At 60.1% G+C, this 188,949-nt stretch carries 125 protein-coding genes, 4 tRNA genes and 2 pseudogenes (1 of these 131 only partly in view); 89 read left to right on the plus strand and 42 right to left on the minus strand.

Features of this window, described 5'->3' with window-relative positions; genetic code table 11:
- The 3 genes from KDX39_RS13235 to KDX39_RS13245 all read left to right on the plus strand — a co-directional run.
- Nucleotides 1-1,621, plus strand: partial view of a non-ribosomal peptide synthetase gene (locus KDX39_RS13235; protein WP_269439895.1) — the 3' portion only. 11,399 nt of this gene lie to the left of the window's left edge; only the last 1,621 of its 13,020 coding nucleotides appear in the window; its start codon lies beyond the left edge, outside the window; its stop codon occupies nucleotides 1,619-1,621.
- 182 nt (nucleotides 1,622-1,803) lie between these two features.
- A complete protein-coding gene (locus tag KDX39_RS13240; RefSeq protein ID WP_099226511.1) occupies nucleotides 1,804-3,216 on the plus strand; it encodes an aspartate aminotransferase family protein in 1,413 nt (470 codons plus the stop codon).
- A gap of 81 nt (nucleotides 3,217-3,297) precedes the next feature.
- A complete protein-coding gene (locus tag KDX39_RS13245; RefSeq protein WP_005770699.1) occupies nucleotides 3,298-3,525 on the plus strand; it encodes an MbtH family protein in 228 nt (75 codons plus the stop codon).
- 118 nt (nucleotides 3,526-3,643) lie between these two features.
- On the opposite strand, the gene KDX39_RS13250 is transcribed toward KDX39_RS13245, so the two are convergent.
- The 8 genes from KDX39_RS13250 to KDX39_RS13285 all read right to left on the minus strand — a co-directional run bounded on the left by KDX39_RS13250 (nucleotide 3,644) and on the right by KDX39_RS13285 (nucleotide 9,828).
- The gene (locus KDX39_RS13250; protein ID WP_231660663.1) at nucleotides 3,644-4,558 is read right to left on the minus strand and encodes a metal ABC transporter substrate-binding protein; all 915 of its coding nucleotides are present in this window, start codon (nucleotides 4,556-4,558) and stop codon (nucleotides 3,644-3,646) included.
- Nucleotides 4,559-5,458, minus strand: a complete 900-nt coding sequence (locus KDX39_RS13255; protein ID WP_231660664.1) for a metal ABC transporter permease — start codon at nucleotides 5,456-5,458, stop codon at nucleotides 4,559-4,561.
- Entirely contained in the window at nucleotides 5,458-6,222 is a 765-nt protein-coding gene (locus tag KDX39_RS13260) for a metal ABC transporter ATP-binding protein (RefSeq protein WP_231660665.1), read from the minus strand. Before KDX39_RS13260 ends, KDX39_RS13255 begins: the two co-directional genes overlap by 1 nt.
- Complete coding sequence (locus tag KDX39_RS13265; protein ID WP_231660749.1) at nucleotides 6,219-7,085, minus strand: metal ABC transporter substrate-binding protein; 867 nt, start codon at nucleotides 7,083-7,085, stop codon at nucleotides 6,219-6,221. Before KDX39_RS13265 ends, KDX39_RS13260 begins: the two co-directional genes overlap by 4 nt.
- Nucleotides 7,086-7,176: 91 nt before the next feature.
- On the minus strand, nucleotides 7,177-7,746 hold the full coding sequence (locus tag KDX39_RS13270; protein WP_184323257.1) for a DUF6162 family protein: 570 nt from the start codon (nucleotides 7,744-7,746) through the stop codon (nucleotides 7,177-7,179).
- Entirely contained in the window at nucleotides 7,743-8,081 is a 339-nt protein-coding gene (locus tag KDX39_RS13275; protein ID WP_099226507.1) for a hypothetical protein, read from the minus strand. The genes KDX39_RS13270 and KDX39_RS13275 overlap by 4 nt, the downstream gene beginning before the upstream one ends.
- Nucleotides 8,078-8,620 (minus strand): thiamine pyrophosphate-binding protein, encoded by a 543-nt coding sequence (locus KDX39_RS13280; protein ID WP_099226506.1) that lies wholly within the window; start codon nucleotides 8,618-8,620, stop codon nucleotides 8,078-8,080. Before KDX39_RS13280 ends, KDX39_RS13275 begins: the two co-directional genes overlap by 4 nt.
- Entirely contained in the window at nucleotides 8,617-9,828 is a 1,212-nt protein-coding gene (locus tag KDX39_RS13285; RefSeq protein ID WP_231660666.1) for a PepSY-associated TM helix domain-containing protein, read from the minus strand. Before KDX39_RS13285 ends, KDX39_RS13280 begins: the two co-directional genes overlap by 4 nt.
- A 308-nt stretch (nucleotides 9,829-10,136) precedes the next feature.
- Between KDX39_RS13285 and KDX39_RS13290 the strand changes: the two genes are divergently transcribed.
- The 5 genes from KDX39_RS13290 (at nucleotide 10,137) to KDX39_RS13310 (ending at nucleotide 37,981) form a co-directional block, all read left to right on the plus strand.
- Complete coding sequence (locus KDX39_RS13290; protein WP_231660667.1) at nucleotides 10,137-11,114, plus strand: TauD/TfdA family dioxygenase; 978 nt, start codon at nucleotides 10,137-10,139, stop codon at nucleotides 11,112-11,114.
- A gap of 316 nt (nucleotides 11,115-11,430) precedes the next feature.
- Nucleotides 11,431-14,841: a non-ribosomal peptide synthetase gene (locus KDX39_RS13295; RefSeq protein WP_231660668.1), complete on the plus strand. Its 3,411-nt coding sequence runs from the start codon at nucleotides 11,431-11,433 to the stop codon at nucleotides 14,839-14,841.
- Nucleotides 14,838-22,637 carry a non-ribosomal peptide synthetase gene (locus KDX39_RS13300; RefSeq protein WP_231660669.1) on the plus strand — a complete coding sequence of 2,600 codons (7,800 nt, stop codon included), beginning with the start codon at nucleotides 14,838-14,840 and terminating at the stop codon, nucleotides 22,635-22,637. The genes KDX39_RS13295 and KDX39_RS13300 overlap by 4 nt, the downstream gene beginning before the upstream one ends.
- A 244-nt stretch (nucleotides 22,638-22,881) precedes the next feature.
- Entirely contained in the window at nucleotides 22,882-29,352 is a 6,471-nt protein-coding gene (locus KDX39_RS13305) for a non-ribosomal peptide synthetase (protein WP_231660670.1), read from the plus strand.
- A 1-nt stretch (nucleotide 29,353) separates the two neighbouring features.
- Nucleotides 29,354-37,981 carry a non-ribosomal peptide synthetase gene (locus tag KDX39_RS13310; protein ID WP_231660671.1) on the plus strand — a complete coding sequence of 2,876 codons (8,628 nt, stop codon included), beginning with the start codon at nucleotides 29,354-29,356 and terminating at the stop codon, nucleotides 37,979-37,981.
- A gap of 242 nt (nucleotides 37,982-38,223) precedes the next feature.
- Here KDX39_RS13310 and KDX39_RS13315 read toward each other — a convergent pair whose 3' ends face one another.
- The 6 genes from KDX39_RS13315 to pvdM form a co-directional block, all read right to left on the minus strand.
- A complete protein-coding gene (locus KDX39_RS13315; protein ID WP_231660672.1) occupies nucleotides 38,224-40,653 on the minus strand; it encodes a TonB-dependent siderophore receptor in 2,430 nt (809 codons plus the stop codon).
- 243 nt (nucleotides 40,654-40,896) lie between these two features.
- Nucleotides 40,897-43,143: a TonB-dependent siderophore receptor gene (locus KDX39_RS13320; RefSeq protein ID WP_231660673.1), complete on the minus strand. Its 2,247-nt coding sequence runs from the start codon at nucleotides 43,141-43,143 to the stop codon at nucleotides 40,897-40,899.
- Between the two features lie 304 nt (nucleotides 43,144-43,447).
- A complete protein-coding gene (locus KDX39_RS13325; protein WP_231660674.1) occupies nucleotides 43,448-45,112 on the minus strand; it encodes a cyclic peptide export ABC transporter in 1,665 nt (554 codons plus the stop codon).
- Between the two features lie 63 nt (nucleotides 45,113-45,175).
- Nucleotides 45,176-46,036, minus strand: coding sequence for a dihydropyoverdine dehydrogenase (pvdO, locus tag KDX39_RS13330; RefSeq protein ID WP_210074015.1), 861 nt, complete (start codon nucleotides 46,034-46,036; stop codon nucleotides 45,176-45,178).
- Between the two features lie 57 nt (nucleotides 46,037-46,093).
- The gene (gene pvdN / locus KDX39_RS13335; protein WP_231660675.1) at nucleotides 46,094-47,374 is read right to left on the minus strand and encodes a pyoverdine-tailoring periplasmic protein PvdN; all 1,281 of its coding nucleotides are present in this window, start codon (nucleotides 47,372-47,374) and stop codon (nucleotides 46,094-46,096) included.
- Nucleotides 47,371-48,714: a pyoverdine-tailoring dipeptidase-like protein PvdM gene (gene pvdM, locus KDX39_RS13340; RefSeq protein WP_231660676.1), complete on the minus strand. Its 1,344-nt coding sequence runs from the start codon at nucleotides 48,712-48,714 to the stop codon at nucleotides 47,371-47,373. The genes pvdN and pvdM overlap by 4 nt, the downstream gene beginning before the upstream one ends.
- 321 nt (nucleotides 48,715-49,035) lie before the next feature.
- On the opposite strand from pvdM, the gene pvdP reads away from it, so the two are divergent.
- Entirely contained in the window at nucleotides 49,036-50,670 is a 1,635-nt protein-coding gene (gene pvdP, locus KDX39_RS13345; RefSeq protein WP_231660677.1) for a pyoverdine maturation tyrosinase PvdP, read from the plus strand.
- Between the two features lie 171 nt (nucleotides 50,671-50,841).
- Here pvdP and KDX39_RS13350 read toward each other — a convergent pair whose 3' ends face one another.
- From KDX39_RS13350 to KDX39_RS13360, 3 genes are read right to left on the minus strand one after another with little or no spacing between them, the layout of a single operon-like run.
- Nucleotides 50,842-52,230, minus strand: coding sequence for an efflux transporter outer membrane subunit (locus KDX39_RS13350; protein ID WP_231660678.1), 1,389 nt, complete (start codon nucleotides 52,228-52,230; stop codon nucleotides 50,842-50,844).
- An 11-nt stretch (nucleotides 52,231-52,241) separates the two neighbouring features.
- Nucleotides 52,242-54,209, minus strand: coding sequence for a MacB family efflux pump subunit (locus KDX39_RS13355; protein ID WP_231660679.1), 1,968 nt, complete (start codon nucleotides 54,207-54,209; stop codon nucleotides 52,242-52,244).
- The gene (locus KDX39_RS13360) at nucleotides 54,210-55,382 is read right to left on the minus strand and encodes an efflux RND transporter periplasmic adaptor subunit (protein WP_231660680.1); all 1,173 of its coding nucleotides are present in this window, start codon (nucleotides 55,380-55,382) and stop codon (nucleotides 54,210-54,212) included.
- A gap of 197 nt (nucleotides 55,383-55,579) precedes the next feature.
- Here KDX39_RS13360 and pvdQ point away from each other — a divergent pair, with 197 nt between their 5' ends.
- Nucleotides 55,580-57,919, plus strand: a complete 2,340-nt coding sequence (gene pvdQ / locus KDX39_RS13365; RefSeq protein ID WP_231660681.1) for a bifunctional acylase PvdQ — start codon at nucleotides 55,580-55,582, stop codon at nucleotides 57,917-57,919.
- Nucleotides 57,920-57,977: 58 nt separating this feature from the next.
- Here the strand turns inward: pvdQ and KDX39_RS13370 are convergent, their stop codons facing one another.
- Nucleotides 57,978-58,280 carry a hypothetical protein gene (locus KDX39_RS13370; protein WP_231660682.1) on the minus strand — a complete coding sequence of 101 codons (303 nt, stop codon included), beginning with the start codon at nucleotides 58,278-58,280 and terminating at the stop codon, nucleotides 57,978-57,980.
- Nucleotides 58,281-58,566: 286 nt separating this feature from the next.
- Nucleotides 58,567-59,763 carry an amino acid aminotransferase gene (locus KDX39_RS13375; protein ID WP_231660683.1) on the minus strand — a complete coding sequence of 399 codons (1,197 nt, stop codon included), beginning with the start codon at nucleotides 59,761-59,763 and terminating at the stop codon, nucleotides 58,567-58,569.
- A 385-nt stretch (nucleotides 59,764-60,148) separates the two neighbouring features.
- On the opposite strand from KDX39_RS13375, the gene uvrB reads away from it, so the two are divergent.
- From uvrB to KDX39_RS13420, 9 genes are all read left to right on the plus strand, one after another.
- Nucleotides 60,149-62,164, plus strand: a complete 2,016-nt coding sequence (gene uvrB, locus KDX39_RS13380) for an excinuclease ABC subunit UvrB (protein ID WP_099227191.1) — start codon at nucleotides 60,149-60,151, stop codon at nucleotides 62,162-62,164.
- Between the two features lie 132 nt (nucleotides 62,165-62,296).
- A complete protein-coding gene (gltX, locus tag KDX39_RS13385) occupies nucleotides 62,297-63,778 on the plus strand; it encodes a glutamate--tRNA ligase (protein ID WP_231660684.1) in 1,482 nt (493 codons plus the stop codon).
- Nucleotides 63,779-63,965: 187 nt separating this feature from the next.
- Nucleotides 63,966-64,041 (plus strand) — tRNA-Ala (locus KDX39_RS13390).
- A gap of 75 nt (nucleotides 64,042-64,116) precedes the next feature.
- Nucleotides 64,117-64,192 (plus strand) — tRNA-Glu (locus tag KDX39_RS13395).
- A gap of 52 nt (nucleotides 64,193-64,244) precedes the next feature.
- Nucleotides 64,245-64,320, plus strand: a tRNA-Ala gene (locus tag KDX39_RS13400).
- Nucleotides 64,321-64,365: 45 nt separating this feature from the next.
- Nucleotides 64,366-64,441: transfer RNA gene (locus tag KDX39_RS13405), tRNA-Glu, on the plus strand.
- A gap of 175 nt (nucleotides 64,442-64,616) precedes the next feature.
- A complete protein-coding gene (locus KDX39_RS13410) occupies nucleotides 64,617-65,078 on the plus strand; it encodes an acyl-CoA thioesterase (protein WP_231660685.1) in 462 nt (153 codons plus the stop codon).
- Nucleotides 65,079-65,107: 29 nt separating this feature from the next.
- Nucleotides 65,108-66,088, plus strand: coding sequence for a tRNA dihydrouridine synthase (locus tag KDX39_RS13415; protein WP_231660686.1), 981 nt, complete (start codon nucleotides 65,108-65,110; stop codon nucleotides 66,086-66,088).
- A gap of 101 nt (nucleotides 66,089-66,189) precedes the next feature.
- Nucleotides 66,190-66,633, plus strand: coding sequence for an Hsp20 family protein (locus tag KDX39_RS13420; protein WP_231660687.1), 444 nt, complete (start codon nucleotides 66,190-66,192; stop codon nucleotides 66,631-66,633).
- A 43-nt stretch (nucleotides 66,634-66,676) separates the two neighbouring features.
- Here KDX39_RS13420 and KDX39_RS13425 read toward each other — a convergent pair whose 3' ends face one another.
- Nucleotides 66,677-68,875: a putative bifunctional diguanylate cyclase/phosphodiesterase gene (locus KDX39_RS13425; protein ID WP_231660688.1), complete on the minus strand. Its 2,199-nt coding sequence runs from the start codon at nucleotides 68,873-68,875 to the stop codon at nucleotides 66,677-66,679.
- A gap of 92 nt (nucleotides 68,876-68,967) precedes the next feature.
- Complete coding sequence (locus KDX39_RS13430; RefSeq protein WP_231660689.1) at nucleotides 68,968-69,825, minus strand: LysR family transcriptional regulator; 858 nt, start codon at nucleotides 69,823-69,825, stop codon at nucleotides 68,968-68,970.
- A gap of 144 nt (nucleotides 69,826-69,969) precedes the next feature.
- On the opposite strand from KDX39_RS13430, the gene leuC reads away from it, so the two are divergent.
- The 10 genes from leuC (at nucleotide 69,970) to KDX39_RS13480 (ending at nucleotide 80,753) form a co-directional block, all read left to right on the plus strand.
- Entirely contained in the window at nucleotides 69,970-71,394 is a 1,425-nt protein-coding gene (gene leuC, locus KDX39_RS13435) for a 3-isopropylmalate dehydratase large subunit (protein WP_184323274.1), read from the plus strand.
- Between the two features lie 10 nt (nucleotides 71,395-71,404).
- Nucleotides 71,405-72,046, plus strand: coding sequence for a 3-isopropylmalate dehydratase small subunit (gene leuD / locus KDX39_RS13440; RefSeq protein WP_099227199.1), 642 nt, complete (start codon nucleotides 71,405-71,407; stop codon nucleotides 72,044-72,046).
- A gap of 214 nt (nucleotides 72,047-72,260) precedes the next feature.
- The gene (locus tag KDX39_RS13445) at nucleotides 72,261-73,025 is read left to right on the plus strand and encodes a class I SAM-dependent methyltransferase (protein WP_231660690.1); all 765 of its coding nucleotides are present in this window, start codon (nucleotides 72,261-72,263) and stop codon (nucleotides 73,023-73,025) included.
- A gap of 67 nt (nucleotides 73,026-73,092) precedes the next feature.
- Nucleotides 73,093-74,175: a 3-isopropylmalate dehydrogenase gene (gene leuB / locus KDX39_RS13450; RefSeq protein ID WP_099227201.1), complete on the plus strand. Its 1,083-nt coding sequence runs from the start codon at nucleotides 73,093-73,095 to the stop codon at nucleotides 74,173-74,175.
- Between the two features lie 70 nt (nucleotides 74,176-74,245).
- Entirely contained in the window at nucleotides 74,246-75,358 is a 1,113-nt protein-coding gene (gene asd, locus KDX39_RS13455; RefSeq protein ID WP_210043624.1) for an aspartate-semialdehyde dehydrogenase, read from the plus strand.
- 177 nt (nucleotides 75,359-75,535) lie between these two features.
- Complete coding sequence (locus KDX39_RS13460) at nucleotides 75,536-76,540, plus strand: 2-dehydro-3-deoxygalactonokinase (protein WP_231660691.1); 1,005 nt, start codon at nucleotides 75,536-75,538, stop codon at nucleotides 76,538-76,540.
- 1 nt (nucleotide 76,541) lies between these two features.
- Nucleotides 76,542-77,171: a 2-dehydro-3-deoxy-6-phosphogalactonate aldolase gene (locus tag KDX39_RS13465; protein WP_099227204.1), complete on the plus strand. Its 630-nt coding sequence runs from the start codon at nucleotides 76,542-76,544 to the stop codon at nucleotides 77,169-77,171.
- A 61-nt stretch (nucleotides 77,172-77,232) separates the two neighbouring features.
- Nucleotides 77,233-78,381, plus strand: coding sequence for a galactonate dehydratase (dgoD, locus tag KDX39_RS13470; RefSeq protein WP_004882597.1), 1,149 nt, complete (start codon nucleotides 77,233-77,235; stop codon nucleotides 78,379-78,381).
- A 183-nt stretch (nucleotides 78,382-78,564) separates the two neighbouring features.
- Entirely contained in the window at nucleotides 78,565-79,875 is a 1,311-nt protein-coding gene (locus KDX39_RS13475) for an MFS transporter (RefSeq protein ID WP_231660692.1), read from the plus strand.
- 65 nt (nucleotides 79,876-79,940) lie between these two features.
- Nucleotides 79,941-80,753, plus strand: coding sequence for an IclR family transcriptional regulator (locus tag KDX39_RS13480; protein WP_231660693.1), 813 nt, complete (start codon nucleotides 79,941-79,943; stop codon nucleotides 80,751-80,753).
- A gap of 1 nt (nucleotide 80,754) precedes the next feature.
- Here KDX39_RS13480 and KDX39_RS13485 read toward each other — a convergent pair whose 3' ends face one another.
- Nucleotides 80,755-81,807 (minus strand): NAD(P)-dependent alcohol dehydrogenase, encoded by a 1,053-nt coding sequence (locus tag KDX39_RS13485; RefSeq protein WP_099227238.1) that lies wholly within the window; start codon nucleotides 81,805-81,807, stop codon nucleotides 80,755-80,757.
- Nucleotides 81,808-81,987: 180 nt separating this feature from the next.
- On the opposite strand from KDX39_RS13485, the gene KDX39_RS13490 reads away from it, so the two are divergent.
- Nucleotides 81,988-82,893 (plus strand): AraC family transcriptional regulator, encoded by a 906-nt coding sequence (locus tag KDX39_RS13490; protein WP_231660694.1) that lies wholly within the window; start codon nucleotides 81,988-81,990, stop codon nucleotides 82,891-82,893.
- A gap of 58 nt (nucleotides 82,894-82,951) precedes the next feature.
- On the opposite strand, the gene KDX39_RS13495 is transcribed toward KDX39_RS13490, so the two are convergent.
- A complete protein-coding gene (locus KDX39_RS13495; RefSeq protein WP_231660695.1) occupies nucleotides 82,952-84,607 on the minus strand; it encodes an electron transfer flavoprotein-ubiquinone oxidoreductase in 1,656 nt (551 codons plus the stop codon).
- A 538-nt stretch (nucleotides 84,608-85,145) separates the two neighbouring features.
- Between KDX39_RS13495 and KDX39_RS13500 the strand changes: the two genes are divergently transcribed.
- The 9 genes from KDX39_RS13500 (at nucleotide 85,146) to KDX39_RS13540 (ending at nucleotide 92,467) form a co-directional block, all read left to right on the plus strand.
- On the plus strand, nucleotides 85,146-85,895 hold the full coding sequence (locus KDX39_RS13500; protein WP_231660696.1) for an electron transfer flavoprotein subunit beta/FixA family protein: 750 nt from the start codon (nucleotides 85,146-85,148) through the stop codon (nucleotides 85,893-85,895).
- Nucleotides 85,896-86,825, plus strand: a complete 930-nt coding sequence (locus KDX39_RS13505; RefSeq protein ID WP_029241472.1) for an electron transfer flavoprotein subunit alpha/FixB family protein — start codon at nucleotides 85,896-85,898, stop codon at nucleotides 86,823-86,825. It begins immediately after the preceding gene.
- A 119-nt stretch (nucleotides 86,826-86,944) separates the two neighbouring features.
- Nucleotides 86,945-87,787: a substrate-binding periplasmic protein gene (locus tag KDX39_RS13510; RefSeq protein WP_231660697.1), complete on the plus strand. Its 843-nt coding sequence runs from the start codon at nucleotides 86,945-86,947 to the stop codon at nucleotides 87,785-87,787.
- A 10-nt stretch (nucleotides 87,788-87,797) separates the two neighbouring features.
- Nucleotides 87,798-88,148, plus strand: coding sequence for a DUF4398 domain-containing protein (locus KDX39_RS13515; protein ID WP_231660698.1), 351 nt, complete (start codon nucleotides 87,798-87,800; stop codon nucleotides 88,146-88,148).
- Complete coding sequence (locus tag KDX39_RS13520; protein WP_231660699.1) at nucleotides 88,145-88,960, plus strand: OmpA family protein; 816 nt, start codon at nucleotides 88,145-88,147, stop codon at nucleotides 88,958-88,960. Before KDX39_RS13515 ends, KDX39_RS13520 begins: the two co-directional genes overlap by 4 nt.
- Before the next feature lie 281 nt (nucleotides 88,961-89,241).
- Nucleotides 89,242-90,681, plus strand: a complete 1,440-nt coding sequence (locus tag KDX39_RS13525) for an aminotransferase-like domain-containing protein (RefSeq protein ID WP_231660700.1) — start codon at nucleotides 89,242-89,244, stop codon at nucleotides 90,679-90,681.
- 111 nt (nucleotides 90,682-90,792) lie between these two features.
- Nucleotides 90,793-91,452, plus strand: a complete 660-nt coding sequence (locus KDX39_RS13530) for a translation initiation factor 2 (protein WP_231660701.1) — start codon at nucleotides 90,793-90,795, stop codon at nucleotides 91,450-91,452.
- Between the two features lie 91 nt (nucleotides 91,453-91,543).
- Complete coding sequence (locus tag KDX39_RS13535; protein WP_099227211.1) at nucleotides 91,544-91,801, plus strand: YkgJ family cysteine cluster protein; 258 nt, start codon at nucleotides 91,544-91,546, stop codon at nucleotides 91,799-91,801.
- A gap of 54 nt (nucleotides 91,802-91,855) precedes the next feature.
- Complete coding sequence (locus tag KDX39_RS13540) at nucleotides 91,856-92,467, plus strand: START domain-containing protein (protein WP_231660702.1); 612 nt, start codon at nucleotides 91,856-91,858, stop codon at nucleotides 92,465-92,467.
- Between the two features lie 69 nt (nucleotides 92,468-92,536).
- Here KDX39_RS13540 and gltA read toward each other — a convergent pair whose 3' ends face one another.
- On the minus strand, nucleotides 92,537-93,826 hold the full coding sequence (gene gltA, locus KDX39_RS13545) for a citrate synthase (protein WP_004882582.1): 1,290 nt from the start codon (nucleotides 93,824-93,826) through the stop codon (nucleotides 92,537-92,539).
- Nucleotides 93,827-94,176: 350 nt separating this feature from the next.
- Between gltA and sdhC the strand changes: the two genes are divergently transcribed.
- From sdhC to brnQ, 10 genes are all read left to right on the plus strand, one after another.
- The gene (sdhC, locus tag KDX39_RS13550; protein ID WP_004882581.1) at nucleotides 94,177-94,563 is read left to right on the plus strand and encodes a succinate dehydrogenase, cytochrome b556 subunit; all 387 of its coding nucleotides are present in this window, start codon (nucleotides 94,177-94,179) and stop codon (nucleotides 94,561-94,563) included.
- Nucleotides 94,557-94,925, plus strand: coding sequence for a succinate dehydrogenase, hydrophobic membrane anchor protein (sdhD, locus tag KDX39_RS13555; protein ID WP_004882580.1), 369 nt, complete (start codon nucleotides 94,557-94,559; stop codon nucleotides 94,923-94,925). Before sdhC ends, sdhD begins: the two co-directional genes overlap by 7 nt.
- A gap of 3 nt (nucleotides 94,926-94,928) precedes the next feature.
- Complete coding sequence (gene sdhA / locus KDX39_RS13560) at nucleotides 94,929-96,701, plus strand: succinate dehydrogenase flavoprotein subunit (protein ID WP_099227213.1); 1,773 nt, start codon at nucleotides 94,929-94,931, stop codon at nucleotides 96,699-96,701.
- 12 nt (nucleotides 96,702-96,713) lie between these two features.
- On the plus strand, nucleotides 96,714-97,418 hold the full coding sequence (locus KDX39_RS13565) for a succinate dehydrogenase iron-sulfur subunit (RefSeq protein ID WP_004882578.1): 705 nt from the start codon (nucleotides 96,714-96,716) through the stop codon (nucleotides 97,416-97,418).
- A gap of 260 nt (nucleotides 97,419-97,678) precedes the next feature.
- Nucleotides 97,679-100,510 (plus strand): 2-oxoglutarate dehydrogenase E1 component, encoded by a 2,832-nt coding sequence (locus KDX39_RS13570; RefSeq protein WP_184323285.1) that lies wholly within the window; start codon nucleotides 97,679-97,681, stop codon nucleotides 100,508-100,510.
- A 41-nt stretch (nucleotides 100,511-100,551) separates the two neighbouring features.
- Nucleotides 100,552-101,775 (plus strand): 2-oxoglutarate dehydrogenase complex dihydrolipoyllysine-residue succinyltransferase, encoded by a 1,224-nt coding sequence (odhB, locus tag KDX39_RS13575; RefSeq protein WP_099227215.1) that lies wholly within the window; start codon nucleotides 100,552-100,554, stop codon nucleotides 101,773-101,775.
- Nucleotides 101,776-101,938: 163 nt separating this feature from the next.
- Nucleotides 101,939-103,375: a dihydrolipoyl dehydrogenase gene (lpdA, locus tag KDX39_RS13580; RefSeq protein WP_099227216.1), complete on the plus strand. Its 1,437-nt coding sequence runs from the start codon at nucleotides 101,939-101,941 to the stop codon at nucleotides 103,373-103,375.
- A 206-nt stretch (nucleotides 103,376-103,581) separates the two neighbouring features.
- Entirely contained in the window at nucleotides 103,582-104,748 is a 1,167-nt protein-coding gene (gene sucC / locus KDX39_RS13585) for an ADP-forming succinate--CoA ligase subunit beta (protein ID WP_004882574.1), read from the plus strand.
- Nucleotides 104,748-105,629, plus strand: coding sequence for a succinate--CoA ligase subunit alpha (sucD, locus tag KDX39_RS13590; protein ID WP_004882573.1), 882 nt, complete (start codon nucleotides 104,748-104,750; stop codon nucleotides 105,627-105,629). Before sucC ends, sucD begins: the two co-directional genes overlap by 1 nt.
- A 317-nt stretch (nucleotides 105,630-105,946) precedes the next feature.
- Nucleotides 105,947-107,260 carry a branched-chain amino acid transport system II carrier protein gene (gene brnQ / locus KDX39_RS13595; protein WP_231660703.1) on the plus strand — a complete coding sequence of 438 codons (1,314 nt, stop codon included), beginning with the start codon at nucleotides 105,947-105,949 and terminating at the stop codon, nucleotides 107,258-107,260.
- An 81-nt stretch (nucleotides 107,261-107,341) separates the two neighbouring features.
- On the opposite strand, the gene KDX39_RS13600 is transcribed toward brnQ, so the two are convergent.
- Nucleotides 107,342-107,614, minus strand: a complete 273-nt coding sequence (locus KDX39_RS13600) for a hypothetical protein (protein WP_004882571.1) — start codon at nucleotides 107,612-107,614, stop codon at nucleotides 107,342-107,344.
- A gap of 334 nt (nucleotides 107,615-107,948) precedes the next feature.
- On the opposite strand from KDX39_RS13600, the gene htpG reads away from it, so the two are divergent.
- Together htpG and KDX39_RS13610 are read left to right on the plus strand one after the other, a co-directional pair.
- On the plus strand, nucleotides 107,949-109,856 hold the full coding sequence (htpG, locus tag KDX39_RS13605; protein WP_231660704.1) for a molecular chaperone HtpG: 1,908 nt from the start codon (nucleotides 107,949-107,951) through the stop codon (nucleotides 109,854-109,856).
- Nucleotides 109,857-109,947: 91 nt separating this feature from the next.
- Complete coding sequence (locus KDX39_RS13610) at nucleotides 109,948-110,682, plus strand: dienelactone hydrolase family protein (RefSeq protein ID WP_231660705.1); 735 nt, start codon at nucleotides 109,948-109,950, stop codon at nucleotides 110,680-110,682.
- A 17-nt stretch (nucleotides 110,683-110,699) separates the two neighbouring features.
- Here KDX39_RS13610 and KDX39_RS13615 read toward each other — a convergent pair whose 3' ends face one another.
- The 4 genes from KDX39_RS13615 to KDX39_RS13630 form a co-directional block, all read right to left on the minus strand.
- Complete coding sequence (locus tag KDX39_RS13615) at nucleotides 110,700-111,551, minus strand: pirin family protein (RefSeq protein WP_231660706.1); 852 nt, start codon at nucleotides 111,549-111,551, stop codon at nucleotides 110,700-110,702.
- Nucleotides 111,552-111,754: 203 nt separating this feature from the next.
- Entirely contained in the window at nucleotides 111,755-112,972 is a 1,218-nt protein-coding gene (gene fabB, locus KDX39_RS13620; protein ID WP_099227220.1) for a beta-ketoacyl-ACP synthase I, read from the minus strand.
- Between the two features lie 10 nt (nucleotides 112,973-112,982).
- Complete coding sequence (gene fabA, locus KDX39_RS13625; RefSeq protein ID WP_024686114.1) at nucleotides 112,983-113,498, minus strand: 3-hydroxyacyl-[acyl-carrier-protein] dehydratase FabA; 516 nt, start codon at nucleotides 113,496-113,498, stop codon at nucleotides 112,983-112,985.
- A gap of 220 nt (nucleotides 113,499-113,718) precedes the next feature.
- On the minus strand, nucleotides 113,719-115,644 hold the full coding sequence (locus tag KDX39_RS13630; protein WP_231660707.1) for a response regulator: 1,926 nt from the start codon (nucleotides 115,642-115,644) through the stop codon (nucleotides 113,719-113,721).
- A 284-nt stretch (nucleotides 115,645-115,928) separates the two neighbouring features.
- Between KDX39_RS13630 and KDX39_RS13635 the strand changes: the two genes are divergently transcribed.
- From KDX39_RS13635 to KDX39_RS13675, 9 genes are all read left to right on the plus strand, one after another.
- Nucleotides 115,929-116,954 carry an NAD(P)H-dependent glycerol-3-phosphate dehydrogenase gene (locus tag KDX39_RS13635; protein WP_231660708.1) on the plus strand — a complete coding sequence of 342 codons (1,026 nt, stop codon included), beginning with the start codon at nucleotides 115,929-115,931 and terminating at the stop codon, nucleotides 116,952-116,954.
- A 25-nt stretch (nucleotides 116,955-116,979) separates the two neighbouring features.
- Entirely contained in the window at nucleotides 116,980-117,324 is a 345-nt protein-coding gene (locus KDX39_RS13640; protein ID WP_257108230.1) for a DUF4389 domain-containing protein, read from the plus strand.
- Nucleotides 117,321-117,776 carry a phosphohistidine phosphatase SixA gene (gene sixA / locus KDX39_RS13645; RefSeq protein ID WP_231660709.1) on the plus strand — a complete coding sequence of 152 codons (456 nt, stop codon included), beginning with the start codon at nucleotides 117,321-117,323 and terminating at the stop codon, nucleotides 117,774-117,776. The genes KDX39_RS13640 and sixA overlap by 4 nt, the downstream gene beginning before the upstream one ends.
- A 67-nt stretch (nucleotides 117,777-117,843) precedes the next feature.
- Entirely contained in the window at nucleotides 117,844-118,287 is a 444-nt protein-coding gene (locus tag KDX39_RS13650) for a hotdog fold thioesterase (RefSeq protein WP_004882561.1), read from the plus strand.
- 120 nt (nucleotides 118,288-118,407) lie between these two features.
- A complete protein-coding gene (locus KDX39_RS13655; protein ID WP_231660710.1) occupies nucleotides 118,408-118,764 on the plus strand; it encodes a hypothetical protein in 357 nt (118 codons plus the stop codon).
- Between the two features lie 135 nt (nucleotides 118,765-118,899).
- Nucleotides 118,900-119,721 carry an alpha/beta fold hydrolase gene (locus KDX39_RS13660; RefSeq protein WP_231660711.1) on the plus strand — a complete coding sequence of 274 codons (822 nt, stop codon included), beginning with the start codon at nucleotides 118,900-118,902 and terminating at the stop codon, nucleotides 119,719-119,721.
- Nucleotides 119,718-120,572: an alpha/beta hydrolase gene (locus KDX39_RS13665; RefSeq protein WP_231660712.1), complete on the plus strand. Its 855-nt coding sequence runs from the start codon at nucleotides 119,718-119,720 to the stop codon at nucleotides 120,570-120,572. The genes KDX39_RS13660 and KDX39_RS13665 overlap by 4 nt, the downstream gene beginning before the upstream one ends.
- A 127-nt stretch (nucleotides 120,573-120,699) precedes the next feature.
- Nucleotides 120,700-121,530, plus strand: coding sequence for a DUF4892 domain-containing protein (locus tag KDX39_RS13670; protein ID WP_442964539.1), 831 nt, complete (start codon nucleotides 120,700-120,702; stop codon nucleotides 121,528-121,530).
- 91 nt (nucleotides 121,531-121,621) lie between these two features.
- Entirely contained in the window at nucleotides 121,622-122,680 is a 1,059-nt protein-coding gene (locus KDX39_RS13675; protein ID WP_231660714.1) for an AI-2E family transporter, read from the plus strand.
- A gap of 689 nt (nucleotides 122,681-123,369) precedes the next feature.
- Here the strand turns inward: KDX39_RS13675 and KDX39_RS13680 are convergent.
- The 3 genes and pseudogenes from KDX39_RS13680 to KDX39_RS13690 form a co-directional block, all read right to left on the minus strand.
- Nucleotides 123,370-123,477 (minus strand): annotated as a pseudogene (locus KDX39_RS13680) (EF-hand domain-containing protein); the annotation flags it as partial.
- A 165-nt stretch (nucleotides 123,478-123,642) separates the two neighbouring features.
- Nucleotides 123,643-124,698: a sensor histidine kinase gene (locus tag KDX39_RS13685; RefSeq protein WP_231660715.1), complete on the minus strand. Its 1,056-nt coding sequence runs from the start codon at nucleotides 124,696-124,698 to the stop codon at nucleotides 123,643-123,645.
- Nucleotides 124,695-125,444, minus strand: a complete 750-nt coding sequence (locus KDX39_RS13690; protein ID WP_231660716.1) for a response regulator — start codon at nucleotides 125,442-125,444, stop codon at nucleotides 124,695-124,697. The genes KDX39_RS13685 and KDX39_RS13690 overlap by 4 nt, the downstream gene beginning before the upstream one ends.
- A gap of 343 nt (nucleotides 125,445-125,787) precedes the next feature.
- On the opposite strand from KDX39_RS13690, the gene KDX39_RS13695 reads away from it, so the two are divergent.
- From KDX39_RS13695 to KDX39_RS13705, 3 genes are all read left to right on the plus strand, one after another.
- A complete protein-coding gene (locus KDX39_RS13695) occupies nucleotides 125,788-127,776 on the plus strand; it encodes a hypothetical protein (RefSeq protein ID WP_231660717.1) in 1,989 nt (662 codons plus the stop codon).
- Nucleotides 127,777-128,138: 362 nt separating this feature from the next.
- A complete protein-coding gene (locus KDX39_RS13700) occupies nucleotides 128,139-130,460 on the plus strand; it encodes an autotransporter outer membrane beta-barrel domain-containing protein (RefSeq protein WP_442964540.1) in 2,322 nt (773 codons plus the stop codon).
- A 98-nt stretch (nucleotides 130,461-130,558) separates the two neighbouring features.
- The gene (locus tag KDX39_RS13705) at nucleotides 130,559-132,073 is read left to right on the plus strand and encodes a DUF5011 domain-containing protein (RefSeq protein WP_231660718.1); all 1,515 of its coding nucleotides are present in this window, start codon (nucleotides 130,559-130,561) and stop codon (nucleotides 132,071-132,073) included.
- A 42-nt stretch (nucleotides 132,074-132,115) separates the two neighbouring features.
- On the opposite strand, the gene KDX39_RS13710 is transcribed toward KDX39_RS13705, so the two are convergent.
- The 5 genes from KDX39_RS13710 to KDX39_RS13730 form a co-directional block, all read right to left on the minus strand.
- Nucleotides 132,116-133,237, minus strand: coding sequence for a fimbrial protein (locus KDX39_RS13710; RefSeq protein WP_231660719.1), 1,122 nt, complete (start codon nucleotides 133,235-133,237; stop codon nucleotides 132,116-132,118).
- Between the two features lie 44 nt (nucleotides 133,238-133,281).
- Nucleotides 133,282-135,801 carry a fimbria/pilus outer membrane usher protein gene (locus KDX39_RS13715; RefSeq protein WP_231660720.1) on the minus strand — a complete coding sequence of 840 codons (2,520 nt, stop codon included), beginning with the start codon at nucleotides 135,799-135,801 and terminating at the stop codon, nucleotides 133,282-133,284.
- A gap of 34 nt (nucleotides 135,802-135,835) precedes the next feature.
- Nucleotides 135,836-136,591, minus strand: coding sequence for a fimbrial biogenesis chaperone (locus KDX39_RS13720; RefSeq protein ID WP_231660721.1), 756 nt, complete (start codon nucleotides 136,589-136,591; stop codon nucleotides 135,836-135,838).
- 106 nt (nucleotides 136,592-136,697) lie between these two features.
- Entirely contained in the window at nucleotides 136,698-137,249 is a 552-nt protein-coding gene (locus KDX39_RS13725; protein ID WP_231660722.1) for a fimbrial protein, read from the minus strand.
- 378 nt (nucleotides 137,250-137,627) lie between these two features.
- The gene (locus tag KDX39_RS13730; protein WP_231660723.1) at nucleotides 137,628-142,817 is read right to left on the minus strand and encodes an RHS repeat-associated core domain-containing protein; all 5,190 of its coding nucleotides are present in this window, start codon (nucleotides 142,815-142,817) and stop codon (nucleotides 137,628-137,630) included.
- 276 nt (nucleotides 142,818-143,093) lie between these two features.
- Here KDX39_RS13730 and KDX39_RS13735 point away from each other — a divergent pair, with 276 nt between their 5' ends.
- Genes KDX39_RS13735 through KDX39_RS13755 form a run of 5 tightly spaced genes read left to right on the plus strand, consistent with a single transcriptional unit; the run spans nucleotide 143,094 to nucleotide 159,807 of the window.
- Nucleotides 143,094-144,956: a hypothetical protein gene (locus KDX39_RS13735; RefSeq protein WP_231660724.1), complete on the plus strand. Its 1,863-nt coding sequence runs from the start codon at nucleotides 143,094-143,096 to the stop codon at nucleotides 144,954-144,956.
- 40 nt (nucleotides 144,957-144,996) lie between these two features.
- The gene (locus KDX39_RS13740) at nucleotides 144,997-149,925 is read left to right on the plus strand and encodes a hypothetical protein (protein ID WP_231660725.1); all 4,929 of its coding nucleotides are present in this window, start codon (nucleotides 144,997-144,999) and stop codon (nucleotides 149,923-149,925) included.
- Nucleotides 149,926-149,974: 49 nt separating this feature from the next.
- Nucleotides 149,975-155,176 carry an imidazole glycerol phosphate synthase gene (locus KDX39_RS13745; RefSeq protein WP_231660726.1) on the plus strand — a complete coding sequence of 1,734 codons (5,202 nt, stop codon included), beginning with the start codon at nucleotides 149,975-149,977 and terminating at the stop codon, nucleotides 155,174-155,176.
- A gap of 50 nt (nucleotides 155,177-155,226) precedes the next feature.
- Nucleotides 155,227-155,754, plus strand: coding sequence for a hypothetical protein (locus KDX39_RS13750; protein ID WP_231660727.1), 528 nt, complete (start codon nucleotides 155,227-155,229; stop codon nucleotides 155,752-155,754).
- A gap of 39 nt (nucleotides 155,755-155,793) precedes the next feature.
- A complete protein-coding gene (locus KDX39_RS13755) occupies nucleotides 155,794-159,807 on the plus strand; it encodes a sugar-binding protein (protein WP_231660728.1) in 4,014 nt (1,337 codons plus the stop codon).
- Between the two features lie 107 nt (nucleotides 159,808-159,914).
- On the opposite strand, the gene KDX39_RS13760 is transcribed toward KDX39_RS13755, so the two are convergent.
- Nucleotides 159,915-160,193 (minus strand): helix-turn-helix domain-containing protein, encoded by a 279-nt coding sequence (locus KDX39_RS13760; RefSeq protein ID WP_231660729.1) that lies wholly within the window; start codon nucleotides 160,191-160,193, stop codon nucleotides 159,915-159,917.
- 225 nt (nucleotides 160,194-160,418) lie between these two features.
- Here KDX39_RS13760 and kdpF point away from each other — a divergent pair, with 225 nt between their 5' ends.
- From kdpF to KDX39_RS13790, 6 genes are all read left to right on the plus strand, one after another.
- Complete coding sequence (kdpF, locus tag KDX39_RS13765; RefSeq protein ID WP_004882540.1) at nucleotides 160,419-160,508, plus strand: K(+)-transporting ATPase subunit F; 90 nt, start codon at nucleotides 160,419-160,421, stop codon at nucleotides 160,506-160,508.
- An 8-nt stretch (nucleotides 160,509-160,516) separates the two neighbouring features.
- On the plus strand, nucleotides 160,517-162,211 hold the full coding sequence (gene kdpA, locus KDX39_RS13770; protein ID WP_210042492.1) for a potassium-transporting ATPase subunit KdpA: 1,695 nt from the start codon (nucleotides 160,517-160,519) through the stop codon (nucleotides 162,209-162,211).
- Between the two features lie 10 nt (nucleotides 162,212-162,221).
- Nucleotides 162,222-164,288, plus strand: coding sequence for a potassium-transporting ATPase subunit KdpB (gene kdpB, locus KDX39_RS13775; RefSeq protein WP_231660730.1), 2,067 nt, complete (start codon nucleotides 162,222-162,224; stop codon nucleotides 164,286-164,288).
- A gap of 59 nt (nucleotides 164,289-164,347) precedes the next feature.
- Nucleotides 164,348-164,920, plus strand: a complete 573-nt coding sequence (gene kdpC / locus KDX39_RS13780; RefSeq protein WP_231660731.1) for a potassium-transporting ATPase subunit KdpC — start codon at nucleotides 164,348-164,350, stop codon at nucleotides 164,918-164,920.
- Between the two features lie 219 nt (nucleotides 164,921-165,139).
- Entirely contained in the window at nucleotides 165,140-167,803 is a 2,664-nt protein-coding gene (locus KDX39_RS13785; RefSeq protein WP_231660732.1) for a sensor histidine kinase, read from the plus strand.
- Nucleotides 167,804-167,858: 55 nt separating this feature from the next.
- Nucleotides 167,859-168,551 (plus strand): response regulator, encoded by a 693-nt coding sequence (locus KDX39_RS13790; protein ID WP_210042489.1) that lies wholly within the window; start codon nucleotides 167,859-167,861, stop codon nucleotides 168,549-168,551.
- Nucleotides 168,552-168,559: 8 nt separating this feature from the next.
- Here the strand turns inward: KDX39_RS13790 and KDX39_RS13795 are convergent, their stop codons facing one another.
- Entirely contained in the window at nucleotides 168,560-169,612 is a 1,053-nt protein-coding gene (locus KDX39_RS13795; protein WP_231660733.1) for a patatin-like phospholipase family protein, read from the minus strand.
- A 158-nt stretch (nucleotides 169,613-169,770) separates the two neighbouring features.
- Between KDX39_RS13795 and KDX39_RS13800 the strand changes: the two genes are divergently transcribed.
- The 8 genes from KDX39_RS13800 to KDX39_RS13835 all read left to right on the plus strand — a co-directional run bounded on the left by KDX39_RS13800 (nucleotide 169,771) and on the right by KDX39_RS13835 (nucleotide 180,744).
- On the plus strand, nucleotides 169,771-170,049 hold the full coding sequence (locus KDX39_RS13800; RefSeq protein ID WP_024687857.1) for a hypothetical protein: 279 nt from the start codon (nucleotides 169,771-169,773) through the stop codon (nucleotides 170,047-170,049).
- Nucleotides 170,050-170,248: 199 nt separating this feature from the next.
- Entirely contained in the window at nucleotides 170,249-171,166 is a 918-nt protein-coding gene (locus KDX39_RS13805) for an AAA family ATPase (protein WP_099227326.1), read from the plus strand.
- Nucleotides 171,163-172,119, plus strand: a complete 957-nt coding sequence (locus KDX39_RS13810; RefSeq protein ID WP_231660734.1) for a DUF58 domain-containing protein — start codon at nucleotides 171,163-171,165, stop codon at nucleotides 172,117-172,119. The genes KDX39_RS13805 and KDX39_RS13810 overlap by 4 nt, the downstream gene beginning before the upstream one ends.
- Entirely contained in the window at nucleotides 172,116-174,119 is a 2,004-nt protein-coding gene (locus KDX39_RS13815) for a transglutaminase TgpA family protein (RefSeq protein ID WP_231660735.1), read from the plus strand. The genes KDX39_RS13810 and KDX39_RS13815 overlap by 4 nt, the downstream gene beginning before the upstream one ends.
- Before the next feature lie 20 nt (nucleotides 174,120-174,139).
- A complete protein-coding gene (locus KDX39_RS13820) occupies nucleotides 174,140-174,901 on the plus strand; it encodes a CHAD domain-containing protein (RefSeq protein ID WP_231660736.1) in 762 nt (253 codons plus the stop codon).
- Between the two features lie 135 nt (nucleotides 174,902-175,036).
- Nucleotides 175,037-175,834, plus strand: a complete 798-nt coding sequence (locus tag KDX39_RS13825) for an acyl-CoA thioesterase (RefSeq protein WP_099227375.1) — start codon at nucleotides 175,037-175,039, stop codon at nucleotides 175,832-175,834.
- A gap of 254 nt (nucleotides 175,835-176,088) precedes the next feature.
- Nucleotides 176,089-177,714 (plus strand): hypothetical protein, encoded by a 1,626-nt coding sequence (locus tag KDX39_RS13830; RefSeq protein WP_231660737.1) that lies wholly within the window; start codon nucleotides 176,089-176,091, stop codon nucleotides 177,712-177,714.
- A 96-nt stretch (nucleotides 177,715-177,810) separates the two neighbouring features.
- Nucleotides 177,811-180,744, plus strand: coding sequence for a glycoside hydrolase family 31 protein (locus KDX39_RS13835; RefSeq protein ID WP_231660738.1), 2,934 nt, complete (start codon nucleotides 177,811-177,813; stop codon nucleotides 180,742-180,744).
- A 41-nt stretch (nucleotides 180,745-180,785) separates the two neighbouring features.
- Here KDX39_RS13835 and KDX39_RS13840 read toward each other — a convergent pair whose 3' ends face one another.
- The 3 genes from KDX39_RS13840 to KDX39_RS13850 form a co-directional block, all read right to left on the minus strand.
- Nucleotides 180,786-181,013 carry a hypothetical protein gene (locus KDX39_RS13840; protein WP_442964542.1) on the minus strand — a complete coding sequence of 76 codons (228 nt, stop codon included), beginning with the start codon at nucleotides 181,011-181,013 and terminating at the stop codon, nucleotides 180,786-180,788.
- A 117-nt stretch (nucleotides 181,014-181,130) separates the two neighbouring features.
- Complete coding sequence (locus tag KDX39_RS13845; protein ID WP_231660739.1) at nucleotides 181,131-182,435, minus strand: methyl-accepting chemotaxis protein; 1,305 nt, start codon at nucleotides 182,433-182,435, stop codon at nucleotides 181,131-181,133.
- An 84-nt stretch (nucleotides 182,436-182,519) separates the two neighbouring features.
- On the minus strand, nucleotides 182,520-183,356 hold the full coding sequence (locus KDX39_RS13850; RefSeq protein WP_231660740.1) for a TatD family hydrolase: 837 nt from the start codon (nucleotides 183,354-183,356) through the stop codon (nucleotides 182,520-182,522).
- Nucleotides 183,357-183,530: 174 nt separating this feature from the next.
- Between KDX39_RS13850 and KDX39_RS13855 the strand changes: the two genes are divergently transcribed.
- The 7 genes and pseudogenes from KDX39_RS13855 to KDX39_RS13885 all read left to right on the plus strand — a co-directional run bounded on the left by KDX39_RS13855 (nucleotide 183,531) and on the right by KDX39_RS13885 (nucleotide 188,807).
- On the plus strand, nucleotides 183,531-184,976 hold the full coding sequence (locus KDX39_RS13855; protein ID WP_231660741.1) for a transglycosylase SLT domain-containing protein: 1,446 nt from the start codon (nucleotides 183,531-183,533) through the stop codon (nucleotides 184,974-184,976).
- A gap of 103 nt (nucleotides 184,977-185,079) precedes the next feature.
- Nucleotides 185,080-185,514 (plus strand): DoxX family protein, encoded by a 435-nt coding sequence (locus tag KDX39_RS13860; RefSeq protein WP_099227335.1) that lies wholly within the window; start codon nucleotides 185,080-185,082, stop codon nucleotides 185,512-185,514.
- A 245-nt stretch (nucleotides 185,515-185,759) separates the two neighbouring features.
- Complete coding sequence (locus KDX39_RS13865) at nucleotides 185,760-186,068, plus strand: hypothetical protein (protein ID WP_004887734.1); 309 nt, start codon at nucleotides 185,760-185,762, stop codon at nucleotides 186,066-186,068.
- 80 nt (nucleotides 186,069-186,148) lie between these two features.
- Nucleotides 186,149-186,478 carry a hypothetical protein gene (locus KDX39_RS13870; protein WP_099227337.1) on the plus strand — a complete coding sequence of 110 codons (330 nt, stop codon included), beginning with the start codon at nucleotides 186,149-186,151 and terminating at the stop codon, nucleotides 186,476-186,478.
- Between the two features lie 47 nt (nucleotides 186,479-186,525).
- Nucleotides 186,526-186,732 (plus strand): transcription elongation factor GreAB, encoded by a 207-nt coding sequence (locus KDX39_RS13875; RefSeq protein ID WP_269439899.1) that lies wholly within the window; start codon nucleotides 186,526-186,528, stop codon nucleotides 186,730-186,732.
- 618 nt (nucleotides 186,733-187,350) lie between these two features.
- Nucleotides 187,351-187,995, plus strand: a pseudogene (locus KDX39_RS13880) (DUF6119 family protein).
- Nucleotides 187,996-188,054: 59 nt separating this feature from the next.
- Nucleotides 188,055-188,807: a DUF4145 domain-containing protein gene (locus tag KDX39_RS13885; RefSeq protein WP_231660742.1), complete on the plus strand. Its 753-nt coding sequence runs from the start codon at nucleotides 188,055-188,057 to the stop codon at nucleotides 188,805-188,807.
- Nucleotides 188,808-188,949 lie beyond the last annotated feature (142 nt).

A 188,949-nucleotide genomic window follows, 5' to 3' on the forward strand; every position in this document is an offset into this window, starting at 1 on the left:
CGCCGGTTACCTGCCGTTGGACCCGGCGCTGCCGAATCCACGCTTGAGCGGGATCATCGGCCAGAGCCATACGCCGGTTCTGGTGTGTACTGAACAGTCTGTTCAGCAGGGCAGGGCGTTGCTGGAGGCGCTGCCCGAAGACAAACGTCCTCAGTTGCTGGTCTGGGAAGCCGTGCAGCGGCAGGCAACGGCGCAACACAATCCGGGACGTTACAGCGCCCCGGACAACCTGGCCTATGTGATCTTCACATCGGGTTCCACCGGGCAACCGAAAGGCGTGATGGTCGAGCAGCGCGGCATGCTCAACAACCAGTTGAGCAAGGTGCCGTATCTGGACCTCAGCGCCACGGACGTGATTGCCCAGACCGCTTCGCAAAGCTTCGATATCTCGGTCTGGCAGTTCCTCGCTGCGCCGCTGTTTGGCGCACGGGTCGACATTGTCCCCAACGACATCGCTCGCGATCCTCAGGCGCTGCTTCAGCATGTGCAGGCGCAGGGCATCAGCGTGCTGGAAAGCGTACCGTCGCTGATCACCGGTCTGTTGGCCGAAGAGCAGGCGACGCTCGACGGCCTGCGCTGGATGCTGCCGACGGGCGAAGCGATGCCGCCGGAACTGGCCAGTCAGTGGCTGCAGCGCTACCCGAACATTGAATTGGTGAATGCCTACGGTCCGGCTGAATGCTCGGACGACGTGGCGTTCTTCCGGGTCGATGCGGCGTCCACGCGCAGCCCGTACCTGCCCATCGGCTTGCCGACCGACAACAACCGTTTGTACGTGCTCGATGAAGCGCTGGAGCTTGTGCCGCTGGGCGCGGTGGGTGAGCTTTGCGTGGCGGGTACAGGGGTCGGACGCGGGTATGTCGGCGATCCGCTGCGCACTGTGCCGGTGTTTGTGCCCAACCCGTTCGGTGCGCCGGGCGAGCGGCTGTATCGCACCGGTGATCTGGCGCGGCGTCGCGGTGATGGCGTGCTGGAGTACGTCGGTCGGGTCGACCATCAGGTCAAGATCCGCGGCTACCGCATCGAACTGGGCGAGATCGAAACCCGCCTTCAGGAACACGCCGCGATTCGTGAATCGGTGGTTCTGGATATCGACGGTCCGCTGGGTAAGGTCCTCGCTGCCTACCTGGTCCCCAACGGTGTAGTGCAGGATCCCGACGCCTTGCGTGATGATCTGAAAACCCGGCTCAAGGCCAGTCTGCCGGACTATATGGTGCCCTCGCACCTGGTGCTGCTGGAGCAGATGCCGCTGACCCCGAACGGCAAGCTGGACCGCAAGGCCCTGCCTGCGCCCGACGTCAGCCAGGCACAGCAGGACTATGTCGCGCCACAGAGCGACATGGAGCAGCAACTGGCGACGATCTGGGCCGATGTGCTGAAGATCGAGCGGGTTGGCATCACCGACAACTTCTTCGAACTGGGCGGGCATTCACTGCTCGCCACGCAGGTAGTCACGCGTGCTCAGAAGCAGCTTCAGCGCAACGTACCGCTGCGGGCGATGTTCGAGTTCAACACCGTGCAGGCCCTGGCGCAGCATCTGGAAAGTCTGGGCGGGCCGAAGGTCGATGAGCAGAAGTTCGACCGGCTGGCCGACCTGATGGCGGAACTGGAAGGGCTCTGACCGGCCTGTCGTCGGGCCGTCGGCTTTGCGGATGAAAAACTCGTGATCGAGTGTAAATCCGCAGGCCTGCGGCGCGTTTTCAATGGAAGGAACAGATGCCTGAGCCGCCCGGGTCTCACACCCGCCGACTAAGGCCATTCAAACGGTTTCGCTCATCAAACAGCGTATTGAGGGTTGCATAGATGTCAGTCGCTACCAGGTTTATCGATGATCAACCGGCACGGGTTGCTTCAGCGCCGGTCGAGACGCTGTACCAGTTCGACGAGTCGCCCTTGCTGGCGCGGCAGAGTCGCCAGGAATCCAACGCCCGTAGCTATCCACGGCGCATTCCGCTGGCACTCAAGCGCGCCAGGGGCATTCACGTCGAAGATGTCGAAGGACGGCGGTTTATCGATTGTCTGGCAGGCGCTGGCACGCTGGCGCTGGGTCACAATCACCCGGTGGTGATCGAGGCGATTCAGCAGGTCATCAGCGACGAATTGCCGTTGCACACGCTGGACCTCACCACGCCGGTCAAGGATCAGTTCGTGCAGGACCTGTTTGGGTTGTTGCCCGAAGAGCTGGCTCGTGAAGCGAAGATCCAGTTCTGCGGACCGACCGGCACTGATGCGGTGGAAGCAGCCTTGAAACTGGTGCGCACGGCTACTGGACGCAGCACGGTGCTGTCATTTCAGGGCGGTTACCACGGCATGAGCCAGGGCGCGCTGAGCCTGATGGGCAGCCTGGGTCCAAAGAAGCCGCTGGGAGCGTTGCTCAGCGCAGGCGTGCAGTTTCTGCCGTATCCCTATGATTACCGCTGCCCGTTCGGGCTGGGCGGCGCGCCGGGCGTGAAAGCCAACCTGCATTATCTGGAAAACCTGCTCAACGATCCTGAAGCGGGTGTGCAGTTGCCAGCGGCGGTGATTGTTGAAGTGGTGCAGGGCGAGGGCGGGGTTATTCCGGCGGATCTCGACTGGCTGCGCGGCGTGCGGCGCATCACCGAAAACGCTGGCGTGGCGCTGATCGTCGATGAAATCCAGAGCGGTTTTGCCCGCACGGGCAAGATGTTCGCCTTCGAGCACGCCGGAATCATTCCAGACGTCGTGGTGATGTCCAAGGCCATCGGTGGCAGCCTGCCGCTGGCGGTTGTCGTCTATCGCCAGTGGCTCGACACCTGGCTGCCGGGCGCTCACGCCGGGACTTTCCGCGGCAATCAGATGGCCATGGCCGCAGGTTCGGCGGTGATGCGTTATCTGAAAGAGCACAACGTGTGCGAGCACGCCACGGCGATGGGCGCACGACTGGTTTCGCATCTGCGCGAACTGCAGCGTGATTTCCCGCAACTGGGCGACATTCGTGGGCGCGGGTTGATGCTCGGTGTCGAGTTGGTCGATCCGGCCGGTGCGCGTGACGCTCAGGGGCATCCGCCGGTGTTTGCGCGGCTGGCACCGTTGATTCAGCGCGAATGCCTCAAGCGCGGGCTGATCCTCGAACTGGGAGGTCGGCACGGCAGCGTCGTGCGCTTCCTGCCGCCATTGGTGATCACCGCCGAACAGATCGACGAAGTGGCCGGCATCTTCGGTCGCGCGCTGAATGCCGCGGTCGCTCAGCTTTAATTTTTCGACGTCGCGATACGTTCAATCCCTATAGCCGCCATGAATTGGCACGGCGGCGCTGAACCCTCATGGAGAGCAACAATGACTTCAGTATTCGACCGGGAAGACATCGTCTTTCAAGTGGTGGTCAACCACGAAGAGCAGTACTCGATCTGGCCCGATTACAAGGCCATCCCCAACGGCTGGCGCACCGTGGGCAAGAGCGGCTTCAAGAAAGAATGCCTGGCCTACATCGAAGAAGTCTGGACCGACATGCGCCCGCTGAGTCTGCGCCAGAAGATGGAAGCGCAGACCGCTGTGAGCCATTGACCGGCACACATCTCACTGGATAGGCACAGGCCTTGTGGGAGGCGGCTTGCCTTCAGTTCACCCTTCATTGGCTGGCCTGACGCTATCGCCGGCAAGCCGCCTCCCACGGTATCTGGATTCAGCCAGCCTTCAACGCCCCGATAATCTGCTCGATATCCCGCTGCAACTCAGTCAGCGGGTCTGCGCCGTCGATCCCCAGCACCAGCAATGTGCTGCCTGCCTCGGCAATCGCGGTCTTGACCGGCTCGGGGGGCTGGCGGTGGTCAAGCACCAGGGCGACGTCGTTGTCCTTGAGAGTCGATGTCAGTTTCTGTATCGCTTCTGGCGTCCACTGCTCGTCGGTCAGTGCCTGACTGTCGATCAGCTCCAGATTCAACCCACTGATCAGGTAACCGAATCGGTCTGACAGACTCACCACGCTCAGGTTGTCGGCGCTGGCCAGACTCGCTTCGCTGTCGGCGCTGAGCTTGAGCAGGTGCTGTTTGAGCGCAGCCAGGTTGCTCTCGATCTTCGGCTTGGCGGCTGGCGCCAGTCGGACCAGATCTGCTGCCATCACGTCGGCCATGCGCCCCATGTTGTTGCTCGCCAGCCACGGCTGACTGTTCAGGCCATCGACACCTTGCCCCGGCTGAACCGCAATGCCTGGCAGGCTGCCATCCACCGGGCGTGCGGCATCGATTTCAACGATGCGGATGTTGCTGCGGCGGGCATTGGGGTACAGCGGATCATCGGCCCAGATCGAGCGCAGCCCGATCACCGCATCCGCCTCCACGGCCAACCCGCGCAATGCCTCGGCACCACGCCCGGTGAAATAGGCCGTCTGGCGCGAGCCGGGCAGGTTGGCCGCTGCGGCACGTTCCAGCACCACGCCGCTGTCCTTGAGCAGAATCTGCCCCAGACCATAGGTGATCGGCAGGCTGGCGAGCACGCGTACCGGCTGGGCGGATTGCGCTGTGACATCAGATGCAGAGACGGCATTGCAGAGCAGGCCGGTCATGGCCAGCGCCAGGGTCATACGTCGCAGAGTGAACATTTATCCGATATTTCCTTTGAGGCTGGGTACAGTGCCGCGAGCGATGGCGGCCAGGGCGAAAGCGACGCCGGCCACCAGAATGATCGCTGCGCCGGACGGCACAGGCAGGTCGAAGACGATGGGCAACAGGATGCCGCACAGGGTGCTGACGGTCGCAATCGCCACCGAGATCCAGAAGAAGCCCTTCAGCGACTGGCTCAATAGTCGAGCAGCGGCGGCTGGAATCACCAACAGGGCGCCGACCAGAATCGCGCCGATGACCTTCACCGCCGCCACTGTGATCAGCGTCACCAGAATCACGAACAGGTAATCCAGCGCCTTCACCGCCACGCCACGGACGGCGGCCAGTTGCGGGTTGAAGCTGGCCAGCATGATGCGGTTGTACAGCGGCAGGCTCAGGCTCATCACCAGCGAACCGACGATCAGCAGCACCAGCAAGTCGTTGCCGTTGACGGTCAGCACCGAGCCAAACAGCACGTTCTCCAGAATGTGCACATTGATCTTGCCCGCCAGCACCAGCAGCAGGCTTGCACCCAGAGCCAGCGAGACCGACAGGAACACGCCGATCAGCGTATCGGGCGCGAGGCCGGTGCGGTTGCGCAGGTAGTTCAGCACGATCCCGAACAGCAGGCAGTAACCGAACAGGCTGCCGTAGGGGCCGGTGTAGGGCTCGCCGAGCAGGATACCGATGGCCACGCCTGTCAGCGCGGCATGGCCTACCGCTTCGGAGAAGAACGCGAAGCGCTTGACCACCACCAGCGTGCCCAGACCACCCAGCACCGGGCCGATCAGTAACCCGGCAAGCAGGGCGTTGACCACGAAGCCGTAGGCCAGCGCCTCAGGCAAATAGCCGGACGACGCCAGGCCTTGAATGAAAAGTCGAAAGCTCTCGTAGTCCATCACACAGCGCTCCCGTTCCTGATGTCTGCCGCACGCGGGTGCGCCGAGAACAGGGTCAGCAGCCGTTCCGGTGTCAGCGCTGTCTGTGCAGGTTCATCGAACAACACCCGGCGATTGAGTCCGGTCACCTGATCGGCAAGCCGTTTTACGGCTTCCAGGTCGTGCTCGATCCACAGCACAGTGATACCGGACCGACGCCAGTCGCCCAGCAGGCGCTCGAAAACTTGAATACCGGCTTCATCCAGCGCCGACATCGGTTCATCCAGCACCAGCAACTGCGGGGCCGGAATCAAGCCCTGTGCCAGCAGCACGCGCTGGCGTTCGCCACCTGACAGCGCACCCATTCGACGTTTGCGCTTGTCCTGCATGCCGACCCGCTCCAGTGCTTGGCCGATAGCCGCCGCGTAGTGCTTCGACAGACCCAGAAAAGCAGGGCGTCGTTGACACATGGCGGCCATGAAGTCATCGACGGTCATCGGCAGGCCACGGTCGAATTCCAGCGCCTGCGGCACGTAGCCGATCAGGCCGGGCGAGCCGGGCCATTGCAGGCTGAGCTGGCCCTGGTGCGGCGTCTGGCCAAGCAGGGTCTTGATCAGCGAACTCTTGCCACCGCCATTGGGGCCGACCAGCGCATGCACGCTGCCTGCTCGCACGTTGAAGGTAATGCGATCAAGAATCGTGGTGCGGCCCAGCGTGAGGCTGACGTCGCTGAATTCAACGCCAGGTCCCTGGCGCGTGATCTCAAGGTTGTGCGCAACGGTCATGCGCCTGCCTCCTGAATCGCCCGGACCACGGTGTCGAGGTTGCCGGCCATTTCCTTTTCGTACTTGTCGGCGCTGTATTCGCCATAGGAAATGTGCGACAGCGGGTACAGTTTGACCCCGGACTCACGCTGGATGGTCTCGACGTAGGTGGACGGGAAGTCCATCTCCGAGAAGATCACCTTCACGTCCAGCTCACGCAATTGGTCGATGGTTTTCTTCAACTGGCTCGGGCTCGGTTCGATGCCGTGAGCCGGTTCCACCACTGCCGTGACTTCAAGGCCGAACTCGCGCAGCAGGTAATCGTAGGCGGCATGCACCGTGGCCACACGCAGGTCGGCGTTGGGTGCCTTGGTCAGCTTGGCCAGGGCGTCGGCGCGCATCTGCCGCAGGCGCTTGCCGTAGGCCCTGGCGTTGGCGGTGTAGGTCTTGGCGTTGTCCGGGTCTAGCTTGCCCAGTTCGCGGGCGATGTTGTTGACCTGTGCAATGGAAGCGCTGATCGACAGGAAGGTGTGCGGGTTGACCACCTTGCCTGCACCGCGTGCGGCAACGCCGGTGGCGGCCAGCAGCGGTACGTCGGCGTTGGCTTCGATGGTCTTGATGTCTGGTGTTTCGCTGGCGGCTATCATGCGGTCGGCGAAGTCGTCATGGCCGACGCCATTGAGCACGACCACGTCGAGCGAGCCGATGCGCTTGATGTCCTCGGCACGCGGCTCGTAGGCGTGGGGGTTGAAGCCCGCCGGAATCAGCGGCACAACCTCGGCCTTGTCGCCGACGATATTGGCCACGTAGCTGTAATACGGGTGCAGGGTGATGCCGATGCGCAGGCGCTTGGCCGGATCGGCAGCGTGGCTCAACGGCGTCATCAGCGTGGCGCACAGGCCGATCAGCAGAACACGCAGCAAGGGACGGCGTTTGAAAAAAATAGGCATGGGAGAGCGGCCTTCTCTGATGATTTCAGTGCTGATGCTGGCGAGTGACACCAGCGTCGAATTGCGCGACAACCTGCTGCCAGCCTGCGCCGATCAGGGTCTTGTCACTGAGGTCGGCCGGTGCAGCCGTGGCCTTGCGGTTGATCCAGATGTCTGCCTGAGCGTCCGGCGAGGAGTCGACCCGCATCAGGAACGAGCCCGCAACGGTCGGCGTCTGGCTCAGGCCCAGATAGGACTGCCCCAGCATCTGCCATGCATGGCCGCCACGGCTTACGGAACTGGCGTCTTCGGCGAACGGTGCAAAACCTTCCTCGCCCAGTTGTTGCGGCGTGACCTGCGTTGACTGTTCCTGGGTCAGCAGGCGGATCTCATCCAGTGTCACGCGCAGGTCCGCGTAGATGCCCTGTTCGGCGGCAGTCAGGTCGCGGCGGGCATCAAGCTGGTGGCTGGCCACGCCAGGGTCGTCCTGACGTTCACCACGCAGGCTGACGACGCCAGCGGCAGCCGCCAGGATCAGCAGGCATAACAGCAGGATGTAGAGGGTTTCATGCCCGGCACCGGCCGGGCGCACGATCTGTCGGGTCGGCGTACTCATGGGGCCGGGATGTCCGCTTGGTCGATTTCCACGACATGGCCGGGACCGGCATCGAACAGTACGTAGAACTCGGAAGCGGGGCGCTTGAAGGTGACGGTGGAGTCCTCGCCCAGTTTGCCGGGCACCAGAATGGTCTCGTCATACCCGATCACGTCCAGAGTCACGCCCGGCGCGCCGCTGCCGTCGGAGAAACCGCCGGTGCAACGGATCTGTTCATTGTCGATCTGTTTGCACTCACACATCGGGTTGTGCGCCAGCGCGCTGGTGCTCAGGCCGAGGCCGATCAGGCAGAGCGCAGCGGCCGTCAGCCGCCGCAGGGAGAAGCGGGCATTCATGGTTTGGCTCCTTGTTTTTTCAGCCAGGCCACGGTGGTGGGCGAGGCCTGTTGCAGGGGGATGGAGGTCTGATGCACGGAACCGTCCCAGCCTTCCATGGTGATCCACAGTTCCGAGTCGGGGTGGGTGGTTTCCGGGATCTGCATGAAGGCGCCCATGCGATAGCCGCCGCCGAAGAAAATCACCCCCGCGGTACGCAGGCTGCGGGGCTTGCCGATGCGCAGGTAAGTCGCCTTGACCCGGTCGATGCAGGCGTTGCACAGCGCAGCGTTGAAGCCTTTCATGTAACCCGACGCACCGGACAGGCGCGGCGCCTCGTTGCGGTCTTCGGCCAGACGCAGGCTCCACGGGCCGACCTTGAACTCGCCGATCTCCCGTTGCCCGAGGCCCGTATCGCCACGGTCCAAGGCGTTATCGGCAAAGTACTTGGGCATGAAACCCAGTGGAATCAGGATCAGCAGAACGTTGATGTGGAAACGCCATTTGTGCCAGAAACGGCTCAGTGACGAAGCGGGTTGCGCGACAGCGGCCTTGCTCACAGGTTGTTCTCCGGGGTGCCGGTCGCCAATGGCGGCCGTGGGGTTTGCCGGTTGGAAATCGGGTTCATCTTCGCCTCGCGCTTGAGGGCGTTAAGTGTGGCCAGTGCGGTACGTTTGCTCCAGATCAGCAGGCCGCTGAGCACCATCATGCTCAGCACCAGACCGAAGAACGCCCAGATCAGCTTGATCCAGATGCCGCCGAAGTCGCCGGTGTGCAGTGGACGCATCGACTCGGTCACGAACTCCAGCTTGTTGCGGTCGGACAGCAGGTGCGAGGCGGCGATTTCACCGCTGTACGGGTTGATTTCGGCGGTCTGGTACATCAGTGGATACCAGCTGCGGCCGCCGACCTGCAGGTTGCTGTAGGCGTTGAACGGTGGCGTGATGAAGCTGGCTTCAAGCCCGGGAATGCGTTCCCTGGCGATTTCCACGGCCTTTTCCAGGCTGATGGTTGGCGCAGGGCTGCCGTCGGCGGTCAGCGGCACGGCGCTGTGCGGAATGATCGAGGCGACCTGCGAACGGCTGGAGATACTGATCTGGTTGTCACCGAGGATTGCCTGAATCAGAAACCAGGTGCCGGTGATGGAAATGACGGCAATGAACCAGATCGACCAGACGCCACTGAGCCGATGCAGGTCGCCCCAGAAGATTCGTGGGCCTTGGCTGACGCGCAGCGGTTTGAAGAAGCCTTTCCAGAATTTCTTGTAGACCACCAGCCCGGTGATCAGCGACGCCAGCAGCGGCAGGCCGAGAATGGAGACCAGATACCAGCCCCACGAGTAGCCATTGGTGAACGGCACCAGCCACCAGCCATGCAGGGCGCGGGTGAAGCGACGGAAATCGAATGACGGCGTCAGGCCCTGAATCACCCCGGTATAGGGGTTGACGTAGGCCGGTACCGACCGGCCGTCGGGGTAGGTCACGAACACGCTCAGGGCAAAATAGTCGCCGTCGGGCTGCATGATCGTGCCGACGATCAGGTCTGGTTCATTGCGTTCGAGGGTGGCGCGAATCTGCTCGAAATTCATCCTTTCGGCAGTGTCCGAAGGCGGGTTGTCGCGTATTTCCGGCATGGCCAGCCACATGATTTCCTTGCTGACCACGGCCAGGGTGCCGGTCACGCAGACGATCAGCACAAAGAACCAGATGGGCAGGGCCAGCCAGCTGTGGACGAGAAACCAGATTTTCGAGCGGGATTTCTTCGACATGGGTAAACGGTCTCGATTCACGGTATGGAGCGGCCTTCGGGCAGGCATGGGCTCTCTGTGGGGCAACATCTGAAAAACGGGCGCGGTTCTACCGACAGACCCTGCATTCAGTTAAAGACGAATGAGAATACGAAAGATGTAGTTTTTTCTCGCGCCTAAATGAAAGGAAATGTTTCAGAGCGGTAATAGGCGAGGGTGAATGTCATGCACCGGCTAATTTTTCGCCCGCCGGTTACGTTCAATCTGGACATTGGCGTGGCGTCGGGCCGTAGGGGATCAGGCGCTTTTGCCATCAAGGGAGAGTCATCATGAGTCATGCGTTGAGTTTGGATATCCGGCCGTTGCTGGCGGGGGCAGGTACGTTGCCAATGCTGGTACAGGCGCCCGAGCCAGGTCTGGACTTGATGGAAGCACTGGGCGAGTTCAAGCCGCTTGTAGCAGAACATCTCTATCGCGCCGGAGGCATTCTGTTTCGCGGTTTCGACGTGGGTGGTCCTGAGGCGTTTCGCGAGTTCGCCGCAGGCTTCGGCGACCCGCTGCTCAATTACGAATTCGGTTCCACGCCCCGCAGCAACGTGACCAAAGGCGTGTACACCTCCACCGAATACCCGGCGCACCAGAGCATTCCGCTGCACAATGAGCAGGCCTACACCCTTGAATGGCCGATGAAGATCTGGTTCTACAGCATGATCGCTGCGCAGACCGGCGGCGAAACACCCATTGCCGACAGCCGGGAAATCTACCGTCGCATCCCGGCGCGTATTCGTGACCGTTTCATCGAAAAGAAGCTGATGTACGTGCGCAACTACGGCAACGGGCTGGACGTGGAATGGAGTCAGGTGTTCAACACCGAAGATGAAAGCGTGGTCGAAGCCTACTGCCGTGCCCACGCCATTGAGTGCGAATGGAAAGATGACGGCGAACTGCGCACCCGGCAGATCTGCCAGGCGGTGTCGCGTCATCCGGTTACTCAAGACGCCGTCTGGTTCAATCAGGCGCACCTGTTTCACATATCCAACCTGCAGCCGGAAGTGCGCGAAACCTTGCTGGATGTGGTGGACGAAGAAGACCTGCCGCGCAACGTGTATTACGGCGACGGCTCGGCCATCGAAGAGACCCTGCTCGACGAGATTCGCGGCGTGCTTGACGAGTGCACCGTCAGCTTCCCGTGGCTGGAAAACGACGTGCTGATGCTCGACAACATGCTCACCGCCCACTCCCGCGCCCCGTTTACCGGCAAGCGCAAAGTGGTCGTGGCGATGGCTCAGGGGCATTCCGACAGTTAATTCGCCTGTTAAGCGTTCGCTGCGGACAGGACGTGAAGCGTCTGCCTGACGGCCTACCCGTGGGAGGCGCTTTGCCGGCGATGGCGCCAGTTCAGTCACTGACAGGTTGCTTCAGGAAAAGTATCGCCGGCAAGCTTCCTCCCACAGTCGGTTGAGTGCAGCAAGACGTGTGTATAACGCTGGGCGTCCGATCTGGAAGGCGCGCACATGTCTATGCCGATCCCCCTCAAAACCTTTCTAAATATTTCCCCGCCAGTTCGTTCTTGTTGAGACGGCCGCGCCACACGGTCAGCCCCATTCAGCAAGGACATGCCCCATGAACCCCGAACACGCCCAGAAACTCGCTCGCCGTTTTGTCGAGTTACCCTTGGAAAAACGTCGCTTGTTTCTCGACGGCATGCGTCGTGAAGACATGGATTTCTCGCTGTTCCCGATCCCGTCGTGCGAGGGCCTGGCCGAGCGTGACGGGCTGTCTTACGCGCAGCAGCGCATGTGGTTTCTCTGGCAACTGGACCCCGGCAGCGCAGCCTACAACCTGCCGATGTCAGTGTGCCTGAATGGCGCGCTGGACCTGCCGCTGCTGGAGCAGGCCTTCAGCGCGCTGGTCGAGCGTCATGAGAGCCTGCGCACCACCTTTGGTCAGGAAGGCGACCGAGCGTTTCAGCGTGTGGCGTCTGCGACTCCCGTGCGCATCGAATTGACTGACCTGAGTGCGATGCCGGTCGATCAGCGCTGGGTCGCGGCGCGTCAGGCCATAGCCGGGCAGGCGGTGCAGGCGTTCGATCTGCAGCTCGGGCCGCTGTTCACCCTGCGCGTCTTGCGTCTGGCCGCGCAGGAGCATGTGCTGCTGCTCAACCTGCACCACATGATCACCGATGGCTGGTCGATGAACGTGCTGATCGACGAGTGGCTGCGAGGCTACGACGCGCTGGTCGCCGGTCAGCCGCTGCCGTTTCAGCCGCTGGTCGTGCAGTACCGCGATTACGCCGTGTGGCAGCGCAGCTGGCTGGAAGCCGGCGAGCAGGAGCGGCAACTGGATTACTGGCGTGCGCATCTGGGTGACGAACATCCCGTGCTGGAGCTGCCGACAGACCGCCCGTACCCGGCCTTGCCCAGCCACGAAGGTGCACGCCTCGAACTGGCGCTGGAGCCCGAACTGCTGCGCAACCTGAAAACCCTCGCCCAGCGTCAGGGCGTGACGCTGTTCGTGGTCCTGCTGGCGACCTTTAAAAGCCTGCTGCACCGTTACAGTGGACAGACCGATATCCGGGTCGGCGGGTTGATCGCCAACCGCACCCGCAGCGAAACCGAAGGACTGGTCGGCTGCTTCATCAATACTCAGGTGCTGCGCAGCGAAGTCACGGCACAGACGCGTTTTGTGGATCTGCTGCAAACCGTGGCCAAGGCTTCGACCGGCGCACAGTCGCATCAGGAGTTACCGTTCGATGCCGTGATCGACGCCCTGCAGCCCGAGCGCAGTCAGAGCCACAATCCGCTGTTCCAGGTGATGTTCAATCACCAGCCGGTGGTCGCCGATCTGCTCGACAAACAATTGGCCTGTGGCTTGCGCGTGGCCAATCTGCCTGCCGAACAACAGGCACTCGCCCAGCGCTCCCACGCCGCTGCCAGTGATCTGATGCTGGCCACCAGCGGTGAAGGCGAGCAGTTGAACGCCGCATTCACCTACGCCACCGACATTTTCGACGAGGCCACCATCGCCCGGCTGGCTGCGCACTGGCGCAACCTGCTGGCGTCGGTCTGTGCCGATCCGCTGCAAACCGTGTCGCAATTGTCGATGCTGGCGGCTGACGAGCGCATGCAGTTGCTGGATGTCGATAACGCGATCAACGCCGATAGCAGCACGCCTGCGCATCGACTGTTCGAGGCGCAGGCCAGACGTACTCCGGATGCCGTGGCGCTGATCCTCGCCCAAGGCGCCGATTCGCCCGGCCTGACTTACGCCGAACTGAACGCGCGTAGCAATCAACTGGCTCGACGCTTGTGCGAGCGCGGCGCAGGGCCGGGTGTGCTGGTCGGCGTGGCGCTGGGTCGTTCTCTGGAAATGCCTGTCGCGCTGTTGGCGGTGCTCAAGGCGGGTGGCGCTTATGTGCCGCTGGACCTGTCGGCGCCGAGCGAGCGTCTGCGGCATGTCATGGAGGACAGTGGCCTCAGGCTGCTGCTGACCCACAGTGACCGCCTCGCCGCATTGCCAATGCCGGAGGGTCTTGATTGCCTGTGCATTGATCAGATCAGTGACATCACGACCAAGAGACAAGACCTGGAGGTTCCGGTCGATCCGGCCAGTCTCGCTTACGTGATCTATACCTCCGGCTCCACCGGACGGCCCAAGGGGGTGGCGATCAGTCATGGGTCACTGTCTGAGTTTGTCACCCTCGGTGCCGATTACAGCGACCTGCGCGACGGCGACCGGGTGCTGCAGTTCGCGACCCACAGTTTTGACGGCTTCGTCGAACAGTTCTACCCACCGTTGTGCCGAGGCGCAGCCGTGGTGCTGCGTGACGAACGGGTGTGGGACAGCGCGACCTTCCATCAGGCAGTCGTCGAGCATGGCGTGACGCTGGCCGATTTGCCCGCTGCCTACTGGCTCACGCTGGTTCAGGACTTCGCGGCCAGCCCGCCCGCGCACTACGGCGTACTGCGGCAGATTCACGTGGGCGGCGAGGCCATGGCCGTCGAAGGGCTGCGTCTGTGGCGCGACGCGGGTCTGGGCCATGTGCGCCTGCTCAACACCTACGGCCCGACCGAGGCCACCGTGGTGTCGAGCATTCATGATTGCAGTGCGTTGATGCCCGAAGCGGTGTCCTGGCGTGGCGTGCCCATTGGTTATGCGCTGGCCGGACGTCGCCTTTACATCCTCGACGACGACCTGAACCTCCTGCCGCAAGGCGCAGTGGGCGAGTTGTACATCGGCGGGCCAGGGCTGGCACGGGGTTATCACGCTCAGCCGGGGCTGAGTGCCGAGCGTTTCGTCGCGGATCCGTTCGTAGCGGGTGAGCGCCTGTATCGCACCGGTGACCGCGCCCGGCAGTGTCTGGATGGCGCCATCGAATACGTTGGCCGGGTCGATCATCAGGTGAAGATTCGCGGCTTCCGCATCGAACTGGGTGAAATCGAGTCGCGCCTGCAGCAGTGCGATGACGTGCGCGAAGCCGTGGTGCTGGCCATTCCTCTGGCGGGCAGCACGCACCTGGTGGCCTATATCGTGCCGCACACCGCAGCCGTCAGCGAAACCGGGCAACTGACGTTGCGCCAACGCATCAAAGCCGAGTTGCAGGGCAGCCTGCCGGATTACATGGTGCCGACCCACCTGTTGCTGCTGCCGACTCTGCCGCTGACCCCCAGCGGCAAGCTGGACCGCAAGGCCTTGCCCGCGCCGGACGCCAGTCAGTTGCAGGCCCTTTATCGTGCGCCGCACAGCGAAGTTGAAATCTGCCTCGCGGCCATCTGGCAGGAAGTTCTGCACACGCCAAGGGTCGGGCTCGATGATCACTTCTTCGAACTGGGCGGCCATTCGTTGCTGGCCGCGCAAGTCATTGCCCGTATCAAGACGCAACTGGGCGTCAGCCTGCCGTTGCGCGTGCTGTTCGAAAAACCGGTGCTGGGCGATCTGGCCGCCGAGGTCACGCTGCTGACCACCAACACCCCTGACAACGACTGGAGCGATATGGACCAGTTCATGGATTCGCTGGAGGAGTTTGAAGCATGACCGGGACCACTGCTGCACGTATCGCGAAACGTTTTGTCGGCCTGTCGCTGGAGCAACGCCGACAGTTTCTCGCCCGGCTGAGTCAGGACGGCAAGGACTTCAGCCTGTTGCCGGTACCGGTCAGTCGTCATGACTTCACCGCGATCCCTCTGTCCTTCGCTCAGCAACGCCTGCTGTTCCTCTGGCAGCTCGATCCGTCGAGCGATGCCTACAAGATGACCACCGGCCTGCGTCTGCATGGCACGCTGAACGAGGCGGCGCTGACCCGTGCATTCGACCATCTGATCGAGCGCCACGAAGTGCTGCGCACCGTGTTCCAGACCGACGGCGACCAGCCGCTGCAAATGGTGCTGCACGACCAGCACGTGGCGCTGGAGCGTAGTGATCTGTCCGCGCTCGACACCGGGCAACGCGATGCCGAACTGGCCTTGCAGGTGGCGACTGTCACCGCTCAGCCTTTCGATCTGCGTTCGGGTCCGCTACTGCGCGTTCACCTGTTCCGCCTGGCCGACCAGGAGCATGTACTGGTGGTGTGCATGCACCACATCGTCTCCGACGGCTGGTCGATGGACGTGATGATTCAGGAGTTTGTCCACGCCTATCGGGCCTACAGCGAAGGCCGCGAACCGAGCCTGCCGGAACTGCCGCTGCAATACGCCGACTACGCGATCTGGCAACGCAGCTGGCTGGAGGCGGGCGAGGGCGAGCGGCAACTGGCTTACTGGCGCGATCAATTGGGCGACGAGCAGCCGCTGCTCGACGCCGCACAGGATTTCTCGCGGCCGGTTGCGCAGAGCTATCAGGGCGAACACCTGCGCTTCGATTTCGGTGCCGACCTGTCGTATCAACTCAACGCTTTTGCCCGCACTCACGGGATGAGCCTGTTCATGCTGGTGCTGGCCGGTTTCTCGCTGTTCCTGTCGCGCAAGGCCGGACAGCGCGATATCCGTATCGGAGTGCCCAACGCCAATCGGGGCAGGGCCGAGACGGAAGGGCTGATCGGCTTTTTCATCAATACCCAGGTGCTGCGTTGTCAGGTTGACGAACGCTTGAGTTACCTGGACCTGCTGACGCAGATTCGTGACACCTCGTTTGGCGCGCAGGCGCATCAGGACGTGCCGTTCGAACAGCTGGTCGATCATCTGGCACCGGAGCGCAATCTGGGTCACAACCCGCTGTTCCAGGCCAAGTTCAACCAGAACGTGGTACTCAAGCAGAAGGCCGCGCTCAGACTGCCGGGTCTGGACGTCAGCGAATACGCTTTCGACAAGCAGGGCGCGCACTTTGACCTGGCGCTGGACATCACCGATGACGGCACGCTGATTCATGGCGACATGGCCTTTGCCAGCGACCTGTATCGCCGTTCGACGGTCGAGCGCTTCGTGCCTGAATTGCTGGCCCTGTTCCGGACCCTGCTCGCTGCGCCCGAGGCGCCGCTGTTCAGTCTGGGCGCTCTGGCGGTCGAGCAGGCACCACGTCCGCTTGAGCCCGCTCTTTCGGCATTGCAACAGTGGCGTCGTCAGGTCGAACGGCAGCCGCATGCGCTTGCGGCTCGTTATCTGGACTGCACCTTGAGCACGCTGGAACTGGATCAGGCCGCCAATCAGCTCGCCCGCCACTTGATTGGACTGGGTGTACAGCAAGGCCAGCCGGTCGCTGTATTGATGGAGCGCTCGCTCGACTGGCTGACGTCAGTACTGGCGATTTTCAAGGCCGGTGGCGTGTACATGCCGCTGGACGTCAAGGCGCCGAATGCGCGTTTGCAGCAGATGCTGGCCAATGCGAAGGCCAAAGTGGTGCTGTGTGACGAAGGCGATGCGCGGGCCTGGTTGCTGGCAGTCGAGGGCTGTCAGGGCGTCAGTTGGACGCCTGCGTTGTGGCAGGACTTGCCCGCTAATACCCTCGAACCGACGCTTGTCGCCGAATCGCCTGCCTACGTCATTCACACCTCCGGTTCCACCGGCCAACCCAAGGGTGTACTGGTCAGCCACGGCGCTTTGGCCAGTTACGTACGTGGTTTGCTGGATCGACTGCAATTGGCTCCCGACACGAGCATGGCGCTGATTTCGACCATCGCCGCCGACCTGGGCCACACCGTGCTGTTCGGCGCCTTGTGTTCCGGTCGCACCCTGCACGTGCTGCCTGAAACCTTGGGGTTCGACCCGGACGGCTTCTCCCGTTACATGGCCGAACATCGGGTCGGCATGCTGAAAATCGTCCCCGGCCATCTGGCGGCGTTGATGCAGGCCAGCCAACCCGCCGATGTGCTGCCGCAGCACGCATTGATCGTCGGCGGTGAAGCCTGTTCGCCGACGCTGATCGAGCAGATTCGACAGCTCAGGCCGGAATGCCGGGTGATCAATCATTACGGCCCCAGCGAGACCACGGTCGGGGTGCTGACCCATGACGTGCTCGCGTTCGACCCGTTGCGTCCTGTTCCAGTGGGCACACCGTTGCCGGGCGCTCAGGCGTATGTGCTGGATGACGTGCTCAACCTGAGCGACACGCAGGTGACGGGTGAGCTGTACATCGGCGGCGACAGCGTGGCGCTGGGGTATCTCGGACAACCCGGGCTGACCGCCGAACGCTTCGTGCCGGACCCGTTCGCCCAGCATGGCGCTCGGGCCTACCGCAGCGGCGACCGCATGCGTCGCAATCATGAAGGACTGCTGGAATTCATTGGTCGCGCCGACGATCAGGTCAAAGTGCGCGGCTATCGGGTCGAACCTGGCGAAGTGGCGCGGGTGCTGCTGGCACTCGAATCGGTCAGCGAGGCCTGTGTACTGCCGCTGCCGATGGAAGGCGACGAATCGCGCCTGCAGCTGGTTGCGTACTGCGCAGCGTCTGCCAGCGCTGAAGCCCTGCGCGAACAACTGGCTTCAAGGCTGCCGGACTACATGGTGCCTGCGCAGATCATGTTGATCGACCGCCTGCCGCTGACGGCCAACGGCAAACTCGACAAACGTGCCCTGCCCAAGCCGGGCGTGGTTCTACAGCGCTACACCGCACCGGTGGGCGAGATCGAGGAAAAGCTCGCTGCGGTCTGGGCCGATGTCTTGAAGCTGGAGCAGGTCGGCAGCAGCGACAACTTCTTCGAGCTGGGTGGCGATTCGATTCTCAGCCTGCAAATTATCGCCCGCGCCAAGCGTCAGGGCATCAAGCTCAGCCCCAAGCAGTTGTTTGAAAAACAGACCATTGGCCAGTTGGCGTCGGTGGCAAAGCTGATTCAGAAAAAACCGGTGGCGACGGTGGAGCAGAGCAGCGGCTCATTGCCGTTGCTGCCGATTCAGGCGCGTTTTTTTGAGCTGGAGATTGCCGAGCGCAATCACTGGAATCAGGCCGTGATGCTCAAGCCGCGAACGGCACTCGAGGCGACACTGCTGCAAAGCGCGCTCACTGCGCTGATCGAACACCATGACGCCTTACGCCTGGGCTTCGTCCAGCAGGACGGTCAGTGGCACGCGAGCTTTGGTGCGCAGGACGTACGCAATCTGCTCTGGGTCCATGAACTGGACAATCGCGAGCACCTGACCGCGCTGGCCGACAAGGCTCAGCGCAGTCTGAATCTGCAAGCCGGTCCGCTGCTGCGCGCCGTGCTCGTCAACCTGCCGCAAGGCGAGCAGCGCCTGCTGCTGGTCATTCACCATCTGGTCGTCGACGGCGTGTCATGGCGGGTGCTGCTGGAAGACCTGCAACAGAGTTATCAGGCGCTGGCGGCTGGTCAGCCACTGACGCTGCCTGCAAAAACCAGCGCGTTCCAGCGTTGGGCCGAACAGTTGCAGCACCATGCAAAGAGCGACGCGCTCACAGCCGAGCGTGATTACTGGCTGCAGGCCTTGAAGGGTGCCGATCAGCCGCTGCCTCGCGACAAGCCGAATGGCACGCAGCGCAATCGCGACGCAGCCCATGCATCGTCCTGGCTGAGCAGGGAACTGACCCATCAGTTGCTGAAAGTCGCGCCGTCGGCCTACCGCACTCAGGTCAATGACCTGCTGCTGACGGCACTGGCGCAGGTGCTCTGCGAGTGGAGTCAACAACCATCCGTGCTGATTCAGCTGGAGGGTCATGGCCGCGAAGACCTGTTCGATGACATGGACCTCAGCCGCACAGTCGGCTGGTTCAGCAGCCTGTTTCCGGTCCGCCTGACGCCTCAGTCCACGCTGGCTGCGAGCCTGTGCGGCATCAAGGAACAACTGCGCGCGGTGCCGAACAAGGGCATCGGTTACGGCGTGTTGCGATATCTGCGCGAGCCGTCGTTCGCCCGCGAATGGGCTGCGTTGCCCGAAGCGCACGTCACGTTCAACTATTTGGGCCAGTTCGACGCCAGTTTCGACAGCCAGGATGCCCTGTGGCTGCCAAGCGCAGACAGTGCCGGTGTCGCACTGGATGAAGACGGCCCGCTGGCCAATAGCCTGAGCCTCAATGGCCAGGTGTTCGACGGCCAGTTGCAGATGAACTGGACGTTCAGCCGCGAGCAATACCAGCCCTCGACCATCGACGCCTTGGCGCGTCGTTACGAACAGGCCTTGACCACACTGATCGAACATTGTGCAGCCGGGCATCAGGGTGTCACACCGTCGGACTTCCCGCTGGCCCGTCTGAGTCAGGTACAGCTTGACCGTCTGCCGGTGCCTGCCAGCAATATTCAGGACATCTACCCGCTGGCACCGATGCAGCAGGGCATGCTGTTTCACAGCCTGTTCGAGCAGGATGCGGGCAACTACATCAATCAGCTTCGTGTGACGGTAAACGCGCTGGATGTGCCGCGTTTCAAGGCGGCCTGGCAGTCTGCAGTGGACGCTCATGACGTGCTGCGCAGCTGTTTTGTCAGCCATGCTGAGCAGTCGTTGCAAGTCGTGCAGCGGCAGGCCGATATGCCGTTCGTGGTGCTGGATGCGCGTGGCAAGCCGCACCACTGGCTGAATGATTGGGCGAACGACGACCGTCAGCAGGGCTTCGACCTGGCACAGGGGCCGCTGTTGCGACTGGCTCTTTTGCAGACCGGCGAACACGCTTATCACCTGATCTATACCAGCCATCACATTCTCATGGACGGCTGGAGCAGCTCGCGCCTGCTGGGTGAAGTGCTGCAGCGTTACAGCGGCCAGTCGCTGCCGAAACCGGCCGGGCGTTATCGGGATTACATCGAGTGGCTGAGCGTTCAGGACGCTGATCTCAGCCAGCGTTTCTGGACCACGCAACTGGCCGAGCTGGACGAGCCGACCCGGCTGGTGCAGGCGCTCAAGTCGTCGCCGAGTGGGCAGGGGCATGCCGATCACGTGCATCTGATCGATGCAGACGGCACCAGACGCCTGAGCGAGTTTGCCCGTGAGCAACGCGTGACCCTCAACACGCTGGTGCAGTCTGCGTGGCTACTGGTGCTGCAACGCTACACCGGTCAGTCGAGCGTGACCTTCGGTGCCACCGTGGCCGGACGCCCGTCGGACCTGCCAGGCGTCGAGGAGCAACTCGGTCTGTTCATCAATACCCTGCCGGTCATTGCCAGCCCGCGCCCTGAGCAGACCGTTGCCGACTGGGTGCAGCAGGTGCAGGCGAAAAACCTGGCGCTGCGCGAGCATGAACACACGCCGTTGTATGACATTCAGCGCTGGGCGCGGAGCGGCGGCGAAGCGTTGTTCGACAACATTCTGGTGTTCGAGAACTACCCGATGTCCGAGGCGCTGCAGCGTGCGCCGGACGGGCTGACGTTCAGCGAGTTGCTTAATCAGGAGCAGGCGCATTACCCGCTGACGCTGGTGATCGAGGCTGCCGACGTCCTGTCGGTCCGCTTCAGTTACGACCGTCAGCACTTCAGCGCCGAAGCGGTCGCGCAACTGGCCGCGCACTTTGGTCATCTGCTGCAACGCCTGAGTGCCGAAGCATCCGCCTGTCTGGGCGAATTGTCGCTGCCGGTCAACTGGACACAGGCGGTACAGGTCTGGCCGACCACGCAGTGCGCTCATCAGCGTTTCGAGGCGCAGGCTGCACAAACACCTCAGGCCATTGCCCTGAGTCTGGGGAGTGAACAGGCGAGCTACGACCATCTCAACCGCCGCGCTAACCGGTTGGCCCACAAACTGCGCGAGCAGGGCGTTGGTCCGGACGTGCGCGTGGGGCTGGCGGCCGAGCGCAGTCTGGACATGATCGTCGGCCTGCTGGCGATCCTGAAAGCCGGTGGCGCCTACGTGCCGCTGGACCCGGATTATCCTCAGGACCGCCTGGCGTTCCTGATGCAGGACAGCGGCATCGAACTGCTGCTGACCCAGGCATCGGTGCTGGACTTGCTGCCGGTTCCGGCGCATGTGCAGTGCCTGTTGATCGAGGCTTCGCTGGACGGCTACAGCCCTGAAAATCTGGTCAACCATACGACGCCGGACAACCTGGCCTATGTGATCTACACCTCGGGTTCGACCGGCAAGCCCAAGGGCACGCTGCTGGCGCACCGCAACCTGATGCGCCTTTTTGCCGCCACCGATGACTGGTTTGGCTTCGACGAAAAGGACGTCTGGACGCTGTTTCACTCCTTCGCCTTCGACTTCTCTGTCTGGGAAATCTTCGGCGCGCTGCTGCACGGCGGTCGACTGGTGATCGTGCCGCGTGACACCAGCCGCTCGCCGGAAGACTTTCATGCCTTGCTGATCGATCAACAGGTCACCGTGCTGAACCAGACCCCGTCGGCCTTCAAGCAACTGATGCACGTGGCCTGCGAGAACGACAAACCCCTGGCCCTGCGTTCGGTGATTTTCGGTGGCGAAGCCCTGGACGTGACCAGCCTGACGCCGTGGTTCGAACGCTTTGGCGATCAGTCCCCCACATTGATCAACATGTACGGCATCACCGAAACCACTGTTCACGTCACGTATCGGCCGATCACCCAGGCCGACACGCAGAGCCCTGCGAGCCCGATTGGCGAGGCGATTCCTGACCTGTCGTGGTACGTGCTGGACGCCGACTTCAATCCCGTCGCTCAGGGGTGCAGCGGTGAACTGCACATCGGTCATGCGGGCCTGGCGCGGGGTTATCACAACCGTGCGGCGCTGACCGCCGAACGTTTCGTGCCTGATCCGTTTTCGAAGGACGGCGGACGCCTGTACCGCACCGGCGATCTGGCACGTTATCGCACGGCAGGCGTGATCGAGTACGCCGGGCGTATCGACCATCAGGTGAAGATCCGTGGCTTCCGCATCGAACTGGGAGAGATCGAAGCGCGTTTGCAGGCCCACGCCCAGGTGCGCGAAGTGATCGTGCTGGCGCTGGAGGGTCAGTTGGTGGCGTATCTGGTGCCGACCGACCCTGCACAGGACCCGCACACCCTGCGTGAAACCCTGAAAAGCGAGCTGAAAGCCCACCTGCCGGACTACATGGTGCCGACCCATTTCGTGTTGCTGGATGCCATGCCGCTGACCGCCAACGGCAAGCTGGACCGCAAGGCACTGCCTGCGCCGGATGCCACTCAGTTGCAGGCGCAGTTCGTGACGCCCGAAGGTGAACTGGAGCAACAGCTGGCCGCGATCTGGGCCGAGGTGCTGAGGATCGAGCAGGTTGGTCGTACCGACAATTTCTTCGAACTGGGCGGACATTCGCTGGTGGCGGTGCAGATGCTGGTACGTGTGCGTGAACAGTTGCAGCACGAGGTCAGCCTCAAGGATCTGTTCGAACACCCCGTGCTCGCCGATTTCAGCGTCACGATTCAACAGAAAAACGGCGAAAGTGACCATGCACAGGACGAATTGACTAAATCACTGGAGGCTCTCAAACGTTTATCAGCGGAGGAAATTGATAATTTGCTGGCCTGATGGTGTTGCGTGGCGCAAGGGCATTTTTATTCCCTGACACAGCGCAGGTTCGCAGCAAAAAACAGACTGTGGGAGAGGGCTTGTGCGCGAAAAACGACGACGCGGTTTGCCTGACAAACCGCATCCATGATCGCAGGCAAGCCGCCTTCCACGGTCCAGTATCTGCCGCGAGATAGCGTTTCGTCAGGGCACAGCGCCCGTTCCCTCAGGAATGCTTCAGTTCAGTTGTTCAGGAGAAACACCCGTGCACCAGTTGCTTGACTCCGTTAAATCGCTGTCCCCCCGTGAACGCAAGGCGCTTGCGGTCCTGCTCAAGCGTCAGGGGGTGAATCTTTATGGAGTCACGCCGATCTTCCCCAGGGAGACGCAGGAACCGGCTGCGCTGTCCTTTGCACAGCAGCGGCAATGGATTCTCTGGCAACTGGAGCCGCACAGCGCGGCCTACAACATCCCGCTGGCTTTGCGGCTGCATGGTCGGCTGAACCGTGAAGCCCTGCGTCGCAGCGTCGAGACGTTGATCGAGCGCCACGAAACCCTGCGTACAAGCTTCGAGCAGCAGGGTGACGAAGCGTTTCAGGTTGTGCATCCGGCGTCGGCTTTTGTGCTGAACGTCGACCGGCTTGTCGATGGCCAGTCGGTCCAGGATTACGTCGATCACGAAGTGCAACAGCCGTTCGATCTGCAGCACGGACCGCTGCTGCGCGTCAGGCTGCTGCAGATCGCCGATCACGAGCACGTGCTGGTCCTGACCCAGCACCACATCGTGTCCGATGGCTGGTCGATGCCGATCATGGTCGAGGAACTGCTGCAGGGTTATCAGGCGATCAGTCAGGGGCGCGCGATCGAACGTGAGCCGCTGCCGATTCAGTACGCTGACTATGCGATCTGGCAACGTAACTGGCTGGAAATGGGTGAACAGGCACGGCAGCTGGAGTACTGGAAAACCCGGCTCGGCGATCAGTCAGTGGTGCTGGAATTGCCCACCGACCGTCCACGTCCGGCTGTGCGCAACTTTCATGGCGCACGCTTGAATATCGAGCTGGACGCCGCACTGTTGAACCGCCTCAAGTCCCTCGCCCGTGAGCAGGGCATCACCTTGTTCATGCTGTTGCTGGCCTCGTTCCAGACCCTGCTGCATCGCTACAGCGGGCAGGACGATGTGCGCGTCGGCGTGCCGATTGCCAACCGCAACCGCAGCGAAACCGAAGGGCTGATCGGCTTTTTCGTCAACACTCAGGTGCTCAAGGCCGAGTTCTCGGCGCAAACCAGCGTGGCCGAACTGCTGCAACAGATCAAACAGACTGCTTTGCAGGCTCAGGCCCATCAGGACTTGCCGTTCGAACAATTGGTCGAAGCCCTGCAGCCGGAGCGCGACCCGAGTCGCAGTCCGCTGTTTCAGGTCGCTTACAACCACCAGACCGAAGCCCGCAACGAAGCCCGCGAGCTGGCGGGGCTGCGTCTTGAATATCAGCTGTCCGACAAACACACCGCGCAGTTCGATCTGACGCTGGACACCTGTGAGCGTCTGGACGGGCTCGGCGCATCGTTGACCTACGCCACTGACCTGTTCGACGCATCCACCATCGAGCGCATGGCGGGTCACTGGCACAACCTGCTGCAAGCCATGACAAGCGATGTACAGCAGCGCATTGCCGACCTGCCGTTGCTGAGCGCCGAGGAGTACGAGGCGACCTTGCAGGGTTGGAATGCCGGTCTGAAGGTTTTTCCGACCGAGCATTGCGCGCATCAGCTTTTTGAAACTCAGGCGTTGAAAACACCGCAGGCCATTGCCCTGAGTCTGGAGAGTGAACAGTTGAGCTACGATCAGCTCAACCGCCGCGCCAACCGGTTGGCCCACAAACTGCGCGAGCAGGGCGTTGGTCCGGACGTGCGCGTGGGGCTGGCGGCCGAGCGCAGTCTGGACATGATCGTCGGTCTGCTGGCGATCCTGAAAGCCGGTGGCGCCTACGTGCCGCTGGATCCGGATTATCCTCAGGACCGCCTGGCGTTCCTGATGCAGGACAGCGGCATCGAACTGCTGCTGACCCAGGCATCGGTGCTGGACTTGCTGCCGGTTCCGGCGCATGTGCAGTGCCTGTTGATCGAGGCTTCGCTGGACGGCTACAGCCCTGAAAATCTGGTCAACCATACGACGCCGGACAACCTGGCCTATGTGATCTACACCTCAGGTTCGACCGGCAAGCCCAAGGGCACGCTGCTGGCGCACCGCAACCTGATGCGCCTGTTCGCGGCCACCGATGACTGGTTTGGCTTCGACGAAAAGGACGTCTGGACGCTGTTTCACTCCTTCGCCTTCGACTTCTCGGTCTGGGAAATCTTCGGCGCGCTGCTGCATGGCGGTCGACTGGTGATCGTGCCGCGTGACACCAGCCGCTCGCCGGAAGACTTTCATGCCTTGCTGATCGAGCAGCAGGTCACCGTGCTGAACCAGACCCCGTCGGCCTTCAAGCAACTGATGCACGTGGCCTGCGAGAACGACAAACCCCTGGCCCTGCGTTCGGTGATCTTCGGTGGCGAAGCCCTGGACGTGACCAGCCTGACGCCCTGGTTCGAATGCTTTGGCGATCAGTCTCCCGAACTGATCAACATGTACGGCATCACCGAAACCACCGTTCACGTCACATATCGGCCGATCACCCAGGCCGACACGCAGAACCCTGCGAGCCCGATTGGCGAGGCGATTCCTGACCTGTCGTGGTACGTGCTGGACGCCGACTTCAATCCCGTCGCTCAGGGGTGCAGCGGTGAACTGCACATCGGTCATGCGGGCCTGGCGCGGGGTTATCACAACCGTGCGGCGCTGACCGCCGAACGCTTCGTGCCTGATCCGTTTTCGAAGGATGGCGGACGCCTGTACCGCACCGGCGATCTGGCGCGTTATCGCTCGGCAGGCGTGACCGAGTACGCCGGGCGTATCGACCATCAGGTGAAGATCCGTGGCTTCCGCATCGAACTGGGGGAGATCGAAGCGCGTTTGCAGACCCACCCCCAGGTGCGCGAAGTGATCGTGCTGGCGCTGGAGGGTCAGTTGGTGGCGTATGTGGTGCCGACCGACCCTGCACGGGAGCCGCACACCCTGCGTGAAACCCTGAAAAGCGAGCTGAAAGCCCACCTGCCGGACTACATGGTGCCGACCCATTTCGTGTTGCTGGATGCCATGCCGCTGACCGCCAACGGCAAGCTGGACCGCAAGGCACTGCCTGCGCCAGATGCCACTCAGTTGCAGGCGCAGTTCGTGGCGCCCGAAGGTGAGCTGGAACAGCAACTGGCCGCGATCTGGGCCGAGGTGCTGAAGGTCGAGCAGGTTGGTCGTACCGACAATTTCTTCGAACTGGGTGGGCATTCACTGCTGGCCACGCAGGTCATTTCGCGTGTTCGTCAGCAGCTCAGTGTCGAGCTGTCCTTGCGACATCTGTTTGAAGCCCGGGATCTGGCCGCATTCGCGCAGTGCGCAGGTCAGGGTCAGGCTGCCGGCACGCCGTCATTTGTCAAAGCCGACCGCAGCAAGCCGTTGGGTCTGTCTTACGCCCAGCAACGTCAATGGTTTCTCTGGCAACTGGACCCGCAAGGCACGGCCTACAACATGCCCGCTGTGTTGCGCCTGAGAGGCTCGCTGGATATCGCTGCGCTGGAAAACAGTTTCAGCGCACTGATTGCCCGCCATGAAACCCTGCGTACCACCTTCCGTCAGGACGGCGAGCTGGCGGTACAGATCATCCATCCGGCCCGCGCCTTCACCCTGACGGTCGAGCCGGTGCCGAGTGGGCAGAGTATTGAAGCTGTTGTGCAACACGAAGTGCAGCGTCCGTTCGACCTGGAGCGGGGGCCGCTGCTGCGCGTCAAACTGCTGCATCCGGGCCGCGATGAGCATGTACTGATTCTGACCCAGCACCACATCGTGTCCGATGGCTGGTCGATGCCGATCATGGTCAAGGAACTGGTGCGTCTCTATGAAGGCTTCAGTCAGGGCCATGACGTGCAGTTGGCCGAGCTGACCAGGCAGTACGCTGATTACGCGCTCTGGCAACGAAGCTGGATGGAAGCGGGCGAGCAGGCCCGGCAGTTGGCGTACTGGAAACAGCAACTGGGTGACGAGCAACCGATTCTGGAGCTGCCTGCCGACCGACCGCGTCCGGCGTTGCAAAGTCATGCCGGGGCGCGACTTGCCATCGAGCTGGATGAGGCGTTGATCGAAGGGCTGAAAAACGTGGCCCGTCAGCAGGGCGTGAGCCTGTTCATGGTGCTGCTGGCCTCGTTCCAGAGCCTGCTGCATCGCCACAGCGGTCAATCCGACATTCGGGTTGGCGTGCCGATTGCCAACCGCACCCGTGCTGAAACCGAAGGCCTGATCGGCTTTTTCGTCAATACTCAGGTGTTGCGCGCCGGGTTCGACCTGCACACGACCTTCGATGAATTGTTGCAACAGGTCAAACAGACCGCGCTGCAGGCTCAGGCGCATCAGGAGCTGCCGTTCGAGCAACTGGTCGAAGCCCTGCAGCCGCAACGCAGCCTCAGTCACAGTCCGCTGTTCCAGGTCATATTCAACCATCAGAATCAGGCCAGCGCCGAAGTGAGCGAGGTGGCGGGGCTGCAGGTTGAATCAGTCGAACTCGACAGCTACCCGGCGCAGTTTGACCTGACCCTGAATACCGCCGAACACGAGGGTGGGTTAAGTGCGGGCATGACTTATGCCACCGCATTGTTCGATCGCAGCACCATCGAGCGCATGGCCGGGCACTGGCAAACCCTGTTGCGAGCCATCTGCGCCAATCCCGGCCAGCGCATTGCCGAACTGCCGATACTGAACGACGCCGAACGCCAACAGATGCTGGACTGGAACGCTACGGCTGCGGCCTTCCCGAGCGAGCAGTGCATTCATACGCTGATCGAGGCTCAGGTTCAAAAAACGCCGGACGCGCCCGCGTTGATCTTTGATCAACAACAGCTGAGCTACACGCAGCTCAACGCCCGCGCCAACCAACTGGCCCACCGACTGCGGGAGTCGGGTGTCGGTCCGGATGTGCGGGTCGGTATTTGTGTCGAGCGCAGCCTGGAACTGGTGATCGGCCTGCTGGCCATCGTCAAGGCGGGCGGTGCCTACGTGCCGCTGGACCCGGATTATCCCGAAGACCGACTGGCCTACATGATGCAGGACAGCGGCGTCGGCCTGCTGCTGACCCAGACCCCGCTGCTGGCACGTCTGCCACTGCCTGCCGGGGTGCAGAGTCTGTGTCTGGATCGCAACGGCGACGGGCTGGACGGCTACAGCACCGCCAACCCGGTCAACCTGACGGATCCGCTGAACCTGGCCTACATGATTTACACCTCGGGCTCGACCGGCAAACCCAAGGGCGCGGGCAACAGCCATCGTGCGCTGGTCAACCGCCTGCACTGGATGCAGAAGGCCTACGCGCTGGACGCAACCGACACGGTGCTGCAGAAAACCCCGTTCAGCTTCGACGTGTCGGTCTGGGAATTCTTCTGGCCGCTGCTGACGGGGGCTCGTCTGGCCGTGGCGCTGCCGGGTGATCACCGCGATCCTGAGCGACTGGTGCAGACCATTGAGCAGCATCAGGTCACGACGTTGCACTTCGTGCCGTCGATGCTGCAGGCCTTCCTCGGCCATCGACAGGTGGAAAGCTGCTACAGCCTGAAACGAGTGGTGTGCAGTGGCGAAGCCTTGCCTGCGGAACTGGCCGGACAGGTGCTCAAGCGCCTGCCGCAGGTCGGGCTGTACAACCTCTACGGTCCGACCGAAGCGGCCATCGACGTCACGCACTGGACCTGTTCGCCGGACGACGTACTGAGCGTGCCGATCGGTCGTCCCATCGATAACCTCAAGACCCACATCCTCGACGACGGTCTGCTGCCCGCCGCACCGGGCGTGGCGGCGGAGCTGTACCTGGGCGGTGTCGGGCTGGCGCGGGGTTATCACAACCGCGCCGCGCTGACGGCCGAACGCTTCGTGCCGGATCCGTTCGACGAGCAGGGTGGAGGGCGGCTGTACCGCACGGGAGATCTGGCGCGCTATCGCCATGAAGGCGTGATCGAGTACGCCGGGCGTATCGACCATCAAGTGAAGATTCGCGGGTTGCGCATCGAGCTGGGTGAAATCGAAGCGCGTCTTCTTGAACACCCCGCTGTGCGCGAAGCCAGCGTGATCGACATCGACGGTCCTTCCGGCAAGCAGCTTGCCGCGTATCTGGTGACGAACGATCAGGCACCCGAGGCCGACGTTATGCGCGACGTGCTCAAGGCGTTCCTCAAGGAAACACTGCCGGACTACATGGTGCCTCAGCACCTTGTCTGGCTGACGGAAATGCCGCTCACGGCCAACGGCAAGCTGGACCGCAAGGCCTTGCCGAAGCCACATTCCAGCCAGGCTGCACGCCTTTACGTGGCACCGGTCACTGAGCAGGAACAGCAATTGGCGGCGATCTGGGCCGAGGTATTGAAGGTCGAGCGGGTAGGGCTGACCGACGACTTCTTCGAACTGGGCGGTCATTCGCTGCTGGCTACACAACTGGTGTCCAGAATCCACTCGGGACTGGGTATCGACATCCCGTTGCGGCTGATCTTCGAGAAACCGCAATTGGCCGAATTTATTCAGGCGTTCGCTCAGAGCGGCCTGTCGCTGACCGAGGACGGCTTGTCCGATATCGAGAAAATGATGAACGAAATGGCGGGTATCTGACATGGACCAGTCTGCAGCAGCGCGTATCGCCCAGCGTTTCGTCGGTTTGCCCGTCGAACAGCGTCGCCGGATTCTCGGCAAGATGAATGAAACCGGGCAGAGCTTCCGGCTCTTGCCGATTGCCGTGACCCGCCATGAGACCGCTCGCATTCCACTGTCGTACGCGCAGCAACGCATGCTGTTTCTCTGGCAGATGGAACCGCACAACATCGCCTACAACGTGCCACTGGCGGTGCGTCTGAACGGCCCGCTGAACCCGCAGGCGCTCGGTGCAGCGCTCGATCAACTGGTACAGCGCCACGAAACCCTGCGCACCCGGTTCGTCTCCGAAGACGGCGAGTTTCATCAGGAAATTCTCCCGCAGGGCAATGTGGCTCTTGAGTGCGTCAGTGTCGAGGCAGAGCAGATAGAGGCGCAGGTACGTGCCGAGCTGCATAAGCCGTTCGATCTGCTCAGCGGCACGTTGCTGCGGGTCAAGCTGTTCCGGTTGAGTGACGCCGAACACGTGCTGACGGTGTGCCTGCATCACGTCGTCTCCGACGGCTGGTCGGGCGAACTGCTGATTCGTGAGTTCGTGCAGTTGTATCAGGCGCAAGTGCTGGGCCAGACCGCGACCTTGCCTGAGCTGGCAATTCAATACGCTGACTACGCCATCTGGCAACGCGCCTGGCTGGAAGCCGGAGAGGGCGAGCGGCAGCTGGATTATTGGAAGCAGCAACTCGGCAGCGAGCACCCGTTGCTGACCCTGCCGTTGGACCATGAGCGTCCGTTGCAGCCCAGTCATCGCGGGGCGATGGTGCGTGTCGATCTCTCTGAACAGCTGTCGACACAGCTGAAAAACCTGGCCCGCGGCCGTGGCCAGACGATCTTCATGCAGGTGTTGGCGGCGCTGTCGGTGGTGCTGTCGCGCTTCAGCGGGCAGGCGGATATTCGCATCGGTGCGCCGAATGCCGGGCGTACCCGTAGCGAGCTGGAAGGGCTGATCGGTTTCTTCATCAACACCCAAGTGCTGCGTGTGCAGGTGGACGAGCGGCAAAGTTTTGCGGCGTTGCTGGATCAGGTGAAAGAGGTGGTGAGCAACGCGCAGTCGCATCAGGAGCTGCCGTTCGAGCATCTGGTAGACGCTTTGGCGCCGGAGCGCAATCTGGGGCACAACCCGTTGTTCCAGTTCAAGATCAATCAACATGTCTACGCTGCCGAACAGACCGACGCCTCGCGCCAGAGCCTTTCCGGGCTGAGCGTCAGCGAATTTCCGGTGGGCGCAGGCGATGCACGCTTCGATCTGGCCTTCGATTTCACCGACACGCCGGGTGGCCTGCGCGGTTACTTCACTTACGCCACCGAGCTGTTCGAGGCCCGTACCATCGAGCGCATCGCTGACGCCTTGCGCGAAACGTTGCAGGCGCTGGTGACGAGCGTTGATCGTCGTCTGGCGGATCAACCGCTGACAGGCTCGCTGCCAATCATCGACGCATCGCAGGCGTTCGCCTGCGCCGACTTCATCCGTCTCTGGCAAAACGGTTTGCACACCGGAGGCGACAAGACGGCCGTGCGGGTTGGCCAGCAGACACTGAGCTTCGTTCAACTGGAGCAGCAGTCCAATCGCTTCGCCCGTTACCTGCAAGCCCAGGGCCTCGGCGCAGGCATGACGGTTGCGCTGTGTCAGGACCGCTCCGTGGAGTGGGTGGTCAGCCTGCTGGCGGTGCTGAAACTGGGTGCGGTGTACCTGCCGCTGGACACCTCGCAGCCTGCCGAGCGCTTGCAGCAACTGGCCAGGGACAGCGGCGCGGTATTGCTGATCCATGCCGCGGACAACGACAAGGCCGCACAGCTTGGCATCTGTCCGGTGCTGGCGTTCGATGCGCTGCAGTGGGACGATTTCACAGATGAGGCGTTGGGTGTTCAGGTGGTTGCCGAGCAACCGGCCTACATCATTTACACCTCCGGCTCTACCGGGCAGCCCAAGGGCGTGGTGATCAGCCACGGCGCGCTGGCCAATTATGTGCAGTCCGTATTGACGCGCCTGTCGCTCGATGCCGAGGCCGGCATGGCAATGGTCTCCACCGTAGCGGCCGACCTGGGGCATACCTTGGTGTTCGGTGCGCTGGCGTCGGGTCGTACCTTGCACTTGTTGTCTCATGAACAGGCCTTCGACCCCGATGGATTTGCCCGCTACATGGCCGAGCATCAGGTGGATGTGCTGAAGATCGTACCGAGCCATCTGCAAGGTCTGCTACAGGCCGCGAGACCCGCCGACGTGTTGCCGAAGCAGATGCTGATTCTGGGGGGCGAGGTCAGTTCGTGGGCCTTGATCGAGCAGGTTCGCTCGCTCAAGCCGGGTTGCCGGATCGTCAACCACTATGGCCCCACCGAAACAACGGTCGGCATCCTCACTCACGAAGTGGCTGAAAAGTTGCCCGCCTGCCGCAGTGTTCCTGTCGGTCAGACGCTGGCCAATGGCAAGGCACGGGTGCTGGACGCTTACCTGAATCCGGTCGCCGAGCGGGTTGCAGGCGAGTTGTACCTGGGTGGCGAAGGCTTGGCGCAGGGTTATCTGGGCCGTGCGGCAATGACGGCCGAACGTTTCGTGCCGGACCCTGAAGCCGATGGCAAACGCCTGTACCGCGCGGGCGACCGTGCGCGCCGGGTGGATGGCGTGCTGGAATACCTGGGCCGCGCTGACGATCAGGTGAAAATCCGTGGCTACCGGGTCGAACCCGGTGAAGTCGGGCAACTGCTGCAAACTCTGGACGGCGTGGCCGAGGCCGTTGTGTTGGCTCAACCGCTGGAAAGCGATGAGTCGCGGCTACAATTGGTGGCCTGGTGCGTGGCGTCGGTGAGCGTTGAAACCCTGCGCGAGCAGTTGGCCGCCTGCCTGCCGGAGTACCTGGTGCCTGCGCAGATCCTGCTACTCGACCGCCTGCCGCTGACTGCCAACGGCAAGCTCGACAAACGTGCGTTGCCCAAACCGGGTGTGGTCAAACAGCGTTACACCGCACCGGCCGGCGAGGTCGAGGAGAAACTCGCCGCCGTCTGGGCCGACGTGCTCAAGCTCGATCAGGTGGGCAGCACCGACAACTTCTTCGAACTGGGTGGCGACTCGATCCTCAGCCTGCAAATCATCGCCCGCGCCAAGCGTCAGGGCATCAGGCTCAGCCCGAAGCAGTTGTTTGAAAAGCAGACCATCGGCCAATTGGCGACGGTGGCGAAACTGATTCAGAAGAAGCCAACGGCTGCGGTGGAGCAGGTCAGCGGTTCGCTGCCGCTGCTGCCCATTCAGGCGCGTTTCTTCGAGCTGGAGGTTCCAGAGCGTCATCACTGGAATCAGGCGGTGATGCTCAAGGTCAACACCACGTTGGACGTGAACACACTGCAAAGCGCGCTGACAGCGCTGATCGAGCAGCATGACGCCTTGCGGCTGGGCTTCTCTCGGCAGGACGGCCAGTGGCATGCCACCTTTGGCGCGCCAGACACACGGGATGTGCTGTGGACGCATGCGCTGGAAGACGCCGAACGTCTGACCGAACTGGCCGAAGAAGCCCAGCGCAGCCTCGACCTGAAGAACGGGCCGCTGCTGCGTGCCGTGCTGATCAATCTGCCGCAGAACGAGCAACGTCTGCTGCTGGTCATTCACCACCTCGTGGTAGACGGCGTGTCATGGCGTGTACTGCTCGAAGACCTGCAACAGGTGTATCAGGCTGTCGCTGCAGGACAGGCCGTGGCGCTACCGAGTAAAACCAGCTCTCTGAAAAGCTGGGCCGAACACCTGCAAACCTACGCACAAAGCGCTGCGCTTGAGCAGGAGCTGGCGTGGTGGCAACGTCAGTTGCAGGACGTCAGTGACGCATTGCCATGCGACAACCCGCAGGGCGGGCAGCAGCAGAAACACGCGACTTCTGTGGTCACGCAACTGGACAGCGAACTGACCCGGCAACTGCTGCAGGACGCACCGGCGGCCTATCGCACCCAGATCAACGACCTGCTGCTGACCGCGCTGGCCCGAGTGATCAGCCGCTGGACCGAACGCTCCGACGTACTGATCCGCCTTGAAGGCCATGGCCGTGAGGATCTGTTCGACACGCTCGACCTCAGCCGCACCGTTGGCTGGTTCAGCAACCTGTACCCGGTCAGGCTGTCGCCGCGGGACGCGTTGTCCGATTCGATCATGACCATCAAGGAGCAATTGCGCGCGGTGCCCCACAAGGGGATCGGTTATGGCGCGCTTCGCTATCTGGGCAGCGACGCCGCGTGTCATGCGCTGCAGCAGTTGCCGCAGGGCAGCATCGTCTTCAACTACCTGGGCCGGTTCGACGGCAGTTTCGACGCGCAGGACGCGTTGTTTGCCCCATCGGCCGATAGCGCGGGTGCTTCTCAAAGCGCCGAAGCGCCGCTGGCTGCGCCCCTCAGTATCAACGGTCAGGTGTACGGCGGCGAGCTGCGTCTGAGCTGGAGTTTCAGCAGCGCGGTGTTCGAGACCGGCACCGTGCAACGTCTGGCCGATGACTACGCGCTGGAGTTGCAGCAGCTCATCGCACACTGCACGGCGCAAGGCGTGTCCGGCGTCACACCGTCCGACTTCCCGCTGGCCCGTCTGACCCAGGCGCAACTGAACAGCCTGCCGATGGCGGCCCGCGACATCGAAGACATCTACCCGCTGGCACCGATGCAGCAGGGCATGCTGTTCCACACCCTGTTCGAACAGGAAGCGGGCAATTACATCAATCAGATGCGCGTCGAGGTCAGTGGTCTGGACGTCACGCGTTTCAGGGCGGCCTGGCAGGCCACGCTGAATACCCACGAAGTGCTGCGCAGTGGTTTCGTCAGCCATCTGGATGAGTCATTGCAGGTAGTGTTGCGCGAAGTGCCGATGCCGTTCGCCGAAGTGGATGCCAGAGGCCAGACGCCGCAATGGCTGGACGACTGGGCCGAGGCTGACCGCCGCCAGGGTTTCGATCTGACTCAGGCGCCGCTGCTGCGTCTTGCGGTATTGCGCACCGGCGAAGACAGCCATCAACTGATCTACACCAGCCACCACATTCTCATGGACGGCTGGAGCAGTTCGCGCCTGTTGGGCGAGGTGCTGCAGCGCTACAGCGGACAGACGCTGGCAAGGCAGACCAGCCGTTATCGCGATTACATCGGATGGCTGCAACGTCAGGACGCGGCGCTCAGCGAGCGTTTCTGGACCGAACAACTGGCGGAACTGGATGAGCCGACCCGCCTGATGCAGAGCTTCAAGTCGCAACCGGGTGAAGCAGGGCAGGGTGATCATCTGCACCTGATCGATGCGCAGACCACGCAGGCCCTGAGCGAATTCGCCCGCGAGCAGCGCGTGACCCTCAATACGCTGGTGCAATCGGCCTGGCTGCTGGTGCTGCAACGCTACACCGGGCACTCCAGCGTGACCTTCGGTGCAACGGTGGCGGGGCGTCCTGCCGAGTTGCCGGGCGTCGAAGAACAGCTCGGTCTGTTCATCAACACCTTGCCGGTGATTGCCAGCCCACGTCCCGAGCAGCGCGTCGCCGACTGGGTCCAGCAGGTCCAGACCAGGAACCTCGCCCTGCGCGAACATGAACACACGCCGCTGTACGACATTCAGCGCTGGGCGCGTAGCGGCGGTGATGCGCTGTTCGACAGCATTCTGGTGTTCGAGAACTACCCGGTTTCCGATGCGTTGCAACAGACCGCACCACCGGGGCTGGTGTTCGGCGGCCTGCACACCCAGGAGCAGACTCATTACCCGCTGACGCTGGTGGTCAACCTGGGCCAGACCCTGTCGATACGCTTCAGCTACGACCGGCAGAGCCTGAGCGAAGCCGACGTGGTGCAGCTGTCGGCGCATTTCCAGCACCTGTTGCAGGCGCTGATTCGTGATCCGAAGGCTGCAATGGGTGAGCTGGCGCTGCTGGATCAGCCTGCGCAGCAGCAGGTATTGCGCGACTGGAACGCCACGTCTGCGGTCTTCCCGAGCGAGCAGTGCATTCACACGCTGATCGAGGCTCAGGTTCAAAAAACGCCGGACGCGCCCGCGCTGATCTTTGATCAACAACAACTGAGCTACACGCAGCTCAATGCCCGTGCCAACCAACTGGCCCACCGACTGCGGGAGTCGGGTGTCGGTCCGGATGTGCGGGTCGGGATTTGTGTCGAGCGCAGCCTGGAACTGGTGATCGGCCTGCTGGCCATCGTCAAGGCGGGCGGTGCCTACGTGCCGCTGGACCCGGATTATCCCGAAGACCGACTGGCCTACATGATGCAGGACAGCGGCGTCGGCCTGCTGCTGACCCAGACCCCGCTGCTGGCGCGTCTGCCACTGCCTGCCGGGGTGCAGAGTCTGTGTCTGGATCGCAACGGCGACGGGCTGGACGGCTACAGCACCGCCAACCCGGTCAACCTGACGGATCCGCTGAACCTGGCCTACATGATTTACACCTCGGGCTCGACCGGCAAACCCAAGGGCGCGGGCAACAGCCATCGTGCGCTGGTCAACCGCCTGCACTGGATGCAGAAGGCCTACGCGCTGGACGCAACCGACACGGTGCTGCAGAAAACCCCGTTCAGTTTCGACGTGTCGGTCTGGGAGTTCTTCTGGCCGCTGCTGACGGGGGCTCGTCTGGCCGTGGCGCTGCCGGGTGATCATCGCGATCCTGAGCGACTGGTGCAGACCATTGAGCAGCATCAGGTCACGACGTTGCACTTCGTGCCGTCCATGCTGCAGGCCTTCCTCGGCCATCGACAGGTGGAAAGCTGCCACAGCCTGAAACGAGTGGTGTGCAGCGGCGAAGCCTTGCCTGCGGAACTGGCCGGACAGGTGCTCAAGCGCCTGCCGCAGGTCGGGCTGTACAACCTCTACGGCCCGACCGAAGCGGCCATCGACGTCACGCACTGGACCTGTTCGCCGGACGACGTACTGAGCGTGCCGATCGGTCGTCCCATCGACAACCTCAAGACCCACATCCTCGATGACGGTCTGCTGCCCGCCGCACCGGGCGTGGCTTCGGAGCTGTACCTGGGCGGTGTCGGGCTGGCGCGGGGTTATCACAACCGCGCCGCGCTGACGGCCGAACGCTTCGTGCCGGACCCGTTCGACGAGCAGGGTGGAGGGCGGCTGTACCGCACGGGAGATCTGGCGCGCTATCGTCATGAGGGCGTGATTGAGTACGCCGGGCGTATCGACCATCAGGTGAAGATCCGCGGGTTGCGCATCGAGCTGGGTGAAATCGAAGCGCGTCTTCTTGAACACCCCGCTGTGCGCGAAGCCAGCGTGATCGACATCGACGGCCCGACCGGCAAACAACTGGTGGCCTATCTGGTGCCGAGTGATCGTTCGCAGGATGCAGACACCTTGCGTGAAGCGCTGAAAGCGCAGCTCAAGGCCCTCCTGCCGGATTACATGGTGCCTGCGCATTTTGTAATGCTCGACGCCATGCCGCTGACCGCCAACGGCAAGCTGGACCGCCGCGCCCTGCCCAAGCCTGAAGCAGGCCGTGCTCAGGGTTACGTGGCGCCGCGCACCGAATTCGAACAGCGCCTGGCTGCGCTCTGGGAGCAGGTGCTGCAGGTCGAACGCGTCGGGCTGAACGACAACTTTTTTGCCTTGGGCGGGCACTCTTTGCTGGCGGTGTCGCTGGCCGGGCGGATACGCGAGACGTTTGATGTCTCGATCAAACTGCATGACTTTTTGTTGATGCAGACCCTGGGCGAGCTGGCCGACTTCATGCGTGCTGGCGAGGCGAAGGTCAAGTCGGCAGTCATTGCCATGAACACCAGTGGTTCGACCCGGACACCGGTGTTCTGCTTGCCGCCGGGCGGCGGCGGTACGTATTCCTACTACCCGCTGGCGGGCAGGCTGAACGACGACCGCGTGGTCTACGGGCTTGTCAACAAGGCGTACGTGGTGCCGGGCTGGTTCGATACATCGTGGGTGGACATGGTCGGTTACTACGTCGAGCAGATTCGCAACACCCAGCCGGTCGGGCCTTACAGTCTGTTGGGCTGGTCGATGGGCGGCGCGCTGGCCATCGACATCGCGCACTGCCTGGAAAGCGCTGGCGAACGCGTGGAGTTCGTGGGACTGGTGGATACCCAGTTGCCCGTTTCCATCGGCATGGAGTGGGTTGAGGAAGCGCCTGACGTCACCCGGCAAAAGCAGGACGAGAATTACTATCGCGGCCTGATCAAGAGCCTTCAGGCCTTTGTGCCGGGCTTGCAGGAAGAGAGCATTGTTCAGTTGATCGAGACGGCACGGCAGTCGGCTTCACGCGAAAGCGAAGTGATCGACCGGGTGGTCGATCAGGTCGCGCTGGACGCAGGCATGAGTGCCGACAGCCTGCGCAGCGTGTTCCAGGACATCGCCGTGCAGGACGAAATCGAAACCGGCTACCGCCTGCTGGACGCCAACGCCCGCCTGAGCGAAGCCTTCACGCTGAAACGGTTGAACGTCAAGGTCGACTGCTGGTGGGCCGGACAAAGCCGCCAGCCCGATCAGATCGCCAAGGCTGAACGGGTATTGCTCGAACAGTGCTCGGTGAACGGGCTGGCAAGTTCAAGCGTGATCGATCAGCGCCACGATAACGTGGTGATTGCCGATGCGTTTCTGGATGGGCTGGTGGCGCGCCTGAGGGCCTAGTTCGTTGTGGACGCATTCCAGACAATGCGCCACAGCGCTGTCTTTCAGCCATTACCTGGTCTGCACCCCAACAGTTGGACAACCCTCTGACCTCTTGGGGTCAGATCACACAGCTGTGGGAGGGGGCTTGCCCGCGATGGAGTACACGCGTTATTTCAGTAAAACGCGTGATCGTTCTTCGTCGGCAAGCCGCCTCCCACAGTCTGGTGTCGGCTCACGTGGTCCTGTCACCCGCCCGACCGCTAGAAATCCCCTCGCACCGTCAGGACGTAGTTGCGCGGATCGCCGTAATAGTTGCCCCGGTCGATGTCACCCGTGGCTTTGTAATACTTGCGGTCGAGCAGGTTGTTGCCGTTCAGCGCGATGGACCAGTGCTCATCGAGCTTCCATGACACACGGGCATCCCAGATCGCCCGGCCGGGGTTTTCGATGACCTGGGTCGATTCGGTTTCCCGGTAGCCGCTCTGGGCCGACACGCCAGCGCCAATGGACAGCCGCCTCCACGCGCCGGGCAGGGTGTAATCGCTGCTGATGCGTGCCATGTGCCGCGGTGTCTCGGCAGAAATGGACTGGCCGTCACTGCCGCGGGTGAGGTTGAAGGTGTAGCCCGCCAGCGTCTGCAACCCCGGCAGCAACTCGCCGCTGACTTCCATCTCGAAACCCTTGCTGCGTCGTACCTCGCCGTTCAGGTAACAGGTCCCGTAGGCGTCGTTCATCAGGCACTCGCCGACATGGGCATCATCCTCGACCGCGACGTCCTTCTGTTTCACGTAGAACACCGCAAAGGATACGTTCAGGCGCTTGTCGAACAGTTCGCCCTTGATCCCGGTTTCGTGACTGGCGCCGATGGCCGGATCGAGCAGGGCGCCGCCTGCCGTGCGATAGCTGCTCTGCGGCAGGAAGATATCGGTGTAGCTGGCGTACCACGACCAGTCCCGGGACAGGTCGTAGATCACACCGAGAAAGGGCGTGACTTCGTTGTCCTGTCGGGCGCGGGTCGTCAATCCTGCCGATTCGGTCTGGTAGTCATACCCGCTTATGCGGCCGCCCATGACCAGACTCAGCGCATCGGTCAGGCCCAGCCGCAGATTGCTGTAGACGCCGTAGCGCTTGTCGCTGAAATCGGTGCTGCTCCAGGCCGGGCGTGCGGGTTCGTTGATCGCGTCGTGATCGACATTGAACACATCGACCGCTCGAACCGTATTGACCGTGGCATAACGTGAGTCGCGTTTCTGCTCGGACCCATTGGCGCCCAGCGTCAACTGATGAGTCAGGCCGAATCCCTCGAAGCGGCCGTCCAGATGGGCGTCCAGGCCGTCACTCTGCAGATCGTCCGAGCGGAACAGGGTTTTGATCAGGCGGGAGCCTGCTCGCGTTTGTGAGTCGATGGCGCCCTGGGCGTAGGCGACCTGCTGTTCGAACGAACCGTTGGAATGCGTAGCGGACAGTTTCGCTGTCCAGTCGTCGTCGAAACGGTGTTCCAGTTCGCCGAAGACTTCATGGGTCTGCGTCTCGTGACGGTTCCAGGATTGAGCGAGCGAGGTCGAGCGCGACACCTCGAGCGCCCGGCCGTCGCTGTAGCGCGGCAAGCCGAATATCGAGAAGCCATGAGTGTCCGCACGCTGATGGCGTACCCCGAGGGTCAGCGTGGTGTCCTCGTTCAGGTCGCTTTCCAGAATGCCGTAGAGCAGCGGGGCGGTCTTGTGCAGCACATTGATGAAGTACCCCCGGTCTTCATACGAGGCCACGAAGCGACCGCGCACACTGCCCGAGTCGTTGAGCCTGCTGCTGCCATCCAGATCGACGCGATAGTTGTCCCAACTGCCTGCGCGGGTGGTGACCGAGAACTGAGGGATGGCGGTCGGGCGCTTGCGCACCAGATTGACCGCTCCACCCGGATTGCCTGCGCCGATCAATAGGCCGGCAGCACCGCGCAGCACTTCGACGCGGTCGTAGATGGCCATGTCCGGCGTCATCCAGCCGGTCACGCTGTAGCCCTGCCCGGAAACGCCATCGAGGGTGTAGCTTTCGTCCTCCATGGCGAAGCCGCGTGAGCTGTAGACGTGCGAGCCGAAATTGCGTTGCGAGAAGGTAATGCCCGGCGTTTGCGCCATTACCTCGTCGAGGCCGGTCAGGTTTTTGTCGTCCATCAACTGGCGTGTCATCACGGTCACCGACTGCGGCGTGTCACGCAGTGACTGAGGCGTTTTGTTCAGGCTCACGGCCGTGGTGGTATACGAGCCGCTGCCTTCGGTGGTGACGCCAAACTGCCGCGCCTGAATCGCCACCGGCTTGAGGGTCACAGGCGGCGAAAGCGGCGTCACGCCAAGCGTCAGGGTGTTGGCTTCGAAGGTATGGGCCACTCCGGCCCTGCGCAGCAGATCCGTGATTGCCTGCTCGGGCGTGAGTTTGCCGCGCACCACGCCGCCGGTCTTGCCACGCACGTCATCGGGGTTGTACAGCACTTGCAGATCGCCCTGACGCGCCAGTTCTTTCAAGGCGCTGTTCAAGGGCTGAGCGGGGATGTCGAAGTCGAACGCCTCGGCCAGCGCATTACCCTGAAGAAACAGCGAAAAAACCAGACCCAGCCCCCTCAACGTCAACCCGGATTTCGGGCTTTTGTCGAAGGGTTTTACGCGTCCCGAGTGGCAGCGTTCGAAGGGTGGAGGCATAGCAGGAGGGCTCTTTTGGTACGCGCGTGCAGGATAGTGTATTTGTCGTCGTTCGGGTGGTTCGGGGCGTCAGTCTTGCTCAGCACGTTCAGTGTTTTTGACACAGCGTATGCTCGCACCCATCACGGGCGGTTTCCGGCATCGGGCAAATACCCTCGATCTCAGCACCGCGAAAGCACAAAAAGCCAAGGGTTTCCCCTTGGCTTTGTGGCTGTTGCAGTTATCCGTGAGTCTGGCGGCGGATCAGAAATCTCCGCGCAGGGTCAGGACGTAGCTGCGGGGTTCGCCGTACACGTTGGAACGGTCGGTGGCCACGGCAGTGGTGTAGTACTTGCGGTCGAACAGGTTCTCGGCGTTGAGCGAAACACGCCAGTTTTCGTCCAGCTTCCAGGAGGCACGCGCATCCCAGATTGCGCGACCTGAAACGCCCAACTGGTCATTGGACGGTACTTCATAACCCGAATCCGCCGATACACCGGCACCCAGGGTCAGGCGATTCCAGGCGCCCGGCAGGTTGTAGCTGGTGTTGAGGCGCAGCATGTGTTTCGGCGTTTCGTAGGCGACTTCCGCATCACCGTTGTTACGCAGCATGTTGTAGGTGTAACCACCGAACACTTGCAGGCCCGGCAGCACTTCGCCGCTGGCTTCGATTTCCACGCCCTTACTGCGCTTGATACCGTCCTGCACGTAGCACGAACCGTCAGAGCTGTTAGGGCAGAACACTTCCGAGGCTTCTGCCGACAGATCCACCGCCGCGACGTCTTTCTGCTTGATGTAGAAGAGCGCCATGGACAGGTTCAAACGCTTGTCGAACAGCTCGCCCTTGAAGCCGGTTTCGTAGTTGGAACCGATGGCTGGATCCAGTGGCGAGCCACCCACGTCGACGAAATCGGCCTGCGGCGTGAAGATGTCGGCGTAACTGGCGTACCACGACCAGTTGTCGTTGATGTCGTAGATCAAACCGGCGAACGGTGTGAATTCCTGCGTCTGCTTGGATTCGTAGCTGTTGGCGGCACCGCGTTTGACGTCGTATTCATAGTCGTACCAGCTCAAGCGGCTGCCGAGTACCACGCTCAATGGCTCGCTCAAGTGAATGCGCGCGTTGGCGTAAAGGCCCGCGCGCTCTTCGGTCATGTCGATGTCATTGCCCCAGGCCGGACGCACCGGTTTGGCGAAGGCGTTCTGGTTGACATTGAAAATGTTGATGGGTGAAGCCGTCCTGACCGTCGCCTGTTTGGTATTGGATTCCTGTCTGGACCAGTCAGCCCCCAGCGTCAACTGATGGTTCAGGCCGAACGCGTTGAAGTTGCCCTCCAACTGGCTGTTCAGGCCGGTGCTGTTGACTTCGTCCTTGCGGAACAAGGTGTTCTGGAAGGTCGAGCCTGCCAGCGTGACCGGGTTCACCGCGCCGCGTGCATACGCAATCGCCTGATCAAACCCGCCTTGGGAATACGTCAACGACGTACGGCTTCTCCAGTCATCGTTGAAACGGTGTTCGATTTCGGTGAACACCTCGGTCATGTCGCTTTCGAGACGGTTCCAGTCCTGCGCCAGGTTGGTCGAGCGCGACAGGCCCAGCGACTGGCCGTTGCTGTAGCGTGGCAGGCCATAGATGGAGTAACCGTTGATGACCTGTTCCTGACGACGCAGGCTCATGGTCAGCGTGGTGTTGTCGGTCACGTCGGCTTCGACGATGCCGTACAGCAGCGGCGTGCGGCTGTCGCGGCCATCCAGGTACGAGCCACTGTCGTCATAGGCGGCGACCATACGGCCACGCAGGGTGCCCGAATCATTGAGCTTGCCGCTGCCGTCCAGATCGACCCGGTACTGGTCCCAGGAACCGGCGCGGGTGGTGATGGAAAATTTGTTTTCGGCGGTCGGGCGCTTGCGCACCAGGTTCACCGCGCCGCCAGGCTGACCTGCGCCGACCAGCAGACCGGAGGCGCCACGCAATACTTCGACACGGTCGTAAATGGCCATGTCCGGCTGCATCCAGCCGGTGATCTGATAGCCCTGACCGCCGATGCCATCGACCAGAAAACTTTCCGCCAGCAGGGAAAACCCGCGCGAGGTGTACACGTGACCGCCGAAGTTGCGGTACTGGAAGCTCATGCCGGGCGTGTCTTCCAGAACGTCGCTGAGGCTGTTCAGGTTGTTGTCGTCCATCACCTGACGGGTCACGACGCTGACCGATTGCGGCGTTTCACGCAGTGACTGCGGTGCGCCCTTGCCAATGCTCACGGCGCCGGTGGTGTAGGAACCGGTTCCGTCCGTGGTGGTGCCCAGCGATTTGGAGTCAATGGCCGTCGGGGCCAGGGTCACCGTGGCTGCGGTGGTCGAGCCATCCGGAGAGACTTCCTCTGCCTGAACCTGCGCAGCCAGCGGCATGCAAAGCGCGAAACCCATGGCTGCCATGGAGGGTCGGGAACTGAACATCGGGCTGAGCAGCAAGGCTTTGCTGAGCGGGGTGAGTCGTGACGGGTTGTGCATGACGTGGCTCTTTTTAGTAAGTATCGGCAGAGGGCAGATAGCGTCGATCAGATCTGCGCCGTCTGGTCCAGCCGGCCATTCGCGCAGTCGTGAGCAACTTTTTTATGAGCAATCGGGCGGGAAGGCAGCCATGCGCACCGTTGCTGTCAATGAGAACGAACGCGAATCACTGTTATTTAATGAATTTTTCACATGTCGCGAAAAAAGATGGCGGATGGCTAGTAATGCTCATGCGCAGGTTGCCCGCAGAATGAAAAAACCCCGCTCGCGGACAGGCCGGGCGGGGCTTCGGAAACGCCTGAAATCAGGCGGAAACGGAGGCGTTCTGCACCTGTTCGACGTCGATTTTGCCGGCCTGCATGCGCACCAGTTGGTCGGCTATGTAGAAATACCGGTCGTCGTGGGAGATCACGATAATCGTCTTGCCCTGTTGTTTGAGCTCGGGCAGCAGCTCGGTGTAGAACACGCGACGGAAGGCCGGGTCCTGATCGGCTGCCCACTCGTCGAAGACCAGCACCTGACGCTCGTCCAGCCAGGCATTGATCAGCGCCAGACGCTTGCGCTGACCGGTGGACAGGTCGGTGGTGGTAAACGCGCCGTCGCGGATGCTGACCTTATGGGCAATGTCCAGACGCTCCAGGTACTTGCCAGCGTCTTCGGGCAGGCTGGCCTGACCCTGCAGCGGCTCATCGAACAGGTAGTAGTCGGCGAAGATGGTGGTGAACAACTGCCGGTAGTCGTCCAGCTTTTCCGGGGTGATTGTCTGGCCGTTGAGGCGGATTTCGCCCTGTTGCGGCGTATACAGGCCCAGCAGCAGCTTGATCAGCGTGGTCTTGCCACAGCCGTTCTCGCCGACGATGAACACGATATCGCCCTGCTTGATACTCAGGTTGACCGGGCCGAGGTGGAACGCGTCGCTGCCTTCGACAGGCGGGTAGTCGTAACGCAGTTGATGCAGTTCCAGGGTCTTGAGACTGGCCAGCGAATTGGGGCGGTCGCTGACCAGCAGGTGAGGCTCGGGGCTTGAAAACTTCCACGACAGCTCGGCAATGCGGCGCATGGCGATCTGTGCACGGCTGATGGCGGGCAGGGAGTTGATCAGGCGCTCCAGCGGGCCTTTCATGTACAGCATTACCAGCACGAAACCGCCCAGCACAGTTTTCTCGGTGTTCGGCCACATGGCCTGGAAGGCGATGGCCATGCCGATCACCGCAAAGAACAGCATCGAGCCGAAGGTCTCTGCGCTGACAAAGATATTCGCCGCGCGAATGTTCGAACGGCAGATCCGTTCGGTGGTGCCCTGAATCTTTTCATCGAGCATGTGCTGGCGACGCTTGCGCTGGATGCGCAGTTCCTTGGCACCTGCCGACAGCGCCTGATAGTGCTTCTGCAGTTCGTCCTCACCGTTGCGCGCCGCCAGAATGCTGCGCATGCCGAATCGGTGGGCAACGAACTGTGCGCCGGTGCCCAGCACTACGGTCAATACCGTCAGCGCCAGAATCTGCCAGGACAACAGGGCCAGATAGGTCAGACAGCCGAGGGTCACGGTGAAGGCGATTACCATCGGCGCTACCGACAGGGCGAAGGTGCTGAGGGTGTTGACGTCGTTGAGCAGCACCGGAATCAGCCGGTGCGAGCGGTAGCGTTCCAGTTGCTCGATAGGCGCCACCAGCACTTTGGCCGCCAGTTCGCGGCGCAGGTTGGCGACCACACGCTGACCCACGTAGTGGGTCGACAGGTTGGACAGTGTCGAACACGCCAGTGTCAGCACGCACAGCCCGGCGAACAGCAGCGCGGTATGGGTGTTCGGTCCGCCCGGCAGGTTCATCGCGTTATTGATTGTGGCCAGCAGCGCCGTTACGCTCAGGCCACTGACGATCCCCAGCACCGTCGACAGCGCCACCAGCCACCAGAAGGGTTTGAGGATTCTCAGGGTTTCCCCGGCGAGGCTTTGCGTTTTGAGCGTCATGATGGTTCTCGTGAGTGTCCGTGATTGCGGCCCCTGCCAAAGGCCGCAGGCTCGATGAGTCGGTCAGAGGTCGCGCATGACCCGAAAGCCCAGCCAGTCGCCACGCACGTCCGGCTGGCGGCTGTTGCGGTTGCCGGAGCGCGAGAAGATCGGCGCTTCGGTCCAGTCGTTGCCGCGAATCATCTTCCAGGTGCAATCGCCAGCCAGCCAGGCACTACCGTCGGTAGGCGCGCCGTTGTAGTTGCTGGTCTCGCAATCGGCAGTCCATTCGTACACGTTGCCGTGAGCATCGTAGATGCCGAAGTCGTTCGGGCTGTAGCTGCCCGCCGGAGCGGTGTAGCTGAAACCGTCTTCCGGGCCATAGGTATTGGCGTGTTTGGCGATGCCGTAAGGCTTGCCTTCATCCATCGGGAAGGGAAACGAACCTTTGCTGCCGCCGCGTGCGGCGTATTCACGGGCCGCTTCGCTGACCATGCGGTACGACTTGCCGGTCTTCTTCGACAGCCAGGCGACGTAAGCCTTGGCTTCGTTCCAGTCCATGCACACCGCAGGCTGACGCGGACCCAGCGGATAGCGCGGCTTGCCCGCTTTGCATTCGCGTCCGGGACGAGTATCGCCATCCGGCATTTTGTAACCTGAACTCTTGATGTAAGCGTCCCATTCGCCGCTCAGCACCTGAAAGCGACTGATGGCGAAAGGCTTGGCGAAGGTCACATCGTGCATAGGGCCTTCGTCCGGCTGGCGACCCAGTTCCTCTTCCGGCGCGCCCATGGTGAAGGTGCCCGCAGGCAGCACGACCATCTCGGGACAGTCCTTGCAGTCCTTGAAGACGTTGCCGGCCTCGGGGGTTGCCGCCTGAGCGGTGCCGCTCAAGGACAGGCCCAGCAGCGAGGTCAGGGACAGGGTGAACAGCATCTTTTTCATGACAGGCCTCAATGGCAGAAAACGGAAAGCAGGTGATGCAGAACGGGTGTTCAGGCGTCAGGTGCGCTGGCTGAGCAGCGCCATGAAGCGGTCGATTTCGACTTCGCTGTTCAGCAGGCCCGGCGCGGTGCGTACCACCGGGCCGACATCGCGGCTGACCGCATCGACCACCATGCGGTTTTTCATCAGCCAGGCCGCTACGTCGTCGCTGGCCTGATCCTTGATTCTGAAGAAACTGAAGCCTGCCGACAGGGCCGGGTCCATCGGCGTGACCAGCTCGATAGTGCGCTGCGCCTGCAAGCGTTCCTTCATGTAGCTGTTGAGCTGATGGATGCGCGCTTGCACGTCGGCCTTGCCCAGTTGCAGGTGCAATTCGAACGCCTTGTTCAACGCCCAGCGATGTTCGAACGAGTGATAGCCACCCGGCGTCATGGTGGTGGCGAAATTGGTCGCTTCGGAGAAGGTCGGGATGGTCGGCGTGAGATCAGTCATCTGTTCCGAACGGGCGCAGACGATTCCGGTGCCACGTGGGCCGAACATCCATTTGTGGGTGCCCGCCACAAAGTAATCGCACTTCATTTCCGGGAAATCCAGATTCTCCACCCCAAAACCGTGCACGCCATCGACCACATAGATGATGCGGTCTTTGGCATCGCGGTTGCGATTGTGCTCTTCGACCAGATCACCGATGGCCCCGAGCGGCAGCTTCACGCCGCTGCCCGATTGCACCCAGGTCATGCCCAGTACGCGCGTGTTGGATTGAATGCTGCGGGCAATCGAGCCGATGATTTCGTCGGCCGAGACCTGCGCCGGATCCTTGAACAGGCGGATTCGGCGCACCTGAGTGCCGTCACGCTGCTGGCGGAAATTGAGGATGCTGCGGGCGCAGGAATGTTCGTGTTCAGTGGTGAGAATTTCCTGATCCGGCCGCACGTGCAGGCCGCCGTAGATGATCGCCAGCCCTTCGGTGGTGCTGCCGGTCAGGGCGATCTGGCCGGGTTTGGCGTTCAGGTATCTGCCAGCCCAGACCCGCACATCATGTTCACGCAGTTCTGTTTCCTGCAGATCCCAATCCATTGCCAGGCCAGGGTTGCGGTCGATGTGGGCGCGGTGTTGCTCAATGGCTTCGCGCACGGGTCTTGGGTGCGACGTCACCAGAAAGTTGGAGAAGTGGATGTAATCCGGATCCTGATTGAACAGCTGTTTCAGTGCGGTCCACTTGTCTGCGTCCACGGGGTCTGACGTGGCGGCCACAGCAGGCGCCATCAGGCTCGATCCGAGCGGCAGGGCGGCGGCCAGCAGTCCGGCCTGTTTGAGGAACGTTCTGCGATCAGTCATGGCTGGGCCACCGGTTTTGCCGAGGCCTGCACCTGTTCCCAGACACGCAGGAAGTTGCCGCCCCACAGTTTGGCAATGTCCGCTTCGGCGTAACCGCGTTCGATCAGCTCGGCGGTCACATTGCGGATCTCGCTGACGTCGTTGAAGCCTTTTACGCCGCCGCCGTCATTGAAGTCGGAGCTGATACCGACATGGTCGATGCCGATCTTGCGCACGGTGTAGTCGATGGCGTTGACGAAATCCTTGACCGTGGCCTTGGGCTCTTCCTCGAGAATGGCGTACAGCTTGCTGGCGTAGGCACCGAAGCGCTGCTCTGGCCATACCGTAATGATCGCGTCGCCGGGCATCAGCGCCATGGCCAGATTCGGCAAGGGCGGCAGGTCGAATTCCTTGCGCAGCGCATTGAGCTTGTCCTGGGTCTTCTGGCTCAAGGGCTTGAGGTAGGCGGGGAAGGCCACCACTTGCACCACGCCACCGCTTTGCTTGATCAGTTGCATTTCTTCGTCGCTGAGGTTGCGCGGAATGTCCACCAGCGCACGCGGCGCCGAGTGCGAGGCGACCATCGGCGTGCGGCTCAATTGGCTGACCTGTTCCAGCGCCTTGCTCGACATCTGCGACACGTCGATGATCACGCCCAGGTCGTTCAGGCGCTGCACGGCCTGTTTGCCGATATCGGACAGACCGCCCAGTGCATCCGGCGTATCGTTCAGGAAGGGCAGCGGGCGCGACGAGTCCGCCCAGCTGTTGTTGCCGACGTAACTGAAACCGAACATGCGCATGCCCCGGGCAGTCCAGCGGTCCAGCGCATCGAGGTCGTTACCCAGCGGGTAGGCGTTGAGCATGCTGATGAAGATCGCGAACTTGCCTTCGCCCTGCAGGCGGCGCATGTCGTCAGGGGTGTAGGCGATGCCGACCTGATTCGGGAAATCGCGAACCATGCCGGTGATGATCTTGTAGCGCACTTCCTGCTGCTGACGCGCCTCGTCGACAAAGCCGGGTGTCGGGCGATGCGGTGCGTTGGGGCCATTCCAGATTTCCGGCCAGCCGAATACCGTCAAGGCCGCGCCCGAGAGACGGCCGCGTGCGGTTTTCACCAGATCGAATTGTCCTGAGCCATCCTTGTCGGCTTCGTTACGCTCGCTGCCGAACTTCATCGGAACCGTGATGTGGCTGTCGAAGGAAATGATTCGCTCCTGAAGGTCTTCGGCCTGCTTCATGACCTTGACCGGGTAACCCGCTGGCGACCCGTAATTCCAGGCCAGATAACCCGCACCTGCACTGAGGGCCAGAGCCAGGGGCAGGCCGATGAAAAGAGCCTTTTTCCAACGCGGTTTTGTCATTGCCGTCTCGTTCAGATGATCGGTGCAGGTCAGCCTTGCATGCAGGCAGCAGGGCCGTTGCTATCTGGGGAGAACGAGCGGATGGCGGGAAAATTTAGCGGTGGTCTTGTCAGGCCGCGACTGATCATGCCCATCGCTGCGCGTGGGCATGCAGGCCGTGACGCTCTGCGTCACAAATGGCACAGACTGTGAATTCAGTGTGCCAGGCGTTCGGGCACGCTCAGTGCTCGTCCTCCCAGGCGGGCCGCGAAGTAAATTTATGGCAAGGCTTTACGTTCTAGCTGGATACCCGGCGTCTCGGGGGCTGTAACAGGTAGGGCAATGACGATTTCTCGACGAGGTTTCATGGCAGGTCTGGCGCTGACCGGCGCTGCAGTACCGGCTGCCTGGTATGCACATCGGGAGTTCACCCGCGTCGAGGAGCCCATTACACCCGGCGAAGCCACCGCAGGCCCGGCCGACACGGCCACACAGCGTCTGGCCGACAGGTTGCGCGGTGTCTGGGTGTTGCGCTTCGAGGGCCGCGATGCCGGATTGCGTGAGGCGCCGCTGCACGGCCTGGAAATGTTCCTCGATATCGCCCCGCGCGGCCGTGGAATACGCGGTTACATTGATACCGCCGACAACCTGCGCGGCGACGCAATGCCACGCTTTCGGGTGATCGGCGATCTGCAGCCGGCCGACGCCGCCAAATTGTATCTGCGGGTCATGGACGGTCACGCAGGCAATGACCCGCGCAGCGATACTCCGGATTACGAGTTCAGCCTGATCCTCGATGAGGTGTGGGGCGGATTCGGCAATGCGGGCAGTGGCACCCTGAGTGGCCGTATTGAACGCCTTGATCGACCGCTGGCCTTGCCGGAGCTGGAAAACCGGGTGATCGCGGTCAGACAACTGTTTCCCGAGGCGCGGGAACGGGTCAGCCTGACGCCTGAATTTCATGCCTGGCTGATCTCTAAGGAGCACCGTCTGTTTCACCAGTTGTGGCATGCGTCCCGGGACAAGTGGCACAAACTGCCGACCGACAAGCAAGAAGCGTTGCGCGGGATTGGCTGGCAGCCAGGGCCGCGGGACAAGGAGCGCGATGCTCGCGGGCCGCACAAGGATCGCAACGGCTCTGGCGTGGATTTCTTCTTCATGCACCGGCACATGCTGATTGAGGCGCGGCAGATTCAGAACCTGCCATCCTGGCCGCGTTTTCCGATGCCACAGCCGGAGCTTGAGCGTGACCGGCTGGGCTTTGCGCGTTACTTCGACAACCACGACGGCTGTTCACTGCCGCCGAACTGGCTGGCGCAGGGCGATGAGGAATACACCCAACTGGTCAGCGACATCAAAAGCCCCGAGACCTATCACACGCATTTTCAGGTCTGGGAATCCCAGTACCGTGACCCGCGCTTTCTGTCGAAGCTGACGCTGGGGCAGTTCGGTTCGCAGGTCGAGCTGGAACTGCACGACTGGCTGCACATGCGCTGGGCCTCGGTGGCCCGCGACCCGGCCAACGGTCAGCCGGTGCCGATGGCGCGGCGTTCGGATGACTTTGCCGAGCGCTGGTTCGGGCCGGAAAACGATTTTCTGGCCGACCCGTTCTCATCCCATGTGAACCCGGTGTTCTGGATGTTCCATGGCTGGATCGACGACCGGATCGATGACTGGTTCCGGGCACACGAACGGTTTCATCCCGGTGAGGTGAAGCGCCTTGAGGTCAACGGCGTGCCCTGGTTCGCGCCGGGTCGCTGGGTGGAAGTCAGCGACCCCTGGCTGGGGCCGGTTACCCACGGTTGCAGCACCACGCCGGGCCTGCAGGCCGGGACTTCGATGGAGATGGATCCGGAAGTTATGAAGCTTGCGCTGCGCATTACCTTCGCCGCCGATGACAAACTCGGCGACCTGGTCCGCCGTGTGCCACGTCGGCCGTGGTATGCGCGCAATCTGTTGCCGGAGAAGTGGTTTTAAGCACCTGACCGCTTTCTTGCAGCCAACATCGGCTTGTGGGAGGCGGCTTGCCGGCGACTGCGTCAACTCAGTCACTGACAGGGCGCTTCAAAAACCGCATCGCCGGCAAGCCGCCTCCCACAGTCTGAATTGTGTTTCTTCAGGGATATCTGGATGCGTCTGCCATGCACGTCAGCGCACCTGCCAGCCTCCGCCCAGCGCTTTGTACAGCGCGATACTGGCCTGCACCCGCGCCAGCCTCAACTGCACGCTGACGTCCTGTGCCTGATACAACGTGCGCTGGGTTTCCAGCACGGTCAGCAGGTCTTCTGCGCCTTCCTGATAGCGACTCTGTGCGATGCGAAACGCGGTCTGTGCCTGTTTCAATTCTTCTTCATGCCAGCCACGCTGTTGATCAAGACCGTCGATGCTGTTCAGGGCTTTTTCCACGTCGGCGAAACTGTTGATGATCGCGCCGCGATAGGTTTCCAGCAGCTCTTCCTGCCGCGCCGTGGCCCGGTCGCGTTCGGCCCCGAGACGGCCGTTGTTGAAGATCGGGCCGACCAGACCTGCCGCCAGACTGCTGAACGGTGCGCGCAGCCAGTCTTCGGCGCGGACCGATTCGGTACCGATGCGGGCGCTCAGGGTCAGTGTGGGCAGCATCGCGGCGCGGGCGACCGTAACGTCGGCATGCGCGGCCGCCAGTTCGGCTTCGGCCTTGGCCAGGTCCGGGCGGCGGGTCAGAAGATCGCTGGGCACACTGCTGCCGATGTCCGGCCAGCTCAGTGTGTCGAACGCCTGATTGCCGAGCCTGAGGTTCTGCACCGGCTGGCCCAGCAGGGCGGCGAGGGTGATCAACTGCTCGTTGGCCAGTTGTTGAAGGCGTGGCAGTTCGCGTTGCTGCGTGGCGACCAGATTCTTTTGCTGCGCCAGCTCCAGTGCCGTAGCCGAGCCTGAGTCGTAACGAGTCTGCACCAGTCGTAACACATTCTGCGCGTTGGCCAGGTTCAGCGCGGCAATACGGCCTTGCTCGCGGGCCGACAAGGTTTGCGCGTAGCGGTCGGCAACGTTGCCGAGCAGCGTCAGTTCCACGGTCGCCTGATCGAACTGGCTGGCACGCAGGCGCTGCACGGCGCTGTCGCGACCGGCCGCCACGCCGCCCCAGAAGTCCACCTCGTAACTGGCGGTCAGGGCGGCGGTAAACATGTCGGTGTTGTTGTCGTCCGACGGGTTGGCCTTGCGGTCGCTGCTGCGCATGAACTTGTTGCGTTCGCCACGCAGGTCGTAACCCAGTTCGGGCAACAGCGGCGCACCACCGATGATCGCCGTTGCCTGTGCCTGTCGCACTCGCGCCATGGCCGCGCCGACTTCATGGCTGTCACGGCTGGCCTGTTCGATCAGGCGGTTGAGTTCCGGGCTGCCGAAGCGTTGCCACCAGCGGGCATCGTTGCGTTGAATCGCCGCGCTTTGCGCAAACGCCCAGGTTGGTGGTGGCTGGATGCCGCTGTCCGGGGCAGATACAGGCGTGCCGCAGGCGGCCAGCAACAGGCACGTGGTCAATAGCGTGAGGCGTGGTTTCATGGATTGATCATTCATTGACTGGTGAGGGCCGCAACCGGATCGAGGCGGGCCGCTTTGCGGGCGGGCATGAAGCCGAAGATCACCCCGGTGACCAGCGCGCAGCAAAAGGCCCCGGCGACCGCCGACAGCGAGAAGGCCACCGCGACCTTGCTCAGCAACAGCACCGCTCCCATGCCCAGCGCCAGCACGATACCGGCCAGACCACCGACCACCGAGAGCATCACCGCTTCGGTAAGGAACTGGCGCAGGATGTCGCTCTGGCGTGCGCCGGTGGCCATGCGGATGCCGATTTCACGGGTCCGCTCGCGCACGGTCATCAGCATGATGTTCATCACGCCAATGCCGCCGACCAGCAGCGAGATGGCGGCAATCGAGCCGAGCATCAACGACAGCGTGTTCTGAGTGCGGGCCTCTGCCTGGATCATTGCCGCGTTATTGGTCAGCTCATAATCCGGCTTGCCATTGTGCAGTTGATTCAGCAGGCCGCGGATCGCCGCTTCGGCCTGTTTGACGTTGTCGGCGTCGCGGGTGGCGATGGTGATGTATTCAGGGTCCTGCGAGCCGAACAGGCGAATACTGGCCGCCGAATAGGGAATCGCGATGCGGTTGTCGCTGTCCAGGTCACCCGAACTGGCGCCTTTTTCCTGAAGCACGCCGACCACCTGAAACGGTACGTTCTCGATCAGGATGTACTGGCCGATGGGGTCGATACGCTCGCCGAACAGTTTCTGCCGAACCTTGTGTCCGATCACGGCCACTGCCGCTGCATTCTGTTCATCGGCTTCAGTGAAGTAACTGCCTTCCACCACCGGCCAGTTGAAGATCGCCGGAAAGTGCGTGTCGTTGCCGCCCACGTAGCTGGAATGGTCGACATTGCCGAAGCGCACACCTGCCTGTCCGCCGTTGACCGGCATGATCATGCGTACCTCGGGCAGATCGCCCAGCGCGGCGACCTCTTCAAGTGTGATGACGCCTTTCGGTGCGCGCGGACTGGGCGCCTTGCCGTTCAGGTAAATGATGTTGGAGCCGAACGACGACATTTGCGCCATGACCTGACGCTTGCTGCCTTCGCCCACCGCCAGCATCACCACCACCGAGGCTACGCCGATGACAATGCCCAGCAACGTCAGTGCAGTGCGAAAGCGATTGATCCACATCACTCGCCACGCTGCCTGAACGGCGTCGAGCAACTCGCCCCTCCACGCGCTGCGGGCATTGCTGCTCTGAGCCAGTCGCGCCTGCAGATCCACCGCTTGCAGTGCGCCCGTTGGCTGAGCATTCCCGACAGTCTCGCTGAGCGTATCGCTGACGATGCGCCCGTCGCTGATTTCGATGACGCGTCTGGCGCGGGCAGCGACGTCGCGGTCGTGGGTAATCAGAATGACGACGTGGCCCTGACTGGCCAGCTCATCCAGCAATGTCATCACTTCCGCGCCACTGTGGCTGTCCAGCGCGCCGGTCGGTTCGTCAGCAAGGATGATGTGGCCGCCGTTCATCAAGGCGCGGGCGATGGACACCCGTTGTTGCTGACCGCCGGACAGTTGATGCGGGCGATTGCCCGTACGTGAGCCAAGCCCCAGCCGTTCCAGCAGAGCGGCGGCGCGGGCATGGCGTTGCGCGGCGGGTGTGCCGGCATAGATCGCTGGCATCTCGACGTTTTCCTGGGCTGAGCCGGAAGGAATCAGGTGATAACCCTGAAACACGAAGCCGAACGCCTCACGGCGCAGCCAGGCGAGTTCGTCGCTGCCCAGTTCGGCGACGTTTTCGCCGGCAAACCAATACTCGCCCGAGGTGGGCCGGTCCAGACAGCCCAGAATATTCATCAGTGTCGACTTGCCGGAACCGGACGCGCCGACAATCGCGACGAATTCTCCGGCATGAATCGACAGGTCGATGCCCAGCAGTACGTTGACCTGCGGACTGTCGCCTCCGCCGTAGGATTTGCGGATGGCCCGCAGGTCGATCAGCGGCGTCTGCATTCAACCTCCGCTGCCGAGCGCGGAGGGCACCAGCAGACGGTCGCCTTCCTCGAGACCGTCGAGTATCTGCACCCGCAAACGGTCGCTGATGCCGGTGCGCACCTGACGGCTTTGGACTTCGCCGCTGGCGGTCAGCACCTGTGCGGTCTGCAGGTCGTCCTGTGTGCCGACCTTGAACGCCGAAAGCGGCGCAGTGAGGGTGTTCTGCGCGCTGTCTGCGACGAAAAAGATCTGCGCCGTCATCTCTGCCATCAGTGCCTGATCATCGTTGTCGACGTCCAGCAGAACGGTATACAGCACCACTCGGCCGCCGCCGCTCTTGCGCGAACTGCTCGGGCTGCCGCCGCCCTGGTTGGCCTGTTCCAGCGGCTTGGGTGGCACGGGCAGAATCTGTCGCACGGTACTTTTCCAGCGCCGACTGCCGCCGCTCAGGGTGGTGAAGTAGGCATTCATGCCCGGTTTCACGTGGCCTATGTCAGCCTCGGAGACTTCGGCCCACACGGTCATCGGCGACAGCCGGGCGATGCGCAGGATCAACGGAGTCTGTTGCTGTGCGTTGAGGGTCTGACCCTCGCGGGCATCCAGTGCGACCACTGTGCCGCTCATGGGCGCATAAATGCGCGTGTAACCCAGCGCGGCCTCGTCACTGCGCAGCGCCGCCCGGGCTTCAAGGATCTGCGCCTTGAACATGTCGACCCGGGCCTGGGTGGCGCGGAATTCGGACTCGGCCGCCTGTACATCCTCGGCCCGCGTCGCGCCACCGGCCGCCAGACGTTGCTGGCGTTGCTGCTTCTGCTGCGCCAGCTCGTGCAGCGCGCGTTGTTCCTGAAGCTGGGCCTTGAGGTTGTCGATGGCATAGCGCGCCGCATCAAGCCTGGCCTTTTGTGTGGACGGATCGATCTCGACCAGCAATTGACCTTCCTTGACCTGATCACCCACCTGCACATGGATCTTCATGATCTGTCCGGTTGCCTGCGAACCGACGTCCACGTAACTGCGCGGTTGCAGTGTGCCCAGCGCCGTTACGCTGCTTTCAATGCTGCCGCGCGTCACAGTGACGGTGTGTGTCTTGCCGTGGTCATCGGGCAGGATCTGCCATGCGCACACCGCAATGACCGGAAACAGGCAAAGGGCCGCGAGGACAGTGCGTCGAGGGGGTCGGGAGCGTTTCATGCAGGGTTCCTGCCTGGGGAAAATCAGCCGTTCAACGGGCGACGGCTACGGGAGCTGTCATTAAGACGAGAGCGCCGCAGGGGAATTTAGCGCTGTCAGTAAAATGACTGTGTCGACTAAATTTCACTCGGCGGCCTCGTTTAAGGGGAGCGGCTTTTTCCAGTCGTGTTCCGTTTTTCTTTCGAGGTGGCGTCAGCATGATCATGTCCAGACCATTGCCCGGTTTGCTCGTTGCAGGCCTTTCGTTCGGGCTGGTGCTGCCCGCCCAGGCACTGGCTGCTTCCGAGAGTCAGAACGCCTCGGCGCAAATACGTCGCACCGGATTTGGCGTCCCGCATATCGTGGCCGCCGACGAACGCGGGCTGGGTTACGGCATCGGTTACGCCTATGCCCAGGACAACCTGTGCCTGCTGGCCAACGAGATCGTCACGGTCAATGGTGAACGTTCCCGCTATTTCGGCCCCGACAAGGCGACCCTCGAGCAGCGCAACAATATGGCCAGCGACCTGCTGTTCAAATGGTTGAACACGCCTGAAGCACTCGCGCATTTCTGGAAGGCCCAGCCGCCCGGTATTCGTCATCTGATGCAAGGTTACGCGGCTGGCTATAACCGCTCACTGGACGAGCAGCGTGCCAAAGGGTTGCCGACAGCCTGCGCAGCCGAATGGGTACGTTCGATCAGCACCGACGATCTGGTGCGCCTGACCCGTCGATTGCTGGTCGAGGGTGGCGTGGTTCAGTTCACCGAAGCGCTGGCCGGTGCGACACCGCCGCAAGCGGGGGCTCAGGCCGGGCTCCAGAACGAGCAGCGAGAGGCCCTGCGACTGGCTGCCGTCCGCAATGAACAGTTCGCGCTGGAGCGTGGCAGCAATGCGGTGGCGATCGGACGCGAGCTGTCTGCCAACGGACGCGGCATGTTGCTGGCCAACCCGCATTTTCCGTGGGGTGGTGGCATGCGCTTCTATCAGATGCACCTGACCATCCCCGGCAAGCTGGACGTGATGGGCGCGGCGTTGCCGGGTCTGCCGTTGATCAATATCGGCTTCAACCAGCACCTGGCCTGGACCCACACCGTCGATACGTCGAAGCACTTCACGCTGCATCGACTGGCGCTTGATCCCAGGGATTCGACCCGTTACATGCTCGACGGCACGTCAGTGGCGATGGGCAGGCAGCAGGTGAGTGTCGAGGCGAAACAGGTCGACGGCAGCATCAAGCCTGTAACCCGCACGATCTATTCGTCGAAATTCGGCCCTGTGGTGCAATGGCCGGGCAAGCTCGACTGGGACGACAAGTACGCTTTCAGCCTGCGCGATGCGAACCTCCAGAATGATCGCGTGCTGCAGCAGTGGTACGCCATGGGGCAGGCGAAAAGCCTCAAGGCGTTTCAGGATTCGGTGCGCAGCATTCAAGGGATTCCATGGGTGAATACCGTGGCGGTCGATGCCAGTGGCCAGGCGTTGTACATGAACCTGTCGGTGGTGCCGAATGTTGACGCGGTCAAGCTCGCCACGTGCAGCGACCCGCGTATCGGCACCGAATTGATCATCCTCGACGGTTCGCGCAGCGACTGTAACTGGGACATCGCGCCCGAGGCGGCGCAACCCGGTATCTATCCGTCGTCGCGTCAGCCACAACTGCTGCGGACCGATTTCGTGCAGCATTCCAATGACTCGGCCTGGATGGTCAATCCGGCAGCGCCGCAGAAAAACTTTTCGCCGCTGATCAGCCAGGAAGGCCAGCCGCTCGGGCTGCGGGCGCGTTTTGCGCTGGATCGACTCGGCAAGCTGCAGCAGGCGGGCAAAGTCAGTGTCGAGAACCTGCAGGCCATGGTGATGGATAACGAGGTGTATCAGGCGGGGCAAGTGTTGCCGGACCTCTTGCAGCTCTGTGCGACCGGACTGGGCGATGATGAAAAGCGTCTGACGCCGCTGTGCACGGCCTTGAAAGCCTGGGACGGTCGAGTTGACCTGAGCAGCGGCGTGGGCTTTGTTTACTTCCAGAAGATCATGACCGCCATGCAGTCCGTCGGCTCGCGGTGGCGGGTGGTGTTCGATGCCAACGACCCGATTCACACGCCGCGCGGCCTGGCCATCGAATACCCGGAAGTCGCCACGGCGTTACGCGCTGCCATGCTGACCGCGCAGGATGAGGTGAGCAAGGCAGGTCTGTCAGACAAGACGACCTGGGGTGATATTCAGGTGTCGAGCCTGAGCGGGGTGCCGATTCCCATCCACGGCGGTCCTGCCACACTGGGCGTCTACAACGCCATGCAGACGGTGGCGGGCAAGGATGGCAAGCGTGAGGTGGTCAGCGGCACCAGCTATTTGCAAGTGGTGACGTTCGATGAACATGGTCCACAGGCCGAGGGTTTGCTGGCGTTCTCCGAGTCAAGCAATCCGCAGTCGACGCACTCGCGGGACCAGACCGAGGCGTTCTCAAACAAGCAGTGGGCCAAACTCCCTTTCACCGAACAGCAGATCAAGGCCGATCCGGCGTATCAGGTGCAGGAAATCCGGGAACAGCGCAAGCCTTAGGGGTAGTGCACGGATGGATTGGGCCTCAGTACCCAATCCACGCTGCAACCGCGAGATTTCAACCGCCCTGAGTATCAATGTCTGCATCGACGCCTTGGGTAGGCTGATGATTGCGCTGGGTCTGGGGCTTTTCCTGCGGCTCATAGTCAGGCACGTAGGCGCTTTGTTCCGACGATCCTTGCGACTGACTCTGACTCTGGCTCTGCTGCTGGTTCTGGCGCTGGTCTTCATGCCCGCTCGAATCCGGTACAGCATCCGGCTCCTGCGGATCGATGGCCGGATCGTTGCGGTCCGTGCCCTGGTCCGGCGGCGTGTGCTGACCGGGTGCCTGTTCTTTTTGCCGTTGCGGTTCGGTAGACATGAATACCTCGAAAGTCTGCTTCAGAAATGGCTGACAGACTTTCGAGGTCCAGGAGAAGGGGATCGTTCGGTCGGATTGCCGAGTGGTAGGCGCGGGGATGGCGTTTTGTACACTGCGCGATGGGCGAGGCGGCTTGCCGGCGATGCGTTTTACCCAGCGCTGTATCAGCGACCCGCTCGACGCCATCGCGGCAAGCCGCCTCTCACAATCCCGTGTTTGCTGCGAGACGGTGCAGCCTCGAAGAGGCGGCGCTGTCTCGCACCGTTCTATGTGCCGGGCAGGTGACTTACAACACCTTCTTGATCGCGTCGCACACCACGTCGATGTTCTTCTGGTTCAGCGCCGCGACACAGATGCGGCCGGTGTCCAGCGCGTAAATGCCGAACTCGCTGCGCAGGCGCTGGGCCTGTTCGGCGGTCAGGCCTGAATACGAGAACATGCCGCACTGGCGACCCACGAAGCTGAAGTCCTGACCGGCCGGGTTGTCGGCCAGACGCTCGACCATGGCCTTGCGCATGCCCTGGATGCGCACGCGCATTTCGCCCAGTTCCGCTTCCCACATGGCGCGCAGCGCCGGGTCGTTGAGCACGGCTGCGGAGATGATTGCGCCGTGGGTCGGCGGGTTGGAGTAGTTGGTGCGGATCACGCGCTTGACCTGGGACAGGACGCGGGCGGTTTCTTCTTTCGATTCAGTGATGATCGACAGCGCGCCCACACGCTCGCCGTACAGCGACAGCGATTTGGAGAACGAGCTGGAGGCGAAAAAGGTCAGGCCGGACTCGGCGAACAGACGGACCGCGATGGCGTCTTCCTGAATGCCCTGGCCGAAGCCCTGATAAGCCATATCCAGAAACGGTACGTGACCTTTGGCCTTGACCACTTCCAGAACCTTTTTCCAGTCTTCCAGATTCAGGTCGACGCCGGTCGGGTTGTGGCAGCAGGCGTGCAGCACGACCACGGAATGGTCAGGCAGGTTTTGCAGGTCTTGGAGCATGCCGCCACGGTTCACGTCGTGGGAAGCAGCATCATAGTAGCGGTAGTTCTGGACCGGGAAGCCTGCGGTTTCGAACAGCGCACGATGGTTTTCCCAGCTCGGATCACTGATGGCCACAACGGCGTTGGGCAACAGTTGCTTGAGGAAGTCCGCGCCGATCTTCAGCGCCCCGGTGCCACCGACCGATTGGGTGGTGAGCACACGGCCCGATGCAATCAATGGCGAGTCGGCACCCAGCAGCAGTTTTTGCACGGCCTGGTCGTAGGCGGCGATACCGTCGATCGGCAGATAACCACGAGGTGCGTGCTGCGCAACACGAATCTTCTCGGCTTCAGCCACTGCGCGCAGCAGAGGGATGCGCCCGTCTTCGTCACAGTAGACGCCCACGCCAAGGTTGACCTTGGTGGTGCGGGTGTCGGCGTTGAATGCTTCGTTGATACCCAGAATAGGATCGCGGGGTGCCATTTCGACAGCGGAGAAGAGGCTCATTTTTGCGGCAGCTCTGAATGAAGGAGGGAGGGGTATGCACGCCGCGGCCGAATGCGCCAAAGCGGTGCACAAACGGGGACCTAGTATAAAGAGCATCCCCCTGAGGGGCGACAGGGCAGGGCGGGTTTTTTCAAGGTTTTTCGGTTTATTTGCAAAACGTTCGTCCCGTTGAAACCTCAATGATGTAGCCACTGATCAAATGAGCGCCTTGAAACATGCGCAAACGTCTCCATTTACAGTGCATCACTTCAAGCACTGTCACTGCCGTACGTCGTCTCCCGCTGACGGGATGAGTCGTCGGTGGTGATTTCGTCATTGCCGGTACAGGCCGCGCGGACGAGTCCTTGTCGCGAACCCCGACGCGAATGAATTCAAGAGGTAGGTTATGTCCGAGTTCCAGCTCGTTACCCGTTTTGAGCCCGCAGGTGATCAGCCCGAGGCCATTCGCCAACTGGTCGAAGGTATCGACGCCGGACTTGCGCACCAGACCCTGTTGGGTGTGACGGGTTCGGGCAAGACGTTCAGCATCGCCAATGTGATCTCTCAGGTGCAGCGTCCGACGCTGGTGCTGGCGCCGAACAAGACCCTGGCGGCGCAGTTGTACGGCGAATTCAAGGCGTTCTTTCCAAACAACGCCGTCGAATATTTCGTCTCCTACTACGACTACTATCAGCCGGAAGCCTATGTGCCGTCGTCCGACACCTTCATCGAGAAGGATGCGTCGATCAACGACCACATCGAGCAAATGCGGCTGTCCGCGACCAAGGCCCTGCTGGAACGCAAGGACGCCATCATCGTCACCACGGTGTCGTGCATTTATGGCCTGGGCAGTCCGGAAACCTATCTGCGCATGGTGCTGCACATTGACCGGGGCGACAAACTCGATCAGCGCGCCTTGCTGCGCCGTCTGGCTGACTTGCAATACACCCGCAACGATATGGACTTTGCCCGCGCCACCTTCCGGGTGCGCGGTGATGTGATCGACATCTATCCGGCCGAATCGGATCTGGAAGCGATTCGTGTCGAGCTGTTCGACGACGAAGTCGAAAGCCTGTCGGCCTTCGATCCGTTGACCGGCGAAGTGATCCGTAAGCTGCCGCGGTTCACCTTTTACCCCAAGAGCCACTACGTCACGCCCCGCGAAACACTGCTGGAGGCGATGGAAGGCATCAAGGTCGAACTCGGCGAGCGTCTGGAATACCTGCGCAGCCAGAACAAACTGGTCGAAGCCCAGCGTCTGGAGCAGCGCACCCGGTTCGATCTGGAGATGATTCTGGAACTGGGCTACTGCAACGGCATCGAGAACTACTCTCGCTACCTGTCGGGCCGTCCGACCGGCGCTCCGCCGCCGACACTGTACGACTACCTGCCGGCGGACGCCTTGCTGGTGATCGACGAGTCCCACGTCAGCGTGCCGCAGGTCGGCGCCATGTATAAAGGCGACCGCTCGCGCAAGGAAACGCTGGTGGAATACGGTTTCCGTCTGCCATCGGCGCTGGACAACCGGCCGATGCGTTTCGAAGAGTGGGAGAACGTCAGCCCGCAGACCATCTTCGTCTCGGCGACTCCGGGCAAATACGAAGAGGAACACGCCGGGCGTATCGTTGAGCAGGTGGTGCGGCCGACCGGTCTGGTGGACCCGCAGATCGAGATTCGTCCGGCGCTGACCCAGGTCGATGACCTGCTGTCGGAAATCAACAAGCGCGCCTCTATCGACGAGCGGGTGCTGGTGACCACGCTGACCAAACGCATGGCCGAGGACCTGACCGATTACCTGAGCGACCACGGTGTGCGGGTACGTTACCTGCACTCTGACATCGACACGGTGGAACGGGTCGAGATCATCCGCGACCTGCGATTGGGGGCCTTTGATGTGCTGGTGGGGATCAACCTGCTGCGCGAAGGGCTGGACATGCCGGAAGTGTCACTGGTGGCTATTCTGGATGCGGACAAGGAAGGTTTCCTGCGTTCCGATCGATCGCTGATCCAGACCATCGGCCGGGCGGCGCGTAACCTCAATGGCCGGGCAATTCTGTACGCCGATCGTATCACCGGCTCCATGGAGCGCGCCATCGGCGAGACCGAGCGGCGCCGTGATAAGCAGATCGCGTTCAACCTGGAGCATGGCATCACGCCGAAAGGCGTGTTCAAGGACGTGGCGGATATCATGGAAGGCGCCACCGTGCCCGGCTCACGCAGCAAGAAGCGCAAAGGCATGGCCAAGGCCGCCGAGGAAAACGCCAAGTACGAAAACGAACTGCGCTCGCCCAGCGAAATCACCAAGCGCATCCGTCAACTGGAAGAGAAGATGTACCAACTTGCCCGCGACCTGGAATTCGAGGCGGCGGCGCAGATGCGCGACGAAATCGGCAAACTGCGCGAGCGCTTGCTGACGGTTTGAGTCTGGCTTTCCGGTGACAGGGTGAGCGCCGGGTTCGGGAGCCATCACAGCTCCGCCAGCGCCCATGCTGGAGCCCGACGCCTTCGGCCTGTTAACATTCCGCGCTTGATCGACCTTATTTCGGGATTTTCCATGACCACCGTTCGTACCCGCATCGCGCCATCGCCCACGGGCGACCCCCACGTTGGCACGGCTTACATCGCCCTTTTCAACTATTGCTTTGCCAAGCAGCACGGTGGCGAGTTCATCCTGCGGATCGAAGACACCGATCAGTTGCGTTCGACCCGCGAGTCTGAGCAGCAGATTTTCGACGCATTGCGCTGGCTGGGCATCGAGTGGAGTGAAGGTCCGGATGTCGGCGGACCGCACGGTCCGTACCGGCAGAGCGAACGGGGCGATATCTACCGTAAATACGCTCAGCAACTGGTTGAAATGGGCCACGCTTTCCCGTGCTTCTGCACTGCTGAAGAGCTGGATGAAATGCGTGCCGAACAAATGGCCCGGGGCGAAACCCCGCGTTATGACGGCCGCGCGCTGCTGCTTTCCAAGGAAGAGGTGCAACGGCGTCTGGACGCTGGCGAGCCGCACGTCATCCGCATGAAGGTGCCGACTGAAGGCGTCTGCGTGGTGCCGGACCTTTTGCGTGGTGAGGTGGAAATCCCGTGGGACCGCATGGACATGCAGGTCCTGATGAAGACCGACGGGCTGCCGACCTACTTTCTGGCCAACGTGGTCGACGACCACTTGATGGGCATCACCCACGTGCTGCGTGGCGAAGAGTGGCTGCCTTCGGCGCCGAAACTGATTCTATTGTACGAGTACTTCGGCTGGGACAAGCCACAGCTGTGCTACATGCCGCTGCTGCGTAACCCCGACAAGAGCAAGCTCTCCAAGCGTAAGAACCCGACCTCGGTGACATTCTACGAGCGCATGGGCTTCATGCCCGAAGCCATGCTTAACTATCTCGGCCGCATGGGCTGGTCGATGCCGGACGAGCGCGAGAAGTTTTCGCTGCAGGAAATGGTCGAGCACTTCGACTTGTCCCGCGTGTCGCTGGGCGGTCCGATTTTCGATATCGAGAAGCTGTCCTGGCTCAACGGTCAGTGGCTGCGTGAGCTGCCCGTCGAGGAGTTTGCCGCTCGTGTGCAGACGTGGGCGCTGAACCCCGAGTACATGATGAAGATCGCGCCGCACGTGCAGGGTCGGGTCGAGACATTCAGTCAGATTGCGCCACTGGCCAGCTTCTTCTTCGCCGGTGGCGTTACCCCGGACGTGAAACTGTTCGAGCACAAGAAACTGTCGGGTGACCAGGTGCGCCAGTTGATGCAACTGATCCTGTGGAAGCTGGAGTCGCTGCGTCAGTGGGAGAAGGACCCGATCACCGCCTGTATCCAGTCGGTGGTCGAGCACCTTTGCCTCAAGCTGCGTGACGCCATGCCGCTCATGTTCGCCTCGATCACCGGGCAGGCCAGCTCCGTTTCAGTGCTGGACGCGATGGAGATCCTCGGTCCAGACCTTACGCGTTTCCGTCTGCGTCAGGCCATCGATCTGCTGGGCGGCGTCTCGAAGAAAGAAAACAAAGAGTGGGAAAAACTGCTGGGCGCGATTGCCTGACCCGTCAGTGATGTGAAGAAGCCATTGTGTGCCAGCGCGAGCGGGGCAGACAGTGGCCGACTCGGCCTCGGATTTGCGGGCCGAAACGGTAAGTGATTGTTATGCCGACGAAAAACTTTCAAATTTCTCGAAAATAAATTTGACAGGTTAGCGACTCACGCTTAACATGCGCCCCGTCCACTGATGTGGGGCTATAGCTCAGCTGGGAGAGCGCCTGCATGGCATGCAGGAGGTCAGCGGTTCGATCCCGCTTAGCTCCACCAAATTCAAGGTTCAAGGCCTGGTAAAACAGGGTGTTGAATCGATCGGAGTCCCAACTCTGATCAGGTAGAAGGTTTGTCCCCTTCGTCTAGTGGCCTAGGACACCGCCCTTTCACGGCGGTAACAGGGGTTCGAGTCCCCTAGGGGACGCCAGCTTCACCGAGTGATGCCGGAAGGTTGAACTCCGCCGCGAGGCGATAAATCCGGGGCTATAGCTCAGCTGGGAGAGCGCCTGCATGGCATGCAGGAGGTCAGCGGTTCGATCCCGCTTAGCTCCACCAATTTTGCCAGGGTTCATCACTGATGAACCTGACTGAAGGTTTTGCGTCCCCTTCGTCTAGTGGCCTAGGACACCGCCCTTTCACGGCGGTAACAGGGGTTCGAGTCCCCTAGGGGACGCCACGATTTCCCGCTCTGCGGGACCAAGGGTCATTCGATTATTGAATGGCCCTTTTGTTTTTTCAGGGTTTTATTTTCGTAGAACCCTTCATCTCTCTCCAGAACCCTCCAGGCATGCCTTGCCGGACCTGCATTCCAGCTACACTGCCGCCAACCAATTATCCAAACAGGAGCGAGCATGGTCTGGGATCGGACAACGCCTTTCGTCATCGACCTGAGTGTCGGCAGCGATGACATCGACGGTCTGGGGCACGCCAATAACGCGGTCTACGTCACCTGGCTCGAACGCTGCGCCTGGCGTCATTCGCAGTATCTGGGGCTGGATCTGAGTGAGTACCGGCGGCTGGATCGGGCCATGGCGGTGGTTCGGCACGAAATCGATTACCTGGCCAGCGCCTACGAGGGCGATGAGTTGCAACTGGCGACCTGGATTGTCGATTGGGATCGTCGCCTGAAGATGACTCGCTGCTTTCAGCTCAAGCGTCCCGCAGACAACCTCACGTTGTTGCGGGCGCAAACCACCTTTGTCTGTATCGAGCTGTCCACGGGTCGCCCGAAGCGTATGCCCGCCGAGTTCATTGATGGCTATGGTGCGGCAATGTTGGACGCTGGCGTTCCCAATCCCGGTGACGAACAGTAAACTGCCGGACTTTTTTTCGAGTGTGACCCATGCAAATTGCTCTGGCGCCCATGGAGGGGTTGGTCGACGACATCCTGCGTAATGTGCTGACTCGCGTCGGCGGCATCGACTGGTGCGTGACCGAATTCATCCGGGTGACCGAGCGGGTCATGCCCGCCACCTACTACTACAAGATGGCCTCTGAGCTGCACACTGATGCCAAAACGGCTGCAGGTGTGCCGCTGCACGTGCAGTTGCTGGGTTCCGACCCCGTCTGTCTGGCAGAAAACGCTGCGTTCGCCTGTGAACTGGGCGCGCCGGTCATGGACCTGAACTTCGGTTGCCCGGCCAAGACCGTGAACCGTTCACGGGGCGGCGCAATTCTGCTCAAGGAGCCTGACCTGCTGCACTCGATCGTCAGTCAGGTGCGTCGCGCGGTGCCCGGCGAGATTCCCGTCACTGCCAAGATGCGTCTGGGCTATGAAAACACCGACGGTGCTCTGGACTGCGCACGAGCGCTGGCCGATGGCGGTGCCGAGCGCATCGTGGTTCATGCGCGCACCAAGGTCGACGGTTACAAGCCGCCAGCGCACTGGGAATGGATCGCGCGTATCCAGGAAGTGGTCAAGGTGCCGGTCGTCGCCAATGGCGAGATATGGACAGTCGAGGACTGGCGGCGCTGTCGGGAAGTCTGTGGTGCACGTGACATCATGATCGGTCGTGGTCTGGTGGCGCGTCCCGATCTGGCCAGGCAGATTGCGGCAGCCCACGCGGGCGAAGAGGTGGTCGAGATGACCTGGACCGAGCTGCAGCCGATGCTGCGCACGTTCTGGGGCGATTGTCTGGCCAAGATGACCCTGGTGCAGGCGCCGGGTCGTCTCAAGCAATGGCTGGTGTTGCTGACCAAGAGTTACCCGCAAGCCACGTTGATGTTCAACGCGTTGCGCCGTGAAACCGACTGCGACCGGATCAGTGTTTTGCTTGGTTATTCAGCCGAAAGTCAGCCCGACGAACGGTTATGTTTTTCGTAAAAAATCGCTCTTGAAAAGTCAGTGGCCGACCCTAGTTTGGGGATTACGCGATGCCGAATCCGGGTCGCGCAAACTACTCGCTGATTAACAGGAGAATTATCATGACGACTGCATTTTCTCTGGCTCCGCTGTTTCGTCACTCAGTGGGCTTCGACCGCTTCAACGACCTTTTCGAGTCGGCGGCACGTAATGATTCGTCCAGTGGCTACCCTCCCTACAACGTGGAGCGGCATAGCGACGATCAATACCGAATTGTGATCGCGGCGGCAGGCATGCAGGAAGAAGACCTTGATTTGCAGGTCGAGAAAGGCGTGTTGACAGTCACTGGCGGCAAGCGTGAACGCGAAGCTGAAAACGTGACCTATCTGCATCAGGGCATTGCCCGGCGCGAATTCAAGCTGTCGTTCCGGTTGGCAGATAACATCGAGGTTCGGGGTGCTGACTTGTCCCATGGCCTTCTGAACATCGACCTGGTGCGTAATGTGCCCGAAGAAGCCAAGCCAAAGCGGATTCCGCTGAATACTCAGAAAGCCATCGGGCAGTGATCCTTGCTGTAACGGAAAGGCGCCTTCGGGCGCCTTTCTGCGTTTAGCGATCCGGCAGCAGGCTCGGTTGTCGAACAGGCTGTTTCAGCCGCAGCAGCGCTTCAAATTGCGAGTCGTCCAGCGGCTCGCTGAACAGGTACCCCTGATACACGTGGCACCCCAGTTTTTCGAGAAACGCCAGTTGCTCGACGGTCTCGACGCCCTCGGCGATGACATTGAGGTTGAGGCTCTGGGCCATGGCCACAATGGCGCGAATGATTTCGGCGTCATTAGGGTCGCTGGCGGCGTCCTGCACGAATGACTGGTCGATCTTGAGCGTATCCACCGGAAGACGCTTGAGATACGTCAGCGACGAATAGCCGGTGCCGAAGTCGTCCATGGCAAAGCTGATCCCGAGCTTTTTCAGGCCGCGCATCTTGGCAATGGTGTCTTCCAGATTCTGAATGACGATACCTTCGGTGATTTCCAGTTTCAGCATGGTGGCAGGCAGTTGATGCAGTGTCAGGCTTCGTTCCACGCGTGCGACAAAGTCGGTCTGCCTGAACTGGCGCGGGCTGATGTTGACGCCCATCAGAAAGCCATTGTGTGCGATCAGCCCCTGTTTGAGCAGGCGACCTGCGGTCCTGCATGCCTCGTCCAGCACCCAGCTGCCCACCTCGAGAATCATGCCGCTCTCTTCGAGGATCTGTACGAACTGGGTGGGCGGCAGCACGCCATAATCAGGATGCTGCCAGCGCAGCAGTGCCTCGGCGCCGGTAAGCGCTTCGTTCCGGCAGTCCACTTGAGCCTGAAAGTGCAGGTCGAACTCGTTGCGGGTCAGCGCCAGGCGCAGATCGTTTTCCATGCGCAGGCGCTGGCTTACCGCCTTTTGCATGGAGCTATGGAAGAATTGCGCGGCGTTGCGGCCCGAATCCTTGGCGCGGTACAGCGCGATATCGGCACGCTTGAGCAGGTCGGCAGGGGTCGAACCGTCATCCGGGATCAGTACCATGCCGATGCTGGGTGTCACCTGCAGCCGATGGCCGTCGAGGAACATGGGCTCTGCGAGCAACTCGCGCAGGTTATCGGACAGTTCCTGAACCTGCTGAGTGACCTCATGACGAGATCCTTCCAGGCCACAGATCAGCACCACGAATTCGTCCCCGCCAAGGCGCGCCACAGTGTCTTCGAGGCGAACGCTGGCCTCCAGTCGTGCGGAGACGATATTCAGCACGCTGTCGCCGACCGGGTGACCCAGGGAGTCGTTGATGTGCTTGAAGTGGTCCAGATCCATGAACAGCAGGGCGCCACGCAGGCGATGATGCCTGAGCAGCGACAGTTGCTCGCTCAGGCGGTCCATGAGCAGCGCGCGGTTGGGCAGGCCGGTCAACGGGTCGTGATAGGCCAGATGCTGGATCTGTGCCTGAGCGCTTTTCAACTGGCCGATGTCCCGGGCGTTCATCAGCAGGCAGGCGGTTTCGTTGAGGGTGATGAACTCCACCGATACGTCGAGAGTCAGCGGATCGCCATTCTTGTTGCGGCCCGCCATCTCCCGGTGATGCACCCGACCGGTGTCGCGCAACTGATCGATCATTTTCTGGCGTTGGTCGGGATCCGTCCAGATACCGATCTCCTGAACCGTCCTGCCCAGCACTTCGGGTGCTGTGTAACCGGTGAGGCGGCAGAAGCCGTCATTGACCTCCACATACCGGCCGGAGCCCAGTTCCGTGATGGTGATCGAGTCAGGACTGGAATGGAACGCCTTGGCGAACTTCTCTTCACTGGCTTCCAGCGCGGCCTGTGCCTGTTGCTGTGTGATATCCAGCAGTGTGCCGGTCAGTCTCGATGGCGTGCCGTCGGTGTTGCGGTAAAGGATGGCGCGGCTTTCGAGCAGGCGTGACAGGCCGTTCTGCAACTGAAAACGGTAGGTCAGCTGAAAGATGTCCTGTTTACCGGCCGCTACCGCCTTGTAGGCGTTGCGCATGCGATGACGTTCCGCCGTCGGCACGCCGGCCAGAAAACGGGTGAAATTGTAATCGAGTGGCAGGTTTTCGCGGCCGTGCAGCTGAGCGGCCCGAGCGGAGGCGTGCAGTTGATCGGTGGCAATGTCCCATTCCCAGATGCCCATCTGCGCGGAATTCAACGCCAGATTCAGGCGATCCTGCGTCTCCCTGAGGGTCTGTTCCACAGCGCTCTGTGCCGCTGGTGCGGCTGCGGGCTGTGCGGACGCCAGCAGAATGGTCGGGTCCAGAAGGTTGGGCATTGATCACGAGCCTTTAATGAATAAAGCCAGTAAAACGATCGTTCTGCATCCTGTATCGCATAAAAAAACACTATCAATCGCTGTATCGTGCATTACAACAATTTCATGAATGCCCTGGCCGCGTTTGATAGAGTCCGCTCCGTGTGCAGGATGTAGCCTAGCTGGCGATTGAGTTGCACGCCTGTCAACGGAATGCGCGCCACCTGTTCATCGAGCATCGTGCGTGGCAGAACGCTCCAGGCCAGCCCGATGGATACCATCATTTTTATGGTTTCCAGGTAGTTGGTGCTCATCGCGATATCAGGCTTGAGACCGTGGGCCTCGCACAGGTTGCTGACGATTTTGTGAGTGAACGTGTTGTCGCTGGGCAGCACGGCCGGGTAGCGGGCGATCTCTTCCAGTTTCATCGGGCCGCTATTGGCCAGCGGGTGCTCCGGCGCTGCCACAAAGTCCAGCGGGTCGTCCCATACTGCGGTGGCGCGCACCAGTGGATGGGGTTCCGGGGCGAGCGTTATGACGGCCAGCTCGGCGCGGCCATGCAGAATCTCGTCATAGGCCGCTTCGGAGTCCATGAACCGAATGTCCAGCGCCACGGCCGGATAGGTGCGCGTGAACTCGCGCAATAAAGGTGGCAGACGATGCAGACCGATATGGTGGCTGGTAATCAGCTTCAAGCGCCCGGACACTTCGCCGTTCAGGTTGGTCAACGCCCGGCGCGTATCATCCAGCACGTTGGTGATCTGATAGGCCCTTGGCAGCAGGGCGCGTCCGGCTTCGGTCAGGCTGACTTCACGGCCCAGACGATCGAAAAGGCGCACGCCGAGTTGCTGCTCGAGGCCTGCGATCCGTTTGCTGATGGCCGGTTGGGTCAGGTGCAGGCGCTCTCCAGCACCGGAGAAGCTTCCGCTCTCGGCAATGGCCAGAAAAGCATTCAAATTGGCAAGATCCATCGTCACATTCCAGTTGGTTATCCAAAGTATAAAAAATATGAATTTGAGTTATTTAAGCACATTCCATAGGATGGTCACACAAGCCAAGGGCCCATGGACGTCCGTAGCCCAAGGCATAAAAAAGCTGATGAGGAAGTACGTCCAATGGCCGGTAAAACGCTCTACGACAAGCTCTGGGATTCGCATCTGGTCAAACAGCGCGACGATGGTTCGGCGCTGATCTACATTGACCGTCATATCATTCACGAAGTGACCTCGCCACAAGCCTTCGAAGGCCTGCGCCTTGCCGGGCGCAAGCCGTGGCGCATCGACTCGATCATCGCGACGCCCGACCACAACGTGCCGACCACCTCGGAACGCAAGGGCGGCATCGGTGCCATCGAAGATCAGGTTTCGCGTCTGCAGGTCCAGACCCTGGACGACAACTGCGACGAATACGGCATCACCGAATTCAAGATGAACGACCCGCGTCAGGGCATTGTCCACGTGATCGGTCCTGAGCAAGGCGCAACACTGCCGGGCATGAGCGTGGTCTGTGGTGACTCGCACACCTCCACGCACGGTGCCTTCGGCGCACTGGCTCATGGCATCGGTACGTCCGAGGTCGAACACGTGCTGGCCACTCAGTGCCTGGTCGCCAAGAAGATGAAGAACATGCTGGTGTCGGTCGAAGGGCAACTGCCATTCGGCGTGACCGCCAAGGACATCGTGCTCGCAGTGATCGGCAAGATCGGCACCGCAGGCGGCAACGGCTACGCCATCGAGTTCGCCGGCAGCGCGATTCGCGACCTGTCCATTGAAGGCCGCATGACCATCTGCAACATGTCCATCGAAGCGGGCGCTCGCGTCGGCATGGTGGCCACCGACGAGAAAACTGTCGAGTACGTCAAGGGTCGTCCGTTTGCGCCAAAGGGTGCCGAGTGGGATCTGGCGGTAGAAGCGTGGAAAGATCTGGTCTCCGACCCGGACGCAGTGTTCGACACCGTGGTCAGGCTCGACGCTGCAGACATCAAGCCGCAGGTCAGTTGGGGGACTTCGCCGGAAATGGTACTGGCTGTCGATCAGAACGTGCCCGATCCAGCGCAGGAAATGGATCTGGTCAAGCGTGGTTCGATCGAGCGCGCCTTGAAGTACATGGGCCTCAAGGCCAATCAGCCGATCACCGACATTCAGCTGGATCGTGTATTCATCGGTTCGTGCACCAATTCGCGCATCGAAGACCTGCGTGCTGCCGCCGACATCGCCAAGGGCCGCAAGGTGGCTGCGACCATCAAGCAGGCCATCGTGGTGCCGGGCTCAGGCCTGATCAAGGCGCAGGCCGAGCAGGAAGGTCTGGACAAGATTTTCATCGAAGCCGGTTTCGAATGGCGTGAGCCGGGCTGTTCCATGTGTCTGGCGATGAACCCGGATCGCCTGGGTTCCGGCGAGCACTGCGCCTCGACGTCCAACCGCAACTTCGAAGGGCGTCAGGGCGCTGGCGGCCGCACTCACTTGGTGAGCCCGGCGATGGCGGCCGCAGCCGCCGTCAACGGCCGTTTCATCGACGTTCGCGACCTGATCCAGCATTGAGGACATCCGCATGAAAGCCTTTACCCAGCACAATGGCCTGGTCGCTCCTCTGGATCGCGCCAACGTCGACACCGACCAGATCATTCCCAAGCAGTTTCTCAAGTCGATCAAGCGCACCGGTTTTGGTCCGAACCTGTTCGATGAGTGGCGTTATCTGGATGTGGGTCAGCCCTACCAGGACAATTCCAAGCGCCCGTTGAACCATGAGTTCGTGCTCAATCACGAGCGTTATCAGGGTGCCAGCGTGTTGCTGGCCCGCGAGAACTTCGGTTGCGGCTCCAGCCGCGAGCACGCGCCGTGGGCGCTGGAAGAGTACGGTTTCTGCGCGATCATCGCGCCCAGCTATGCCGACATCTTCTTCAACAACAGCTTCAAGAACGGCCTGCTGCCGATCATCCTCACCGAAGCTGACGTTGACGAACTGTTCAAGCAGGTCGAAGCCAGTCCGGGTTATCAACTGACCATCGATCTGCAGGCCCAGACCGTGACTCGTCCCGACGGCAAGGTGCTGAGCTTCGAGATCGATGCGTTTCGCAAGCATTGTCTGCTAAATGGCCTGGACGACATCGGCCTGACGCTGATGGACGCCGATGCCATTGCAACGTTCGAGAGCAGGCACCGTGCAAGCCAGCCGTGGTTGTTTCGCGACTGACAGGTAGTGGCTGTCGCCTGGCGAGCGCAGAAAGTGTGGGAGGCGGCTTGCCGGCGATGCGGTTTTAGAGACGACATCTCCATGCCTGAGATGACGCCATCGCCGGCAAGCCGTCTCTCACAGGAAATTTCGGCGTGTCTGTCGGTTTTGTGCTCGCGAAAGCCATGGCACGAACGCCGCAGTTAAATACCTTTGAACATCAGAGCATCCACTCATGACCACCTCCGCCCACACCCAGGTTGTACAACGTCAATTCGGTGAACAGGCTTCGGCCTACCTGAACAGCGCCGTGCACGCGCAAGGGGCCGAGTTCGCGTTGCTACAGGACGCGGTCAGGGGGCGGGGCGATGCGCGGGTGCTGGATCTGGGGTGCGGCGCAGGCCATGTGAGCTTCAATGTTGCGCCGTCTGTCGCTGAAGTGATCGCGTACGACCTGTCGCAGCAGATGCTCGACGTAGTCGCCGCTGCGGCTATCGACAAGGGGTTGAGCAACGTTCGCACGTTATGCGGTGCGGCCGAACGCTTGCCGTTTGCCGATGGCGAGTTCGATTTTGTGTTCAGCCGCTACTCGGCCCACCACTGGAGCGATCTGGCCCTGGCGTTGCGTGAAGTGCGCCGTGTGTTGAAGCCGGGCGGTGTGGCGGCGTTCATTGACGTGATGTCGCCGGGCAGTCCGCTGCTGGATACGTATTTGCAAACGGTTGAAGTGCTGCGCGATACCAGCCATGTGCGCGATTATTCCGCCGCCGAATGGCTGCATCAGGTCAGCGACGCGGGGTTGTTCACCCGCAGCCATACCCGCCAGCGTCTGCATCTGGAGTTCGGTTCGTGGGTGGAGCGCATGCGCACGCCACAGCCACTGCGGGTGGCCATACGCGAGCTGCAGCAGGCGATGGGCGATGAAGTGCGTCAATATTTCGAGATTGACGCGCAGGGTTCATTCAGTACCGATGTGCTGGTGCTGTGGGCCGAGCGTTAATCTTTTTGCGGCTTGAAACGTTATAAACGGGCGCTGTCCGAGGCGTCGATAAAACATCGAGGAAGTTATGAGCAAGCAGATTCTGATTCTCCCGGGTGATGGCATTGGTCCGGAAATCATGACCGAAGCGGTCAAGGTGCTGGAGCTGGCCAACGAGAAGTATCAGCTGGGTTTTGAATTGACTCACGACGTGATCGGTGGCGCCGCCATCGACAAGCACGGTGTGCCGCTGGCCGACGAAACCCTGGACCGCGCCCGTAAAGCCGACGCCGTTCTGCTCGGCGCCGTGGGTGGCCCGAAGTGGGACACCATCGAACGCGACATCCGTCCTGAGCGTGGCCTGTTGAAGATCCGTGCGCAACTGGGCCTGTTCGGCAACCTGCGCCCTGCGATTCTCTATCCGCAACTGGCCGACGCCTCTAGCCTCAAGCCCGAAATCGTTGCCGGTCTGGACATCCTGATCGTGCGCGAGCTGACCGGCGGTATCTACTTCGGCGCGCCACGCGGTGTACGTGTTCTGGACAATGGCGAGCGCGAGGCTTACGACACGCTGCCGTACAGCGAGAGCGAGATCCGTCGTATCGCTCGCGTCGGCTTCGACATGGCCATGGTGCGCAACAAGAAGCTGTGCTCGGTGGACAAGGCCAATGTGCTGTCGTCCAGCCAGCTGTGGCGCGAAATCGTCGAGCAGGTCGCCAAGGATTACCCTGAAGTCGAACTGAGCCACATGTACGTCGACAACGCCGCCATGCAACTGGTGCGTGCACCCAAGCAGTTCGACGTGATCGTGACCGACAACCTGTTCGGCGATATCCTGTCCGACCAGGCTTCGATGCTGACCGGCTCCATCGGCATGCTGCCGTCCGCGTCGCTCGATACCAATAACAAGGGCATGTACGAGCCTTGTCACGGTTCTGCACCGGACATCGCAGGCAAAGGCATTGCCAACCCGCTGGCGACTATCCTGTCGGTATCGATGATGCTGCGTTACAGCTTCAATCTGACCGACGCCGCCGACGCCATCGAAAAAGCCGTCAGCGTGGTTCTGGATCAGGGGCTGCGTACCGGCGACATCTTTTCGACGGGTAACACCCAGGTCGGCACGCAAGAAATGGGCGACGCAGTAGTCGCCGCGCTGCGGAATCTGTAATCTCTCTGGCCCGCCATTCTGCTGTGCATCCGCAGAATAGCGGTCCCACTTTTTTTCTAGGTGTGTTGCGATGAAACGTGTAGGTCTGATCGGTTGGCGTGGCATGGTCGGTTCCGTGCTCATGCAGCGGATGCGGGAAGAGCAGGACTTCGATCTCATTGAGCCGGTGTTCTTCACTACCTCCAATGTCGGTGGCCAGGCGCCTTCGGTGGGCAAGGACGTTGCGCCACTGAAAGATGCGTACAGCATCGACGAGCTGAAGACCCTGGACGTGGTGTTGACCTGTCAGGGCGGCGACTACACCAACGAGGTGTTCCCCAAGCTGCGTGAGGCGGGCTGGCAGGGTTACTGGATCGACGCGGCGTCCAGCCTGCGCATGCAGGATGACGCTGTCATCGTGCTGGATCCGGTCAACCGCAAGGTCATCGATCAGCAGCTTGACGCCGGTACCAGGAACTACATCGGCGGCAACTGCACCGTCAGCCTGATGCTGATGGGGCTGGGCGGTCTGTTCGAAGCCGGTCTGGTCGAGTGGATGAACGTCATGACGTACCAGGCGGCTTCCGGTGCCGGTGCGCAGAACATGCGTGAACTGATCAAGCAGATGGGCGCTGTGCACGCGTCGGTTGCCGATGAACTGGCCAACCCGGCCAGTGCCATTCTGGACATCGACCGCAAGGTGGCCGAAGCCATGCGCGGCGAAGCGTTCCCGACCGAGAATTTCGGTGTGCCGTTGGCCGGCAGCCTGATTCCCTGGATCGACAAGGCGCTGCCGAACGGCCAGAGCCGCGAAGAATGGAAAGGCCAGGCCGAGACCAACAAGATTCTGGGTCGCTTCAAGAGCCCGATTCCGGTCGACGGCATCTGCGTGCGCATCGGCGCCATGCGTTGCCACAGCCAGGCACTGACCATCAAGCTGAACAAGGATGTGCCGATTGCGGACATCGAAGGCTTGATCAGCCAGCACAACCCTTGGGTCAAGCTGGTGCCGAACAACCGTGAAGCCAGCATGCAGGACCTCAGCCCAACGGCTGTGACCGGCACCATGAGCATTCCGGTGGGTCGTCTGCGCAAGCTGAACATGGGCTCGCAGTATCTGGGCGCCTTCACTGTCGGTGATCAGCTGCTGTGGGGTGCGGCCGAGCCGCTGCGCCGCATGCTGAGAATCCTGCTGGAACGTTGATCGCAACGCTGCTGCACCCGAACCCGCGCCCTGATCAGGACGCGGGTTTTTTATTGCCTGCTGATAACCTGATATTAATCCCAATATATGGGATTGAAATTTACATATTGAGATAACTTCGATTTCGGGTTTATAGTCTGTCCTGCACTCACTTCCAAAAATACAAAAGGTGAAGCAATGCAGGCGCACTTGATCGCGCTCGACTGGGGGACGACCTCTCTTCGTGCTTATCGACTTGGCGAACACGGCCAGGTTCTGGAACAACGCGCTCTGAGCGCGGGCATCATGCAATTGCCGAATGCCCCACGGATGATCGCAGGCGTGCTGTGCAGCGACGGTTTCGAGCTGGCCTTCGATGAAGCGTGCGGCGACTGGCTCGACGCGCGGCCCGATGTACCGGTGATCGCCTGCGGCATGGTGGGCAGCGCACAGGGCTGGCGCGAGGCGACCTATCGCGAGGCGCCGGCCAGCGTCGATGAGCTGAGTGCGGCGTTGCAAACCGTACGCAGCGTGCGTGGCGTCACCGTTCATATCATCCCCGGTGTGCTGCAGCGTTCGACGCTGCCCAATGTCATGCGCGGAGAAGAGACCCAGGTGCTGGGCGTGCTGGCCGGCCTTGACGAGCAGTCGGCCAGCCAGCCGCTTTTGATCGGTCTGCCGGGCAGCCACTCCAAGTGGGTGCAGGTGGCGCAGGACCGCATCGTTCATTTCGATACCTTCATGACCGGCGAGGTCTACGCGGCGTTATGCGCCCATACCATTCTTGGGCGCACCATGCGGCCGGGCGATACGTTCGACAGCGCCGCGTTTGATCGTGGGCTCGCCAATGCAAAGTCGGAGGAGGGCGCTGCCGGTCCTCTGTCCACCATCTTCAGTTGCCGCACGCTCGGCCTTACCGGCCAGTTGCCTGCGAGCAGCCAGCCGGATTACCTGTCCGGTCTGCTGATCGGTCATGAATTGACCTCGCTCGCCAGACTTCAATACGACGCCCATGGCGGTCTGCCCGCGGTGATTCTTATCGGCAGCGAGTCACTGTGCGAGCGCTATGCGCGTGGCCTGACCGCCTGTGGCTTTCTTCGGGTGACGGTGGCCGCTCAGGCGACCGAACGCGGCCTCTGGCAGGTCGCGGTTCAGGCTGGCCTGGTCGCGCGCCAGTCATCCCATTACGTTCAAGAGGTGTGACATGCTCAAGCAAGCATTGAAGGAAAACGGCCTGGTCGCGATTCTGCGCGGCCTGCGCCCCGAAGAAGCTCCGGCGATTGGCGACGAGCTGTATCAGGCGGGCTTTCGGGTCATCGAAGTGCCGCTCAATTCTCCCCAGCCGTTCGACAGCATCGGTCTGTTGCGCCAGCGCCTGCCTGCCGATTGCCTGATCGGTGCCGGAACCGTGCTGACGCCTGAGCAGGTCACGCAGGTCAAGGACGCAGGCGGGCAGGTCATCGTCATGCCGCACAGCGATCCCAAGGTGCTGCGTGCGGCCAAAGCGGCCAACCTGTTCCTGTCGCCGGGCGTGGCTACGCCGACCGAGGCCTTTGCCGCGCTATCGGAAGGCGCTGATGTGCTCAAGCTGTTCCCGGCCGAGCAAATGTCGCCGGCGGTGGTCAAGGCCTGGCTGGCGGTGCTGCCCGCAGGCACGATCCTGTTGCCGGTTGGTGGCATCACGCCAGACAACATGAAGGTGTTTCTCGACGCGGGCGTCAAAGGTTTCGGCCTCGGCTCAGGGCTGTTCAAGCCGGGCATGAGTGCGGCCGACGTCGCCGAGCGCGCCAAGGCCTATGTGGCCGCCTGGAAAGAACAGACTTCGTCGCTTTGAAACGGATCGGCGCGCCAGACGCAGCCGCTCGACAAGAGAATCAATAAGAGAAACCGTACTCATGAAAATCACCAAACTGACCACCTTCATCGTTCCGCCGCGCTGGTGTTTCCTGAAAGTCGAGACCGACGAGGGTGTCGTCGGCTGGGGCGAGCCGGTCGTCGAAGGCCGTGCCCATACTGTCGCCGCTGCCGTTGAAGAGCTTTCCGATTACTTGATCGGCAAGGACCCACGCAACATCGAAGACATCTGGACCGTGTTGTACCGCGGCGGCTTCTACCGTGGCGGGGCGATCCACATGAGCGCGCTGGCCGGCATCGATCAGGCGCTGTGGGACATCAAGGGGAAAGCGCTGGGTGTGTCGGTCAGCGACCTGCTCGGTGGTCAGGTGCGTGACAAGATTCGTGTCTACTCCTGGATTGGTGGCGATCGCCCGGCCGACACGGCGCGAGCTGCACGGGAAGCGGTCGAGCGTGGCTTCACGGCGGTGAAGATGAACGGCACCGAAGAGCTGCAGTTCCTCGACACCTTCGACAAGGTCGATCTGGCCCTGGCCAACGTCGCAGCCGTGCGTGATGCGGTCGGTCCGAACGTCGGTATCGGTGTCGATTTCCATGGCCGCGTACACAAGCCGATGGCCAAAGTGCTGATGAAAGAGCTGGACCCATACAAGCTGATGTTCATCGAAGAGCCGGTGCTCAGCGAAAACTACGAAGCGCTGAAAGAACTTGCACCGCTGACCAGCACGCCGATTGCGCTGGGCGAGCGGCTGTTTTCGCGCTGGGACTTCAAGCGTGTATTGAGTGAAGGCTACGTCGACATCATCCAGCCGGACGCGTCCCATGCGGGTGGCATCACCGAGACGCGCAAGATCGCCAACATGGCCGAAGCCTACGACGTCGCGCTGGCGCTGCACTGTCCGCTGGGCCCGATCGCACTGGCGGCGTGCCTGCAACTGGACGCGGTCTGCTACAACGCGTTCATCCAGGAGCAGAGCCTGGGCATTCACTACAACGAAAGCAACGACCTGCTGGACTACGTCAAGCACCCGGAAGTCTTTGACTACGACAAGGGCATGGTCAAGATCCCCAACGGACCGGGCCTGGGCATTGAGATCAACGAGGAATACGTCAAGGAGCGCGCCGCCATCGGCCATCGCTGGCGCAACCCGATCTGGCGTCATGCCGATGGCAGTTTTGCCGAGTGGTGATCTGACCCGGCGCAGGCGCCGCATGCCTGATCGTGCCAATGCTCCGCGTGGGCACGCCGCCCCTGTCAGGGGAAGGGCGCAGAGCGTCCCGAGCGGCATTCCCACGCAGCGCGTGAGGAAAGATCTACACGATCTGCCGACACCACACCGTCCTCAATAAATCCAAAAAGAGGAAACATCTGAATGCGCACTCGTACGATGGAGGGCGCGGCATCACTGGTGGCGCCGTCCCGCAAACGTTTTTTTATCATGGTGCTGCTGTTCATCACCGTGGTCATCAATTACCTGGATCGCAGCAATCTGTCGATTGCCGCACCGGCGCTGACGTCCGAGCTGGGCATCGATCCGGTTCACGTGGGTCTGATCTTCTCCGCCTTCGGCTGGACCTATGCGGCCATGCAGTTGCCGGGTGGCTGGCTGGTGGACCGCGTGCCGCCGCGCATTCTCTACACCGTGGCGCTGATGTTGTGGTCGATCGCCACCATCATGCTTGGTTTTGCCGCCAGCTTCATTGCGCTGTTCGTGCTGCGCATGGCGGTCGGTGCGCTGGAAGCGCCGGCCTATCCGATCAATAGCCGCGTGGTGACCACTTGGTTTCCTGAGCGCGAGCGTGCCACGGCGATTGGTTTCTACACGTCCGGGCAGTTCGTTGGTCTGGCATTTCTGACGCCGGTGCTGGCCTGGCTGCAGGCGCATTACGGCTGGCACATGGTGTTCGTCGCCACCGGCGGCGTCGGTGTGCTCTGGGCGGTGATCTGGTACGCGGTGTATCGCGAGCCGCGCGATTTCAGGGGCGTCAACCAGCAGGAAATCGACCTGATCCGTGAAGGCGGCGGGCTGGTGGACATTCAGAAGGACGTCGAAAAGCAGAAGCAGGGTTTCAGCTGGCTGGACCTGGGCATCGTGCTGAGCAAGCGCAAGCTCTGGGGTATTTACCTAGGCCAGTTCTGCCTGAACTCCACACTCTGGTTTTTCCTGACCTGGTTTCCTACCTATCTGGTGAAATACCGGGGCATGGACTTCATCAAGTCCGGGCTGCTGGCGTCACTGCCGTTTCTGGCCGCCTTCGTGGGCGTGTTGTGTTCCGGCTTTTTCTCCGACTGGCTGATCCGTCGCGGGCACACCGTGGGCTTTGCTCGCAAGTTGCCGATCATTGCCGGTCTGCTGATTTCCACGTCGATCATAGGCGCCAACTTCGTCGAATCCACGCCGCTGGTCATCGCGTTCCTGGCGCTGGCGTTCTTCGGCAACGGACTGGCCTCGATCACCTGGTCGCTGGTTTCGACACTGGCCCCGGCGCGGCTTCTGGGTCTGACAGGCGGCACCTTCAACTTCATCGGTAATCTGGCGGCCATCGCCACGCCGATCGTGATCGGCTTCCTGGCCTCGGGCGATTCGTTCGCACCGGCCATCACCTACATCTCGGTGCTGGCACTGCTGGGTGCGCTGTCCTACATCCTGCTGGTGGGCAAAGTCGAGCGTATCGAACTCTGATATCGACGTGTCCTGACGCTGGCGACGATAATGCCGTCAGCGTCCCGATCTGATTAAGGCTTGTCATGCACAACGAACCGCTTCCCCCTGAAAACCCTGCAGGCAAAGAGTCGGCACCCGCCGGCACCCAGACCCTGTTGCGCGGCCTGGGTGTGGTTCAGGCCGTGGCCAGTGGTGCCCGGGACCTGAAGGAAATTGCCCGTCTGATCGGCACCACGCGCAGCACCACCCATCGTCTGGCCAGTTGTCTGGTGGACGAGCGCTATCTTCGCGTGGTCCCGCAGGTGGGTTATCTGTTGGGGCCGAAACTGATCGAACTGGGTTTTCAGGCACGTGAAGAAGTGCCGCTGGCGATTCTGGCGCGGCCGTTTCTGGACAGGCTGTCGGCGTTGACCGGAGACACCGTGCATCTGGCGGTACGCGAAGGCGATGATGTGCTGTACCTGCACAAGAATCCCGGTCGCAATGGCCCGGAGATGCGTTCCCGGGTAGGGCATCGCATGCCGTTGGTGCGTACCGGTATCGGCAAGGCTCTGTTGCTGGACAGCCCGGAGGCCGAGTGGCTGCGTCTGTATGAAATCAGCCTGCCAGCGTCAGGCAGGCATCCGCTGTGGCCCAATCATGAACAACAGACATGGGAACAGCTGCAGCAGCGCAGGCAGGAATATGTGGCGGGAGGTTACGCGTTCGATCTGGAGGACAACGAACCGTCGATCCGTTGTGTTGCGGCGCCGGTGCGTGATGCCAGCCAGCAGATTGTGGCCGGCATCAGCGTCGCCAGTACGGTTCCGTACATGCCCCTTGAAAAGATGGCCGAACTGGTCCCGTTGATCAAAGAGATCGCAGCGGGACTGTCGGCCGAACTCGGGGCAGCCTGAATCAGGCTTTGAGCGTAGCCATGTCAATGACGAAGCGGTACTTCACGTCACCGGCCAGCATGCGCTCGTAGGCTTCGTTGATGTTGCGGATGTCGAGCATCTCGATGTCGCAGGTGATGTCGTTCTCGGCGCAGAAATCCAGCACTTCCTGGGTTTCTGCGATACCGCCGATCAGCGAGCCGGCCAGTACGCGACGGCTCATCACCAGATTGGCGGCATGCACCGGCGGTTCAACCGGTTCGATCAGGCCGACCAGAATGTGCACACCGTCGAAACGCAGGGTCTGCAGGTAGGGGTTCAGATCGTGCTGGACCGGAATGGTGTCAAGCAGGAAGTCGAAGTGACCTGCGGCCGCTTTCATCTGTTCGGCATCGGTGGAGACGATCACGTGATCGGCGCCCTGGCGACGCGCTTCCTGAGCTTTCGACGCGGAACGGGTGAAGAGGGTGACTTCAGCGCCCATCGCCTTGGCGAACTTGATGCCCATGTGGCCCAAGCCGCCCATCCCCAGAATGCCGACCTTGTCGCCGGCTTTCACGCCGTAGTGCTTGAGCGGCGAATAGGTGGTGATGCCTGCACACAGAATCGGAGCAGCAGCGGCCGGATCCAGCTTCTCGGGAACGCGCACCACGAAGTGCTCGCTGACCACGATGCTGTTGGAGTAACCGCCCATGGTGTTGCTGCCGTCCACGCGATCTGGCGTGGCGTAGGTCATGGTCGGGCCTTCGAGGCAGTACTGTTCGAGATCCGACTGGCACGCCGAACATTGGCGGCAGGAATCGACCATGCAGCCGACACCGACCAGATCACCGACTTTGTATTTAGTCGCGTTGGCGCCGGTGGCTGTGACGCGGCCGACAATTTCATGGCCTGGCATCAACGGATAAACGGCAATACCCCATTCGTTGCGCGCCTGGTGGATATCGGAGTGGCAGACGCCGCAGTAGAGGATTTCGATGGCAACGTCGTCGGCACGCGGAGTGCGACGTTCGAAAGTCATCGGGGCGAGGGGGGCGGTGGCTGACTGGGCGGCGTAACCGATGGCTGTGTACATAAATATGACCTCGCGAAATGATACGGAGAAGAGGCGAATCATTGTCCGCGTGATGGGCGTGTATCGCTAGGGTGATTCCTCCGTGTTTCATGCCTATTCCTCCGGAGCCAGGATCCGGGTGACGCTCAAACGCGCAAATCTGCGATCATAGAGCTGTCTGATTCTCTGCCGGTACTTCTTATGTCGCTCCTTCATCCTGTCGATGGCAATGTTGTTCTGGTTTCGTTGATCCAGCCCTTGGCGGTGCGCCCCGGCTTTGTCGACACGCACTTGCCTGAGGTGCGCGTGCTCTCGGCGTTCAGTTATGTGGCCAGTAGCCCGCAGATGTATGAGCCTAGCCTGATGATCGTGGTACAGGGCAGCAAGATCGCCTGCCTGGGGACGCGCACATTCGAATACGGCACTGGCCATTACCTGATTCAGGCGCTGTCGGTGCCCTTCAAATGCGAGACCTTTGCCACGCCGGACAAGCCGCTGTATGGCGTATCGGTATCCATCGACCGGGTATTGCTGGGTGAGCTCGTGCAGGTGATGGGCTCGCTGTCGCCCCAGGATTGCCAGCCGCAGACGCCGGAGTCCATGACCTCGGTACTGATCGATGCCGGAATGCGTGACAGTGTCGAGCGGCTGCTGCGCTGCCTGCACGACCCGCTGGAATGTCAGGCAATGGGGCAGGCGCGGATTCGTGATGTGCTGTACAGCGCGCTGCGCGGCCCGCAGTCAGGCGTGCTGCGTGCGCTGGTCGAGCAGCAAGGGCAGTTCGCCCGGATCGCATCGGCGGTGACCTACCTGCATGAGCATTACGCCGAAGCACTGAATGTCGATACGCTGGCTAGTTGCGCGAACATGAGCACCTCGACCTTTCACGAACATTTCAAGCGCAGCACCTTGTTGTCTCCGGTGCAGTACCTCAAGCGCCTGCGACTGCTCAAGGCTCAGCAATTATTGGTGGCTGAAGGGCTGGGCGTTGCGCAGGTGGCGTTGCGGGTCGGTTATCAGAGTGCGTCGCAATTCAGTCGTGAGTACAAACGCTATTTCGAGCGCAGTCCGGGTGAGGAGGGCGCCTATCCGGGCGTTCCCGCCTGATCTGCTGATACAAACAATAAAGGCTCCCGAGGGAGCCTTTATTGACTGGTAGCAACTTTTACATGTTCGGGTAAGTCGGACCGCCAGCGCCCTCTGGTGCCACCCAGGTGATGTTCTGGGAGGGGTCCTTGATATCGCAGGTCTTGCAGTGTACGCAGTTCTGGGCGTTGATCTGGAAGCGCTTCTCGCCGTCTTCCTTGGTGATCACTTCATACACGCCCGCCGGGCAGTAGCGCTGGGCGGGTTCGTCGTACAGAGGCAGGTTCTTGCTGATCGGGATGCTCGGGTCGGTCAGCTTCAAGTGGCAAGGCTGCTCCTCTTCATGGTTGGTGCTGGAGAGGAATACCGAGCTGAGTTTGTCGAAGCTGAGCTTGCCGTCGGGTTTCGGGTAGTCGATCTTCTTCGAGTCGGCGGCCAGCTTGAGGCAGGCATAGTCCGGCTTGGTGTCGTGCAGCGTGAACGGCAGTCTGCCACCGAAGATGTTCTGGTCGATGAAGTTGAACGCACCGCCCTTGATAGCGCCGTACTTGTGAATCGCCACGCCGAAATTACGGCTTGTAAACAGCTCATCATGCAGCCAGCTGGCCTTGAACGCCTCGACGTAGGAAGTCAGCGTGTCGCCGCCCTCCTTGCCTGCCAGCAAGGCTTCGGCAACCGAATCGGCCGCCAGCATGCCGGATTTCATGGCGGTATGGCTGCCCTTGATCTTGGCGAAGTTCAGGGTGCCCAGGTCGCAGCCGATCAGTGCGCCGCCCGGGAAGACCATCTTCGGCAACGAGTTCAGGCCGCCCTTGGCAATGGCGCGGGCACCGTAGCTGATGCGTTTGCCGCCTTCCAGGTATTGTTTGATGACCGGGTGATGCTTGTAGCGCTGGAATTCGTCGAACGGTGACAGGTACGGATTGGCGTAGGAGAGATCGACGATCAGACCGACTACCACCTGATTGTTTTCCAAGTGATAAAGGAAGGAGCCGCCCGGATTGGCGTCGTCCAGTGGCCAGCCTGCGGTGTGCACCACCAGGCCCTGTTCATGCTTCGCCGGATCGACTTCCCAGATTTCCTTGAGACCTATTGCGTAATGCTGCACGTCGGCTTCATTGTCCAGATCGAAACGCTTGATCAGCTGTTTGCCGATATGGCCACGGCAGCCTTCGGCAAACAGCGTGTACTTGGCGCGCAATTCCATGCCGGGCGTGTACAGGCCTTCTTTCGGGTTACCTTCGCGGTCGACACCCAGGTCGCCGGTGATGATGCCACGCACGACGCCGTTTTCGTCGAACAGGGCTTCCTGAGCCGCGAAGCCGGGGTAGATCTCGACGCCGAGGTTTTCAGCCTGCTGGGCCATCCAGCGGCACAGATTGCCCAGCGAAATGATGTAGTTGCCTTCGTTGTGCATGGTCTTGGGCACGAAGAAGTTCGGGACCTTGCGAGCCTTCTCGGCATCATTCAGGACGTAAATGTCGTCGCGCTTGACTGGTGTGTTGAGCGGGGCGCCCAGCGCCTGCCAGTCAGGGAACAGTTCGTTCAGGGCGCGGGGTTCGAACACCGCACCGGACAAGATATGTGCACCGACTTCCGAGCCTTTTTCCACCACGCAGACGCTGATTTCCTGCCCGGCTTCGGCAGCCTTCTGCTTGAGGCGGCAAGCGGCTGAAAGCCCGGACGGGCCGGCTCCGACGATGACGACGTCGAATTCCATGTATTCGCGTTCCACAGGCTATCTCCTACTCTCAAGGCTCACGGTATTTTTTTATGGGTCACGGTGGACCGACATACGGACTTGGACCGCACATCTTTTTAAGGCGTGCAGTATATCTACACCACTGTACGGGTCCAATACAAACGTTTGTTTGAATCGGCCGCAGGCCAGATAAATCAAAGATGCGCGACTCATGACTGGCCGATTTGGCGTATTGACCGGAAAAGGCGTTGCGGTCAAGATACGGGCGGTTTTGCGTTTGCCGTAGGCTGAAACGGGCTTCCACGGACATCTCTTGCGGATATCTGTAGCGGACCCCGGAAAAAGGCATCAGGCAAATGCAGTGCAGGCAGTCACGTAAACGGCCAGTGTCGCCCGGCGCATTTTACACACCCTGCCGGTGCATGACGGGTGACGCCCTGTTTTTATCGGGCTTTTGGCGGGATTTGCATGAAGTCATGTTCGCCTGCACGAATACGATTGCTTGTTGAGGACACATATCGATCGCCTGGTATTGCCGGGCGACTTCTTTTCACCGGAGAGTGAGGAATCCATGAAGGTTCTTGTAGCTGTCAAACGAGTGGTCGACTACAACGTCAAGGTTCGCGTCAAGGCGGACAACTCCGGCGTCGATCTGGCCAACGTCAAAATGTCCATGAACCCTTTCTGCGAAATCGCCGTGGAAGAGGCTGTGCGCCTGAAAGAGAAGGGCGTAGCGACTGAAATCGTCGTGGTGACCATCGGCCCGACCACTGCACAAGAGCAACTGCGTACCGCGCTGGCACTGGGTGCCGATCGCGCCGTGCTGGTCGAGTCCGCCGAAGAGCTGACGTCCCTGGCTGTCGCCAAGCTGCTCAAGGCCGTTGTCGACAAGGAGCAGCCGCAACTGGTCATCCTTGGCAAGCAGGCCATCGACAGTGACAACAACCAGACTGGCCAGATGCTGGCTGCGCTGAGCGGCTATCCGCAGGGTACCTTCGCGTCGAAGGTCGAAGTGTCCGGCGACAAGGTTGCCGTGACCCGCGAGATCGACGGCGGTCTGCAAACCGTTTCCCTCAGCCTGCCGGCCATCGTGACCACAGACCTGCGTCTGAACGAGCCACGTTACGCCTCGCTGCCCAACATCATGAAAGCCAAGAAGAAGCCGCTTGAAGTGCTGACACCCGATGCACTGGGCGTTTCCACGGCCTCGACCAACAAAACCCTCAGGGTCGAAGCACCGGCTGCGCGCAGCGCGGGCATCAAGGTCAAATCGGTGGCCGAACTGGTCGAGAAACTGAAAACCGAAGCGAAGGTAATCTAAATGACGATCCTGGTTATCGCTGAACATGACAATGCAACCGTAGCTCCGGCGACGCTCAACACCCTCGCTGCTGCCCAGAAGATCGGTGGCGACATTCACCTGCTGGTTGCCGGTTCCGGCGTGAGCGCTGTTGCCGAAGCCGCTGCGAAAATCGCTGGCGTGGCAAAAGTGCTGGTGGCCGACAACGCCGCCTACGCACACCAGTTGCCGGAAAACGTCGCGCCACTGGTCGTCGAACTGGCTGCGGGTCACAGCCACGTACTGGCTGCCGCCACCTCCAACGGCAAGAACATCCTGCCCCGCGTTGCCGCGCAGCTGGATGTGGACCAGATCTCGGAAATCATCTCGGTCGAGTCGGCCGATACCTTCACCCGTCCGATCTACGCCGGTAACGCCATTGCTACCGTGCAGTCCACTGCTTCGGTGAAGGTCATCACCGTGCGTGCCACCGGTTTCGATCCGGTTGCTGCAGAAGGTGGATCGGCGTCCGTTGAGGCGGTTTCGGCTGCTCACGACGCGGGCAAGTCGAGCTTCGTTGGCGAAGAGCTGGCCAAGTCGGACCGTCCTGAGCTGACAGCCGCCAAAATCGTCGTTTCCGGCGGACGCGGCATGCAGAACGGTGACAACTTCAAGCATCTGTACGCGCTGGCAGACAAGCTGGGCGCTGCGGTCGGTGCCTCGCGTGCTGCGGTCGATGCTGGCTTCGTGCCCAACGACATGCAGGTCGGTCAGACTGGCAAAATCGTCGCGCCTCAGTTGTACATTGCGGTCGGTATCTCCGGCGCGATCCAGCATCTGGCGGGTATGAAGGACTCCAAGGTGATCGTGGCGATCAACAAGGATGAAGAGGCGCCGATCTTCCAGGTGGCCGATTACGGTCTGGTAGCAGACCTGTTCGAAGCAATCCCGGAGCTTGAGAAGCTGGTCTGATCCAGTCTCTTCCACTATAAAGAGAACCCGTTCTATTCGGCTTCATGCGCTGTCAGGCTTGCCTGTGGTGTCTGAAGCCTGATGAACGGGTTTTTTATCGACTTGTGAAAGGGCTGTCCATGCAACGCCATTCCGTTCGCCGTTCCAGACTGTTGGGTTCGCTCCTGCTGGGGTTGCTCGTGTCTCCGACGCCGGGCTTCGCGGCTGGCAAATGCGAGCGGCTGATCGTGACCGGCAGCCCGGATGCGCCGCCTTACCTGTGGCGCGACCCTCAGGACCCCAGGCACCTGATGGGGGCCAACGCTGATCTGCTGAAGCAGGCAGCGGGGACGCTGGGTCTCAAGGTCGAGTTTCTGTACGCAGGCAAGCGCAGTCAGGCTCTGGAGGAGGTGCGTACCGGCCGCATGGACCTGTTGGCTGATGCGCCCATGAATGCCGCGCAACTGGATGCCCTCGACTACATCCATCCTGCCATCGTTCAGAACGATATCGTGATCTGGACGCGCCGTGATCATGATGTTCCGTTGACCACGCTGAGCGAGCTTCATGGGCATAGCGGCGCGATCTCTGACAGGACGCGACTGACGCCTGCATTCGATGAAGCAGCCCGGCAACAGTTGACGCTGGAGCGCGTTTCCGGTCTGACTCCGGCATTCCAGAAGCTGGCGCTCGGTGAGGTTGAATATGTGCTGGCCGGCCGTTACGCAGGAATGGTCATGGTGCAGACACTGGGCTTGTCATCTGACGTGGTCGCTCAACCCTTGCCCCTCGACAGGCCTGGTTTTTACCTTGCTCTGTCCTTCAATTCGGCTTGCAACGATCCATGGTTGCGCGGACAGCTGGCGAAAAAGATGACAGAATCGGCCGCCTCCGGCCTCGCAGGCGAGGTGATCCGACACAATCTGGATCTGTGGAAAGCCCAGCTGTTGCAGCCTGCCAGTGCCAGCGCCTCAACCAAGTAGGATGTTTTTTGTGAGTATTCGTTTTTCAATCGCCGCCCTGGCAATCGCCACGCTGGTTGGTTGCGCCAGTGATCCGGTTCCGACCGAACAATTCAAATTGACCGAGCAGGCGCTTGAGCAGGCCAAGGCTGTCGGCGCTGATGAGCAGCCCGAGCTGGAAACGGCCGAGGCCAAGTTCGCCGATGCCCGTGCGGACATGGCTGACAAGTCCTACAAGGATGCGCGTATGAAGGCTGAGCAGGCTGAACTGGATGCGCGCCTGGCCGAGGCGCGCGTTCTTACGCTGAAAAGTCAGGAGCAGATCACGCAGTTGAACACCCGCCTGAATCGTTTGCGCAAGCAACTGGGAGAGGCTCAATGAACCGTATCCCCCGTGCCATGAGTGTAGGTCTCTTGCTGGCGTCGGCAGGTCTTTACGGTTGCGCCGGTCACCAGAACGCTGATCAGGCCCTGCAGCAGGCCAGTGCGGACTTCCAGAAGGTCAAGGAAGACACCGACGTGCTGCGCAGTGCGCCGAAAGACGTGATCCGAGCCGGTGAATCGCTGGCCCGTGCCGAACGTCTTTCCAGTTACCTGGACAGTGGCGCCGATGTGAGTCATTACGCCTACCTGAGCAGCCGCTACAGCGAAATCGCCCGTGAGCACAGCAATCTCATGCTGAGCCAGGAGCGTCTGGCGAAGATGGAGATGGAGCGTCAGCGCCTGCAACTGGGTTTGCGTGAGGCCAAGCTGGCCAGCGCCCAGCAGCAGGGCAGATGGCTTGAAGACCAGATCCTCAGCCTCGCCACGACCCAGACTGATCGTGGGTTGGTCATGACTCTGGGTGATGTGCTGTTCGATGCCGGGCATGCCGAGCTGAAGAATTCCGCCAGTCGTACCGTGCTCAAGGTCGTACAGTTCCTGCAAATCAACCCACGCCGTATCGTCAGGATCGAGGGCTATACCGACAGCACTGGCGATCGTCAGGAAAACCTCAAGCTTTCCCGTGATCGGGCGCAGGCTGTTGCTGACGTGCTGATGGATCTGGGTATTGATGAAAAGCGGATCAAGGTCGAGGGCTATGGCCAGGAATTCCCGGTCAGCGTGAACGCAACCGAACGTGGGCGCGCGCAGAATCGTCGAGTTGAAATCGTCTTTTCCGACGACAAGGGTCAGCTGGGTGCCGCTCGGTAGGTGGGGTTCCCGCTTTACGCCGTGAAATTGAGCTGCCAAGGGTGAGGGTGACTTGAGTCGTGCGCTCTGCTTAGTGACTCCGCCGTCTCTCCGCTCTCGAATAGCGTCCGCGCAAATGGACAGGATCAGTATCTGGCGTGGGCGTGGTCTCATTAAAACACCTGCAGCCCATAGATTCGCTGGCCCGTTCTTAAACTGTTCCAGTACACTTCATGACAATGGCCGGCAGCCACCCATCTGTTATACAAAAATAAATGGCCGGTCTTCATGAGGCTGTGGTCATGACCAATCTTTTGCTCTATCAGCGCATCGCTCAGCAACTGGCTGAAGACATCCGGCGCGGCGTTTATCAGCCAGGCGAGCGTGTGCCGTCGGTGCGCAAGATGAGCTCGCAGCTTAACGTCAGTCACGCCACAGTCTTGCAGGCGTACGCCAATCTTGAAGATCAAGGGCTGATCCGGGCTCGACCGCAGTCCGGTTATTACGTGCATCAGACGCCTGCGTTGACGGCTTCGACGCCGGATATTGCTCGTGTTGAGCGTCCAGGTCTGGTTACGCGTAGTAGCATCATTCAACAGGTGCTCGAAGAGTCGCGCCGGGAAGGTGTCTTTGCGCTGGGTGCGGCGGTGCCTCATGTCGACTATCTCCCCGTTCGCGCTTTGCATCAGCAACTGGCCAAGGTCACACGTTTTCACAGTCCGCGGGCTTTCAGTTACATGTTCAGTCCGGGTTTCGAGCCACTGCGCCGGCAGGTGGCTATTCGAATGCGTGATGCAGGCGTGGTGGTCGATCCTTCTGAGGTGGTTATCACTCACGGTTGCGTCGATGCACTGCAGATGGCGTTACGTGTTTTGACCCGCCCCGGCGATCTGATTGCCGCGGAGTCGCCCGCCTATTATGGCCTGCTCCAGCTGGCCGATCTGCTTGGCCTTAAAGTCATCGAGATCCCAAGCGATCCTGCCACTGGCATTAGTCTCGAAGCCTTGCAGCTCGCCGCCAATCAGTGGTCGATCAAGGCGCTGGTGCTGACCTCGCGACTGAGTAATCCATTGGGCGGCACCATGCCGGAAGAGCGGCAGAAAAATCTTTTGCGTCTGGCCTCTGATTTCGACATTCAGGTCGTGGAGGATGATGTCTATGGTGAGCTGATGTTCGAAGTGGGGCGGACCAAGGCCCTCAAGGCGTTTGATCGGCTGGGTCGGGTGATTTATTGCTCCAGCTTTTCCAAGACGCTTTCACCGGGCGTGCGCATTGGCTGGATGATTGCTGGCAAGTATCAAGCCGAAATCCAGCGTTTGCAGACCTTCAGCACCCATTCGGCCTGCAGTGTGACGCAGATGGCGATCGCCGCTTATCTCGAGAATGGCGGCTATGACCGACATCTGCGGTTCATTCGGCTGGAATACCGCAAGAACCTGAGTGCCTACCAGCTCGCTGTTCAGCAGTCTTTCCCTGAAGGCACGCAGATGAGCAGGCCGGCAGGTGGTTTTATTCTCTGGGTGAGTCTGCCTGGCCGGGTCAATACTCAGGAACTTCATGTCAGGGCGCTTGAGCAGGGCATCAGTATTGCGCCAGGGCTTATTTTCAGTAACACCGAGCAATTCAACCACTGTATTCGGCTTAACTGCGGCATGCCTTGGAACAGGGAAGCCGAGCGCGCGTTGATGACATTGGGGATGTTGGCGAAACAGTTGTGTCAGGAAGTGTTGCCAGCCTACTGAGCGTCAACTGATTTTCGTCAATTGTTCGGAACTCTTGGCTTGTCATGTATGCCTCAAAAGCACAGCATGTAGCTCTTTCGGCTTTGCCACTGTCTTGTCTGATTTTTGCCTATGAATATGTTTCGCTGTCTGGGGCTGTCCGTCATCGTTTTACTGGGCGCGTGTGACGCTCGGGAATCACCGGTGCCCAAACCAAAGACCGAAAGCGGTGCGCCTGCCGCCGCGCAGGCGCCTGTGGCTGCCGAGGCGCGTTCCACGATCGATTCGCCGCGTGAGTCCGTGGTCACCGACTCGGCATCCGACAAGGCCCCCGTCACCACGCATGAGCTTATGCCCAATATCCCGGTGAAACCTGTGGTGGCTGGCAAGGAAGCCTCTCAGCCCGTGGCACCCAGGCCAATCCATGAAGTGGCTGCCCCGGCACGATCGACTGGCAGGGCGGTAACCACAAAACCTGCGACAGGTAAGCGTGAGGTGACCGCCAAGGCTGGCAAAGAGGTCAAGGTCAAGGATGTTCGGCTCAATAGGCCGAAGCTGGACCTGAGTCTGCCACCCGAGATGGTCAAGGCGCTCGATCCGCCCGCCAATGTCATCACGGCCAAGCGAAAGCCGATATTGCCGCAGATGTTCGGCAGTAAGGACTCGCCTTCGGACTCGGGTCCATTCGAGTTGAACGGTCGATTGTTGTCCAACGAAATGCAGCTGCAGATGCGCAACGATAATCGTCGCGACGTCGAAGGCGCAGCGCTGGACTTCAAATTCCACCAGTAAGGTCTCATCATCGTCCGGAACGCCGTTTTCAAGCGTGCGTATTGATGAGTACTATCCTGTTTCTTTCAATCAATCAGCAAGGGTTCGCGTCATGGACTGCCGCTCGGGTTGCGGTGCGTGCTGCATCGCGCCTTCCATCACGTCTCCCATACCGGGTATGCCGAACGGCAAGCCGGCGGGGGAGCGCTGTCTTCATCTTTCCATCGAGTCTCTCTGCGGGTTGTTCGGTCGCCCTGAACGGCCAGCGGTCTGCAGTCAGTTCAAGGCTGCCGAAGATGTATGTGGCGTCGATCAGGCAGACGCGATACGTCTGATCGGCTGGTGGGAAAAAATGACTTCAGTCGCCTGAATCAGCTGTCTGCATCATGGTTTCGTCGGCATCTAAACAATAAGGAATAAGACAATGGGTCCGCTATATCGCATGGCTGTAACGTGTGGCTTGACTGTAATGCTGGTGGGCGCCGTTCAGGCTGAAGACTGGCAGGTTGCCAAAGACGAAGATGGCATCAAGGTTTCGCTCAGTGATGTGCCGGGTTCCAAGTACAAGGCTTATCGTGGGGTGGCGACCATCAACGCCAGTGTGAGCAGGTTGCGTGCGCTACAGGAGGATGTGGCGGGCGCCTGCGCCTGGATCCATGAGTGCCAGTCACAGAAGGTGCTCAAGCATGAAGGCAACAAGGCCTGGACATATACGCGTTTCAATACGCCCTGGCCTGTCACACCTCGCGACTCCGTGCTGCTGATTACCACGCAGGAGGGTGCCGATGGCAGTCTGACCCGAAACATTCAGGAGCAGCCCGACTACATTCCTGAAGAAAAGGGCTATGTACGTGTGGCCGAGGTTGAGGGTTTCTGGAAGCTGGTGCCCAAGGGGCCGAATCAGACCGAGGTGACGTATCAAGTGCACACGGAGCCCGGCGGCAGCGTACCGTCCATGCTGGCCAACAAGTTCGTTGTCGATGCGCCGTTCAATACCTTGAAAGCGTTGCGGGAGAGGGCTGCGCAATCGAAGTAATGTTGCGGTCTTGATGCACTAACTGAAAAGGGCTGCCATTGGCAGCCCTTTTTCGTTTTGCGGTGCGGCTTACTTGCGGTCTTTGAGTTCGACGATGTCGCGCTGCACGTTGCCGGTATACAGCTGGCGTGGGCGGCCGATCTTGTAAGGGCTCGAGAGCATTTCCTTCCAGTGCGAGATCCAGCCGACGGTCCGCGCAAGTGCGAAGATCACGGTGAACATGCTGGTTGGAATGCCGATCGCTTTCAGGATGATGCCCGAGTAGAAGTCGACGTTTGGATACAGCGAGCGCTCGATGAAGTACGGATCGGTCAGGGCGATCTCTTCGAGGCGCATGGCCAGTTCGAGCTGAGGATCGTTGGTGATGCCCAGTTCCTTCAGAACTTCGTCGCAGGTCTGCTTCATCACGGTCGCACGCGGGTCGCGGTTCTTGTAGACGCGGTGACCGAAGCCCATGAGCTTGAACGGATCGTTCTTGTCCTTGGCTTTGGCAATGAAGGTGTCGATGTTCGACACATCACCGATTTCATCGAGCATGGTCAGCACCGCTTCGTTGGCGCCGCCGTGAGCAGGGCCCCAGAGCGCCGCGATGCCTGCGGCGATACAGGCGAACGGGTTGGCACCCGAAGAGCCCGCCATGCGCACTGTGGACGTCGAGGCGTTCTGTTCGTGGTCGGCGTGAAGGATGAAGATCTTGTCCATCGCCTTGGCCAGTACCGGGCTGATCGGTTTGATCTCGCACGGGGTGTTGAACATCATGTGCAGGAAGTTTTCGGCGTAGCTGAGGTCATTGCGCGGGTACATCATGGGCTGACCCATGGAGTACTTGTAGACCATGGCTGCCAGCGTCGGCATCTTGGCGACCAGGCGCACGGCGGAAATCTCGCGATGCTGCGGATTATTGATGTCCAGCGAGTCGTGGTAGAACGCTGAAAGGGCACCGACCACGCCACACATGACGGCCATCGGGTGGGCGTCGCGACGGAAGCCGTTGAAAAAGGTCTTGAGCTGTTCGTGGACCATCGTGTGGTTCTTGACCACGGCGACGAACTGGGCTTTCTGCTCGGCGGTTGGCAGTTCGCCGTTGAGCAGCAGGTAGCAGGTCTCCAGATAATCGGAGTGCTGGGCCAGTTGTTCGATAGGGTAGCCGCGGTGCAGCAGGATTCCGTTGTCACCATCGATGTAGGTGATCTTCGACTCGCAAGAGGCGGTCGACATGAAGCCCGGGTCGAATGTGAAGCGGCCGGTGGCGGTGAGACCGCGTACGTCGATCACGTCCGGACCCACTGTACCGGTCAGAATTGGCAGCTCGACGGGGGCAGCGCCCTCGATGATCAACTGCGCTTTTTTGTCAGCCATGTGGCCTCCTATTTATGCTTCAAATCATCAGACAGGCCCCCCACGCAGGGCCCGCATCACTATAGTGAGATAAATTCTAAAGTCAATTTGGCTAAAGTCGCGTTCCAGAAGGCCTTGCTGCATATTTTTTCCGGCCTGTTTACTGCCGTTTACGCCTTTTGCGTGACGAGCGCAATCCGCTATTGGCGGTAAGTCTGTGCGTTGTCATTAGTAACCTAACTGTCTATACTCGGCGTCCGACCGCCGGGGGCTTTTGGGCCTGTTCGAAGGGGGTCGTCACTTCCTGGGTGGTGGGTACCTGACCAGTGCACTTCCCAACAACTTGCCCTGATTGTTAGGGGCTCTTCAGTGTGAAAAAAGCCGTGAATAGCCAACGACCTGTAAATCTAGACCTAAGGACCATCAAGCTCCCAGTCACTGCTTACACGTCCATCCTTCACCGTATCTCCGGTGTCATCCTCTTTGTCGGTATTGCAATCATGCTGTACGCAATGGACAAGTCGCTGGCATCCGAAGAGGGCTTCGGTGAAGTAAAAGCGTGTCTGACCAGCCCGCTGGCCAAGCTTGTCATCTGGGGGCTGCTGTCTGCCCTGCTGTATCACCTGGTGGCCGGTATCCGTCACCTGATCATGGACACAGGAGTGGGCGAGACGCTGGAAGGCGGCAAGCTGGGCTCCAAAATCGTTATCGCGGTTTCCGTGGTACTGATTCTTCTGGCAGGAGTATGGATATGGTAACCAACGTCACCAACCTTTCACGTTCGGGCCTCTATGACTGGATGGCGCAGCGTGTTTCTGCGGTCGTGCTCGCGGCTTATTTCATCTTCCTGATCGGATACATGGTCTTTCACCCGGGTCTGAGCTACGCCCAATGGCATGATCTGTTCGCTAACAACTGGATGCGCATCTTCAGTCTGCTGGCCCTCGTTGCCCTCGGCGCTCACGCCTGGGTCGGCATGTGGACCATCGCGACCGACTACCTGACGCCGATGGCGCTGGGCAAGTCCGCGACTGCAGTACGTTTCCTGTTTCAGGCGGTATGCGGCGTTCTGATGTTCGCCTACTTCGTCTGGGGTGTGCAGATTCTTTGGGGTATCTGATCCATGGCTAACACAAATACGCTTTCTTTCGACGCCATCATCATTGGTGGTGGCGGTGCAGGCATGCGCGCTGCGCTGCAGCTCGCTCAGGGTGGTCACAAGACTGCCGTGGTCACCAAGGTCTTCCCGACCCGTTCGCACACTGTGTCCGCCCAGGGTGGCATCACCTGCGCAATCGCCTCGGCCGATCCGAACGATGACTGGCGCTGGCACATGTACGATACCGTCAAGGGTTCCGACTACATCGGTGACCAGGACGCTATCGAGTACATGTGCTCCGTAGGTCCGGAAGCGGTCTTCGAGCTCGAGCACATGGGCCTGCCGTTCTCCCGTACCGAGCAGGGCCGTATCTACCAGCGTCCGTTCGGTGGTCAGTCCAAGGACTTCGGCAAGGGTGGTCAGGCTGCACGTACCTGCGCTGCGGCCGACCGTACCGGTCACGCACTGCTGCACACCCTGTACCAGGCCAACCTGAAAGCCGGCACCGTATTCCTGAACGAATACTACGCAGTGGATCTGGTGAAGAACCAGGACGGCGCGTTCGTCGGCATCATCGCCATCTGCATCGAAACCGGTGAAACCTCGTACATCCGCGCCAACGCGACTGTACTGGCCACTGGCGGTGCAGGCCGTATCTACTCCTCGACCACCAACGCCCTGATCAACACGGGTGACGGTATCGGCATGGCCCTGCGCGCAGGTGTGCCGGTTCAGGACATCGAGATGTGGCAGTTCCACCCGACCGGCATCGCTGGCGCAGGTGTACTGGTCACCGAAGGTTGCCGCGGTGAAGGCGGTTACCTGATCAACAAGCATGGCGAGCGTTTCATGGAGCGTTACGCTCCGAACGCGAAAGACCTTGCCGGTCGTGACGTCGTTGCGCGTTCCATGGTCAAGGAAATCATTGCCGGTAACGGTTGTGGCCCTGACGGTGACCACGTGATGCTCAAGCTCGATCACCTGGGTGAGGAAGTGCTGCACAGCCGCCTGCCAGGCATCATGGAGCTGTCCAAGACCTTCGCACACGTTGACCCGGCTACCGCGCCTATTCCTGTCGTACCGACCTGCCACTACATGATGGGCGGCGTTGCCACCAACATTCACGGTCAGGCGATCACTCAGGATGCCGCTGGAACGGATCAGATCATTCCGGGTCTGTTCGCAGTAGGCGAAGTGGCTTGTGTGTCGGTTCACGGTGCCAACCGTCTGGGCGGCAACTCGTTGCTCGACCTGGTGGTGTTCGGTCGTGCTGCGGGCATCCACCTTGAGCAGGCCCTGCGTGAAGGCGTTGACTACACCCGTGCCTCCCAGTCCGACATCGACGCTGCTCTGGCGCGTCTTGCCGGTCTGAACGAACGCACCGAAGGCGAAGACGTTGCCTCGTTGCGTAAAGAGTTGCAAAGCTGCATGCAGAACTACTTCGGTGTATTCCGTACCGGCGAATACATGCAGAAAGGCATCGCCCAGTTGGCCGACCTGCGTGGTCGTATCGCCAACGTCAAGATCAACGACAAGAGCCAGGCGTTCAACACTGCCCGTATCGAAGCGCTTGAACTGCAAAACCTGCTGGAAGTCGCCGAAGCTACAGCGATTGCCGCAGAGCATCGTAAAGAGTCCCGCGGCGCTCACGCCCGTGAAGACTTTGAAGATCGCGACGACGAAAACTGGCTGTGCCACACCCTGTACTTCCCGGGTGACAAGCGCGTGACCAAGCGTGCCGTGAACTTCTCGCCGAAAACTGTTCCGACTTTTGAACCTAAGATTCGGACTTATTAAGGGGTGACCGATATGTTGCAAGTCAGTGTTTATCGTTACAACCCTGAGCAGGATGCTGCGCCGTTCATGCAGGAATTTCAGGTCGATACCGGTGGTAAGGACCTGATGGTGCTGGACGTGCTGGCTCTGGTCAAAGAACAGGATCAAGGCTTCTCGTACCGCCGTTCGTGCCGTGAAGGCGTCTGCGGTTCCGATGGCATGAACATGAACGGCAAGAATGGCCTGGCGTGCATCACGCCTGTGTCTGCCGTGGTTGCCAAGGGCAAGTTGATCGTACGTCCGCTGCCGGGCCTGCCGGTCATTCGTGACCTGGTCGTCGATATGAGCATCTTCTACAAGCAGTACGAGAAGGTGAAGCCATTCCTGCAGAACGACACGCCGGCACCGGCCATTGAACGTCTGCAGACCCCGGAAGAGCGCGAGAAGCTCGATGGCCTGTACGAGTGCATTCTGTGCGCCTGCTGCTCGACATCCTGCCCGTCCTTCTGGTGGAACCCCGACAAGTTCCTGGGCCCGGCCGCATTGCTGCAAGCCTATCGTTTCCTGGCTGACAGCCGTGACACCCGGACCAGTGAGCGTCTGGCTTCACTGGACGATCCGTTCAGCGTGTTCCGCTGCCGCGGAATCATGAACTGCGTCAACGTTTGTCCGAAGGGCCTTAACCCGACGAAGGCTATCGGTCACGTTCGCAACATGCTTCTACAGAACGGCGTCTGATTCATCGCTTTACCTGTAACATCGTTGTACTGAAATGGCTGCGGCGCAGGCTTCAACCGGCGCCGTGGTTTTAACCTGAGCAGTAGCTCGCAAGGCTGCGGCTCTTATTTTGAAGAAATGAGACCAGCAGGGGCATCCGGGCTGGTACCCGGACTATCTGCGTGATTCCCTGGTGACTTGATACAGTCGCTGCACACGACTATTTCAGGATTGCTCTGGTGTCTTCGCCGGTGGTGTCCCCTTACCGAGGGTGACCAAGCATGCAAGAAAGCGTGATGCAGCGCATGTGGAACAGTGCCCACCTATCCGGTGGTAACGCTGCCTATGTGGAAGAGCTCTATGAGCTTTACCTGCACGACCCTAACGCTGTGCCAGAAGAATGGCGCACCTACTTTCAGAAGTTGCCAGCTGATGGCAGCTCTGCCACTGATGTATCGCACTCGACCATTCGCGATCATTTCGTGTTGCTGGCCAAAAACCAGCGCCGCGCTCAACCGGTGTCCGCCGGCAGTGTGAGCAGCGAGCACGAGAAGAAGCAGGTTGAAGTTCTGCGACTGATCCAGGCTTATCGTATGCGCGGCCATCAGGCTGCCCAGCTCGATCCGCTGGGTCTGTGGCAGCGTCCTGCGCCTGCCGATCTGTCGATCAATCATTACGGCTTGACCAATGCCGATCTGGATACGACTTTCCGCGCCGGCGACTTGTTCATCGGCAAAGAGGAAGCGAGCCTACGCGAAATCCACGAAGCGTTGCAGCAGACATATTGTCGCACCATCGGCTCCGAGTTCACGCACATCGTGGATTCCGAGCAGCGCAACTGGTTCATGCAGCGTCTGGAAAGCGTACGCGGTCGTCCTGCCTTTTCGGCTGACATCCAGAGCCATCTGCTCGAGCGCGTAACCGCTGCCGAAGGCCTCGAAAAATACCTGGGCACCAAATACCCGGGCACCAAGCGTTTCGGCCTCGAAGGCGGCGAGAGCCTGATTCCGATGCTCGACGAGCTGATTCAGCGTTCCGGCTCCTACGGCACCAAGGAAGTCGTGATCGGCATGGCCCACCGTGGCCGTCTGAACGTACTGGTCAACACCTTCGGCAAGAACCCGCGCGACCTGTTCGACGAGTTCGAAGGCAAGAAGAAAGTGGAACTGGGTTCCGGTGACGTCAAGTATCACCAGGGCTTTTCTTCCAACGTCATGACCGCAGGCGGTGAAGTTCACCTTGCCATGGCATTCAACCCGTCTCACCTGGAGATCGTGTCTCCGGTGGTTGAGGGTTCGGTGCGCGCGCGTCAGGATCGTCGCAACGATCCGAACGGTGACAAGGTTCTGCCGATCTCCCTTCACGGCGACGCCGCTTTCGCAGGCCAGGGCGTTGTGATGGAAACCTTCCAGATGTCGCAGACCCGCGGCTTCAAGACGGGCGGCACGATCCACATCGTCATCAACAACCAGGTAGGCTTCACCATCAGCAACCCGCTGGACTCGCGTTCCACCGAGTACGCGACCGACGTTGCTAAGATGATTCAGGCACCGATTCTCCATGTGAATGGCGATGACCCTGAAGCTGTGATGTTCGTGACCCAGTTGGCGATCGATTACCGCATGCAGTTCAAGCGCGACATCGTCATCGATCTGGTCTGCTACCGTCGTCGCGGTCACAACGAAGCTGACGAGCCTAGCGGCACCCAGCCTCTGATGTACCAGCAGATCACCAAGCAGCGCACCACCCGTGAGTTGTATGCCGAGCATCTGATCAAGACCGGCATCCTCGACGAGGCCCGTGTTCAGGCCAAGGTCGACGACTACCGCAGCGCGCTGGACAACGGTCTGCACGTTGTGAAAAGCCTGGTAAAGGAGCCGAACAAGGAATTGTTCGTGGACTGGCGTCCGTATCTGGGTCACGCCTGGACTGCGCGTCACGATACCCGTTTCGATCTCAAGACCCTTCAGGAACTGTCCGCCAAGCTGATGGAGCTGCCGGAAGGCTTCGTCGTGCAGCGTCAGGTCCAGAAGATCTACGAAGATCGCCAGAAGATGCAGGCCGGTGGCTTGCCGATCAACTGGGGTTATGCCGAAACCATGGCGTACGCCACGCTGGCGTTCGAAGGTCATCCGATCCGCATGACGGGTCAGGATATCGGTCGCGGTACGTTCTCGCACCGTCACGCCGTGTTGCATAACCAGAAGGACGCAGGCACCTACATTCCTCTGCAGAACCTGTATGCCGGTCAGCCTCGTTTTGACCTGTACGACTCGTTCCTGTCGGAAGAAGCGGTTCTGGCATTCGAGTACGGCTATTCGACCACCCAGCCTAACGCGCTGGTCATCTGGGAAGCCCAGTTCGGCGACTTCGCCAACGGTGCCCAGGTGGTTGTCGACCAGTTCATCACCAGCGGCGAACACAAGTGGGGCCGTCTGTGTGGTCTGACCATGCTGTTGCCTCACGGTTATGAAGGGCAGGGCCCGGAGCACTCCTCCGCACGCCTTGAGCGCTACCTGCAGCTGTGTGCCGAGCACAACATTCAGGTGTGTGTGCCGACGACGCCGGCCCAGATCTACCACTTGCTGCGCCGTCAGGTGATCCGTCCGTTGCGCAAGCCACTGATTGTGCTGACGCCCAAGTCGCTGTTGCGCCACAAGCTTGCGGTTTCGACGCTCGAAGAACTGGCCGAAGGCTCGTTCCAGACTGTCATTCCGGAAATCGATACCCTCGACCCGGCCAAGGTCACACGTCTGGTGCTGTGCAGCGGCAAGGTCTACTACGACCTGCTGGAAAAACGCCGTGCCGAAGGTCGTGAAGATATCGCCATCGTTCGTATCGAGCAGCTGTATCCGTTCCCTGAAGATGATCTGATGGAAACGATCGCGCCTTACACCAACCTGCAGCATGTGGTCTGGTGTCAGGAAGAGCCGATGAACCAGGGCGCCTGGTACAGCAGTCAGCATCATCTGCGTCGCAGTGTGGGCAACCACAAGCGCGAGCTCGTTCTCGAGTATGCAGGTCGTGATGCTTCTGCCGCTCCAGCCTGTGGCTACGCTTCGATGCACGCCGAGCAGCAGGAAAAACTCCTGCAAGATGCCTTCACTGTTTAACGCCTTCGAGCATTAGAAACCGAATTAAGGAATTACAGATAATGGCTATCGAGATCAAAGCCCCCTCTTTCCCGGAATCCGTTGCCGACGGCACTATTTCCAAGTGGCACAAGCAACCGGGCGAAGCGGTAAAACGTGACGAGCTGCTGGTCGACATCGAGACTGACAAGGTTGTCCTCGAAGTTCTGGCCGAAGCTGACGGCGTGCTGGCATCGATCGTTAAAGGCGAGGGCGACACTGTCCTGTCCAATGAACTGATTGCGACCCTGGACGCCGGTGCAACTGCATCCGCTGCTCCTGCTCCTGCTGCCGCCGCTGCTCCTGCCGCATCGGCGCCTGCCGCATCTGCCGCTGACGATGAAGATCCGATTGCTGCGCCAGCCGCCCGCAAGCTGGCTGAAGAAAACGGTATCAACCTGGCCAGCGTCAAAGGCACCGGTAAAGATGGCCGTATCACCAAGGAAGACCTGGTTGCCGCCATCGAAGCGAAGAAATCCGCTCCAGCCGCTGCTCCAGCTGCCAAGCCTGCTGCCGTTGCTGCGCCTGTCGTTGCCGCTGGCGACCGCACCGAGAAGCGCGTACCGATGACCCGTGTGCGTGCAACCGTGGCCAAGCGTCTGGTTGAAGCCCAGTCGAACATGGCCATGCTGACCACGTTCAACGAAGTGGACATGACTGAAGTCATGGCGCTGCGTTCGAAGTACAAGGACCTGTTCGAGAAGTCCCACAACGGCGTACGTCTGGGCTTCATGTCGTTCTTCGTCAAGGCCGCTACCGAAGCACTGAAGCGCTTCCCGGCTGTCAACGCGTCGATCGACGGTTCCGACATCGTCTACCATGGCTACGCTGACGTAGGTGTTGCGGTTTCCAGCGACCGTGGTCTGGTTGTACCGGTTCTGCGTAACGCCGAGCACATGAGCCTGGCTGAAATCGAAGGCGGCATCGCCACCTTCGGCAAGAAGGCGCGTGACGGCAAGCTGTCCATCGACGAGATGACTGGCGGCACCTTCACCATCACCAACGGCGGTACCTTCGGTTCGATGATGTCGACACCGATCGTCAACCCGCCGCAGGCAGCCATCCTGGGCATGCACAACATTCTGCAGCGTCCCATGGCAGTCAATGGTCAGGTCGTGATCCGCCCGATGATGTATCTGGCGCTGTCGTACGATCACCGTTTGATCGACGGTAAAGAAGCTGTAACCTTCCTCGTTACCATCAAGAACCTGCTGGAAGATCCAGCGCGTCTTCTGCTGGATATCTGATGAAGCAGCCAAGGGGTGCACGTGTCGGCCTGAGTGATCGGGTTGGTGTGCAGCCCGAGGCTGATGTGTTGCACTTATGAATTGGTCGCAAGCCAGCGACGCCGCAAGGCAGAGCGGCTTGCAGCTTGCAGCTTGAAGCTCGCAGCTAAAAAGGAATCTTTTTATGTCCCAGAAATTCGACGTGGTAGTGATTGGCGCAGGCCCTGGCGGTTATGTTGCCGCCATCAAGGCTGCGCAACTTGGTCTCAAGACTGCCTGCATCGAGAAATATCAGGACAAGGAGGGCAAACTGGCCCTCGGCGGTACCTGCCTGAACGTTGGTTGCATCCCGTCCAAGGCACTGCTGGACAGCTCCTGGAAATTCTACGAAGCCAAGAACGGCTTTGCAGTCCACGGTATTTCGACTTCCGAAGTGTCCATGGATGTGCCGGCCATGATCGGTCGCAAGTCGACTATCGTCAAAGGCCTGACCGGCGGCGTTGCCAGCCTGTTCAAAGCCAACGGCGTCACCACTCTGCAAGGCCACGGCAAGCTGCTGGCCGGCAAGAAGGTCGAGCTGACCGGTGCTGACGGTACGGTCGAAATCATCGAAGCGGATCACGTGATCCTGGCTTCCGGTTCGCGTCCGATCGACATTCCACCGGCTCCGGTCGACCAGAAAGTCATCGTCGACTCCACCGGCGCGCTGGAATTCCAGCAAGTGCCAAAACGCCTGGGCGTGATTGGCGCTGGCGTGATCGGCCTGGAACTGGGTTCCGTCTGGGCTCGCCTTGGTGCTCAGGTGACCGTTCTGGAAGCGCTGGAAAAATTCATTCCGGCAGCTGACGAGGCGGTTTCCAAGGAAGCGCTGAAGACCTTCACCAAACAGGGTCTGGACATCAAGCTTGGCGCTCGCGTGACCGGCTCGAAAGTCAACGGCGAGGAAGTTGAAGTCACTTACACCGACGCTTCCGGCGAACAGAAGATCGTTTTCGACCGCTTGATCGTTGCCGTAGGCCGTCGTCCCGTGACGACTGATCTGCTGGCCGCCGACAGCGGCGTCGACATCGACGAGCGCGGCTTCATTTTCGTTGATGATCACTGCACCACCAGCGTTCCGGGCGTTTATGCGATCGGCGACGTGGTTCGTGGTCTGATGCTGGCGCACAAGGCGTCGGAAGAGGGCATCATGGTCGTCGAGCGCATCAAGGGCCACAAGGCCCAGATGAACTACGATCTGGTTCCTTCGGTCATCTACACCCACCCGGAAATCGCATGGGTCGGCAAGACCGAGCAGACCCTGAAGGCTGAAGGCGTTGAAGTCAACGTCGGCTCTTTCCCGTTCGCAGCCAGTGGCCGCGCCATGGCCGCCAACGATACCGGTGGCTTCGTCAAGATCATCGCCGATGCCAAGACCGACCGCGTTCTGGGTGTCCACGTGATTGGCCCCAGCGCTGCCGAACTGGTGCAGCAGGGTGCTATCGCAATGGAGTTCGGCAGCAGCGCCGAGGATCTCGGCATGATGGTCTTCTCGCACCCGACCCTGTCCGAAGCGCTGCACGAAGCGGCCCTGGCAGTGAATGGCGGTGCCATCCACATCCAGAACCGCAAGAAACGCTGAGACAACAAGAAACCACGATGCAGTGCCCGTCGTGAATCCTGCCAGCAGGAATCACCGCGGAATCTGCATCGGACTCGACCTCTCAGGCGGCTTCAGGATGGCCCGACGGCTGTTCAGGAGTCCACCCGGAGTAGCGGTCACAGGTGGTGCGGCACGCTGACGTGCAGCACCGAATGCGCAGTACCTAAACGAAGACGGTAATAAGCATGAATCTTCACGAGTATCAGGGTAAGCAGCTGTTCGCTGAATACGGCCTGCCAGTATCCAAAGGCTACGCAGTTGACACCCCCGAAGCAGCAGCAGAAGCCTGCGACAAGATCGGCGGAACCGAGTGGGTCGTCAAAGCCCAGGTTCACGCAGGTGGTCGCGGTAAAGCGGGCGGCGTAAAGCTGGTCCGCAGCAAGGAAGACGCTGCAGCGTTCGCACAGCAGTGGCTGGGCAAGCGTCTGGTGACTTACCAGACTGACGCCAATGGTCAGCCAGTGACCAAGATCCTGGTCGAGTCGTGCACGGATATCGCCAAAGAGCTGTACCTGGGCGCTGTTGTTGACCGTTCCAGCCGTCGTATCGTGTTCATGGCTTCCACCGAAGGTGGCGTGGACATCGAGAAGATCGCTCACGACACTCCTGAAAAGATTCTCAAGGCCACGATTGATCCACTGGTTGGCGCTCAGCCATTCCAGGGTCGCGATCTGGCATTCCAGCTGGGTCTGGAAGGCAAGCAGGTCACTCAGTTCGCCAAGATCTTCACCGGTCTGGCCAAGCTGTTCCAGGACCACGACCTGGCCCTGCTGGAAGTAAACCCGCTGGTGATCAAGGCTGACGGCGATCTGCATTGCCTGGACGCCAAGATCAACATCGACGCCAACGCCATGTACCGTCAGCCAAAACTGAAGGCGTTCCACGATCCATCGCAGGATGATCCGCGCGAAGCTCACGCTGCCAAGTTCGAACTGAACTACGTGGCGCTGGAAGGCAACATCGGCTGCATGGTCAACGGTGCCGGTCTGGCCATGGGTACCATGGACATCGTCAACCTGCATGGCGGCAAGCCTGCAAACTTCCTTGATGTTGGCGGCGGCGCTACCAAGGAACGCGTTACCGAAGCGTTCAAGATCATCCTGTCCGACACCAACGTCGCTGCAGTACTGGTCAACATCTTCGGCGGCATCGTTCGTTGCGACATGATTGCCGAAGGCATCATCGGTGCAGTGAAAGAAGTCGGCGTGAAAATCCCGGTTGTTGTTCGTCTGGAAGGCAACAACGCTGAACTGGGCGCTAAAGTACTGGCAGAAAGCGGTTTGAACATCATCGCGGCTACCAGCCTGACCGACGCTGCTCAACAAGTCGTCAAAGCTGCGGAGGGCAAATAATGAGCGTCCTGATCAATAAAGACACCAAGGTTATCTGCCAGGGCTTCACTGGTTCGCAAGGTACCTTCCACTCCGAACAAGCCATTGCCTACGGCACCAAAATGGTTGGCGGCGTGACACCAGGCAAGGGTGGCACTACTCACCTGAACCTGCCGGTGTTCAACACTGTTGCAGAAGCTGTCGCCACCACCGGTGCCGATGCTTCGGTTATCTACGTTCCGGCTCCTTTCTGCAAGGATTCGATCCTGGAAGCTGCATTCGCCGGCATCAAGCTGATCGTCTGCATCACCGAAGGCATCCCGACCATCGACATGCTGGAAGCCAAGGTCAAGTGCGACGAGCTGGGTGTGGTCCTGATCGGCCCTAACTGCCCAGGCGTCATCACTCCGGGCGAGTGCAAGATCGGCATCATGCCAGGTCATATTCACTTGCCAGGCAAGGTCGGCATCGTGTCGCGTTCCGGCACCCTGACCTACGAAGCTGTGAAGCAGACCACTGACGCCGGTTTCGGTCAGTCCACCTGCGTCGGCATCGGTGGTGACCCGATCCCGGGCTCCAACTTCATCGACATCCTGAAACTTTTCCAGGAAGACCCGAAGACCGAAGCGATCGTCATGATCGGTGAGATCGGCGGTTCGGCTGAAGAAGAAGCGGCTGCCTACATCAAGGCACACGTGACCAAGCCGGTTGTTTCCTACATCGCAGGTGTGACTGCTCCTCCGGGCAAGCGCATGGGCCATGCGGGCGCAATCATCTCCGGCGGTAAAGGTACTGCAGACGAGAAATTCGCTGCGCTGCAGGACGCGGGCGTCAAAACCGTTCGTTCCCTGGCAGACATCGGCAAGGCCCTGGCCGAGCTGACCGGTTGGCCGGTGAAGTAAGCCTCGCTTACTTTCTCGAGCAATCAGCAAAGGCCACCTTCGGGTGGCCTTTGTGCGTTCTGGTCGTTGATAAAGCGTCACAGGGCAGGTCGGTATTCGCTGTCATGCAGGGGCGCGCTGATAAAGGGCGTATATCGGATGGTTGCCCTGTGATAGTGCATTTGTTGCCTGAGTTCGCTACCCTGTGCCCCGTTTTTGCGTCGCCCTCACAAGGGGCACGTCGCAAGGTACTGCCACGTCTTACGCTGACGGGCTGCGTTCACCTCATTCATGGGTGACGTCATTTCCCTTATCTCGATTTTGTGTGGTCCTTCGCAATGAAAGTGTTGAAAGGCCAGGACATCCTGGCACTTGGTTTTATGACGTTCGCCCTGTTCGTCGGGGCAGGCAATATTATCTTCCCGCCTATCGTGGGTCTGCAGGCCGGTTCCCATGTATGGATCGCCGCGCTGGGCTTTCTGGTGACAGCCGTGGGTCTGCCGGTAGTGACGGTGATTGCCCTGGCCAGGGTTGGCGGCGCGATGGATGCGCTGAGCAGCCCGATCGGCAAGGTTGCGGGCGGTATTCTGGCAGCGGTGTGCTATCTCGCCGTCGGCCCCTTGTTCGCCACACCTCGCACGGCCACGGTTTCTTTCGAGGTCGGGCTTGCACCTCTGACCGGTGACAGCCCGATGGCGCTGGCCCTGTATAGCCTGGTGTATTTCCTGGTGGTGTTCTGGGTGTCGTTGTATCCGGGTCGCCTGCTGGACACGGTAGGGCGCTTTCTCGCGCCATTGAAGATCCTCGCGCTTGCGATTCTGGGTATCGCCGCCTTTGCTCTGCCAGCAGGCGACATCGGGACCGCGGAGCCTGCTTATACGGCGGCGCCGTTCTCGCAGGGCTTCATCAATGGCTACCTGACCATGGACACGCTGGGGGCTCTGGTCTTCGGTATCGTCATCGTCAACGCCATTCGCTCGCGGGGTGTCGAATCGCCACGGCTGATCACACGTTATGCGATCATCGCCGGACTGATTGCCGGTGCAGGGCTGGCGCTGGTGTACATCAGTCTGTTCCGGCTGGGCTCCGGCAGCCATGCAGTGGCAGCGGGCGCTACCAATGGCGCAGTGGTGTTGCATGCCTACGTGCAACATACATTCGGTTCGCTGGGCAGCAGCTTTCTGGCAGTGCTGATTTCCCTGGCGTGTCTGGTGACGGCGGTAGGTCTGACCTGCGCCTGTGCCGAGTATTTCGCCAAGGTCTTGCCGCTGTCCTACAGGACGCTGGTGGTGATGCTGGCGGTCTTCTCGCTGCTGGTGTCGAATCTTGGCCTGACCAAACTGATCATGTTCTCTATTCCGGTACTGACCGCTATTTATCCGCCCTGCATCGTTCTGGTCGCGTTGAGCTTCTGCAAGGACTTCTGGCAGCGTCAGGGGCGGGTAGTGGCTCCGGTCATGCTGGTGTCGCTGATCTTCGGGCTGATCGATGCGATAAAAGGTGCCGGGTTTACCGAATACCTGCCGAACGTCCTGGCTAACTTGCCGTTGAGTGAGCAGGGCCTGGCATGGTTGATACCATCGGTTATAACGCTGGCGGGTGCCATTATTATCGACAGAATAAAAGGCAAGCGCAGCGAAGCATTGGCATGAGGCTGGTCATATAACTAAACGCGCAATAATAAAGCCCGCCTAAGCGGGCTTTATTATGTGTAGTTCTGCAAGCCGATATCTTTACTTGGTTGCAGGTGCAGCTTCAGTCGCCGGGGCCGGAGCCTGGTTGGCGTTCTCGGTCGCGCGCTGTTGAGCGGCTTCAGCGTTTTTCTGAGCGGCTTCCTGGCTTTCCTTGGCAGCGTCGTTCACTTTTTCCTGAGCCTTCTCCATCGACTCCTGGGACTGTTGGGCAGCTTTATTGGCATCTTGCTGGGTGTTCTCGGATTTTTTGTCGCAAGCGGCAAGACCCAGAGTGGCAGAAAGCATCAAGGCATAGGCTAAAGATTTACGCATGGGGTATTTCTCCTTATTGAGTATCCACGTGCCTAAGAGCACGCCCTTGTAAATTAAGTTCCAGGCGACTCGGTAGATTATTTAATCCCACTGTTTTATTCACGTTGCGCCGAGCTGAAACAGCTCGCAGACAGCAGTCGATGCTATTACTCATAGGCGGTGCCGATCCGGGGCGGCGAAGAAGTTCACGGCCCGGCCGACAACCGGAATGCACGGATTGATTCCTTCGCTCTTGAAATCCCTCGCCCAGCCCCCACTTTGATGACTACCCGCTGCCACACAGGTTCACGCCTCACGTGGCGGCTTATGCCATCCAGATCGGAGTTTGATGACCATGAGTGTGGAAACTCAAAAGGAAACCCTGGGCTTCCAGACCGAGGTAAAGCAACTGCTTCACCTCATGATCCATTCGCTGTATTCCAACAAGGAAATCTTCCTTCGCGAATTGATTTCGAACGCGTCTGACGCGGTCGACAAATTGCGTTTCGAGGCGCTGTCCAAGCCTGAGCTGCTGGAAGGCGGCGCTGAGCTGAAGATTCGCGTGAGCTTCGACAAGGACGCGAAGACCGTTACGCTTGAAGACAACGGCATTGGTATGAGCCGTGACGATGTGATCACCCATCTGGGGACCATCGCCAAATCCGGTACAGCTGACTTCATGAAAAACCTTTCGGGCGACCAGAAGAAGGACTCGCACCTGATCGGTCAGTTCGGCGTCGGTTTCTACTCGGCGTTCATTGTCGCCAGTCAGGTTGAGGTGTTCAGTCGCCGCGCGGGCCTGCCTGCCAGCGAAGGTGTGCACTGGTCGTCCAAGGGTGAAGGCGAGTTCGAAGTCGCGACCCTGGACAAGGCCGAGCGCGGAACACGCATCGTTCTGCACCTTAAGGACGGCGAAGACGAGTTTGCTGATGGCTACCGTCTGCGCAACATCATCAAGAAGTACTCCGACCACATCGCTCTGCCTATCGAGCTGCCGAAAGAGCAGGCTCCGGCGGCAGAAGGTGAAGAGGCGCCGACGCTCGAGTGGGAAACTGTCAACCGCGCCAGCGCGCTGTGGACCCGTTCCCGTTCCGACGTGAAGGACGAGGAGTACCAGGAGTTCTACAAGCACGTCGCTCATGACTATGAGAACCCGCTGAGCTGGAGCCACAACAAGGTCGAAGGCAAGCTGGAGTACACCTCGCTGCTGTATGTGCCGGCCCGTGCACCGTTCGACCTGTATCAGCGCGAAGCGCCGCGTGGCCTGAAACTGTATGTGCAGCGCGTGTTTGTCATGGATCAGGCCGAGTCGTTCCTGCCGTTGTACATGCGCTTCATCAAGGGCGTGGTCGACTCCAATGACCTGTCGTTGAACGTGTCCCGCGAGATTCTGCAGAAAGACCCGATCATCGACTCCATGAAGTCGGCGCTGACCAAGCGCGTCCTCGACATGCTGGAAAAACTGGCGAAGAACGAGCCCGAGCAGTACAAGGGCTTCTGGAAGAATTTCGGTCAGGTCCTCAAGGAAGGCCCGGCAGAAGACTTCGCCAACAAGGAGAAGATCGCCGGCCTGCTGCGCTTCGCCTCCACCTCCGACGAGAGTGGCGAGCAGAGCGTTTCTCTGGCCGAGTACCTGGGTCGCGCCAAGGAAGGTCAGGACAAGATCTACTACCTGACCGGCGAGTCCTACGCTCAGGTCAAGAACAGCCCGCACCTGGAAGTCTTCCGCAAGAAAGGCATTGAAGTGTTGCTGCTGACCGACCGTATCGACGAGTGGCTGATGAGCTACCTGAGCGATTTCGATGGCAAGGGTTTCGTCGATGTGGCACGTGGTGATCTGGATCTGGGCAAGCTTGACTCTGAAGAGGACAAGAAGGCTCAGGAGGAGATTGCCAAGGACAAGGAAGGCTTGATCGAACGTATCAAGACCGCCTTGGGCGAGTCTGTCAGCGAAGTGCGTGTGTCGCATCGTCTGACCGATTCACCTGCGATTCTGGCCATCGGCGAGCAGGACATGGGCTTGCAGATGCGTCAGATTCTGGAAGCCAGTGGTCAGAAGGTTCCGGATTCGAAGCCGATCTTCGAATTCAACCCGGGGCACCCTCTGATCGAAAAACTGGACACCGAGCAGAGCGAAGAGCGCTTTGGCGACCTGTCGCACATCCTGTTCGACCAGGCTGCACTGGCTGCCGGTGACAGCCTCAAGGATCCGGCCGCTTACGTGCGCCGTCTGAACAAGCTGTTGGTAGAACTGTCGGTTTGATGACCGAATGACAGAAAACCCGCTTCGGCGGGTTTTTTGTTTGTGCTTTCGCACGGTATTTTTTCGAAACTCAAATGATCAGGAGTCAGCGATGAGCAGCAAGATTACTGTCCGTTCCGTGGTGCATCAAATTGATGGCCTGCCCTATGAAAGTCGTCTCGTGTACGACGCCAGCGCCACTTCGTCACGTCCGGGTCTGCTGATGGCGCCCAACTGGATGGGTGTCAGCGAAGACGCCGAAGACATCGCCAAAGCCGTGGCTGAGCAGGGCTATGTAGTGCTGCTGGCCGACCTTTATGGTCAGAAAATTCGCCCGTCCAATGGTGATGAAGCAGGCGCAGCGATGATGCCGCTGAAGGACGACCGTGCATTGCTGCGCAAGCGCATGCAGGCCGGTCTTGAGCTGCTGCTGAGTCAGGCGGGTGTGTCGCTGGACGCCAAACGTATCGCGACGTTCGGCTTCTGCTTCGGCGGCTGCTGTTCGCTGGAGCTGGCACGCAGCGGCGCAGACCTCAAGGCAGCCATTTCCTTCCATGGCACGCTGGACACGCCAAACCCTGCCGATGCCGGCAACATCAAGGGGGCTGTTCTGGTCCTGAACGGCGCATCTGATCCGATGGTGCCCAAAGATCAGCAGTTGGCGTTCGAAGACGAAATGAATGCGGCGAATGTGGACTGGCAGTTGCACAACTACGGTGGTGCCTTCCATTCGTTCACCGATCCGCACGCCAATGTTCCGGGCAAGATGATGTACGACGCCAAGGTCGCCGCGCGCGCCTTCAAGTCAATGCACGATCTATTGAACGAAGTGTTCAACGAGAAATAAGGGCATCAAGGGCCGGATCAAGGCAGCTCGATCCGGCCCGTTTCTCCCGGAACGGTCGGCCAGTCGCCCTCTGCCCATCGACGGCGTGCGCTTTCGATCAGTGCGGGATTGCTGGCAACGAAATTCCAGTTCATGCGACGCGGCCCGTCCAGTGCTGCGCCGCCTATCAGTACGGCATGGCATTCGCTTTCCGCGCACAGATTGACAGTGGTTCCCGGCTCCAGCACGACCAGCGTGCAGGGCAAGACCGGCGAGCCGTCCAGTGCAGCTTCACCCTCTAAAACGTACAGCGCGCGCTCCTGATGTTCCGGCTCGATCGCCAGGGTTGTGGCGGTCTGCAGGCGTAATTCGGCGTACAGCGTGCCTGAGAGCACCGGTACGGGTGATTGCAGTCCAAAGCCGCTACCGGCCAGCATCCGTATGAAAATGCCCATATTGTCGCGTTGCGGCAGACTGTGTGCTGGGTGATAGCTGTAATGACCTGGACCTTGTTCGTGGTCGCGAGGCGACGCGAGCCAGATCTGCAGGCCATGCAGGCGCGAGCCGCTCACCCGCAAGGGGGCCGGTGTGCGTTCGATATGGGCAATGGCCGCGCCTGACGTCATCCAGCTCACATCTCCTGCCTTGACGCACTGGTCGCTGCCCAGGCTGTCCTTGTGCTGCAGTTCGCCTTCCAGCAGATACGTCAGCGTCGACAGGCCGATATGCGGATGCTGGCGGATATCCATGCCGGTGCCTGGCGGGTAATCCGTCGCCAGCATGTGGTCGAAAAATACGAATGGCCCGATGCTGCGGCAGCGTGCGGAGGGCAGGGGACGCAGAATCGGCTGGCCTTCCACCGTTTCGGCGCGTGGTGTGAGGGTGAGCATGGTTCGGGTCTCGATGGTCGGTCAGGGAGTGTCTGGAATCATAACGCGGGCAGGGCGAGGGGGAGAATGTCATGCTCGGCATGAGCGATTTCCTGCGGCAAGCCGCCCCGACAAGCGTTTTCATCGAGCCTGCTACGTACCGCAGTCCGAAAACGGAAAAGGCGCCTCGAAAGGCGCCTTTTCTGTCTTGCACGGGTTCTTGCTTACGCCTGGTAGCGCTGCAGAACCAGCGTGGCGTTGGTGCCGCCGAAGCCGAAGCTGTTGCTCATGACGCGATCGAGCTTTGCGTTTTCCCGTGTTTCCAGCAGGATTGGCATGTCAGCGACTTTCGGGTCCAGCTCGTCGATGTTGGCGGAGCCGGCGATGAACTTGTTTTCCATCATCAGCAGGCAGTAGATCGCTTCGTGAACGCCAGCGGCGCCCAGCGAGTGACCCGACAGGCTCTTGGTGGAACTGATCGCCGGGGCTTTGTCGCCGAAGACTGCACGTACTCCGTTCATCTCCATTTCATCGCCGACCGGGGTCGAGGTGCCATGGGTGTTCAGGTAGTCGATCGGACCTTCAACGGTCGACAGCGCCATCTGCATGCAGCGGATGGCGCCTTCGCCACTTGGCGCGACCATGTCGTAGCCATCGGACGTCGCGCCGTAGCCGACGATTTCCGCGTAGATCTTGGCACCACGGGCCAGAGCGTGTTCCAGCTCCTCGACCACGACCATGCCGCCGCCGCCGGCGATGACGAAACCGTCACGCTTGGCATCATAGGCACGGGAAGCCTTTTCAGGGGTTTCGTTGTATTGGGTGGACAGCGCGCCCATGGCATCGAACAGGAACGACTGGCTCCAGTGCTCCTCTTCACCGCCGCCGGCGAACACGATGTCCTGCTTGCCCAGCTGGATCTGCTCGACAGCATTGCCGATGCAGTGGGCGCTGGTGGCGCATGCGGACGAGATGGAGTAGTTCACGCCCTTGATCTTGAACGGTGTGGCCAGGCACGCGGAAACGGTGCTACCCATGGTCCGCGTAACGCGGTAAGGGCCGACGCGCTTGACGCCTTTTTCACGCAGGATATCCAGCGCTTCCATCTGATTCAGCGTCGACGCGCCGCCGCTGCCAGCGATCAGGCCGGTGCGCACGTTGGATACCTGCTCGTCGGTCAGGCCGGAGTCAGCGATGGCGTCTTTCATGGCCAGGTAGGCATAGGCTGCCGCGTGGCCGACGAAGCGGAAAATCTTGCGATCGATCAGTTCTTCGAGGTTGAGGTCGATGGAGCCGGCAACCTGGCTACGCAGACCCATTTCGGCATATTCCGGCTGGAATTTGATGCCAGGGCGGTTGGCACGCAGGTTAGCGGTGACGGTGTCTTTGTCATTGCCCAAGCAGGAAACAATACCCAGACCAGTGATAACGACGCGGCGCATGCGATTACCCTTAGAAATTTTCAGTGGAAGTGAACAGGCCGACACGAAGACCTTCGGCGCTGTAGATTTCGCGACCATCAACGCTCACGGTACCGTCGGCGATTGCCAGGACCAGTTTGCCGCGCATGGTGCGTTTGATATGGATGTTATAGGTGACTTTTTTGGCGGTCGGGAGGACCTGGCCGAAAAACTTCACTTCACCCGAACCCAGGGCGCGCCCGCGGCCGGGGTTGCCTTGCCAGCCCAGATAGAAACCGACCAGTTGCCACATGGCGTCAAGGCCCAGGCAGCCCGGCATTACAGGGTCGCCTTCGAAGTGACAGGCAAAGAACCACAGGTCAGGATTGATATCGAGTTCGGCGACCAACTCACCCTTGCCGAACTTGCCGCCTTCTTCGCTGATGTGCGTAATGCGGTCAACCATCAGCATATTGGGGGCGGGCAGTTGCGCATTACCTGGGCCGAACAGCTCGCCACGACTGCAGCGCAGCAGGTCTTCCCGGGTAAAGGCGTGTTGTTTGGTCATGCGAGCTCCTCAATGATCTTGTGCGGCAGGTTGGGACGCCACTGGCCCAAACGCCAGTCCTGGCGGACTAATTTGCCAGGACTATGTCCGGCAGCCTACTCATAGACTGTTGCGTTGTGGTGAAAGTCACAGGACAGGAGAAATCAAAGTACACCTGTGCACTGAATTTTGTCATTCGACCGCCGTTAAGGGTCGATCAGAAGGTCAAGACTGCCGCAATTTAACATTTATCGCCAGTCGCAGGTGTCCGAAAGAATAGCCAGCGCCGCAAAACCTGCTGTAAATCAGCGTGTTTGAATGGTTTTGCGAGGTAGTCGTCCATGCCCGCCTGTAAACAGGCGTCACGATCACCCTGCAGTGCATTGGCCGTCAAAGCGATAATCGGCAATTGTTCAAGACCTTCCAGCTGCCTGATCCGACGCGTGGCTTCATAGCCGTCCATGACAGGCAGTCGGCAGTCCATCAGAATCAGACCGTATTCTCCTGCACTGGCCATGGTCACGGCCTGGGCACCATCGATGGCGATGTCCACCCGGCATCCCAGATTGTGCAGCATCGCCTGGACCACGGTACGATTCACCGGATTGTCTTCGACCAGCAAAACACTGCGTTCCTTGCCCGAGGCGTTCAGGGCCGACAGTGGCTGGCGCTTATCGACGGGCAGTTGCCGTGAGATCGACAGCGGGATCTGCAGGGTGAACAGTGAGCCCTGGCCTTCTTCGCTCTGTGCGTGCAGGGTGCCGCCCATGCGCTCGGCCAACGTGCGCGCGATCGGCAGCCCAAGGCCGGTTCCGCCGTAGCGTCTGGAAATGGAGCTGTCGGCCTGCTGGAAGGCGTCGAACATGGATTCCAGCATGTCGGCATGAATGCCGATCCCGCTGTCCTGAACGGTACAGGTAAACAGCAATCGGTCGTCATCGATCAGGCTCCAGTCAGCATTGATGCAGACGCTGCCCTCTTCGGTGAACTTCAGCGCGTTGCCGATCAGGTTGACCAGAATCTGCCGGATGCGCGTCGGGTCGCCAATGACCGTCAGCGATTCCAGACCGGGCTGAACGTGCAGATTCAGTTGCAGGTTGCGCTGCTGTGCGTTGTGATTGAAGGCTTGGGTCGAGGCGTTGACCAGTTCGGCCAGATTGAACGCTATGCCTTCCATCTGCAGCGCGTCGCGTTCGATGCGCGAGAAATCGAGAATGTCGTTGATGACCCGCAACAGATGCTCGGTGGACTCGGTTGCGAGCGCAGCATATTCGCTCTGCTCGTCGGTCATGCGGGTCGTTTCCAACAGTTGCAGCATGCCCAGCACACCGTTCATGGGTGTGCGCAATTCGTGGCTCATCATCGCCAGAAAGTCGGATTTGGCACGGTTGGCCTGTTCCGCTTCCTCACGGGTCTGGATCAGCTGTGCCATGGAACGCTGCTGCTCCAGACTGGCCTTGTCCAGATTCGCTGCCAGGTTATTGATGTGCCGCGCCAGCGCGCCAAGTTCGGCATCGTCGCTGACCGGCAGCGGCGTTCGGTAATCGCCTTGCTGAATGGCCTTCAGAGCTTCACCCATGCGGCTGATCGGGCGCGACAGGCTGAGCGCAAGACGTCTGGCCAGCAGAAAGGTGAATAACAGCGCGCACAGCGCCAGGATGCCGGCCTTGAGCAGGATTTCCTGCTGGCGTCGGTTGAAGGCCTCGCTGGACATGCCGACCAATACCCGGCCCAGATAATGTCTGGCGCCTGTCGTCGGTGTTTGCGCGTCTGTGGCAGGAGCCTTTTGCACCACCAGATGCTGGGCACGCACCGGTGCCTGGAAAATTTCCATCTGACGGGTCTGGTGCTCGTTTTCCCGTGGTTGATCGATGTAGACCAGAACGGTGTTGGAGCTGTCCTGAATTTCTACATAGCGAACGCTGGGCATGGACAGCGTGGCGCGCATCAGGCCCTTGAGGCTTTCAGTGTCGCCGACCAGCAGCCCGGGTTCGGCTGCAGGAGCCAACTGATTGGCGATCAACTGGCCAGTGTGATTGAGCTCCTGGCGCAGATCCTGAATGCGCACGAACGTGAAGAAACCAATCAGCAGGACGGTCAGAAGCAGCGCCGGGCCGAGGCTGATCATTTGCGTGCGGGTATTGATGTCCCAGTGACGAAACGTCATCGCCAGCCCCGGTTGGCAGGGGCCTGTCCCTGAAAATCGATTGATGCATCCATGCCGGTGCGCTCGCTGGTTTGTATCAGTGCATCAATGGCATCGGTCTGGCTGCGCAAGAGACGATGTTCACGATAATGCATGCAGTGTGCGCGCATTTTAACCGAGATGGTGGCAGTTTCCAGACACCTTATTATTTGCTGCCAGGCTCTGGCGCGTTTGACGCTGGCCGATGACGCAACGCTCCGTATAATGCCGACATCGCCAATCAATGGCCCAGGATGGATTGATTTATGACCACGCAGCAGCCTGTAGCGGTTCTTGGTGGCGGCAGCTTTGGCACAGCCATCGCAAATCTTCTGGCCGAAAACGGTCATCAGGTTCGCCAGTGGATGCGTGATCCCGAGCAGGCTGAGGCCATTCGCGTCAACCGTGAAAACCCGCGCTACCTCAAGGGCATCAAGGTTCGGCCGGAAGTGGAGCCTGTGATCGATCTGGCCGCAACGCTTGAAGGCAGCGAGCTGATTTTCGTCGCGTTGCCCTCCAGTGCCCTGCGCAGTGTGCTTTCACCTCACGTCGAATGCCTGAGCGGCAAGATGCTGGTGAGCCTGACCAAGGGTATCGAAGCGCAGACCTTCAAGCTGATGAGCCAGATTCTCGAAGAGATCGTGCCGCAGGCGCGCATCGGTGTGTTGTCCGGACCAAATCTGGCACGGGAAATCGCCGAGCATGCGTTGACCGCCACTGTCGTCGCCAGCGAAGACGAGGCGCTGTGTCAGCAGGTGCAGGCTGTTCTGCATGGCCGTACATTCCGAGTGTATGCCAGCGCTGACCGGTTCGGTGTCGAACTGGGCGGGGCGCTGAAGAACGTGTACGCGATCATCGCCGGCATGGCCGTGGCACTGGATATGGGGGAAAACACCAAAAGCATGCTGATCACGCGTGCCCTGGCTGAGATGACCCGCTTTGCGGTGGCTCAGGGTGCCAATCCAATGACCTTTCTGGGGCTGGCTGGAGTCGGCGACCTGATCGTCACCTGTTCGTCGCCGAAGAGCCGCAATTATCAGGTCGGGTTCGCGCTGGGCCAGGGGCTGACGCTGGACGAGGCTGTCACGCGTCTGGGCGAGGTGGCAGAAGGGGTGAACACCCTCAAGGTGCTCAAGGTCAAAGCCCAGGAAGTTCAGGTCTATATGCCGTTGGTCGCGGGCCTGCATGCCATCCTTTTCGAAGGTCGTACGCTCAATCAGGTGATCGAGGCGCTGATGCGCGCCGAGCCCAAGACGGACGTCGACTTCATTTCAATCACGGGCTTCAATTGAAACCACCTCAGCCGGGAGAAGGATCTTGAACGAGTCGAATACCCAGAAGAACGAGTCCATCGCGCTGCGCATCCTCTGGATGCTGCTGTTCATCATCGTCTGGCAGGTCGCGGAAGTGGTGTTGGCAGGCGTGGTGCTGGTGCAGTTGGGCTATCGCCTGATCTACGGCGCACCCAGCGGCAGCCTGATGAATTTTGGCGACAGCCTCAGCCAGTTCCTGGCCCAGATTGGCCGTTTCGGCACCTTTCATACGGATCAGAAACCCTGGCCGTTCGCCGATTGGCCGACGCCTCGCGTCCCTGAGGGCGAAGCTGCGCATTGTGTTGCGCCAGCACCGCATCCCGTGCGTGACGAGGAGCCTAAGCTATGAAGGTCTGGGTGCTGCGCCACGGCGAAGCCCAGTCCAGGGCGCGCAGCGATGCCGAGCGAGAACTGACCGCTCACGGTCGTGAAGAAGTGCTAAAGAGCGCCGTCCACCTGACCGACAAGCCACTGCAGAAAATACTTGCCAGCCCTTATGTACGCGCGCAGCAGACGGCCGGACTGGTGCACAGGTCGCTCGGCTTCGATGACGCGATCGTGACCGTGTCCTGGCTGACACCGGACAGCGATCCGCGAGAGGTTCTGGATCATCTGGCGACACTCGCGGTCGATGAAGTTCTGCTGGTCAGCCACCAGCCTTTGGTCGGCGCTCTTATCGGGCTGCTGGTCCACGGCAGTTATCAGCATGCCGAGCCGATGAGCACGGCCAGCCTTGCCGAGCTCGAAGGCGAGCATATGCTCGCGGGCGGCATGAACCTCAACAGCATTCGTCACGTTTGAGCGGACCCGCAAGTTGGCCGCTCGCCGTGTGAAAACCAGCGTCACCCCACCATAAAAAGGACTGAACATGAGTGTATGGCGTGTCACCCCTGATATCGATGCCCTGATGAAGGCGCAGAAGAACACCATCGGCGAAGTGCTGGATATCCGCTTCGAAGCCTTCACGGACGACTCCCTGACCGCCAGCATGGTGGTCGATCAGCGTACCCATCAGCCTTTCGGCCTGCTGCACGGAGGGGCGTCGGTCGTGCTCGCCGAGTCACTGGGTTCGATGGCCAGCTATCTGGTTGTGGATCCGGGCAAATTTTTCTGCGTAGGGCTCGAAGTCAACGCCAACCATCTGCGTGGCGTGCGTTCCGGACGAGTCACAGGCGTGGTGAAGCCGGTGCACCTCGGTCGCACTACCCATGTCTGGGACATTCGAATCACGACTGACGAAGGCAAGCTGAGCTGTATCTCGCGACTGACCGTCGCGGTGGTGCCGCATGGCCAGGAGCCGCCTGCTCGCTGAGTGGGGACTTGGCTATTAAAGCAGCACGTATTGTTCCAGTTTGGGCGTTGTAAGGCTTTGATGTTGTGTCCTAGTGTCGGTGCGTGCCCTAAAGAGGGCATTCACCCAGGAGGATCATTGATGACTGACAAACAGAGCTCCACTGAACCCGCTGCCCCCAAACTGCCCGAGATGAACTTGGAAAAGCGACTTCGGGACATCTACTCGGACAAGACGCTGACCACCGCCGAGTTCATGGCGTTGCGCGATGATGCCGACAGGCTTTTCACGCAACTGATCGAGCAACTGCCTGGCATTGGCTATATCGGGCTTTTCCAGCAGATGGCAGATGTGACAGTACAGGCCATGCAACTGGGGATGCTCGACGTTAAAAGAGCCAAGCCCACCGCCGATGTGAAGGCGTTGCTCAAGCAGTCCTATGCGTTTCAGGTGGCGTACATAAAGGCGTCGCTTGATCGATTCACCCAGACGTTGTGACGTATGACTGACCCCGGCCATGGCATTGTCGCTACGCGATGGCCGGAGTGACACCTTCGATGGCAGTTCCAATCGTTGTCGTGGCCCAGGCCGGTGCGCACAATCGTCACTCGTCCAGCCTTTGAGTGTATCGGCATGCCTCAGCCCGTATTCTTCGCTCACGCCAACGGCTTTCCCTCGGCCACCTACGGCAAGCTGTTCGCTGCGCTGACGCCGGAGTACGCGGTTGCGCATCTGGAACAGCATGCCCATGATCCGCGTTTTCCTGTCGACGACAACTGGCTGAATCTGGTCGATGAACTGATCCATCATTTGCGTGACCAGGACGGTCCTGTGTGGGGGGTTGGGCATTCGCTGGGCGGGTTGTTGCACTTGCATGCGGCCCTGCGTTGCCCTGAGCTTTATCGTGGGGTGGTGATGCTCGATTCGCCGGTGCTGGGGCTGGCTGATCAGTTATTCATCCGCGCAGCCAAGCGCCTGGGGTTCATTGACCGGATTACGCCTGCGGGTCGAACACTGGGGCGTCGCGAGGCGTTCGCCGACCTGGAATCGGCCCGGGCCTATTTTTCCGGCAAGACGCTGTTTCGCCGGTTCGATCCGGAATGCCTGGACGCTTATCTGCAGCACGGGCTGCAGCAGGATGGCGAACAGTTGCGCCTGCGCTTCGATCCGGCCACCGAGATCAGCATTTATCGCAGCATTCCGCACACCAGCCCGCTTCCGTCGCGGCACCTCAAGGTGCCGCTGGCAATGGTGCGTGGCAAGCACAGCCGTGTGATCATGCCGCACCATGGCTATCTGGCCAGGCGCATGCGTGAAGGCGAATACCTGTCGATGCCGGGAGGGCACATGTTTCCACTGGAGCGGCCGGATGAAACGGCACAGTTGCTCAAATCACTGTTCATGCGCTGGGATGAACGCAACGCACGACGTCACGCAGGGAAAACCTCTGCATGAAGTGTCCTGTCGAGGAAGTACGGCTGAGCCTTGGGCACATTGAGCTGGCGGCGCATCTGTTTGGTCCTGAAGACGGCATGCCGGTCATCGCGCTGCATGGCTGGCTCGACAACGCCAACAGCTTTGCGCGGCTTGCCCCGAAGCTTGAAGGCCTGCGCATCGTGGCGCTGGACCTTGCCGGGCATGGTCATTCCGATCACCGGCCGGCGGGTGCCAGCTATGCCCTGGCCGATTATGTGTTCGATGTTCTACAGGTCGCCGAGCAGTTGGGCTGGTCGCGTTTCGCGCTGCTGGGGCATTCGTTAGGGGCAATCATTTCGGTCATGCTGGCTGGCGCGCTGCCTGAACGGGTAGCCCGGCTTGCGTTGATCGACGGCCTGATTCCGCTGACCGGCGAGGCTGACTCTGCTGCCGAACGAATGGGCGCTGCGCTGCAGGCGCAACTGGCTTTGCCCGGCAAGAAAAAACCGGTTTATCAGGATCAGGACCGGGCCATTCAGGCGCGCATGAAGGGCGTGGTGCCGGTCAGCCGCGAGGCCGCCGAGTGGCTGGCGCAGCGCGGACTGATGCCGGTGCCGGGCGGGTACACCTGGCGCAGCGACAGCCGCCTGACGCTGCCTTCTGCGACGCGTCTGACGCACGATCAGGCGATGGCGTTCATCAATAATGTGCGCTGTCCGACGCAACTGGTCATCGCCCGGCAAGGCATGTTGGCGAAAAAACATGAGGTGATCGAGCGCCTGCCTTTCGGCATCGAAACCTTGCAGGGCGGCCACCATCTGCATCTGGATGACGAGGAGGGCGCCTGCGCTGTTGCACGCTGTTTCAATCGCTTCTTCGCTGCTTCTTGACTTGCGGTCGGCAACTGCCGACGCTGAGCAGGTTGAAACAGGAGCCAACCACGATGGACCCATCCTCCACTCTGCATGATTGCCTTGTCGGTAATGCCCCTAGCGCTTTACTTTCGTCCGCCTGCCAATGAGAGCACTCATGCGTGTATCAAGTGTTCCATTCGTTGCATTCCTTGCGACGGTCTTCAGTGCCATGGTCGGAGCTGCCGATCTGCCGGGCAGTCAGGACCTGCAGATTCTGCCGCGTCTGACTGGCTCGGAAATCGTTGACTATCGCCCACAGGCCGAGCTCGAGCGCATCTATCCGATGGGCTCGATCCGCAAGATCAGCGGCCAGTTGCGGTTCGATGGTCAGGTCAGTGCGCGAGGCAATCTGACCTCGGCCACCTATCAACTGCCTGCCGAACACGCTTCCGACGATGCCTTCACTGCCGCACGCGAAGCCTTGCAACAGCAGGGTGCCGAGCTGCTGTTCTGGTGTCAGGCCCGTGACTGTGGTGAGAGCAGCCTGTGGGCCAACGAGGTGTTCGGCAACTCCAAGCTGTATGGTGCCGATGACCGGCAGGCTTATTTGCTGTTGCGTCTTGCCGAGCCCAATACCGATACGCTGGTTGCGCTTTACAGCATCACGCGAGGCAATCGTCGCGCCTATCTGCATGTCGAGCAGTTCGAGTCAGCCGCACCCCTGGGCGATCTCCTGCCCACCTCGGCCACCTTGTTGCGTCAGCTCAAGAGCACCGGCAAGCTTGATTTGCCAAGGCTGAGCGGGGAACCGCAGGACGTCTGGGTGACGCTGATCTCGCGCGGGCTCAACCTCGACAGTACCTTGCGAGCCACCGTTTCCGGGGCCAACGCTGCTGCATGGCGCGATGCATTGATCGCCAAGGGCGTGCGTGCGGCACGGCTGGAGACCGGCAGTGCCGATAAAAAAGGTCTGTCCATTGAGGTGATTCGCTAGCGGTCTGTTTCCCGTCCATGGCGAATACGGCTGACGCCAGCCGTGTTCGTCATTATGCTCGCCACTTCCGATTCTTTTTTGCAGGCCCTTCATGTTCAACAACGATCGTCTATTGGTTCAGATCCTGCTGCTGGCCCTGTTCGGTGCTTGCTTGTGGGTGATGGCACCTTTCTGGTCAGCGCTGGTGTGGGGCGCGGTGCTGGCCTTTGCCAGCTGGCCGCTGATGCGCCTGCTGACACGCTGGTTCAAGGGGCGAGAGTCGCTTGCCGCCTTGGTCATGAGTCTGTGCTGGCTGTTGCTCGTCGCGGCCCCCTTGGTGTGGCTGGGTTTCAACCTGGCCGATCATGTGCGTGACGCGACGGCGTTCGTCAAGGATGTGCAGGTCGATGGCCTGCCTGATCCGCCCGCGTGGCTGGCGGGCATTCCGTTCGTGGGTGAACGGCTGGTGGGTTTCTGGACCACCATCGATCAGCAGGGCGCGGCGTTCATGGCCACGGTCAAACCCTATCTGGGCGAAGTCGGCAACTGGCTGCTGGCGCGCAGTGCGCAGATCGGCGGCGGCATTCTCGAGCTGACCCTGAGCATTGTCTTTGCGTTTTTCTTCTACCGCGACGGACCGCGTCTGGCAGCCTTCGTGCTCAGCCTGCTGGAGCGTCTGATCGGTGATCGTGCGCAGTATTATCTGGATCTGGTCGCCGGTACGGTGCAGCGGGTGGTCAACGGCGTGATCGGCACTGCCGCAGCCCAGGCGGTTCTGGCGCTGATCGGCTTCCTCATCGCGGGCATTCCCGGCGCGCTGGTGCTGGGTATTCTGACCTTCCTGTTCAGCCTGATCCCGATGGGCCCGCCCCTGGTGTGGCTGCCCGCCACCGCCTGGCTGGTGTGGCAGGGCGAATATGGCATGGCCGTGTTCCTCGGCATCTGGGGCATGTTCATCATCAGTGGCGTGGACAACGTGCTCAAGCCATACCTGATCAGCCGCGGCGGCAATTTGCCGTTGGTGATCGTATTGCTGGGGGTGTTTGGCGGGCTGCTGGCGTTCGGGTTCATTGGTCTGTTCATCGGGCCGACATTGCTGGCGGTGGCTTACAGCCTGTTGACGGATTGGGTGGGGCAGCGCAGGTCAGGATCTGACGTCGGGCCAAGATAAGATGATGCGGATGCACTTGAATCTTTTCTTCGCGAGGCCTACGGGTAGGTTTCAGGCCAACCAAACTTAATAGTTGGTTGGCCTGGTTGTATTAATAGATCGTTTGATAAGGCCTTGCAGTTAGTCTCCCGCCCTCATTGCTAATGCTCCTAACTACATCGTCAGGTACGATTATTGATGTTTGGCGATATTCCGCCACATTCCCAGAGAGATAGTTGTTAGGGTCCGACTGGACTGTTCTGCCTGTCGAACAGTTCGCTATGACGTTGCATACTTTCTCTGCAATCCACTGGACCTGGATTGCAGAGCAAGTTTGTCCTGCTGAGGAAAGCTTAAAGTTTTCCACAGAACAGGGAATGACGTCGGCGGCGTGATTTAAGCTGCTTATCGCAGCAAAAGGTACAGCGCACAGGGCTATCCATAGTTTGTTTTTCATTTCCGTATTCTCTTTTGCCGTGAAGGTCTTCTAGGCAAATCGCTCAGCGAGGTAATGCCTGTTTTCAGTATAGAAATAGTGCAGCAAGAGGCTCGATATAGGGGATGAGTGGCTACAATGTTTTAGGCTTGTCACCTCTGCTGATGTGATGGTTTGATATAAGTTGTCGCGACAGTGGAGGAGGGTATCAAAACGTCCGGTATTAGGTCTGTTCGGTTGCCGCCACCTTGTCGTAGAGGCGGCGGCTTTCTTGTCATTTCGCCGTATCGAGATACCGCCCAACCGGCTTGCTGCCTTCGGTGTTATAACGCTCACCCAGTGCGGCGATCATCTTGCTCAGGGCCTGTGCGGTCACTTGATTGGCTTGGGGCTTTTAGCTGAAAAATTCACCGCTGCCGATCCCGTTGATCATCGTGCTCACTCCCCTGAGATGACGATGACCGGCAACGGTGTGCCGGTGCATGCAGCCTCAAGGCAGCGTTTGTCGAGGAGGGTGAGGAGTGTAACGAGACCGATAAGCCGCTGTTCAATGACGAGGCAAATGCAGCACGGCCGTCAAGCCACCGCCGGGCGTCTGTTCAAGTGTCAGCTCGCCGCCGATTCGTCGTGCTGCTTCGCGTGCAATGGTCATGCCCATGCCGACGCCTCCGGAGTTTCGATTGCGCGAGCCTTCCAGTCGGTAGAACGGCTCGAATACGCTCTCATGTAGTTCGGGCGCAATGCCTGGACCGTGATCGATGACCGAGACCTTGACCCGATCAGCGCTGTCCTCGATCACAATCCGGGCGCTGCCGGCATAGCGCAGGGCGTTATCGACCAGATTCTGCAGGCACGAGCGCAGCGCCATAGGCTGGGTCTTGAGCGGTTTACACTGGCCCTCGTATTGCACATCGTCGCCGTTGTCCTGGGCGTTTTCGGCCTGTGATTCGATCAGCGCCTGTAGATCCAGTTGCTGAAGTATTTCGGTCCTGCGGTGTTCGTTGAGGTATGCCAAGGTCGCATCGAGCATGTTGATCATGTCGTTGAGGTCCTGGGTCATCTGCCCGTGCAGCCTGGGTTCCTGGATCTGTTCGACGCGCAGCTTGAGCCGCGACAGGGGCGTGCGCAGGTCGTGGGAGACGGCGGCGAGCATGCGTCCGCGTTGCTGCATTTGCTCACGCAGCTTGTGCTGCATCAGGTTGAAGGTCTGCGCGGCCTGACGTGCTTCGCGGGGGCCGGAGATTTCCAGCGGCGGGCTGTCGAGGTTTTCGCTCAGGCGTTCGGCGGCGTTGCTCAAGCGTTGTACGGGACGGCTCAACGCCTTGGCGCCGTACCAGGCGGCGATGATCAGGGTGATGAATTGAAAGATCAGCGGGACCACCGGGCCGCCCAGTAAGGGCGGCCTCGGCGGCCTGCGTCGTTCGCCCTGATTATCCGGACGGCTCTGATCATGTTGCGCAGAGGGTTCGATCATGGGCGGAGGCGGCATGGGGTGCATGCCGTAATTCATGAACCATATGAACGCCAGCAGGTGCGCAAGCAGAATGGCCAATAGCGCGCCGCCGAACAGCCGCGCAAAGAGCGTATCGAACCTGCGGATCAACCCAGGTCCCTGGCATCGAACAGATAGCCTTCGCCGCGTACGGTCTTGATCAGTTGCGGGTTCTTCGGGTCGTCAGCCAGTTTCTGGCGCAGACGCGAGACCAGCAGGTCGATGCTGCGATCAAACGCCTCGATCGAGCGCCCACGGGCGGCATCCAGCAACTGCTCGCGACTCAGTACACGATGAGGGCGTTCAAGAAAGACTCGCAGCAAACGAAACTCGGCGTTCGACAAGGGGACGACAAGGCCGTCGGGCGCGATCAACTGGCGTAGCACGCTGTTCAGGCGCCAGGTGTTGAAGCGAATCGTGCTGCGTTGATCGCTGCGTTCATCGCGAACCCGACGCAGGACGGTCTGGATGCGCGCGACCAACTCGCGGGGTTCGAACGGCTTGGCCATGTAGTCATCCGCACCCAGTTCCAGGCCGATGATCCGGTCGGTCGGTTCGCAGCGGGCGGTCAGCATCAGAATCGGGATGTCCGACGTGCTGCGCAACCAGCGGCACAGCGACAGGCCGTCTTCACCGGGCAACATCAGGTCCAGCACTACTACGTCGAAGCTTTCCTCGCTCAGGGCCTGGCGCATCTGGGCGCCGTCAGTCACGCCGCGCGCCTGGATGTTGAAGCGCGTCAGGTAATCGCACAGCAGTTCACGGATCGCCACGTCGTCATCGACGATCAGGGCGCGCACGGCCCAGCGCTGCTCGGTCGAGCTCGTTTCAAAGGTGCTGTCGGAAAGTGCCTGCATAGTACGTCTGCCGCCTGGTGATGCCGCCATCACTGGCCGCTGTGGAATATCAAGCCTCCAGGCATGCTACTTCGCCGGGAGGCGCGGCGAAAGGGTGCTGCGTTTGAATGTCCCCGGCATGTCGTGAATGTATCGGTATTGATACATCGCCTCTTGATTACGACTGAGCCTAGCAGTTCTGGCAGTATCGGCAGCAGCGATTCCCCACGTTAAATAGTGTTTGCACGGCCGCACAACTGCCACGTTGTTCGCGGCCGGACGCCTGATCGGCAACGCGCGCGTCCGTTCGGGCCATGTGTTATCACCCACCTGCCCGGTGGGCCACCGTCAGGGAGACGCATTGATGACTGCATCCAGATCCACCCTTAGTGCCGCCGAGCAAACCCGGCAGGCTTATCGGAAAAATAAACGCCTCGAACGCGTCCGCCAGGATCCGGATCCGACACCGGAAGCGCTTGAGCTGAATGGTGTGCTCGGACCTATTCCTGGCGATGACAGAAACCTCTGGCCCAAAACGCAGTGGGGAAAAGACTTGACGATCAGGGTTCCCAATTCCCTGGATCTGTATCCCTACGAAACACTGTATTTCGTGATGGATGGTGTCGATCTGGAACGGCGGGTACTGCCCGATCCGGTGAAACCTGAAGACCGCAACTATGTGGTAACGGCTGACAAAATCGAGGATGAAGGGGTTTATGTATTTGAATACAAACACACCAACCAGGATGGCAATACGAACCCTTCTTTCCCTCGCGCACTCAGTGTCGATCATCTGGTGCCAAACAATAATGTTGCCGGTTCAAGTCCCGAGTTGCCGAAGGAAATCATCGATAATGGCTTGACGCGGGCTTATCTCGATGCAAACGCGACAGTAGACGTCACGATTCCTCGTTCCAGTGATATCACGGCAGGTGACGAGATTCTGGTGTACTGGGGCCCGATTGGTCCCAAGCAGGAACCGGATCCGGTGGACCCCATTGCTCGTTTGACTGTGACAGAGGCCGAAGCCTTGCCGGGAGCCGCCCGCCCGGTCGTGCGTATTGATTCTGACCTGATCAAAACGCTCAAGGATGGTCTGATTGCCGTGCTGTATCGCTACGTGGATAGAACCGGCAACCTCGGGCAGCCCTCGTTTTGGCAAGAGGTCCATGTCGACCTTGATCCGCTGGCGGAAAACCTGGTAGCCCCTACGGTGCCCTTGGCGGCTGACGGTCTGATAGACCGCGCTGATGCGCGTCTGGGCGTGTATCTGGAAATTCCAGCGCCAGGCTATGACAATCAGCAGCCTACCAGCGACCTTATCGAGGTCAACTGGGAAAGCACCACGGTGCCTGCGGTGCCGCTCTCGAGTTTTCCAATGTCGATCTTCGTTGACTGGCTCACATTGTCGGCAGGTGGGGCGCTCAATGCGCGCGCCTTCACAGTGAGCTACAACGTGGTGCGAGGACCCGCAAAGACAAAATCGCCAGAAATCGACATCAAGGTGGATTTTTCGGTGGCAGGCATTGATCCCAATCCTGATCCGGATCCTGACGGACCTGATCCGATCAACGACAAGCTACCGCGGGTGGTCATCAAGAGCCGGGAAAGCCCGTCAGTGGATAACGTCCTGGGGGAAGCCGACAAGAATCAGGACGCACGGGGAGAATTAACACCCAATCCGGTCGTGGACGGACAATTTCTGCGTTTGTATTGGGGCGCGCTGAAGCCTTATGTCAGTGAAGTGGCGGTCACGGGTACGCCAGTCGATCCTGTGGTCTTTACCGTGCCTTGGGTCAAGATCCAGGAGGGTGGTTACAGCGATAAATTACCTGTCTATTACACGACCTGGAACGGGACCAACGAGCAGGAGTCGGTCCGCACCGAAGTGGATGTACGCATTGTCGAGGCGATCGGGCTGGCTGATGTGGAGTTTCCGGACCGGTATCCTGGCAACCCGACGACTCCTATCATCAATTGCTGTTCGAAGCCATGGGACGGCATAAAAGCCCGGATTCCGGGTGATCCGGTCAACTTTGCAGTCGGTGATTCGGTGACGGTCAGTTGGCAGGCTTATGAGGATGCACTAGGCACCAAAGAGATCGCCGGAACCGACTACACGTTTCCTGTTATTACGCTGGATGATGATCAGGTCAACAACGGCTTTCAGGTCACGGTGCCGTACGAAGATCATGTCGAGCCCATCGAGACGCGCGGCAGTGGGCGCGTGACGTACGTATTGACCAAAGCGTCCGGTCAGACCGGTGCTCATGTAACGCTGGTTATTGTGACGCGAGTGTTTGGTGCCGGCCCGTCACTGTGTACTCCGCAATTTCCCGGAGATTGCTCCTGACACTCATGGTCGTTAATTCACTGCCTTTGAGCAGGGCAATGCCTGATGTCTGTTTCGGCAGGTATTGCCTGTTCCGGGCTCGACTGACACGTGTATCGAGCTGTCCGCTCTAACGTTTCAGCCTGCCAGGTTCAACTAAGCAGGTCGCTTATAGTGCCAATCGATCTGTCGCCCTCCACCCAAGGTTTTACACTTAAACCCGATCGGCGTTATGTGGGAATCATCCTACGAAAACATCGGATTGGTCCTGCATGAGTTTGAGGTGCAAGTCTGTAGTCTGCGCGGCCGCCCACTCATGAAGGGCACGGCTGGAAGTGCCTGACGCATTTCTGGCCCGCCCCTTGGCCCAAGGATGTTTATCCATGTCGATTTCCGATCCGTTCATGCTTCGCCCTTTATCGCTCGCGATCAGTTTGACATCACTTTTGCCTGTCGTGCTATTCAGCCACACCGCACGGGGTGCCAATATTCCAGTGAAAGGTGTCCTGGACATTGATCAATTCTCCGCTGCCAACAATTACATCGTGACCGATGGGGGCACGTTGAATGTGAAAGGCGGCACCCAGCACGGTTTTGTAAGTGTAGTGGCGTCCACCCTGACGATGGCCGCAGGTTCTGCAATCGATTCTGCGGATCTGTCGTTGGGTGCGTCGCTGACCATGGCGGGTTCAACGGTCAGAAAAGGCCTGTCGCTCAATGAAAGTCAGGGAACGATCGTTGGCAGCACACTGCTCAACGACATGGGCAGCGGTTTGTCGGTCATCAGGCGGCCAAGTAGTACCTTCGGTTCGACGGTGTCCCTCACTGACAGCACCAGCACTGGCATCACCAACGGTGCTTTGGTGACGCACTTCAGTCAGCTTGATCTGCAGAACTCGCATCTGGTGGGCAACGGTGCCAACGGCCTGGGCCTGCGACTCGTTGCCGGGGTGGCCCAGGCCAGCGGCGGCAGCAGTCTGACCGGTACCGTCAACGGTGTTCTGATCGTCGGGGAGCAGGTTTATCAGGAAGCCTCATTGACCCTCGACGACAGTCAGGTGACGGGGCAGACCGGTGCCGCCATACGCGTCGCGCCATCGAGCCCTACCAGCTCGCAGCCCATCGCTGTGATCAATGTGAATAACGGCTCCGCCCTGACCGGCGGCAACGGCAATATCCTGGAAAGTGCCGGCGGGGCGGACGCCACCCTTAACGTCAGTGCCAGCCATCTGACCGGTAACGTGCAGGTTGAGGCGAGCAGCACAGCCACTCTTAATCTGAGTCAGAGCAGCCTCACCGGCGATGTCGTTGCCGAGTCCGGTGGTACGGCCAGCGTGCAGCTGGACAACGGCTCTCTGTTGACCGGTCGGCTTGAGAACACACGCAGTGTGGCCATCAACGACGGCTCCCAATGGACGATGGTCGACAACGCCAGCGTTGAAAACCTCACAATGTACGGCGGCTTCGTCCAGCTTGGAGATCCTGCCGCGTTTTACACCTTGTCGGTGGCCAACCTGTCGGGCAGCGGCACCTTCAAGATGGACGTGGACTTCGGTGCAGCGCAAACGGATTACATCGACATCACCGGCAATGCGACAGGCAGCCATCAGCTGTTGATCGGCAGCACCGGCAGCGATCCGACCACCGACACCAGCCTGCATGTGGTGCACGCTGAAGCCGGCGATGCGAGCTTCTCGCTGGTCGGTGGACGAGTGGACCTGGGCACTTGGTCCTATGATCTGATCGAGAAAGAGGAGAACGACTGGTATCTGGACGCGACCACTCGCACCATCGGCCCTGCGCCGCAGACAATCCTCGCCCTGTTCAACGCCGCGCCCACCGTTTGGTATGGCGAGTTGAGCAGCCTGCGTACGCGCATGGGTGAGTTGCGCGTCAATGGTGGTCGCTCGGGTGTCTGGATGCGGACCTACGGCAATAAATTCAACGTGGCCAACGCCTCCGGCTTCGGCTACAAACAGGTGCAGCAGGGTACGGCCCTCGGCGCAGACGGAAATATACCGACTGCAAGCGGGCAGTGGCTGGCAGGCGTAATGGCGGGGCAGAGCACGTCCGACCTGAGTCTGGATCGTGGGGCCAACGGCAAGGTTGACAGTTACTACGTGGGGGCCTACAGCACCTGGATGGACAGCGAGAGCGGTTATTACCTGGACGGCGTGGTCAAGTTCAACCGCTTTCAGAACAAGGCCCGGGTCAATCTCAGTGATGGCACGCGAACCAAGGGTGACTACAGCCATTCAGGTGTTGGTGCGTCGGTCGAATTCGGGCGGCATGTCAAACTGGATAACAGCTACTACGTCGAGCCTTATGCCCAACTGATCGGAGCATTCATCGAAGGAAAGGACTACACACTGGACAACGGTATGCGCGCCGAGGGTGATCCGACCCGCTCACTATTGGGCAAGGTAGGGGTAACGGCCGGGCGCAATTTCGAGCTGGGTCAGGGCCGGACGGTGCAGCCTTACGTGCGGGTCGCACTGGCAAATGAGTTCGTCAAGAACAACGAAGTGAAGATCAATGACAACCGCTTCGACAACAACCTGTCTGGCACTCGTGGTGAAGTGGGCACCGGTGTCGCGGTGGCCTTTTCCGACCGGCTGGAGGCGCATATTGACTTCGAATACAGCAACGGCAGCCGGATCGAACAGCCCTGGGGCGCCAACGTAGGGCTCAGGTATAACTGGTGACTTGAGTAGAAACGTCACTGACTTTGAAGGGGAAGGCCATGCGGTCTTCCCCTTTTCGTATGTAGGACCTAGCAGACTTGCCAGTTTCAAGTCGGAGCATGCGTGGAGTAAATCAGGATATCCAGGGATTGATTTCGGTTTTGTCGCGCGATGAAACCCGACCGAGAGACCAAAAGATGACTGATTTCACTACGAAGCAAGACCTTGCGCCGCCGCTCGTCAAGGTATTGATGGATGACGATTCTCGCTGGGATGAATCCGGACTGCTGCCTGCCGAACTGTTGTCCTTGCCGCTGAGCGTTGAGGTGCCTGCCTGGGACCACACGCCGACTCCCTGGGTGGAGATTTATCTGGAGGCGTTCTGGGATGACGTACGGATCTACGCTCAAACATGGAGCGGCGATATTCCTTCCATTCCAGCGCACGAGCTGATTTTCGAGGTGTCCGTAGACAAGCTGACTCATGGCGTTCACACATTGCATTACACCGTGAGCAATTCGGATGGCAACACCAATACATCGTTGAGCCAGGAGGTCACGGTGGACATGGTCCCGCCTTTACTGGGCGTCAATCGTGGTCAATTACAGTTCGATACGGTCGATGTGACAGAGCAGTATCTGTCCGAACACGATCATAAACTCATCGGTGCAATGCCCGCTTACGTCGGCGGCAAGGCCGGGGATGTGGTGACGTGGTACTGGAATGAAAACCCCAACACTGTGTTTGACAGCGATGTGGTGACAAGCATGATCCTGCAGCGTGAAGAGGCGGGCCAGCCTATGGATCTGGTATTTGACGGCGATATGATCCTGGCGCGCAAGGACGGCAAGCGTTACGCGTTTTATGCCCTCAGTGATCGAGCCGGTAACCTGAGCCCCTATTCTCAGGCTGTGGAACTGCTGGTGGCGGCTCAACCTGTTCCGCGTGTGCTGCCGCCGCCGAAAGTGGTTGAAGCGTCTGGCTCTTCAAGCGCCAGTACGCTCAACCCGGTGAACGCCACGGGTGGCGTTACGGTCAGGGTGCCTGATGACGCCGTGATACGTCCGGGCGAGACGCTCTGCGTACAATGGGCTGAGCCTGATAGCGTGGGAGCTTACCGCACTGAAAAATCTGAGCTGCGAGTGGTCAGAGTCCCGTCCACACGTATTGCCCAGCATTTCGGCAAGTCCATACCTGTGTATTACGACGTATTCGAAAGCGGAGTTGATACGCCGCACAGTTCAGCCAGGCATACGCTCAGTGTTTTACATGTCGACGGGTTTCCTACCGTGCAGTGCGACAAGGTGTCAGGCGGGACGCTAAAGCTCGGGGACATTGCCAGCGGAGGCAAAGCCAGCTTCACGCTCCAGAAGTGGTTTCTGATGTGGACCGACCAATTCATTAACATTGAAGTCAGAGGCTCGGACGATGAGGATCAGCCGGTGGTGATCCAGGTATTGAAGGAGTATCAGGTGCCCCAAGTGGCCCAGACTATTGATGTCGGCCACATTACCAAGGTCGATCTGCAGCGCTTCAAGATCGGACGGGAAATTGAGGTCAGGGTGCATGTAAGCTTTGACGAGAAGCTCAGCTGGCGACAGTTTCCTTCGTTGAAACCCAAGCTTGAAGTCTGACCTCGACCCCGGTTACGCAGACGAAAGGCCTGCGTAACGACGCTATTTGTAGGTCATCGTGAAGCTGAGGGCTCCCTTTGCCCGCCCTGGCCGGAGTGCGCTGCCAGGCCCGGTCTGGTAGAACCGGGCGTTGAAATTCAGCACGGTGTTGCCCGGCGTGATGGCCGTCAGGGGGACTTCGGTCTGCAGTTCCATGGGCGTTACAGCGTCGTCCTTGAGAATCTGGATACCCAGCCCCTGGGCCTCCGAATCGCTGGTGAGGCTGAACACACCCGTGTGCGGCGGTCCTATCGGTGTCGAACCGTTGACCCCGTCGAGCTGGATATAGGCCGTTGCTACAAATCCTGCACTGGTATCCGTTTCGCAACTGCTCAGGGTAATACTGAAGGGCACCGCAGGCGTGGTGAAGCCAGGCCCAGTGAAGTCTGTCGTATTCCAGTCACCCAGCTTTACCGGATCGGCGCTGACCGGGTTTGCGCCGACGCTGCACTGAGCCTGGATCACGGTGCCGACCACCCCGTACCGCATGACTCTGCCAAGCGTCGTCACGCTCCCGGACCACAGCTCGCTGCCATCCAGTACCTGGGGGCCGCTGGGAATAGGCCCGGTCTTGATCAACGTAATACGGTTATTCAAATACGTTATCGGAAGCGAGGTGAGCATTCTCTGGTGATCGTTGAGTCCCACGTAGGGCACGCTAGGGTCGCCGTCCACCGGTACGAAGCAATTGGCACAGACTGCCGGGGCCATGTACGGATAGCCCAGTTTGACTCTGATCCCGACACCAGGAATGTTGGTCTGTATGATCTTGCCGGTCACGTCTTCGCCATTGATCGGGTCCACGATGCCCGGAAAGATGGGGGCTGTCGCGACTGCGTTAAATTCCAGCAGAGCGGTTCCGTCATTGGTGCACGCCGCTTCGAGCCCGGCCAGATCCGTACTGCGTGCGTTCACGTCGGCCGTGCCGATAACGCTGCCGATCCGTGCGTCCCTGGCGACGTAAAGCGTGCCGACATCGCGACGAAACTCCTTGATGCCAGGACTGGAGATCCAGAAACAGTCATTGGTCGGGGTAGGCGCCTTCACCGCTGCCAGGGCGGTCGCGCTCTGACTGGCTGCGAGGGCGATGAGGCCTGAAGCCAGGACGTTCGTTACTTTTTTCATGCGGGTTTCTCTCAGTGGGCGGCGCACGGGCGCCGTACCTGCTCTCATTGGCTGCACATCAGCGATTGCATTCGATACCCTTCGCTCAGGGGCATGAGTGAAGGATCAATGTGCAGGCGGCACTGTGTCTCGACGTCCTGGCCCCAGCGTACGGTAAGGATTTGCGATTGCATGCCGGTCGAGAGCACGATCTGTCCGCCCTGACCGGTCATGCCCATCAGGTTGCCTTGCGCATCGCTGACCTGGGCACCGAAGGGCAGTGGCTGATCGTCACGGGTACGTGCATGGATGATCAGTCGCGTGACTTTGCGCGCGGCAAAAGTGGTTTTGACCACGGCTCCTCGGGCAGGAAGCACTTGAGCGCTGCCGTTATCGATCTCCACTTCCGGGCCCAGATCGTCGGTCTGCAGAGCGATCTGGTTGTACCGATAAGGACGCAGATAAGGCACCAGTGCGTAACCGCGACGGTCTGTCTTGATGCCCGTCGCATTCATGATGCCGACGTCTGATGTTTCGGGTACTTGCACCAGCGCGATGGTATCGCCCAGGTTTGGACCCAGCTCGATACCGTCGCCATGCAGCAGTACGGCCCCGTTGGCAGTGACCGACGCGCTTCGGTAATCGGTGCCTTGCGTCAGTCCTGCGCCAATACTGCCGAATGCCGTCTGGTAGCCGATCGCAACGCCCGCGCTTTGTTGCTGGCCGTTATCGTTGCTCAGGCTGGTGCGGTAACTCAGCCGGTTGTCGTCCAGGCTGCCGCTCAGACTGGCTCGCTGGCTTTGGCGGTTGCCGCTGTTCTGCACGTCGAACACGACATTACTTGAATGCCGCAGATCAAGGGGCATGGACACGCTGAGCCCGACCTGCCGACCGTTGTCGCGGCTGCGGCCATCGCTCAGTGATTGTGAGGCGTAGAGGTTGTAGGTAATGCCTGCATGCTGAGTATTGACGTTGAATTGAAACTGCCGCTGCTCGCGGTTGCTGTTCCAGTAATCCTGATGCGACACCGTCAGGCTAACGCTGCTGCGCGTACCGACCCGCTGATGAATGGAGGCTTCCAGACGGCTTCGGCGGCTGCCGCTGAACGTGTGGTCGTCGCTGCGCTGGCGCACGGCTTCATCGAAATCCCGGTAGCCTTCGGTGGAATAGCGATAACCGGCGAAACGCAGGTTGGTGTTGGTTGTGAACGCCTTGCCGTACTTGATTGCATGACTCAGGCCCTGCACGCTGCGTTGCCCGGGCTTGTCGATATCTGCATTCGAGTGCGTTACGTCGAAGGCCACAGCGCCCAGCGCGCCCATGTCCTTGGATACACCCAGTGCGGTAGCGCTGTAGAAATCGCTCGCCATCAGGCCTGAGTAAAGCGTTGAGTTCCACGCGGTGCCCAAGGCCAGCGTGCCTTGCCACAACCACGGTTGTTCGGTGGTGTCGAACCCGTTGTAGCGGCCCAGTGCGGCGCTGTATTTCCAGACGCCTTCACGCAACAGATTGTTGATGGTTGCGTAGGCCTGGGTAAAGCGTCGAACCTGACCATCGGCCTCGGTCAGCACGACTTCGAGTTCGCCATTGCCCGCAGTGGTCAGATCATCAATCTCATAGGGGCCGGCGCTGACGTACGTGGAATAGATCGGGTAGCCGTTCTGCAATACCTCGAGTTTGGCCCGGCTCTGCGCGACGCCGCGCACCACAGGCGCGTAGCCTTGCAAGGTATCGGGGAGCATTTCCTGATCGGTCCTGATCAGCGCACCCTTGATCGGCAGACTGCGGAAAACATCCCCGCTGGTATAGGTTTCGCCTACGGTGAGGTTCGCATGAGTGCCGGGGATATCGCGTTGTGCATAGGCATAGGCCCTGGTCCATTCGCGGCGGCCTTCTTCGTCGTGACGCAGGCTCTGGTTGCTGCGCAGCCGCCACGCTCCCAGGTTGATCCCGGTGTTGAGGTACAGGTCTGCACTATTGCGCCGGCCCGCCGCACGACCGGTGCTTTGCTGGGCTGAGGCCTGATAGCTGAAGAATGCCGCGTTGATGCCGTAATCCCAAAGCGCTGGATCTATACGATCTGTTGCATCACGGCGCATGGCGATTTGCGGAATCGAAATCGCCAGGCGCAGCTTGCTGCCATCAAACTCGATCCGAGATCCAGGCACTACCTGCAATAGATCGACGCACTGTTCCTGCAGCCCGGAATCGTCCATGAGGCTCTCGGTGCGCAGGCCCATTTGCTCCAGCAGTTCTCTGGACAGGCAGGGCAAGAGACGTTTGTGTTGCGGATCGAGGTCAAAGCGCAGGTTTCGTTGGCCGAAGTAACGCATATTGATCTGGATCTCGACCCAGTGATCACCTGGCGCGATGTCTTCGGCATTCGACAGCATGTCCAGCGCTTTCATCGCTGCATCGTCCGAATACGCAGATCCCTGGCGCAGAAAACCGGACTGAAAGGCGGTGGGGGGGGAGGCCAGGGTCTGGGTGCTTTTCAGAGTCAGCGCACCGCTGCCGCAGACGATCAGTAAATGCATGAAACGCAGGCGCACAGGTATGCGCCCGGGTTCGGGGAATAGGGGCATGTTCAATGTCCTGAGAGAGAAACTGATCCAGGCTTTAAGGTGCCAGCGTGGCTCGGGCGGTTATCGGGGTGCTGTAGCCGCCGTAATCGTTGATGGCGGAAAACACGACCTGCATATCCGGTGTGGCTTTAATTTCGCTCAGGTCATAAGTCTGAGAGGTGAATGGGCCGAGCATGACGGCCTGTTGAAGTTTTTCAGTTTTGCCACTGCCCGTGACCTCAAGCCGAATGAAAGAGACATGAAAGGGGCCAGGATTGGTGGCGACAAGTTGCGCCTTGCCAGCAACTTTCCTCACCGTCCATTGCAGGTCCTTGAGGCGTGACATGGGGTTGTCTTTCAGCCCGGCGGGGCGATAGAACAATTTCAGGCGGGTGCGCAGTGCAATGTTCAGAACGTTGCTTTGCGTGCTGTCTGCCTCCGGAATTTCCTGAACATTGAAGAAGAACAGCGACTCCCGATCATTCGGCAAGTCATTGGGCAAGCCGTTGATCTGTAGCTGTTGTTCCTTGCCCGGATTGAGGCGAAACAAAGGCGGCGAGGACGCGAATGGCACCAGGCTGGTGGTGTCGTCAGCCACTGTGTTGATCCAGGTCTGGACCGCGAATGTCCGGTCGCTGGGGTTGGATATGATGACCGAGGCGTTGCGTTTGTCGCTGTTGAACACGACGCGGGTCATATTCACGGTCAATGCGGCCTGGGCTGTGGGCATAGCGGCGGCGAGCATGAGCAGGGTCATTCCGGTACCCAGTGCATGCCTGATGGAAAAAGGTTGACGGGTTGCGCTGATCATGAGGGTACTTACCTTGTGCACCCGGCCCTTGGAAGGGCCGGGTGCATGCAGACGCTTGGGGTGAATGGCGCGTGGACCATTGCACCCAAAGCGGGGAGTGGACGTATCAGTTCACGGCTACGACAAACTGCACGTCTGCCGAGGCAGCACCGGCAGTGATTGCCGTGGCAGTCGAGCGGTAGTAGGCGTTGAATATCATGTCGGTGATACCGTCCGCGATCAGCGGATAAGCTGCAGATGTGCCACCCGGCTCGATGGATTTACCGGTATGGTCCTTGATGACGATCGCCACGCCTGTGGCGCCATCTGCGGTCGGGGTGACGGCGAAGTAGTCACCAGAGGTGTCGGCCGTTCCGTTGAAGGTGACGGTGGCCACGTCATCGGTGCCGGTAAGGCCGCAGTCACCCGTGTCGTTCAGGCGCAGCGCAAATCGCTTGCCGCTGTACTCCTGACCGACCTTGGTAAAGCGACTCGCTTCGATGCTGCCCATTTTCACCAGGTTGCCGACCGAGCCATCCCCGGGGTTGACCACCTCGATAGGGCAGGTGCTGCTGGTGATCTGCCCTTCGAAATTGATGGTGCCGGTGTTGGCGAAGGCGGAGGTGCCTGTCAGTGCGGCAGCAAGGGCCAGTGCGAAAGCAGGTAGAGTTGTTTTCAAAGTAATACCTTATAAGTTTTAAGTTACAAAATTTATGAGTTACAAAGTATATATGTGAATCTTTGTTTCATTGTTTGAATGGTATGCGCTGTTGTCATGACGGGCCGAAGTTTAAAGGCAGTGTTTGTCTTTGATATAGGGCGGGTCCGATTTTTTTGGTGACGCAGCCTGTAGGAAACTTCCTAATTAAACTGAGGGTATGCAAACGGTTGGCAGTGAAAAGTAGAGGCTGCTGTATGGATATGTTTTGAAGTATCTCTGGAGATTAATTGTTACATTGCGTGGCCTGTTTCAAGCGTCAGTTGCTTAGCCAGGTCGCGAGTTGCCTCCGCCGACGAAATATTGTTCCTGTCGGCGGAAGTCAACCTGTCTACCGCTCTAACGTCTTACTTCCATAACTGCGATATAAACGTTCCTTTCTCCTCTCCATTCTGCCAGGTAGCCGATAAGCTCTGATCGCGTGTCGGTGAAACCGGTAGGTGGTGAAGCGCTTCGGGTCACAGGCGCAGCGGCGTTCGGGGCGCTCTGCAGGGTGTGTGTATGGGGCACCGCGCTTTCGCTGACAGATCTGGCAGCCGAGGCACCAGGCTTGCTCAGCGTGGACGCGCCGACCGTCGCGCCGCCGGGTTTCGGCTTGATACGCGGTATTTTGAACGATGGGGATAGTCGGCCTCCGGCTGTGAGCTGGTCGTCAGCGGCGCCGGATAAGTTCGCCGTCACAGACGTAATGCTCGATCTGGCGCTCACAGACGCTGTACTCCTGGCTGCGGAGGCAGCAGACCGTATCATGCTTAAACCCGCTCCACCGCCCATTGACAGAGGCAGGGTTGCGAGGCCGGTCCACATTGAAACCTGATTGGCAGTCTGGTCGTTTGCAGCAACTGCGTAGGCTTGAACGCCCGTCGAAATGGCACCCAGACCTGTACCTACCACCAACGCTGTGCTGGAGACGGTTGCGAGCGTTGTCGCTGTAGACGCTGTCATGGAAATACCCGCCACGGTGGTTGGACCGGTGATCGGGGTGGAGGTGCCAAGCGTTGAAATGGTAGCCGCGATGCTTACCGCAGTGATGATGACGCCGATCCCGACCATCAGCCAGGATTCCCAGCCGGCGCCTCCTGATTCGGCAGGGAGTTGATCCTCGTCCGGGCGCCGCAAGCGGCCGCTCTGGCCGGTGGCATCGTGGCCAGTGGGATCGCGCAGGGCAATCGGATTGCCCAGGCAGTAGGCGTAGGGGTTGAGTCCACCGGAGCCGAAGGGGCTGAGAAAATCGGGGGAATGGAAGCGCATCAAGCATGGGTTGTAGGCGCGATACCCTCTGCCCAGCAGATACCAGCCGCTGTCTGACTCGCGCGCCTCACCGTTGAATCCTAGTTTGCAAAGCAGCGGTTCATCAGCGTGTTGTTCGCCATAGGCGCTGTAGACCGCTGTTCTGAGTTTGTCGCGCTGAAATTCGCCGGCTACGCTTCGGCTCGCGCTGGTCAGCAGCAGCACACAGTCGTCGTTCTCCTCGGTCTGCTGACCCACCGGCTCTTCACCGACATACAGGTATCGAGTGTATGCGCCATCTGTGACGCTCGAACTCAGTTGCTGTCCCTGATAGAAACGCACCGTCTCATCGTCGCCCTGACCGGATGCGACCAGGTTATCGTGACTGTCATAACGATACGTGCTAAGTGGCTGACCCGCAGCGTCTGTGACACTCAGCAGGCGGCTCCAATTGTCGTAGTGCAGTTGTTGACCGCGCTCGTCCTGTTCCAGGTTGCCGTTCTTGTCATAGGTAAACGCTGGACCGGACGTGCCTCCTCTGGGTGGCGTGTAGTTGATACCCGACAGTTGGCATGGGTTGTCGCTGAGGTAGTGGAACGAGGCGCGCTCGCTTGAATCGTCGGAAAAGCGAGTGATGGACAGGGTGATGTTATCCAGCGCGTCGAAGCTGAATAACTGACTGGCGATCTCCCGTCCCAAGGCGTCGCGCGGCAGCGTGCTGCCTGAACATTTGTGTTGGGTCAGGCGACCCCGGCTGTCGTACGTGAACTGCTCTTGCAACAGGCTGGTTTCGGCCTGTTTCAAGTGCCGGCTCTCCAGCAGTCCGTCGGCTTGCCATACTTGTTCAAGGGTACGCAGGGGCTGCTGATTGAAGGACTGGGTTCGCAAGATTTCCCGTCCCTGACTGTCATATTCGAGCGAGGTGGTAAGGGCGGTATTTGCTGCACGGTCTTGTGCGACCGTACGGAGTATCTGGCTCAGGTCGTTGTATTCAAAGGATGCCTGGAGGTTGCCCTGCTGAATCTGTTCTATCCGGCCCTTCGCGTCATAGTGGAATACGGTTTCCAGCACGGGCTGGTTGGCCTGCTGATGCTCGCTGCGTTTAAGCGGCCGACCCTGCAGCGATGTCTGGTGAGACATCTTCCAGGCTTTGCCTTGATGGTCAGTCCAGGTTTCTTCACTCAACCGATTGAGCACATCGTAAACATACTCTCGTGTGCCCTGAGCATTGTGGGCTCGTGTGAGGCGAGCGCTGACATTGTCATAGTCGAATTCGGTATTTTCTTCAGCAAACCTGCTGACGCTGGCTTCAATCTGGTCCGTAAGCGCCAGGTTGTAGCTGTACGTAATGGTTTCCCCATTGGCCATCGTCAGCGTGCGAGCCTGATTCTGGCCTCCTTCGTAGGTGTAATGCTCCGCGCGCTGCCCGACGCGTGTTTCGGTCATTCTCTCCAGCCCGTCGAACGCTTGCGTGCCTGCCACGGTTCGGGTGGTGCCGTCGGGGTGCGCCACCTCCAGGGATACCGGCAGTTCCGCATTGCTGTGGGGCGCATAACCGCGGCTTACCACACTCCTGTCAGGCAGGGTGGTGGTGATCATCCGTGACCAGGCGTCATAGTTGAACTGCGTGATGTGCTGAAGCTCGTCGGTCTGCTGCGTACAGCGGCCCAGCCCGTCATATAGAAAACTGCGCGTGCCCAGCGTGTTGTCGGCCGTGTCCAGATCGATGATCCGGTCTGGCTTGTTGAACAGGTTCAACCAGGTTTCACTGCGGCCGCTGAGGACGGGGGTGGTCCCGCCGCCTTCAATCCAGCTGAATTGAACCGGATTTTGATGTTCTTCCTTGCCGATGGGATCGACGATCAGATAACTCTTCACACCGTCAGCACCGGTGATGCAGTAGCGCTGGTTCCAGTCGTCGTAGGCAAAGCTGCGCGTCAGGGTCAACGGGGGCAGGTCTTCGCCCAGCCAGTCATAGGTGGTCTCCTGTTCAAGGTTGTTCCATGTGCTGTACGTGGCCGCGTAGATCTGTTGCATGGCAGCCATGTCGCTGCCTTTCAGGTGGCTCTGCTCCTCATAGACCGCGCGCCCCAGCCCGTCCAGCCGTGTACGCGTCAATACGCCGCGGGCGTTAATCAGCACCTGCTCGGCCTGCTCCCCGTCATTGGCACACAGCAGGTACCGGTACTGGCGACAGGCTTCGTAGGGGGTGCCTGGCGCTACTGTTTCAAGGATCAGCCGGTTGAGTGCGTCATAGGCCTTGCGGGTTTCGACCCCCTCTTCGCGTAACAGCAACTCGTGCGAGGTCAATGAAGAGAGCTGGCGCAGAACGGTCTTGCTGACGTCATCAAAGCCGGTGCTCACCTTTTCGATGACCTGTAGCACCGGTATGTTCAGTTCCGGGCTGATGAGCGTGCTGTAGGTATACGCAGTGCTGGTGGATTTTCCGTCCAGAATCCGGGTGCGGGACTGGACCTGCCCGTGCTGAACGCGGTCGCCCGGTTGATTGAAATGCGTCAGTTGAATCTGTTGCAGCGCCGGCTCGCTGACGACACCGTCAGCACTCACCTGTACCAGCGTCTCGCTTTCAGGCACGACCCAGTCAGGCATCTGTACACCACCCTCACTCTGCGGGGGGAGCGCTGGCAGTGTCGTGTAGCGATAGCACGTGCGCAGGGTCTGGGCTGTGGCCTGCTGCGAAGCAGCGGGTGTGGTGGTCTTGTCTTTCAACTTGTCGACAAAACCCTCCAGGCTCGCAGGGCATCCATCGCCGCCTTCTGCGGGGTACCAGGTGCTGGTCTCCTGAATACCGTCAGCACGGCGATGGACCAGCAGGTTGCCGTGTCTGTCGTAGGTCTTGCTGGAGGTTTCGCTGCGAAGGCGGGTGAGGGTAGGGTTGTCAGGGTCCAGTGCTGTCCAGGTCGTCGTTACCTCTTTGGGCAACAGGCAGTAAGCGGGTTGTCTCGCGTACGGTACCCCGGGGTCGATGTAGTAGCTCGTCTCCACGGCCTTGCTGTTGTTATTCTGCGTGGTGAGTTCCAGCGTCTGCAAATGAAAACGGTTGAATGTTCGTTCGATGCTGCGCACAGCCGTGCCGTCAACCCACAGGGTTTCGGTGCAGACATAGTTATAGTCCTCCAGATACTTGAACAGATTGTCCAGGCCGTTATCTTCCCAGGAGATGTCCAGGCCTGCGCCCAGGAAGTTGCGCGAGCGCTGCTGGCGATCCTTGTAGGTGTAGCGCACGTCGATCGTTGGTTGAGAGAATCCCGGCGTCGTGATGTGTCGGGTGACCCTCGGTATCGCAGCACGCTTCGCGCTGACTGGAAACTCATGGCCCGTGTCGCCGTAGTAAATATCTTCAAGGGCGCCTGTCGGAGTCCGTACCTGTTTGATGCACAAAAAGTCACCGTTTTCATAGCCATAGTCGAACCGCCAGGAGGCGTTGTTTTCAGTGGGCAATGTAATGCGACTGACACGTTTGTCGCTGCCTGCCAGCGACAGGGTGAACCTCGCCGACAGACTGCTTTCGGTCATCGGCAACAGCGCCACGTCGACCGAATGGCTGCTGCGTGCAATCGTGAGCAGTGTTTGCCCCTCATCATCAGTGATGGATTCGAGCATGTACTGTGTATTGCTGAACGGCTTGTGCTTGAGCCTGATGCTGTGGCCCGAGGGCGCGATGATTTGCACCGGCCAGGCCACGCGTCGTGAACCGCTGCTGTGCACCTGAAGAATTTCCACCAGCCCGGATTTGTGAACGACGCGGAACGAGGTCTCGCTCTGTTTATAGAAGTGAAAGGTGTCCAGCTTCTTTTCCGACATCGTGAGCGGGGTATCGCCGGTGGTGACGATGTTGTCGATGTAACGGGTGTGGCGCGTGCGTTTGGAGTAACGGGTGCTTTTGGTACGCCGCGTGTGACCGGTACGTTTGGTATGCCGGGTTCGTTTGGTATAGCGGGTACGTTTCGTGTAGCGGGCGCTACGGGTGCCCGCAAGGGCGTCGGAGCTGCCTGTCCCGTCAACGCAGAAGGTTTCGCCCGTGCCCAGCGACAGTATGTGAGTGCCCAGGTCGTAGCTGGACAGCTGCAGGCTCCAGCCCATGCCGTAGCCGCTGTCCAGCATATTGAGCTGGCTGTAGGCAAGGCCCGGTCCGACTCCCGGACCCCGCAATCCATTGCTTTGCACCTCGGGCAGTTTGATTGAAATGCTGTAGAGCCCGGTTCGCGGGTCAACGCCGCTTTTCAGGCAGCTCATGAAATTCAGTGCGTTGGAATGTACTGACGTGGACGTAGTCATAGGGCTGACCTCGCTGATGGTGAACGAGACAGCGCACTGATCGTGATGATTGTGCAATCCATGCGCCGGGTCATCGAGACCCTTCACCGCGCCATGACAGGCGCTTTCGGGGCTGAGGGTCCTGACCCACCCTAACACCCCACTGCTGCCTGCAAACCTATCAGGTGTACGAGTAGGCAGACGCATTGACCTGACGTAAAAACGCTTTATCGACAGTCCTGACTCAGGTTGTCAATGCATGCAGTTCGAACGTGAAGCGTCGCAGGAGCGATCGTCATGGCCAGGAATTTACCGCCGCCCGTGGTTCCGGATTTGAAGCAGCCGCAAAACTATATTGACCTCGACCTGTTAGGTGCGGACAGTCTTTTGACCTATATCCCGGGTGTCGTGGATGGCGATGCCTTCTTCCCCAATTGGCGCGGTTGCGCGGCTAACGGCGAAGTGGTGGATTTCTTTGACGACCTGGTCGATGTGATCAGCCCTCCACCCGAAGGCATGCCGGTGCGGATCGAAAATGCGCTGCTCAAGGCCCTCGACCAAGGCTGGGTGTTCTATTCCTATCGTCTGGTGGACACCAGCCTGCCGGACGGCGTGCAGGAGTCATTACGCGCTTTCTTCTTTGTGGGCAAGCGCCCGATTGCGGGACAAGGCCTGGCGGTGCCGCAGTGCAAGGAATCTCAGGACCTTTGTCTTGACCCCGAGATGCTGTCGAGCCCTACCATTGAGCGGGACAGCCTTGCCCCTCAGGTGCTGATTGTGACACTGCCCTATCAGGCCATGCGCGCAGGGGACAAAGTGACGCTGACCCTGGACCGTTATTTTGGGCCGGGTGAGCCGTGGGAGCCGCTGATACTGTCCCAGACCCTCTCGGAAAACCAGGTGGGAACGCTTCTGGAGTGGAGCGTCGAGTCGACCGAGCTGCTGATAATCGAGGGCGGCTTCGTCGAGGTCAGCTACCGCATCGAATACGCCGATCCCGCGTTATTGCCCTCCACACAGTCGCCTGTTCAGACGTTCAACATCATCAGTTCATCCGCGCCTCTGTTGCCTGCGCTGACGATCAAGGATTTCAGTGGCGGTCCACTGGACCCCGGCGCCTATCCGCAGGGCCTCACGCTGTGGGTCGCACCCTACCCGGGTCTGCAGATCGATGATGACATTGTGGTGTACGTCACCAGTAAAGACCGGAAGTTGAATTCGCTGGATGTCACCAGTGCAAACCGGCAGGTGAGTTCGCTGCACGCTGACCTTTCCACACTCGACAGCGGGGTGCTGGAGTTCAGGCTCCCCCACCAATGGCTGATGGACAACAACGGCAAGGAAATCGAACTGATGTATCAGTACGCGCGTCCCGAGGCTGCCGGCAGCTCATTGCCTTATACGGTCACGTTGCGCAGGCCGCTCGATCTGCCACCTCCCGAGATCGAGGGGGCCACGTTCGACGGTTCGGTCGGGGACAACGTTCAAGGGCATATTTTTGCTGTGACGCTGGACAAAGGTGTCAATGTCCGAATTCCAGACACTGCGGTCATCGGCGTGGGTGATCGTGTGAAAATGCACTGGGATGGCCATGGCAGTACCGGTAGCGTCATCGCCGATCCCTCTGATAGCGATCCAGCGCTGTTTTTCATTCCGGCTGCCGCTGTGCCCGCCAATATGGGTAAGCGGGTGGACGTGTATTACGAAGTCTCTCCCGTCGCAGATCCGCCAGGGACGTCGAGGGTTTATGACCTTGAAGTCAGGGGCATCAAAGACGGCTGGCCGGTGATTCAGATCATGCGTCCAAAGGTCACCGATGGCGTGTTATCGCTTGCCAGGGTGTCGGACGAGGGTGCGGGCCTGGACCTGGAAGCATGGATTTATATGGCACAGGGGCAGCGCGTACGGATCAGGGCAAGTGGCCTTGTGGGGGGCGTGACTCGACAGTTCGATCTGCGCACCGGTGCTGCAGAACTGGTCACTGCAGCGGAAATCACGGCCAGAACAGTGTCCGTGATCTTTCCAAAAGTCTCTCTGGCCGAGCTGGACAAGTTGGTCCCGGGCAATCCGGCCGCCAACAAGGTGACCGTCGAGGTGAGCTTCGATGACGGGATGAGTTACGTGGACTTCCCACCCATCAACTTTGACGTGACCGACTGATTGACTGGATTTATCTATGTAACACGAAGGAGCGTTTGCTATGGATGGCAACTCACTGGAAAGCCTGCTGGCCTGGATGAGGCTTGCGCAGAACAACGTCATGCAAGGATGGGGCGCTATCGCGATTCTGAGCAGAAAACACGTCAATGACTTGTTGGCTCAGCACTATGTTGCCCGCCTTGCCGAGAATGCCTGGCTGCCGCCTGTTGCGGGTTCAGTGGACACTATTGCAGGCAAGCAGCGAGACGCCATTCACGGCTTCCTGCTGGATGCACCGCAGTTGTCCTTCGAAAGCCCGGACAGGGACAGCGATCATGCCACGTTGAGTTGTGCCGTCCTGGCCGGAACCTGGATGACCCTGACGCTCAATTCGGGTAACTGGCAGGTCCGTACCATCAAGGAGGTCAATCCTCTACTGGGCCCAAGGTTGCTGCTGGATGTGAACCTGACCAATGCACCCGGGCAGGTGGAGGTGGATGGGCGAATCATGCTTGATCTGCAGCACAGTGATGCGTTCAGGCTCACCCATGCAGGCACAGAAGACGAGCAACGGCTTGTAGGGGATATCTTCAAGAAAGCGTTCACCGATCTGCCGCAGGAGCAACGGGTTTTCGTGTTGGGCAGGATTGAAGCGGATGAGGGCGAAACCACCGGCCTGATGAAGCCGCAAGCGTTTATCCTGCGGGCCCAGGCCGCCCCTGGGTCGAGCCACTCGGTAACTGATGACGGGGCCATTCTGGTTTGTATCAGCATGCAGGGGCAGCCAGTCGGCAGCAGCATTCCCTCCGGGTACCCGTATTTCATTCCCGATGATGCCGGCAAAAACTACTCGGCCACCATGCTGTTTGATGGGCAGATGCTGCCCAATGCACTGCTGACGCATATCGCCAAGAGCTTCGGCAGCCCTGGGTTTTCCTTTCAGTACGATGAAGCGGGCGCCATATCGCAAGCAAGGCTGACGTCCGGGCAACTGACTGTGCCGCCCGTGACGTTTGAGGAAACGGACCCTGAGACAGGTGAAGTCACCGTTATCACCGTTCATGAAATGGCACTCAGGCCTGATGCGGAGCAGCCGGTCGAATTCCATCTCTCTGCTCAAGAAGTGCGGATCAAGTGGGCCGTCAGGTCGCCCGTTAACGTGAGTTACAAGGACGAGGAAGATGCAACTACCTTTCCGTTTGAAGTGGGGCTTGCCGTGGAGGCTACTTATGAACTCAGTGGTCTGGAGTGGACCAGAACCGCCTACACCGTCGAAAAAACGTACTTTGATATTGATCAAGGCACCGGTGAAAAGGTCACCTGGAGTGATCTGATCTTAATCCTCATCGAGATCATCATCACGGGCTACCAATATATGATGCTGGACCATATCAGCCGCAGTCTCGATCCCGTGCTGGAGGAGACATTGCCTGCCTCCCAAGGTCCTGAAGCGTTTCTGGATAAAAATATCAAGCTGGGTTTTGACCACATCATCGAAAGCGACAGTCTTCATTATCCGCGTGATGTGGCCGTGTTTGGCCGTATCAATCCTGCCCTGACTCACTTCGTCGTCAGTCCTTTGCAGCCCGTCATCGCCGCTGGCAGCAGTCAACAGTTCAGCGTCACGCCGAACGTGCAGGGTGTGGTCTGGTCTCTGGAAGGCCTGCACGGCAGCACAGAGCCCCTTGGAACGATCAATAGCAGTTCCGGCGTGTATCAGACGCCTGCGCTCGGTTCGGTCAGCAGCGCAGGTGTCCGCGTTCGAGTGGTGGCCACGCACAGCTCAACCGGTCATGTCAGTGCTGCCTTGGTGACAGTGGTGGTCAATCAGCTCAGCGTTGGCCCAGTCATTCAAGTCTGCGAAGTGAATGGAACCGTGGAGCTGGCCGCACAGTCCCTGGGCGATGAACCCGTGCAATGGTCGGTACACCCGTCCGTGCCCGGGCAGGGGGGCACACTCAAACCCAGCACACTGCCTGATGGCGATCAGACGTACGTTGCAGGCCCTGTGGTGGGCGACACCACCTATGCGCTGGACGAAGTGAGCATCAGCAATGCCCGTGGCAGCCGCTCGGCATGGGTCCTGGTGGTCAACCACCCGCCCGCTCTGACCGTCAAACCCGTGGCGAGCCCCGAGGTCTCGACAGGGCGTATCCAGTTGCAGGCGGTTATCAACAACACCGTGGTGAAAGCAGACTGGACGCTACCCATTGACGGCACAGGCTCCATTGACGACGAGGGTCTGTATACCGGCCCCGAGGTGGTCCAGCAGCCCTTTGTGCTGGTCTTTGCCACGTTGACAGACGACATTCTGGGGACACTTGAAGGGCATATCATCCTGCCGTTGCCGTTGCAGCAGTTCCCTGAAGAGCTGGCGCTGATGGCGGCTCCTGCAAGCCGTCGATCCATTCCATCCCTCGGCAAGGCGGCAGGGGCAGCAAGTGCTCCCGGGGTGTCTGCAGGGAACTCGGTGGAAAACATCGTGGCCTGGATGAAGAATCCCGACAATAACGTGATGTGGGGCTGGGGGGTTATTGCTGCCCTCGCACGGGCCAATCTCAACACCTTGCTGCTGCTTGAGTACATCAAGCGCTTTTCGTCGGAAGCTTATCTGCCACCCATCAGCGCCGAGGTCCAGACGGTCGAAGATCAATGGAAGGAAGTCCTTGATCAGTTCATTCTGGACGCGCCCCGTCTGTCCTTTACCAATGATGATTTGGGCCAGTCACGCGCGACATTGACGTGTGTGATGCTGGGTGGAACTCAACTCACGCAATACAAGAATGTCAACACGTGGGAAGTTGAAAGGCTGATCTGCATCGATCCTCTGCAAGGACCCAGGCTGGTACTGAACTTGAGGCTGGACGAGGTCCCTGGCCTTGTCGATGCCGAGGGTGGAGTGCATCTTGATTTGAAGCACAGTGATGACTTCATTCTCACATTCGCCCACACAGAGCGTGAACGGAAACTGGGCGGTGATTTATTCAAGGATCTTTTCAACGCGCTTCCGGATAACAAGCGTATCTGGAAGCTGGGCTCCATTCGCAGGGGCAGTGACGAGTTGCTGCACCCGCAATCGTTCAAAATGCGCACCCAGTCGGCCCCCCAGGCTTCGCGTGATACGCGTGCGGTCAGCTACGGTGACGGCGCTGTGCTGCTGTTCATTCGCATGGAGGGCAGTCAGGAAGGCGGAGACGTCCCCGCTGAATACCGATATCTGATCCCGGACAACGCATCTAAAGACTACTCGGCCACGGTGTTGTTCGAGGCTGCGCAGGCCCATAGAACGCTGCACGTGATTGAGAAGGTGGTTCAGGAGATTTCTTCATTTGTCAAAGGTGCCGAGTTTACTTACACCCAGGATGCCACGGGCAGGATCACTAAGGCTGTGGCCAAAAATGGCTATCTTGAACTCCCGTCTGATTCCAAGAAGTTGCTTCCGGGATATGTCGACGGCACTTGGATTACTCCTCGTGTAGACAGAACGGGCTCGACATTTGACGCCAGAAGCGTGAGTCCCATGACGATCACGCTGAACGGTGACAATGGCGCTGTTCTGACCTGGAAAGCCGCTGCTGACGAAGGGGCTTTTATATATCTGGAAGGTTCTGGTTTCGATTTCTTTGTTGCCAAAAAAAGTATTGAGTTCAACGCGACCTGCACGTACGAGTTTCTGGAGGTAGGCAATGATTTGGTTATCAAGCCGACGTTGAGTGTTACTTTCGCAAACACAAGACTTGACTATCAGAGCTCGTTACCCATTTTCACCCCGGCAATGGCCTATTTTCTTATAGGTATGAGTATGAATCTCAGCCTGTGGGACAGAGACCGGGGCGAGTCACGGCTAGCGGAGGCATTGCGGCACGAACTAAAAGCCAGCCTTTCGGTGAGTTCTTCCATCAAGGAAATGATCGACCTCAATTTCAGTCGGGCGATCGTACCCGATGTACTCCGTGCACCCCGTGACATTGCGGCGTTCGGGAGGGTCAATCCAACCGGTACTCAATTTACGATCAGCCCGGTTGAGCACGTGATGGGGGTCGATACCTGGTTCAGTTTTGTCACAAATCCGCGAGGAGTCGAGGTGACGTGGAGCATCGATAACCCTGAGGGCGACTCCACGGATTTCGGTGCGATCAGCGGCGTTGGCAAGTACTACGCGCCGGGGGCGGATGCACTGGAAAAAACGTTCACACGGGTCAGAGTCACGGCTACCGATGCGGTGTCAAGCCATCAAAGCTCGGCACTGGTCACGGTACTGGCCAAGCCATTGACCGTTAATCCGCTGATTCAGGTCTGTGATGCGGGACAATCGGTGGAACTGGCTGGCGGCGGGCTGGGAGGTGCCAACCTGACGTGGTCGATCAACAATCCGGTGGCCGGTGAGAGCGGTGAGCTGCAACCCAGTTCACTGCCTGACAGCGACTGGACTTACCAGTCCAGGGCGGTGATAGATGCCAAAAAAACCTATGTGCTGGATGAAATCGAAGTGGTCGGTGCGCAAACCCGCGCATCGGCCTGGGTGCTGGTGCGGCATTTGGACCCGACGCTGACGATCAGCGCCGTCGGGCCAGCTACGTCGTCGAGCCAGACTGAGCAGATTCAGTCGCCTGCGCCGATCATCGACCCTGTCGGGCCTGCTCCGTCGTCGAGCCAGACTCAGCAGATTCAGTCACCTGCGCCGATCATCGACCCTGTCGGGCCTGCTCCGTCGTCGAAACAGACTCCGCAGAATCACCATATTCAATTGCAGGCATTGGTCAACAACAAACCCCAGACGGTCGTCTGGTCAATCGCACCGGGCGGTCCCGGTACTATCGATGACAACGGTCTTTACACCGTTGTGGCGCAAAAAACGCCGCATTTCGTGTTGATTTTCGGGGCACTGGAGCACCCGATAGCCGGAACGATGGAAGGGCATATCATTTTGCCGCTGCCCCTCTTGCCGCTTTCTTCGAAAAGGACAGTCGAAGGACACGGAGCACAATAAATAAAACGCACGTCAAGTTGAACATATCGGTATCACAGGAGGTGATGTCATGGCTGGTTACTCGGCAGAAAGTCTACTGTCATGGATGAAGAATACGACCCGGTTGAGAGGCTGGGACGCATTGGTGGCGCTGGACGGCGACACAATCAACACGCTGATGGAGCAAGCGCATGCGCTGGGCATCAGCCAGGGGCAGGCGCAGCCAGTACCCGACGCCAGCTTCACCATTCCCGACACCAACGTTTCCCATTTTTTTTCGGGTTTCGTGCTTGGCGCGCCCGGGTTGACGTTTGAGCACAGCTCGCTTGAGAGCCCGCCGCTGGCGTGGGCAATGGGCGTTATGGGAGGCACCCATACGGTTATGGAGAGGGTTCAAAATCAGAATCGTGTCCTCAGAATGGCCGCCCATGGTCCTTCCGATGCGCTTCGACTCAAGCTGGATCTGGAACTGGGCAGCATGGGGAGGGAATTACTGGTAGACCCTGCTCAGGGGGAAAACTTCATGCTGGAGTTCCCCGGTACGTTGACCGAGCAACGACAGGCAGGCGAACTGTTTCAGCGTGCGTTGCAGGGGGAGGGCGGTGCAGCTCCGACAATCCGGTTGGGTGTGTTCTCCGATGACAGCAACCCCCTGCTTACAGTGCGCAGAATTGATGTGCGCGCTCAGGTCGAGGGACCTGAGGCAGAAAGCCCCGAGGTCGAGAACGGTCCGGTCAGGCGGGCTTCAAAAAAAGGTGCCTTGCTGTTATTCACGACGCTGGAGCACGGCGCGACAGGTGGTTTTCCGGACGACAGTGCAGATTTCCGCTACCTGATTCCTAATGATGCCGACGCGCAGTATTCGGCGACCACTGTGATCTCGGCCCATGCACTGCATCGTGCTGCGTTTGGTCATGCGGTCATGGAAATGCTCAAAACGTCTCAGTTTGAATTCATTGTCCCGTCCGATCAGCCGCTGACACAGATGGTTGCTCAGGCGGGTACTTTCGATGTCGCCGCCAGCGCTTATCAGACGGCCGATCTGGAATTTGAAGCCGACAGCTTCAGTGTCCCGGCTGTCAGCGCAAAGCAACCCCTGACCATCGATTTCGATTATCTTCAGGCCACGCAACACTGGCATTTTCCGTGCACGCTGGCTTTTCGTTATCGCGCGCTGGGCAGCACCGAGTGGCAGGCAGAGACGGCCACCTTCGATGTCACTCTCAACCATGAATTTCATCTGGTCTCCGCAGGGCCTGACGGGCAGGATCTGGAAGGGCATCTTTACGCGCCCTATCTGCAGGACGATGAGGTCATTCCTGCCGCAGGCCAGCTGGCCAGTGTTCCGGCTGCGGTCGCACAAGACGTGAATGGTTTTGTGGCCTACACCCTCAAGCGCGCCTTGCTTGAGGGGTTGAGTGGCACACTCGAGTCGAAGGGGTATGAACGTTTTCTGACGCATCTCAACCTGGGCAGCCAGCAAAACCTGAAGCTCCAGTCAAGAGCATTGCCCCATGACCTGGCCTTATTCGGTCAGGTCGGTCCTGTTGCGCAGGCATTCGTCATCGTGGAACAGCAGTCGTTGATCCTGGCCGGAGCCAGTGCCCAGATGACCACCGAGCCCGCTCGCACCGACCTGGTGTGGAGCGTTGCCAGCCCGCCCGGCAGTGGTGACAGCAGCCCCGGGACTGTGAACGCACAGGGTGTTTACAAGGCCCCCGATTCACAGGCAATGGCCCAGGATTATCAGCGTGTGCTGATCACCGCCCGTGACCCGTCGAGTGGGCAGAGCAGCACGGCGTTGATCACGGTGCAAGCCACTCGGATCAGCGTCAACCCGTTGATCGAGGTGTGCAATCACGGTGGTCAAGTCAAGCTTTCCGCAGGCAGTGTGACCGGCAGTGTTCTGGAGTGGAAGACCGACGGCGTGCCAGGAGGCGGAAGCCTGAAGCCTGATCCCGACTCGGAAGACGGCATGATCTATGTCGCAGGACCCAATATCCCGAATCAGACGTACGTGCTCGACAGGATCACGGTCAGCGATGGCCAGAGTACCGGATTCATCTGGGTGCTGGTCCTTCAGCAAGCGTCCGTGCTGACGGTCGGTGTCGTCGACGATGACCTGCCTCCAGGGCAAGTCCGTCTGCAGGCCATGGCTAATGGCAATGTCATCCCGCAGGTCGAGTGGAGCGTACCGGACGCAATGCCGGGTGAGATCGACGCCAACGGCATCTACACCAGCAGCCCGGATACCCATGACCGTCTGGTGGTGATCTTTGCGCGACTGTACGACGATATCTTCGACATGTGGTTCGAAGGTCATGTCATTCTTCCGCTGCCTCTGGCGAACGCCTCCGACCTGCTCCAGGCGCTGAAAACGACTGTCAGGCCTTATTCCAGAGCCCACCTGGTGGCACAAATGGGCACAAGCTCTGTCACCGAAGGCTGGGGTGCTGTCGCTGCAATCAGCCGGGCCGACGTCAATCGTCAGGTTGAACAGCAATATATCGAGCGCCACCAGAACCGGGAATTCCTGCCGTTCTTTACCGGTGACGTGCCTCTGGATGATCGTAACGTCGACAGCGTGCGGTTGGCGCAGGTCGTGCTGGGTGTACCTCGCCTGGATTTTTCCGGCTCCGGTTCTCCTCTGGTGACGGTGAAGATGAACATCGTAGCCGGGCGTTATAGCGCCATGCACAGGCCTCGTGGTGCGGTGGCGGCCTTGTCGGGCAGCTTCAAAATCACCGAGTCGATGGGGTTTGTCCTGCAGATGACTGCATCGCTGCACGAAAGCGACTGTTACGTCACGATCAACCTGGCTGGCGCGTCAGGCTTCAAATGCAACCTGGGTGGGAGTGATGAGGCGGTAAACGAGCGTCTCGCCGGTTTTTTTGCGGCGCAATTCAAGTCCGTTCCCGCGCATCGGAGTGTCTTTGTGCTGACAGGGGTGGACCTGAGCGGCTACCGCGCTCGGTCACCTGTGAGCTTGCGGGTCAGCACCCAAAGTGCGCCCGGTGCGCAGGTTGAAGGTGCCGGCAATTATGGCGACGGTGCGCTGCTGTTGTTCATCAGGCTACGTGGCGACCCTGCCGAAGGACGGTTCCCGCCCCCTGAAGATTTCCCCTACCTGATTCCCGATGACCTGGACCCGAACAGTCGGGAAAAGTCCGGTGCGACGCTGGTGCTTTCCCAAGGGGCGTTTCCAAAGGACACACAGGATCATCTGGTGCTGCCCGACAGCTTTCGTAAGGCCGGTGTCCACGTATTTCGTGCGGGCGAAGAGCACAGAATGGGTGATCTTGCCATCTTCGGCACACTTCGCTCAGAGCAGCCGACCATCAGTCCCTTATTCTCGACGATCAAGGCGGGGCAGACTCAACGTTTTGCCCTGCAAGACACGTCGGGTCAGGCGATTCCTGTACTGAGCTGGCAGGCAGTGAGCCTGCAAAGTCATGTGGTCGCCGGGTATGGCAGCATCGATGCCAATGGCCTTTACACTGCAGTAAGCCCGGCACTCATGGGGCACGATGCCTTGCGTGTGGTCGTGACCGCGACGTATGAACAAGCAGGCGAAACGCTGGCTGTTTCGGCACTGCTGAGTGTTGTGTCCGAGAGCATGGAGGTGGCACCGCAGATGAGGGTGGTCGCTGGCGGCACTGCTTTACAGTCTGTGTTACTGAGCGCTGCCACGCTGGACAGCAGTCCAGTGAGCTGGACCCTGCGGGGAGAGCTCTATGGCGAGCTGAAGGGCAGCGGGCGGGAAACGGTTTTTGCGCCTGATGCACGGTCAGGCAAAAGAGTGCTTGCCGCACAACAGATAGAGGCCCGGGGCAGCGAGAAAGCGCGGGTTACCGTGTTGGTAGCCAACGGCCAGCAATTGTTGCGTATCGAGCCTGACTACGTGTCCTGGGTGGGTGAAAACGTGCCGGTACAACTGCGTGAGGATGGTTCGCTGCTGTCTGGACTTACCAGGCGCTGGACGGTCGTCAGCGGCCCTGGCAGCGTGGATGCTCAAGGGTTGTTTACCCCTCCCGCGCAAGAATGGGTTGGCTCCAGCAGCGTTGTGAGTTGCGAGATCGTCAATAACGGCATCGTTCTCGCGTCTGGCTATAGCGTTATTGAAGTGTCCGACAGTGCTCCCGAGCCGACATGGTCGGAGCTGTCGCTCTTTACCATCACCGTGCCGGGCGGCCCCGACGACCAGCGCCAGGGTGAGGTGTATACAAACGGGTATCAACAGCTCAGGTTTCAGATCAAGACCCAGACCATGCCGGTCGATGGTGTGGAGTATTCATTGAGCGAGCAAGAACTGGCGAGCATGCGACTGGTGTACACCGACAGCCAGCAGGAGATCGCGTTCCTGAGCCCCGAGCTTGAGGGCATTCCCTACAAAGATGATCAGGTCTGGTACACGACCGGTAAGAAAAATCGGTTCGAGCTGGCGCTAGCGTCAACGACTCTCCCAGAGACTGAGACGCTAGCCCTCCCCACGACGCAGACTTTCTACCTGCTCACCCGGGAGGAAGCGGGGTCATTTACTACGTTTCACGCCCTGTTCAAAAAAGACAACGATTTGGTGAAAACCTCGCTTGAACTTGAAGACCGGAACAGCAAGATCCTTATCAAACCGCGCCCCCTGCCTATTATGGGTAATAAGGACTACGTATTAAGCATCCAGCGCATTGCAGGAGGGTCAAGCGATACCGGAGAGCCGACGCCCCTACCACCTGAGAGTGGCGATGATAGACCGTTCGGATATACGTTTCGCACGATCGATTATTGGGGGTTTACTGCGAGCTACCCCGGGGAATTCAAAGAGATCAATATGTTCAGTGCTAAGTTTTTGCCCACGGTAGGAGAGACCGTGAATACGTCAATGATTCTCTGGGAAAGTGAACAACTGGCTGAAACGATGTTCAGTTGGACCGGCTTTATATTCGAGCCGTACGTCCCTAGCAATGAAGATATACCCGTGACTCAGGAAAAAATCGACTTCGATGAGAACCTCAATGCCGTGCTGGAAGGGGTGGAGTCGCTGGATATTGATGTTCAACCAGCTAAAGTGCTGTCGACGGGTAAACTGGTCATAAGCCTGCATCGTTCCGACAGGGTGCCGTATAAAGTGCCCCTCGACCCGGCCCGTGAAAAACTTCCCGATTTTGTCAATGTGTTGTTGATCGACACCATGGGCAATCCTCATAGATTGAAAATCAGCTTTCTCGGACAGTCCATTGTCGGGCGGCGGAACCGGCTGATGATCACGCGGCTATAGTGCGCGTGGCTCTCGGCATACACCAGGAATTTAATGACAGGAGTCTCAATATGAATGCGTTAACAAAAAACCTCGTCTGCCTGGCCCTTGCCGGTCTTGCAGGCTGTGCTCCCCAAGGGGTAAATACCCCCATGAACGATGCCATCCGCACTATATATTTGGCTGAGAAGAGCGACGGCGGAGGGAGCAGTTGTTCGTTTGAGGTTAAAAACGAGAATGTCTTTCTGAACAGGGAAGATCATGGTTGCGAAAATGACGAAATGCGGTATTTCAAACTGGACAATGTTCGTTCAGCCATGGTCGTCGTGTTTGAAAGCAGAGATTGTGATGAGGAGGGAGGGTGGGTCTTTAAAATAAAAACCTATATTGACCCGCTGACCACACCATGGCTGGACATTGACGATCTTGAGACGGCGGCAGAAGGATCGATTTACAGCCGTGGGGTGCGGGTCGAGAGTATTAGAGCAGACGGCCCCGATAAGGAAGGGAAGTTGTCCTGCGTAAGAGTCATACCGTCTGAGTTGCCGCCGACTGGCGCGGGAATGACGGGCAGTGATCAACGTTCTCGTGTGAACTGAGCGACGCTAATCACCTGACCGTTAAAAAGGACTTTAACGATGACCACCTCAACTTCCGTGCATTCCAATGCCTTCAACTTCATGAGCTTCCTGACGGGCGGTGTGGACCCGCGGACCGGGCAGTACACGATTTCCATCACGTTGCCCGATGTCAAAACCAACGGTCTGCGCGGACCCGGGCTGCCGCTGGCCCTGAATTACAACCCGCTTAACATTCAGGACAGTGGCTTTGGCCTGGGCTGGAATCTGCAGTTGTCACAGTACACGGCCGGTAACCAGGTCGTTGCTCTGAGCAGTGGCGAAACCCTCAAGGCCGATGGCATCTCGGGCGACGAGCTGTTGATGTCGGAGAAAAAAATCGACAGCTTCCATCTGTACAGACAGGACAGTGACCATTTCCGGGTGGTTCACAAATCGGGCCTCGTCGAAATGCTGGAAATGATGGGCAGTACCGGCAACAGGGTCGCCTTGCCCAGACGCATTGTCGCGCTCGAAGGTCATGGTCTCACGCTGGATTACACCGCATTCGGGGCGTACCAGCGACTCAGTAAGGTCACCGATGATTCAGGGCAAATTCTGCTCGATATCGAGCGCGATGACACCTCGATCCTCTTTCGTCTACACGCGGCGCAAGGTGCAGACGCCGAGTTCGTCATGAGGCTGGAGGGGGCGGACCGCCATGTCAGCCGCATTGAGCTGCCTACCGACAACGCGGCTTCCTGGCGTTTCGGGTATAGCCAGATTCGTGATCTCTTGTGCATCATCAGTGTAGACACGCCGGTGGGCGGGCACGAAGACGTCTTCTATCAGGACAGTGGTCATGCCTTTCCGGCCAATGCCGGGCGTAGCGCGCTGCCCAGGGCAACTCGCCACTTGATGGATCCGGGGGCGGGTCAGCCCCAGGTGGATATTCACTACACGTACAGCGACGGTCAGGGCCGAAATCGTAATTTTCTTGGGGCAGGTCTCGACATCGCCTGGGAAGACAACGGTCTCGACAATCTTTATCGGTACCTGGGTGCTGACGGTTATGACTACGTCAGCACAGAGACGCTGCACGTTTTTGGCTCTGCTGTGCGCACCATTCAGCGTGTTTTCAATCAGTTCCATCTGCTCACCAGCGAAACGACGACTCAGAACGGTGCAGTCAAACGAGTGGAAACCGTTTATCCCGTCGAGCCAGGCGTACCCTTTGCCAGGCAGCCCAACCAGTGCCAGTTGCCCAGCGAGGTCATCACCACCTGGCTGGGCGTGGAAGATACAGAGGGCGTGAGAGCGCAGCGCAGCGAGTCGGTCAAGAGTACCTATGACACCCATGGAAATCTGATTGCGCAGACCCTGGCCAACGGCGTAACGGAAACCCGTGAATGGTATTCCGTCAGCGGCGAGGACGGTTGCCCACCCGATCCTGAAGGGTTTGTCCGCAGCCTCAAGCTGCACACGGTCACCCCTGCAACTTCCGCTTACGGCCAGGCACCCACGCTCAGCACGCGCTATCGCTACACAACGCTGCCGGCCATCGCAGGCAGTCAGTCCAGCGACTGGCTGGTGTTGCAGAGCGAAACGCTGACGCAGATTCCCTCCGGTAACGTGCCTGCGATCGAGTCTGCCGTGCGCGCGTTCATCGGTCTTTTGCTGAGGCCTGAGCCAGGCAATCTGAACGCGCTGCAGCGGGTGGCTGCCGAACTTGTCGGCGCGCTGATAAAACAGCTGCCTGACAGCGAACAGAGGCTGCGCGATACGCTGAGCGATTTGCTGCGCGTGCTGCTGAAGATCGCGCATGGTTTCTGGCAAGACGTGCAGCGTATTGCCAGCGAGCTCAGTGCAATTCTGGACAAGCAGGCGCAAAACACCCGTCAGGAGCTGCAAACCACGATATATACGCATATAAACACACCCGACGATGCCTTTCAGCACGGCCGCGTCCGTCAGGAAACGCTGGTCATGGGCGGCCTGAGCACAACGACAGACTACGTCTACAGCACAGAGGTCAGCCCGATTTTCGGTGAGAGTGTGCAACGTACGGTGCAGACCATCACTGGTTTCGATGGGGCGAACAAAGTGATCACCCTGGAGCACTCGCTGCTCAATGGCGAACCGCTGCTCAACCGGGACGACAACGACATCGAGATCCGTTACACCTATGATCGGCTGCGGCGTGTCTTGAGTGAAACCGTGGCGCCAGGCACCGAGTTCGAGGCGGCCCGCCGCTATGAGTACCGGCTGTGCGCCGACCTCGCCGAGCACGCCGAGCAGGTCATGTTCGACGTCAAGGACGTAAAGACTGTCAGCCGTATGGACGGCCTGCAGCGCGTGGTTTATGAGGAGCGCGACGATGCGGATAATCCCATTCCCAAGCAGGCCGCGCTGCCGCGTCAGACCTACAAGGCCCTTTACGACCCCTGGGGTCAACTGGTTGAGGAAACCGAGTACGACTGGTTGGCAGAAGATGTGTGCGCGCTGACCCGCACTTATGAATACGACGATTGGGGAGAGCAGCGTTGCTTCGTGGGCCCTGACGGTGTGCGCAACCTTGAGGTAACCGATCCCATCGGCACGGCTGAGTCCAAAGGCCCGATCCAGCGCAGTTGGACCGAAGGCAATGGCGTCAAGAGCGGGGAGACTGAAACCTGGCTGAACCTGTTCGAAAAGCCGACCCGCCAAGTGCGACGTGATCAGGCAGGGACGGTCCTCAGCCAGAGCCGGTTCCATTACGACGGGCTGGGCCGCAACGCTGAAGAGATTGTCGGCTTTGCGGAGCGGGAACGGCGCACGGTGTTCACCTATGACGCTTTCGACCGGGCCATTGAAACCACCCTGCCGGACGGAGCTATCGTGCGCCGCAGCTTTGCCAGCCACAGCGCGCAAGACCTGCCGACGCAAATCAGTGTTGAACACAACGCTAAACTCTCGATCCTCGGCGAGCAGGTGTTCGACGGCCTGGATCGCAAGATCAAGACCATCACCGGCGGACGTGAGCGGACCATGAGTTACGACCCGGGCCAGTTGCAACCCAAGTCTGTCACGACGCCCAGTCAGCAGGTCATCGGCTATCAGTACCGTCTGCAGTTGTGCAGTGAGCCGTCGCAGCGCACGCTGCCCGGGATCACTGCCAGTTATCGGTACGACCCGCAAAACGCGCGTCTGCAGCACTCACTGGAAGAGGGCGAGCAACTGGATCGCGAGTACTACAGCACGGGTGAGCTGAAAAGCGAAAAGCGCGTGTCCAACGGCCTCGAATACAACATGCAATACCGTCACAGCCGACTCGGTCGCCTGCTGGGCTACACCGATGTACTGAACCAGGAGCAGGCCTACAGGTATAACGCCGCCGGGCAACTGGAGTGGACCGGGCTGGGAACCACGTCGTCGGCGTTTGCCTACGATGATTTAGGGCGCACTGCCAGCATTACCACAACGGACAGTGCAGACGGACAGCAGGTTGTCACAAGCCTTGAGTACGACGATCTGGGTCGGGAAATCCGCCGTGGCTTTGACCTGGATGGCGTCGAACAGTATCTGGAGCAGGTGTATGGTGATGACGATGACATGACCGAGCGCAGGCTGTATGAAGGGGCAGGCCTGCTGCGCGAGGAACTGTATCGGTATGATTTGCGCGGCCGTCTGACTCAATACGATTGCAGTGGGCCGCAATGCCCGACAGACCCTTATGGCAAAGTCATCACCCGACAGATTTTCAGTTTCGATGCGCTGGACAATCTGACCCTGGTCGTAACCTCCTTTGACGGCGGTATCAATCGGGCCCGCTATTATTATGAAGGCATTGATCCGGTTCAGCTAAGCCGCGTTGAAAACAGCCATGCCGACTATAAGGCCGAGATCAGACTGGCGTACGACGACGACGGAAATCTGACTGTTGATGAGGCCGACCGTACCCTGGTGTATGACGCTTTGGGGCGTCTGGTGGAGATCAGCGCCAAGCCCTTTGGCGCGCCCTCTGCTAATGATTCGCCAGACAGTGTGACGGGTCAGGCTCTGACGGAGGATGAATCGCCTGGGCAGCCGCTGGAGAGAAATGGAGCCAGCGATTGAGCCGAGCGTTGACCCGCTTTCAGAGACCGGGCATGGATACTGACATTCATGCCCGGTCTGGTCAGTCTTGACAAGCGATGCTGCAAAACCGCCGTTGCAGGCAACGGCTATCTCGAAAATACGCCTCCCTGGTCCAGCGCCATCACAAGTGCTGCGCGCATCGAGCTGACCCCGAACTTGCGGCGAATGTTGCAGGCATGAAAGTTCACGACCGCTTCGCTGCGGCCTTGAATGCGGGAAATTTCCCACGCGGATTTACCCAACGCAATCCAGTGCATGACTTCCTGTTCTTTGGGCGTCAGAACTACCCGTGTCGCTATCGTGTTCAGCGGCAAAAGACTCGCAGCTTCGGCTGCGCCGTTCCGACTGTAGTTTTGATGTTTCATCGCGGACTTCTCCTTGTCCAGTTTTGTGCATCGCCACCATAACGCCTCGCTCGCGGGCTGAAACCTGTCAGAAATCGCAGTCCGAATCGAGAGAACACGTGATCTTTACGGCTTTTTTACGCCACAGAACCGGCCTCGCCCTCGTTCCTTTACGCCCTGGATCACGACAATGCCATTACGCGGCCATCGCGGTAATCGACGTGGCCTGATCATGGGGAAATTGCAATGAGCGTTATGGATGGTATCTCTCTGTTGATGGGAGTCGGGCTGTTCATCTATCTGTTGGTGGCGCTGCTGCGCGCCGACCAGAACTAGGAGCGGCCATGCACAGTTATGACTATCTGTTGATCCTGGCCTTTCTGGTGCTGCTGCTATTGCCTGCACCCTGGCTCGGGCGTTTCTATTACCGGGTGATGGAAGGCGAGCGAACCTGGCTCAGCCCGGTATTGGGGCCTGTGGAGCGGGCCTGCTACCGGATATCCGGCGTCGATCCGCAGGTGGAACAGTCCTGGAAACAGTACGCCTGGGCCTTGCTGGCGTTCAATCTGGCAGGCTTTGTGGTGCTGTTCGCGATACTGCTGTTACAGGGCGTGCTGCCGCTCAACCCGCAGCAGTTGCCGGGTATGGAGTGGTCGCTGGCGTTCAACACCACCATGAGTTTTGTGACCAACACCAACTGGCAGGCCTACAGTGGCGAAGCATCGCTCAGCTACCTGAGTCAGATGGTCGGCCTGACCGTGCAGAACTTTGTCAGCGCCGCCACTGGCCTGGCCGTGCTGGTCGCGTTGTGCCGAGGCATCAGCCGTCGATCCTCCAACAGCCTGGGCAATTTCTGGGCCGACATGACCCGCGCAACGCTGTACGGCCTGCTGCCGGTCAGCATCGTGCTGGCTGTATTTCTGGTCTGGCAGGGCGTGCCGCAAAGCTTCGCGCATTACATCGACGCGCTCACGTTGCAAGGCACCGACCAGAGCTTGCCGATGGGGCCTGCCGCGAGTCAGATCGCAATCAAACAGTTGGGTACTAATGGCGGCGGCTTCTTTGGTGTCAACTCGGCGCACCCGTTCGAGAACCCGACGGCCTGGAGCAACCTGTTCGAACTGGTCTCGATCCTGCTGATCCCGGCGGCGCTGGTGTTCACCTTCGGTCATTACGTCAAGGACATGCGCCAGAGCCGCGCAATTCTCGGCTGCATGCTCGCGTTGTTGCTGATGGGCGGTGCGGTGTCGCTGTGGGCGGAGTACCAGCCCAACCCGATGCTGAATCTGGCGGGCGTCGAGCAGACCGCACCGCTGGAAGGCAAGGAAACCCGATTCGGCACCACCGGCACAGTGCTCTGGTCGGTGGCAACGACCGCGGCTTCCAACGGCTCGGTCAATGGCATGCATGACAGCCTCAATCCGCTGACGGGCATGGTGGCGCTGGTCAACATGATGGTCGGCGAAGTGATCTTCGGCGGCGTCGGTGTCGGCCTCAACGGCATGCTGCTGAACGTGCTGATCGCCGTGTTTCTCGCAGGCTTGATGATTGGTCGTACGCCGGAATACCTGGGCAAGAAGCTGCAGGCCCAGGAAGTCCGGTTGCTGGTTGCGACGCTGCTGGTGATGCCGGTCGGCGTGCTGGTGCTGGGCGCCATCGCGGCGAGCCTGCCGGGCCCGGCGGGTGCGATCAGCAACCCCGGCCCGCACGGCTTCAGTCAGTTGCTTTACGCCTACACCTCGGCCACCGCCAACAACGGCTCGGCGTTCGGTGGTTTCAGCGCCAACACCACGTTCCATAACCTGATGCTTAGCGTGGCGCTCTTTATCGGTCGGTTCGGCTACATCCTGCCGGTCCTTGCCCTCGCGGGCAGCCTGGCGATGAAGAAAAGCCTGCCGCAGGGTCAGGACAGTTTCCCGACCCACGGGCTGCTGTTTGTCACGTTGCTGACTGTGACCATTCTGCTGGTCGGCGGGCTGACCTTTTTGCCGACGCTGGCACTGGGTCCGATTGCCGAACACTTGAGCCTGGGTTTCTGAGGAACCGACCATGAATATGCCTATTTCTTCTGTCAAACAGGCTGAATCCCAAGCCGCTCAGACCTCTGCCAGGACCGGTATGTCGGCCCTGTGGCGTCCGGCACTGGTGCAAGCCTTCGTCAAGCTGGACCCGCGTCTGCTCAAGCGTTCGCCGGTGATGCTGGTGGTGGAACTGACGGCCATCCTGACCACCGTGTTGTGTTTCATTCCCGATCCGCAGGTGTCGACCTCGGTCGCGTTGCAGATCGCGCTGTGGCTGTGGTTTACCGTGCTGTTCGCCAACTTCGCCGAAGCGCTGGCCGAAGGCCGTGGCAAGGCCCGGGCCGACAGCCTCAAGGCGGGCAGTGAAGGGCTCAAGGCGCGGATCCGCGACGAGAACGGCAGCCTGCGCACGATCAATGCCAGCGAGTTGCGCAAGGGCGATGTGGTGCGCGTCGAAGCCGGTGAGATGATTCCCGGCGACGGCGAGGTCATCGAAGGCATTGCGGCGGTCAACGAAGCTGCGATTACCGGTGAGTCCGCGCCCGTGATCCGCGAGTCCGGCGGCGACCGCTCGGCCGTGACCGGCAACACGCGACTGGTCTCCGACTGGTTGCTGGTGCGCATCAGCGCCAATCCCGGCGAGTCGACGCTGGACCGCATGATCGCGCTGGTGGAAGGCGCCAAGCGTCAGAAAACACCCAACGAAGTGGCGCTGGACATCCTGCTGATCGGTTTGACCCTGATCTTTTTGCTGGTGGTCATCACCCTGCAGCCGTTTGCCCACTTCGCCGGTGGCAGCCTGCCGCTGGTGTTTCTGGTCGCGCTGCTGGTAACGCTGATTCCGACCACGATTGGCGGCCTGCTGTCGGCCATCGGTATCGCCGGAATGGACCGGCTGGTGCGCCTGAACGTGATCGCCAAGTCCGGTCGCGCCGTGGAGGCTGCGGGTGACGTTCATGTGCTGCTACTCGACAAGACCGGCACCATCACTTTCGGCAATCGTCGGTGTGCCGCTGTTTACGCAGCACCCGGCGTAACGCCGAAAGAGTTGGGTGAGGGCGCCTTGCTCGCTTCGCTGGCCGATGAAACCGCTGAAGGCAAATCCATCGTCGAGTTTCTGCGCAACCTGCATCCCATGAGTGAGCCGACACTGAGTTCGGTGACTGCGGTGCCGTTCAGCGCTGACACGCGGTTGTCCGGCGTGGATTATCAGGGCCATGTGTATCGCAAGGGCGCGGTGGATTCACTGCTGGCGTTCATCAACCTGCAACGTAGCGACCTGCCTGCACCGCTGGCACGTGAAGTCGACAAGATCGCCAAGACAGGCGGTACGCCACTGCTGGTGTGCGCCAACGGTCGTCTGTTGGGCGCGATTCACCTTAAAGACGTGGTGAAGCCGGGCATCCGCGAGCGTTTCGAAGAACTGCGCAAGCTGGGCATCCGCACCGTGATGGTGACCGGCGACAACCCGCTGACCGCGGCGGCGATTGCGGCAGAGGCGGGCGTGGATGACGTGCTGGCTGAAGCCACACCCGAGAAGAAACTGGAGCGGATTCGTCAGGAACAGGGTGAAGGTCGTCTGGTCGCCATGTGCGGCGACGGCGCCAACGACGCTCCGGCGCTTGCGCAGGCTGACGTCGGCATGGCCATGAACGACGGCACTCAGGCCGCGCGTGAAGCGGCCAACATGGTCGATCTGGACAGCGACCCCACCAAGCTGCTGGACGTGGTGCACATCGGCAAGCAATTGCTGGTGACACGCGGCGCGCTGACCACGTTCTCCATCGCCAACGACGTGGCGAAGTACTTCGCCGTGCTGCCCGCGCTGTTCGCTGCGATCTACCCGCAACTGGGCGTGCTCAACGTGATGCAACTGGCCAGCCCGCAGAGCGCGATTCTGTCGGCGATCATCTTCAACGCGTTGATCATCGTCGTGCTGATTCCCCTGGCCCTGCGTGGCGTTCGGGTTCAGGCGGCCAGCGCTGCGCACCTGCTGCGTCGCAACCTGCTGATCTACGGCGTGGGCGGCATCTTCGTGCCGTTCGTGGGGATCAAGCTGATCGACATGCTGCTGGTGGCCTTGGGTCTGGTTTGAATGGTTGCTTTGGCTGCGCACCGGTCGGTGTGCAGCTTCACCTGATTGAGGATGTAGAGATGGCGAGTGTAGTGCGTCCGGCCCTGAGCCTGATTGTATTGATGAGTCTGATCACCGGCGTGGCCTATCCGCTGGTGGTGACCGGTGTCGCGCAAGTGGCGTTCCCGGCGCAGGCCAATGGCAGCCTGCTGTATGACCAGGACGGCAAGGTGCGCGGTTCCGAGTTGATCGCCCAGGCGTTCACCGGCGATGAGTGGTTCCAGCCGCGTCCTTCGGCCGGTGCCTTCGCAACGGTCGCCAGCGGTGCCAGCAACTTTGCACCGAGCAACCCGGCACTGGCGACCCGTGTTACCGAAGACGCCGCCAAACTGGCTGTGCCCGGTCAGGGCCCCGTGCCGCTGGCCTTGCTGACCACATCCGGCAGCGGGCTTGATCCGCACCTGTCGCCGGAGGCCGCAGGCTGGCAGGCCGCACGCGTGGCCAGCGCCCGGAAACTGCCTCTGGACAGGGTTCAGGCGTTGATTGAAGACAACACCCGCCGCCCATTGATCGGCCCGCCAGTGGTCAACGTATTGACCTTGAATATGAGCCTGAATCAGATAACGTCTGCACAACGCAACGCGCAACTGTAACATTCGCTGACATAATGCGCGCCGCGTGCTGTGGGAGGCGGCTTGCTGGCGATGAACGATGACACGGTCTGACTCACCACGCCGGCTTTATCGCCGGTGCGCCGCCTCCCACGGTCAGGTGTCTACTGTTAAGCAGCCGTGTCAAAGAGAGCGGCGTTCTTCCGGCCGCCCTGATATTCAACGGCTCCCTGGCCTTACCGAAAGAGAGTGATACCCAACGTGAGTGATTCCGGTCGAGCAGACGCATTACTGGCTCAATTGCCCCGCGACGGCCGAGGGCGGCTGAAGGTTTTTCTGGGAGCAGCGCCGGGTGTGGGCAAGACCTACGCCATGCTGCAGGCCGCTCACAAACAGCTGCGTCAGGGCGTGAACGTCATGGCAGGCGTGGTGGAAACTCACGGGCGGGCGGAAACCGAAGCCCTGCTCAATGGCCTTCCACAGCAGCCGCTATTGCGCAGCGAGTACCGCGGCATGACGCTGGAGGAAATGGACCTCGACGCGCTGCTCAAGGCCGCGCCGAGTCTGGTGCTGGTCGACGAACTGGCGCACAGCAACGCGCCTGGCAGTCGTCACGCCAAGCGCTGGCAGGACATTCAGGAACTGCTGGCTGCGGGCATCGACGTGTACACCACCGTCAACGTTCAGCATCTGGAAAGCCTGAATGATCAGGTGCGTGGCATTACCGGTGTGCAGGTGCGCGAAACGCTGCCGGACTGGGTATTGCAGGAAGCCTTCGACCTGATCCTCATCGACCTGCCGCCCCGCGAGTTGCTGGAGCGGTTGCGCGAAGGGAAGGTCTATGTGCCGGAACAGGCGCGTGCCGCCATCGACGCTTTCTTCACTCCGACCAACCTCAGCGCCCTGCGCGAACTGGCCATGCAGACGGCCGCCACTCAGGTCGACAACGATCTGGCGCAGGGCTATCGGCAACTGGGTCAGGCTGCTCCGGCGGTGCGCGGGCGTCTGCTGGTGGGGATTGACGGCGACGTGCAGGCCGAACGTCTGGTGCGGCATGCCAGCCGGGTCGCCCAGCGTCGTCATTTGCCGTGGAGTGCGGTGCATGTGGACGACGGGCAGACGCTGGATGAACAGTCCCGGGCGCGTCTGCAGAGCGCCCAGCAACTGGCCGAGCGGCTGGGCGGCGAAGTGGTGTCCCTGCGCGCCGGAGAAGTCGCCAGAACCCTGATTCAGCACGCGGTGGAGCGTCGTGCCAATGTGGTGTTGGTCGGTCAGTCGCATCGACACTGGCACCGTCGTATTTTCGGCGGCGGTGTCGCTGCACGGCTGCTGCGCGAAGGGCACGGTCTGGAAGTCTGTGTGCTCGACGACAGCGAGCAGCAACCCGACCAGCCGCCACGTGCCCGACCGCTGCGCGACGTGGTGTGGTTCGATTATGGTCTGGCGCTCTTTGCGACGGTGTTGGCCAGTCTGGTGGCGTGGGGCGTTGCGGGCGTGCTGGCGTTGCCCAACATTTCGCTGATCTTTCTCGCAGCCGTGCTACTGGTGGCCGTGCGCAGCAGCATGGGGCCGGCACTGGCCTGTGCCGGGCTGTCGTTTCTGGCGTACGACTTTCTGTTCATTCCGCCCAGTTTCTCGCTGAGCATTCAGCGCAATGAAGACGTGTTGACCCTGATGTTTTTTCTGCTGATGTCGGCACTGACCGGCAAACTGGCGGCACGTCAGCGTCGGCAGTTGCAGGCATTGCGCGATACGCAGGAACAGACCAGCGAGTTGCTGGACCTGTCACGCAAGATGACCGCCGCGGCCGACAGCAAGGCGGTGTTTCATGCCGCCGAACAGCACTTCAGTGGCTGGAAGGAATTGAAGCTATGCCTGCTGGATCGTGACAAGCAGGGCGGCTGGACCGTCGAGAGCGGCGGCCCGCTGACCTTCACCGAGGCCGAGCGCGCTGCTGCCGACTGGGCCTGGCAGCATGAACAGCCTGCCGGCAGCGGCACCGGCACCTTGCCCTCGGGGCAATGGTGGTGGTGGCCGATTACCGCCGAAGAGGGGCCGTTGGCACTGCTCGGCGTCACCGCTCGTAAAGGACAGTCGTTCACGGCGCAGCATCGCCGTCTGCTGGCGGCGCTGACCCAACCCTTGGCTCAAGCCCTGGCGCGTGCGCAACTGGCCGAGGAATTGGAAGCCGCGCGCCTGCACGGCGAAACCGAACAATTGCGCAGTGCCTTGCTGGCTTCGGTTTCCCATGACCTGCGCACACCGCTGACTTCAATGCGCGGCAGCATCGACAGCCTGCTGGCGCTGGGCGAGGCCATTGCGCTGGAGGATCGCCGCGAGCTGCTGGAAGGCACGCGCGATGAAGCCGAGCGTCTGGACCGCTATATCCAGAACCTGCTGGACATGACCCGGCTCGGCCACGGCGCATTGAAACTGGCCCGCGACTGGGTCTCGCCCGCTGATATTGTCGGCAGCGCGCTCAACCGGCTGCGTGCGGTCATGACGCCCTTGCAGGTCAGCACCGAGGTGGCCGACGCACTGCCACTGCTGTACGTGCATGCCGCGCTGATCGAGCAGGCGCTGGTGAACGTACTGGAAAACGCTGCACGCTTCTCACCGCCGCAAGGACGTCTGCACGTGGTGGCGGGCGTGGTGGACAGCGAACTGTTTTTCTCGGTCAGTGATGAGGGGCCGGGAATTCCCGAAGAGGAGCGCGCAAAGATCTTCGACATGTTCTACACCGCTGCACGCGGTGACCGGGGCGGGCAGGGTACGGGTCTGGGGCTTGCGATCTGCCAGGGCATGGTCGGCGCGCATGGCGGGCGCTTGAGCGTGGGCGAAGGCATAGATGGTCTGGGTACGCGCATCACCCTGTTTCTGCCATTGCAGGCTCAGCCCGACGCTGAAACGGAGGAGCCGGCTTGAGTCGATACCGGGTTAAGCTTGTGGGCCATCACCGTATTGCAACGGCCGCGCACTCATGAGTCAGACAGCAACCATTCTGGTGATCGACGATGAGCCGCAGATACGCAAATTCCTGCGTATCAGCCTCGTGTCCCAGGGTTACAAGGTTCTGGAAGCGGCCACCGGAGCGGAGGGGCTGACTCAGGCGGCGCTGAACAAACCTGATCTGTTGGTGCTCGACCTGGGGCTGCCGGACATGGATGGTCAGCAGGTGCTGAGCGAGTTTCGTGAATGGTCGACGGTGCCGGTTCTGGTGCTTTCGGTGCGTGCGAGCGAAGCGCAGAAGGTCCAGGCGCTGGACGCCGGTGCCAACGATTACGTGACCAAACCCTTCGGGATTCAAGAGTTTCTGGCCCGGATCAGGTCACTGTTGCGCCAGTCGTGCGGCAGTGAAAAGCCCGACGCCGCATTGACCTTCGGCCCGCTGACGGTGGACCTGGCGTACCGCCGCGTATCGCTGGACGGCAATGAAGTGGCATTGACCCGCAAGGAGTACGCGGTCCTCGCACAACTGGCGCGCCATCCCGGACGCGTCATCACCCAGCAGCAACTGCTCAAGGACATCTGGGGCCCGACCCACACTGAAGACAGCCACTACCTGCGTATTGTGGTGGGGCACCTGCGTCAGAAACTGGGCGACGACCCGACCGCGCCGAGGTTCATCCTGACTGAGGCGGGGGTGGGGTATCGGTTGCTGTCCAGGGATTGAACCGACATCTAACGCTGACTCTCGTACCGGTCCAGCGTATCGCGGGCAATTTCACGGCCCAGGGCGATGAGTTCCGGGGCCTTGTAGAACTCGAAGAACCGGCACACGCGTTTTGGTACGTTGATCAGGATGTCCGGCGGATACCCGGCGATCTTGTACTGCGCCAGCGACGTCTGCATCACCTCGAAGCTCTGGTTGATCAAGTCCAGCAGCGAAGCAGGCCCGACGTTATCGATAATGACCGAGCCGCTCGCCGATTTCGGCGCGCCCTCAGCCTGTGGCGCGGCAGAGGTTTGCTGGCCCTGTGGATCGGCACTGACCTCGCCCAGCCAGGGGTTGGGTACACGGGCCGCGGCGGATTTCAGGCTGTTGGCCTCAGCCGTTATTGATGCAACGCCCGTGGTTTCCAGCTTGCGGCGGAACGGCAGGCGCGAGCCAAGCGAGTTGATCAGCAGGTCGAAGCGTTTTTTTACCGCGGGCGGACGTTCGATGATCGGCAACTGATAGTGCTGCTGGTGGGTCGAGTTGAGGTTCACCGCAACGATCAGATCGCAATGGCTGGACACCACCGGCACGATGGGCAGGGGATTCAACAGACCGCCATCGACCAGCATCCGGCCTCCCTGCATGACCGGCGTGAACAGGCTCGGAATGGCGGCCGAGGCGCGCATCGCCTGATGCAGACAGCCTTCCTGAAACCAGATTTCCTGCTGATTGGTCAGGTCGGTCGCCACCGCTGTGTAAGGAATCTTCAGGTCTTCGATGTTGATCTCGCCGACGATGTCGCGGATCTGGCCGAACACTTTTTCGCCGCGTATCGCACCCAGCCGGAAACTCACATCCACCAGGCGCAATACGTCCAGATAATCCAGGCTCTCGATCCATTCGCTGTACCGGTCGAGTTTGCCCGCTGCGTAGATCCCGCCTACCACAGCCCCCATCGAGCAGCCTGCGATGCAGGCAATCTCGTAACCTCGTCGTTCCAGTTCCTGAATCACGCCGATGTGCGCGTAACCGCGGGCGCCCCCGGAACCCAGAACCAGTGCGATGCGTTTTTTCATCCGAGCGCTCCTGAGCATTGACTTAACTTATCTGTCATGTGCGACGCCCCCACGCAAGCAGTCGAAAACAGTTACCCTTGGGCCCGCGCATGACGGCACTTTCAGCCAATATTGCCGTCAAAGCCGCACAATTCAATTTCTACTTGAGGTAACACCCCATGAAAGCCTGGATCTGTCTGCCATTGTTCATCGTGGTTCTTGCAGGTTGTGCTGGCAAGACCGGGTATCGGGACAGCTGTGCCACGCAACTCGATGCGGCCTGGCATGAGCTTGATCTGGCCAAGGCCGAAGGCTTTGCCGGAACCGTCAGTTACTCCAAGGCCCTCTCGCTGCTGACAGGTGCCAAGACCCAGCAGCAGTTCGAAGCGTTCGAAGGCTGCACCGAGAAGTCCGAAAAGGCCCGTTTCTATATTCGTGAGTCGCGCGCCGGTCGTTGATCGTTCCCCATCGGGCAGGCGCATTCCGTGTGCTTGCCCGTCTTCGTTTTAACGTCTTCTCAACAAATCCCTGATCCCGCTTCAGCAAATCCCTACTTCCTCTGGTGAAACGGCCTACGCTAACCGTAAAGTGATCATACGTTTGGCATCCTTGGTCGTGCGTGACCAGCCATAAAGCAGTTGCCGGGGAGGCGTATCAATGGGCAAAAGACTCGAAGCATGCCTGAGCGCCATCAATGAGGTGGTGCTGGGCAAGGAAGCACAGGTGCGTCTGGCGATGACCTGCCTGATCGGTGGCGGACATCTGTTGATCGAAGACTTGCCCGGCATGGGCAAAACCACACTCAGCCACGCGCTGGCGAAGATTCTGGGCCTGAGCTATCAGCGCATCCAGTTCACCTCCGACCTGTTGCCGGGCGACATCCTCGGCACCTCGGTGTTTGATCGCGATACGGGGCAATTCACCTTTCATCCGGGGCCTATCTTTGCCGAACTGGTGCTGGCGGATGAAATCAATCGCGCCACGCCCAAGAGCCAGAGCGCGCTATTGGAGGCGATGGAGGAAGGGCAGGTGTCCATCGAGGGGGCGACCCGTCTGTTGCCGGATCCTTTTTTCGTGATCGCCACCCAGAACCCGTTCAGCTCTGGCGGCACTTTCGCCTTGCCCGAGTCGCAACTGGACCGGTTCCTGATGCGTATCTCCATGGGCTATCCGGCCCGGGCTGCCGAGAAAGCGCTGCTGCTGGGCGAGTCGCGCCGTGAGTTGTTGCCGCGCCTGCAGCCGATTCTGAATCACGCCATGCTCGGCCAGTTACAGGCCGAAGCGCGTCAGGTGCGGGCCAGCGATGCGCTGGTCGATTATGTGCTGCGTCTGGTGGATGCGACCCGCAGCCAGCCGCAATTCGCTTACGGACTGTCGCCCCGTGCCAGTCTGGCGATTCTGGCGGCGGCGCGAGCCTGGGCCATGCTGGCGGGCCGTGATTATGTGATCCCGGAAGACGTGCAGTCGGTGCTGCCATCTGTAGTGGGGCATCGTCTGCGCGAACGCACCGATCCGACCGGCCATGGCGGCGGGGCACTGGTGCAATGGCTGCTGCGTGAGGTGCCGGTGCTTTGATTCCGCCGCTCAAACCGTTCTGGCAACGCTGGCTGGCAAGACGCATCCCTGCGGCGTCGCGCATCGTGCTCGATCATCGACGCATCTTCATTCTGCCGACGCGCACGGGCGTGACCTTCATGGTCGTGCTGGTCCTGATGCTGTTGGTCGCGATCAACTATCAGAACAGCCTTGCCTATGGCCTGACCTTCCTGCTGTTGTCGGTCGGGGTGCTGGCGATTTTGCATACTTACCGCAACCTGAGCGGGCTGATCCTCAGTGCCGGACCGGCGCGCTCCGTTTTCGTCGGCGAGGCCGTGCAGTTGCGTCTGCGCCTTGAAAGCGCACGCCATGCACATCAGGCGCTCGGGCTGGGTTGGGAGGCGGGCAGCCTGCAGCATGGCGACGTCGGCGCCCAGGGACTGACCGAGGTCGAACTGACACTGCCGGCCGAGCGTCGAGGCTGGCTGCGCGCGCCTCGGCTGCGTGTGGAGAGCGTGTTTCCGCTAGGTGTTTTTCGAGCCTGGACCTGGCTGGATCTCGAGCAGACTGCGCTGATCTATCCGCGGCCTTTGGTTGGTACGATGCCGCTGCTCAACGGCGTGCAACCCCACGCCGAAGATGAAGGTCACGCCACTCAGGGCGCCGGTGTGGATGACTATCAGGGATTGCGTGTCTACCAGCCGGGGGACAGCCGCGGGCGACTGCACTGGAAGGCTTATTCGCGAGGGCAGGGACTGCTGGTCAAGGCGTTCACTGATCTGAGCGGGCATGAGCTGTGTCTGGATTTTCTGGCGTTGGGCGGCACTATCGAAGAGCGCCTGTCGCGTCTGTGCTACTGGGTGCTGGAGCTGTCCGAGCGTCGCCAGCCATTTGCGTTGCGCTTGCCGGGCTTTCTGTCCAGCGTGGACGTCGGCGATGCGCATCGGGAAGCCTGTCTGCGCGCGTTGGCCTTGTATGGGCAGCGGCCATGACGACCAACGCTGCGGTAAGCCAGCCGATTCCCCGGGTCAGCCTGACCTGGCTGTTGCTGGCGCAGGCACTGGTGGTGGTGCCGTTTGCGTTACACGTACCGGCCTCGATCATGGCGCTCTGGCTGGGTTGCAGCGTATGGCGTGTCCAGGCGTTTCGCATGCGTGTGCGTTTGCCCGGCACCTGGGTCAAGTCCGGATTGCTGGTCGGCACGGCCGCAGGGGTCTATCTGGCGCGAGGCAGTCTGGTGGGACTGGATGCAGGCGCGGCGCTGCTGGTGGCGGCATTTGTGCTGAAGATGCTGGAAATGAATACGCACCGCGATGCGCGGGTGCTGATCTTTCTCGGCTTTTTCTGCGTGGCGGTCGGCTATCTGTTCGAGGATAACCTGCTGTGGGCGCTGTTCAGCCTGCTGCCGATCGGTGCTCTGCTGGCGGCCTTGATCGGCCTGCAGCAGTCGGATCTGGCCAGCAAGCCTTCGGGAACCCTGAAGCTGGCGTTCAAGCTGATGGCGCAAGCCGTGCCGCTGATGATTCTGCTGTTTCTGTTCTTTCCGCGTCTGGATCCGCTCTGGTCGTTGCCGCAGCCCAGCAATAAAGGGTTAACCGGGCTTTCCGACAACATGGCACCCGGGGACATGGCCGAACTGAGCCGCTCGCCTGCGCTGGTGTTTCGCGCCAGTTTCGAAGGGCCTGTACCGGCGCGCAATCAACTGTACTGGCGCGGTCTGACGCTGGAGCAGTTTGACGGCCGGCGCTGGTCGCAGTCGGCACGCGCCCAGACCGTGCAGGTGCCTCAATGGCTCAAGCGCGGCCAGCCGGTGGTCTACAGCATCGTCATGGAAGCCAGCGGCCGACCCTGGCTGCCGAGTCTGGACATTGGCGAAACCCCTTTGTCTGACGTGCGTCAGATGAGCGATTTTCGATTGCAGCGCAGGCGTCCTGTCGAGCAGTCGTTGCTGTACAGCGTCACGTCGTGGCCTGACAGCGTGCGCGATTCGCAACTCAGCGAGCAGATTCAACGTCAGGACCTGCAACTGCCCGCCAAAGGTAACCCGCAGGCCAGGCAATGGGCCGATGAGCTGCGACGTCGTTACGCCCGGCCCGATGACTTGGCGCAAGCCATGCTGGATTACTTCGCCAGTCAGCCGTTTCATTACACGCTCAAGCCCGATTCGCTGGGCAACGACAGCATCGACGAATTCCTGTTTTCCAGCCGCCGAGGTTTTTGCGCCCATTACGCCGGGGCGATGACGTTCGTGCTGCGCTCAGCCGGGATTCCCGCACGCGTGGTGGCCGGGTATCAAGGCGGGGAACTCAACCCAGAGGGTCAGTACCTCACCGTGCGCCAGTTCGATGCCCATGCCTGGGTCGAATACTGGCAGCCGGACGTTGGCTGGCGCAGTATCGATCCGACCGCAGCCGTCGCGCCCCAGCGTATCGAGCAGGGGCTGGAGCAGGCATTGGCCGCCGATGAGGACTTTCTTCAGGACTCGCCCATGTCTGCCTTGCGCTATCGGCACGTGCCCTGGATCAACGCCATGCGCCTGAGCTGGGATAACCTCAATTACGGCTGGCAACGCTGGGTGCTGGGCTATCAGGGCCAGCAGCAATTACAGGTATTGAGCCGCTGGTTCTCGGGTTTTCAGGCGCCGGTGTTCGTCGCAGGGATCGCGCTTTCTCTGGGGCTGGTTGCCTTGTGGCTGTTCAAGCCGTGGCAGCGGGAAAGCGATTCGCAGCTGCGATTGTTCAATGCCTTTGAACGCTTGCTGGCTCGCCATGGTCTGCGTCGTATGCCGGGCGAAGGTGCTGAGGCGTTTGGTGCGCGTGCGGTGCTGTTACTGCCGCAGCATGCCGAAGCCATCAGCGCCTTCATCGATGAGTTTCAGGCGCAGCGTTATGCCGGACATCCAGGCTCTTCAAGTCTTTTGCGAAGTCGTCTCAAAGCACTGCGTCGTCGTTTGCCATGGCGGCTCTCGTCGTCCCGAAACAGTCATTCTTGAGTTTTCTAAGGGGGAATCGCATGTCTTCAATGGTGGATCATCTGGTCGCTGAAGTCCTGGCGCTGGACGTCAAACTGCTTGCCTGTCAGGCACGCCTGGCCGTCTCGACCGACAGTGAAGCGCTGCATGATCTGCGCACCACCGTACGCCGTCTGCGTAGCGTACTGAGGCCGCTGCGCGAGTTTTCCGGTGCCACGCAACTGGAAGGAGCCGCCAAGGCAGTGGGTCAGATGACCACGCCATTGCGTGACATGCAGGTATTGGCTGCGTTTCTCGACGAACAAGGCCTGACCGAAGCTGCTCGCAAACGTCATGACCACCTGAGCAGCGCCTGTCCTCGCGTGGCGAAGTCCAGCGAGCTGACCCGACTGCTGACATTGATCGACCAGTTCCCGACGATGCTGCGCATGCAGCAGCGCCAGGGTTTGCTGCGTGGGTTGCGCAAGACGATCGAGAAGCGCATGGACAAACAGTGGCGCAAATTGCGCACCGCGATTGCCGAGCCCGGTCATGATCGCCATGACCTGCGCCTGTTGATCAAGCGTGTGCGTTACGCCGCCGAGGCTTATCCGGAACTGAGCCATCAGCCGAAGAACATGCAGGCGTGCCTCAAGTCGGCGCAGAGCGAACTGGGTGACTGGCATGACCACCTGCAATGGTTGGCGCAGGCCGGTGAACAACCTGATCTGGCGCCGTGCATTGCCGGTTGGCAGATCGGGATCGTGCGTGCCGAGCGCAAGGCCGAGGCCTCATTGAAGCGGCTGGCGAAGGCCTGTTTCTGAACGCAGGCTCTATGAAGTCTTTTCCTACAACAAACAGGTCATTCAGGCCGCACTAATGGCCGATATGTAGCATGCCAGTAAGGGAAGGGATGAGTACCATCATCCCTATTCACATTGAACCTTGCAGGGATGCCCATGACCTTCTCCGAATTGATCGCCGCGGTACGTGACAACCCCGGCTCTGTCATCATTCCTGCCGAATGGTCTCAAGGCCGGGCCTGCTTTGGCGGGCTGATGGCGGCCTTGAACTACGAGGCTATGCGCGCCCAGGTACCTGAAGGACGACCGGTGCGTTCACTGGCAATCACCTTTGTCGGGCCTGCAGAACCGGGTGTACCCATCTCGTTCGACGTCGAAATTCTGCGGCATGGCAAGGCGGTGAGTCAGGTGCTTGGCCGCGCTGTGCAGAACGGTCAGGTCATGACGCTGATGCAAGGCAGTTTCGGCGCCTCAAGGGAGTCGATGATCTCGGTCAAGGCAGACGCTGCACCCGTGCTCAAACCGGTCGACGCATGTCCCGAGTTGCCCTTCGTCAGCGGCATCATGCCGGAGTATCTGCGCTTCATGGAGATTCGCTGGGCGCTGGGTGGCCTGCCTTTCAGCAACACGCCGTCACCCGCCGTCGGCGGTTACGCCCGCTTCAGGGACACCTCACAATCGCAGCCGATGACCGAGGCGCATATTCTGGCACTGGTCGATACCTGGCCGCCCGCGGTACTGCCGCACCTGAACAGACCTGCCCCCGGCAGTTCGCTGACCTGGACCATCGAGTTCGTGCAGCCACAGCCGGTGCTCGATACCCTGAAGTGGTGCAGCTATCGCGCGGTGATCGAGCATGCGCGTGACGGTTATGGGCATACCGCTGCGGCAATGTGGACGCCTGAGGGAGAATTGATTGCGATCAGCCGTCAGACGGTGACGGTGTTTGGTTAGAAGCCAGTGACGCGCTTCTCGATCGTGGGTATTTGACAACCTGAACCGGGCTGCTATACCCAGATGCGTGCCAATGGCACATAGCCACGCCGATGTCTCCCCCCAGCGTTCGAGTCTCTGATTTCCGGGCATCAGTGTCATGTCTTGCCATGGCGGCAAAGGCAATTGTCTGCCCTGACGACTGAGCGGAATTGCTCGCGAGGAGCCTCTTGGCATTCCGCTTTTCTGCGTACGCCAGTCATAGGGCATTACATATGGATATGTACAGCGGTCGTAGTTTCACTGCGCGGCAACCTGTCCCGCAATCCCAAGCCAACCCGATCTTGCGCAACACCGGATGTGGCATTCTGTGCGGCGTGTTGTTTTCGCTGTTTTTCACTCAGGCATCGGCACAGGATGTCCCCGCATCGCCACCCCGTCAGCTGTTTGCTTTCAGTCCGGTCATCCCGTCGGATGTCGATCCTGCGCAAATCGGCACGCTGATGAAAGAGGGGAAGGTGGCGCAGGCGCAGCGAGCATTCGATGTTTTTTCCTGGCAACAGTTTCTTGCCATGAACTGGCCGACGGGCGAACAGGGCAAGTCTGCGCCCGTCATTACCGACACTGCGTTCGGCCCGCCTGCCTGGCTACGCTGGCACGAGTCTTCCGAGGTGTTTCGCGAACAGGGGCAGCCGCCCGCGCCCGGTGAGTTGCTGACAGCCAAGCCATCCCGACAGGCTGTCGCCTCGCGTCACGGAGTGGCGCTTGGATCGCTTTCAACCACCGACCGGTCTACCCGTGTGCTGTCGATTGTCAGCGCAACTCAGAAACTGACGTCGCTGGATGACACCCAGCAAGCCTTTTCTCACCCTATCTGGGACCAGAACGGAAACGTCGTCTTCTATGAGATTCTGCTCAACGACGCAGAAACTCAGTACATCGTGCAAAACAAACTCTACAACCTTGACGGACAAATTGCCTTTGCCAGCAACCACAATGCGATAAACCTGCCAGCGGGCATTTTCAATGATCCCGGACAGATAGGGGCCATCGAGCTGAAGCTGGCCTGGAAAGTTCTTGATGCCGCGGCCGGTGACAATGCGCAACGGTATTTTACGAGTCAGGCCGTTGTGCTCGACGGCGATGGTAAAAGCTGGCGCAAAGTGACGGTGGGGCTGGTCGGCATGCATATCAGCCACAAGACCGGTTCAAGCCCGCAATGGGTGTGGTCGACCTTCGAACACGTCGACAACCTTCAGGTCAACTCGCTGGACACCGTCACGGTCGATGGCAAGGAACAGCCGTTGCGTGCCTCGTTCAACAATGCCGATTGTGAAACCTGCCTGGTCAACACTTACCCTCCGGCTCAGGACGCGGCAACCGGCAAGAAACGGACTCAGATTGCCCGTGCCGTTCCGATCCCCGACGCTACCCGTCAGCTCAACGAGCAGGTGCAGAGCAAGCTGCGAGAGATCAAGTCAGTCTGGCAATATTACGAGCTGATAAACACCCAGTGGCCAACGGACCCGAGCGCACCGCCTACCACGCCAGGACCTGACACTCTGCCTGGCAGTGTCGAAAACAAATCAGGCGGCAAGCCGACGCCCGTCTTTTTGACCAACTCCGTCATGGAAACCTATTTTCAGGGCGGTAATCAGACGGTCGGCACTCAGGAAGAGGGCTCGCCCGCAGGACCTGAAGAAAGGCTTTTCGCCACGGAAAGTTGCATGGGGTGCCATTACTCGGCAGGCATCGCCAACTCGTTCACCACCAGCCCCGATGGCACCAGAACAGCGGTTTTCAGCGGTCCGAAGACATCTGACTTCAGTTGGCTTTTCCAGATGCGCGCCGCGTTCCAGCCTTACCCGACCGCCGCTCCCCAGACCCAATCGGCTCCCTGACAGGGGCTTGATACAGCACCCCGGAGGCGGCTCGCAGAGCGCCGGCCGGGCCGTGTGCGTCAGCACTGCGTCCTGCGAAATTCAAGGAGCTTTATCATGAGTCGGACACCCGCCCAAAACGCTTACCTGGCTGCAAATGGAGCCAGGGATTTTCTCAAGACCGATCCTGCCGGTTCCTACCAGTTTGTAAACACCAACGCGTTCACGCCCAACCTCGGGCACTGGACGCCGTTCGGTAACGTCAGTGAAGTCACTCGTTCAGGTAACGCGTTCCTGCTCAAGGCGCAGGATAATCAGGTCAGCCTGATGGTGTCGTTCCTGTCAGCGAGCTGTTTTCGGGTGCGCTTCAATCCTGCCGCCAATGCAACCTATGACACTGACAACTCGTATGCAGTGGTCAACCGTGAGCTGGGGGCCGTAACGCTTGATGTTTTGCAGGACACATCGGATGTTCTGCTTGTGGACACGGGCTCGATGCAGGTTCGAATCAGCCTGAAACCCTACGCGCTGCAGGTATTGCGTGATCAGGGTAACGGTCTGCAATTGATTCATAGCGACACCACTGATGAAAACCGCAATTACAACCTGGTCTATCTGCCAGGTCAGGAAGTCATTGCCAACTTCAAGAAAACCCCAGCGAATGCCTACTACTTTGGCTTCGGCGAAAAAGCGGGTGCGCAGCTGGCAAAAAACGGCTTTACGCTGACGCAGTTCAACTTCGATAACTTCGAGTACGCGTCAGGTCCGCTACCCGATGGCGAGCAGTCCGGACCGCTCAACCCAAGCGAAGCGCTTTACTGTTCGGTGCCGTTGTTGATTGAAAACAACCCTGACCCACAGGGTGAAAACGCCGGATCGATGTACAGTTATGGACTGTTTTTCGACAATCCATCCCAGTCCTATTTCAACCTGGGGGCCAATGACTACTCGAACATGGACGGCATGTATTATTTTGGCGCGCTGTATGGCGAGCTGGATTATTACTTCATGTTGGGCAGTCAGACCTCCGAGGTGATTGACCAATACACTCAACTGACCGGGCGGCCGACGTTCGTGCCCAAATACGTCTTGGGCTACCACCAGGGCTGCTATGGCTATTACGACCAGCAGAAACTGACCGCTGCCGCCGCGGCGTACCGCAATGCCAATATTCCGATCGACGGGCTGCACATCGACATCGACCTGCAGAACAACTACCGGACGTTCACCAGCAGCAACAGCAAGTTCGGTGACCTTGGTGCAATGTTCGCAAGCCTCAAGACCCAGGGTTTCAAGTGCAGCACCAACATTACCGCGATGATCACCAGCAACCCTCTGGACGAGGACGGTAATCAAACGCCCTATCCCACGCGGGATGAGGGCGTCGCCAAAGGCTATTTTCTGACCAATAGCCGTGCTGGCATCCCTGACAGCTCGCTGTTTGTAGGCGAGGAGAACTATGGGGTCAACTATGGCAGTAACCCTTATCCGTATCCTCCGCTGAAACCTGATGGATCCGGCAGCACCCAGTTGGGCGCAGGAGGCTACTACCCCGACCTCGGTCGACCGGAAGTACGCGCCTGGTGGGGGCAGCAGTACCAGTATCTGTTATCTGCCGGTCTGGAAATGGTCTGGCAGGACATGACAGACCCGGCCATTTACTCTTACTACGATACGCCGCAGATGCAGCAGGCTGCCAACGACACAACCAGCGAGAGTCCGCCTTATGGGGAAAAACCGCCTGAAGGCGGAACCCTGGTATTGTCGCCCTGGAAAACGGCGCCGCTCGACCTTCTGGTGACCAGTTTCGGCGAGTCCGTGCCGCACGCCCAGGTTCACAATGCGTTTGCCCTGCTGCTCAGTGGGGCAACCCACGACGGTCTCGATCAACTGCGTCCGCAGCAACGCAACTTCATCATTGCCCGCGGCGGCTATGCCGGACTGCAACGCTATTCGGCACTCTGGACCGGCGACTCTGCCTCAAGCTGGGATTTTTTGCGGATCAACCTGCCGCAGGTGTTGAATCTCGGGCTGTCCGGCATACCCCTTTCAGGGTGCGACATAGGCGGCTTCGGGCCTGGCGAAGGCAGCGTTGGACAGAGCATGGTGACAAACTACGAGTTGTTCACTCGCTGGATGCAACTCGGCTCCTTTCTGCCGTGGTATCGCAATCACTACGACGGTTACGTCAAGCAGTTTCAGGAACCGTTCAATTACGCCGAGCCTGTGCCCGGCAACTGCCGAAAGTACATCGAGCTGCGCTATCGGATGCTGCAGATCTACTACGATGCGCTGTACGCGTCGACTCAAACGGGCATGCCGGTTGCCCGGGCATTGTTCCTCAATGACCCGCAGGATCCTGGCGTCTATCAACATCTGGATGATCAGTTTTTCGTAGGGCGGGATATTCTGGTCGCGCCGATTTTGACTGCCCATGCCACGGCCAATCCACCCACCACGCCCAGCCGGGACATCTACTTGCCCAATGGCTCGCAATGGTATGCATTTGTGGATGATGACGATGCCTTGGGCGCGCCTGTTGAAGGCGGGACTCTGGTGACGGGCTATTATGCCGATCTGGATCGGGTCCCCGTCTACATAAGGGCGGGAGCGATTTTACCGATGCGTGAACTGGAACAATGGGTCGGCCAGCTTGCGATCAATCCGCTCACCTTCAATATTTATCCGGGTCAGGATTCGACTTACAGCCTGTACCTGGATGACGGCTATACGACCGAATATGCGACCGGCAAAAGCTACCGGCTGACTGAAATCAGTCATACCGGGATCGAGTCGGGTCAGAGCATTCGTGTACAGCGCCTCTACGACAACTATGCGCCTGCAGAGCCGTTCTACTACGTCACTCTCCTTGGCGCTGAAGCACCGAACGCCGTGCTGTGTGATGGCACTGCGCTGAACGATGTGGGCACACCGGAGGCGTTGCAACAGTCAGCAGTCGATGCCTATTACTACAACAGCAGCATAAAACAGGTGTTTGCCAAGCTGCTGGACACCCGTGCGGACGTCACTCTGCAGATGCTGTTCCCTTGATGGCCTGAAGTTAGCCATTGATGGGCGCGATGCAGATCCCGTCAGCTGGGCTTATTGCGGCGCTGGAATACCCGCGCCGCGACCAGTCCGATGACGCCTATGGCAAACGATGGGACGCTTGACGAAAAGAGTCCGTCAGCGATCAGCAGGGCCGCTAGAACGAACAGGGGCAAGGCAATCAGCTGCAAGGCCAGATTGGTCGGATGCCGATGGTTGTCTGCGTAACTGCGCCACTGCCATGTGTGTGGATTGGGGAGTCGCTTGTCCATACTGCTGTCCTCTTCAATGCATTCGACGCGTGTTTCAATGCTTGAAGAGTAGGTCCAACCCGGACAGGCTGCGAGTCAAGTCTGACTATCGGTGTGATAGCGTTTACAGACAGCCGTTTACAGTTTGAGCTGGCCGATGGCGGTGTTCAGCTCGCCCGCCAGTACCGCCAGTTCGCCACTGGTCGTGGCCGAGTCCACGGTCTGGACCACGGTGCGTTCTGTCACATCGCGAATGCTCACCACCGCCCGGTTCATCTCTTCCGCGACCTGGCTCTGTTGTTGAGCGGCCACGGCGATTTGCGTATTGCTTTCGCGCATCTGCGCCACGGCGCTGGCAATAGCCGCCAGGGCTTCGCCTGCTTCACGGGCCTGCTGCACACATTCATCGGCCTTGTACGAGCTGTCCTGCATGAAATCCACGGCATCGCGTGTACCGCTCTGCAAGGCGGAAACCATGGTGGTGATTTCGTCAGTGGACGTCTGCACGCGTTTGGCAAGGTTGCGTACTTCGTCGGCGACGACGGCAAAGCCGCGTCCCATCTCGCCAGCCCGCGCCGCCTCGATAGCGGCATTGAGCGCCAGCAGGTTGGTCTGCTCGGCAATGCTGTGAATCACGTTGACCACACCGTTGATCTTCTGGCTGTCGGCGGCCATGCGTTGAATCATCTCGGCAGTCTGCTGCACGCCGCTGGACAGTCCGGCAATGGACACTTGCACACGGTCCACCACGGCCTTGCCGCTGCCTGCGAGCGCATCGGCGGTCTGTGACTGATCGCGTGTGGTGGTGGCGTGCTGGGCGATGTGGTGCACGGTGGCGGTCATCTCGTTGATGGCAGTGGCGACCTGATCGGTTTCGCTCTGCTGGCCGAGCATGCCATGTCGAACTTCAGTCATGCCGGACGCCAGGTGCGCGGCACCCTGATCAAGCCGGATGGCGGTCTGCGAAACGGTCGCAACCACCCGCTGATACCCGGCCTGCAACGCATTGAACGCCTTGGCCATCTGCCCGACTTCATCGTCACTGCGGTTTGGCACACGGGCTGAAAGGTCACCGCTCCGTTCGACATGCAGCATGACGTCCTTCAGCGTGTTGAGCTGGCTGAGCAGAAAGCGGATCAGCAACTGCGAAGCACCGAGCATGACAATCATCAGGACAAAAACGGCCAGGGCGTAGTGAGCGAAATGCTGCTCGAGCACATCGGTGAAGGCTGGTGCCAGGATGAGCGCCGCGCTGTTGGCTGGCAGTGGCTGGGTGGTGGGCCATCGGGCGATCAGTTGTGCCACGCCGTGCGCGGATTCCTCACGCGACTGTTGCTCCAGATGAACGGCGTAGAGCACAAGCAGCAGGGTGGTGATGAACGCGACTGCATTCACCGCCCAGAATTTGTACTTGAGTGACAGGTTGCCAAGCCATGAGCGCATGAGGGGTCTTCTTCGGTAAACGGTGAAAATAGCAGCAAGGTGCCACTACTGTATTCCGGTCCTCGAAGCGACCTTTGACGCGGATCAAGAAAACCGCGGATTTTCCTGAACGGCCCGTTCCACAACCGGCATGCCGAAGAACTCACGGGCACATGTTGTGCTGTGGCGCGCCAGATCTTCCTGTGATTCGCCTCGATGCAGCGCCACCTCGCGCAGCACTTCGGGCAGATAGGCCGGTTCGTTGCGACCGTTTTTCGGCTTGGGCCGCAGGCTGCGTGGCAGCAGATAAGGCGCGTCGCTTTCCAGCATCAGCCGGCCGCGGGGAATGTTGCCGACCAGTGGGTGCAGATGCGTGCCACGGCGTTCGTCGCAGATCCAGCCGGTGATGCCGATGTGCAGGTCCAGGTCCAGATAGCTGAACAGCGCAGCCCGCTCGCCAGTGAAGCAATGCACCACTGCGGCAGGCAAGCGGTCGCGGTAATCGCGCAGGATTTCCATCATTCGCTGGTTGGCGTCGCGCTCGTGCAGGAACACAGGAAGTTGCAGTTCCACGGCCATGGCCAGGTGCGCTTCCAGCACTTTCTCCTGTTGTGGGCGAGGGGAGAAGTCGCGATTGAAATCCAGCCCGCATTCTCCGACGGCACGCACGCGATTTTCCTTGAGCAAAGCATGCAACTGTTTCTCGGTGTCGCCGGTCCAATCGCTCGCCGAGTGAGGGTGTATACCCGCCGTGCAGAACAGTCGCTGCGCGCTGTCGTCCAGTTCGTGACACAGCTGCAAGGCTTCTTCGCTGCCTTCTACGCTGGTGCCTGTGATGACGAGTTGATCGACGCCTGCGGCGTAGGCACGGTCGAGTACCGCCTGTCGCTGCGAAGCGAAGCTGGCGTTAGTCAGATTGACGCCAATGTCGATGAGTTGCATGGTGCTACCTCCAGCACAAGGCTGCCGAGCATATCAGAGCTTCGGTAAAAACAAGAAAACGCTGGCTATTCAAACGGTTGAGCTCAAGGACTCGATGCTTTTCTTCAATGTTGATGCTGCTGCGTGACTTCCAGAGTTCCTTTTTCCTGTAACGGCGATGCCACTGGGGAATGAATGATCCGATCCGCGCTCGTGTCCATTGTCTGTCTTGTGCCGCTTCTGACGACCTTCCCGGGTGAAGTGTCCGCACGTCCGCTCACGTCTGCCGGACCTGTGGTCGCCACATCGCATTCGCCTCCCGTGCGTGATCTGGCCGCGATTCGTAGCAGCAAGGTGCTGCGCGTGCTGGTCAATCAGAGCCGCAACAGTTCCGGAGACGTCAAGGGACAGGAAATCGGTGTCGAGTACCACCGTCTGGAAGCATTCGAGCGCTACCTCAACAGCCATGCCCGCGACGGGCAGAAAGTCACGTTCAAGATCATTCCCAAGGCCAAGAACCAGTTGCTCAGCGCTCTGCAGCGCGGCGAAGGTGATCTGATCGCCCCCGGCGAGCTGCTTGATGTAAGCGACGCCAGGGGCGTTCAGGCCAGCAGTCCGATCATTCATGATGTGCCGCTGGTGCTGGTCGGTCTGCGCGGCGACCGTAGTCTGCGGCGCGTTGAGCAATTGTCCGGCCGGACCCTGAGTCTGGCCACCGGCAGTGCCGCAGACGAAGCGCTGCATCAGGTCAATCGGCAGCTGGAACTGCGCAAGCTGCCGCCGGTGAAGATCGAATGGGTTGACCCCAGCCTCGCCGTCGAAGACGTGCTGGAGATGGTCCAGGCCGGCATCTACCCGATGACGCTGGTCGAGCAACCTATTGCCGAGCGTTGGGCTGGCGTCATGCCGAAACTGCGTCTGGATCGCGGGCTTTCGCTGAAAACCCATGGCGATGTGAGCTGGTTCGTACGCGACAATGCCACCGTTCTGCGTGCCACCATCGATGATTTCCTCAAGGATTACAAACCCTCCAACCGCCAGGACGTGGCCTTCGAAAAGGCTTACAAAAACATGTACCGGGTCAACAATCCGCTGGTGCGCGGAAACATTCAGCGCCTGGAACAGTTGCGACCCATGCTGCAGCGCCATGCCGATGCGCAGGGCATGGACTGGCTCGATCTGGCAGCGCTGGCGTTCAAGGAATCCAAACTCGATCCTTCTGCGAAGGGCAGTGGTGGTGCGACAGGGCTGTTGCAGATCACGCCTTCGGCAGCCAGAAGCGTCGGTGTCTCGAATATCCAGAATGCCGATGACAATATCCGCGCCGGATCACGCTACATGGCGTTGATCAAGCGCAAATATTTCTCGAGTCCCAGCGTCAACGAGCGTGAACGTATGGCGTTCACCATGGCGGCCTACAACATGGGGCCGGAACGCGTGCAGGGCATGCGTGACGAGGCGCGAAAGCGCGGGCTCAATCCCAATCAGTGGTTTTTTCAGACCGAGCGGATCGCGATGGAGCAGGGCGGGGCCAACGTTGTGACCTTCGTCAACAGCGTCAACAAGTACTACTTGGCCTTCGACCGTCAGCGTGACGCGCTGGAAAAAGCTGGCTCCGGAAAAACAACAGCTAAACGCTGATCGAACAATTCGATAGGTATGTGCCAATTATTGGTGTTTTCACATGAGTCATTTTGATTATGATGGTGCCACTCCCACTTAATCGACCCTGGAACACACTCGCATGAACAGCCTGATTAAATCCGTACTCACCACCCGCGCCGGTTACGGCCTGACCATCCTGCGCGTCATTGTCGGTATCGCTTTCATCGCCCACGGCAGTCAGAAGCTGTTTGGCGCCTTTGGTGGCTATGGTCTGGAAGGCACCGCGCAGTACATGGAAAGCCTCGGCCTGACGCCGGGTTATCTAATGGCGATGCTGTCCGGCGGTGCCGAGTTCTTTGGCGGTCTGGGTCTGCTGGTCGGGCTGCTGGCCCGTCCGGCTGCGGCATTGGTGACGGTGTTGCTGCTGGTGGCTATCTTTACCGTGCACATCGGCAACGGCTTCTTCATGGCCAACAACGGTTTTGAATACGCACTGGCCCTGCTGGGTGGCGCGCTCGCGGTCTTGATTGAAGGCGCGGGCAAGCTGTCGCTGGACCGCGTCATCGCGCGATAACCTCTGCTGCTCCCTGACTGAAGGCCCACGTGAACGTGGGCCTTTTGCGTTTTGGCAGGATTGTAGGGCAAGGTAATTGACAATGAAGTGCGTGCTTCTCTAGGATGCGTGCTCAAGCGCCGATTTAACAACTACTTGCGGGGCGCCTGACAAGGCTCGAACCTTGTCGAAATACCGCTAAAACGTTGGTTCGGTGTTGCCTCTCACCGCTGCCCAGCGGAGCTTTTGAGGCAGAGACAAAACCCATGAACAACCTGCGCCCGCTTCTTCGTCTGTCCCCGATCAGCACCGTGCTGACGCGCAAGAATCCTAAAATCCTCCTCGCCGGTTCCCATCAGCCGACACTGTTGCGCTATCTGGACGGCTGGCCGCGTCGCCGTGGCGGCTCTTGCGCCTTCCTCATCCAGTTTGTCGACGCCCATCAGCCGCTCAGCCATTTCGCCAACGATCAGTTTGATCTGGCAGTGATCCAGTCACCTGACGCTGAGCAGGTCGAGCAGGTGATTCGCGACCTCACGCGGGTGGCCCGGCAGGGTTTGATCACCTTCGGCTGAGAAGGCATTATGCTGGCCCCCGCCGCATCGCCTCACAGGCAGAATCGCCGCCTTATCAAAGGATTAGGTGTGGTGTCTGCATGCGATTGGTTTATTGTGCTCTGGCTTGCCTGACGCTGTCGGGCGTTGCACTGTCTGCCCAGGCCCGGAATGCTACTGAAAGTGAACGCTACCTTTGCCGCTGGGGCTCGACCATCGCGGGTAGCGCGCAAGCGTCGAAGCTTTCGGGTGTAACCCGCTATGGTGCGCGGCAAAAGCTTCAGGCACGCAAGTTCACCAAGCAGTGGATGCGCCCGATGGCGCTGGGTATTACCGAACAGACCTACGACAGCGACTCGCGTCTCAAGCCCGACAGCGTCCGGCAGATTTATTACGACGGCTGCATCCGCCACGAAGTGGCGCGTCGATAGCGGTTCGACCCCTGTCGAGTTGATGTTTGTGTTGATGGAGGAACGTCTTGAGTACAAAGATCATCACTAAACAGGGGCACGATGCCCTTAAAAAGGAACTCGACTACCTCTGGCGCGAGCATCGCCCGGACATCACCCAGAAGGTCGCTTGGGCGGCCTCTCTGGGGGATCGCAGCGAGAATGCGGATTTCGCACAGGCACCCCAAAGGAACTACTATTTCGAGCGCACTCCTTGCCCCAGTAGGCCCGCATAAATAGTAGGCCTACTATTTCAGGCCTACTCTTTCGAGTAGCAAATTGAGCTGATGGAGGGGCTTGTTCAGACGCCGAAAGCCCATTTCCCCGCAATCTTCCCTACATCCATGCCGGCACAGCTGATAAGTCCACCCAAAATCCAACCCGATTCCCCCCGTCCTACCCCTAAGCCTCACGCCCGACCAGCCTGGAATGGATTACGCACTCCCTCATTCGCCCTGACGCCGATACCTACAAACGCCCACCCATCTCCCTAGAAACACCGAACGATCGGTAACCGCCTCATCGCCAATAAACCGTCAATCCCCGCACCACCCTGATACACGTCCATCACTCAACCCCCCTCTAAGATGTCCACGCGAGCCAATTCCTCACCTGGAAAAAACACGTTTTCTGGCCCATAGTCATGATGGCCAAATGCTGGTTGTGCCCGTGCCAAGCGAACAACCCAAGCCAAGAAAAAAACCAAGCCAAACGAACAAACACACAGGTCCAAAACCCAAGCCCAGATCATCAGCATGTCTAGGGAGTGCTGCCTTGGCCAATCCGGAGAAAGTCAGGACGCTTTCCGTACGGTTACTGCGTAGTGACTACGAGGCTGACGAGGCCCTAGTAACATATCAGGGGCTCGTCGCAATCGACTTACGCGAACTGACTGGTCAAAGGGCGAAGGTGCGCAGTTATTGGTCGGCCAGATCTTCACCAGCAGGCCCGGCTGGATTTCCTTCGTCGAGGAGCAGGTGGGCGCACAGCCCGACAACCTGATTGCCAGCGCCGCCGGTGCCGCGCTGTTCCTGCCCGTCGATGATCGGATTTTCGCGATCTGCTTTGGGCACATCCACAGGCGTTGGAGAAAGAGGCATTCGAACGCCAGTTCGGCCTGAAAGTCACGCTGAACTCGGTGCTACGTGATGGGTTGCGCACGCACGCGGGATCTGGCGACCCCAAACGCCGTGACGTTCCAGAAGCGTGTGCAGGCCAGCAAATACAGCGACGTCCAAGACTTCGGGGTCGACGTGCTGCGGGATCTTGCGCGCATCGCTGGCGGCACCCCGAGCGAAGCGAGTTTTGCAAAATTCGTTGCTGGTCGTGACAGCCTCTCCATCACCTGCAAGCTGGCGTATGATGATCTGCTGGGCAAATGCGAGCAGATCATGCAGGTCTATCGCAGCAACACCTACAAGCAGCGCTTTCCCTGGATCGAGTTTGCAAGGTGTCTAGAGAATCCGGGGCGATTCATACCTCAGTTGACTGCATGGTAGAAGCTATCTTTAGTCAGGCGCATGGCGCGCCTCGCTTCTCAACGTAGAAGGAATACATCTTGTTCGATAAAGCAACTTGGCAAGGCTGCTACGAGAGACGCGCCATCCCGAAGTTCCGTTGCCCCCAATGCCGTAGTGGGCGATTGATCGTGGATCCGTCGAACATTCAAGTTAGGCACCCAGAATTCTCACAGATCCAATGCCAGCGTGACGACTATGAACCTGGCTGGGAGAGGGAGCGGTTCAGCGTAGAGTTGAAGTGCGACGAAGCCAGCTGTGGTGAGGTCTCATTCGCGATTGGCGATACAAGTGCAGAGGAGTATTACGAGCCCGAGGTCGATGCTTACGCGTGGATGACCCTTCTTCACATTCGCGGTTTTTTCCCCGCGCCCCCGATCATCAGCGTTCCAACGCAAATGCCATATGAGATACAACGTGAGCTGGAAAAGGCATTTGGATTGTATTGGTCAGACCTGAATGCAACGGCAAACCGGCTTCGGGTTACCGCAGAGCGCATCATGGATGATCAAGGTGTACCTCACGAAGCACTCACCAAGAAAAACGTCCTGAATCGGCTGGATCTTAACGGTCGGATAGCGCTTTTCAGTCATACGCACCCAGAGCATGCCGATACGATGACGGCCCTGAGGATGGTTGGTAATCTGGGCTCACACGGTAATGACGTCCAGCGAGAGGCCATTCTGGATGCCTTTGAGGTGTTCGAAGATTGCCTTTTAGAACTATACGGCGAACGAACTGCCCGACTCAAAAAGCTCAAGGATAAGTTGATTACCTCCAAAGGGAAATACTGACCCGATTCCCGTTAGTGGTCGAGGTGACCCACCCATAGGCACCTAGGCTCTGTACGAAATCATCTGAAACTCATTTGAACCCAGCAAGCGTCGGGAGTCAGTAAAGTCCGCGTCCATCAACGGCAGGAGCCCACGATGGCCA

This window comes from Pseudomonas sp. CDFA 610 (assembly GCF_021147865.1).
Taxonomy (GTDB): domain Bacteria; phylum Pseudomonadota; class Gammaproteobacteria; order Pseudomonadales; family Pseudomonadaceae; genus Aquipseudomonas; species Aquipseudomonas alliivorans.

Coding starts and splice junctions, on each gene's coding strand:
- KDX39_RS13520 (WP_231660699.1), top strand. CDS start 88,145: ATGAACCGTATCCCCCGTGCCATGAGTGTAGGTCTCTTGCTGGCGTCG.
- KDX39_RS13510 (WP_231660697.1), top strand. CDS start 86,945: ATGCAACGCCATTCCGTTCGCCGTTCCAGACTGTTGGGTTCGCTCCTG.
- KDX39_RS13840 (WP_442964542.1), bottom strand. CDS start 181,013: ATGGACAAGCGACTCCCCAATCCACACACATGGCAGTGGCGCAGTTAC.
- lpdA (WP_099227216.1), top strand. CDS start 101,939: ATGTCCCAGAAATTCGACGTGGTAGTGATTGGCGCAGGCCCTGGCGGT.
- pvdP (WP_231660677.1), top strand. CDS start 49,036: ATGACGATTTCTCGACGAGGTTTCATGGCAGGTCTGGCGCTGACCGGC.
- KDX39_RS13350 (WP_231660678.1), bottom strand. CDS start 52,230: ATGAAACCACGCCTCACGCTATTGACCACGTGCCTGTTGCTGGCCGCC.
- KDX39_RS13755 (WP_231660728.1), top strand. CDS start 155,794: ATGACCACCTCAACTTCCGTGCATTCCAATGCCTTCAACTTCATGAGC.
- KDX39_RS13530 (WP_231660701.1), top strand. CDS start 90,793: ATGAATATGTTTCGCTGTCTGGGGCTGTCCGTCATCGTTTTACTGGGC.
- pvdQ (WP_231660681.1), top strand. CDS start 55,580: ATGATCATGTCCAGACCATTGCCCGGTTTGCTCGTTGCAGGCCTTTCG.
- KDX39_RS13360 (WP_231660680.1), bottom strand. CDS start 55,382: ATGAAACGCTCCCGACCCCCTCGACGCACTGTCCTCGCGGCCCTTTGC.
- KDX39_RS13735 (WP_231660724.1), top strand. CDS start 143,094: ATGGCCAGGAATTTACCGCCGCCCGTGGTTCCGGATTTGAAGCAGCCG.
- htpG (WP_231660704.1), top strand. CDS start 107,949: ATGAGTGTGGAAACTCAAAAGGAAACCCTGGGCTTCCAGACCGAGGTA.
- sdhA (WP_099227213.1), top strand. CDS start 94,929: ATGGCTAACACAAATACGCTTTCTTTCGACGCCATCATCATTGGTGGT.
- fabA (WP_024686114.1), bottom strand. CDS start 113,498: ATGACCAAACAACACGCCTTTACCCGGGAAGACCTGCTGCGCTGCAGT.
- asd (WP_210043624.1), top strand. CDS start 74,246: ATGAAACGTGTAGGTCTGATCGGTTGGCGTGGCATGGTCGGTTCCGTG.
- KDX39_RS13830 (WP_231660737.1), top strand. CDS start 176,089: ATGGATATGTACAGCGGTCGTAGTTTCACTGCGCGGCAACCTGTCCCG.
- dgoD (WP_004882597.1), top strand. CDS start 77,233: ATGAAAATCACCAAACTGACCACCTTCATCGTTCCGCCGCGCTGGTGT.
- KDX39_RS13420 (WP_231660687.1), top strand. CDS start 66,190: ATGACGACTGCATTTTCTCTGGCTCCGCTGTTTCGTCACTCAGTGGGC.
- KDX39_RS13315 (WP_231660672.1), bottom strand. CDS start 40,653: ATGCCTCCACCCTTCGAACGCTGCCACTCGGGACGCGTAAAACCCTTC.
- KDX39_RS13505 (WP_029241472.1), top strand. CDS start 85,896: ATGACGATCCTGGTTATCGCTGAACATGACAATGCAACCGTAGCTCCG.
- KDX39_RS13845 (WP_231660739.1), bottom strand. CDS start 182,435: ATGCGCTCATGGCTTGGCAACCTGTCACTCAAGTACAAATTCTGGGCG.
- gltA (WP_004882582.1), bottom strand. CDS start 93,826: ATGGCTGACAAAAAAGCGCAGTTGATCATCGAGGGCGCTGCCCCCGTC.
- sucC (WP_004882574.1), top strand. CDS start 103,582: ATGAATCTTCACGAGTATCAGGGTAAGCAGCTGTTCGCTGAATACGGC.
- KDX39_RS13430 (WP_231660689.1), bottom strand. CDS start 69,825: ATGGATCTTGCCAATTTGAATGCTTTTCTGGCCATTGCCGAGAGCGGA.
- KDX39_RS13490 (WP_231660694.1), top strand. CDS start 81,988: ATGTCGCTCCTTCATCCTGTCGATGGCAATGTTGTTCTGGTTTCGTTG.
- KDX39_RS13255 (WP_231660664.1), bottom strand. CDS start 5,458: ATGGACTACGAGAGCTTTCGACTTTTCATTCAAGGCCTGGCGTCGTCC.
- KDX39_RS13445 (WP_231660690.1), top strand. CDS start 72,261: ATGACCACCTCCGCCCACACCCAGGTTGTACAACGTCAATTCGGTGAA.
- KDX39_RS13285 (WP_231660666.1), bottom strand. CDS start 9,828: ATGTCGAAGAAATCCCGCTCGAAAATCTGGTTTCTCGTCCACAGCTGG.
- KDX39_RS13295 (WP_231660668.1), top strand. CDS start 11,431: ATGAACCCCGAACACGCCCAGAAACTCGCTCGCCGTTTTGTCGAGTTA.
- KDX39_RS13425 (WP_231660688.1), bottom strand. CDS start 68,875: ATGCCCAACCTTCTGGACCCGACCATTCTGCTGGCGTCCGCACAGCCC.
- kdpF (WP_004882540.1), top strand. CDS start 160,419: ATGAGCGTTATGGATGGTATCTCTCTGTTGATGGGAGTCGGGCTGTTC.
- KDX39_RS13475 (WP_231660692.1), top strand. CDS start 78,565: ATGCGCACTCGTACGATGGAGGGCGCGGCATCACTGGTGGCGCCGTCC.
- KDX39_RS13835 (WP_231660738.1), top strand. CDS start 177,811: ATGAGTCGGACACCCGCCCAAAACGCTTACCTGGCTGCAAATGGAGCC.
- leuB (WP_099227201.1), top strand. CDS start 73,093: ATGAGCAAGCAGATTCTGATTCTCCCGGGTGATGGCATTGGTCCGGAA.
- KDX39_RS13310 (WP_231660671.1), top strand. CDS start 29,354: ATGGACCAGTCTGCAGCAGCGCGTATCGCCCAGCGTTTCGTCGGTTTG.
- KDX39_RS13265 (WP_231660749.1), bottom strand. CDS start 7,085: ATGACGCCGTTGAGCCACGCTGCCGATCCGGCCAAGCGCCTGCGCATC.
- KDX39_RS13660 (WP_231660711.1), top strand. CDS start 118,900: ATGCCTCAGCCCGTATTCTTCGCTCACGCCAACGGCTTTCCCTCGGCC.
- leuD (WP_099227199.1), top strand. CDS start 71,405: ATGAAAGCCTTTACCCAGCACAATGGCCTGGTCGCTCCTCTGGATCGC.
- KDX39_RS13745 (WP_231660726.1), top strand. CDS start 149,975: ATGGCTGGTTACTCGGCAGAAAGTCTACTGTCATGGATGAAGAATACG.
- KDX39_RS13695 (WP_231660717.1), top strand. CDS start 125,788: ATGACTGCATCCAGATCCACCCTTAGTGCCGCCGAGCAAACCCGGCAG.
- KDX39_RS13465 (WP_099227204.1), top strand. CDS start 76,542: ATGCTCAAGCAAGCATTGAAGGAAAACGGCCTGGTCGCGATTCTGCGC.
- KDX39_RS13525 (WP_231660700.1), top strand. CDS start 89,242: ATGACCAATCTTTTGCTCTATCAGCGCATCGCTCAGCAACTGGCTGAA.
- KDX39_RS13740 (WP_231660725.1), top strand. CDS start 144,997: ATGGATGGCAACTCACTGGAAAGCCTGCTGGCCTGGATGAGGCTTGCG.
- KDX39_RS13760 (WP_231660729.1), bottom strand. CDS start 160,193: ATGAAACATCAAAACTACAGTCGGAACGGCGCAGCCGAAGCTGCGAGT.
- kdpA (WP_210042492.1), top strand. CDS start 160,517: ATGCACAGTTATGACTATCTGTTGATCCTGGCCTTTCTGGTGCTGCTG.
- KDX39_RS13250 (WP_231660663.1), bottom strand. CDS start 4,558: ATGTTCACTCTGCGACGTATGACCCTGGCGCTGGCCATGACCGGCCTG.
- sixA (WP_231660709.1), top strand. CDS start 117,321: ATGAAGGTCTGGGTGCTGCGCCACGGCGAAGCCCAGTCCAGGGCGCGC.
- KDX39_RS13665 (WP_231660712.1), top strand. CDS start 119,718: ATGAAGTGTCCTGTCGAGGAAGTACGGCTGAGCCTTGGGCACATTGAG.
- kdpB (WP_231660730.1), top strand. CDS start 162,222: ATGAATATGCCTATTTCTTCTGTCAAACAGGCTGAATCCCAAGCCGCT.
- KDX39_RS13715 (WP_231660720.1), bottom strand. CDS start 135,801: ATGCCCCTATTCCCCGAACCCGGGCGCATACCTGTGCGCCTGCGTTTC.
- KDX39_RS13275 (WP_099226507.1), bottom strand. CDS start 8,081: ATGAATGCCCGCTTCTCCCTGCGGCGGCTGACGGCCGCTGCGCTCTGC.
- KDX39_RS13800 (WP_024687857.1), top strand. CDS start 169,771: ATGAAAGCCTGGATCTGTCTGCCATTGTTCATCGTGGTTCTTGCAGGT.
- KDX39_RS13865 (WP_004887734.1), top strand. CDS start 185,760: ATGAACAACCTGCGCCCGCTTCTTCGTCTGTCCCCGATCAGCACCGTG.
- KDX39_RS13600 (WP_004882571.1), bottom strand. CDS start 107,614: ATGCGTAAATCTTTAGCCTATGCCTTGATGCTTTCTGCCACTCTGGGT.
- pvdO (WP_210074015.1), bottom strand. CDS start 46,036: ATGAAAAAGATGCTGTTCACCCTGTCCCTGACCTCGCTGCTGGGCCTG.
- brnQ (WP_231660703.1), top strand. CDS start 105,947: ATGAAAGTGTTGAAAGGCCAGGACATCCTGGCACTTGGTTTTATGACG.
- KDX39_RS13675 (WP_231660714.1), top strand. CDS start 121,622: ATGTTCAACAACGATCGTCTATTGGTTCAGATCCTGCTGCTGGCCCTG.
- KDX39_RS13670 (WP_442964539.1), top strand. CDS start 120,700: ATGAGAGCACTCATGCGTGTATCAAGTGTTCCATTCGTTGCATTCCTT.
- KDX39_RS13410 (WP_231660685.1), top strand. CDS start 64,617: ATGGTCTGGGATCGGACAACGCCTTTCGTCATCGACCTGAGTGTCGGC.
- odhB (WP_099227215.1), top strand. CDS start 100,552: ATGGCTATCGAGATCAAAGCCCCCTCTTTCCCGGAATCCGTTGCCGAC.
- KDX39_RS13710 (WP_231660719.1), bottom strand. CDS start 133,237: ATGAAAAAAGTAACGAACGTCCTGGCTTCAGGCCTCATCGCCCTCGCA.
- KDX39_RS13500 (WP_231660696.1), top strand. CDS start 85,146: ATGAAGGTTCTTGTAGCTGTCAAACGAGTGGTCGACTACAACGTCAAG.
- gltX (WP_231660684.1), top strand. CDS start 62,297: ATGACCACCGTTCGTACCCGCATCGCGCCATCGCCCACGGGCGACCCC.
- sdhD (WP_004882580.1), top strand. CDS start 94,557: ATGGTAACCAACGTCACCAACCTTTCACGTTCGGGCCTCTATGACTGG.
- pvdM (WP_231660676.1), bottom strand. CDS start 48,714: ATGACAAAACCGCGTTGGAAAAAGGCTCTTTTCATCGGCCTGCCCCTG.
- fabB (WP_099227220.1), bottom strand. CDS start 112,972: ATGCGCCGCGTCGTTATCACTGGTCTGGGTATTGTTTCCTGCTTGGGC.
- KDX39_RS13320 (WP_231660673.1), bottom strand. CDS start 43,143: ATGCACAACCCGTCACGACTCACCCCGCTCAGCAAAGCCTTGCTGCTC.
- KDX39_RS13615 (WP_231660706.1), bottom strand. CDS start 111,551: ATGCTCACCCTCACACCACGCGCCGAAACGGTGGAAGGCCAGCCGATT.
- KDX39_RS13570 (WP_184323285.1), top strand. CDS start 97,679: ATGCAAGAAAGCGTGATGCAGCGCATGTGGAACAGTGCCCACCTATCC.
- KDX39_RS13535 (WP_099227211.1), top strand. CDS start 91,544: ATGGACTGCCGCTCGGGTTGCGGTGCGTGCTGCATCGCGCCTTCCATC.
- KDX39_RS13355 (WP_231660679.1), bottom strand. CDS start 54,209: ATGCAGACGCCGCTGATCGACCTGCGGGCCATCCGCAAATCCTACGGC.
- KDX39_RS13540 (WP_231660702.1), top strand. CDS start 91,856: ATGGGTCCGCTATATCGCATGGCTGTAACGTGTGGCTTGACTGTAATG.
- KDX39_RS13705 (WP_231660718.1), top strand. CDS start 130,559: ATGCGTGGAGTAAATCAGGATATCCAGGGATTGATTTCGGTTTTGTCG.
- KDX39_RS13825 (WP_099227375.1), top strand. CDS start 175,037: ATGACCTTCTCCGAATTGATCGCCGCGGTACGTGACAACCCCGGCTCT.
- KDX39_RS13480 (WP_231660693.1), top strand. CDS start 79,941: ATGCACAACGAACCGCTTCCCCCTGAAAACCCTGCAGGCAAAGAGTCG.
- KDX39_RS13485 (WP_099227238.1), bottom strand. CDS start 81,807: ATGTACACAGCCATCGGTTACGCCGCCCAGTCAGCCACCGCCCCCCTC.
- KDX39_RS13820 (WP_231660736.1), top strand. CDS start 174,140: ATGTCTTCAATGGTGGATCATCTGGTCGCTGAAGTCCTGGCGCTGGAC.
- KDX39_RS13240 (WP_099226511.1), top strand. CDS start 1,804: ATGTCAGTCGCTACCAGGTTTATCGATGATCAACCGGCACGGGTTGCT.
- KDX39_RS13790 (WP_210042489.1), top strand. CDS start 167,859: ATGAGTCAGACAGCAACCATTCTGGTGATCGACGATGAGCCGCAGATA.
- KDX39_RS13635 (WP_231660708.1), top strand. CDS start 115,929: ATGACCACGCAGCAGCCTGTAGCGGTTCTTGGTGGCGGCAGCTTTGGC.
- KDX39_RS13630 (WP_231660707.1), bottom strand. CDS start 115,644: ATGACGTTTCGTCACTGGGACATCAATACCCGCACGCAAATGATCAGC.
- KDX39_RS13750 (WP_231660727.1), top strand. CDS start 155,227: ATGAATGCGTTAACAAAAAACCTCGTCTGCCTGGCCCTTGCCGGTCTT.
- kdpC (WP_231660731.1), top strand. CDS start 164,348: ATGGCGAGTGTAGTGCGTCCGGCCCTGAGCCTGATTGTATTGATGAGT.
- KDX39_RS13290 (WP_231660667.1), top strand. CDS start 10,137: ATGAGTCATGCGTTGAGTTTGGATATCCGGCCGTTGCTGGCGGGGGCA.
- KDX39_RS13730 (WP_231660723.1), bottom strand. CDS start 142,817: ATGACTACGTCCACGTCAGTACATTCCAACGCACTGAATTTCATGAGC.
- uvrB (WP_099227191.1), top strand. CDS start 60,149: ATGTCCGAGTTCCAGCTCGTTACCCGTTTTGAGCCCGCAGGTGATCAG.
- leuC (WP_184323274.1), top strand. CDS start 69,970: ATGGCCGGTAAAACGCTCTACGACAAGCTCTGGGATTCGCATCTGGTC.
- KDX39_RS13650 (WP_004882561.1), top strand. CDS start 117,844: ATGAGTGTATGGCGTGTCACCCCTGATATCGATGCCCTGATGAAGGCG.
- KDX39_RS13795 (WP_231660733.1), bottom strand. CDS start 169,612: ATGAAAAAACGCATCGCACTGGTTCTGGGTTCCGGGGGCGCCCGCGGT.
- KDX39_RS13300 (WP_231660669.1), top strand. CDS start 14,838: ATGACCGGGACCACTGCTGCACGTATCGCGAAACGTTTTGTCGGCCTG.
- KDX39_RS13415 (WP_231660686.1), top strand. CDS start 65,108: ATGCAAATTGCTCTGGCGCCCATGGAGGGGTTGGTCGACGACATCCTG.
- KDX39_RS13325 (WP_231660674.1), bottom strand. CDS start 45,112: ATGACGCTCAAAACGCAAAGCCTCGCCGGGGAAACCCTGAGAATCCTC.
- pvdN (WP_231660675.1), bottom strand. CDS start 47,374: ATGACTGATCGCAGAACGTTCCTCAAACAGGCCGGACTGCTGGCCGCC.
- KDX39_RS13720 (WP_231660721.1), bottom strand. CDS start 136,591: ATGATCAGCGCAACCCGTCAACCTTTTTCCATCAGGCATGCACTGGGT.
- KDX39_RS13850 (WP_231660740.1), bottom strand. CDS start 183,356: ATGCAACTCATCGACATTGGCGTCAATCTGACTAACGCCAGCTTCGCT.
- KDX39_RS13855 (WP_231660741.1), top strand. CDS start 183,531: ATGATCCGATCCGCGCTCGTGTCCATTGTCTGTCTTGTGCCGCTTCTG.
- KDX39_RS13860 (WP_099227335.1), top strand. CDS start 185,080: ATGAACAGCCTGATTAAATCCGTACTCACCACCCGCGCCGGTTACGGC.
- KDX39_RS13370 (WP_231660682.1), bottom strand. CDS start 58,280: ATGTCTACCGAACCGCAACGGCAAAAAGAACAGGCACCCGGTCAGCAC.
- KDX39_RS13270 (WP_184323257.1), bottom strand. CDS start 7,746: ATGAGTACGCCGACCCGACAGATCGTGCGCCCGGCCGGTGCCGGGCAT.
- KDX39_RS13690 (WP_231660716.1), bottom strand. CDS start 125,444: ATGCAGGCACTTTCCGACAGCACCTTTGAAACGAGCTCGACCGAGCAG.
- KDX39_RS13460 (WP_231660691.1), top strand. CDS start 75,536: ATGCAGGCGCACTTGATCGCGCTCGACTGGGGGACGACCTCTCTTCGT.
- KDX39_RS13260 (WP_231660665.1), bottom strand. CDS start 6,222: ATGACCGTTGCGCACAACCTTGAGATCACGCGCCAGGGACCTGGCGTT.
- KDX39_RS13805 (WP_099227326.1), top strand. CDS start 170,249: ATGGGCAAAAGACTCGAAGCATGCCTGAGCGCCATCAATGAGGTGGTG.
- KDX39_RS13245 (WP_005770699.1), top strand. CDS start 3,298: ATGACTTCAGTATTCGACCGGGAAGACATCGTCTTTCAAGTGGTGGTC.
- sucD (WP_004882573.1), top strand. CDS start 104,748: ATGAGCGTCCTGATCAATAAAGACACCAAGGTTATCTGCCAGGGCTTC.
- KDX39_RS13870 (WP_099227337.1), top strand. CDS start 186,149: ATGCGATTGGTTTATTGTGCTCTGGCTTGCCTGACGCTGTCGGGCGTT.
- KDX39_RS13375 (WP_231660683.1), bottom strand. CDS start 59,763: ATGAGCCTCTTCTCCGCTGTCGAAATGGCACCCCGCGATCCTATTCTG.
- KDX39_RS13610 (WP_231660705.1), top strand. CDS start 109,948: ATGAGCAGCAAGATTACTGTCCGTTCCGTGGTGCATCAAATTGATGGC.
- KDX39_RS13565 (WP_004882578.1), top strand. CDS start 96,714: ATGTTGCAAGTCAGTGTTTATCGTTACAACCCTGAGCAGGATGCTGCG.
- KDX39_RS13700 (WP_442964540.1), top strand. CDS start 128,139: ATGTCGATTTCCGATCCGTTCATGCTTCGCCCTTTATCGCTCGCGATC.
- KDX39_RS13815 (WP_231660735.1), top strand. CDS start 172,116: ATGACGACCAACGCTGCGGTAAGCCAGCCGATTCCCCGGGTCAGCCTG.
- KDX39_RS13655 (WP_231660710.1), top strand. CDS start 118,408: ATGACTGACAAACAGAGCTCCACTGAACCCGCTGCCCCCAAACTGCCC.